At 41.6% G+C, this 230,686-nt stretch carries 215 protein-coding genes, 10 tRNA genes, 1 other RNA gene and 1 riboswitch (1 of these 227 cut by a window edge); of the genes, 133 read left to right on the top strand and 93 right to left on the bottom strand.

The window, feature by feature from the left end; genetic code table 11:
* The 3 genes in view from ACAY00_RS03375 to ACAY00_RS03365 are tightly spaced (at most 9 nt apart) and all read left to right on the top strand, a layout consistent with a single transcriptional unit that may run on beyond the window.
* Nucleotides 1-786 carry the 3' portion of an ABC transporter permease subunit gene (locus ACAY00_RS03375; RefSeq protein ID WP_371377226.1) on the top strand. It extends 105 nt beyond the left edge of the window, so 786 of the gene's 891 nt are visible here — the last part of the coding sequence; its start codon lies off the left edge, out of view; the stop codon is at nt 784-786.
* A 9-nt stretch (nt 787-795) separates the two neighbouring features.
* A complete protein-coding gene (locus ACAY00_RS03370; protein ID WP_371377223.1) occupies nt 796-1,791 on the top strand; it encodes an oligopeptide/dipeptide ABC transporter ATP-binding protein in 996 nt (331 codons plus the stop codon).
* Nucleotides 1,788-2,570, top strand: a complete 783-nt coding sequence (locus ACAY00_RS03365) for an ATP-binding cassette domain-containing protein (protein WP_371377220.1) — start codon at nt 1,788-1,790, stop codon at nt 2,568-2,570. The genes ACAY00_RS03370 and ACAY00_RS03365 overlap by 4 nt, the downstream gene beginning before the upstream one ends.
* Before the next feature lie 60 nt (nt 2,571-2,630).
* Here the strand turns inward: ACAY00_RS03365 and ACAY00_RS03360 are convergent, their stop codons facing one another.
* The 3 genes from ACAY00_RS03360 to ACAY00_RS03350 form a co-directional block, all read right to left on the bottom strand.
* On the bottom strand, nt 2,631-3,212 hold the full coding sequence (locus ACAY00_RS03360; protein WP_371377217.1) for a YSC84-related protein: 582 nt from the start codon (nt 3,210-3,212) through the stop codon (nt 2,631-2,633).
* 155 nt (nt 3,213-3,367) lie between these two features.
* On the bottom strand, nt 3,368-4,090 hold the full coding sequence (locus tag ACAY00_RS03355; protein WP_371377213.1) for a SapC family protein: 723 nt from the start codon (nt 4,088-4,090) through the stop codon (nt 3,368-3,370).
* Between the two features lie 239 nt (nt 4,091-4,329).
* Entirely contained in the window at nt 4,330-4,968 is a 639-nt protein-coding gene (locus ACAY00_RS03350; RefSeq protein WP_371377210.1) for a TetR/AcrR family transcriptional regulator, read from the bottom strand.
* Nucleotides 4,969-5,129: 161 nt separating this feature from the next.
* Between ACAY00_RS03350 and ACAY00_RS03345 the strand changes: the two genes are divergently transcribed.
* The 11 genes from ACAY00_RS03345 to ACAY00_RS03295 all read left to right on the top strand — a co-directional run bounded on the left by ACAY00_RS03345 (nt 5,130) and on the right by ACAY00_RS03295 (nt 11,179).
* Nucleotides 5,130-6,323, top strand: coding sequence for an efflux RND transporter periplasmic adaptor subunit (locus ACAY00_RS03345; protein ID WP_371377208.1), 1,194 nt, complete (start codon nt 5,130-5,132; stop codon nt 6,321-6,323).
* A gap of 12 nt (nt 6,324-6,335) precedes the next feature.
* Nucleotides 6,336-9,419 (top strand): efflux RND transporter permease subunit, encoded by a 3,084-nt coding sequence (locus ACAY00_RS03340; protein WP_371379524.1) that lies wholly within the window; start codon nt 6,336-6,338, stop codon nt 9,417-9,419.
* Nucleotides 9,420-9,769: 350 nt separating this feature from the next.
* A tRNA-Met gene (locus ACAY00_RS03335) sits at nt 9,770-9,846 on the top strand.
* Between the two features lie 4 nt (nt 9,847-9,850).
* Nucleotides 9,851-9,935, top strand: a tRNA-Leu gene (locus tag ACAY00_RS03330).
* A 9-nt stretch (nt 9,936-9,944) separates the two neighbouring features.
* Nucleotides 9,945-10,019: transfer RNA gene (locus tag ACAY00_RS03325), tRNA-Gln, on the top strand.
* 47 nt (nt 10,020-10,066) lie between these two features.
* Nucleotides 10,067-10,141 (top strand) — tRNA-Gln (locus ACAY00_RS03320).
* Between the two features lie 96 nt (nt 10,142-10,237).
* Nucleotides 10,238-10,322 (top strand) — tRNA-Leu (locus tag ACAY00_RS03315).
* Nucleotides 10,323-10,747: 425 nt separating this feature from the next.
* Nucleotides 10,748-10,832: transfer RNA gene (locus ACAY00_RS03310), tRNA-Leu, on the top strand.
* A 5-nt stretch (nt 10,833-10,837) separates the two neighbouring features.
* A tRNA-Gln gene (locus ACAY00_RS03305) sits at nt 10,838-10,912 on the top strand.
* 86 nt (nt 10,913-10,998) lie between these two features.
* Nucleotides 10,999-11,075: transfer RNA gene (locus ACAY00_RS03300), tRNA-Met, on the top strand.
* A gap of 19 nt (nt 11,076-11,094) precedes the next feature.
* Nucleotides 11,095-11,179, top strand: a tRNA-Leu gene (locus ACAY00_RS03295).
* 98 nt (nt 11,180-11,277) lie between these two features.
* Here ACAY00_RS03295 and ACAY00_RS03290 read toward each other — a convergent pair.
* Nucleotides 11,278-12,453, bottom strand: a complete 1,176-nt coding sequence (locus ACAY00_RS03290) for an FAD-dependent oxidoreductase (protein ID WP_371377206.1) — start codon at nt 12,451-12,453, stop codon at nt 11,278-11,280.
* Between the two features lie 383 nt (nt 12,454-12,836).
* On the opposite strand from ACAY00_RS03290, the gene ACAY00_RS03285 reads away from it, so the two are divergent.
* From ACAY00_RS03285 to lnt, 6 genes are all read left to right on the top strand, one after another.
* Nucleotides 12,837-13,130 carry a hypothetical protein gene (locus ACAY00_RS03285; RefSeq protein ID WP_371377202.1) on the top strand — a complete coding sequence of 98 codons (294 nt, stop codon included), beginning with the start codon at nt 12,837-12,839 and terminating at the stop codon, nt 13,128-13,130.
* Between the two features lie 236 nt (nt 13,131-13,366).
* Nucleotides 13,367-14,809 (top strand): tRNA (N6-isopentenyl adenosine(37)-C2)-methylthiotransferase MiaB, encoded by a 1,443-nt coding sequence (miaB, locus tag ACAY00_RS03280; protein ID WP_371377199.1) that lies wholly within the window; start codon nt 13,367-13,369, stop codon nt 14,807-14,809.
* Nucleotides 14,810-14,940: 131 nt separating this feature from the next.
* Nucleotides 14,941-15,933, top strand: a complete 993-nt coding sequence (locus ACAY00_RS03275) for a PhoH family protein (RefSeq protein ID WP_371377196.1) — start codon at nt 14,941-14,943, stop codon at nt 15,931-15,933.
* Nucleotides 15,934-15,942: 9 nt separating this feature from the next.
* The gene (gene ybeY / locus ACAY00_RS03270) at nt 15,943-16,422 is read left to right on the top strand and encodes an rRNA maturation RNase YbeY (RefSeq protein ID WP_371377193.1); all 480 of its coding nucleotides are present in this window, start codon (nt 15,943-15,945) and stop codon (nt 16,420-16,422) included.
* 26 nt (nt 16,423-16,448) lie between these two features.
* A complete protein-coding gene (locus ACAY00_RS03265) occupies nt 16,449-17,330 on the top strand; it encodes an HlyC/CorC family transporter (RefSeq protein WP_371377190.1) in 882 nt (293 codons plus the stop codon).
* Nucleotides 17,331-17,335: 5 nt separating this feature from the next.
* Nucleotides 17,336-18,925, top strand: a complete 1,590-nt coding sequence (gene lnt, locus ACAY00_RS03260; protein ID WP_371377188.1) for an apolipoprotein N-acyltransferase — start codon at nt 17,336-17,338, stop codon at nt 18,923-18,925.
* Nucleotides 18,926-18,985: 60 nt separating this feature from the next.
* Here the strand turns inward: lnt and ACAY00_RS03255 are convergent, their stop codons facing one another.
* Nucleotides 18,986-19,876: a hypothetical protein gene (locus ACAY00_RS03255; protein ID WP_371377185.1), complete on the bottom strand. Its 891-nt coding sequence runs from the start codon at nt 19,874-19,876 to the stop codon at nt 18,986-18,988.
* Nucleotides 19,877-20,049: 173 nt separating this feature from the next.
* On the opposite strand from ACAY00_RS03255, the gene ACAY00_RS03250 reads away from it, so the two are divergent.
* The 6 genes from ACAY00_RS03250 (at nt 20,050) to ACAY00_RS03225 (ending at nt 26,643) form a co-directional block, all read left to right on the top strand.
* Nucleotides 20,050-21,327: an efflux RND transporter periplasmic adaptor subunit gene (locus ACAY00_RS03250; RefSeq protein ID WP_371377182.1), complete on the top strand. Its 1,278-nt coding sequence runs from the start codon at nt 20,050-20,052 to the stop codon at nt 21,325-21,327.
* A 39-nt stretch (nt 21,328-21,366) separates the two neighbouring features.
* Nucleotides 21,367-22,077 carry an ABC transporter ATP-binding protein gene (locus ACAY00_RS03245; RefSeq protein WP_371377179.1) on the top strand — a complete coding sequence of 237 codons (711 nt, stop codon included), beginning with the start codon at nt 21,367-21,369 and terminating at the stop codon, nt 22,075-22,077.
* Between the two features lie 10 nt (nt 22,078-22,087).
* Nucleotides 22,088-23,398: an ABC transporter permease gene (locus ACAY00_RS03240; RefSeq protein ID WP_371377176.1), complete on the top strand. Its 1,311-nt coding sequence runs from the start codon at nt 22,088-22,090 to the stop codon at nt 23,396-23,398.
* A 10-nt stretch (nt 23,399-23,408) separates the two neighbouring features.
* Nucleotides 23,409-24,623, top strand: a complete 1,215-nt coding sequence (locus tag ACAY00_RS03235; protein ID WP_371377173.1) for an ABC transporter permease — start codon at nt 23,409-23,411, stop codon at nt 24,621-24,623.
* A gap of 569 nt (nt 24,624-25,192) precedes the next feature.
* Complete coding sequence (gene tpx, locus ACAY00_RS03230; protein WP_371377171.1) at nt 25,193-25,873, top strand: thiol peroxidase; 681 nt, start codon at nt 25,193-25,195, stop codon at nt 25,871-25,873.
* A gap of 311 nt (nt 25,874-26,184) precedes the next feature.
* Nucleotides 26,185-26,643: an Hsp20 family protein gene (locus ACAY00_RS03225; protein ID WP_371377168.1), complete on the top strand. Its 459-nt coding sequence runs from the start codon at nt 26,185-26,187 to the stop codon at nt 26,641-26,643.
* A gap of 74 nt (nt 26,644-26,717) precedes the next feature.
* Here ACAY00_RS03225 and ACAY00_RS03220 read toward each other — a convergent pair whose 3' ends face one another.
* Nucleotides 26,718-28,376, bottom strand: a complete 1,659-nt coding sequence (locus ACAY00_RS03220) for an FAD-dependent oxidoreductase (protein WP_371377165.1) — start codon at nt 28,374-28,376, stop codon at nt 26,718-26,720.
* A gap of 234 nt (nt 28,377-28,610) precedes the next feature.
* Between ACAY00_RS03220 and ACAY00_RS03215 the strand changes: the two genes are divergently transcribed.
* The 4 genes from ACAY00_RS03215 to ACAY00_RS03200 all read left to right on the top strand — a co-directional run bounded on the left by ACAY00_RS03215 (nt 28,611) and on the right by ACAY00_RS03200 (nt 30,515).
* Nucleotides 28,611-28,910, top strand: a complete 300-nt coding sequence (locus ACAY00_RS03215; protein WP_371377163.1) for a metalloregulator ArsR/SmtB family transcription factor — start codon at nt 28,611-28,613, stop codon at nt 28,908-28,910.
* Nucleotides 28,911-28,933: 23 nt separating this feature from the next.
* Nucleotides 28,934-29,347 (top strand): YeeE/YedE family protein, encoded by a 414-nt coding sequence (locus tag ACAY00_RS03210; RefSeq protein WP_371377160.1) that lies wholly within the window; start codon nt 28,934-28,936, stop codon nt 29,345-29,347.
* Nucleotides 29,348-29,356: 9 nt separating this feature from the next.
* A complete protein-coding gene (locus tag ACAY00_RS03205) occupies nt 29,357-29,776 on the top strand; it encodes a DUF6691 family protein (protein ID WP_371377157.1) in 420 nt (139 codons plus the stop codon).
* A 139-nt stretch (nt 29,777-29,915) separates the two neighbouring features.
* A complete protein-coding gene (locus ACAY00_RS03200) occupies nt 29,916-30,515 on the top strand; it encodes a glutathione S-transferase family protein (protein WP_371377154.1) in 600 nt (199 codons plus the stop codon).
* Between the two features lie 37 nt (nt 30,516-30,552).
* On the opposite strand, the gene ACAY00_RS03195 is transcribed toward ACAY00_RS03200, so the two are convergent.
* On the bottom strand, nt 30,553-30,936 hold the full coding sequence (locus ACAY00_RS03195) for an MGMT family protein (protein WP_371377151.1): 384 nt from the start codon (nt 30,934-30,936) through the stop codon (nt 30,553-30,555).
* Nucleotides 30,929-32,479, bottom strand: a complete 1,551-nt coding sequence (locus ACAY00_RS03190) for an FG-GAP repeat domain-containing protein (RefSeq protein ID WP_371377148.1) — start codon at nt 32,477-32,479, stop codon at nt 30,929-30,931. Before ACAY00_RS03190 ends, ACAY00_RS03195 begins: the two co-directional genes overlap by 8 nt.
* A gap of 319 nt (nt 32,480-32,798) precedes the next feature.
* On the opposite strand from ACAY00_RS03190, the gene ACAY00_RS03185 reads away from it, so the two are divergent.
* From ACAY00_RS03185 to ACAY00_RS03165, 5 genes are all read left to right on the top strand, one after another.
* The gene (locus ACAY00_RS03185; protein ID WP_371377146.1) at nt 32,799-33,473 is read left to right on the top strand and encodes an arylesterase; all 675 of its coding nucleotides are present in this window, start codon (nt 32,799-32,801) and stop codon (nt 33,471-33,473) included.
* A gap of 87 nt (nt 33,474-33,560) precedes the next feature.
* Nucleotides 33,561-34,526: a DNA-3-methyladenine glycosylase gene (locus tag ACAY00_RS03180; RefSeq protein WP_371377143.1), complete on the top strand. Its 966-nt coding sequence runs from the start codon at nt 33,561-33,563 to the stop codon at nt 34,524-34,526.
* Nucleotides 34,527-34,535: 9 nt separating this feature from the next.
* Nucleotides 34,536-35,039 carry a methylated-DNA--[protein]-cysteine S-methyltransferase gene (locus tag ACAY00_RS03175; RefSeq protein ID WP_371377140.1) on the top strand — a complete coding sequence of 168 codons (504 nt, stop codon included), beginning with the start codon at nt 34,536-34,538 and terminating at the stop codon, nt 35,037-35,039.
* A 91-nt stretch (nt 35,040-35,130) separates the two neighbouring features.
* The gene (locus ACAY00_RS03170; RefSeq protein ID WP_371377137.1) at nt 35,131-35,544 is read left to right on the top strand and encodes a hypothetical protein; all 414 of its coding nucleotides are present in this window, start codon (nt 35,131-35,133) and stop codon (nt 35,542-35,544) included.
* A gap of 202 nt (nt 35,545-35,746) precedes the next feature.
* The gene (locus ACAY00_RS03165) at nt 35,747-36,154 is read left to right on the top strand and encodes a hypothetical protein (protein ID WP_371377134.1); all 408 of its coding nucleotides are present in this window, start codon (nt 35,747-35,749) and stop codon (nt 36,152-36,154) included.
* Nucleotides 36,155-36,384: 230 nt separating this feature from the next.
* On the opposite strand, the gene rluB is transcribed toward ACAY00_RS03165, so the two are convergent.
* From rluB to rnm, 5 genes are read right to left on the bottom strand one after another with little or no spacing between them, the layout of a single operon-like run.
* Nucleotides 36,385-37,263 (bottom strand): 23S rRNA pseudouridine(2605) synthase RluB, encoded by an 879-nt coding sequence (gene rluB, locus ACAY00_RS03160; RefSeq protein ID WP_371377132.1) that lies wholly within the window; start codon nt 37,261-37,263, stop codon nt 36,385-36,387.
* A 42-nt stretch (nt 37,264-37,305) separates the two neighbouring features.
* Entirely contained in the window at nt 37,306-37,866 is a 561-nt protein-coding gene (gene scpB / locus ACAY00_RS03155; protein WP_371377129.1) for an SMC-Scp complex subunit ScpB, read from the bottom strand.
* Nucleotides 37,867-37,892: 26 nt separating this feature from the next.
* Nucleotides 37,893-38,741: a segregation and condensation protein A gene (locus ACAY00_RS03150; protein ID WP_371379522.1), complete on the bottom strand. Its 849-nt coding sequence runs from the start codon at nt 38,739-38,741 to the stop codon at nt 37,893-37,895.
* A 20-nt stretch (nt 38,742-38,761) separates the two neighbouring features.
* Nucleotides 38,762-39,382, bottom strand: coding sequence for an L-threonylcarbamoyladenylate synthase (locus tag ACAY00_RS03145; protein WP_371377127.1), 621 nt, complete (start codon nt 39,380-39,382; stop codon nt 38,762-38,764).
* A gap of 16 nt (nt 39,383-39,398) precedes the next feature.
* On the bottom strand, nt 39,399-40,265 hold the full coding sequence (rnm, locus tag ACAY00_RS03140) for an RNase RNM (protein ID WP_371377124.1): 867 nt from the start codon (nt 40,263-40,265) through the stop codon (nt 39,399-39,401).
* A 531-nt stretch (nt 40,266-40,796) separates the two neighbouring features.
* Between rnm and ACAY00_RS03135 the strand changes: the two genes are divergently transcribed.
* The 7 genes from ACAY00_RS03135 (at nt 40,797) to ACAY00_RS03105 (ending at nt 47,745) form a co-directional block, all read left to right on the top strand.
* Nucleotides 40,797-42,428, top strand: a complete 1,632-nt coding sequence (locus ACAY00_RS03135; RefSeq protein WP_371377122.1) for an anthranilate synthase component 1 — start codon at nt 40,797-40,799, stop codon at nt 42,426-42,428.
* A gap of 1 nt (nt 42,429) precedes the next feature.
* Nucleotides 42,430-43,029, top strand: a complete 600-nt coding sequence (locus ACAY00_RS03130; protein ID WP_371377119.1) for an aminodeoxychorismate/anthranilate synthase component II — start codon at nt 42,430-42,432, stop codon at nt 43,027-43,029.
* A 4-nt stretch (nt 43,030-43,033) separates the two neighbouring features.
* Nucleotides 43,034-44,041: an anthranilate phosphoribosyltransferase gene (gene trpD / locus ACAY00_RS03125; protein WP_371377116.1), complete on the top strand. Its 1,008-nt coding sequence runs from the start codon at nt 43,034-43,036 to the stop codon at nt 44,039-44,041.
* The gene (gene trpCF / locus ACAY00_RS03120; protein WP_371377113.1) at nt 44,034-45,437 is read left to right on the top strand and encodes a bifunctional indole-3-glycerol-phosphate synthase TrpC/phosphoribosylanthranilate isomerase TrpF; all 1,404 of its coding nucleotides are present in this window, start codon (nt 44,034-44,036) and stop codon (nt 45,435-45,437) included. Before trpD ends, trpCF begins: the two co-directional genes overlap by 8 nt.
* Nucleotides 45,438-45,451: 14 nt before the next feature.
* A complete protein-coding gene (gene trpB, locus ACAY00_RS03115; protein ID WP_371377110.1) occupies nt 45,452-46,660 on the top strand; it encodes a tryptophan synthase subunit beta in 1,209 nt (402 codons plus the stop codon).
* Entirely contained in the window at nt 46,660-47,499 is an 840-nt protein-coding gene (trpA, locus tag ACAY00_RS03110) for a tryptophan synthase subunit alpha (RefSeq protein WP_371377108.1), read from the top strand. The genes trpB and trpA overlap by 1 nt, the downstream gene beginning before the upstream one ends.
* Nucleotides 47,500-47,577: 78 nt before the next feature.
* On the top strand, nt 47,578-47,745 hold the full coding sequence (locus ACAY00_RS03105) for a DUF2897 family protein (RefSeq protein ID WP_371377105.1): 168 nt from the start codon (nt 47,578-47,580) through the stop codon (nt 47,743-47,745).
* A gap of 9 nt (nt 47,746-47,754) precedes the next feature.
* Here the strand turns inward: ACAY00_RS03105 and ppiC are convergent, their stop codons facing one another.
* Together ppiC and ACAY00_RS03095 are read right to left on the bottom strand one after the other, a co-directional pair.
* Nucleotides 47,755-48,033 carry a peptidylprolyl isomerase PpiC gene (ppiC, locus tag ACAY00_RS03100; RefSeq protein ID WP_371377102.1) on the bottom strand — a complete coding sequence of 93 codons (279 nt, stop codon included), beginning with the start codon at nt 48,031-48,033 and terminating at the stop codon, nt 47,755-47,757.
* Between the two features lie 40 nt (nt 48,034-48,073).
* Nucleotides 48,074-48,301, bottom strand: coding sequence for a hypothetical protein (locus ACAY00_RS03095; protein WP_371377099.1), 228 nt, complete (start codon nt 48,299-48,301; stop codon nt 48,074-48,076).
* A 14-nt stretch (nt 48,302-48,315) separates the two neighbouring features.
* Here ACAY00_RS03095 and can point away from each other — a divergent pair, with 14 nt between their 5' ends.
* The gene (gene can, locus ACAY00_RS03090) at nt 48,316-48,915 is read left to right on the top strand and encodes a carbonate dehydratase (RefSeq protein WP_371377096.1); all 600 of its coding nucleotides are present in this window, start codon (nt 48,316-48,318) and stop codon (nt 48,913-48,915) included.
* Between the two features lie 87 nt (nt 48,916-49,002).
* On the opposite strand, the gene ACAY00_RS03085 is transcribed toward can, so the two are convergent.
* From ACAY00_RS03085 to ACAY00_RS03065, 5 genes are all read right to left on the bottom strand, one after another.
* A complete protein-coding gene (locus ACAY00_RS03085; RefSeq protein ID WP_371377093.1) occupies nt 49,003-50,796 on the bottom strand; it encodes a DEAD/DEAH box helicase in 1,794 nt (597 codons plus the stop codon).
* 841 nt (nt 50,797-51,637) lie between these two features.
* Complete coding sequence (locus ACAY00_RS03080; RefSeq protein WP_371377091.1) at nt 51,638-52,393, bottom strand: DUF4097 family beta strand repeat-containing protein; 756 nt, start codon at nt 52,391-52,393, stop codon at nt 51,638-51,640.
* A 236-nt stretch (nt 52,394-52,629) separates the two neighbouring features.
* Nucleotides 52,630-52,803, bottom strand: a complete 174-nt coding sequence (locus tag ACAY00_RS03075) for a hypothetical protein (protein ID WP_371377088.1) — start codon at nt 52,801-52,803, stop codon at nt 52,630-52,632.
* A gap of 11 nt (nt 52,804-52,814) precedes the next feature.
* Entirely contained in the window at nt 52,815-55,208 is a 2,394-nt protein-coding gene (locus ACAY00_RS03070; protein ID WP_371377085.1) for an AAA family ATPase, read from the bottom strand.
* Nucleotides 55,209-55,378: 170 nt separating this feature from the next.
* A complete protein-coding gene (locus ACAY00_RS03065) occupies nt 55,379-55,891 on the bottom strand; it encodes a zinc ribbon-containing protein (protein WP_371377082.1) in 513 nt (170 codons plus the stop codon).
* 320 nt (nt 55,892-56,211) lie between these two features.
* Between ACAY00_RS03065 and leuS the strand changes: the two genes are divergently transcribed.
* The 14 genes from leuS to lipA all read left to right on the top strand — a co-directional run bounded on the left by leuS (nt 56,212) and on the right by lipA (nt 70,219).
* Nucleotides 56,212-58,788 (top strand): leucine--tRNA ligase, encoded by a 2,577-nt coding sequence (leuS, locus tag ACAY00_RS03060; RefSeq protein WP_371377080.1) that lies wholly within the window; start codon nt 56,212-56,214, stop codon nt 58,786-58,788.
* Nucleotides 58,788-59,291, top strand: a complete 504-nt coding sequence (gene lptE / locus ACAY00_RS03055; RefSeq protein ID WP_371377078.1) for an LPS assembly lipoprotein LptE — start codon at nt 58,788-58,790, stop codon at nt 59,289-59,291. Before leuS ends, lptE begins: the two co-directional genes overlap by 1 nt.
* Complete coding sequence (gene holA, locus ACAY00_RS03050; protein WP_371377075.1) at nt 59,292-60,344, top strand: DNA polymerase III subunit delta; 1,053 nt, start codon at nt 59,292-59,294, stop codon at nt 60,342-60,344.
* 44 nt (nt 60,345-60,388) lie between these two features.
* Nucleotides 60,389-61,039 carry a nicotinate-nucleotide adenylyltransferase gene (gene nadD / locus ACAY00_RS03045; RefSeq protein WP_371377072.1) on the top strand — a complete coding sequence of 217 codons (651 nt, stop codon included), beginning with the start codon at nt 60,389-60,391 and terminating at the stop codon, nt 61,037-61,039.
* A 68-nt stretch (nt 61,040-61,107) separates the two neighbouring features.
* Entirely contained in the window at nt 61,108-61,425 is a 318-nt protein-coding gene (gene rsfS / locus ACAY00_RS03040) for a ribosome silencing factor (RefSeq protein WP_371377070.1), read from the top strand.
* 12 nt (nt 61,426-61,437) lie between these two features.
* Nucleotides 61,438-61,908, top strand: coding sequence for a 23S rRNA (pseudouridine(1915)-N(3))-methyltransferase RlmH (gene rlmH, locus ACAY00_RS03035; protein ID WP_371377067.1), 471 nt, complete (start codon nt 61,438-61,440; stop codon nt 61,906-61,908).
* A 6-nt stretch (nt 61,909-61,914) separates the two neighbouring features.
* Nucleotides 61,915-63,837 carry a penicillin-binding protein 2 gene (gene mrdA, locus ACAY00_RS03030; protein WP_371377065.1) on the top strand — a complete coding sequence of 641 codons (1,923 nt, stop codon included), beginning with the start codon at nt 61,915-61,917 and terminating at the stop codon, nt 63,835-63,837.
* Nucleotides 63,838-63,863: 26 nt separating this feature from the next.
* Entirely contained in the window at nt 63,864-64,979 is a 1,116-nt protein-coding gene (gene rodA / locus ACAY00_RS03025) for a rod shape-determining protein RodA (RefSeq protein ID WP_371377062.1), read from the top strand.
* Nucleotides 64,980-65,042: 63 nt separating this feature from the next.
* The gene (locus ACAY00_RS03020; protein ID WP_371377059.1) at nt 65,043-65,963 is read left to right on the top strand and encodes a septal ring lytic transglycosylase RlpA family protein; all 921 of its coding nucleotides are present in this window, start codon (nt 65,043-65,045) and stop codon (nt 65,961-65,963) included.
* Between the two features lie 188 nt (nt 65,964-66,151).
* Nucleotides 66,152-67,315: a serine hydrolase gene (locus ACAY00_RS03015; protein WP_371377057.1), complete on the top strand. Its 1,164-nt coding sequence runs from the start codon at nt 66,152-66,154 to the stop codon at nt 67,313-67,315.
* A gap of 29 nt (nt 67,316-67,344) precedes the next feature.
* A complete protein-coding gene (locus tag ACAY00_RS03010; protein WP_371377054.1) occupies nt 67,345-68,193 on the top strand; it encodes an aminotransferase class IV in 849 nt (282 codons plus the stop codon).
* A 28-nt stretch (nt 68,194-68,221) separates the two neighbouring features.
* Nucleotides 68,222-68,488: a DUF493 family protein YbeD gene (gene ybeD, locus ACAY00_RS03005; RefSeq protein WP_371379519.1), complete on the top strand. Its 267-nt coding sequence runs from the start codon at nt 68,222-68,224 to the stop codon at nt 68,486-68,488.
* Nucleotides 68,489-68,624: 136 nt separating this feature from the next.
* Nucleotides 68,625-69,233, top strand: a complete 609-nt coding sequence (gene lipB, locus ACAY00_RS03000) for a lipoyl(octanoyl) transferase LipB (protein WP_371379517.1) — start codon at nt 68,625-68,627, stop codon at nt 69,231-69,233.
* A 2-nt stretch (nt 69,234-69,235) separates the two neighbouring features.
* Entirely contained in the window at nt 69,236-70,219 is a 984-nt protein-coding gene (gene lipA / locus ACAY00_RS02995; RefSeq protein ID WP_371377051.1) for a lipoyl synthase, read from the top strand.
* Nucleotides 70,220-70,270: 51 nt separating this feature from the next.
* On the opposite strand, the gene ACAY00_RS02990 is transcribed toward lipA, so the two are convergent.
* The 3 genes from ACAY00_RS02990 to prmB all read right to left on the bottom strand — a co-directional run bounded on the left by ACAY00_RS02990 (nt 70,271) and on the right by prmB (nt 75,529).
* A complete protein-coding gene (locus tag ACAY00_RS02990) occupies nt 70,271-73,324 on the bottom strand; it encodes a DUF748 domain-containing protein (protein WP_371377049.1) in 3,054 nt (1,017 codons plus the stop codon).
* Nucleotides 73,325-73,504: 180 nt separating this feature from the next.
* Entirely contained in the window at nt 73,505-74,590 is a 1,086-nt protein-coding gene (gene aroC, locus ACAY00_RS02985) for a chorismate synthase (protein ID WP_371377047.1), read from the bottom strand.
* Nucleotides 74,591-74,593: 3 nt separating this feature from the next.
* Nucleotides 74,594-75,529 carry a 50S ribosomal protein L3 N(5)-glutamine methyltransferase gene (gene prmB / locus ACAY00_RS02980; protein ID WP_371377044.1) on the bottom strand — a complete coding sequence of 312 codons (936 nt, stop codon included), beginning with the start codon at nt 75,527-75,529 and terminating at the stop codon, nt 74,594-74,596.
* Between the two features lie 253 nt (nt 75,530-75,782).
* Between prmB and smrB the strand changes: the two genes are divergently transcribed.
* A complete protein-coding gene (gene smrB / locus ACAY00_RS02975; RefSeq protein WP_371377041.1) occupies nt 75,783-76,328 on the top strand; it encodes an endonuclease SmrB in 546 nt (181 codons plus the stop codon).
* A 75-nt stretch (nt 76,329-76,403) separates the two neighbouring features.
* Here smrB and sixA read toward each other — a convergent pair whose 3' ends face one another.
* On the bottom strand, nt 76,404-76,925 hold the full coding sequence (gene sixA, locus ACAY00_RS02970) for a phosphohistidine phosphatase SixA (protein ID WP_371377038.1): 522 nt from the start codon (nt 76,923-76,925) through the stop codon (nt 76,404-76,406).
* A 205-nt stretch (nt 76,926-77,130) separates the two neighbouring features.
* Here sixA and ACAY00_RS02965 point away from each other — a divergent pair, with 205 nt between their 5' ends.
* Both ACAY00_RS02965 and ACAY00_RS02960 read left to right on the top strand, forming a co-directional pair.
* The gene (locus ACAY00_RS02965) at nt 77,131-79,896 is read left to right on the top strand and encodes an insulinase family protein (RefSeq protein ID WP_371377035.1); all 2,766 of its coding nucleotides are present in this window, start codon (nt 77,131-77,133) and stop codon (nt 79,894-79,896) included.
* Nucleotides 79,897-80,019: 123 nt separating this feature from the next.
* On the top strand, nt 80,020-82,488 hold the full coding sequence (locus ACAY00_RS02960; RefSeq protein ID WP_371377032.1) for an EAL domain-containing protein: 2,469 nt from the start codon (nt 80,020-80,022) through the stop codon (nt 82,486-82,488).
* 165 nt (nt 82,489-82,653) lie between these two features.
* Here ACAY00_RS02960 and ACAY00_RS02955 read toward each other — a convergent pair whose 3' ends face one another.
* The 3 genes from ACAY00_RS02955 to fadI all read right to left on the bottom strand — a co-directional run bounded on the left by ACAY00_RS02955 (nt 82,654) and on the right by fadI (nt 86,650).
* Nucleotides 82,654-82,848 (bottom strand): hypothetical protein, encoded by a 195-nt coding sequence (locus ACAY00_RS02955; protein ID WP_371377029.1) that lies wholly within the window; start codon nt 82,846-82,848, stop codon nt 82,654-82,656.
* A gap of 355 nt (nt 82,849-83,203) precedes the next feature.
* Nucleotides 83,204-85,336, bottom strand: a complete 2,133-nt coding sequence (gene fadJ / locus ACAY00_RS02950) for a fatty acid oxidation complex subunit alpha FadJ (protein ID WP_371377026.1) — start codon at nt 85,334-85,336, stop codon at nt 83,204-83,206.
* A 3-nt stretch (nt 85,337-85,339) separates the two neighbouring features.
* Nucleotides 85,340-86,650: an acetyl-CoA C-acyltransferase FadI gene (gene fadI / locus ACAY00_RS02945; protein WP_371377023.1), complete on the bottom strand. Its 1,311-nt coding sequence runs from the start codon at nt 86,648-86,650 to the stop codon at nt 85,340-85,342.
* A 216-nt stretch (nt 86,651-86,866) separates the two neighbouring features.
* On the opposite strand from fadI, the gene ACAY00_RS02940 reads away from it, so the two are divergent.
* From ACAY00_RS02940 to ACAY00_RS02895, 10 genes are all read left to right on the top strand, one after another.
* On the top strand, nt 86,867-87,823 hold the full coding sequence (locus ACAY00_RS02940; protein ID WP_371377020.1) for an AAA family ATPase: 957 nt from the start codon (nt 86,867-86,869) through the stop codon (nt 87,821-87,823).
* Between the two features lie 48 nt (nt 87,824-87,871).
* Nucleotides 87,872-88,873, top strand: coding sequence for a DUF58 domain-containing protein (locus ACAY00_RS02935; protein WP_371377017.1), 1,002 nt, complete (start codon nt 87,872-87,874; stop codon nt 88,871-88,873).
* Nucleotides 88,861-89,349, top strand: coding sequence for a DUF4381 domain-containing protein (locus ACAY00_RS02930; protein ID WP_371377014.1), 489 nt, complete (start codon nt 88,861-88,863; stop codon nt 89,347-89,349). Before ACAY00_RS02935 ends, ACAY00_RS02930 begins: the two co-directional genes overlap by 13 nt.
* A complete protein-coding gene (locus ACAY00_RS02925) occupies nt 89,342-90,358 on the top strand; it encodes a VWA domain-containing protein (protein WP_371377011.1) in 1,017 nt (338 codons plus the stop codon). The genes ACAY00_RS02930 and ACAY00_RS02925 overlap by 8 nt, the downstream gene beginning before the upstream one ends.
* Nucleotides 90,358-92,214, top strand: coding sequence for a VWA domain-containing protein (locus tag ACAY00_RS02920; RefSeq protein WP_371377009.1), 1,857 nt, complete (start codon nt 90,358-90,360; stop codon nt 92,212-92,214). The genes ACAY00_RS02925 and ACAY00_RS02920 overlap by 1 nt, the downstream gene beginning before the upstream one ends.
* A complete protein-coding gene (locus ACAY00_RS02915) occupies nt 92,208-93,836 on the top strand; it encodes a BatD family protein (RefSeq protein ID WP_371377006.1) in 1,629 nt (542 codons plus the stop codon). The genes ACAY00_RS02920 and ACAY00_RS02915 overlap by 7 nt, the downstream gene beginning before the upstream one ends.
* A gap of 154 nt (nt 93,837-93,990) precedes the next feature.
* Nucleotides 93,991-94,506, top strand: coding sequence for a sigma-70 family RNA polymerase sigma factor (locus ACAY00_RS02910; protein ID WP_371377003.1), 516 nt, complete (start codon nt 93,991-93,993; stop codon nt 94,504-94,506).
* On the top strand, nt 94,499-95,212 hold the full coding sequence (locus ACAY00_RS02905) for a DUF3379 family protein (protein WP_371377000.1): 714 nt from the start codon (nt 94,499-94,501) through the stop codon (nt 95,210-95,212). The genes ACAY00_RS02910 and ACAY00_RS02905 overlap by 8 nt, the downstream gene beginning before the upstream one ends.
* Before the next feature lie 211 nt (nt 95,213-95,423).
* The gene (putP, locus tag ACAY00_RS02900; protein WP_371376997.1) at nt 95,424-96,929 is read left to right on the top strand and encodes a sodium/proline symporter PutP; all 1,506 of its coding nucleotides are present in this window, start codon (nt 95,424-95,426) and stop codon (nt 96,927-96,929) included.
* Nucleotides 96,930-97,139: 210 nt separating this feature from the next.
* Complete coding sequence (locus tag ACAY00_RS02895; RefSeq protein ID WP_371376994.1) at nt 97,140-97,937, top strand: DUF481 domain-containing protein; 798 nt, start codon at nt 97,140-97,142, stop codon at nt 97,935-97,937.
* 44 nt (nt 97,938-97,981) lie between these two features.
* Here the strand turns inward: ACAY00_RS02895 and rraB are convergent, their stop codons facing one another.
* The 11 genes from rraB to ACAY00_RS02840 form a co-directional block, all read right to left on the bottom strand.
* A complete protein-coding gene (gene rraB, locus ACAY00_RS02890) occupies nt 97,982-98,365 on the bottom strand; it encodes a ribonuclease E inhibitor RraB (protein WP_371376991.1) in 384 nt (127 codons plus the stop codon).
* Nucleotides 98,362-99,126 (bottom strand): 1-acylglycerol-3-phosphate O-acyltransferase, encoded by a 765-nt coding sequence (locus tag ACAY00_RS02885; RefSeq protein ID WP_371376988.1) that lies wholly within the window; start codon nt 99,124-99,126, stop codon nt 98,362-98,364. The genes rraB and ACAY00_RS02885 overlap by 4 nt, the downstream gene beginning before the upstream one ends.
* A gap of 154 nt (nt 99,127-99,280) precedes the next feature.
* Nucleotides 99,281-101,536, bottom strand: a complete 2,256-nt coding sequence (gene parC / locus ACAY00_RS02880) for a DNA topoisomerase IV subunit A (RefSeq protein WP_371376985.1) — start codon at nt 101,534-101,536, stop codon at nt 99,281-99,283.
* 229 nt (nt 101,537-101,765) lie between these two features.
* The gene (locus ACAY00_RS02875; protein ID WP_371376981.1) at nt 101,766-102,173 is read right to left on the bottom strand and encodes a VOC family protein; all 408 of its coding nucleotides are present in this window, start codon (nt 102,171-102,173) and stop codon (nt 101,766-101,768) included.
* A gap of 28 nt (nt 102,174-102,201) precedes the next feature.
* Nucleotides 102,202-103,449 (bottom strand): organoarsenical effux MFS transporter ArsJ, encoded by a 1,248-nt coding sequence (gene arsJ, locus ACAY00_RS02870; protein WP_371376978.1) that lies wholly within the window; start codon nt 103,447-103,449, stop codon nt 102,202-102,204.
* Nucleotides 103,450-103,459: 10 nt separating this feature from the next.
* Nucleotides 103,460-104,467 (bottom strand): ArsJ-associated glyceraldehyde-3-phosphate dehydrogenase, encoded by a 1,008-nt coding sequence (locus ACAY00_RS02865; protein ID WP_371376975.1) that lies wholly within the window; start codon nt 104,465-104,467, stop codon nt 103,460-103,462.
* 308 nt (nt 104,468-104,775) lie between these two features.
* Nucleotides 104,776-106,662 carry a DNA topoisomerase IV subunit B gene (gene parE / locus ACAY00_RS02860; protein ID WP_371376971.1) on the bottom strand — a complete coding sequence of 629 codons (1,887 nt, stop codon included), beginning with the start codon at nt 106,660-106,662 and terminating at the stop codon, nt 104,776-104,778.
* 74 nt (nt 106,663-106,736) lie between these two features.
* Nucleotides 106,737-107,330, bottom strand: a complete 594-nt coding sequence (locus tag ACAY00_RS02855; protein WP_371376968.1) for a YqiA/YcfP family alpha/beta fold hydrolase — start codon at nt 107,328-107,330, stop codon at nt 106,737-106,739.
* Complete coding sequence (locus tag ACAY00_RS02850; protein ID WP_371376965.1) at nt 107,323-108,090, bottom strand: metallophosphoesterase; 768 nt, start codon at nt 108,088-108,090, stop codon at nt 107,323-107,325. Before ACAY00_RS02850 ends, ACAY00_RS02855 begins: the two co-directional genes overlap by 8 nt.
* Nucleotides 108,091-108,104: 14 nt before the next feature.
* Nucleotides 108,105-108,554, bottom strand: a complete 450-nt coding sequence (locus ACAY00_RS02845) for a DUF1249 domain-containing protein (RefSeq protein ID WP_371376962.1) — start codon at nt 108,552-108,554, stop codon at nt 108,105-108,107.
* A 47-nt stretch (nt 108,555-108,601) separates the two neighbouring features.
* Nucleotides 108,602-109,207, bottom strand: coding sequence for an NUDIX domain-containing protein (locus ACAY00_RS02840; protein WP_371376959.1), 606 nt, complete (start codon nt 109,205-109,207; stop codon nt 108,602-108,604).
* Nucleotides 109,208-109,391: 184 nt separating this feature from the next.
* Here ACAY00_RS02840 and tolC point away from each other — a divergent pair, with 184 nt between their 5' ends.
* Nucleotides 109,392-110,720 carry an outer membrane channel protein TolC gene (gene tolC, locus ACAY00_RS02835; RefSeq protein WP_371376956.1) on the top strand — a complete coding sequence of 443 codons (1,329 nt, stop codon included), beginning with the start codon at nt 109,392-109,394 and terminating at the stop codon, nt 110,718-110,720.
* 84 nt (nt 110,721-110,804) lie between these two features.
* Here tolC and hldE read toward each other — a convergent pair whose 3' ends face one another.
* Nucleotides 110,805-112,232: a bifunctional D-glycero-beta-D-manno-heptose-7-phosphate kinase/D-glycero-beta-D-manno-heptose 1-phosphate adenylyltransferase HldE gene (gene hldE / locus ACAY00_RS02830; protein WP_371376953.1), complete on the bottom strand. Its 1,428-nt coding sequence runs from the start codon at nt 112,230-112,232 to the stop codon at nt 110,805-110,807.
* Between the two features lie 113 nt (nt 112,233-112,345).
* Between hldE and lpxL the strand changes: the two genes are divergently transcribed.
* Nucleotides 112,346-113,284, top strand: a complete 939-nt coding sequence (gene lpxL, locus ACAY00_RS02825) for an LpxL/LpxP family Kdo(2)-lipid IV(A) lauroyl/palmitoleoyl acyltransferase (RefSeq protein ID WP_371376950.1) — start codon at nt 112,346-112,348, stop codon at nt 113,282-113,284.
* An 84-nt stretch (nt 113,285-113,368) separates the two neighbouring features.
* Here the strand turns inward: lpxL and glnE are convergent, their stop codons facing one another.
* Complete coding sequence (gene glnE, locus ACAY00_RS02820; protein WP_371376947.1) at nt 113,369-116,239, bottom strand: bifunctional [glutamate--ammonia ligase]-adenylyl-L-tyrosine phosphorylase/[glutamate--ammonia-ligase] adenylyltransferase; 2,871 nt, start codon at nt 116,237-116,239, stop codon at nt 113,369-113,371.
* A gap of 96 nt (nt 116,240-116,335) precedes the next feature.
* Between glnE and ACAY00_RS02815 the strand changes: the two genes are divergently transcribed.
* From ACAY00_RS02815 to ACAY00_RS02775, 9 genes are all read left to right on the top strand, one after another.
* Entirely contained in the window at nt 116,336-117,304 is a 969-nt protein-coding gene (locus ACAY00_RS02815) for a hypothetical protein (RefSeq protein ID WP_371376944.1), read from the top strand.
* A gap of 11 nt (nt 117,305-117,315) precedes the next feature.
* Nucleotides 117,316-118,218, top strand: coding sequence for a DUF350 domain-containing protein (locus ACAY00_RS02810; protein WP_371376941.1), 903 nt, complete (start codon nt 117,316-117,318; stop codon nt 118,216-118,218).
* An 82-nt stretch (nt 118,219-118,300) separates the two neighbouring features.
* Nucleotides 118,301-119,959, top strand: coding sequence for a polyamine aminopropyltransferase (locus tag ACAY00_RS02805; protein ID WP_371379514.1), 1,659 nt, complete (start codon nt 118,301-118,303; stop codon nt 119,957-119,959).
* Between the two features lie 111 nt (nt 119,960-120,070).
* Nucleotides 120,071-120,484: a YjfI family protein gene (locus ACAY00_RS02800; protein ID WP_371376938.1), complete on the top strand. Its 414-nt coding sequence runs from the start codon at nt 120,071-120,073 to the stop codon at nt 120,482-120,484.
* A 19-nt stretch (nt 120,485-120,503) separates the two neighbouring features.
* The gene (locus tag ACAY00_RS02795; protein WP_371376934.1) at nt 120,504-121,193 is read left to right on the top strand and encodes a PspA/IM30 family protein; all 690 of its coding nucleotides are present in this window, start codon (nt 120,504-120,506) and stop codon (nt 121,191-121,193) included.
* 49 nt (nt 121,194-121,242) lie between these two features.
* Complete coding sequence (locus tag ACAY00_RS02790) at nt 121,243-121,893, top strand: hypothetical protein (RefSeq protein ID WP_371376932.1); 651 nt, start codon at nt 121,243-121,245, stop codon at nt 121,891-121,893.
* On the top strand, nt 121,886-122,215 hold the full coding sequence (locus ACAY00_RS02785; protein WP_371376928.1) for a hypothetical protein: 330 nt from the start codon (nt 121,886-121,888) through the stop codon (nt 122,213-122,215). The genes ACAY00_RS02790 and ACAY00_RS02785 overlap by 8 nt, the downstream gene beginning before the upstream one ends.
* Before the next feature lie 301 nt (nt 122,216-122,516).
* The gene (locus ACAY00_RS02780) at nt 122,517-122,873 is read left to right on the top strand and encodes a rhodanese-like domain-containing protein (RefSeq protein WP_371376925.1); all 357 of its coding nucleotides are present in this window, start codon (nt 122,517-122,519) and stop codon (nt 122,871-122,873) included.
* 82 nt (nt 122,874-122,955) lie between these two features.
* Nucleotides 122,956-123,618: a cupin domain-containing protein gene (locus ACAY00_RS02775; RefSeq protein ID WP_371376922.1), complete on the top strand. Its 663-nt coding sequence runs from the start codon at nt 122,956-122,958 to the stop codon at nt 123,616-123,618.
* 113 nt (nt 123,619-123,731) lie between these two features.
* Here ACAY00_RS02775 and ACAY00_RS02770 read toward each other — a convergent pair whose 3' ends face one another.
* Nucleotides 123,732-125,237, bottom strand: a complete 1,506-nt coding sequence (locus ACAY00_RS02770; protein WP_371376918.1) for a CYTH domain-containing protein — start codon at nt 125,235-125,237, stop codon at nt 123,732-123,734.
* A gap of 326 nt (nt 125,238-125,563) precedes the next feature.
* Between ACAY00_RS02770 and ACAY00_RS02765 the strand changes: the two genes are divergently transcribed.
* The 7 genes from ACAY00_RS02765 (at nt 125,564) to leuD (ending at nt 133,162) form a co-directional block, all read left to right on the top strand.
* Entirely contained in the window at nt 125,564-126,223 is a 660-nt protein-coding gene (locus ACAY00_RS02765) for a TIGR04211 family SH3 domain-containing protein (protein ID WP_371376915.1), read from the top strand.
* Between the two features lie 252 nt (nt 126,224-126,475).
* A complete protein-coding gene (locus tag ACAY00_RS02760; RefSeq protein WP_371376913.1) occupies nt 126,476-127,540 on the top strand; it encodes a CDP-glycerol glycerophosphotransferase family protein in 1,065 nt (354 codons plus the stop codon).
* Nucleotides 127,541-127,712: 172 nt separating this feature from the next.
* Nucleotides 127,713-128,126 carry an adenylyltransferase/cytidyltransferase family protein gene (locus tag ACAY00_RS02755; protein ID WP_371376910.1) on the top strand — a complete coding sequence of 138 codons (414 nt, stop codon included), beginning with the start codon at nt 127,713-127,715 and terminating at the stop codon, nt 128,124-128,126.
* A 364-nt stretch (nt 128,127-128,490) separates the two neighbouring features.
* Entirely contained in the window at nt 128,491-130,056 is a 1,566-nt protein-coding gene (gene leuA, locus ACAY00_RS02750) for a 2-isopropylmalate synthase (RefSeq protein ID WP_371376907.1), read from the top strand.
* 3 nt (nt 130,057-130,059) lie between these two features.
* Nucleotides 130,060-131,157: a 3-isopropylmalate dehydrogenase gene (leuB, locus tag ACAY00_RS02745; protein ID WP_371376905.1), complete on the top strand. Its 1,098-nt coding sequence runs from the start codon at nt 130,060-130,062 to the stop codon at nt 131,155-131,157.
* 2 nt (nt 131,158-131,159) lie between these two features.
* The gene (gene leuC / locus ACAY00_RS02740; protein ID WP_371376902.1) at nt 131,160-132,554 is read left to right on the top strand and encodes a 3-isopropylmalate dehydratase large subunit; all 1,395 of its coding nucleotides are present in this window, start codon (nt 131,160-131,162) and stop codon (nt 132,552-132,554) included.
* A gap of 11 nt (nt 132,555-132,565) precedes the next feature.
* Nucleotides 132,566-133,162: a 3-isopropylmalate dehydratase small subunit gene (gene leuD / locus ACAY00_RS02735; RefSeq protein WP_371376899.1), complete on the top strand. Its 597-nt coding sequence runs from the start codon at nt 132,566-132,568 to the stop codon at nt 133,160-133,162.
* Between the two features lie 71 nt (nt 133,163-133,233).
* On the opposite strand, the gene ACAY00_RS02730 is transcribed toward leuD, so the two are convergent.
* Entirely contained in the window at nt 133,234-134,019 is a 786-nt protein-coding gene (locus ACAY00_RS02730; RefSeq protein WP_371376895.1) for a lysostaphin resistance A-like protein, read from the bottom strand.
* Between the two features lie 218 nt (nt 134,020-134,237).
* Here ACAY00_RS02730 and ACAY00_RS02725 point away from each other — a divergent pair, with 218 nt between their 5' ends.
* Complete coding sequence (locus ACAY00_RS02725) at nt 134,238-134,921, top strand: hypothetical protein (protein WP_371376892.1); 684 nt, start codon at nt 134,238-134,240, stop codon at nt 134,919-134,921.
* Nucleotides 134,922-134,935: 14 nt separating this feature from the next.
* Here ACAY00_RS02725 and glp read toward each other — a convergent pair whose 3' ends face one another.
* From glp to ACAY00_RS02675, 10 genes are all read right to left on the bottom strand, one after another.
* Complete coding sequence (glp, locus tag ACAY00_RS02720) at nt 134,936-136,192, bottom strand: gephyrin-like molybdotransferase Glp (RefSeq protein WP_371376889.1); 1,257 nt, start codon at nt 136,190-136,192, stop codon at nt 134,936-134,938.
* Nucleotides 136,182-136,754, bottom strand: a complete 573-nt coding sequence (locus ACAY00_RS02715; RefSeq protein ID WP_371376886.1) for a molybdenum cofactor guanylyltransferase — start codon at nt 136,752-136,754, stop codon at nt 136,182-136,184. Before ACAY00_RS02715 ends, glp begins: the two co-directional genes overlap by 11 nt.
* 2 nt (nt 136,755-136,756) lie before the next feature.
* Nucleotides 136,757-137,725 carry a GTP 3',8-cyclase MoaA gene (moaA, locus tag ACAY00_RS02710; RefSeq protein ID WP_371376883.1) on the bottom strand — a complete coding sequence of 323 codons (969 nt, stop codon included), beginning with the start codon at nt 137,723-137,725 and terminating at the stop codon, nt 136,757-136,759.
* Nucleotides 137,714-137,848: riboswitch (molybdenum cofactor riboswitch) on the bottom strand. (Overlaps the previous gene by 12 nt.)
* Nucleotides 137,849-138,002: 154 nt before the next feature.
* Entirely contained in the window at nt 138,003-139,268 is a 1,266-nt protein-coding gene (gene nrfD, locus ACAY00_RS02705) for an NrfD/PsrC family molybdoenzyme membrane anchor subunit (protein ID WP_371376880.1), read from the bottom strand.
* Nucleotides 139,256-139,918, bottom strand: coding sequence for a 4Fe-4S dicluster domain-containing protein (locus ACAY00_RS02700; protein WP_371376877.1), 663 nt, complete (start codon nt 139,916-139,918; stop codon nt 139,256-139,258). Before ACAY00_RS02700 ends, nrfD begins: the two co-directional genes overlap by 13 nt.
* 3 nt (nt 139,919-139,921) lie before the next feature.
* The gene (locus ACAY00_RS02695; protein WP_371376874.1) at nt 139,922-142,366 is read right to left on the bottom strand and encodes a molybdopterin-dependent oxidoreductase; all 2,445 of its coding nucleotides are present in this window, start codon (nt 142,364-142,366) and stop codon (nt 139,922-139,924) included.
* A 95-nt stretch (nt 142,367-142,461) separates the two neighbouring features.
* Nucleotides 142,462-143,874 carry a DUF3373 family protein gene (locus tag ACAY00_RS02690; RefSeq protein ID WP_371376872.1) on the bottom strand — a complete coding sequence of 471 codons (1,413 nt, stop codon included), beginning with the start codon at nt 143,872-143,874 and terminating at the stop codon, nt 142,462-142,464.
* Nucleotides 143,875-143,894: 20 nt separating this feature from the next.
* Nucleotides 143,895-144,221 carry a hypothetical protein gene (locus tag ACAY00_RS02685; RefSeq protein ID WP_371376869.1) on the bottom strand — a complete coding sequence of 109 codons (327 nt, stop codon included), beginning with the start codon at nt 144,219-144,221 and terminating at the stop codon, nt 143,895-143,897.
* Nucleotides 144,222-145,051: 830 nt separating this feature from the next.
* Nucleotides 145,052-146,002: a general secretion pathway protein GspB gene (locus ACAY00_RS02680; protein WP_371376866.1), complete on the bottom strand. Its 951-nt coding sequence runs from the start codon at nt 146,000-146,002 to the stop codon at nt 145,052-145,054.
* A gap of 2 nt (nt 146,003-146,004) precedes the next feature.
* A complete protein-coding gene (locus ACAY00_RS02675) occupies nt 146,005-147,669 on the bottom strand; it encodes an ExeA family protein (protein ID WP_371376863.1) in 1,665 nt (554 codons plus the stop codon).
* A 148-nt stretch (nt 147,670-147,817) separates the two neighbouring features.
* Here ACAY00_RS02675 and ACAY00_RS02670 point away from each other — a divergent pair, with 148 nt between their 5' ends.
* The 3 genes from ACAY00_RS02670 to ACAY00_RS02660 all read left to right on the top strand — a co-directional run bounded on the left by ACAY00_RS02670 (nt 147,818) and on the right by ACAY00_RS02660 (nt 150,835).
* Nucleotides 147,818-149,101, top strand: coding sequence for a multifunctional CCA addition/repair protein (locus ACAY00_RS02670; RefSeq protein WP_371376860.1), 1,284 nt, complete (start codon nt 147,818-147,820; stop codon nt 149,099-149,101).
* 94 nt (nt 149,102-149,195) lie between these two features.
* Nucleotides 149,196-150,179, top strand: coding sequence for an amidoligase family protein (locus tag ACAY00_RS02665; RefSeq protein ID WP_371376858.1), 984 nt, complete (start codon nt 149,196-149,198; stop codon nt 150,177-150,179).
* Complete coding sequence (locus tag ACAY00_RS02660) at nt 150,152-150,835, top strand: gamma-glutamyl-gamma-aminobutyrate hydrolase family protein (protein ID WP_371376855.1); 684 nt, start codon at nt 150,152-150,154, stop codon at nt 150,833-150,835. The genes ACAY00_RS02665 and ACAY00_RS02660 overlap by 28 nt, the downstream gene beginning before the upstream one ends.
* Nucleotides 150,836-150,932: 97 nt before the next feature.
* Here the strand turns inward: ACAY00_RS02660 and ACAY00_RS02655 are convergent, their stop codons facing one another.
* Genes ACAY00_RS02655 through folB form a run of 3 tightly spaced genes read right to left on the bottom strand, consistent with a single transcriptional unit; the run spans nt 150,933 to nt 152,612 of the window.
* Nucleotides 150,933-151,730 carry an undecaprenyl-diphosphate phosphatase gene (locus ACAY00_RS02655; protein ID WP_371376852.1) on the bottom strand — a complete coding sequence of 266 codons (798 nt, stop codon included), beginning with the start codon at nt 151,728-151,730 and terminating at the stop codon, nt 150,933-150,935.
* A gap of 1 nt (nt 151,731) precedes the next feature.
* Nucleotides 151,732-152,223, bottom strand: coding sequence for a 2-amino-4-hydroxy-6-hydroxymethyldihydropteridine diphosphokinase (folK, locus tag ACAY00_RS02650; RefSeq protein ID WP_371376850.1), 492 nt, complete (start codon nt 152,221-152,223; stop codon nt 151,732-151,734).
* The gene (gene folB, locus ACAY00_RS02645) at nt 152,223-152,612 is read right to left on the bottom strand and encodes a dihydroneopterin aldolase (RefSeq protein WP_371376847.1); all 390 of its coding nucleotides are present in this window, start codon (nt 152,610-152,612) and stop codon (nt 152,223-152,225) included. The genes folK and folB overlap by 1 nt, the downstream gene beginning before the upstream one ends.
* A 121-nt stretch (nt 152,613-152,733) precedes the next feature.
* Here folB and plsY point away from each other — a divergent pair, with 121 nt between their 5' ends.
* Nucleotides 152,734-153,315, top strand: coding sequence for a glycerol-3-phosphate 1-O-acyltransferase PlsY (gene plsY / locus ACAY00_RS02640; RefSeq protein WP_371379511.1), 582 nt, complete (start codon nt 152,734-152,736; stop codon nt 153,313-153,315).
* Nucleotides 153,316-153,409: 94 nt separating this feature from the next.
* On the opposite strand, the gene tsaD is transcribed toward plsY, so the two are convergent.
* Nucleotides 153,410-154,435, bottom strand: coding sequence for a tRNA (adenosine(37)-N6)-threonylcarbamoyltransferase complex transferase subunit TsaD (gene tsaD, locus ACAY00_RS02635; protein WP_371376844.1), 1,026 nt, complete (start codon nt 154,433-154,435; stop codon nt 153,410-153,412).
* Between the two features lie 191 nt (nt 154,436-154,626).
* Here tsaD and rpsU point away from each other — a divergent pair, with 191 nt between their 5' ends.
* The 7 genes from rpsU to ACAY00_RS02600 all read left to right on the top strand — a co-directional run bounded on the left by rpsU (nt 154,627) and on the right by ACAY00_RS02600 (nt 162,615).
* Nucleotides 154,627-154,842, top strand: a complete 216-nt coding sequence (gene rpsU, locus ACAY00_RS02630) for a 30S ribosomal protein S21 (RefSeq protein WP_371376842.1) — start codon at nt 154,627-154,629, stop codon at nt 154,840-154,842.
* Nucleotides 154,843-154,868: 26 nt separating this feature from the next.
* Complete coding sequence (locus ACAY00_RS02625) at nt 154,869-155,315, top strand: GatB/YqeY domain-containing protein (RefSeq protein ID WP_371376839.1); 447 nt, start codon at nt 154,869-154,871, stop codon at nt 155,313-155,315.
* 180 nt (nt 155,316-155,495) lie between these two features.
* Nucleotides 155,496-157,256, top strand: coding sequence for a DNA primase (gene dnaG, locus ACAY00_RS02620; protein WP_371376836.1), 1,761 nt, complete (start codon nt 155,496-155,498; stop codon nt 157,254-157,256).
* Nucleotides 157,257-157,358: 102 nt separating this feature from the next.
* Entirely contained in the window at nt 157,359-159,209 is a 1,851-nt protein-coding gene (gene rpoD, locus ACAY00_RS02615) for an RNA polymerase sigma factor RpoD (RefSeq protein ID WP_371376833.1), read from the top strand.
* A 103-nt stretch (nt 159,210-159,312) separates the two neighbouring features.
* Nucleotides 159,313-159,960 carry a hypothetical protein gene (locus ACAY00_RS02610; RefSeq protein WP_371376830.1) on the top strand — a complete coding sequence of 216 codons (648 nt, stop codon included), beginning with the start codon at nt 159,313-159,315 and terminating at the stop codon, nt 159,958-159,960.
* A 66-nt stretch (nt 159,961-160,026) separates the two neighbouring features.
* Nucleotides 160,027-162,450 (top strand): choice-of-anchor B family protein, encoded by a 2,424-nt coding sequence (locus ACAY00_RS02605; protein ID WP_371376827.1) that lies wholly within the window; start codon nt 160,027-160,029, stop codon nt 162,448-162,450.
* 88 nt (nt 162,451-162,538) lie between these two features.
* Nucleotides 162,539-162,615 (top strand) — tRNA-Ile (locus ACAY00_RS02600).
* A gap of 260 nt (nt 162,616-162,875) precedes the next feature.
* Here the strand turns inward: ACAY00_RS02600 and ACAY00_RS02595 are convergent.
* Entirely contained in the window at nt 162,876-163,928 is a 1,053-nt protein-coding gene (locus ACAY00_RS02595) for a hypothetical protein (protein ID WP_371376825.1), read from the bottom strand.
* A 193-nt stretch (nt 163,929-164,121) separates the two neighbouring features.
* Here ACAY00_RS02595 and ACAY00_RS02590 point away from each other — a divergent pair, with 193 nt between their 5' ends.
* The 8 genes from ACAY00_RS02590 to ACAY00_RS02555 all read left to right on the top strand — a co-directional run bounded on the left by ACAY00_RS02590 (nt 164,122) and on the right by ACAY00_RS02555 (nt 169,985).
* A complete protein-coding gene (locus tag ACAY00_RS02590; protein ID WP_371376822.1) occupies nt 164,122-164,604 on the top strand; it encodes a hypothetical protein in 483 nt (160 codons plus the stop codon).
* Nucleotides 164,605-164,717: 113 nt separating this feature from the next.
* A complete protein-coding gene (locus ACAY00_RS02585; RefSeq protein WP_371376819.1) occupies nt 164,718-165,410 on the top strand; it encodes a recombinase family protein in 693 nt (230 codons plus the stop codon).
* Nucleotides 165,411-165,577: 167 nt separating this feature from the next.
* Nucleotides 165,578-165,793 carry a hypothetical protein gene (locus ACAY00_RS02580; protein ID WP_371376816.1) on the top strand — a complete coding sequence of 72 codons (216 nt, stop codon included), beginning with the start codon at nt 165,578-165,580 and terminating at the stop codon, nt 165,791-165,793.
* 55 nt (nt 165,794-165,848) lie between these two features.
* The gene (locus tag ACAY00_RS02575) at nt 165,849-166,454 is read left to right on the top strand and encodes a hypothetical protein (RefSeq protein WP_371376814.1); all 606 of its coding nucleotides are present in this window, start codon (nt 165,849-165,851) and stop codon (nt 166,452-166,454) included.
* A gap of 151 nt (nt 166,455-166,605) precedes the next feature.
* Nucleotides 166,606-167,904 (top strand): VapE domain-containing protein, encoded by a 1,299-nt coding sequence (locus ACAY00_RS02570; RefSeq protein ID WP_371376811.1) that lies wholly within the window; start codon nt 166,606-166,608, stop codon nt 167,902-167,904.
* Between the two features lie 181 nt (nt 167,905-168,085).
* Complete coding sequence (locus ACAY00_RS02565; RefSeq protein WP_371376808.1) at nt 168,086-168,337, top strand: hypothetical protein; 252 nt, start codon at nt 168,086-168,088, stop codon at nt 168,335-168,337.
* A gap of 71 nt (nt 168,338-168,408) precedes the next feature.
* Nucleotides 168,409-168,711 carry a hypothetical protein gene (locus ACAY00_RS02560; protein WP_371376806.1) on the top strand — a complete coding sequence of 101 codons (303 nt, stop codon included), beginning with the start codon at nt 168,409-168,411 and terminating at the stop codon, nt 168,709-168,711.
* Between the two features lie 62 nt (nt 168,712-168,773).
* The gene (locus tag ACAY00_RS02555) at nt 168,774-169,985 is read left to right on the top strand and encodes a tyrosine-type recombinase/integrase (RefSeq protein WP_371376803.1); all 1,212 of its coding nucleotides are present in this window, start codon (nt 168,774-168,776) and stop codon (nt 169,983-169,985) included.
* Between the two features lie 102 nt (nt 169,986-170,087).
* Here ACAY00_RS02555 and ACAY00_RS02550 read toward each other — a convergent pair whose 3' ends face one another.
* Nucleotides 170,088-170,438, bottom strand: coding sequence for a helix-turn-helix domain-containing protein (locus ACAY00_RS02550; RefSeq protein WP_371376800.1), 351 nt, complete (start codon nt 170,436-170,438; stop codon nt 170,088-170,090).
* 129 nt (nt 170,439-170,567) lie between these two features.
* Here ACAY00_RS02550 and ACAY00_RS02545 point away from each other — a divergent pair, with 129 nt between their 5' ends.
* On the top strand, nt 170,568-170,852 hold the full coding sequence (locus ACAY00_RS02545; protein ID WP_371376797.1) for a hypothetical protein: 285 nt from the start codon (nt 170,568-170,570) through the stop codon (nt 170,850-170,852).
* A gap of 79 nt (nt 170,853-170,931) precedes the next feature.
* On the opposite strand, the gene csrA is transcribed toward ACAY00_RS02545, so the two are convergent.
* The 3 genes from csrA to ACAY00_RS02530 all read right to left on the bottom strand — a co-directional run bounded on the left by csrA (nt 170,932) and on the right by ACAY00_RS02530 (nt 173,992).
* Nucleotides 170,932-171,105: a carbon storage regulator CsrA gene (csrA, locus tag ACAY00_RS02540; protein WP_371376794.1), complete on the bottom strand. Its 174-nt coding sequence runs from the start codon at nt 171,103-171,105 to the stop codon at nt 170,932-170,934.
* Nucleotides 171,106-171,429: 324 nt separating this feature from the next.
* Nucleotides 171,430-172,854, bottom strand: a complete 1,425-nt coding sequence (locus tag ACAY00_RS02535) for a hypothetical protein (protein ID WP_371376791.1) — start codon at nt 172,852-172,854, stop codon at nt 171,430-171,432.
* Between the two features lie 532 nt (nt 172,855-173,386).
* On the bottom strand, nt 173,387-173,992 hold the full coding sequence (locus ACAY00_RS02530; protein ID WP_371376788.1) for a hypothetical protein: 606 nt from the start codon (nt 173,990-173,992) through the stop codon (nt 173,387-173,389).
* A gap of 514 nt (nt 173,993-174,506) precedes the next feature.
* On the opposite strand from ACAY00_RS02530, the gene ACAY00_RS02525 reads away from it, so the two are divergent.
* The 3 genes from ACAY00_RS02525 (at nt 174,507) to ACAY00_RS02515 (ending at nt 176,037) form a co-directional block, all read left to right on the top strand.
* Nucleotides 174,507-174,791, top strand: coding sequence for a DUF2845 domain-containing protein (locus ACAY00_RS02525; protein ID WP_371376785.1), 285 nt, complete (start codon nt 174,507-174,509; stop codon nt 174,789-174,791).
* A gap of 385 nt (nt 174,792-175,176) precedes the next feature.
* Complete coding sequence (locus ACAY00_RS02520) at nt 175,177-175,620, top strand: TM2 domain-containing protein (RefSeq protein ID WP_371376782.1); 444 nt, start codon at nt 175,177-175,179, stop codon at nt 175,618-175,620.
* Nucleotides 175,621-175,701: 81 nt separating this feature from the next.
* Complete coding sequence (locus ACAY00_RS02515) at nt 175,702-176,037, top strand: hypothetical protein (protein WP_371376779.1); 336 nt, start codon at nt 175,702-175,704, stop codon at nt 176,035-176,037.
* Nucleotides 176,038-176,065: 28 nt separating this feature from the next.
* Here ACAY00_RS02515 and ACAY00_RS02510 read toward each other — a convergent pair whose 3' ends face one another.
* The 7 genes from ACAY00_RS02510 to ACAY00_RS02480 all read right to left on the bottom strand — a co-directional run bounded on the left by ACAY00_RS02510 (nt 176,066) and on the right by ACAY00_RS02480 (nt 187,636).
* Nucleotides 176,066-176,998 (bottom strand): NAD-dependent epimerase/dehydratase family protein, encoded by a 933-nt coding sequence (locus ACAY00_RS02510; RefSeq protein WP_371376775.1) that lies wholly within the window; start codon nt 176,996-176,998, stop codon nt 176,066-176,068.
* A 210-nt stretch (nt 176,999-177,208) separates the two neighbouring features.
* A complete protein-coding gene (locus tag ACAY00_RS02505; protein WP_371376772.1) occupies nt 177,209-177,685 on the bottom strand; it encodes a DUF3465 domain-containing protein in 477 nt (158 codons plus the stop codon).
* Nucleotides 177,686-177,995: 310 nt separating this feature from the next.
* A complete protein-coding gene (locus ACAY00_RS02500; protein ID WP_371376769.1) occupies nt 177,996-178,529 on the bottom strand; it encodes an outer membrane beta-barrel protein in 534 nt (177 codons plus the stop codon).
* A gap of 319 nt (nt 178,530-178,848) precedes the next feature.
* Nucleotides 178,849-180,351, bottom strand: a complete 1,503-nt coding sequence (gene putP, locus ACAY00_RS02495) for a sodium/proline symporter PutP (protein ID WP_371376766.1) — start codon at nt 180,349-180,351, stop codon at nt 178,849-178,851.
* Nucleotides 180,352-180,875: 524 nt separating this feature from the next.
* Nucleotides 180,876-183,980 (bottom strand): efflux RND transporter permease subunit, encoded by a 3,105-nt coding sequence (locus ACAY00_RS02490; RefSeq protein ID WP_371376764.1) that lies wholly within the window; start codon nt 183,978-183,980, stop codon nt 180,876-180,878.
* 1 nt (nt 183,981) lies between these two features.
* A complete protein-coding gene (locus tag ACAY00_RS02485) occupies nt 183,982-185,010 on the bottom strand; it encodes an efflux RND transporter periplasmic adaptor subunit (protein WP_371376761.1) in 1,029 nt (342 codons plus the stop codon).
* A 532-nt stretch (nt 185,011-185,542) separates the two neighbouring features.
* Nucleotides 185,543-187,636: a M13 family metallopeptidase gene (locus tag ACAY00_RS02480; protein WP_371376758.1), complete on the bottom strand. Its 2,094-nt coding sequence runs from the start codon at nt 187,634-187,636 to the stop codon at nt 185,543-185,545.
* 262 nt (nt 187,637-187,898) lie between these two features.
* Between ACAY00_RS02480 and ACAY00_RS02475 the strand changes: the two genes are divergently transcribed.
* Nucleotides 187,899-188,273: a hypothetical protein gene (locus ACAY00_RS02475; RefSeq protein ID WP_371376756.1), complete on the top strand. Its 375-nt coding sequence runs from the start codon at nt 187,899-187,901 to the stop codon at nt 188,271-188,273.
* A 186-nt stretch (nt 188,274-188,459) separates the two neighbouring features.
* Here ACAY00_RS02475 and rnpB read toward each other — a convergent pair.
* Nucleotides 188,460-188,829: RNase P RNA component class A (rnpB, locus tag ACAY00_RS02470), an RNA gene on the bottom strand.
* Nucleotides 188,830-188,893: 64 nt separating this feature from the next.
* Nucleotides 188,894-189,742 carry a 16S rRNA (cytidine(1402)-2'-O)-methyltransferase gene (rsmI, locus tag ACAY00_RS02465; RefSeq protein WP_371376753.1) on the bottom strand — a complete coding sequence of 283 codons (849 nt, stop codon included), beginning with the start codon at nt 189,740-189,742 and terminating at the stop codon, nt 188,894-188,896.
* Nucleotides 189,743-189,881: 139 nt separating this feature from the next.
* On the opposite strand from rsmI, the gene ACAY00_RS02460 reads away from it, so the two are divergent.
* From ACAY00_RS02460 to ACAY00_RS02445, 4 genes are read left to right on the top strand one after another with little or no spacing between them, the layout of a single operon-like run.
* Nucleotides 189,882-191,720: a penicillin-binding protein activator gene (locus ACAY00_RS02460; protein ID WP_371376750.1), complete on the top strand. Its 1,839-nt coding sequence runs from the start codon at nt 189,882-189,884 to the stop codon at nt 191,718-191,720.
* Between the two features lie 49 nt (nt 191,721-191,769).
* On the top strand, nt 191,770-192,099 hold the full coding sequence (locus tag ACAY00_RS02455) for a YraN family protein (protein ID WP_371376747.1): 330 nt from the start codon (nt 191,770-191,772) through the stop codon (nt 192,097-192,099).
* A gap of 2 nt (nt 192,100-192,101) precedes the next feature.
* Nucleotides 192,102-192,692 carry a phosphoheptose isomerase gene (locus ACAY00_RS02450; RefSeq protein WP_371376744.1) on the top strand — a complete coding sequence of 197 codons (591 nt, stop codon included), beginning with the start codon at nt 192,102-192,104 and terminating at the stop codon, nt 192,690-192,692.
* 31 nt (nt 192,693-192,723) lie between these two features.
* Nucleotides 192,724-193,287: a BON domain-containing protein gene (locus ACAY00_RS02445; RefSeq protein ID WP_371376742.1), complete on the top strand. Its 564-nt coding sequence runs from the start codon at nt 192,724-192,726 to the stop codon at nt 193,285-193,287.
* A 121-nt stretch (nt 193,288-193,408) separates the two neighbouring features.
* On the opposite strand, the gene ACAY00_RS02440 is transcribed toward ACAY00_RS02445, so the two are convergent.
* The 8 genes from ACAY00_RS02440 to zapE form a co-directional block, all read right to left on the bottom strand.
* Nucleotides 193,409-193,804, bottom strand: coding sequence for a ClpXP protease specificity-enhancing factor (locus tag ACAY00_RS02440; RefSeq protein WP_371379508.1), 396 nt, complete (start codon nt 193,802-193,804; stop codon nt 193,409-193,411).
* Nucleotides 193,805-193,819: 15 nt separating this feature from the next.
* Nucleotides 193,820-194,461, bottom strand: a complete 642-nt coding sequence (sspA, locus tag ACAY00_RS02435) for a stringent starvation protein SspA (protein ID WP_371376739.1) — start codon at nt 194,459-194,461, stop codon at nt 193,820-193,822.
* A gap of 130 nt (nt 194,462-194,591) precedes the next feature.
* Nucleotides 194,592-195,347: a cytochrome c1 gene (locus ACAY00_RS02430; protein WP_371376736.1), complete on the bottom strand. Its 756-nt coding sequence runs from the start codon at nt 195,345-195,347 to the stop codon at nt 194,592-194,594.
* Complete coding sequence (locus ACAY00_RS02425; protein ID WP_371376733.1) at nt 195,347-196,612, bottom strand: cytochrome bc complex cytochrome b subunit; 1,266 nt, start codon at nt 196,610-196,612, stop codon at nt 195,347-195,349. The genes ACAY00_RS02430 and ACAY00_RS02425 overlap by 1 nt, the downstream gene beginning before the upstream one ends.
* Nucleotides 196,612-197,202: a ubiquinol-cytochrome c reductase iron-sulfur subunit gene (petA, locus tag ACAY00_RS02420; RefSeq protein WP_371376730.1), complete on the bottom strand. Its 591-nt coding sequence runs from the start codon at nt 197,200-197,202 to the stop codon at nt 196,612-196,614. The genes ACAY00_RS02425 and petA overlap by 1 nt, the downstream gene beginning before the upstream one ends.
* A 309-nt stretch (nt 197,203-197,511) precedes the next feature.
* Nucleotides 197,512-197,904, bottom strand: coding sequence for a 30S ribosomal protein S9 (gene rpsI, locus ACAY00_RS02415; RefSeq protein WP_371376727.1), 393 nt, complete (start codon nt 197,902-197,904; stop codon nt 197,512-197,514).
* Between the two features lie 3 nt (nt 197,905-197,907).
* Nucleotides 197,908-198,336 carry a 50S ribosomal protein L13 gene (rplM, locus tag ACAY00_RS02410; protein WP_371376724.1) on the bottom strand — a complete coding sequence of 143 codons (429 nt, stop codon included), beginning with the start codon at nt 198,334-198,336 and terminating at the stop codon, nt 197,908-197,910.
* A gap of 295 nt (nt 198,337-198,631) precedes the next feature.
* The gene (gene zapE, locus ACAY00_RS02405) at nt 198,632-199,747 is read right to left on the bottom strand and encodes a cell division protein ZapE (protein WP_371376721.1); all 1,116 of its coding nucleotides are present in this window, start codon (nt 199,745-199,747) and stop codon (nt 198,632-198,634) included.
* 173 nt (nt 199,748-199,920) lie between these two features.
* On the opposite strand from zapE, the gene ACAY00_RS02400 reads away from it, so the two are divergent.
* From ACAY00_RS02400 to ACAY00_RS02390, 3 genes are all read left to right on the top strand, one after another.
* Nucleotides 199,921-200,367 carry a YhcB family protein gene (locus ACAY00_RS02400; RefSeq protein ID WP_371376718.1) on the top strand — a complete coding sequence of 149 codons (447 nt, stop codon included), beginning with the start codon at nt 199,921-199,923 and terminating at the stop codon, nt 200,365-200,367.
* A gap of 569 nt (nt 200,368-200,936) precedes the next feature.
* On the top strand, nt 200,937-202,292 hold the full coding sequence (locus tag ACAY00_RS02395; protein WP_371376716.1) for a Do family serine endopeptidase: 1,356 nt from the start codon (nt 200,937-200,939) through the stop codon (nt 202,290-202,292).
* 192 nt (nt 202,293-202,484) lie between these two features.
* Nucleotides 202,485-203,546: a trypsin-like peptidase domain-containing protein gene (locus ACAY00_RS02390; protein WP_371376713.1), complete on the top strand. Its 1,062-nt coding sequence runs from the start codon at nt 202,485-202,487 to the stop codon at nt 203,544-203,546.
* 103 nt (nt 203,547-203,649) lie between these two features.
* Here the strand turns inward: ACAY00_RS02390 and murA are convergent, their stop codons facing one another.
* From murA to mlaF, 7 genes are all read right to left on the bottom strand, one after another.
* A complete protein-coding gene (murA, locus tag ACAY00_RS02385; protein WP_371376711.1) occupies nt 203,650-204,912 on the bottom strand; it encodes a UDP-N-acetylglucosamine 1-carboxyvinyltransferase in 1,263 nt (420 codons plus the stop codon).
* A gap of 24 nt (nt 204,913-204,936) precedes the next feature.
* Entirely contained in the window at nt 204,937-205,194 is a 258-nt protein-coding gene (locus ACAY00_RS02380; RefSeq protein WP_371376708.1) for a BolA family protein, read from the bottom strand.
* A 47-nt stretch (nt 205,195-205,241) separates the two neighbouring features.
* The gene (locus tag ACAY00_RS02375; RefSeq protein ID WP_371376704.1) at nt 205,242-205,544 is read right to left on the bottom strand and encodes a lipid asymmetry maintenance protein MlaB; all 303 of its coding nucleotides are present in this window, start codon (nt 205,542-205,544) and stop codon (nt 205,242-205,244) included.
* A gap of 2 nt (nt 205,545-205,546) precedes the next feature.
* Nucleotides 205,547-206,239: a phospholipid-binding protein MlaC gene (locus tag ACAY00_RS02370; RefSeq protein WP_371376702.1), complete on the bottom strand. Its 693-nt coding sequence runs from the start codon at nt 206,237-206,239 to the stop codon at nt 205,547-205,549.
* A gap of 17 nt (nt 206,240-206,256) precedes the next feature.
* Complete coding sequence (gene mlaD, locus ACAY00_RS02365) at nt 206,257-206,730, bottom strand: outer membrane lipid asymmetry maintenance protein MlaD (RefSeq protein WP_371379505.1); 474 nt, start codon at nt 206,728-206,730, stop codon at nt 206,257-206,259.
* Between the two features lie 146 nt (nt 206,731-206,876).
* Nucleotides 206,877-207,650, bottom strand: coding sequence for a lipid asymmetry maintenance ABC transporter permease subunit MlaE (gene mlaE, locus ACAY00_RS02360; protein WP_371376699.1), 774 nt, complete (start codon nt 207,648-207,650; stop codon nt 206,877-206,879).
* Nucleotides 207,647-208,453 carry a phospholipid ABC transporter ATP-binding protein MlaF gene (gene mlaF, locus ACAY00_RS02355; RefSeq protein WP_371379502.1) on the bottom strand — a complete coding sequence of 269 codons (807 nt, stop codon included), beginning with the start codon at nt 208,451-208,453 and terminating at the stop codon, nt 207,647-207,649. The genes mlaE and mlaF overlap by 4 nt, the downstream gene beginning before the upstream one ends.
* A 509-nt stretch (nt 208,454-208,962) precedes the next feature.
* Between mlaF and ACAY00_RS02350 the strand changes: the two genes are divergently transcribed.
* The 12 genes from ACAY00_RS02350 to mgtE all read left to right on the top strand — a co-directional run bounded on the left by ACAY00_RS02350 (nt 208,963) and on the right by mgtE (nt 218,438).
* Nucleotides 208,963-209,931, top strand: a complete 969-nt coding sequence (locus tag ACAY00_RS02350) for a calcium/sodium antiporter (protein ID WP_371379499.1) — start codon at nt 208,963-208,965, stop codon at nt 209,929-209,931.
* A 23-nt stretch (nt 209,932-209,954) separates the two neighbouring features.
* On the top strand, nt 209,955-210,929 hold the full coding sequence (locus ACAY00_RS02345; protein ID WP_371376696.1) for a KpsF/GutQ family sugar-phosphate isomerase: 975 nt from the start codon (nt 209,955-209,957) through the stop codon (nt 210,927-210,929).
* A 21-nt stretch (nt 210,930-210,950) separates the two neighbouring features.
* Nucleotides 210,951-211,499, top strand: a complete 549-nt coding sequence (gene kdsC / locus ACAY00_RS02340; RefSeq protein ID WP_371379497.1) for a 3-deoxy-manno-octulosonate-8-phosphatase KdsC — start codon at nt 210,951-210,953, stop codon at nt 211,497-211,499.
* Nucleotides 211,496-212,062, top strand: a complete 567-nt coding sequence (lptC, locus tag ACAY00_RS02335; RefSeq protein WP_371376694.1) for an LPS export ABC transporter periplasmic protein LptC — start codon at nt 211,496-211,498, stop codon at nt 212,060-212,062. The genes kdsC and lptC overlap by 4 nt, the downstream gene beginning before the upstream one ends.
* Nucleotides 212,052-212,564: a lipopolysaccharide transport periplasmic protein LptA gene (gene lptA, locus ACAY00_RS02330; protein ID WP_371376691.1), complete on the top strand. Its 513-nt coding sequence runs from the start codon at nt 212,052-212,054 to the stop codon at nt 212,562-212,564. The genes lptC and lptA overlap by 11 nt, the downstream gene beginning before the upstream one ends.
* A 6-nt stretch (nt 212,565-212,570) precedes the next feature.
* A complete protein-coding gene (gene lptB, locus ACAY00_RS02325) occupies nt 212,571-213,299 on the top strand; it encodes an LPS export ABC transporter ATP-binding protein (RefSeq protein ID WP_371376688.1) in 729 nt (242 codons plus the stop codon).
* Between the two features lie 76 nt (nt 213,300-213,375).
* Nucleotides 213,376-214,869, top strand: coding sequence for an RNA polymerase factor sigma-54 (locus ACAY00_RS02320; RefSeq protein ID WP_371376685.1), 1,494 nt, complete (start codon nt 213,376-213,378; stop codon nt 214,867-214,869).
* A 23-nt stretch (nt 214,870-214,892) separates the two neighbouring features.
* Complete coding sequence (gene hpf / locus ACAY00_RS02315) at nt 214,893-215,180, top strand: ribosome hibernation promoting factor (RefSeq protein ID WP_371376682.1); 288 nt, start codon at nt 214,893-214,895, stop codon at nt 215,178-215,180.
* A gap of 2 nt (nt 215,181-215,182) precedes the next feature.
* Nucleotides 215,183-215,632: a PTS IIA-like nitrogen regulatory protein PtsN gene (gene ptsN, locus ACAY00_RS02310; protein ID WP_371376680.1), complete on the top strand. Its 450-nt coding sequence runs from the start codon at nt 215,183-215,185 to the stop codon at nt 215,630-215,632.
* Nucleotides 215,633-215,641: 9 nt separating this feature from the next.
* Nucleotides 215,642-216,499, top strand: a complete 858-nt coding sequence (rapZ, locus tag ACAY00_RS02305; protein ID WP_371376677.1) for an RNase adapter RapZ — start codon at nt 215,642-215,644, stop codon at nt 216,497-216,499.
* A gap of 58 nt (nt 216,500-216,557) precedes the next feature.
* Nucleotides 216,558-216,833, top strand: coding sequence for an HPr family phosphocarrier protein (locus ACAY00_RS02300; protein ID WP_371376674.1), 276 nt, complete (start codon nt 216,558-216,560; stop codon nt 216,831-216,833).
* A gap of 243 nt (nt 216,834-217,076) precedes the next feature.
* A complete protein-coding gene (mgtE, locus tag ACAY00_RS02295; RefSeq protein WP_371376672.1) occupies nt 217,077-218,438 on the top strand; it encodes a magnesium transporter in 1,362 nt (453 codons plus the stop codon).
* A gap of 178 nt (nt 218,439-218,616) precedes the next feature.
* On the opposite strand, the gene pmbA is transcribed toward mgtE, so the two are convergent.
* Entirely contained in the window at nt 218,617-219,960 is a 1,344-nt protein-coding gene (gene pmbA / locus ACAY00_RS02290; protein ID WP_371376670.1) for a metalloprotease PmbA, read from the bottom strand.
* 196 nt (nt 219,961-220,156) lie between these two features.
* Here pmbA and yjgA point away from each other — a divergent pair, with 196 nt between their 5' ends.
* Nucleotides 220,157-220,681, top strand: a complete 525-nt coding sequence (gene yjgA, locus ACAY00_RS02285) for a ribosome biogenesis factor YjgA (protein WP_371376667.1) — start codon at nt 220,157-220,159, stop codon at nt 220,679-220,681.
* A 102-nt stretch (nt 220,682-220,783) separates the two neighbouring features.
* Here yjgA and tldD read toward each other — a convergent pair whose 3' ends face one another.
* From tldD to mreC, 7 genes are read right to left on the bottom strand one after another with little or no spacing between them, the layout of a single operon-like run.
* Nucleotides 220,784-222,223 carry a metalloprotease TldD gene (tldD, locus tag ACAY00_RS02280; RefSeq protein ID WP_371376665.1) on the bottom strand — a complete coding sequence of 480 codons (1,440 nt, stop codon included), beginning with the start codon at nt 222,221-222,223 and terminating at the stop codon, nt 220,784-220,786.
* A complete protein-coding gene (locus ACAY00_RS02275) occupies nt 222,220-223,116 on the bottom strand; it encodes a carbon-nitrogen hydrolase family protein (protein WP_371376662.1) in 897 nt (298 codons plus the stop codon). Before ACAY00_RS02275 ends, tldD begins: the two co-directional genes overlap by 4 nt.
* Nucleotides 223,117-223,120: 4 nt before the next feature.
* Entirely contained in the window at nt 223,121-227,260 is a 4,140-nt protein-coding gene (locus ACAY00_RS02270; protein ID WP_371376659.1) for a YhdP family protein, read from the bottom strand.
* Nucleotides 227,260-228,723 carry a ribonuclease G gene (gene rng / locus ACAY00_RS02265; RefSeq protein WP_371376656.1) on the bottom strand — a complete coding sequence of 488 codons (1,464 nt, stop codon included), beginning with the start codon at nt 228,721-228,723 and terminating at the stop codon, nt 227,260-227,262. Before rng ends, ACAY00_RS02270 begins: the two co-directional genes overlap by 1 nt.
* Nucleotide 228,724: 1 nt before the next feature.
* Nucleotides 228,725-229,300: a nucleoside triphosphate pyrophosphatase gene (locus ACAY00_RS02260; RefSeq protein WP_371376654.1), complete on the bottom strand. Its 576-nt coding sequence runs from the start codon at nt 229,298-229,300 to the stop codon at nt 228,725-228,727.
* A 1-nt stretch (nt 229,301) separates the two neighbouring features.
* Entirely contained in the window at nt 229,302-229,784 is a 483-nt protein-coding gene (gene mreD, locus ACAY00_RS02255) for a rod shape-determining protein MreD (RefSeq protein WP_371376651.1), read from the bottom strand.
* A gap of 7 nt (nt 229,785-229,791) precedes the next feature.
* Nucleotides 229,792-230,649 (bottom strand): rod shape-determining protein MreC, encoded by an 858-nt coding sequence (mreC, locus tag ACAY00_RS02250; protein ID WP_371376649.1) that lies wholly within the window; start codon nt 230,647-230,649, stop codon nt 229,792-229,794.
* Between the last annotated feature and the right edge of the window lie 37 nt (nt 230,650-230,686).

The raw sequence follows: 230,686 nt of genomic DNA, 5'->3' as shown, positions 1-230,686 counted from the left end.
TATGTTGCGCTGTTGTTACTGGCCGTTTTTGGTCCGTTTATTACGCCTCATCCGTCGCTAGAAATCAGTGAGTTTTTGTTACTTCCTCCAGCTTGGGATGCGACCGGAAATATCAGTTATTTATTGGGTACTGACGATCTTGGTCGAGACATGCTTTCTCGACTAATTCATGGTACTTCGTTTACCTTCGGTTTAAGCTTTGTGGTGGTTATTTTCGCGATGCTTATCGGCGTGGTCATTGGCTCTTTTTCGGCTTTGACTCGAGGGGTGAAGTCGAGCTTTTTAACCCACTTTCTTGATGTGGTGTTATCCATTCCATCGCTATTATTGGCGATCATCGTGGTGGCAATTTTAGGCAAAGGTTTGGAAAACATTCTGTGGGCAATTGCTTTGGTTCTTATTCCCCAATTTGTTCATATTACCCGTAATGCGATCAAAGAAGAGCAAGAAAAAAGTTACGTTTTGATCCCAATATTAGATGGCGCTTCCGAACTTAGAGTATTAATCACCGCCATTTACCCAAACATTATTGACAAAATCATCATTCAAGCGACGCTTGCTCAATCGGCCGCTATCCTTGACATTGCTGCCTTGGGCTTCTTAGGCCTTGGTGCACCAATACCATTGCCTGAATGGGGGGCTATGCTAGCCAGTTCGCTCGACTTATTCTATATTGCGCCCTGGACCACCTACTTACCGGGGTTGGCTATATTGGTTACCGTATTAGTGACCAATGTGCTTGGCGAAGGTTTACGCCACTCGTTAAAATTGCAAAAAGACAACTAAAGAGCTGAAATGAATTTACTCGATATAAAAAATTTAAGTATTCGCTTAAAAACCAGCAAAGAAGACATCTTGATGGTAGACAGAGTATCTTTGACCATCAAAGACGGAGAATTTCGTGGTTTAGTTGGCGAGTCAGGCTCTGGTAAGTCGATTTTAGCGCAAGCCATCATTGGCGTATTAGATGATAAATGGGATTTTGAAGCCGACCGTTTTCATTGGCAAGGGCAAGAATTGATGCGTTTGTCCGCGCAAGAGCGAAAAAAAATCATCACCAAAGATGTGGCGATGATTTTTCAAGAGCCCATGAGCTGTCTTGACCCAACCACCACCATTGGCGAACAAATCGAAGAAGCGCTCGATTCAAGCCAATTTAGCGGTTTTTTCTGGCAACGCAAGCAACAACGACAAGAAGAAGCGATTCGGTTATTACATAAAGTCGGTATCCAGCAACATCAGCTGTGCAGTAAAAGCTATCCCCACCAACTTAATAATGCCCTTTGTCAACGGGTGATGATTGCAATTGCATTGGCCAAACGACCTAAACTATTGATCGCCGACGAACCAACGGCGTCAATGGAAGCGACCAATCAAGATCAAATTTTTAGGTTGCTGGCGAGTTTAAATCAACTAAAAAGCATGTCGGTTTTGTTGATTTCGCATGAATTAGGCAAGATAAGTCATTGGACCGATAGACTTACTGTGATGTACTCAGGTCAGTTTGTTGAAGCGGGTACTACTGAGCAAATTTTTAAAACCCCGTTTCACCCCTATACCAAAGCGTTGATTGCTTCTACTCCACACCCTTCGATGGCCTTAAATAAAAACTCGCGCTTGCACACTTTGCCAGGAACCATTCCGGTATTACAACATTTACCCATTGGCTGTCGTCTTGGACCTAGATGCCCTAACGCACAACGAAAATGTGTAACTGCTCCTAAGATTCGCTCATTTCAAGGGCACTTGGTGAGTTGTCATTTCTCACACCGAGGGGATTATGCCAAATGAGCAGCTTAATTGAAGTGAATAATTTAAGTAAACGTTACAAGGTTAAAGGCTCTTGGTTTAAGCAAGAATCAAAAGAAGTATTAAAACCTTTATCATTTAAATTAGAAGCAAAAGAAACATTAGCGGTTGTTGGTGAGATTGGTTCGGGTAAGTCAACCTTGGCCAAGTTGTTAGTTGGCGCCGCTAGACCGACAACCGGCGAGATATTATTAAACGGTCAGCATCTTCAAACAGGTAATTTTAAGCAACGCTGCCAGCATGTACGAATGATTTTTCAAAATGCCTCCGCAACCTTAAACCCAAGTTTAACAATCTATAAACAACTTGAAGAGCCGTTATTGCTGAACACTCAACTTAATGAAGATGAACGCCAAACATTGATTCGGGCAACATTACAAAAAGTGGGGTTGTTGCCTGATCACATGCATTTTTACCCTCATATGTTCTCTGGGGGGCAAAAGCAACGGGTATCAATTGCTCGAGCGATTATTTTACAACCGCAGCTGGTGATTTTAGATGAAGCTTTGGCGTCCTTAGATCTATCGGTGCGAGCGCAGATGGTAAACTTGTTATTAGATCTGCAACAACAAATGGGGTTGGCCTTTTTAATGATCTCTTATGATATCGACATTGTGCGCCATTTCAGCGATAAGTTAATGGTGCTAAGAGACGGTAATGTGGTTGAATATGGCAACACCAACGATATTATCGCCAATCCTAAAGACAAGTATACCCGCAAGCTTATTTTATCGCAGCGCCAAAAATACGCCACGTTATAACCATCTCTTGCCTTTAGAGTTAAATCATAACGGGTAAAAACCGAGTCAACACGACAACGTTTATTGCCCGTTTAGATCTTCATCCACCCAATATTTAGTCCCTTTTACGGTGGCTTGTAATGCTAATCCGCTTTGCGTTAACTGATAAATGGTAAAGTTATCGGCGGTTATTTCCCCCCCAATAGCAGCGCCCTTTTCAGATGCTTTGGCGGCCGCATCAGCTTGTGCGCCAAAAGCCCAACCGGACTCGATAAATCGCGTCATTACGTCTGCAGTATGAAAGACAAAAACCACCCGAAAATCTTTTGCTCCTAAGCCTAGACCAACCCCTGCCTCGCCCATTTTCATGAAGGTATGTTTACCATTGCGATTGTTTTTGACCACCCCATGACCACCACCAAAACTGGCTAAGATCAGATTGATATTAACATTACTAAACACCGCATAGCCGGGCGCTTTAGCTAATTGAGAGCGGGTATCTGGCTTTAGCTTATACAGCTCATTAAGCACGTTATCTTTCATCGTCAATACCTCTTGACGCTGCTCGGCAATTGATGGTTGATCAGAAGCGATACTGCTGCATGCGGATAAAAACAACAAAGTGAGAGTAAACGTACAATAGTGCAATAATCGATTTTTCATAATAACCCCTCAAAGTGACTATTTATGGGGCTAAGACTAGTTCAAAATTTGGCTTTTGTCGGGCTATTAACAACAAAGAAAAGCATATTACTTGGGTCTAAAAACAAAAATCCCCGCAGGGTGCGGGGATTGTTACCTAAGTGTGAGGTGTTAAATTACTGTACAGCTTGGGTAGCTTGAGCAGCTTTCTTTTGCACCAAACGGTGTACTTGGTGCATAGAGTTTAAGTGCGCGTAAATTGGACCTAAGAAGCCACGCTTACGCAGACTTAGGTACTCTTCGTCACTTAACTCATTTAGTTTTTTCTCATCAACGTGGAAGATACCATTGATTTGAATTTTTTCACCATTGATATCGATTTCAATATTTTGACCAACTAATAACTCTTTATCAGCCAGCTCTTTGGTGAACGCTTTCGTCATTTGAGCGTGTTCAAAGTAAAGACCTAATCCTTCTTTACGACGAGTTAGGTACTCGGTTTCTTCACCATTCTCATCAAACAATGAATTACCTTCTTCTTCGTTTACAACCGAAGTCTCGGTAGCAATAACGACCATAAATTTATTTGAATCTTTGCTTTCAGGAACCAAAGATAATGGGAAATGAGTAACGGCGGCAGGCGCGTAAACACCTTCCCAACGAGCAGTTGCTGTGTATAAGTTTTCACCTGGCTTAACACCAAATAAAGCTACAGGTTGGAAAGTGTCATTTTCACTGTTTTTAACAAAAACAACTGGAAATTCTGCTGCTGCTCGAGCAAATTCTTGAACCACAACTGGCGCTAAATGCTGAGAAGCAACATGAGCGAAGTTGGCTTGAGGTTTGATCTTTAAATTTGCGTGCGCACTTTTGTTTAATGGTTGTACGTTTTGGCTCATTTTAATACTCCTAAAATGCAGGCCTTAATATTATGAGAGTCATAAGACTAAACTGATAGATAAAAACAATACAAGGGAAAATTTGAATTTTTTTTGCTTGTTGAGCAAAAACCCAACAAAAACTTATCTTGAATGTTAAAAAAAGATATATGTCTTGCTAAATGCAATTTCAACCCTAAATCAAAAATTGTTGTATTTAATTTCTCAAAGTGGGCTCTTAGCATGGCCCAGCCCATACTTTAACCTTTATATTGGTACCCTGTTAAAAAGAGTTGCACACAATGTTTTAGATAGTTATCGATAGCATCGACACTTAATTGGGTCGGGGTGTTGTATTCTTTACGCATCATCGCTTCTCCCCTGAGCATCGACAACAACTGAATCGCGGCACAATGACAATCATCGATCACTAACACACCTTGGTTGTGATAATAGCTTAACAAGCGGGTCAACTCTGCGATAATAGGCTCAGGCCCTGCGCTAAAAAACAACTGTGAAATATGCGGATTTGTTTGCGATTCAAAAATACAAATACGGTGGATGGCCATCCCTTCATCTGATAACAATAATTGCATAAAGGCTTTGGAAAAACGGTTAAGAGTTGTTTTGGCATCATCAAGGGTGATGTTCGACATGGCGCTCATTTGAAAGGCCTCGCAACGCGATGTTACCGCCATTTTAAACAGTTCGTCTTTATTGCCAAAATGACTGTAAACCGTCTGCTTGCTCACCCCTGCTTGCTGAGCGACGTTGTCCATACTGGTCGCAGAAAATCCAAGCTGACAAAATAATTGCGATGCGGCCAATAAAATACGCTCTCGCTTAAGCTCGCTTTTACTTTTAGGTGGCTCGTTGCCACAGGTTTTGGTCGCTGACAATGCCTTGCTCCTGCTGAAAAATTGTTATCGGATTATGCCGTATAAACAAACAATGGTTTTAATGTATCAAAGAATCAAAAAAAATCAAACTAGACAGTCTAGTTTGATTTTCCTAAACTAACTCTACACTGTATTTTTTACCTTTAAGCCGATGGAGATTTATGATTGCTTATTTGCCATGGCACAACCTAAACAACCAGTTTGCCTTTTTCAACCAAGGTTTAAGTAAACAAATAAACGCCGTCGTTATTAACCACGGGATGTTTCGACTCTTGCTCGCTGCCTTAACCCTTGTTGCACTAATGGGCTGTAACCCGAACAATAATGCAGCCAACAATGTCGAGTCAGCTTACCATCACAAAGTGGCCGCCCACTCCTTAGAGCCACAACAGGGTTATCAAGTCATACGAAGGTTTAGCGGCGTCATTCAAAGTCAACAACGAGCTAAAGTCAATGTTGAAGTCTCTGGACGAGTGGATCAGATTGCGGTATTTGAAGGTGAAAAAGTCGAACAAGGGCAAGTGTTGGCCATTCTAAATAGCGAGCTTTTAGAGATAGAAGCCAAACAGTTGCAGGCCCAACTACACCAAGTTGAGGCACAAATCAGTTTGGCCAATGCCAACCTAGCCAGAGTCCAATCATTACAGCCAAAAGGTTACAGCTCTGAACAAGTGGTCGATGAAGTCAAAAGCCAATTAAAATCGCTAAGCGCAAGCAAACAGCAACTGCAAGCCAGTATTATGGCCAAACAATATCAGATAGATCGCACCCAAATTCGTGCGCCTTACACTGGCATCATAAATAAACGCTTCATCAATATTGGCGAGGTGGTTAATAGTCAACAAGTCGCTTTTGAAATCCAGCAAAGTGGCGCTTACGAGCTTAAAGTTGGTGTGCCACAACACCTTATTGCTAGCATTAAACAACAGTCGCAATATAGCTTAATCATCAACAGTAGTGCGTTCTTGGTTGACCACGTTGCCATCAACACTCAAATCAATCAAGCCAGTCGTACCGTGCAATTACGCTTTGCGATCCCTGCTCAACTTGAGGTGTTTGATAATCAGAAGGCCTATTTTGAATTTGCCCAATATTACCCTGAACCAGGTTATTGGATCCCAATTTCAGCCCTTACTAACGGAGTGCGAGGAACTTGGAATATTTATACCTTATCTTTGACAACAGATAGCCCTAATGAGGGCAATGAACTTTTTACCTTAGTCACTCAAAGCGTCGACGTTTTGCATACTGAAACGGATAAAGCTTATATCAAAGCGGATTTAGACAGTTCGTTAATGTTTTTAGTCTCTGGTGTACAAAGATTGGTGCCAGGACAAACGGTAAGGATTCAGTAGTCGCGCATGAAGATGATAGATTTATTGGTAAAAAATGGCCGCTTTATCACCTTAATCATTGCTTTATTAATGGTCTCTGGCCTTGCATCGTTGCATCTATTGCCGCGGATGGAAGATCCCTCAATGACCAATCGTTTTGCCAGTATCATTACCCACTTTCCAGGTGCCAGTGCCGAAAGAGTGGAAACTTTAGTGACTGAGAAAATTGAACACAAAATCCAAAAACTGGCCGAGATAGAATACACCGCTTCGAGCTCTAGAGCGCAAATATCGCTTATTCAGGTCAAACTTAAAGGTGAGGTTAACGACTCTGAGCAAGTTTTTTCGAGGATCAGAGACCTACTGAACGATGTCAGCGTTGACCTCCCACCAGGCACCTCAACCCCAACTCTCGATGATGAGCGCTCGTTTGCCTACACCCAACTCATTGCTCTTAATTGGCAAGGAAGCAGCCCCCCCAACATGATCACCTTAGCTCGATACGCCAAGGAGCTACAGGCTCAACTTCGACTGGTGCCAAATACGGATATTGTTGAGATATACGGTCAAAATAACGAAGAAGTGTTAGTTCAGGTCGATCAAGATAAAGCCGCAATGGCCTCCATTTCATTGCAACAAATTAGCCAAGCGATACGCCAAGCCGATGCCAAAGTACCTGCCGGTAAGTTAGTCAATGAGCATAACCAAATGCAAATCGAGATCCGTGGCGCCCTCGACTCACTAGAACGTATACGAGCCATTCCGGTTTACGCATCGCCCTCTAGCACCTTAACCGTTGGTGATCTAGCTACGGTAAGTAAGCAATTACAATCCCCTCTTAGCGAAATGGCCATAGTCAATGGCCAACCGGCGCTAGTTGTCGCCACTCGAATGGTCCAGGAGTATCGAGTCGATATATGGTCAAACAAGGTGGCGCAACAACTTGCTTTATTCCAACAACAATTACCTAATAGCATCGCCGTCGACGTCTTGTTTAATCAAAATCACTACACCGAAAACCGACTGGCGGATCTGGTTAATAATGTCATTATGGGCTTTACCCTAATCGCTTTGGTGTTATTTTTTACCTTAGGTGTGCGCTCTGCATTGATTGTGGTGCTTTCCTTGCCATTAACCGTGATGTTCACCTTAACAGTAATGAATTATTACGGCTTACCCATTCACCAAATGTCGGTAACCGGTTTGGTGGTAGCCCTTGGTATTATGGTCGATAATGCCATTGTGATGGCCGATACCATAAAGCAAAATAAGCAACAAGGAATTCGCGGCATTGACGCTCTTAGTCGGGCAATACGCCACCTCTGGATGCCTTTATTAGGTTCGACATTAACCACCATATTAGCGTTTATGCCCATCGTTTTAATGCCTGGCGATGCTGGTGAGTTTGTTGGCGGTATCGCTTTAAGCGTCATTTTTGCCCTTATTGGTTCGTATGTAATTTCTCATACCGTGGTAGCAGGATTGTCTGGTCGATTTATCAAGGTCAGCCCAGAACACTGCCGTTGGTATCATCATGGTTTGGCCTTTAATCGGTTCGAAAAGGGGTTTAACCAGAGTTTGAACTTTACTTTTGCCAACCCTAAAATCACCATTTTATTGGTGCTCATTTTACCCTGTACGGGTTTTTGGGTCGCGCAACAGCTTGATGAACAATTTTTCCCTTCATCTGATCGTGACATGTTTCAAATTGAAGTCTACATGCCAGCACAAACCAGTCTTTTTGCGACCCGGTCGATGACCGAAAAAATCAGCAAAAAGCTACAACAACACCCCGAAATAAAAAGCAGTCAATGGTTTATCGGTCGCAGTGCACCTTCATTTTATTACAACCTGATCAGTAATAAAGACGGTATGCCAAACTATGCTCAAGCGATGATCACCACCACCGACTTCGACGCAGCCAATCAATTAATTCCGTTATTACAAAAACAATTCGATGACTTATTTCCCCAAGCTCAAATTATGGTGCGTAAATTAGAACAAGGACCACCATTTAACGCACCGATAGAAATTCGACTCTATGGCCCAAACTTAGATCAGTTACAACGCTTAGGTAATGAAGTAAGGCGGATGTTAGTGAGTACAGAAGATGTGACTCATACCCGTGCAACCTTGAGCTCTGGCATGCCCAAAATTTGGCTCTCGGTAGATGAAGATACTATGGCTTCGTTAAATTTAAATTTATCCGATATCGCCAAACAGCTTGAGACAGGGCTTGATGGAAGCAGCCAAGGTTCGATTATTGAAGCCACGGAATCGATTAATGTGCGCGTAAAAGGCGCTAAAGAATTGGCTTTATCACTTGCCCACCTTGATAACTTTCCAGTTATCTCTGCTCAGCAACAAGACTTTATTCCTTTATCGGCAGTAAGTCAGGTTCATATCAGTCCTACCCTTGGTGCCATCCCACATCGCAATGGCAAACGGGTCAATGTGATAGAAGGTTATCTGCGTGCCGATATTTTACCTTCTGTGGTATTAAATAGGCTCAATCAAAAACTGACCCAATCTGGTTTTGCTTTGCCTATGGGCTATAGCCTTGAAATTGGTGGTGAGGCCGATGCACGCGATAAAGCGGTAGGGAAATTACTCAGCAGTGTCGGGGTGATTTTCACCTTACTTATTGCGGTCGTGGTTATGTCGTTTAATTCTTTTCGGATCTCTTTGATTATTTTTACCTCAGCCTTGATGTCAACCGGCCTCGGCTTGCTTAGTGTATTTGTCTTTAATTATCCTTTTGGTTTTACCGTCATTATCGCGCTTTTAGGCCTAATGGGGTTAGCCATAAACTCTGCGATTGTCATTTTGGCCGAGTTAAAAACCAGTGCGCAAGCGGTCAAAGGCAATATAGACGCGATTCGAACAGCCGTATTAAGTTGTACACGCCACATTAGCTCCACCACCATTACCACGGCGTTTGGCTTTTTGCCGTTGATTTTATCCGGTGGGGGTTTTTGGCCACCTTTTGCGATTGCGGTCGCTGGCGGGACAGTTTTAACCACATTGTTATCTTTTTATTTGGTACCAGCAAGTTTCTACTTGTTTGCCAAACATCGCCCCTTTAGCGCCAAAATAGAGCAACACGATGTACTCTGATTTTGTTATCCTAGCAAATTCTCAAGTGCATCGCGTTCACCGCAGATAATCGCATGATGCCCATGTCAACGTTTGCCAATATTCTCATTAGGTAAAAATTAGTCCTAAACTAAGGTGGTATAGCGACTGAAAAAATAGCTTGTTTGCAAAATTGAGCGACATTAAAAACCATCTAATGCGATATCAATGCCGCATCCCCTCTCACCTCTGGTTATATTTAAACCGATTTGTTGAGTCTTTAAGCAAACAGAAAAAAAGTCACTTTTTTTGCAAAAAAATAGTTGACGAGTGCAGGTCAGATTTGCATAATACGCCGCACTTGCTTAGGGCAACTAAGCAAAGCATGGTATGGCTACGTAGCTCAGCTGGTTAGAGCACATCACTCATAATGATGGGGTCCCCTGTTCAAATCAGGGCGTAGCCACCATATCGCGGGAGTGGCGGAATTGGTAGACGCGCTGGATTTAGGTTCCAGTATCCTAGGATGTGAGAGTTCAAGTCTCTCCTCCCGCACCATAACATTGTTGGAGTATAGCCAAGCGGTAAGGCAGCGGGTTTTGATCCCGTCATTCCAAGGTTCAAATCCTTGTACTCCAGCCAATTTCTTTATTATAATGAGATTGGTTGCAATGTTGGAAGTTTAAAGTTGGAGTATAGCCAAGCGGTAAGGCAGCGGGTTTTGATCCCGTCATTCCAAGGTTCAAATCCTTGTACTCCAGCCACTTCTTCCAAATTAAATTCAATTTAGTTTAATGTAATTGAATATTGAAAAGCCTAATGGCTTTTTTTTTGCCTTTATTTAAGGCAGTAAACTACCTGCGGGAGTGGCGGAATTGGTAGACGCGCTGGATTTAGGTTCCAGTATCCTAGGATGTGAGAGTTCAAGTCTCTCCTCCCGCACCATGTTTATCCTATTACCTTCTTCAATCTATATCCTATAATCTTTCACTTTCTCAGTTTTATTTTACTTCATTTTTATTGGTTAAAATGAGCGCTTAGCAGCATTTACCCAGTTGTTTTAATTTCGCTAATTTAAGCCGAGCCGATGATTTAGCACCGAATATTGTGTGCACATTTAAATAACTATCACCTCGAACGAAACCTAATACGTCGATTTTTATCAGGCTTTTGAATATTGGCCGATGTTTTGAAAACGCGCCGCCCCCTAGATTAATCATATTTTTTTATTGGCTTTAATATCCGCCTGTCTTTATTCGCTTTTTCATATAGCCACCTTGGTTTTACATTTTGACGACAATTTTTTTGCGACTAAAGCAAAAAAAATGCTTGCGCTTTATTTTCTCATCACTATAATGCCCACTCGGTTTGCGGGAGTGGCGGAATTGGTAGACGCGCTGGATTTAGGTTCCAGTATCCTAGGATGTGAGAGTTCAAGTCTCTCCTCCCGCACCATTTGCTGGAGTATAGCCAAGCGGTAAGGCAGCGGGTTTTGATCCCGTCATTCCAAGGTTCAAATCCTTGTACTCCAGCCACTTTCAAAATTCATTTTAAATCCTTTTTAAAGTCCATTTTGAAGTAAAAGTCGAAAGGCTTTTTTGTCTTATCCTAATAAGATATTGGCTACGTAGCTCAGCTGGTTAGAGCACATCACTCATAATGATGGGGTCCCCTGTTCAAATCAGGGCGTAGCCACCATGCTTTGCATGAACTACCTGCGGGAGTGGCGGAATTGGTAGACGCGCTGGATTTAGGTTCCAGTATCCTAGGATGTGAGAGTTCAAGTCTCTCCTCCCGCACCATTAGTTTATTCGCAGACTAAACAAAAGAAAAAACTCCGAAACAAATGTCTAACGTTTGGTTCGGAGTTTTTTTCGTTTAAGGCGCTTTTTTTGCCCCGTTAATGGCGATCAACACCACACGCGTAAGCTAGCGCCTTTCTTTTTAACAGTCCACTTCGATGAGCGACAAATAAACCAAGATTTCGCACCAATTTCAGTGGGCCAAAATCGCGACTAAAGCCAGCATAAAGTGCATCCATCGCACTCATCATCAGTAAATTATCTTTTCGTCGGCGACGTTCATAGGTATCAAGTACTTGTGGCGAGTCAAATGCAACACCTTCACTTATCGCCTCATTAATGCAATCAATAAATTCTTTAACATCTTTAAAACCAAGGTTAACCCCTTGGCCGGCCAAGGGGTTAATGGTATGCGCACTATCGCCCAATAAAACAACCCGCCCTTTGGTATATTGATTAGCATGTCGTCGAGTCAACGAAAACGGAGCTTTGTTAAGTACTTCAATGGGTCCAAGTTTTTCTGGAAAACAGGCCATGATCTCATCTGCTAAGCGAGTATTTGATAGGCTCGATAAGTATTTTATGTGCTCGCGTTGATGATACCAAACTAACGAGCCATGATGTCCTGGCATAGGTAAAAATGCGACCGGCCCCGTTGGCCTAAACTGTTGCCAGGTGATATCTTGTTGCGCGGACTCGGTTTTAACATTTATCAGCATCGCGCTTTGTTGATAATCCCAGCCGGTGATACCAATATTGGCTAATTGTCTTACTTTTGAATTAGCACCATCTGCGCCAATCAGCAATTTAGCCGTAATTTTTCGCTCGGCTAGAATCGCTGTAATGCTGTGTGCATCTTGCTCGATGCTTTGCAACATAGCTGGGCACACAAGTTCGACATTGTCTCTATTTTCTAATTGCTGCCAGGCCGATAATTGCAGCAATCGATTTTCAACAATATGGCCTAAGTAAGGCTGATCTATTTCATCACTGCTAAATTGGGCATAAGCGAATTCATCTTCCCACACCCCCAGATGTTTGTATTCACAACTGCGCCACTGTTTTATTTGTGGCCATATTTGGTATTGCTGTAATAAGGCGATAGATCCTAAAGAGATGGCAGAAACTCTTAAGTCAAAAGGTTGTTCTTGGGAAAATGGCTCGGCAGGCTTTGCTTCAACCAAAACCACTTTTAAGCCTAAATCGGCTAATGCGATGGCCGTTGTTGCACCAACCATACCACCACCAATAATTAAACAATCAACTGAACTCACAAATATTCCACATTTTTTATATTTACCACAATAGTAACAATTATTGTCTTAAAAGCAGTAGCGATTATTTCTTTGTCGTAAAAAAACTAGTCCGTCTTGGTTTTTTATCGCGTTATAAAAACCACCAACCTAAGTAAAAAACCCATTATTTTCAGTACCATAAAAGATAAACCCAAGCTCTGAGGCAAATGGTCTGTTTTTCACGACAAACGACAGTTTCAACAATGAATGTAACAAAAGCTAACTAAACCTTACTTTTGTAATACTTGCTTACATCCTCGCTGCAACCATTTTTTAATTAACGCTATCTTATTTAACAAGTCGCTCACAAAGTTAGCCGTATTGTGAAAATCATTCACTATTAGAAAACTCAGGAAGTCACTATGAAAACCTTATTAGCCACCGCAGCCAGTGTATTACTTTTTGCATCAACGAGCGCATTAGCCAGTAACGAGATGATGGATCGCTATACCGTTACTTATGTTGATTCCGTTGATCTTGTTAACAAGCAAACCCATTTAGCGATAGAAAATATAAACTATCAACTTGCCCTTGATATTCGCGAACAAGCCCAACAAGGCATCGATTATATTGGTGCACGACTACACCTGCATCAAACCGTTGCTTTAAAACAAGACGCCATCCCACATGTGATGCAACCAGAAACGGCTCAATAAACGCAAACCCATCTACCCTTTGGGAAATATCGCTAATATTCGTGATATTTCCCTTTTTTATTTCCTTAGAAATTATTTTTTGACATCAGTGATTAACCATTTAATTACAAATTAAAACGCTGGCAACAGTAGCGCCAGTGCTCAAGAAAGAGTAAAATACGCGTCCTTTTTATCTAATTTATTCGTTAATTTAGGTAGAAACTGTTTATAAACGCATTTAATTGGGCGACGTGATAATGAGCAAAAAGCTTTATATTAAAACTTGGGGCTGTCAAATGAACGAGTATGACTCGCAGAAAATGGCAGATTTATTGGATTCTACGCACGGCTTTATTGAGGTTAAAGAACCTGAGGAAGCAGATGTGTTGTTACTCAATACCTGCTCTATTCGTGAAAAAGCTCAAGAGAAAGTATTCCATCAGCTAGGCCGTTGGAAAACGATGAAAAACACCAAACCAGATTTGATCATCGGGGTTGGTGGCTGTGTGGCATCACAAGAAGGTGATGCTATTCGTCAGCGCGCACCATTTGTTGACATCGTATTCGGCCCTCAAACATTGCACCGTTTGCCGGAAATGATTAATCAGGTTAGCAGTGAGCATAATTCAGTGGTTGATGTGAGTTTTCCTGAAATTGAAAAATTTGACCGTTTGCCTGAGCCAAAAGCTGAAGGCCCAACGGCATTCGTTTCGATTATGGAAGGATGCAGTAAATATTGTACCTTCTGTGTTGTGCCTTATACTCGTGGTGAGGAAGTGAGTCGTCCGCTTGATGACGTGCTATACGAAATTGCACAATTAGCAGAACAAGGCGTACGCGAAGTAAACTTATTAGGCCAAAACGTCAATGCCTACCGCGGTGCAACGCACGATGGTGACATTTGTCGTTTCTCTGATTTATTGCGCATGGTAGCGACCATTGATGGTATTGACCGTATTCGTTATACCACATCGCATCCTGTTGAGTTTACGCAAGATATTATTGATGCCTATAATGATGTGCCTGAATTAGTTGACCACTTACACTTACCCGTACAAAGTGGTTCTGATCGCATCTTAACTATGATGAAACGAAACCATACGGCAATTGAGTACAAATCAAAGATTCGTGCATTGAAAAAAGTGCGTCCAAATTTATGTATGTCATCTGACTTTATTGTTGGTTACCCGGGTGAAACCGATCAAGACTTTGAAGATACTATGAACCTGATCAGAGCCATTGATTTTGATATCAGTTTCAGCTTTATCTACAGTGCTCGACCTGGTACCCCAGCTGCCGATGCAATTGATGACGTGTCGGATGAAACCAAGAAACAACGCTTGCAAATCTTACAAGACCGAATCAATACTCAGGCCTTGACCATTGCTCGTCGTATGTTAGGTACCGAACAGCGTATTTTAGTTGAAGGCCCATCAAAGAAAGATCCGATGGAATTACGCGGTCGTACTGAAAACAACCGTATTGTTAACTTCCAAGCACCACATACGGTTATTGGTAAGTTTGTTGACGTAAAGATTACCGATGTATTTAGTAATTCATTACGTGGTGAATTGGTTCGCACAGAAGACGAAATGGGCTTGCGTATTGCGCACTCGCCTGCCGATATTTTGGCAAACCAGCATCATCAAAAAAGTGGTAAGCAAACCGATGACCTTGGGGTTGGCACCTACACGCCATAACCCATGGATGAAAGCGCGTATGATGATTAACCAGGCTTCGGCCTGGTTAATGCGTTTTATCATCCAAAGTGATAAAATGAAGCCACTAATCAGCGTATATGCTGTAAAGATATTTACAAGGACCGAACATTTTGACCCAATCTAAAAACAGCCACCAGGTAACTCTGGAGCCACTTGATAACAACCGCCTGGCCAGTTTATGCGGCCCTTTAGATGACAACTTACGAAAAATAGAAAGTCGCTTAGGTGTCGAGATCAGTTACCGAGGCAATGTTTTTAAAGTTTTGGGCAATGAACCTCATTGTATTGCCGCTTCGCAAGTTTTAACCAACTTGTACGTCGAAACCGCTCCGGTTAAAGGTAAAATTGGTCAAGTAAGTCCAGAGCACATACATCTGGCCATTATCGACGCAAAAGTGCTCGATCAGTCTAGCGATGTCGATAAAGAATATGAGAAAATGGTCACCATTAAGACCAAACGAGGCATTATTAAACCTCGAAACGATAACCAAGCATCGTATGTACAGCAGGTCTTAAGTAACGACATTACCTTTGGCGTCGGTGTTGCGGGTACTGGTAAAACCTATTTAGCGGTTGCTTGTGCTGTAGATGCATTAGAACGACAAGAAGTTCGACGTATTTTATTAACTCGTCCAGCCGTTGAAGCGGGCGAAAAACTGGGCTTTTTACCGGGAGACTTATCACAAAAAGTTGACCCGTACTTACGTCCTCTATACGATGCATTATTTGAAATGCTGGGCTTTGAAAAAGTCGAAAAGCTTATTGAACGTAATGTTATCGAAGTTGCGCCACTTGCTTATATGCGTGGTCGAACTTTAAACGATGCCTTTATTATCTTAGATGAGAGTCAAAACACCACCGTGGAACAAATGAAAATGTTCCTAACTCGAATTGGTTTTAACTCAAAAGCTGTGATCACCGGCGACATCACTCAAGTTGATTTACCAAAAGGACAGCGCTCTGGCTTACGCCATGCGATTGAAGTATTACAAGACATTAAAGGCATAAGCTTTAATTTCTTTCAGGCCAAAGATGTTGTGCGCCATCAGGTGGTTGCTCGCATCGTTGAAGCGTATGAACGCTATGACAACAATCACAGCTAAGAAAATATTATGATAGATAACACATTTAATATTTATGTTGATATTCAACGTGCATCTGAGCACCCAAAGTTACCAAGTGACCAACAAATTCAGACATGGGTAGACTTGGTGTTAGGTAAATATGCACGAGATTTTGAATTAACCGTACGCTTAGTTGATCGTGAAGAATCACAGCAATTAAACCATCAATATCGACATAAAGATAAACCAACGAATGTGTTATCTTTTCCATTTGAAGTGCCAGAAGGCATTGAAATGGAATTGTTAGGCGACCTTGTTATTTGTGCCGAGGTCGTTGAAACAGAAGCAAAAAATCAAAATAAGCCCTTAAATAACCATTGGGCGCATATGATCGTACACGGATGCTTGCATTTGTTAGGTTATGATCATATAAGAGATGATGAAGCGGTAGAAATGGAAGCCATTGAAGTGGCTTTACTTGAACAAATAGGGATCCCAGATCCTTATCAAGACTCTACCAATGATTAACTAACGTAAGGTAACCAAAAAGCTCTATGAGCGATGACAATTCCCAATCTAGCATCGGTTCTTCTAGGTCAATTTTAGACAAAATTGCGCAAGTATTTGCCGGAGAACCGAAAAACAAAGAAGAACTGGTTGAAGTATTAAACGATGCTGAAGACCGTGATTTAATAAAATCCTCAACGAAATTAATGCTTGAAGGTGTGCTGGAAGTATCTGATATGCGTGTACGCGATATCATGATCCCACGCTCACATATGGTCACGATTGATGTGGACCAAACTGTTGAGGAGTTTTTACCAATCGTATTGGAATCTGCCCACTCTCGTTTTCCTGTGATCAATGACAGTATTGATGACATTGAGGGGGTATTATTAGCAAAAGATTTGCTGGCACATGGCTTTAACAAAAGCAGCAAAGATTTCAATTTAAGAGATATTCTTCGCCCTGCGATTATTGTCCCTGAGAGCAAAAAGGTGGAACCTTTATTAAAAGAGTTTCGCCAACAGCGTTACCACATGGCCGTCGTCGTTGATGAATACGGTGGTGTGTCTGGCTTGGTTACCATTGAAGACATTCTAGAATTGATTGTTGGTGAAATCGAAGATGAGCATGACGATATGCTCGAGCGCGAAATTCGCCCATTATGTTCTAACGTATACCAAGTAAAAGCGTTAACCAACATCGAAGACTTTGAACAGTATTTTAACTGTGCGTTTGACGATAACGCTGCTGATACCATCGGCGGTATGCTGGTGCACAAATTTGGTCATGTACCACAACGCGGTGAAAGCATTCGGGTTAATGATTTTGACTTTAAAGTGGTATTATCTGACCGACGTCGAATTCAGCAACTGCAAGTTACCGTCCCTAAAGAACATGAGGTTAATGGTAAATTAGCCACTGAAAGATAAAAATAATGCAAGAAAGCGCAATGCAAACCACTAAGCCTAGCAACAAAGCTCATGCTGTTATAGCCCTTTTATTTCGCTATCTGCCAAGTTTTGTTGCTGGTGGCTTAATGGTTTTCGCGTTTGCACCATTTTCGATTTGGCCACTGACCTTACTGTGTGTATCCTTTTGGCTAACTCAACTTCGCAACCAACCCCCTAAGCACGTTTTTTACCAAGGCTTAGTTTTTGGTTTTGGCTGGTTTAGTGTTGGCATTAGTTGGGTTCACGTTAGTATTGCCCAATTTGGCGGCATGCCATTAATCATCTCGTTATTATTAATGGCGTTGCTTTGTCTTTATTTAGCGCTATATCCCGCATTGGCGGCTTGGTGTAGTGCGAAATTTACAAGGCAACAGCAAATAAACCTCTATTATTTACCCTTTTTCTGGTTGTTAGCAGAGTACTGTCGTGCCCATTTTTTAACGGGATTTCCTTGGCTATCCCTAGGTTACAGCCAAATTGACTCCCCCCTATCAGCTCTTGCCCCTATTGTGGGTGAAACCGGCATTACCTTTTGTTTGATGCTGCTTTGTGTCAGCTCTGTCAACATCCTCTATCGTCGCCATATATTGGCCAATACGCTGGTGATCGCAACCATTGCATTGTCAGTCTTGGTTGCAGGCGCACAAACCTTTACCCATGATAGACAGCAAACAGTAAGTGTCGCTTTGGTGCAAGGTAATATCAAACAAGAACTTCGCTGGGATGAAGAGCAAGAACAACGTATTATCGATTTGTATGTCGAGATGACAACCGACTTGTACACTGATCACCAGTTAATTATTTGGCCGGAGGCGGCGATTCCAAGGCTGGAACCTCTCGCTCAAGATACCTTGATGATGTTGGATCAAAAAGCGGTAGATAACAACAGTAGCTTAATTACTGGGGTGATTAATTTTGATATTCATTCAAAGAGCTTTTTTAATCGGTTATTAGTGCTTGGTAAAAAGCACCCTGACGATATTAGCGGCGATTATTATTATCGCAATGCTAATCATTATGACAAACACCATTTGCTGCCCATTGGTGAGTTTGTACCGTTTGAAGATCTGCTCAGACCCATTGCACCATTATTTAATTTACCGATGTCGTCGTTCAGTCGAGGCGATTTTAGTCAAACCAATATTATGGCCAATGGCTTACATATTGCGCCCCTGATTTGCTTTGAAATAGCGTTCCCAAAACAATTGGCGGCTAACATAAACGAACAAACAGATGTGTTATTAACCGTGAGTAATGACGCATGGTTTGGTGATTCACACGGGCCTCATCAACATTTAGAAATAGCCCGCATGCGCGCCCTTGAGTTTGGCTTGCCAATGTTAAGAGCGACCAACAATGGCTTAACCGCACTTATTGACCACAAAGGTGAGATTAGCGCCGACATCGCTCAGTTTGAACAAGCAATTTTATCGAATAACATATCTTTAGTAACGAGCCATACCCCTTATCGTCACTACGCCAATTACTTGTACAAAGTCATCTTGGCCCTGTTCTTATTCGGCTTGTTCAGCAAATTTATCTACTTTAAGTACCGCGCGAACGCCAATGTATAAAGCCAGCCTAAAGCCGCGTTTAAGCGCCTTAATAAAGCCAAATAGCGCTGAGTCGCAAACTTATAATACGGTAAACTTAATCGGTAACAGCAAGTAACTCTGTTCGTTGATTAATTTTATTCGGTTAAATCTAAACCTTCTATCGGCTTCAATATGCTCATTAGCCAACAAGCCAAAACGATTGGTTTCGTACTGACAGCTTTCGAGGCTTAATATCGTTTCTGGCTCGCTCATTAATTGTTGTAAATGTGACAAATAGGCTTCTGGGCTGGCAACATCTTCAGGGCTTAGAGGACACGCCACCCCTTTCGCACTAGCCAGTATTGGCGCCAACTGTAACTTTAATTGCTCGATAATTTGCTGATGACAATACGCTTTTAACTGTTGCGCTAAAGCATCTTCATTTCGAACCAAACCAACCAAGCTTATACCACTAATGACTAGCTGCTGTTGCTGAACATTATTCACCACATTATCGCCGATAAGTGTCGGTGCTAATACCTGCTTTTGAGTCACTCTCGCTTTTAATAAGCCATAAATATCGCCATGATGGTCTCTGTTTTGCAACTGCCATTGGGTCAACGTTTTATCACTATCAAGAATACGACTAAGCTCATGAAAGCGATAAAACATCGATTGCAATAAATCCGACTTGTTAAACTCAGTTTTTGATAAGCTCAACGGCGCTTCAAATGCTTTTATCATCTCATCAACATATTGAATTTGACTTTGACTACAACGCCGAAGTTTTTCTTTATAACCACTGATCATACGAACCTTCGCATCGGTACCATCAACGACAGACTCTATTGTTTGCTGTAAACGCTGTTTATTTTTTTTCTGCCATTTTTTGTCGTCAGATTTTGTCGCCAGCGCTGAGGTAAAATATTGCCATTGTTCACTAAAAAACTCTCGCAAGCCAATGCTCGCGTGGGTTCGACGATTTGTCATAAACTCTCCATATAGACACCAAAATTAAAGTGTATCTTTCGTCATTAGGCGACAAGACCGATAATTATCCGCGCAAATGTTAAAAATATATTAATTAAATTACAACCTTTTGCAGATTGCATGCGACTAATCATAAATAACAAAACGACTGTGAATCAAGTTCGGGGGAATTTATGAAAATCGCAGATACCAGTGCACAAGACCAGGTTGTTATTAAACCACCAGGTTATCGACGCACATTATATACACTATTGATTATTGCCATAACGGTTATCATCGCAATATGGCAGTTGGCGCCGGCAGCAAGTCGCTGGAGCAAAGCCGATAAATCTATCTCGATGGAACGGGTAAGACTAGGACACATTGATATTGGCGATTTTATTCGCGACGTTTCAGTGCAAGGACGTGTCGTAGCCGCCATCAGCCCAACCATCTACGCTCCTGCAGAAGGCACCATCACCCTTCATATCGACGCCGGCAGTGAAGTATCTTCGGGTGATCTTTTAGCCAGTTTAGACAGCCCTGAGCTGACTTCACGCTATCAACAAGAAAAAGCCAGTTTGGAAAATTTACAAACCAGTTATAAACGCGCCCAAATCCAATCAAAAAAACAACAGCTTATTGCTCAAAAAGCGGTGGATTTAGCGCAGGTCGCTCTCACCACGGCAGATAGAGAAAAGCGCAGAGCAGACAAGGCCTACCATAAAAACGCAATCAGCCAGATTGACTTTGAAAAAGCTCAAGATGATTTAGCCAATGCAAAATTACAATACGAACATGCGGTTGCTGATGCCAATTTAGACAAGGAAAGCCAAGCCTTTGACCTGCATTCGATTGACTTACAAATCCAGCGACAAACGTTATTGGTGAGCGATTTACAACGCCAAGTTGACGCTTTGTACATTGTTTCACCTGTGGATGGCATTGTCGGTAATTTAAATGTCGAAAACAAAACTTACCTCAGCAAAAATCAGCCGATTTTAATGGTCGTCGATTTATCACAATTTGAGATAGAAGTCGCGATCCCAGAAAGCTATGCCGACGACTTGGCCATTGGTATGGACGTAGAAATTAACGTAGAACAGCAACCGTTTAGTGCTCGACTGGTGACAATTTCCCCCGAAATACTGAACAATCAGGTCACTGGTCGAGTGCGTTTCAATCAGCAAGTACCACCAGGACTGAGACAAAACCAACGTTTAAGCAGTCGCATTTTACTCGAGTCTAGAGAAAACGTATTACAAGTAAAACGCGGACAATTTCTTGACAGCAGTAATGGACGCTTTGCCTATGTTGTCAACGACGGTATTGCTTATAAAACCCCTATTGAAGTTGGTGCCAGAAGCTTAAGTCGTGTTGAGATTTTATCCGGACTTAAAAAAGGGCAACAAATTATTATCTCCGGCACCGATATGTTCGACAACGCCGAAACCATTTTACTAAACCAATAAAGACAACCTGGCATCACTTTATAAAGCAAGGAAAACAATATGTTAACAATGAAAAGTATCAGCAAAGTATTCACCACCGATAACATTCAAACGCACGCTCTGCGCGATTTCAATCTACAGGTTAACGAAGGTGATTTTGTCAGTGTGACCGGCCCTTCGGGTTCGGGTAAAACCACCTTTTTAAATATTGCAGGATTACTTGAAACCTTCACTGCGGGTGAATACGACCTTGATGGGTTAGCGATAAGCCAATTAAACGATAAGCAACGGTCTAAATTAAGAAACGAAAAAATCGGTTTTATTTTTCAAAGTTTTAATTTAATTCCCGATTTAAATCTATTTGATAATGTCGATGTGCCCTTGCGCTATCGCGGTTTAAAAAGTGCAGAGCGCAAAGAACGTATTGCGCATCATCTTGATTTAGTAGGGTTAGGTTCAAGGATGAAACACCTGCCAAGCCAATTGTCTGGTGGTCAACAACAACGTGTTGCCATAGCTCGTGCGTTAGCGACTGAGCCGAGGTTTTTATTGGCCGATGAACCTACGGGAAACTTAGATACCCACATGGCACAAAGTGTGATGAGCCTATTAGAAGAGATCAATAGCCAAGGCACAACAATTATCATGGTGACGCATGACAATGAATTGGCCAATCGGGCAAAACGCAAAATTTGGGTAAAAGACGGTATTGTCAGCGAAGTAGATAGCATTGATAGCCGTATCCACACGTCCACTCAAGCGATTGCATAAGGGAGTGAATATGTTTACTTATTATTTACGTCTGGCGTGGATCAGCATTTTTAAACATTGGGGCTTATCATTACTTATGGTCATTGCCATAGGTCTTGGCATCGGCGCGACCATGACCACAGTTACGGTGAACTATTTAATGTCATCGAACCCAATTCCTCACAAAAGTTCGGTTTTGCACAATGTGCAGCTCGACAGTTGGGATCTGAATCAGCCCTTTCGTGACGATGGTAGCCCACCTAATCAAGTAACCTATCGTGATGGTATCGCTTTATTTGAAGCAAAGATGGCAGCAAAACAGAGTATTCAAGCACAAGCGAATGGGGTCATAGAACCAGAAACACAAGGTTCTTTACCTTTTATGGTAACTGCCAGAGCAAACTCAGCTGACTTTTTCAGCATGTTCGATGTGCCGTTTATTTATGGTGATTCTTGGGATCATAACAGTGATATTAATAAAGAACAGGTGGTTGTGCTTAATCGTGAGGTTAATCAGCGAGTATTTGGCGGCGAAAATTCGGTTGGCCGTACGATTAAGATAAACGGTTACTACTACAAAGTGGTTGGGGTAATTGATTATTGGGATCCTAAACCAAGGTTTTATGACATTTCGACGGGGGCATTTAATGATTCCGAAGAAATTTTTGTCCCGTTTTCGATGCTCACCGAGCAAAAGATCGGTCGTAGTGGTAACACCAACTGTTGGAAGCCCGTTGGTGATGGTTTTGACGCTTTCTTACAATCCGAATGTGTGTGGTTGCAGTTTTGGGTTGAACTGCCCAACCTTAGCGCCAAAAACGACTATATGAGCTTTTTAAATGCTTACACCGAACAACAAAAAGATTTGGGCCGATTTCAACGCCCGACCAACAACCGCTTACCCAATGTGACCGAGTGGTTAGAACAACAAGAAGTGGTTGCTGATGATGCGATTATGATGATGACAATGTCATTGATGTTCTTAATTGTTTGCTTGTTAAATACCGTTGGTTTGTTGTTATCAAAATTTCTTGGTAAAGCTTCAGAAATTGGCCTGCGCCAAGCCTTGGGAGCCAGCAAACAAACCTTGTTCTTGCAGTACATTATTGAATCGGCATGTATTGGCCTTGCTGGTGGGGTTATGGGCTTATTGTTTGCTTGGCTGGGCTTAAAAGGCATTGATGCCCTGTATGGCGACATCTTAACCGGACTCACTTCCCTAGACATTCCAATGTTTATATTGGCTCTAATCATTGCCATTGTTTGCACTATTTTAGCTGGCATATACCCCACATGGCGAGCCTGTAACGTACAACCATCACAACAACTTAAAGCGCAGTAGGAGGCAAATAATGTCAGAATTTGGATTAATTTTTCGCGCTTTAATGCGCAACAAGGTGGGTGCGGTGCTTATCGCTTTACAAATAGCCTTGACCTTAACCATCATGGTCAATGCCATTTTTATGATCCAAGAACGCAATCAACAAATGCAACGCCCTAGCGGATTAGATGAAGACAATATTTTTCATTTAACCAACACTATTTTTGCGCAAGATTATAACCAGCAAGTGAATTTAGAAGACGATTTGGCACTAATCCGACAGACTCCTGGGGTCGTTGATGCGATTCAAATTAACGCTATCCCTTTAAGTGGCGGAGGTTGGTCTATGGGCTTGCAAACCGAAGCAGGCGAAGGCAAAGACACGGTTGGGGTTGCGGTATATATGGTAGATGATCATGCCATCAACACCATGGGCATAGAATTAATCTCAGGTCAAAATTTTGCCCCCACCGATATTCAATGGCGAGATCAATCCCAATCGGGTTGGCCGGCAAAAACCATTGTCAGCAAAGCCATGGCTGAAAGCTTATTTCCTGATGATTGGCAAGGAGCGGTGGGTAAAACCGTCTATATCGCAGAACATCAGGCGATTCAAATCATTGGTATTGTTGATACCTTGCAAGCACCTTGGCATAGCTGGGGCAATGTCGAAAGAAGCATGTTAGTACCGTTTAAAATGGAAACATCGGGTGGTCGCTTTATGATACGAACCGAACCAGGGCGCCGTGATGAATTAATGCCACAAATTGAAGCAGCGCTAGCAAACAGCAATCAGGGCAGGATCATTCGTCGAGTGACCAGCATGAACGACGTCAGAGAGCGCAGTTATCGCGGTCACAATGCGGTGAATAAAATTTTAACCGTTGTGGTGATTACTTTAACCTTGATTACAGGCTTTGGTATTGTTGGTTTAGCGATGTTTAGTATCAATCGTCGCACCAAACAAATTGGCACTCGTCGGGCCCTTGGAGCAACCCAAAGTCAAATTTTAAGCTTTTTTATGATTGAAAACTTTATCATATCCAGCTTTGGTGTGGCCTTAGGTGCAGCGGGGGCTATTGCACTCAACATTTGGTTGGTAAACACCCTGTCAATGTCCCCCATTAACCCTTGGCTTATTGGGTTAGGGGTTGTCATTCTCTATATTGTTGGCCAAGTCGCGGTGCTTTACCCGGCCCGTAAAGCGACTTTAATTTCTCCGGCGATTGCAACTAGAACGGTATAAACGAGTCGCCATCAACAACAAGTCTGTTGACCATTAGCTCAGACTTGTTGCCTGTCAGTGTTTTAATTTTCCATGGCCAAAGTGGCTTAAAATAGGGCGCCTTGAGATAATGCTTAAACGCGCTCTCTATGGCATCCTATTGACCCCCTACTTATTTAACGTGTTGAAAGTGAACGAAAGCTTAGCCTTAATCGTTACTTGATTCGTATCGGTTTTGGCTAAGTTCATAGCAAAGCTTTTTAATAACGAATATCCAAGGTTATACTGTATAGCGTTACCAATATTAGATTTTTAGACCATGAATAAACAAGGTAATAGCAATTGGAAGCGTTATCGGTAAGTTAGGTAAACCGAACTAAGGCTGATATATTAGTAGCAGATATACATTCAATTAGTGACCACGATGGCAAACCCTGTAAGCAAGATGTACGAAGTGGGTTTGTTATCGCTAAAAATACATTCACATTATTGTGAGAGCTAAAAATTTTTACCGTCGAGTCAGAACGTTGCTCATACCAAAGCCTGAACGTTTTAACACGGCTCGCAAATGCATAAAATGGGGAATAACCATGCACAAGAAAATTATCACCACCATCGTTTTAGCGCTGTGTTTCCATGCGCAAGCCCATGAAGACTTACATAAAACCTCTGGTTTAGTTACCGCAGGGGGTAAACTCATCACTTTATTGGGTGACCAAGTTGAAGTGGGTCAACAAGCACCGGATTTTAAAGTTGTCGACGAAAGATTTTCTCCGGTTACCCTGTCTGACTTTAAAGGTAAAACAGTGATGATTTCAGTGGTGCCAAGTTTAGACACAGGGGTTTGCTCATTGCAAACCAAGCGGTTTAACGAAGAGGTTGCTAATTTACCAGAAGATGTAGTGATGTTGACCATCAGTAACGACTTACCGTTTGCCCAAAAACGTTTTTGCCAAGCTGAGTCTGTCGACCAACTGAAAGTTTTATCCGATTCAGTATGGCGTGACTTTGGCGCCAAATATGGCTTATTAATTAAAGATATGGGGTTATTAAGCCGGGCAATCATTGTGATTGATAAGCATAATAAAATCACCTATAAAGAATTGGTTAGTAATATTTCAACTCACCCTAAATACGATGAAGCGTTGATGGCAGTGCAAGAAGCGGTTAATGGCACAGAACCATCGCCAAGTGCCGCTGAGGAAGATGAAGAAACCTCATTAACAACAGGCGATAGCGAAGCAGTCGCGGCGCCAACAAGCGCAGACTAACAAGCCAATATCGTTGCTGCCTTGGTGTGTCACCTTTGCTGACACGCCAAGACAGGCAAAGTCTAAACTTAAAAAAGTTCGACACAAACCCTAAAAAAACAATAAGATAAAAAATATTTTTCTTTTTTTTATCTTTTCCCTTGAAAAATATTTGTTCGCTCCCATCTATTAATTGTAGTCGCCATAAAGGGTCTACAATCCGCTTTAATATCGGATTTTTAAACCGCCTGTTCAACGTGAAAGGCACTTTTAACGTTCAGAACCATCGCAACGTTCTGATTCACATATTGCTAAATAGATAGGATATGATTATGCGAACATTTACAACAGATTTTAGCCCACTTTACCGTTCATTTATTGGTGCTGAGCATTTAGCTTCATTAATGGATAAAGCCACACGAGCAGAAAAACAACCTGCTTATCCTCCTTACAACATTGAATCAATAGCCGACGATAAATATCGTATTACCATGGCGGTGGCCGGTTTTGTTGAAAGTGAGCTAGATATTGAATCCAAAGATAACGCTTTAATCGTAACGGGTACCAAAACCAATAACGATAAAGACAACAACCGAACGTTCTTATATCAAGGCATTGCTGAACGCAATTTTGAACGTAAATTCCAACTTGCCGATCATGTCAAAGTGATCAGTGCACAAATGGAAAACGGGTTGTTGCATATTGACCTCGAGCGAGAAATTCCAGAAGCTTTAAAACCACGTAAGATTGCCATTAATGGTAAGAGCTTATTGGAAAGCTCTGCAGAATAAGCCTGAATTGCTCGCTATTTAAATTTTACTTCCCTATTTTTGCAAGCCCGGTTCGCGCCGGGCTTTTTATGTTATTATTTTTGACTAAAAAGATAGGTTCGATAGCCACCCACCAAGTTTTTCACCTTAAAGCCATGATTGGCCAACATACGACAAGCAACATTACCGCGCAAACCAACCTGACAATACACTAAAATTTCTTTGTCTTTGGGGAGCTCATTTAGGCGTTGTCGTAATTCGTCAACTTCAATATTTATCGCTCCCGCTATCTGCCCTACTCGTTCAAGCTCTATCGGTTTACGAACATCTAGCCATAGTTGTTTCGACGTTACATTATCTACTTGATCAAAATGTACGGGCTTAATATCACCTCGCAAAATATTGGTGGCGACAAAAGCGGCTTGGTTAATCACATCCTTAGCACTACCAAAAGGCGGAGCATAACAGAGCTCGACATGTTGCAATTGCGCAACCGTCATTTTAGTTTTCATCGCAACCGACAGCACATCGATACGTTTATCAACACCGTCTTTGCCGACGGCTTGTGCACCTAAAATAATCCCAGTGTCAGGGGCAAATAACAGCTTTAAAGAGACAATTTCTGCACCTGGGTAGTAGCTTGCATGGCTTGCGGTATGGACGTAGACTTTTTCATAGGCGATATTGGCACGTTTTAATTGTTTCTCATTTTTACCTGTTGAGCCTACTGCTAAATCAAAAACTTTGCAGATCGCCGTGCCTTGAGTCCCCTGATATGACTCACTGGCGCCAAGCATATTATCAGCGGCCATCCGACCTTGTCGGTTTGCTGGGCCGGCCAGTGGCACTAAGGTCGGTGTTTTAGTGACAAAATCAATGGTTTCAATAGCATCACCAACGGCGTAGATACTCGGATCACTGGTTTGCATATGTCCATTAACCCAAATTCCGCCAAGCTCACCAAGTTTTAAACCGGCTTGTTTTGCCAACCCAGTTTCTGGCGCGACCCCCGTTGCCATTATTAACATATCCGTTAACACCTGTTGGCCTGAGTCGAGTTGCAGGGTAAGATTGTGGCCTGTATGCGCTTCGTTTGATTGTACCTCTACCAACTTTTGGCTTAACTTTAAGTCAATACCTCGCTCATTAAGTTCTGCATGTACAAAGCCAGCCATTTCTTTATCAATACTCACCATAACTTGATCTGCCAATTCAACCAAAGTGGTATCAATACCACGCTGATGAAACGCTTCGAGCATCTCTAAGCCAATAAAACCGCCGCCCACAACGGTGGCATGTTTTACCGTCTGACTTTCTAACTTGGCAATAATCGCGTCCATGTCGGGAATATTGCGCAAAGAAAAGGTGTAAGGATTGGTTAAACCGGTAATCGGTGGCATTAACGGTTTAGCACCTGGGCTTAATAACAAGACATCATAAGGCTGCTCGTATTGCTCTTGGGTAAGTAAGTTGGTCACTCGGACTCGTTTGTTTTCACGATCAATTGCCATAACTTCGGTGTGTGATTTAACTTTTACATTAAAGCGTTGATCAAAACTTTCATCAGTTTGTAAAATGAGTGCCTCTCGTTGGCGAATATCGCCACCAATATGATAAGGCAAACCACAGTTTGCAAATGAGACATACGGGCCACGCTCAAACATGATAATGTCTGCCGACTCTGACAACCTTCTTGCTCTCGCAGCGGCAGAGGCTCCACCGGCAACGCCACCTACAATGACTATTTTCTTCATATCTACCTCAAATTTTTATACATGATCGTAAAGATCCAAACGAATGATGATGGCACTGTATCACACCAAATTAGATATTACTAATTTAGATAACACTAATTTAGACTGACCTCTATAAGTGTTGACTAATATAAAATTTAGCATACACTGTGCTTGCTATTAGGAGTCTTTTTACAAAATAATACTGACAAAACAGAGCCTAACGGCAGGTATTAATTTAAAAGGAGTCGACATTTGGACTTTGATCTAATGCAAGAAAATGCAAAAGAAGTTTCTAACCTATTGAAAACAATGGCACATCCTGATCGATTGATGGTTTTATGTCAGTTAATCGATGGGGAAATGAGCGTTGCAGAACTACAACAAAATTCAACGTTAAGTCAGTCTGCGTTTTCTCAACACTTAAAAGTTTTAAAATCGCATGGATTAATTTGCGATCGAAAGTCATCGCAACAAGTCTTTTATAGCCTTGCCGATAGCAATATCGCACACCTCATTGGTACATTGCATGAATTGTACTGTCCGAAACCTTAACCATATACATATAAGTGAATACTATGACCATCCCTTATAACGCTTTAATCGGCGGTGTTTTACTGGGTATTTCTGCCCTACTCCTGTTGTTATTTAATGGCAAAATTGCTGGGATCAGCGGAATATTAACCGGATTAATTAGCCCAAAACAAAAAGACATATTATGGCGATTTTTATTCGTTCTTGGCATGTTGCTGGGAGCGTTTATCGCGGTTAACTATTTTGGCGCGACGATAGTACAGAGCTTCTCAACCCCTACTTGGCTAATGATTATTGCTGGCTTTCTAGTTGGCTTTGGTACTCGTATCGGTAACGGCTGTACCAGTGGTCATGGCATTTGTGGTATGGGTCGATTATCTCAACGCTCTATCATTGCAACCTGTATATTTATGGTCGTGGCTGTTGTTACGGTTTATCTTAGAAATCAGTTTATTTAGGAAGCAAAAATGACTCAGATTATTGCATTAATTAGCGGTATTTTATTTGGTTTAGGCCTCGCTATTTCGGGCATGGTAGATCCTGAAAAAGTCATGGGCTTTTTAGATATTACTGGCAACTGGCAAATTGATTTGGCATTTGTGATGGGTGGCGCCTTATTGGTGTTTGTTCCTGGGTATTTTCTTATCGTCAAACACCAGGATAAGCCAATACTTAGCAAAAAGTTTAGTCTACCGAGCAAAACAGATATCGATAAGCCGTTAATTGTAGGCGCTGTTTTATTTGGTATTGGTTGGGGTTTGGCAGGTTTATGTCCAGGCCCTGCGATTGCCAGTTTGTCTTACCCGACGGCCGATTTACTGTATTTTGTCGCCGCCATGTTGGTTGGTTTACTGTGTGCACCAATCGCTAGTAAACGACAATCGTAATATCATTAGGGCTGTAAATTTAAGTTTGCAGCCCTTTTCTTAATGCTTTGCTTATTAGTCTTTAAAATCGTTTGCAAGTTTCTGATTTATTTGTACAGTATAATTATCGTGCAATAAATATACGATAATAGGAATAGTGATGATTTTATATGGTGATAGCAAATCGGGTAATTGCTACAAACTTCAACTCGTCTGCTCTAACCTTGGACAAGCATATACTTGGCGAGAAATGGACATCACCCAAGGTGATACCCGAACCCCTGAATTTCTTGCCCTTAATCCCCAAGGCAAAATCCCTTTGCTACAGCGTGAAGATGGCAGTATTTTAACCGAATCAAACGCCATCATTAATTACCTTGCTAAAGACTCTGAACTCGTGCCCAAAGACCCTTGGTTATTTGCCCAAGTATTACGTTGGCAATTTTTTGAGCAGTATTATCATGAGCCCAATATTGCGGTGGCGCGTTACATAAAGTTGTATTTGGACTCGCCACAAGATAGACAACAAGAGTTAAAGCAAAAACAACAACAAAGTTACCATGCTCTCGATGTTATGGAGCAGCACTTAGCCGACAAAACCTTTTTAGTAAATGAGCAATATACGGTTGCTGACATCAGTTTATATGCTTATACCCATGTTGCCTATGAAGGGGGGGTAGATATTAAAAACTACCCTGCGATTAAAGCATGGCTAAGTCGTGTTGAACAACAACCTAATTACTGCCCTTTGTGTTACTAAAACGGTGTGACGAAAATCACCACAATAAAAATGCATGTTAATAAGGTAGTTGCAGTAATTGAGGCAAGTCAGGCTGCCATTGAAATTCCGACAGTTTAATTTTGCCATTTAACAGCACAATGCCGTCTGTTTGTAATAGCTCATACTGTGCTTTATAGCGCGTAGAATTTGGCAAAAATGATATTTTCCCTTGTGAATTAATCACTCTAAACCAAGGCAGGTTTAATGAACTTGGCGCATTGGCTAAAGCCTTTCCCACGAAACGCGAACGCCCTGGCAAACCCGCTAGATCAGCTATTTGTCCATAAGTGGCGACACGACCTTTAGGAATGAGCTGCACAATGTGCCATATTGGTTGATAATGTGGTGATGACGTTACGACAGCTTGTGCCCGTTTTTCTTGGTTTTCTTTCTTACTCAACCTTAACCACCAATAATCTTGACTGCATATCTTCCCCATCTTCTAAGCTATAGCGCACTAAAAGCTCTGAACGCCCATCTTGATCTAAATCTTCACTGCTTAGCAATGCGCCATTTTTAGGGAGTTTTACCGCAAGCTTTTGGGCTTTTTTATGTAACAGGTTACCTTTAGCTTTTCCTGGATAGACACTGAGCTTTTGCTCTGAAGAAGACAACACCAAATCTTTCACCCCATCGCCATTAAGGTCGGTCATTTTAATCACCGGTGAACCACTTTTACCCGAGGTTAAGTTAAACGTTAATTCCACTTCTTTGCTGATTTTGGTTTGGTATTCATTATCGCTATTAAGGGCATATATGAGTACATCCTGATCAACACTGCCGGTTAATAACGCTGAAATAATTTGCGATACCGAAATATCAAAAGATGAGGTCATGATTTCCTTTTGCGCATCATTATCGATATCAATAAAATCAAGATCGGTTAATGTGCCTTGAGCTTTAACCAAAGAACTGGCTTGAGCAGGATACACTAACTCCCCTTTGACGACGCTGGCGAGATATATTTCATAGTCGTTACTTTTATCCAATACCCCAGAGCTTTGAGTATATTGCACCACCATATCAGGCAGGTTGTCATTATTGATATCGATAAGATGTTCAATGGTTCGGTGCTTTAAATTACTTTGATCTAAATTTTGACCATCTGCCCCGCGGGTATCCCACCAATTCACCCCAGTAATGGATGGGTTTATCGAAATACTTTTACCGTTAAGGTCAAACTTGCCTTGTTTTTGCTGTACATAAACCTGCAACTCGCCATCACCAGAAAGGACAATATCTTGTAAGTTATCCATCGTCATATCGACAAAATAATATGGTTTTTCAGTATAGCTGACGCTGCCATCAAAAATTTCTACGGTTGGTGATATAGGGATCTTTTGTGCGATAAACTGAGTGTTGGATTGCTGTATATAAACATTTAAATGAGCAAAGTCGGCTAAGACCACATCGGCAAGGCCATCTTTATTAATATCAACAACAAAATCAGCTTGCCGTAAGTAGTGCGCGTGTGAATTTATGTAGATAGATTGGACGTCTAAAATGGGCTGATAGAATTCATCTGCTGTGGGTTTAAACTGCATAACTTGGTTGCTGGTTAAAAAGTATAGTGATTGCAAACCGTCTGCATCGACCTCGCCTAAATCGAATGAGAAGAAAGTTTTTGGGAGGTCTACTTGTCGCAGCATTTGGTAAGATTGACTGTCTTCGGTCCAAGCAAATAATGCGAGCTTATGATCCCCGTTTTTCTCACCGATTAATATCAGTTCATTACCATAGTTTGGCAATAAATTAGCACTTAATGGCGCTTGTGAAATATTAAAAGGCGCCACAATGTCATATTGATTAAAGACAAAGTAATCTTGCGCCCACGCTTTATTAAAAAATAAGTAACAGAGTAACGCTGTCGATATAAAACCTCTAAAAAACAGCATTATAGATTTTTCGCTAGCGAGTTCTTGATGCCGATTAATCAACCTCATATCGTTTCATTTCCCAATAAATAATGATCACACAATGGAAGTTAGTATGAATAAAGAACCATCCTAGATCATCTTTTGTTGCTCATATTTGGCCAATTGTTAGGAATTTTTATGTAAATAAATATGTTGTTAAATGCCATTGCCTTAACAAATTTGCTTTTACACTAGGTGATAGCGCATATATCAGGACGCTGAGGGCGGCACAAATAGGTCAAAGAACTAAGTATTTTTTCGATCCGAATATTTCGTGATGTAAAGTAAAAACAATTTCGCGTAGCATAAACAACATAGGTTTAAATTGAATAGGGAAGCAGGTCAAATGAAAGTTACATATTGGCCCAATGGCAGTAATCATCTTAATAATCAAAAGAATAAACAAAGAACAAGCATCTTTTTACGCTATCTAGTATTTCTTGGCTTTGTCCTATCCTTGCTAAGTGCATGCTCACAACCTCAATTAAACCCGCTACCTTACGATGCTAAAATTTTAGCCTTTGGTGACAGTTTAACGGCCGGCAAAGGCGTGGATAAAAGTTTTAGTTACCCCAGTGTGTTAGCCCAACTTATTGAAGTAGATGTTATCAATGCGGGGATCAGTGGTGAAACAACCGCTCAAGGTCTGAGGCGTTTACCACAAGCGTTAAGCACTCATCAGCCGGATTTACTCATATTACTTGAGGGCGGTAATGACATATTACAAAATAAAGACCTTGACCAGACTAAGCGAAACTTAAGCGATATGATCTCTTTAGCAAAACAGCAAGGTATTCAGGTGATGCTGGTTGCGGTACCAGAAAAAAGCTTATTTTCGTCCTCTGCGAGCTTTTACCATGAACTTAGTGATGAGCATCAATTGGTTCTTGAAGATGGGATCATTGCTGAGCTAATGCGAAGTCCCGAAATGAAATCGGATCCGGTTCATTTTAACGAGGCTGGGTATCGAGCTTTAGCACAGCGTATTGCCGAACTGATGCAACAACAAAACATCATTTAACGGGGTTGAACAATCAATCTGATAATTCAACCTGATAAAAATCGGTTTAAAGCTATGAGCTTAAAACCTTAAAGTGAGCGATACAAAGTGAGCAAACACTTCGACCCTAAGGTTGAAATTAACGTAATCAATCAAAATAATCTGGCCGCCAAAAATGGTAAAGGGCAAGTATATGTTTTACCTTTTCAAGGCGATCTTAATTGGCCTTTGATGCTTAACTTTTTTAAACAGAGGATGATCCCTAAAGTTGAATACGTTGAGCATACATACCAACGAACAATTTGCTATAAAGACATTGAAGGTTGGATTGAAGTATCGAAACCTGAGCAAGAGCAACATTTGAGACTCTATATCGAACTGTCAGAATACAAATACATTGATGATATTATTGAAAAAGTTCGTAAAATGTTTGATTTAGACTGCGATCTTAACCGTATTCACCAGCACCTAAGCCAAGATCAACAACTAAAGCCCATTATGGCTAAGTATCCAGGTCTGCGACTTCCTGGTTGTTGGGATCTATTTGAGTTTTCTGTTCGGGCCATTCTTGGCCAACAAATTTCGGTTAAGGCGGCCACCACCATTGCCAAACGCATTGCTCATCGTTATGGTGATAAGGTCCAGAACAGCGCCTTGGTACAATACCCAAATGAGCTTGGTTATTTTTTTCCAACGGACCTGCGCTTAGCAAACGCCAACTTTAACGAGATAGGCTTAACCCAAACTCGGATCACAACATTACAAAATTGGGCTGTTTTTTATCGCCAATTCCCGGACGTTTTTGCGCTCAACAAAAATACCGATTCTGACTATGAAAGATTTACCCAACAATTATGTGCAGTCAAAGGCATTGGACCTTGGACTGCCAACTATATTGCCATGCGTGGACTTAAGATGAATGATGCGCTTCCGGCCAGCGATTTAGGGCTCATAAAGGCGCTCAGCAAACATGGAACTAAAGTGACACCTAAGCAAATCATTGTTGTTGCACAGTCATGGCGACCTTGGCGAGCTTATGCCGCCATCTATTTATGGCAATCGTTAACGCATTAAGGCTTTAAGATGATTTATTTTGATATTCTTACCACCGAGTATGGCGATATAGCCATCATCGCCAACCAACACGGCTTGCAACAAGTGGCTTTTCAACAGGGCAAAGCGCCAGCACAAATAAAACCTGGCTATAAGCCAATTGATAACCAGGCACCTGTGCATTTACACAATGCAAAACAACAGCTTATTGAATATTTTTCAGGACAAAGAACCTCATTTGACTTACCTATTGCCCAGCAAGGAACACCATTTCAACAAAAGGTTTGGCAACAACTGACCACCATACCTTGTGGTAAAACCATAAGTTATTTAGAACTTGCTCAGCAAATCGATAATCCAAAAGCAATAAGGGCGGTGGGAACCGCTAATGGCGCCAATAAAGTAGCCATCATAGTACCGTGTCATCGCGTTATCGGTAAAGACCAAACTCTAACTGGCTATGCTGGTGGCATAGGTCTAAAAGCTAAGTTGTTAATGCTCGAAGGTGCCTATTTTAAACCGTCGATAGGATAATTAACGAGTTCAGTAAGGCAAGTCTTTTTCAACCAGAAACTTGTGTTAGAATGCTTGCTGTTTTTGATTATATTGACCGAGATACCGACCAATGGAATTTTTGATACTGGCTGCCAGCGTGGCTTTGGTTTTTATGGCGTATAAGCTTTATCAGGCCAAACAATATAATCAATTTATTGATTGGTTAGTGACCGACATTCAGCCTCAGTTATTACAAGCCCTAGTTAGTGAGCTTAAACAACAACGTTGCCAACAAACGCCAAATACCGACGCTCATATTAAGGCCACACAATATTACTACGCCCAATACCCCGTAAGAGTGTTTCAAGGCGCATTGCAGCGTAACATCATTAGCAAAGATTGGTTCGCTTCAGCCAAGCACAAACGCTTTGCTGCGCATCTGATGGCAAGCCAAGCGAGCCATAGAATATCACCTAAAAGGGAAAACCAAGGGGCCCAATTAGCAGAAAATAGCCCCCCCAATCCGGTCGCCAAACAAGCGTAAAAATACCTTGTAAAATATGCTTCTTTGCCTTTAAATTTGTTTTCTAGATATTGCTTATTAGCCTTTTTAGGCAAACAAAATTATCTAAATTAGATCTCTATAATATTTGCTTTACCCATCTTAATAACCTAAGTTATTGATTAATAGGGTTGTAATAAATACACCTAAAATCAATAAAAATAAAAATAAAATAGAGAGTCAAATGAGTAAGATGATTTTGTTGAAAGCCTTATCTGGCCTATGTATTCTCGGTATTTTTTCGGCAAACGCAAATTGCCTGATCTCGGAACAAGAAAAACGCTTACGCGATGCAAAATATGCTGATCACATCAGTATAGTGCCAAGCCTTGTTGAAGATACTTACTCCGTACTCATTACGCCATCACAAGAAATTAACGGTCATACATTGCAAAGTATTATGTTGGTTTTAGGTGATACCGACACCCCTGACTTAACTATAGCGTTGGATCTTTTTGTTGAAGATGGCATTGAAAAAGCCGGTTACTTTGTAAAAGCGAAACAAGCCAAGCAACACACGGTGTATATTTCGTATGGCGAAAACTGCGGTATTGAAGTACAAAAGTCGGTTAACTTTAATGCCCAACCTTAGTTCTCTTCCTGTGTTCTACTTTACCAGCATTTTTGTGACCCTGTGCTCATGCCACGAATACTACCCCTTGGATTAAATTATCGCTGGTGAGCAAAAATTTAATCGGATTGGTATAAAACAAAGAAAAATTTACCTGCTATTCGTTTACATAAATAGATTCAACGATACCGTAATTGTTGACAGTGCTCGGATATTTTATAAAAAAAAGCCCAGCTTAGCTGGGCTTTGGTCTATTTTCGACGTCGGCGGGTTTGTTGCCCCTGTGCCTGACGTTGTTGGTGTTTTTTGACGTTCTTACGAATTTTTCGACTTTTATTATTGTCGATTTTCTTCTCGTCAACTTTCACTTTTGATTTGGTTTCTACAGGTAATTGTACCAATTTACGGTAGTAGTTAACGTCTTTTAGGCCCAGCTCTATCCAACCACCTAAAGGCAATCTGCGATCCATTTGCATGTCACCATAACGAACACGAATAAGGCGACTGACTTGCACCCCTTGGCTTTCCCACAGGCGACGAACCTCCCGATTACGACCTTCGGTTAAGACCACATGGAACCAGTGGTTACGTCCCTCACCGCCCTTGTAGATAATTTTATTGAACTTGGCCATACCGTCTTCTAACTTCACCCCATGGCGAAGCGTTTGCAACATGGCTTCATTAATTTCCACATCGGTACAAAATACACGTACCGCATACTCTCGCTCAACTTCATGCGACGGGTGCATTAAGCGATTAGCGAGTTCACCATCGTTAGTGAAAATAAGCATACCTGAAGTGTTTATATCAAGACGACCGACAGCAACCCAACGACTGCCATCAATCGGTGGTAAACGGTCAAAGACAGTCGGTCTTCCCTCGGGATCTTTACGTGTACACATCTCACCTTCAGGCTTGTTGTACACTAACACTCGACAAGGTTGTTCATCACTTTGTGCTATCTTAACAGGGTGACCATCTAATCGTATTTGTTCTGTCCCTTCAACACGATCACCAAGGTAAGCTACTTTACCATCAACACTGACTCGGCCGGCACTTATTACGGCTTCCATTTCTCGACGCGAGCCTTTACCTGCTCGGGCTAATACTTTCTGCAATTTTTCAGACATTTAATAAACTCATTCTGATTCAGTAAATTTACTTACTGAACTCTATTCGCCATCATCGGCGGCAATATTCAGATCACTGACGGGCATTAATTCGGGCAATTCGGACAACGATGTTAATGTAAAATAATCTAAAAACTCTTTCGTTGTGCCGTACAAACCGGGGCGTCCCGGAACGTCTTTATGTCCAACGACCTGAATCCAATTTCTTTCTTGTAGAGTTCTTATTATATAACTACTTACCGCAACACCGCGAATATCTTCAATTTCACCACGGGTAATCGGTTGCTTATAAGCAATTAATGACAATGTTTCCAATAATGCCCGTGAATAACGGGGGGCTTTTTCTTTAAATAACAAGGCGATGTAATCACTATAGCGGTTAATCGCTTGAAATCGATAGCCAGAGGCAACCTGTACTAACTCTATACCGCGCTGATCATAGTCTTTTTCTAGTTGTTGTAAAGCACTAAGCACATGTTTTTGGGTTAATTTAACCTCTTCACTTAGGGTTTGATAAATTTGCTTAACCGAAAGCGGTTTATTGCTAACAAATAACATGGCTTCAATGATTGAAACCAACTCAGACGGCGACACAGTTTTCATAGCGTGTGGTAAATTTCCTTTTATCCCTATTTAAGTTTGACTTGGATTGGGCCATAGGCTTGCGCTTGAATACAGTCAATTAATGACTCTTTGATCAACTCAAGTACAGCTAAGAATGTCACCACAACCCCAGAGCGTCCTTCGTGATGTTCAAACAATTGACTAAATTCTATATAACGTTGCTGTTTTAGGCAGGTCAATATATAAGCCATGCGTTCTCGGGTAGACAACTGTTCGCGTTGAATGTGATGATGCTCAAATGCTTGTGCCCGCTTTAATACACCGCGCAAAGCGAATACCAAGTCTTGTAATGAGACTTCGCTGTGAATAATTTTTGGGGCGAAGGCCTCTGGCAACTCGGCTCCCCCTTCAAAATAGTCTCGTTCCAAGCGAGGCATGGCGTCTATATTCTCGGCTGCTTTTTTAATCACTTCGTATTCTTGCAAGCGTCGAACAAGTTCAGCCCTTGGATCTTCCTCATCCTCTTCTATCGTGGTTTTAGGAAGCAATAATCTTGACTTTATTTCCGCTAAGATGGCCGCCATTACCAAGTATTCAGCCGCTAATTCAAGCTTGACGTACTTCATCACCTGGACATAATCCATATATTGTCGGGTTATCTCAGCAACGGGCAAATCGAGAATATCAAATTTTTGTTTGCGAATAAGGTACAACAATAAATCCAGCGGCCCTTCAAAAGCTTCTAAGATAACTTCAAGCGCATCTGGCGGGATAAATAAATCTTTTGGCTGCTCAATAACCGCTTTACCATGCACTAAAGCCAATGGCAAAACCTGCTGCACCATAACCGATGCGCCCGATTTTTCGTCGCTTTTAGCCAAATTGTGTTGGTTCTTGGTAATGAGCTCGCTCAACACGTTCTTCCCTTACTTGGTTATTCAAAAGGCGTAGGATCGCCTTCACCAACTCGAATGATCGTTGGAAAATCTTCCGATAAGTCAATCACTGTTGTTGGTTTCTCGCCCAAATAACCACCATTTAAAATCAAATCCACCTGCTTTTCTAGCATATCTCTGATTTGCTCTGGATCATGTTCAGCATGTTCTTGATCCGGCAAGATGAGGGTCGTTGACATTAACGGTTCACCTAAGGCTTGCAATAAATCCATCGCAATTTTGTTATTGGGGATACGAATACCTATGGTATTTCGTTTGGGATTTAACAACCGCTTTGGTACTTCTTTGGTCCCTTTAAAGATAAAGGTATATGGACCTGGGGTATTATTTTTTAATAAGCGAAAATTTGTGTTATCAACACGGGCATAGACTGAAAGCTCAGATAAATCTTGGCACAACAAGGTAAAGTTATGATCTTTCTTTATATTTTTTATCCGACAAATCCTTTCTAAGGCTTTTTTGTCACCTATATGACAGCCCAGCGCATAGCCTGAGTCGGTAGGGTAAACCACAACGCCACCGTTATGTATAATGTCCACAGCTTGTTTGATTAATCGTTGCTGCGGATTGTCTGGATGCATGTAAAAAAACTGACTCATCTTTAATCCTTAATATTTATTGGGTCCAATTTTGCCAAACCAATGGCAGCGGTTCGGGTAAGGTTAAATTTCGCCCTAAATCACTCCAAGGCGTGGGAAAGTGAAAATCTGAACCTATTGAACCTTGTAAATCATATTGATGACATAGCTCAATCAATAATTTTCTCTGTTGTTGGTTTAATTGACAAGATGCAACTTCCATAGCATCACCACCAACGTCTTTAAAATCAATAATTAATCGACGTAACCATTTGGTTGATAAATCATACTTTAATGGGTGTGCGATAACACTGTAACCACCGGCTGCTTTGATAACATCAACCGCTTCGTCAACGCGACACCATTGAGGTTTAACGTAAGCACGACGCCCTTTACCGATATATTTATCGAACGCTTTTTGCATCGTATTAACCACCCCTCGATGCTGTAAAACACGAGCAAAATGAGCTCTGGTAATGCTCCCATCTTGAGCCAACTCTTGCGCCTGTAAAAGACAGTCTTCAAAGCCGGCTTTTGCTAGTTTTTCAGCCATTAATTGAGCCCGTAGCTCTCGACTTTGCTGTTGGCGTGAAATTAATGCCTGCACCTTAGGGTGTTTAACATCAAGCCCTAGCCCGACAATATGTATTTCAAAATTTTGCCATAAGGTCGAAATCTCAATGCCAGAAATAAGCGTTAAGGGCAGCTGATTTTCATTAATATACTGGCTAGCTTGTTCAAATCCAGACACTGTATCATGATCAGTAATGGCTAACTGATCCAACTGATAGTTACACGCTCTATCAATCAACTCTTGCGGAGTTAAGTGACCGTCAGAGCAATTGGTATGGCTGTGTAAATCAACTCGTAAAGGTTCCATATTAACCTGATTTTTTTCGCTCATTTAGGTTGACTTCACTGCAATAATGCTGTTTCCTATAATTGTAACTACAGTTTACTGATATCCCGATAAAATGAACAGGTATTTAATCAGTAAACCTTGTTCAAGTTGGTGGTAACAACAGCGCCTATAAATAAGTAAAACGGTAAAAATAAACTTACGGACACGCACAATGGCTCAACTTCAAAACATGATTTCAATTTGGTGGTGGCATAACTCAACATAACGGGTTGTGAGCTTTGTGACAGGCAAAATTTATCGAAACCCGCTTATCACAAGCGGGTTTTTTGTTTTTTGGCTTTATAGTTGGCACCGAAAAACAATCTAAGCACATCGTAAATTCGTTTACAATCAGGAAGTTAGAGGCAAAAACAGTAATAACACATTGCAAGCTTGGTTACTCTGGTAATAACAATGTAATAGCACCAGTTAATCACTTAGACGCTCACAGGATAAAACCATGAACACAGATTTTCGCATACAAAACACGACAACCATGTCCCTAGTGCCAATAAATACTGAGGGAAAATTATAATGTTTATGCCTCAATTGACCCCTGGCTTTGTTAATAGTCACAGCGTTGGTGCGCCTTATCAACCAGATCCTTTGGCTCTTTTTCAACACCTGTCAGCAAAAACCAGCAATACCTTGTTATTAGAATCGGCAGAAATTAGCGATAAACGGGCTTTAAAAAGTCTGATTTTAGTCGACCCTGCCGTTAAAATAGAATGTCATGGTCAAGAGGTCTCCATCGCGGCCAAAAGCAAAAATGGTGAAGCTGTTATTGCATTCTTACAGCAGCGTTTTGCCGCCCCTAAATTCAACAAGGATGTCACTTTTAAAGCCAGTTCAAATGACTTTCTAAAGTTAAGCTTTGCAGAACAAACACAGCCATTGGATGAACTTAGCCGCTTAAAAAGCAACAACCCGATGCAGGTTTTAAGGGAAATCCAATCCCTTGACGCGATAGAAGAGCATCCCTTTGCCATATTTTTAGGCGGTATATTTGCCTTTGATCTGATTTCATTAGCCGAAGAACTGCCGACAGTGAAAGACAGCGACAACGTGTGTCCTGATTATGTGTTTTATTTGGCTGAAACGCTGCTGATTATCGATCATAAACAACAAACAACCGAAATCCTCGCCAATGTCTTTAGTGGCTCCAATCAGCAGCAATGTCAACAAAGCTTGTTGCAACAAATAGAGTATTTACAAAGCCTTTGTGCCACCCCGTACTTGTTTGCAAGGCTAGACTTGTCATTGACCGAAACGCAACCCAAGGCCAAAGAAGATATTTCTGACCTCGAATTTTGCCAACAAGTAGATTCTTTAAAAGAGCACATTCTTGCCGGTGATATTTTTCAAGTTGTGCCTTCTAGAACCTTCTCATTGCCATGCACCGATCCAATCAAAGCGTATCAGGCGTTAAAACAAACCAACCCAAGCCCATATATGTTTTATATTAAGGATGACAACTTTGTGTTGTTTGGCGCCTCACCAGAGTCGGCATTAAAATTTACCCAAAAAACGCGTCAAGTCGAACTCTATCCTATCGCCGGCACCCGAGGCCGAGGGTTTAAAGACAATGGCGAATACAATTTAGATTTAGATGGTCGAATTGAGCTTGAACTTCGAAACGATGAGAAAGAAAAAGCCGAACATTTGATGCTAGTCGATTTAGCACGTAATGACATTGCTCGGGTGTCAAAAGGAGGGACTCGTCACGTTGCTGAACTGCTAAAAGTTGATCGTTACTCGCATGTCATGCATTTAGTCTCACGAGTGTGTGGTAGCCTTTCTGATGACCTTGATGCCTTGCATGCTTATCAAGCTTGCATGAATATGGGCACCCTATCAGGAGCGCCCAAAGTAAAAGCGACCGAGCTAATTCGTAAAATAGAAGGCAAGCGACGCGGCAGTTATGGCGGCGCCGTTGGCTATTTAAATGGCGACGGAGACATGGACACATGTATCGTCATTCGGTCTGCTTTTGTCAAATCCTCCATTGCCCATGTCCAAGCAGGTGCTGGTGTTGTTTTTGACTCAACGCCTCAGGCTGAAGCGGATGAAACCAGACAAAAAGCGCAAGCTGTCATTAAAGCGATTCAAATAGCCAATCAAGCGAAAAATCAGCTTTTAGCAACCTACGATAACGGAGAACAGTAAAATGTCGGTAAAATTGTTTATGCTCGATAACCTGGACTCATTTACCTACAACTTAGTTGACGAATTTAAGGCGCTTGGCTTTGAGCCCATCATTTATCGTAACACCATTGATGCCAATTATATTTTTGAGCAAATCCAGCAACAGCAAGAGCCGGTCATTTTAGTGTTATCTCCAGGCCCTGGCGATCCTCAAAACGCTGGCTGTTTAATGGCGTTGATTAAATTGGCGGTCGGTAAAATTCCCATTTTTGGTATTTGTTTGGGTCACCAAGCGCTAGTCGAACATTACGGCGGAAAAGTCGACCGTGCAGGTGAGATTGTTCATGGCAAAGCGTCACTCATCACCCATCAACAACAGGGACCATTTATTAACCTACCTTCACCGCTGCCGGTCGCCAGGTACCATTCTTTGGTGGCAACCATCATGCCAGAGCAACTTGAATTGCTGGCAGAATACAAGCAGTTGCCTATGGCCGTTGCGAACAAAAAAGATAAAACCTTGGGGTTTCAATTTCACCCAGAGTCACTTTTAACCTCAAAAGGCAGTCAACTCATTAAGCAAAGCTTTGACTTTTTGCTCGATCAGCAATTGCAGGAATAACAAGATGAACAATCTATTACAGCAACTTATAGACCAACACGATTTATCGATGCCGCAAGCCCAAGAGTTTTTTGCTGATGTGGTTAACGGTAACGTTGCGCCAGAACGCTTAGCGGCGGTGCTTACAGCATTAAAAATGAAAGGCGAAAGCCCTGACGAAATAGCCGGAGCCGCAGTTGCTATTAGACAAGCTGCGACCGCTTTTCCGCGCATGCCCTACCCTTTAGTCGACTGCGTAGGAACTGGCGGAGATGGCGCTAACACCATTAATATTTCAACTACGGCGGCTATTGTTGCTGCGTGTTGTGGTCTTAAAGTCGCCAAACATGGTAACCGCAGTGTTTCCAGTAAATCAGGTTCAGCGGATTTGTTGGAAGCGTTTGAGGTTAATCTCAATATGACGCCGGAAGTTGCGGCGAAGTGTATTGACCAAACCAATTTATGTTTTTTATTTGCCCCTAAATACCACACTGGCTTTAAACACGCCGGCCCAGTTCGTCAAGCCATGGGGGTGCGAACCATATTCAATATCTTGGGACCTCTTGTAAATCCGGCCTCACCAAAAGTGATGCTACTTGGTGTCTACAGTGAGGCTTTATTAGAACCGATGGCCAAAGCACTGGTGCTCACTGGCGTAGAGCGAGCCTGGGTCGTACATGGTAGTGGTCTAGACGAATTGGCCATTCATGGTGATTCTACCGTGCTAGAAATACAAGATGGCAAAATTAAACCGCTCAAGATCAATCCCGAAGATTTTGGCTTAAAAAGGCACCCGATAAAAGACATAGAAGGTGGTACACCTGAACAAAATGCCGAATTTACTCGCGCTATCTTAACGGGTAAAGGGCAGCAGGCGCACCGTGATGCGGTGATCTTAAATGCTGCCGCCCTACTTTATTTGGCCGAAAAGGCCACTTCTTACTTAAACGCAAGTGAGCAAGTGAAACAGGTTTTAGCCTCTGGTCTTGCTGCACAAACGATTCAAAAAATGGCGCAGATCAGTCATGGTTAATATTTTACAAAAGATAGTTTCAGACAAGTTAACCGAAATTGAACGGTTAAAACAAGAAATGCCGCTGGCAAGTTTTATTGACCAGATGAAACCGACAACAAAAGACATGTATCAGGCCTTGTCAAAGCCTCAAGCAAGCTTTATTTTGGAGTGTAAAAAAGCGTCGCCCTCAAAAGGTTTAATTCGCCAGCACTTTGATCCGGTCGCGATCAGTAAAATTTATCAAGGCTACGCCAGCGCGATTTCAGTGCTCACTGACGAAAAATATTTTCAAGGTCATCATCAGTACTTAAAACAGGTCGCTGACAGCGTTGACTGCCCAGTACTAAATAAAGATTTTTTCATTGATGAGTATCAAATCCATTTAGGTCGATACTATGGTGCGGATGCCATATTACTGATGCTTAGCGTGTTAGATGATGAGCAATATAAAGCCTTGGCTAAGGTCGCTGAATATTACAATATGGCGATTTTAACCGAAGTATCTAATAAGCCAGAAACTGAGCGTGCTATTGCTTTAAATGCTCGATTAATTGGTATTAATAACCGTAACTTACGTGATCTAACAACCGATATAAGCCGTACCTTTGAACTTGCACCTATGATCCCAGAAGACAGGTTAGTACTGTCAGAATCCGGTCTTTATACCAACAAACAAGTCAGAGAAATTGCACCGGCTGTGGATGGATTTTTAGTTGGTAGCTCAATCATGGCCGAACAGGACATCGATTTTGCCTGTCGCAAACTGATTTATGGTCAGCACAAAGTTTGCGGACTTACCCGAGCTAAAGATGTTATCCAAGTCATTGAACAAGGAGGGGTTTATGCAGGTTTAATATTTGCTCAGCAATCACCACGACAGCTTAATATTGAGCAAGCTATTGAATTACAAAAACACGTGGCAGATAACACTCAGCAGGCCATTCGTTATGTTGGGGTCTTTGTTAACCAACCGATCGAGCTTATTGTTGATGCGGTGACAAAATTAAATTTATATGCTGTGCAATTACACGGTAACGAAGATGGGTTATACATCGAGCAATTAAAAATCGCACTTGCTAACACCCCAGAGCTTAAAATCATTAAAGCCGTCAGTGTCAATAACGCGATAACACTCCCTGATGCCGATGCCAATGCCGATTTTTATTTATTAGACAACAAGCAAGGTGGTAGTGGAAAAACATTTGATTGGCAATTACTTAATCAAACCAATAGCGATTTATCAACCTGCTTTTTAGCCGGTGGGCTTAGTCCAGACAATTTAGCTAATGCGATACGAGCAATGAACGATTTTGACCTTTTTGGTTTGGATTTGAACTCCGGCTTGGAGTCAGCCCCAGGGCAAAAAGATGATGATAAAATTTCTCAGGCTTTCGGCCTGTTAAGACAGTATTAAGAGAGACTGAACTTATGACTCAATCAACTTCAACGTTAAATCCCTATTTTGGCGATTTCGGTGGCATGTTCGTCAGCGAATTACTGGTCCCTGCGCTAGAACAGCTGGAAGCCGCTTTTGTTCAATCTCAAAGCGATGAAGAATTTAAAAACGAATTCGAGCAACTGCTAAACCGCTATGCCGGTCGTCCAACCCCACTCACCCTGTGTCGAAATTTAGTCAACAATCCATTGGCTAAAATTTACTTAAAGCGTGAAGACCTATTGCACGGCGGGGCCCATAAAACCAACCAAGTTTTAGGCCAAGCGCTGTTGGCCAAACGCATGGGCAAAACCGATATTATTGCAGAAACGGGGGCTGGCCAACACGGTGTTGCCACCGCTTTAGCTTGTGCTTTATTAGGGTTAAAGTGTCGCATTTATATGGGCAAAGTCGATTGTGAGCGCCAAGAGCCGAATGTATTTAGAATGCGCTTAATGGGCGCTGAAGTCATTCCTGTGACCGCTGGCTCTGGTACCCTTAAAGATGCGGTAAATGAAGCCTTGCGCGATTGGTCGGCAAACTATGATAGTGCTCATTACTTGTTAGGTACAGCCGCCGGCCCGCACCCTTTTCCAACCATGGTTCGAGAATTTCAAAAAATGATTGGTGAAGAAGCGAAACAGCAAATATTAGCCGATGAAAACAGATTACCCGATTATGTTGTTGCCTGTGTTGGCGGTGGGTCAAATTCAATCGGTATGTTTAATGATTTTATTGCTGATTTGTCGGTCAAATTGATTGGTGTTGAAGCCGGTGGTAAAGGGGTCGATAGCAAGCATCATGGTGCAACCCTTGTTGCTGGCACGAAAGGTATGCTTCATGGTGCATATACCTACATTATGCAAAATCAAGATGGCCAAATAGAAGAGTCTTATTCGGTCTCTGCAGGTCTAGATTACCCAGCGGTAGGGCCACAACATGCGCAATTAAAGGATTCAGGCCGCGCTCAATATGTTGCCATCAACGACGATGAAGCTTTGGCGGCGTTTCAAGCCTTGTCTAAATCAGAAGGCATTATCCCAGCCTTAGAATCATCGCATGCTTTAGCTTATGCGATGAAATTGGCAGAACAAGCAACAGAAAAAACCATTATTTTGGTTAATCTTTCTGGGCGTGGCGATAAAGACCTTGCCCATGTACAAAGTATTTTAAGCGGTGAAAATTACCGGGAGAACAGATAATGGAAAATCAACTAACCACCGCTATACGCTATCAACGTCGTTTTGCCGAGTTAAAAACGAAACAACAAGGCGCCTTTATTCCATTTGTCACCTTAGGAGATCCAGGTAAAGCGCAATCGATTAAGATCATTAAGACTCTTATAGATGCCGGTGCCGATGCTCTAGAGCTTGGGATCCCATTTTCAGATCCGAGCGCCGATGGTTTAACCATTCAAAAAGCCGCAAAGCGAGCGTTAGATGCTCAGGTTAATACCGATGATTGTATTGACATAATTCGCCAAATTCGTCAATACGATGCCAACATCCCTATTGGCTTATTGCTTTATGCTAATTTGGTGTTTGCCCGTGGCATCGATAAATTTTATGCACAAATGCAAGCGGCAGGGGTAGATTCTATCTTAATTGCCGATGTGCCCATGCGTGAAAGCACGCCTTTTACCCATGCGGCGCTAAAACATCATATAGCCCCAATATTTATTGCCCCGCCAAATGCCAGCGCCGACACTTTAGAGCAAGTATCGTCAAAAACCCAAGGCTACACCTATGTGCTTAGCAGAGCTGGGGTAACAGGTACTGAAGTTGTCGCCGACATGCCAAGTAATGCCTTGTTACGTTCGCTCCAAACTTACCAAGCTCCTGAGCCGATTTTAGGTTTTGGGATTTCAACCCCAGAGCACGTTAAAGATGCTCTGAGCAGAGGCGCTAAAGGGGCCATTAGTGGCAGCGCGGTGGTCAAGATCATCGAACAAAACCTTGCAGATGAAGACAAAATGCTTGCTCAATTATCTTCATTCGTTCGTACCATGAAGGCAGCAACCAATAAAGGTGAAAACAGCTAAACAAGGTTGTGTTTAGAAAACCTAACTTGCTACACTAAACAGAGGGCCGAAAAACTTTCGGCCCTAAAGGAGAACAACATGAGTTGGTTTATCGTCGCCTTTATTGCTTTTGCCGTATTGTTTATTGTTGGTGGGCTTTATTACATCTACAAAAGTGCAACCAAATTTAAACTCACCAAAGGGCAACTCGAACGCATCAAAAAAAGAAATGAAGCGTTTGATAAAGAAGAAGAAAACGAACGCTAAACAGGGAATTTAACTACGATAAATGGTTTGAATTAAATGAAAGCCAAATTGGGTTTTTACTGGCCCATGTATTTTTAGTACTTCTTTTTTAAACACCACATCATCAAACGCTTTAACCATTTGACCACGACGAAATTCACCTAAATCGCCACCTTTTTTACCTGAAGGACAAAGAGAGTGTTTTTTAGCTAATTTGCCAAAGTCTTCCCCTTTTTCAAGTTGCTTCTTTAGCTTTTCCGCCAACGCTTTGTCTTTAACCAAAATATGTCGAGCGCATGCATTTGCCATATATGTCTCCAAAATCATTTTATAAAATGTTATTTTACCTCTAGCATAAACAATTTGCACCGTTTTGCCTTATTATCGACATGGTAAATATAGCCATATTCTCTTCGGTGGTACGTCGGGTTATACCAACCCCATTTAGCGGATTTATCATCTGCGCTTTTTGCAATCTAAGATGCCAAGTAAGTAATAACTTGCTGGCGATGCTCTTACCAGTCGGAATAAACTTTACAATGGCGTAAGATTTTCCGACAATAGCAAAACATATCATTTTCTAATACCAATATGACTTCCCTAACACACCTTTTTGAAAATAATAAGAAATGGGCTGAAGAAATTAAGCAACAAACACCTGATTTTTTTGACCAGTTATCTCAACAGCAATCGCCAGAATATCTGTGGATTGGATGTTCTGACTCCAGAGTCCCAGCCAATCAACTGTTAGGCTTACAACCAGGTGAGATCTTTGTTCACCGCAATATCGCTAACGTTGTTGTGCATACCGATTTAAATTGTTTGTCGGTGTTGCAATATGCCGTTGATGTATTAAAGGTAAAACATATTATTGTCTGTGGTCATTATGGTTGCGGGGGCGTTGCGGCCTCGATGGATAATCAACAACACGGCTTGATCGATAATTGGTTACGACACATCAATGATGTCTATCGGTTGAATAAAGCCGAAGTAAAAAGCCTTGAAGGCAAAGCTAAAATCGACAGAATGTGCGAATTGAATGTTATGGAGCAGGTAATGAATGTTGCTAAAACCACCATTTTAATTAACGCTTGGAAAAACCAACAAAAAATCAGTGTGCACGGCTTTATCTACAACATCAAAGATGGTGTTTTAAAAGATCTTAATGTGAGTGTCTCTGGCTTAAGCTAGTTGCTGCGGTTAACACTTGAATAAAAAAAATAGCGCCTAATGGCGCTATTTTTGTTTCACTTTATCTTAGCCTATTTCACTAGGTGATTAGTGACGGTTACGTGCCGGGCGAGAACGGTCATTTCTCGGGCGACTTTGACGCACTTCGATTTGACCATCGAATACCGAAATGTCTAATTGTTTTCTGCGTACACGTACACGGCGTAGTTGCTCATAAGCATCCTTTGGCATTCCTTTTGGAAGTTGCACTAAGGCATGGTTATCGTTTAGGTTAATTTGACCGATGTAAGCGCTATCTAAAGCGATTTCATTGGCAATTGCCCCTACGATGTCACCTGGACGTACACCATCTTCTTTACCCACTTCAATGCGGTAAGTTTGCCAGTCAATATCTGGACGATTTGCTGCTGGCTTGCGACGTTCACTACGACGCTCACTGCGATCGCCACGATCTGCACGATCATTACGATCATTACGATCATTACGATCACGGCCTTTACGCTCACCGCGGTCATTGCGATCACGGGCTTCACGATCTCTGCGCGGTTTTGGATCTTCTTTTGGTTGAAACGGTTGCTTCATTTGCTTTTCAAGTAACAAAGCAGCCGCTAAATCTTCGACACTCACGTCTGATTGCTCAGCCATTTGCGTTAAAATTTCACGCATTTTGTCTAGTTGCTTGCTTTCAACCGACTCAATAAGAGACTTACGACAACGCTCAATACGAATTTGACCAAGTTCTTGTACTGTTGGCAAATCAAAGGTATTAATAGTACCTGATGTTGCACGCTCATAGTGACGTAAGTTATACATTTCACGAGGACGAACAAACGAAATCGCGGTACCTTCACGACCGGCACGACCCGTACGACCGATACGGTGAACATAAGATTCTGTGTCACCAGGTAAATCGTAGTTAATCACTAAGTCAATGCGAGGAATATCTAGACCACGAGCAACAACGTCGGTTGCGATCATAATCGAGATTTTACCATTTTTTAACTGTTCAACGGTACGCTCACGTTGCGCTTGGTTCATATCACCATTTAGCGCCGCACATGGGTAGCCTAATCGTTCAAGTTGTTCTGCGACAGTAATGGTGTCATTACGCGTACGAACGAATACCAATAAAGCATCGTAGTCAAACGTTTCAACAATGCGTTCAATCGCGGTATTTTTATTGATACCACTTACTTTCCATGCCAATTGCGTGATGTTGGCTTTGGCTTTGCGCTCTGTTTCAATTTTCACATGCACAGGGTCAACCAAGAAACGATTAGCAACTTTGCGAATCGCAGGTGGCATGGTTGCTGAAAACAAGGCCATCTGAGTGCTTTCTGGTAAGTGATCTAAGATCCACTCGATGTCTTCTAAGAAGCCCATATTAAGCATTTCATCTGCTTCATCAAGGGCACAGAAAGCCAAAGAATCCAACTTTAACGACTTACGACGTAAGTGATCCATAAGTCGACCAGGAGTACCAACAATAACTTGAGCACCACGCTCTAATTGAGATAATTGAGGTCCGTAAGATTGACCACCGTAAAGCGTTGCTACGCGCAGGCCACGGATGTTTTTAGCAAACGCTTCCAAAGCTTCGGCAACCTGCATCGCTAATTCACGAGTTGGTGCAAGCACCATCATTTGTGGTTTACGGATGCTAGGATCAATTAAGGCAAGTGCCGGTAAACCAAATGCTGCGGTTTTACCTGTACCTGTTTGTGCTTCACCCAAAACATGTTGACCATTTAATAATGGTTTAATGGTTTGTGCCTGAATTGGCGTAGGATGGGTAAAACCCATTTCAGTTACTGCAGATAATAAAAATTCAGGCAAGCCTAAAGCTTCAAAGCCAGGCATGGCGATGTTTGTATCAGTCATAAAATTGTCTTCTAATAAGGCAGAAAAATACCCAACAAGGATCTGTCGATGGTATAAACACTGCGAAAAATATCGAGTCAACCACCGGAAGACTTATGGCGCGATCAAATACTGTTTTTGATCATGAGCTAAGCGAATGTTAGCTAGGCAAGTCAGTTGGCGGATGTAAACCCACGTATATATATTGGTCCGTTCACGAATCACGCTAATCCAAGATTAAGCCACAATATCTGTTCGTGAAATATGCAATATAGCATTAATTTCTGTCGGCATAATCGTAAAGCCGTACAAAAAGTCTGCGCATCATACCCGTTTGTAAAATTAATGCAAGCAACTGTCTGTAAAATTACGTAAACAAGATGTAATTTTAATCACTTTTTAGCCTTAATATCATTAACTTATCTATTTTGGAGTAAATTTACAAAAATTTTTTAAAACCGCTAAAACATCCCGATTTGGTTATTAAAGCAATTAAGGTATATTCGTTACTTTGAGAAAATAAGAATATAAAACAAACGAATATGGGGGCATAGGGGGGGCACAGGGGGCGTTTTGGCATTAAAAAATGCTCTGCTTAAACAGCAGAGCAAGAGGAGTATTATCATAAATAAACAATAACACCCTTATAACGTAAGAAAAATGTTAATGGATCAATGCAATCGAATATATTTTCACCTAAATGAATTTATATCTATGCTTCTTTTCTTGCCTATTATCGGTTATCAAAGCGATAAAAAAGCTCTGCAGGATATTCTGCAGAGCCAATAGGTAAACAATAAAAATGAGTGCAAAAGCGTGCATAAATTAGCCAGAGCGTTGGCCTTTTTATGCATCTTAAGGATTAGCTGTCGATATTAAACTCTCCTTTAACACCTTCAACTTTTAACCTTCCAGAGCCGCTATTGGTAATATTAAGACCACCAACATCAAAGACATCGATGTCTCCTGAACCATCTTCAATGGTTACCTGACCACCAACATGCTTAATCGTTAATTCACCCGAACCGTCATTAACCGTGACAGCACCTAAAACATCCACAATAGAGATAGCACCAGAACCATCAGTAACATCCAAATCGCCACTAACCTGAGAAATGGTAATGGCGCCTGAGCCATCTTCAACAATTAAATCAGCATCAAGGTTGTTAATTTCAATATTGCCAGAGCCATCGTCAATCTCAACAAAGTTAGCCATATTATGGATATAAATAGAACCTGAACCATCATCAATTGCAAGTGATAACTCTTTAGGCAGACGAATGAATAAATCAATACTGGGCGAATCGCCATGCCAAAAACCACTGCTTGAATGATGCTTAGCGACAAGTACGGCTTGCTCTTTCGACTTGCTTAGACTCAATTGGTAATTACGCTCTTTGGTGGTATAAACTTTTGCGGTGACTTGAATTTCATCCACTTCGGCACTTTCAATATGAATATCACCACTGCCTTGTTCTATCTCTAAAGATTGAATTTCGCTTGTTGCTAGAGCTAAGCGTTGCTCTAGCTGAACATCGGCTTTTTGCGCGCTAATGTGCACAACACAGCCAGACAACATAAAACCAGAAAGAGCGCATAAAGTTATTTGTTTAAACATAAATTTCCCTGTAAGTATGTATAAAAACCTATATATACAAAGTTCGCGCCAAAAACACCAAAGCATTGATATTAAAGGAATTAAAAACAAAACCCCGTAATGAAGTAAAATTTACTTAGTACGATACACAACTTTTTGGTCAAAATATAAAAACAGACCGGCGTTGCTCTTCGCTTATTTAATCATTTTGCATTTTGGTTGATTTCAAGAAGGCAAATTAGCTCCCCGCCAGACGGTTACAACATGGCTTTTATTAACGCACTGATCAGCACCACAAAAACCAAGACAATAATCACTTTGCTGTATTTTTGCTGCTCTTTCACGGCAAGTGGTTTTCCGTATTTTTCGCCGACAACAACCATCACCATCACCCCTAAAAATACCAGTATCAATATCCAAAACAAGGTCATATTAACGTCCTCTAATCACCCTCTGAACCATTAATCATTTCAGATAAATACAACAACTTATCTAAAGCTTGACCATGAATAGAGCGTCTTGAATAAGTGCCATCTCGCTTCATTTCACCCGCCGGCTGGTCAAATAAAACTTCCAACGCTTGATCGATGTTTTCTACCGCGTAAATAGTAAAATCTCCCTGCTCAACCGCGTTAATCACCTCAGGAGCGAGCATCAAATTAAGTTTGTTGGTTTTTGGGATAATAACCCCTTGCTCCCCCGTTAAGCCCTTATCTTTACAAAGACGGTAAAAACCCTCAATTTTTTCATTTACCCCACCAATCGATTGCACTTCACCATGTTGGTTTATCGAACCGGTCATTGCAATTGACTGCTTAATCGGTAATCGGGTAATGGAAGAAATTAACGCACATAATTCGGCCATAGACGCACTGTCGCCATCAATATGGCCATATGATTGCTCTATCGCTATGTTGGCAGAAATCGATAAGGGAAAACTTTGACCATATTTATGACCTAGGTAACCAATTAACAACAACACCCCTTTCGAGTGAATTGATTTGCCGAGCTCAGCTTCTCGTTCAATGTCGGTAACTCCTTGAGCCCCAGCATATACGGTGGCCGAGACTCTGGCTGGGGTACCAAAAACACTGTCACCGATTTCTAATACGGTTAAACCATTGACGCGACCAACCTCTTCACCTTGCGTTGAAATTAACACCTGCTTTTCTTTTATTTCTTGTAACCAAGTTTCGCTAAGACGCCCAGTTCGTCTATCTTTGGCCGCCAGCGCCGCTTCAACATGCTGTGCTTCTATATCACCAAGGCTGCCGTCCTTTTGCCAGAGAAAATGCGCTTCATCTAATAAATCATTTATTTGCACAATATTGGCTGATAGTTTTTGCTGATGTTCTGCTTTTCGTAGCGAGTAACGAATTAATAAACTTACGGCTTTGTCATTAACATTGGGGTAACCATGCTTTTGAGCATGTTGGCGAATTAAAATGGCGTAAGCTTTCAGGTTTTCTTGGTTATTTACCACATGACGATCAAAGTCAGCCAGAACACGAAACAGTTCGGTAAATTCTTGATCATACTCTTGCAAGGTATAATAAATATCCGAGGAGCCCAATAAAATCACCTTAACTTTTAACGGGATCTTTTCAGGTTGCAAAGTTAAGCCTCCCGGACTTAACTCAGAATGAGGATGCGATATTTGTAACTCTTGGGTTTTTAATGCCAGCTTTAAATGCTGCCAAATCATCGGTTGCATTAACAGCTTTTCGGCATCTAATAACAAATAACCACCATTTGCGCGATGCAAGGCACCGGCGCGGATCAAGCGATAGCTAGTGTAAGCGGCTCCTTGAATGGTGGAATAGTCGATATTACCAAATAAATTTTGAAAGGTTGGGTTTTGTTCATAAACCACGGGAGCGCCTTCTCCAGGAGTTCGTGCGACCAATAGGTTTGGCATAAACCTTTCAACCAAAATTTTACGGCACGCTTTATCATCTCGAGGGCTATCGGGCTTATCATCAACTAAAACCTCCAACACGATGTCGGTAATAAAGTTTTTAACTTGATGTAAGTATTTTAAAATGCCTATATTACTGGCAAATTCTCGCTCCAACTCTTTTAAAAGTGGGCGAATACTTTGCTCGGCGGTTTCAAATTTAAGCTTACGCAGTGCCACGCTCGATTCGCGCTTCCACAATGGCAATTCTAACAAGCTCTCACTTAATAAGGTTTCAAGCTCGCTAAGCAATTGATAAAATTCGGCTCTTTGGTTTTCATCAAGATTTGAAAACTCGCTGTCGTTTAATGGCTTACCATTAACGACGGGAGAAAAATTAATTTCGCCGTTATCTTCATACACCACCACATCTTTACTTAAGGCATAAGATTCAACGGTAGCAATGGCATCGTCATAACGCTGATTGAAGGCTCTGTCGATCGCCGCTTTGCGTCTTTGATAACCAGGGTTGTCAAAAATCTCAGGAAAAAGATCAAGTAAGTCATCAATTAAAGTATTAATTTTAGACTGCAGTTGCTTGCCTTCACCTGGATTTAAATACAATGTTAACGGGCATTGATGGTCGTCAAAGTTATTAACGTAACACCAATCATCTGCGGTTTGCTGATTGGCCGCAAACTCACTTAACATTTGACTGATTAAAGTCTGACGTCCGGTACCCGGCTCGCCCTTAGCGAATACGTTAAACCCGTTAGATGGCATCGACAAACCAAAATTTAGTGCCTCTTTTGCACGCTCATGACCAATAAACTTTTGCTTAACTTTTACATCCACCACACATTCTGAGAATAAATGCTCAGGTAAGTGGGCGGATAATTCATTGGCGGGAATTTTCAACGTATCGTTGTTAACATTCATATTGATATCGATCCTTCTCATATATCAACTTGGGAAAATCTCAAATCGGTTTTACGCAGTCGATTTGAGTAGTACAAGGTCAGTGTACCCCTGTCCTGTAGGAAATTGCAAAACAGATGCTTTAAACAAGCCACATACTCTCGATAAAATTTGCTTAGTTGCTTTTATAATCAGCTCTGAGGGTCAGTGTCGTCATTTTGCAAATCGAATCCTTTGCGGGTAAAGGTTTTGCCCTGACATTTCGGACAAGGCAGTATGGTAGTCGCATGATGAATGTCAATTTGGTGTTGACATTGTTGACAAATAATTTGACCAAATCCGATGACTTCCCCGGCTTGATAGACCCCGTCATGATTAAAGTCTTCTAACAATTCGCTCCATTCAACTTGCGATTGATCGGTCATATGAGCAAGGTGCTGCCACATCCCCTCTTGCAACGATTTAAGATACAGTGACTGTTCAGCGTCTTGTTTTAAACTCTTGTAAAAACCTAATAAATCTCGCTTAAAATCTTTCACCGACAATTGATATTCATTAACCGAAATATCTTCCGCTGCTTTGATGTATTCATCAGCTTGGTGCACCCAATTCATAATTGATAACTTTTCATCTTTTGAGGCCTCTTTCAACCAGCGAGAAATTTTATCAAAAACATTTTGATACTGTTGATTTGGCTTATTCATTTGTTATATCCACTTATTAACTCATATTTATTTAAAAAGTATAGTAAAGAGACGCAATTTGGTGTTCTTCTTCGGTGGCGTGGTTAAAGTAAATACGTTATTATTTGCGCAATATTTTAAATTCTAGTCTGTCGATACTTTAACAGCAGTTTTTACGCATAATAAGAGTCTTAAGCAAAGGCGAAAAACATTGGTTTTTTTGTCTTGTTTATGGTTCTAGTAGATTGGTTTTATACTCGGTTTTACCGCAACGCCTTTCTATGTATGTTCAATGTATGACTTGCTCACCCAGTACCCGACCAACGTTTGAGAAACCGTTAATGGAACCCATTTATAATCCTCAATCTATTGAGCAAAAAATCCAACAAAAGTGGACCGAAAATAAAACTTTTGAAGCGAAAGAAATCCCAGGTAAAGAAAAGTTCTACTGTCTTTCAATGTTTCCATACCCAAGTGGCAAATTGCACATGGGGCACGTTCGTAACTACACCCTAGGCGATGTGATCAGTCGATACCAACGCCTTCAAGGCAAGAACGTTATGCAACCTATGGGTTGGGATGCCTTTGGTCTACCAGCGGAAAATGCTGCCATTAACAACAAAACGGCGCCGGCTAAGTGGACATACCATAACATTGACTACATGCGTGAGCAGTTGAAGTTACTTGGTTTTGGCTACGACTGGAATCGAGAATTCGCAACCTGTCAAAAAGAATACTATCGCTGGGAACAGTGGTTCTTTACCAAGCTTTTTGAAAAAGGCTTAGTGTATAAGAAAAACGCGACGGTAAACTGGGATCCTGTTGACCAAACAGTATTGGCTAACGAACAAGTTATTGACGGTCGAGGCTGGCGCTCAGGCGCCAAAGTTGAACGTAAAGAAATCCCACAATGGTTTATTAAAATCACTGATTACGCGGAAGAGTTATTAAACGATTTGGATCAACTTGAAGGTTGGCCAGAACAAGTTAAAACCATGCAACGTAACTGGATTGGTCGTTCTGAAGGTGTTGAAATGACCTTCAACATTGCCCACTCAGATCAGAGTTTTGATATTTACACTACACGCCCTGATACCTTAATGGGGGTGACTTATGTGGCATTAGCAGCGCAACATCCATTAGCGCTTGCGGCGGCGAAAAACAACGCCGAATTAGCGACATTTATCGACGAGTGCAAAAACAACAAAGTTGCTGAAGCCGATATGGCGACCATGGAAAAGCTTGGCGTAGATACCGGACTGAAAGCGATTCACCCAATTACTGGTGAGCAAGTGCCAGTGTGGGCGGCCAACTTTGTATTGATGGATTACGGTTCAGGTGCGGTTATGTCTGTGCCGGGTCATGATCAACGCGACTATGAATTTGCCAACAAATACGGGCTTAACATCAAGCAAGTTATTGAAACGGGTGAAGGTGATATTAGTCAAGCTGCAATCACCGAAAAAGGCACCCTGATTAACTCAGGCCCATTTGATGGCTTAAGCTCAGAGCAAGCATTTAAAGCCATTGCTAAGCACTTGGCTGACAACAATCAAGGTAAGATCACCGTCAATTACCGCTTACGTGACTGGGGCGTATCTCGTCAACGTTACTGGGGTACACCAATTCCAATGTTAACCTTGGAAAATGGTGAGTCGGTACCGGTCCCTGCAGATCAACTTCCGGTGGAATTACCTGAAGACGTAGTGATGGACGGCGTAACGTCGCCAATTAAAGCCGACCCAGAGTGGGCAAAAACCACTTACCAAGGGCAGCCAGCATGGCATGAAACCGACACCTTTGACACCTTTATGGAATCAAGTTGGTATTATGCTCGCTATTGTTCTCCAGATCATAAAACAGGCATGTTAGACCCAGAAAAAGCCAACTACTGGTTGCCCGTTGATCAATATGTTGGTGGCATTGAACACGCCATCTTGCACTTATTGTATTCACGCTTTTTCCACAAATTATTACGTGATGTTGGTTTGGTAAACTCTGACGAACCGTTTAAGAGCTTGTTATGCCAAGGTATGGTGTTAGCCGATACCTACTTTAGAGAAGAAAGTAATGGTGCTCAAACATGGATCTCACCAAGCGATGTAGACGTCGAGCGTGACGACAAAGGTGGAGTGATCAAAGCCATCAGTAAATTGGACGGTAAAGAAGTTCAATCAGCGGGTATGAGCAAAATGTCAAAGTCAAAAAACAACGGCATCGACCCGCAACACGTTATTGAGCAATTTGGTGCCGATACCGTGCGTTTATTTATTATGTTCACCTCACCACCAGAGCAAACCTTAGAATGGTCAGATTCCGGTGTTGAAGGTGCACATCGTTTCTTAAAACGAGTTTGGAAACTTGTTTATGACGTAACTCAATCGGGTAATGCGCCAGCCTTAGCAGATGTTGAGCTAAGCTCAGCACATAAGAATCTACGTCGTGAATTGCATAAAACCATCGCTAAAGTGAGCGATGATATTGGTCGTCGTAACACCTTTAATACCGCCATTGCGGCAATTATGGAATTAATGAACAACCTTAACAAGGCCAAACTTGAAAGCGATGCAGATCGCGCCGTGATGAAAGAAGCGGTACAAGCCATTGTCTTAATGTTAGCGCCAATCACTCCGCACATGAGTCATGAATTATGGAACATTGTTGGTGATGGTTCTGAAGTTGAAGATGCAAACTGGCCTCAAGTTGATGAATCTGCCCTGATAGAAGACGAAAAGTTAGTCATCGTTCAAGTAAACGGTAAATTACGTTCAAAAATCACCGTTGCCGCTAATGCATCTCAAGAAGATGTTGAAAAGATTGCATTTCTGGAAGAGAATGTAGTTAAATTTACCGATGGCAAAACCCTACGTAAAGTGATTTACGTACCGGGTAAGTTATTGAACATAGTGGCGAATTAATGAATAAAATGGTTGCTTATCTAAAGTCTTACGGGTTGATACTCATTGCTCTTAGTGTATTAACTGGCTGTGGGTTTAAACTGCGTGGCGATTACTTATTGCCCGAAAGCATGACAACCTTGTACGTCAGTTCAACCGACGTACATGGAGAATTAACCCGTTTAGTTAAGCGCCATCTTAGCATTAATAATGTGCACATTGTTAAACAGAGCGCAGCTGGTATTCCCGAGCTGCGTATTCTAAACGATGGTTTAGACAGACGCACCCTTTCGCTATTTGAAAATGGTCAGGTAGCAGAATATGAACTTACTTATACGGTCAATTACGAAGTCATATTTGAAGGCCAAGAACAACAAAAGTTTGAATTTGAATTGCATCGCAATTATCAAGACAACCCAGACCGAGCCTTGGCGAAATCACGTGAATTGACTTTGCTTCGCACTGAAATGCGCGCTGAAGCTGCCAATCGAATTTTACGAAATCTGGCGACGATTCAACCTTAGATGCGCATTTATCACAGTAAACTTAGCACCCAACTCGCCCAGCCATTGTTACCTGTTTGGCTGGTGTTTGGTGATGAGATTTGGCAGAAAAATGACGCCTTAGACCGAATAAAAAACAGCGCGAAAGCGCAGGGCTTTGATGAACTTATTCGATTTACCAATGATGACAAATTAGATTGGAATCAGGTTTTTTCTGAGTATCAATCTTTGAGTCTTTTTTCCGAACAACGGTTAATTGAAATTGATTTAGTCAATAATAAAGTCGACAATCAAGCAAGCCAGATCATCGCGGATATTATTGCCTTAATTAACTCGCAACCGCAATTTGATGTGATGTTGCTCATACATGGCCCTAAGTTGGACTCAGCCGCAAGTCGAAAGAAATGGTTTAAGGGCCTAGAAAAAATCGGTTGTTATATTCCATTATATGAACTTGAAGGTAAGTCACTGCAAATTTGGTTAAATCAACAGTGTCAGCAATTTAACCTAAAAGTCAGCCCACAAGCACAAACCATGCTGTTGGATTTTTTTAGTGGCAATGCTCCGGCGCTTGCACAAGAGCTACAAAAACTGACCATATTATTCAACAACCAAACGATCAGTGCGCAAACTCTGGAAAAATTACTGATCAGACAAGCCAAGTTCACCCCATTTCAGCTGGTCGACGCGCTTCTTGGTGGTCACTTACATCAAGTTGCCGACATGCTTAGCCAATTAAAAAATGAGGGCAATGCCAGTGCCCAAGTGATTTGGATCTTGCACAAAGAATTAACTCAACTCGGAAAAATGCAACAGCAATTAGCGCAAGGCATGACCTGGGCGGATGTGTACAAAGAACACAAGGTTTGGGATAAGAAAAAACCGTTATACCAACACGCATTACAATCAATCCGGCCAGAGCATATAAAAATTGCCAAACAACGCTTAGCTAAAATTGATTTATTAACCAAAACCAGCAGTGACTTTGACGATTACTTATTATTGCTAGACGTGTGCATGAGCCTATACCATGGTGATGTAACGCAATTATTTCCCCTTGATGAATTAGCTTAAAAAATTTTAAATAAAAATCGTGATAACATCTGGTAAGGAACATCATGTCAGAGCAACCGACAAACGCTGACGTTATTGGAATTTTTGGGGGCACTTTTGACCCCATTCATCAAGGTCATATTCAACCCATTTTAGAAGTCGCTGCACAACTGCGTTTAAACAAGGTTTTTTTATTACCAGCCAACATTCCTCCACATAAAGGCACACCTTCGGCCAATAGTGAACAGCGTAAAGAAATGGTAGAAGAAGTCTGTTTACAATACCCCATCTTCGCTTTAGATGATCGAGAGTTAAGACGCAATAGTCCTTCGTATACCTTGCTCACGTTACAAGAATACAAAGCGCAATACCCCAATAGCACTTTACTGTTTTTTATTGGCACCGACTCGTTATTAACATTAGAGCGCTGGTATCAAGCTGAGAAGTTACTTGAGTTGTGCCATTTTGTCGTCACCACTCGCCCAGGTTATAACAGCGACCAGCTTAGCTCTGCTTTTTATCAAGGCCGACTTACTCGCAATAGAGACGATTTGTTCCACTTGCCAAATGGCAAAATATACCTTGCTCAAACCTCACAAATTGATATCTCTTCGACTGAAATTAGACAAAAGCTATATTCAAGCAACGAGGCCAACTTATTCGTCCCAGAACGGGTTTTTGATTATATAAAACGCAACAAGCTGTATGCTAAATGACTCGACTGTTGTAGAATAACAGGTTGTAAAAGCAATTTTATCCGTTAATTCTGCAGAGGAAAGCACACTTGCAAACTGAACAATTAGTTGAATTTGTACAAACAAAATTAGAAGACATCAAAGCCAGAGACATTGTCACCCTTGACGTGACAGATAAAGCCAGCTTTACCGATTGTATGATCATCTGCTCAGGTAATTCATCTCGTCACGTTCGCTCTATCGCCGAAAACATCAATACCGAAGCCAAAAAAGAAAACATTGAAATCCTTGGTATTGAAGGGGCCGACGTTGGTGAATGGGGTCTAATTGACTTGGGCGATGTGGTTGTTCATGTGATGACCGATGATATTCGCGATTTATATCAATTAGAAAAACTTTGGGCTTAAGAACACCTTATTATGCGTCTTACCCTAATTGCCGTCGGCAACAAAATGCCGAGTTGGATAGCCAAAGGTTTTGAAGAATATAGTCGACGTTTCCCAAGAGATTTAACCTTTGATTTAATTGAAATTACTCCAGGTAAACGGGGTAAGAATGCCGATATCGCTCGGATTCTCGAAAAAGAAGGCGAACAAACTCTGGCGGCTGTGCCTAAAGGCAACCGCATAGTGACCCTCGAGGTAGAGGGGAAACCTTGGACTACGCCACAATTGGCCGTTCAGCTCGAAAAATGGCAGATGGATGGCCGTGATGTGTCCTTATTGGTTGGCGGACCAGAAGGTCTAGCGCCAGCTTGTATTAAAGCATCGGAACAAAAGTGGTCTTTATCGCCTCTAACCTTACCACACCCAATGGTTCGTATTATGGTTGCAGAGAGTTTATACCGTGCTTGGAGTATTAATAATAACCATCCATATCACCGGGAGTAGTTTAAGGTGGTAAAAAAACGAGTCACCATACGTAATCACTCGGCGGAGGCAAATTTATTTGCTCGCAGAACCCTAATAACGTTTATTGGGGTAATTGCGATGATTTTGATTTTATTTAACAATGTTTACTACCTAGAGGTAGAATCATTTGAAAAATATCAGACCCGTTCGAACGAAAACCGAATAAAACTGTTACCCGTCGCCCCCAATCGGGGATTGATTTATGACCGCAATGGTGTCCTACTCGCCGAAAATAAACCGGTATATAGCCTTTCCATTATTCCTGAAGATGTTAAAGACATCGACAAAACGCTCACCGAGCTGAGTAAAATAATAGACATAACCGATGAGCAAATAGCGGATTTTCAAAAAACACGCCGTGAAACTCGCCGTTTTAAACCCATTGAATTGATCACTCGATTAAACGACGAGCAAGTCGCTCGTTTTTCTGTGAACCAACATTTATTTCCAGGGGTTTTTGTTGATGCACGCTTAAAACGATATTACCCGTTTGGTGATTTAACCACCCATTCTCTTGGTTATGTTGCAAAGATCAATCGTGACGATTTAATCAATATTGAAAGACAGGGAAACAGCGAAAACTACAAAGCCACGCGTGATATAGGTAAATTAGGGCTTGAAAAATACTATGAAGATATTTTACACGGCACCATTGGTTCACAAGAAGTTGAAGTAAATAATCAAGGTCGAATATTAAGAACGCTTGATTACACCCCAGCAAAACCAGGCAAAGATATCACCCTAACCCTAGATATTGAATTACAAATGATTGCCAAACGCGCGTTATCAGGTAAACGTGGCGCCGTTGTCGCAATCGACCCTCGTGATGGTGGCGTTTTAGCCTTGTATTCAAACCCAAGTTATGACGGTAATTTATTTGTTCACGGGATCTCTTCTACAAATTATAAAAAGCTGCAAAATAGCGATCGCCCGTTGATTAACCGGGCGACCAAAGGCACGTATCCGCCAGCGTCTACAATTAAGCCATTTTTAGGGCTTTTAGGGTTAGATGAGCACATTATTACCCCCTCAACCAAGCTTTGGGATCCCGGCTTTTTTAAATTAACAAATGGCACTCGTAAGTATCGTGACCATTTAAAATGGGGCCATGGCTGGGTTAACCTCGAAGAAGCAATCATGCGCTCTTGTAATACCTATTTTTATGATCTGGCTTATAAAGTCGGTATCGATAAAATTTCAGATTTAATGGCCTCATTTGGCTTTGGTGAATCAACCGGTATCGACATTTATGAAGAAAGCATTGGCGTTTTGCCAAGTCGAGGTTGGAAACGGGCCCGATATAATCAGCCTTGGTACCATGGTGATACCGTCAATATAGGTATCGGTCAAGGGTATTGGACCGTTACCCCGATGCAGCTTGCCCAAGCCACATCGATTTTAATTAACAAAGGGGAGGTCAAACAACCCCATTTATTGGCTGCCATGCATGAAAAAACGTACACCAGCGCCAGTACGGCGGTCAGTGAAAGCTATATTTTTGATGAAGTCATTACGCCATATCACGTTGTCGAAAAAAAACCGGTGCAACTGCAAAATAATAAGCATTGGAATACCATTTTAAAAGCCATGCATAAAACCGTGCGCAATCCTGCGGGTACTGGGTTTGGTGCGTTTAAGGATACCGATTACGATGCTGCCGGAAAGTCTGGTACAGGAGAGGTGGTTGGTCGAGCTCAAGATGCCGATTATGACGCCAGTAAAATTGCAGAAAGAAAACGTGATAATGCGATGTTTATTGCATTTGCCCCCTATGACAAGCCCGAAATAGTGGTCGCGGTAGCCATCGAAAACGTTGCTGTTGGTGGTGGTGGTTCAAATGCAGGTCCGGTCGCAAGGCAAATCATGGATCAGTATTTTGCTAACAGAAAACTTTTGAGCCAACAGTAAATTAGTATTAAGTGAGTAATTGAGCCATGCAGCACGGATCTTACGATCGAGCCAAACAAAAGACCATTTTTGAAACTCTGCACATCGACTGGCCCTTGTTGTCAGCGTTGTTGGTATTGATGACTTTAGGCCTGTTTGTTATTTACAGTGCTGGAGGTCAAGACATGGCGTTAGTCACGCGCCAAGTGATTCGTCTAGGCATAGGCCTAGTGGTGATGTTTGTTATTGCCCAAATTCCGCCGAGTTATTACCAACGCTGGGCGGTTTTTGGCTTTATTCTAGGCTTACTATTGCTGCTTGCGGTATTGCTATTTGGCCACGTTGGCAAAGGCGCTCAACGCTGGCTTGATTTAGGTTTTATGAAGTTTCAACCGTCTGAAATCATGAAGCTTGTGATGCCAATGACCATAGCCTGGTTTATCAGTCGTTACGACATGCCAACCCGGACCAAATATATCGTCTTTGCTTTTTGTATCGTGATGCTACCAACGTTAATGATCGCCAAACAACCCGATTTAGGTACCTCATTATTGGTGGCAAGTTCTGGTATCTTTGTGTTGTTTTTGGCTGGTGCCAGTTGGAAGTTAATTGGCGTTTCGGCCGCTCTTATCTCGGCCTTTATGCCCATATTATGGATGTTTTTGATGCGAGATTATCAAAAACAACGGGTATTGACCTTTTTAAATCCAGAAGAAGATCCGCTGGGCTCAGGCTATCATATTATTCAATCAAAAATAGCCATCGGCTCGGGTGGCATACATGGCAAAGGATGGTTACAAGGCACCCAATCGCAATTGGAGTTTTTACCAGAACGGCACACCGATTTTATTTTTGCGGTATTTAGCGAAGAGTTTGGTTTAATTGGGGTTATTGCGTTACTGTTGATTTACCTATTTATTGTGGGTCGCGGTCTTTGGATCTCAATTAAAGCGCAAGATGCGTTCACCAAATTGTTGGCTGGTAGCCTAACCTTGACCTTTTTTGTTTACGTTTTCGTAAATATTGGTATGGTATCAGGCATATTACCTGTGGTTGGTGTGCCCTTACCCTTGGTTAGTTATGGCGGCACATCGATGGTAACATTAATGGCCTCATTTGGGGTTATTATGGCCATTAGCACCCACAGACGAATGCTAAGGTAACCGATAGCGTTAAAGCGTTCGATGTTTTCGAGTTGATTATAATAATTTACGGCTAAAAAAATAATGAATAACAATACCCCATTCTCATTACGATCATCTTTAAAAACCTTGTGTGTGCTCTTTGTCTTAAGCCAAATGTTCGGTTGTACGACATCGCGCTATTCACAAACTCACGACAGTATTCCCAAGCGATTCCCCACATCAAGCGAATTGATTGAGCCTTTACCGAAACTCGAACCTAAAAGCCCTGGTGGCAATAAACCTTATCAAGTGTTTGGGGTTAATTATCAGGTTCTAGACTCGGCACAAAACTATCAAGAAACCGGCGTAGCGTCGTGGTATGGCCAAAAATTTCATGGCCACCTTACCTCAAATGGTGAAATCTACGATATGTATGGTTTTAGCGCGGCGCATAAATCTTTACCTCTACCCACCTATGTGCAGGTAACCAATTTAGACAACAACAAAAAAGTAATTGTTCGAGTCAACGATCGCGGTCCTTTTCATCAAGACCGATTAATAGATTTATCCTACAGTGCCGCTTACAAGTTGGGGATGCTAGAGCAAGGAACTGCGAGAGTGAAAGTCGAAGCTATAACCGCCTCCAACATTGCCCAATTTAAACACCTAAATAACAAGGGAACCGAAATAGATGCTCGTACTGTCGCGCTTGCTGCTCGCCAGTTAGAACCTATATCGGGTATTTCTAATATAAAACCATTAACGGCAAAAGAGGCGGTTAATACCAGCGCCAATCCAGCCAAATACATTCATGTGATAGTGACCAAAGATAGGCATTTAGCCCAAAGTACGGCTAAAGCATTACGCTTTTTAATGCCGGTACAAGTTAATTTAACTGAAAAAAATGAACTTTATCGCGTTCAATTAGGACCAATTGACAGCATGGATGAAACCGAAGTTCACTTAAACCACCTAAAAACTCAAGGCTATAGCGAAGCGTATCAGACCAGCGCTTTGAAGTGATTTTGTATCTGTGCAGTATAAAGGCAGAATTAGGTCTTATAATGCCAGAAAATGCTGATATAATGGACGGCAATTTTTTGCTCTAGTTCTAGCTCTTCGGGCTAATTTAGAGCGTATGTTCGATTAAAGTTCGTTCAACAAACCAATTTTTATAACTCTTTTTATAACACTAAGTATACAGGTAGAAGATGTCTCAATTTGCACGAAAAATGATCACTCTTACCGGTAGCCTCCTGATGGTAACTAGCTCTTTTGTTACCTTTGCTGCCACCTTAATTCCTTCTCCACCGCAAATTAATGCCGAAGGATACATATTAATGGATTACACCACTGGCAAGGTAATTGCCGAGGGTAATGCTGATGTGCAACTAGAACCCGCCAGTTTAACCAAAATGATGACCAGTTACATCATAGGCAAAGAAATCCAAGTCGGTAACATCAGTGAAGATGACCCAGTGATGATTTCGGAAAAAGCGTGGGCGAAAAACTTTCCTGACTCATCAAAAATGTTCATTGAAGTTGGCACCGAGGTACCGGTTAAGTTACTAAACCAAGGCATTATTGTTGCCTCAGGTAACGATGCTTGTGTCGCCATGGCAGAGCATATTGCCGGCAGTGAAAGTGCTTTTGCTGATTTAATGAACAACTACGCACAACAATTAGAAATGCACAGCAGTAATTTTCAAAATTCACATGGTTTAAGTGGTACCGAGCATTTTACTACCCCTCGCGATATGGCAACTTTAGCCCAAGCTTTGATCCGTGACGTACCTAATGAGTACAAGATTTATAAGCAAAAATCATTTACTTATAACAACATCAAACAATATAACCGCAACAGCCTATTATGGGACAAGAGCATGAATGTTGATGGCTTAAAAACCGGCCACCATTCAAAAGCAGGCTATAATTTAGTGACTAGTGCGACGAAAGATGGCATGCGTTTGATCAGTGTGGTGATGGGAGCAAAAAGCGAACAAGCTCGTAAGATCGAAAGCAAGAAGCTGTTAAATTATGGTTTTCGCTTTTTTGAAACCATTACCCCATATCAAGCTGGTGAAAGCTTTGCCACCAACCGTGTATGGATGGGTGATATTAAAGAAGTGGATTTAGGTATTTTAACCGATACCACCATCACCATTCCTCGTGGTCAGCGTAAAAACTTAGAAGCCAATTTCAAACTTGACCGTCAGTTAAAAGCCCCTATCAGCAAAGGTGAAGTTGTGGGTAAGGTGATGTTAGAACTTGATGGTGAAACCGTTGGTGAGTACCCGCTTGTCACCCTACAAGAAGTAAATGAAGGCAGCCTATTTAGCCGCTTAGTTGATTACGTAAAACTGCAGTTTTTATAATCGCTAGAGGGTCTTCTAGTCATATTAAAATGAACGACATTGTTTTTTTAAATGGCGAATATATCGCTAAAGATAACGCAAAAATCTCGGTCCTTGACCGAGGTTTTTTGTTTGCAGACGGTGTTTACGAAGTTATTCCTATTTACAACAAATGCCCATTTCGTCTTGAGCAACACCTCGAACGACTCGATTATTCTTTGTCGAGGCTTGAAATCAAGTCGCCCTATACCCATAACCAATGGCTAGAGATTATCACACAAGTGATAGCTAAAAATCAGGGCAGTAACCTGTCGATTTATATCCATGTCACCCGTGGCAAAGGTAGCAGCCGCAATCATGTCTTTGATGATGCAGCAGCCGCCACGGTTTTGGTTATGGCCAATGCGTTAAACGTCGCAGTTAAGTCAATAAAAACCTGTAAAGCCACGCTTTTAGAAGATATTCGTTGGCAGTTTTGTGATATAAAATCGATTGCCCTATTGGGTAATATTTTATTACGCAATCAAGCCGAAAGAGATGGCTTTGATGAAGCCATTTTGCATCGCCAGCAAATGGTCAGCGAAGGCAGCACAACCAATGTATTTATGGTCAAAGATGGCCAAATTTTCACTCCCATAGCAGATAGATTTATTTTAGGTGGGATCACCCGAGAATTAATCATTGAATTGGCTAACGAGCTTGGCCTGAAGGTGCATCAACAAGCGTGTAGTGTTGAGCAATTATTGCATGCGGATGAAGTATGGATTTCAAGTTCAACACGAGAAATTTCACCCGTTATACAAATTGATGATAAAATGATTGCTAAGGGCAAAATCGGTCCCATAGCGCAAGCACTGCACCTAAAGTTTCAGCAATTTAAGCAAACTTTAATCGCCTAAGTGCTTTATACAACCAAATCAAGAGAGCATTATGAAAACCAAATTCAATGAATTACTTGAATTTCCATGTGTATTAAATTTCAAAGTGATGGGCATTGCCTGTGACGAGCTACCCGATAAAGTCGTTGCCGTCCTTCAAGAAGACACTCCGGGTGATTACGCCCCTAGTATCAAACCGAGCAGTAAAGGTAACTACCACTCGGTGTCGGTTGCGGTTCGCGTAACAAGCCAAGAGCATATTGAGAAGCTTTATAAGGTCCTTGCTGAAATCGAAGAAGTACGTTACGTACTATAACGATTTATTTACAGCCAATAAGGCTAAAGTTCACGATAATATTGGATTTTAAATACCTCTAGCCCTTATAATGCGGCAAAAATAATCGCGGAAACAGACTTTGAAGCACCCACTTGTAATACGCCAGCTTGGGCTCATGGACTATGAGCAAGTTTGGCATGCCATGCAACACTTTACGGATACTCGAGACGACACTGTCGAAGACGAATTGTGGTTGGTAGAGCATCCTCCGGTATTTACCCAAGGACAAGCTGGTAAAGAAGAACATTTGTTGATGCCTGGCGACATCCCTGTGGTGAAAGTCGACCGAGGAGGTCAAGTTACCTACCATGGTCCTGGTCAGCAAGTTGTTTACTTTATGATTAACCTAAGGCGCCGAAAAATGGGGGTACGTGAGTTAGTAACCCTTATTGAAAACAGCATCATTGAGATGTTAGCTAAGTTTAACGTTACAGCGGCAGCTAAACCCGATGCTCCTGGGGTTTATGTTGATGGTAAAAAAGTAGCTTCTTTAGGTCTTCGCGTGCGTAAAGGGTGTTCATTTCATGGCTTGGCGCTCAATGTCGACATGGATATGGAACCATTTTTGCGAATTAATCCATGTGGTTACGCTGGACTAGAAATGGTACAAACAAAAACCCTAAATGGCCCAGTCACGGTATCGGAAGCTGGTGAGGCCTTAGTGACGGAATTAACAGAATTATTGAATGCTGAGAAAGTCAGTTATCAACAAGGTTTAAATTAGTAATGACAGACACTACTGTAAAAACAAAATCGACTCGAGTCGCTCCTGGCACCAAAATGCGTGATGCCGATAAAATGCAACACATTCCTATTAAGGTAGTCGCGAGTGAACGTGAAAGCATGTTACGCAAACCGAGTTGGTTAAAAATCAAATTACCTAGTTCAAGTGAAAACATCGACCATATTAAGCAGTCACTGCGCAAGCACAACTTGCACTCTGTATGTGAAGAGGCGTCTTGTCCTAACTTAGCGGAATGTTTTAACCACGGTACCGCTACCTTTATGATCTTAGGTGATATTTGTACTCGTCGTTGTCCGTTTTGTGATGTGGGTCATGGTCGTCCACTACCGGTAGATAAAGACGAACCAAAGAAACTGGCATTAACGCTTAAAGACATGCGCTTAAAGTACGTGGTTATTACCTCGGTTGACCGTGACGATTTACGTGACGGCGGTGCACAGCAATTCGTCGACTGTATTAACGAAATTGCCGAACACGCACCACACACCAAAGTAGAAATTTTAGTACCCGATTTTCGTGGTCGTATGGACCGAGCGTTAGACATTTTAAATTCGGCGCCACCACACGTATTTAACCACAACTTAGAAACCGCACCACGCCTTTACCAAAAAGCGCGTCCGGGTGCCAACTACCAATGGTCATTGGACTTGTTGAAAAAATTTGGTGAAGCCAACCCTGGTGTACCAACCAAGTCAGGCTTAATGGTGGGCTTAGGCGAAACCAACGAAGAAATTTTAGAAGTAATGCGCGACTTACGCGCCCATGGCGTAACCATGTTAACCATTGGTCAATACTTACAACCGTCTAAACACCACTTACCGGTTGAGCGTTATGTTCACCCAGATGAGTTTGAAATGTTTAAGCGTGAAGCGATAAAAATGGGCTTTGAACATGCCGCTTGTGGTCCATTAGTAAGAAGTTCTTACCACGCCGACAAACAAGCCCAAGGTGAAGAAGTTAAGTAAGCTTCCTTTGACGAATAAAGCCAGCCTAGCTGGCTTTTTTATTTTTGCGACTTACATACTAAGCTCTACGCCGGCCAATCCCTTGGCTTTGAATTTAGGCTTACAAATAAATAAGCGTTTACCTTTAATCCCCTTATCCAGCAAATAGCGTTTTACATTGTTCGCACGCTCTTCGGCTAACACATCTAATTTTCTTGCTACTTGCTCTGGTGTAAAGGACGTTTTAGTCTTTTTTTCATCGACCTTGTCTTGATTTTTCTCATCGCTATTTGTTGCTTCGGGCTCTGATATAGCCATTTTGTCTTGTTCATTAGTCATGCCGCACAACTGAATTTGCAATTGTTTTCTTTTTTGCAAAAGCTCTGCAAGCTTATCGGCATACTCTTGATGTTGCTCTGATAAATCTGCAGAATTAGGAGTAAAAGCCATCGGTTCAAAACGTACCGAAGACGCCTGTTCTAATAATATTTCCCCTGCAAATAGCACCGCCCCATAGGGCTGTAAGTAGTATTTTAGGAAGCTTAATGAACTCTTTTGCAGTACCGCAGATAAAGATGTTCTGATAATAGAGGCTAAGCCAACATCGGTTTTATTTAAGTTGCTCTTAATTGGCACATCCAGTTCGATTAAACCTTTGGAGTCTTCTAGCATGCTTATTGCCATGGGTAAAGGCAATGGCGAGCTGTTATTACCTTGCACTTTAACGGGGGTATTATTGAGTTTTACTCGTCTGATTTTGAGTTTGTTCTTCATATCTAAATTATTATTGTTCAGTTTCAGGTCAAACTTATGATCTAACTGGCCACTGGTAAATTCATAACCAATAACAGGCTCAGCAAACGCTGAAAGTTGAGCTAAAGAAACGCCATCTAAGCGCCCTTTCGCCTCTAAATTTAATGGTGATTTAAACAGCTGCGCTTTAGCACTGACTTCGATATTTGAGAACTGATCTAAGCGAGCATTTAACAGCACATTGCTATACGCTTCTGGTTCATTGGAGTAGACTGGCCCTAGATCAAGGTTATCGATTAATAGGTTTTGCTCAATGGGGTAGGGTTTATGCTCTTGTTTTAAGTGGATGAGGCTATTTTGCGCAATCAGCAACTGTTGCAACCGAACCTTAAATTCTGGACTTTGTTGCTGCTCAAGGTTTTTGTTTTGTACTATTTGACTGTCTTGCTGTTTTGCCTTTTCTTGCTCGTCATTTTTTTTCGTTGTCGCTTGTAGCGCAGCAAGTGTTTTTTGGTATCTATCGGTGCCTAACAATTTAGACTCTTGGTCTATGTGCATTTGCACCGCTAAACCGTTAATTTTTACATCACCCACCTCAAGCATATTATCGTTATGAATATACTCGAGCTTATTCACCGTTACCAATGGTGCCGTTAATTGCGATTTTTTAAATTCTTCCAAGTAGCCTAAATCGACATCCTGCATTGTTATTTTACTAAGGCTTAGCGCCAACATTTGGTTAAGCTCAAAATCGGTAATGTTTATATTTTGAGCACCAAAAAGCGGATAATCTTGTTGTTTATCTGATAGAGATAGATTGGTTAATGTTTTTTCTGCCTTGTAGTTAAAGTCCAAGGCTTGTTGATTTTGATTGCCACGAATCTTAAAACGATTGTCTAACTGCCCTAGTAACAGCTGTAAAGGGCCAAATTGAGCATCGACATTGTTTGCTTTTAAATCACCACTGGCTTCAAAGCTTAGCTGATCGTTTTGCTGGTTAGCAGCGACTGAAAAGGTATTATCCAATTGCGTAAGCAAGGTCACTGGGCCTTGAGTAAACTTGCTATCGGTAAGTTTTAAGTCACCCTCGGCTAAAATATCCCATTGCGTATTTTGCCACTTTGCCTTGATCTCAAAATTATTGTCTAATTGTGCTTGCAGCAAGCGAGATTGGCCAAAAGTAACATCAGCGTCATTCAGTTTAAAACCACCTTTTGCTTTAATCTCGAACAGGTCATTATTTTGCTCTACCGTAAGGTTAAAAGTATTGCTTAGCTTAGCTTGCAACCATTGCCACTGTTGATGATTTAATTGGGTGTTACTCAAATCAAAGTCACCATCACTGACCATGCTAAGTCGGCCCTTTTGTTGTTTGAGTTGAAGATTAAAATTATTTGTTAGCGTCGGTTGAACCAAATTCAGTAAATCCGAGTTGACGCTTGTGTCGCTATACTCTCCTCGCCCTTTCGCGAGCAGGCTAAGTTGGCCATTTTTGTAGTTGGCATTAAGTGACACGTTATTAACGGCTTTTGCCAGTTTCAAATCGATTTTTGCTAAACTTAATTGCGAATTAACAAGCGAAATATTACCTTTGACAGCTAAATCTAGTTGTTCAGAACGGATCCCTTTAACATCGATATCAAGGTTGGTGGCAAGCTTCGCCTGAAGACGATTTATTGACGCAGGCAAAAAACCTGAGAACTGACTGATATCAAGTCCGCGTATTTTAATATTGCCTTTAACATGTGGCGTACTCGCCAATGGCTGTGCGCTCAAGTCCATCTCAATATGCCCCTCCCCCAGTTTCGCGTCAAAGGCTAATTGAGCTTGTTTATCGTTCCATGTTGAAACCTGAGACAGTTCGAGCTGCTCTATAAAAAAGTCATTTTCATATTCAGGTAGTCTGATCCCAAGTTGAATGTTGTTTAACTTGAACAGCTCGACATCCAAGTTAGGTAATGAAAATGCCTCTTCTTCGTTTTCGCCTTCTTTAGCATTGGGATCAGATGTTATCGGGATCACAATTTCCAATTCACCCGATTTAGACAGCACAATGTTTAAGCGTAAATCCGATAAAGTGATCAACTCGGCGGTCATACCTTTGCTAAAAAGGCTCTGCCATTGATAGTCAAAATTTAATTGCCCAAGATGTAATTTTTCAACCTCATCTTGTTTCGCAACTAATTGATTTACTTGCAGTGTTCCCTTAAACACATTTAACTTAAGGTTTTCCATGCTAACGTTATTAAAGCCTTGCTTTTGCAAGGTATAAACGATGCCATACTTGAGCCCATAAGGGAGCAAGGCTAAGAGCAACAAAATAAACAGCAAAATTAACAATGTTTTTTTATAGCGCAACAGCAAGGATTTCATCTAAGGCAAATAAGGTTATTTAATTTATTTAAACTATAGACAACTGAGCAATAAAAGCGTCATCGGCTTTTACAATGAGCGGGGTTATCCGACGTTATTGGTCGGTATAAGGCAAGCTTGAGGATTAAAAAATAAAGAAAAAACTGGTCACATATGGCGACCAGTTTTAGCAGGCATTATTTAAATTTTTGGGGTTGGGCATTGCACATCACCATTTTGAGCGATATGGCGCATATAGTGATCCATTAAAGTAATGGCCATCATTGATTCGGCAATAGGCACGGCACGAATACCAACACAAGGGTCATGACGCCCTCGCGTAATAATATCGGCAGGCTCACCATCAAGATTAATGGTTTTACCACTAATGCCAATACTGGATGTAGGTTTTAAGGCGATATTGGCAATAATATCTTGGCCGGAGGAAATCCCACCTAACACACCACCAGCACTATTGGATAAAAAGCCTTCAGGGGTCATTTCATCACGATGCTCTGAACCTTTTTGGTTTACCACCGCAAAGCCATCACCAATCTCAACGCCTTTAACCGCATTAATGCTCATCAAAGAATGGGCTAGGTCAGCATCTAACCGATCAAACACTGGCTCTCCAAGCCCAACAGGAACGCCTTTGGCAACCACTTTAACCGCCGCACCAATTGAGTCTTTTTGCTTTAAAATGGATTTAATTAACGCTTCAAGTTGACCTACTTTGGCTTTATCGGGGAAAAAGAATGGGTTATTTTCAACTTCAGCCCAATCATAGTGCTCAGCAACCACATCACCAATTTGACTTACGCAGGCTTGAATTTCAATGCCAAGCTTTTGTTTTAAATATTTTTTAGCAATAGCGCCAGCGGCTACCCGCATCGCAGTTTCACGCGCAGATGAGCGACCACCACCGCGATAATCACGAATACCGTGTTTTTGCCAGTAGGTATAATCGGCATGACCAGGTCGAAACATTTGAGATATTTCGCCATAATCTTTTGAGCGCTGATCGGTATTCTCAATCATTAAACCAATGGGCGTCCCCGTGGTTTTCCCTTCAAATACCCCAGATAGTATCTTTACTTGATCAGGCTCTCTTCTTGCCGTGGTGAAGCGCGAGGTTCCTGGCCTACGACGGTCCAAATCCGTTTGTAAATCCGCTTCGCTTAACGTAATCCCTGGGGGACAACCATCGACGATCGCGCCTAATGCCACCCCATGGCTTTCACCAAATGTAGTAACCCGAAATAATGTACCTATCGTATTCCCTGCCATAACTTACTGCTTTACCCTCTGGTTAAAAATATCCTGATATTTATCTAATTGTTGTTTGGTGATACGAAAAACGCCGAACCCGCCCCGCTCAAAAGTCAGCCACTGAAAGTCAACTTCAGGGTATAACGCTTGTACATGGATCATCGAATTGCCGACTTCACAAATTAACACGCCATCGTTTGACAAGTGTGCGCTGGCCTCGGCTAAAATTCTGCGCACAATATCGAGACCGTCGTCACCGCAGCCCAACCCCATTTCGGGTTCATGATGAAATTCATCCGGCATATCACCAATATCTTCACTGTCAACATACGGTGGATTGGTGACAATAAGATCGTATTTAGTGCCCATTGCCGCAGAGAAAACATCGGATTGAATCGGCACGACACGATCACTAAGCTCATGATTGTGAATATTTATTTCGGCAACTTCGAGCGCATCTAACGATAAATCAAACGCATCCACATTAGCATCTTCAAAGGCATGAGCACAAGCAATAGCAATACACCCACTGCCGGTACATAAATCTAAGATATGTTGTGGCTTTGCTTGGAGAAGATTGGCAAATCGATTATCGATAAGCTCACCTATGGGCGATCGTGGCACCAATACTCTTTCATCAACATAAAAGGGTAAGCCACAAAAGTATGCTAAATTGGTTAAATAAGCCGATGGAATACGCTCATCGATACGACGTAACAGCAATTCAACTACCGCCTGTCTTTCACTTTTGGTTAATCTGGCATTGAGTAGGTTATCATCAAGATTGTTGGGTAGGTGTAATGCATGTAAGGTTAAGATTAACGCTTCATCCCACGCATTGGTGGTGCCATGCCCATAGAACAAATCTGCTTGATTAAATCGACTAAGGCCCCAACGTAGAAAATCACCAATGGTATGCAAGTCTTCGGTGACTTCGTCAATGTTTAACTCGAGCAAAATATTCTCCTGATTTAAATGCCTTTATGCTATTGCTCGGCATTTATATAACGTATTGATTAGTGGTGCGATGGCGACCACGATGAACTAGCCACTATAACAGTTTAGCTATCATTTGATGAAAAATTTAAGCCGTTTGTCAGTAAACGGCTATCTAAATCAATCGAATTTAAATTATACTTGATAACAATTTTCGGTAAAATACACTTTTATCGCGCATCAATATTTTAACCTCTGGTTTTACATCCATACTATGAAATTCAAAGACTTGTTAAACAGTGAAGAAAAACAGCTATTTAAGCAAGCTGTAGGCAAAGTAAAACCGATTATTCAAGATACTGTGCACCCAGAAACACTGGCAAATAAAAATCAAGTTAAACAGCGTAAAGAAAAACAGGTGTTTGAAAAACAGCAATTTTACTTTTCTGATCAATTTGAACCCAACCTAGAGCAACATGGGCCAATGAAGTATGTTCGAGAAGGCGTTGACAGCTTCGAAGTAAAGCTGTTGCGCCGTGGTGAATATTCACCTGAGCTTATCCTTGATTTACATGGGTTAAATCAACAAAAATCAAAACAAGAAATTGCCGCATTACTGGCTGCCTGCATTAAAGAACACGTTAATTGTGTTTGTATTATTCATGGTATTGGTAATCGAGTGTTAAAAAACAAAGTACCACATTGGTTAGTTCAACACCCAGATGTGATGGCATTTCACCAAGCGCCATTGGAATATGGTGGTGATGGGGCTTTGCTGGTTTTAGTTGATTTGAAAGACGATTTTTTCTGTAAATCGTAAAACCGTGTAGGCTAGTTTAAGCCGTTCTTAAGTTGCATAAGGCGATAAAACAACCTAGCAACTCAGTTTTATTGGCTAGATCTTGTGACTTTGCATACAACTGCTTTCGCCCTGACTGATTACTGGTGAGTCTTCAGGACATAAAAAGTCGACCAAGGAGCCATGCATGAGCTCTGGGTTGTAGTCTATTTGGGCTGTTCCGGCGGTTGGGTAGATAGGCATTTGATGGTCATGAGTAAGCACTGCGGTTAAGTAACTAACCAATGGCATATGAGATACCAATAACACGTTGATGGTCGGTTGTTCACTTAACAAACCATCAATAAAGTCATGAACTTGCGTTGCTTTACCGGCTGGGATCAATATATCTAAGGTGTCTCTTTCAACCGGATACGACAAGGCTTGTTCGAGCTCGTCGGCGCTCTGTTGCGCTCGTACATAGGGACTCACCAAGATTAAATCTATTTTTGCAGGTTGTGATTCGAGCCAATGAGCACAAATTTTGACTTCTTCAATACCGCTTTGGGTCAAGGGTCTGAGACTGTCGTTGGTGGCCACTTCACTAGCATCACCATGTCGCATGATAAATATATTCATTAAAAGTAAGCCGTTACAGGCATCTTGTCACTACAGATTAGGATATAGTAATACATTTTAAATTAATAACCTTTAATATATAAGCAATTGTTCAGAAAATTTACCTCTTTGGGTATATTATTGTTAAATAACGTATTAGTCTTTGGTTCATTGGCTGACCAATGCCGAACATTGATACCACCAAAAACCTTATCTGGAGCCTGATTTGATTCAAAGCCCGAACGACACCAAACAGTATCAGACTCTCACCCTTAATAACGGGTTACGGGTACTTTTGGTTCACAATCAAGAATCCAATCGCTCTGCTGCCGCCCTTACCGTCAACGTTGGTCACTTTGACGATCCACTAGACAGCCAAGGCTTGGCTCACTTTCTTGAACACATGCTGTTTTTAGGCACTGAAAAATACCCCGAAAGTGGCGAATATCAGCAATTTTTAAGTCAGCATAGTGGTACAAATAACGCTTGGACGGCAACCGAACATACCTGTTTTTACTTTGATATTAACCATCAACATTTGGAACCCGCCCTCGATCGCTTTAGCCAATTTTTTATTGCGCCATTATTATCCGAAGAATTTATTGACAAAGAACGCTTAAACGTTGATTCAGAATTTAAACTGAAATTAAAAGACGATATGCGCCGTATTTACGACGTACACAAAGAAACCATTAATCAGGCCCATCCCTTTAGTAAATTCTCGGTCGGGAGCAAGGAAACCTTGCGAGATAGTGACAATATAAGTCTGGCGCAAAAAGTCAGAGACTTTTTTTCCCAACAGTATTTAGCGAATCGAATGACCCTTTGCATCGAGGGACCTCAATCTTTAGCCACCCTTGAGCGCTTAGTGCAGGATAAGTTTGCTGCAATTAAAGCATCGATCACGCCCAAACCGGCGATCAGCCAACCGTTATATTTACCCGAGCATTTAACCAAAGAGCTGGTTATTCGCCCAGAGAAAAACGACCATAAACTCATCATCAGTTTTGCATTGCCAGGCATAGATCATGATTACATGTATAAGCCAATCAGTACCTTAGGCTATTTATTAGGGCACGAAAGCGAAGGCAGTATTTTATCTTATTTAAAAAAGCGTCAATGGGCGATGTCATTAACCGCAGCGGGTGGGATTAATGGCTCCAATTTTAAAGATTTTAATATCAGTATCCGATTAACTGAGGAAGGTGAAAAACATCACCAAGAAATCATCGAAGTCATTTTTGCCTACATCGAGTTAATTAAACTGTCGGGGCTAAAAGCGTGTTACTTTACTGAAAAGAAATCCATTTATGAGTTTTCATTTCATTATCAGGAGTCATTAAAACCAATCGACTCGGTAAATCAATTGTCGGTTAATATGCAGCATTACCCGCCAGAGGATTACATTTATGGTGATTACAAGATGCAGGCATTCAACCCTGATCTTTTGCGTCATTATTTGCACTATTTAAATCCAGACAATATGCGGATTATTTGCATCAACCAATGGCAAGATACCGACAGAACCAGTTATTGGTACAAAGTACCGTATAAAATATCTGACATTGCAACCGACAAATTAACGCGCTGGCGTCAACCTGCGAAATTTAATGAGCTTAAGTTACCGGAAAAAAATCCCTACATCGTCGAAAATCCAACGGTCGTTAGCCCAGAGCACGCAACTGACAAGCCCTATTTAATAAAAGAGGCTAGTGGGCTAAAAGTATGGTTTAAACAAGACAACTCGTTTTTTGTCCCTAAAGGGCAAATTTTTATTGGCATTGATTCACATATCATAGTGCAAAATAAAACCCACATTGCGATGGGAAGACTGTTTGTCGAATTGTTTACCGACTCGGTACAAGAACAAAACTACCACGCAGAGTTAGCAGGTATTCACTATCACCTATACCCGCATCAAGGTGGGATGACATTACAGCTTTCAGGCATTAATGAAAAACAGCCCTTGTTGCTAAAAGAATTACTGCAAAGTTTAAAAGATCACTCTCTGGCACAAGAACGCTTTGCTCTCTTTAAAAAACAATTAATTAAAAACTGGCGTAATGCCGACAAAAGCAAATCTATATCACAACTGTTTGCCAAGCTCAGCGCCCTGATGAAACCCTACAGCCCCAGTAGCACCGAGTTAGCCGATGCTTTAGAAACTGTTAAATTTGCTGAATTTATCCACTTTTGCGATCAATTTTTTCAGCATTTAACCATAGAATGTTTTATTTATGGCAATTGGGTGCAGCCACAAGCACAAGAAATGGCTAACCTTATCGAACAAGAATTGAAAGCGCATATCAATCAATCTACAGCGCTTAGCAGTACCATTATCGACTACCAACAACAAGGCAACGCCCTAGTTCCCATTCACTTGCCTGATCACGATTACGCCAGTGTCTTTTATTACCCGATGGTGGCTAACGATCCTTACACCATGGCCATTACGATGATCACCAGTCACTTAATTTCACCACAATTTTTTCACACCATGCGCACCGAAAAGCAGTTTGGTTATTTAGTTGGGGTTGGTTATGTGCCGATGAACAGATACCCAGGCATTGCTTTTTATATTCAATCTCCCGACACCACGGCCGATGCCTTATTTGCCACTATGGATGAATTTATTGCTAATTTTGACAGCACTACCACAGAAACTGAATGGCAAAACTTAAAATCAGGATTGATTGGTCAATTAACAGAAAAAGATACCAGCCCGCGAATTAAGAGCCAAAGATATTGGGTAAATATTTGCAATAAGGACTACGAGTTTAATCAAAAAGAACAAATTATAAAAACCATTGAGCAATTGTCACTTGTTGAAGTCGCTGATTTTGTTCAACAAGTCCTGCACCCTGAAAATAACCCAGATCGCATTTGTTTGGCTTCGGTTAAGCATCTCGATGAATTTGATTACTTGCCTGAACACGCCAATATTATTCAGTGTATTGAAGACTTTCACGCCAAAACCCCACTTAAACATTAATTAACCTAAAGGTTTTGTTTTCTCCCCTTTAAATTAACCAATAATTCCATTACTATCTTGTTTGATATTAAGAAATATTCGGCACACAAACTGAACTAAATCATCAGTTTAAAGGATGTATTTGTGCACCAAAGCAAATTAAAAAATAACAACAGTTGCTCCAACGCTTTTTTATACCTTTTTATTCCCTTGCTCTTCTCAACTTTGTCGGCTCCCGTCCATGCCAATATTGCGATAGTATCTGCAACAACACAAAATCTAACGCCGGTAAAACAGGTGGATTCTAGATCATCGATTAACACTTTAATCAGCCAGCTAAGCCCGACCCTTATGACATCGAATTTACAGATAACGACCGATACCAATAAGTATTCTGTCGTTACTTCAAATCAGCACATAAATAAGATGCCAACTGCTCACAGTTTCCCTCTGATGTCTTTGCAGCCATGGTGGCAATCAAACCCGGCATGGTTTCTCTATAGTTTTATGGCTTTGGCGTTCAGTTTCTATACGATTAAGCGTTTCAAACAGAGAAAATATTTAAATAAGCAATTAAACCAATCTATTGAACGAATAAAACTGGCGTTATCAGGCGCCAATGATGAAATTTGGGATTGGGATTTAACCACCAATATCATGTATCGCTGCCACAGCTGGGGAACATTAAACTTCAAGCAAGGCGTGCCTCTTATTGATAATCAAGATTGCATTCACCCACATGACTCGCCCAGATTGCTGCAACAATTGCAAAATCACAAACAAGGGCAAAGTGAGTATTACGAAGCCATTTATCGGGTAAAAAGCAAACAAGGTCATTGGCTTTGGGTGCTCGACCGAGGCAAGGTTGTCGAACGTGATAAAAACAACAACGCTCTTCGCATGTCAGGTACGTTAAAGGATATTAGCCAACTTAAACACAACGAACACAGTATGTCGCTGTTTGCGAGTTGCTTCACCCATATTTCTGCCGCGGTGGTGATATACGACACTGAATTTCAGGTCGTTGACTGTAATGCAGCGTTTGTCCAAATTACAGGGCAAAATCGTGCATCAACGGTTGGCAAACCGTGGGGATTTGAGTCTTGTCCAGAAGGCTTTTTTCAAAACCTAAAAAAGACCTTAACGAAAAATGGCTCTTGGCAAGGTGAAGTAACCGCTGAACGAGCCAATGGCTCTAGCTATATCATTGATTTAACAATAGATATCATTCGCAACGAGCAAGGCCAAATTTCACATTTTGTTGGTGTTTTTTCAGATGTTTCTAAACGCAAAGAAACCGAATCGGAACTCAGAAAATTAGCCCATTCAGACACCCTAACCGGCTTGTCAAATCGCTCATACTTTCAAGCCAATCAATCGCAACTCGTGGCGCAAGATATTGAGCATGCATTACTGGTTTTCGATTTAGATAATTTTAAAAAAATTAATGACTCTATAGGCCATCAAATTGGTGATGTACTGCTGTGTAAGGTCACTGAGCGAATCGCGCAATTAAGCAGCGTAAAAGACCGATGTTATCGTCTTGGTGGCGACGAATTTAGTTTAATCATTGAAGGCACCAATGACATTGATGAAATCACCAACATTGCCAAAGAAGTTTTAAATGTTATTGCCCAACCTTATTCCATTCGTGGCCAAGAGATTGCACTCACTTGCAGTATTGGCATTGTGCTTTTCCCTGAAGATGGAACCAACTCACATGAACTGCTAAAAAATGCCGATACCGCTATGTACCACGCCAAAGATATTGGTGGGGCTACCTATCAATTTTTTAATGATTCGATGAACAAACAAGCGGTCAAACGCTTACAAGTTGAGAATTTAATCCGGCATGGCCTTAAAGAAGATTTATTTTCGGTGTTTTACCAACCTAAAATTGATGTGCAAAAAGGCTGTATTTCAGGAATGGAAGCCTTAGTTCGTTTTGAAGCGGGTTACAAAGGCATAATTCGACCAGATATATTTATCCCGATTTCAGAGCAAACAGGCCAAATCATCAAAATTGGAGAAGTTGTTCTGCGCAAAGCTTGTCGCGCAACTAAGGCTTGGATTGACAGTGGCATCTTTGATGGTCGTATCGCGGTCAATCTGTCTGCGGTACAGTTTCGTCAACCCAATTTGGTGACTATGATCAACCAAATATTAGAGGAAACCGGATTACCCGCCAAACACTTAGAGCTTGAAATTACCGAAGGCACTGTTATGGACTCTCCTCAAGAGGCCATTAGAACCATGTTGGAATTACGAGAAATGGGCATCGCTTTGTCTTTAGATGATTTTGGTACAGGCTACTCATCCTTAGCTTACCTAAAACAATTCCCATTAAATACCCTAAAAATTGACAAAGCTTTTGTCGATGATATTGAATCGTCTGAAAGAGGTCGAAATATGGTTGCGATCATCGTCACCATTGCCCATAACCTTGGTATGGATGTGGTTGCAGAAGGGGTGGAAACCGAAGAACAGCTTGATTATTTAAGACGTTTAAATTGCGAACAATTACAAGGCTACTTGTACAGCAAACCGCTTAATGAACAGGATTTTGGCGATTATTTAGAATCTCAGCAAATCTGCAGTTTAGCTAATGTATAATTCAAAAAACAACGAGTAAAAGCTAAAATTGGGGGGCTTCAATATCATCAGAGCTGATGTAATAGCGCAATCTAAAGGGCTTTAGCAGCAGTTACTGTTAACGTTCTCTTTGTACTCGGCGTTTGGTGTTGGCTGAACCAAGGTTAATATTTTTCAGGTTAAAATCTAAGGTTTCCAAATAGCCCAATTTCCGCCAAATCGTTTATATACCTTCATTCGTTTTTCCATATTAAACAATGGCCAAATCAACGGTCCTAAAAACAAGCCAGCAACAGCCCACGCTTTGCGATTCATCCCCGAACAGAGTGCCTGACAATAGAAAAAAACACCAAAAAGCAGAGAAACCAGTAATAACAACATCAAGACACCTGAGCAATAAAGGCCAATTTGAGCAAAGTATATCAAATAGATTTTTTACTCTAAAGTAACATTTTGCTGTTTTTTGTACACTTTCAATATAACACCAGCGCTATTTAACTTTGCCTTCAATCTCATTAGCATGTAATTAGATAAGTGGTTGATTAACTCTCGCTTGGAACGAGGTTCTGACCGACACCAACTCTGTAAATAATCACCGTCATAGCTATAACAGGCATTGCGGCGCTAGTTTCTTAACTTCGGTTAATGGCACCAAACATTCATATAAAAAGGGCTATGAAAAACAAATTCATAGCCCTTTTTTTTCAGCATCAGATAATGCCTATTAATAGCGTTTTTAGTAGCACGTTGTTCCCGCATCCACCATATTAAGCAAGGCATCACATGGGGTAAAATGATCGCCGTATTTAGCTTGGTAAGTTTTTAACTTTTCAACCACTGTTTTGGGCCCTAAGGCGTCTAAATAACGGAATGGCCCGCCTAAAAACGGTGGGAATCCAATACCAAATACTGCGCCAATATCACCGTCTCTGGCATTTCGAATAATACCTTCATCGAGACAGCGGACCGCCTCATTGATCATCAAAAACACACAGCGCTCTGCAATTTCTGTCGATGATAAATGTGACTTCGCTTCAATATTAAGAAGTGTGTAAACAGACTCATCAACGTTTTTCCCATTGCCTTTTTTACCTTTATAAAGATAAAAGCCTTTGCCTGTTTTCTTCCCCTTACGGTTGTCTTCAATTAACGAGTTAAACGCTTCAGGGGCTTTAAAACGCTGCCCCAATTCGGCCTCTAAAATTGGACTTATTTTAGCACCGATATCAATACCAACCTCGTCTAATAGCTTGATTGGACCAACAGGAAAACCAAACTTAACCAGAGTTTTGTCAATTTGTTCAATCGGCTCTCCTTGAAGAAGAATATTTGCCGCTTCATTAACGTAGGGAGCCAAAATTCGGTTTACATAAAAACCCGCTTTATCTTTCACCACAATCGGTGTTTTGCCCTGACGTTTGGCAAAAGCTACCGTCGTAGAAATGGTCTGATCGGAGGTTTTCTCATGAGCGATAATTTCCGCTAATGGCATTTTATCCACTGGCGAGAAGTAGTGTAAACCAATCACATTTTCTGGCTTGTTGGCCTTTTCTGCGATTTGGCTAATTGGCAAAGAAGAAGTGTTACTGGCAAAAATAACCCCTTCCTTACAGTGCGTTTCTACATCATTAACCATTTGCTGTTTTAGACCTAAATCTTCAAACACAGCTTCGATCACCATATCGACGTCTTTAAAGCCACTGTAATCAATGCCTCCGGTGACCATATTCATTTGCTTTTGCATTGCGGATTTTTTAATAAATCGACGTTTTACTTTTTTATTTAGTAAATCAAAGCTGTACTTTAAAGCATTTGAAATCCCATCATGATTAATGTCTTTAATCCGCACTGGTGTTTTGGCATTATTCACCGAAACATAGGCAATACCACCGCCCATTAAACCACCACCTAGAACACCGATTTTGTTCACTTTGCATGGCGCAACACCTTCAACCCCAGATTCTTTTTTCATCGCCGTCGTAGCAAAGAATAAGTTACGCAGCTGTTCTGACTCGGGCGTCATCACTAATGCGCCAAAATGCGCGGCTTCGGTAGCCATACCTCTGGCCCGGCCTTGCTCTAAACCAGTCCGTATACTGTCGATGATTTTCAACGGCGCAGGATAATTCCCCTTCGTTTTAGCCAATACGGTTTTCGTTGCTTGTTGAAATACAAGCTTTCGTCCAAGCGAATTCGACTCCAGCACGCGCTCAACCATAGGACGCTTTTTAAGTGCAGTGTTTTTGCCTGTTTGCGCCATTTTAATCGCAACATCTAACAACACTGAGTTAGGCACCACATCGTTAACCAATCCGGCCTTTAACGCTTGCTTAGGTCTTAATTGCTTACCCGTTAACATCATATCTAATGATTTTTGTAAGCCAACCAATGCTGGTAACCTTTGGGTGCCACCACTACCGGGTAATAATCCAAGTTGCACCTCAGGCAAACCTAAAACGGTTTTCACAGAATCACTGCACACGCGCAGATGACATGCCATAGCTAATTCTAGGCCTCCACCTAAGCATGGGCCATTGATCGCAGCCACCACCGGAATCGGCATCTGTTCAATTTGTTCAAATATAATTTGTCCGCTAGCGGCAATAGCACTGGCTTCTTCAGCGCTATCACAGGCATCTAACATGCTAATGTCTGCCCCTGCGATAAATGAATTGTCTTTACCACTGTAAATCACCAGACCCGTAATGGACGGATCGGCTTGGATTTCTTTAAGTACACTGCTGACTTCATCGACAAACTCAGCTTTTAGTACATTCATCGTCTCATTGGCCACATCAATTTTAAGTGTCGCGATGCCATTATCATTTCGAGTCAGAGCAAAACTGCTTTGTTGGGTTTTATCGTTCATGTTCTACTCCGCCTCCAATACCATTGCTGCACCTAAACCACCTGCGGCACATGCGGTTGTTAGCCCGATGCCTCCGCCTCGACGCTTTAATTCATTTAATGTTTGAGTGATCAAACGAGTGCCGGTAGCCGCAAAAGGGTGTCCATAGGCTAAAGAGCCCCCTAAGACATTAAATTTATCCATATCTATTTCACCAATGGCTTTATCTTGGCCAAGTTTTTCTTTAGCAAATTTATCACTGGCAAACATTTTTACATTCGCTAACGTTTGCGCTGCGAAGGCTTCGTGCATTTCAATTAAGTCCATATCTGCCAACGTCATTCCTGCTCGCGCTAACGCCAGTGGCGTCGCATACGATGGTCCCATTAACATATCTTCCCAGACATCAATGGCGGTGAAAGCATATGAGCGAATATAACCTAAAACCTCATAACCTAATTCTTTCGCACGTCCCTCGCGCATTAATAGCACTGCAGATGCCCCATCCGTTAATGCGGTAGAGTTTGCGGCCGTAACACTGCCATGCTTGCGATCAAACACTGGGCGCAACTTAGCATAATTGGCAAGAACCGAATCGGCGCGATAGCAGTTATCAATCGCAACCGCTTTTTTATAAGGTTCTGGGTGGGCCACCATAACTTCACCAGCCAGCACCCCTGAAGACCATGTCGAAGCAGCTAGAGTATGTGAGCGGTGCGCTAATGCATCTTGCTCTTCTCGTGTGATGCCATGAGTTTTCGCCATTTGTTCGGCAGTTTGGCCCATGCTTAAGCCTGTAGAATATTCAGCTACTGCTGGTGGTACTGGTGCTAAATCGGAGAGTTTTAAAGAGGTAATTAACTTGGCTTTTTGGCCGAACGTTTTGGCCTTTGATAAATCAAGTAAAGTGCGAGCAAATTTTTTGCTTACCCCAATAGGAGGTACCGACATTGAGTCTGCACCGCCAGCGATACCAACATCAATGTTACCTAAAAGTATTGACTCGGCAACATTGACAGTGGATTGAAAACTAGTCGCACATGCTCTAGAAACACTGTATGCATCGGTCGCAACATTCATTTGTGTACCAAGTACGATTTCTCTGGCAATATTAGGTGCTTCAGGCATTTGCACGACTTGGCCAAACACCAATTGTTCTATAAGGGCTGGATCGATATCGTTTTTAGCCAATAATTCATTCACCACCATTTTGCCTAAATCAACGGCAGGTACACCATGAAAGTCGGTGGCTTGTTTAACAAATGGCGTGCGTAAGCCGGCAACAACCGCGATTCGCTCCCCTGCTCTTGTCTTTAAGTTTTGCTGAGATCCCATGTTCTTTCCTTTATACTGCTCTGACCGAGATTATTGTGATTAATTATGTTAAGGTTTTGTTAGTGGTCAGACCTGATTACCAAATTGATTCTAGCGATTAAATCTGCTTTTTAAAAGCATTGATTTTTATTAACATGCTCTTATATATATAAAAAGGCCTCAGAGCCAACGCCTTAAAAGGCTTATGCGCGAATAAAATGGAATAAAAGAAATATTATGGCTAATGAAAAATTTTCTGCACTTAAAGAGTATTTAAGTGAACAAATTGTGGGTCAACATGCGCTTGTTGAAAATCTTTTAATTGCTTTATTGGCTGATGGGCATCTTATCGTAGAAGGCCCTCCTGGGTTGGCTAAGACCCGAGCAGTTAATGCTTTAGCGGATTGCATTGAAGGTGATTTTCACCGCATTCAATTTACCCCTGACCTACTGCCGGCAGATTTAACAGGTACCGACATTTACCGACCTGAAAATGGCTCCTTTGTTTTTCAACAAGGTCCGCTTTTTCAGAACTTAATTTTAGCAGACGAAATTAACCGTGCACCGGCTAAGGTGCAATCGGCGTTACTAGAAGCAATGGCCGAAGGCCAAGTAACGGTAGGCAGAACAACGTACAAATTACCGGATTTGTTTTTGGTTATGGCCACTCAAAATCCGCTCGAACAAGAAGGTACCTATCCGTTACCAGAAGCACAACTTGACCGCTTTTTAATGCATTTGGACATTGACTACCCCAACGCAACATCTGAGCTTGAAATCTTACGTTTAAACCGGGGTGAAGCCTTAGGCCAATCTAATAAGCCAAGTTCAAAAATATCTCAAGACGATATTTTCACTGCCCGCAAGGAAGTGCTTGAAATCTATCTCGCCCCAGTATTAGAGCAATACATTGTTGATTTAATTATGGCCACCCGAGAAGGTGAAAAGTACGATGAACAATTGGGTAAATGGCTTGCCTACGGCGCCAGTCCGCGCGCAACCATAGCTTTAGATCGCTGTGCCCGAGCAAGAGCTTGGATTAATGGTCGCGACTTTGTCAGCCCTGAAGATATCCAAGGCGTATTTCATAACGTTTTACGTCATCGCTTATTGCTTACCTATCAAGCCGAAGCCGAAGGGATCACTGCTAATCAAGTGCTTGATCACATTTTAAGTTTGGTCGCAGTAAGCTAACCCTCATTCGAAACTGAGTAACGATAGCATTTAGATCAGGGATCTTGTATGTGGTGGAAGAAACACCTTAAGACAGACGTAAATCAAGGTATTAAAGAGCTCCTTGGAGAACTAAAAAGCGATGGTATTCATCTAACCATAGATGAGTTAATGCGCTATCAAAGCAAATCGTCCTTATTAAACTTAGCGCCTAAAAAGGCGATTGAGGGGCACTTATCAGGTAACTACCTTGCCCGAACAAAAGGCCGAGGTATGGAATTTGATGAAGTTAGGCATTATCAAACTGGTGATGACATCAGAGCCATTGATTGGCGCGTCACTGCGCGCACCGGTAAAACGCACACCAAACTCTATAAAGAAGAGGTTGAGCGTCCGGTATTGATAGCTACCGACTTTGGTCAAAGCATGTTTTTTGGCTCGCGCTTATTATTTAAATCAGTGCAAGCATCACATATAGCGAGCCTAGTTGCATGGCATGCCAAAAAGCGTGGCGATAGAATCGGCGGCTTGGTTTTTAATGAAAGTAACCACAAAGAATTAAAACCCAGAAGTCGTCAACACGGTGTATTACATTACTTGCATGCTTTAGAGGAACTGCACAACCAAGGCCTGGCTAATTGGCAGCAAGAGCAACCGGGAGAAGATTCCTACTTTGTCGAAAACTGTAATCGACTTAGACAGCTTTCTCGACCGGGCTCTTTGGTTTATCTAATCACCGATGGCAGTCATTTTGATGAAGCCGCATTATTGCCATTGTCTCAAATAAGTCGCCATTGTGAGCTGGTGGTATGTCAAATTATTGACCCGCTTGAATTAGCGCTACCAAAGAGTACGCAAAAAGCATCGGTATCGGTTACCGATGGTGAAAACAAGCAACGCTTGGTGTTAGGTGATGCCAAAACCGCTCAAACCTACCAGCAACAGGCATTAATTTCGACCAAATTAAAACAACGTATGTTTCAAAAAGCTGGAGCACGTTTTATCCAATTTAGTGCAGGTCAAAGCATTGAACAACAATTGAAAGCGGGAGTTGAATCTTGGATCCGTTAGCACAATTGAAAGACATTCATTTGCCTGAGCAAGTTGGCTTTTGGCCTCTTGCGCCAGGCTGGTGGATATTGGTTTTGTTATCTATTAGCGCAGTCGTACTGCTGCTACGTGCATTGTTAAAACAACGCGAGCTCAGTAAAGTAAAGCGCCAAGCGCTTAAACAGTTAAGCACGCAACAGTCATTAACAACGGTACAAATATTATCGTTATTAAAATGGGCAAGCATGCATTATTACAACCGACAAGACGTTGCCAGTAAATACAGCAATGAGTTGCTCGACTTTTTTACCAGTAAACTGGCTAAAGACAAACAACAGGCGTTTGTGCAACAAGCTGAAAAAGCCATTACCCGTTGCTATCGAAAGTCATCGGTCGATTTGCATGCCAGCGAGTTCCAACAGGCGGCTATTTATTGGTTAAACAACGCCGCGTTACTGCCCAAGCAACAAGTCAAATTGGAGGCTGCAAATGATTAGTTTCGCTTGGCCTTGGTGTTTTACCTTATTGTTATTGCCCTTTGTCGTTTACTTTTTATCACCAAAGAAAAATGCGGACTCAGCGGCCCTTAAAGTGCCCGTATTACTGCCCGGTGTGCGTTCAAAAGTGACCGTCTCAGGTAGACAAAATGTCCCTATCTGGTTTGCCGCTTTGATATGGTTCTTGTTGGTCCTTGCCACCACTCGACCACAATGGCTAGGCGATATTGTCGAAGTGCCAACCGAAGGTCGTGAAATGATGATTGCGGTGGACTTGTCAGGCAGTATGAGTATTGAAGATATGCAATTAAACGGGCAACAGGTCGACCGACTGACCATGTTAAAGTCCTTACTTGGCGACTTTATTGAGCGCCGACAAGGCGATCGCATAGGGTTAATTTTATTTGGTGATGACGCGTATATGCAAACCCCAATGACCTATGACAGGCAAACAGTGGCCCAAATGCTGGATGAAGCGGTTATCGGTTTGGTAGGCAAAAAAACCGCCATTGGCGATGCCATGGGGTTAGCGATAAAGCGTTTTATTAATAAAGAAGAATCCAATCGGGTGTTGTTATTGGTTACCGATGGTCAAAATACATCGGGAAAAATCAGCCCTGAGCAAGCCTTAGAGCTTGCCGTAGCAAAAGACGTCACCGTTTATACCATTGGTATTGGTGCCGACGTCATGATGGAGCGTTCATTATTTGGTAACCGCAAAGTAAACCCATCGCGTGATTTGGATGAAAACACCTTAGCTAAAATTGCAGAGCAAACCAACGGCACTTATTTTAGGGCGAAAAACAGTGAGTCGATGGCTCGAATATATCAGATGCTGGATCAACTCGAACCCGTCGAACAAGATGTTGAACAAATGCGCCCGCTCACCGCGTTATTCTATTATCCTTTGGCTCTTGCGCTGACATTAATTTTTATCCAGATGTTATTGATGCAGTACAGTCAGTTCCATTTTATCCCCACCAATAAGCAACAATCGGAGGTGCCTTAATGGACGATTTTCATTTTTTAAGACCACTTTGGTTGTTTGCCTTTATCGGCTTATTCTTGTTATTACGCCAACTCAAAATGTTGCGTATTTCCGCCTCGGCTTGGCACAAGGTGATCCCATCGCACCTAACATCCATGCTCCTTAGTAGCAGTGAGCCACAAAAGCCGATGTCAATATTACCGCCAGCCATTGCCGGCAGTTTGCTTATTCTTGCCCTTGCCGGGCCGACCTGGCAAAAGATCCCTCAACCGGTTTTTGACGTCGAACGAGGTTCAGTTTTAGTGATGGATATGTCGTTTTCAATGTTAGCAACCGATATAAAGCCAAACCGTTTAACCCGCGCTCGTTATAAGGCGATGAGCTTGGTTGAAGCCATCAATGAAGGCGATATGGGGTTGATTGCCTACGCAGGTGATGCGTTTACTATTAGCCCATTAACCCCTGATATCAACAACATTACATTGCTATTACCGTCTTTAGCTCCCGATATTATGCCTGAATTGGGTTCTAACCCATTACCGGCTTTAATGTTAGCCAATGAGATGTTACTTAACGCAGGCCATCTTGAAGGCGATATTTATTGGCTCACCGATGGCATCAGTAGTGATGAGCTAAAAGACTTAAATGATTTTGTCCGTGAACATAACCACCGAGTTAATATCCTTGCCGTAGGCACTGAGCAAGGAGCACCAATTACGTTAGCTAATGGTGAGTTAATGAAAGATAGAGGCGGCAATATCGTTATTCCTAAATTAAGCCCTCGCATGCTTGCTGGTATAGCAAATAACGGCAATGGCAAGTTCAGCGTTATCACACCTGATGACAGCGATATCGAACACTTGAGTGAATTACCCATGGCCAAAGCACAAAAAAAAGCTGAGCAAGAAAACAACCTTGGTGATCAATGGCAAGAATTTGGTCCCTACCTAGTGTTATTGACCCTGCCGTTACTTCTTGGTTACTTTCGTCGTGGCGCGTTATTTACCCCATTGATTTTAACCTCAATCATCGTTGCCAGCGTTAGCCCGAAACCTGCCAGCGCCAATATTTGGGATGACCTGTGGCAAACCAGTGATCAACAAGGTAGCCAAAAATTCGCCAATTCTGAGTTTAAACAAGCCGCAGAGCTATTTAACGACCCATTATGGAAAGCCGGTAGCTTGTACCGCGCAGGTGAATTTGAACAGGCTCTTGTTGAATATCAAAAGCACCCGTCTATAGCATCATCTTACAACCAAGGTAATACCTTAGCGAAGATGGGAAAATTTGACCAAGCCATCGAAAAATATGAACAAGTGCTTGCTCAAGCGCCAAATCATGCTGATGCGTTAGCCAATAAAGAGCTTGTTGAACAGTTAAAAGAACAGCAAGAAAACCAGCAACAAGATCCAAATCAACAGGAACAGGAACAGGAACAGGAACAGGAACAGGAACAGGAACAGCAAGATAACGAACAAAAACCGAACCAACAAAATCAACAACAAGATTCTGAACCGTCCGAGCCATCTGAAGATTCGCAGCAACAAGACTCGTCATCACAGCCTTCAGAGCCAAACCAGCAACAACAGACAAACGAGCAACAACAAAAAAGTGAGCAACAACAGAATGAGCAAGAGCAAGAAGCAAAGGCTCAACCTGAGCACGCTCAGAGCGATGAACAAGAACCATCACTACAGCAACAGGCTGGGATAAGTGAAGAAGATAGCCAACAAAGCGAAGAAGAGAATCAAAAACACCAACAACTTTTACGTAAAGTAACCGATGATCCTAATTTATTGTTACGTAATAAAATGCGTCTGGAATATCAAAAGCGCCGTCATAATCGAAGCAGTATTGGAGTAAAAGAAAAGTGGTAAAAATAATTAACCTTATCCTATTTGTATTCATGGCTACCCTCACCCTACAAGCAAAAGCCACCACCGAAGTGAGTGCTTCGGTTGATAAAAATCCAGCCTTTGCCGATGAATCGATTGTCTTAACCATTGTTGCAAACGGTTCTGTATCTGCGGATGCCTTTGACCCTTCGGCTCTTGAACAAAACTTTTACGTAGGCAATACGTCGGTCAGCAGCCAAACCAGCATGATCAATTTTGAAACCACACGTTCAACTCGCTGGACAACCTTACTAACACCGAAAGCGGCCGGTAGCGTTATCATTCCTGCATTTACCATAGATGGGGTGCAGTCAAACCCCATTAACCTAGATGTGATACAACGTGGCAATAGTGCAGGCAAAGCACAGCGCGATGTATTTATCACAGCACAAGCCAGTGCTTCTGATGTTTACGTACAACAAACATTTACTTTAAAAGTCAAACTGCATTTAGCCGCGGAATTAAAACGCGGTACGTTATCCGAGCCCAAAATGACCGGTGCGCAAATTCAACAGCTTGGTCAAGATACTGAAAGCATGGAGATTATTGATGGCCGCCGCTACCGTACTTTTGAGCGTGTATATTTAATTAAGCCCGAAAGCAGTGGCCAGTTTGTGTTACATAGCTCAATGTTTAACGGCGAAATAATAACGGCTCCTCAACGCTCATTATTTGCTTCAATAGAACGCGGAAAACCCGTTAGCGTGCGTCCTTTACAATTAGACATTAAGGTCAAGCCTATTCCTGAAAACTTCACAGGGGACTGGCTACCAAGTGACTTGATCGTGGTTGAAGATAACTGGCCAACCGATGCCAAGAGCTATGAACTTGGTGAGCCTATTACGCGTCAAATTACGATTACCGCTGCAGGTTTAACAGAAGAGCAACTGCCTGAAATAAACTTTGAAGCACCTGAGCAAATAAAAATATACCCTGATCAGGCCCAAGCAACTTCAGGTGTGCAAACAGACACAGTGATCAGCCGTAAAACTCAAGAGTTTGCCATCGTGCCTACTCAAGCTGGCACCTACACCATACCTGAACTGGTGATCCCATGGTGGAATACCAAATTAAATAAAATCGAAAACGCCATAATCCCAGCCAAAACTATCACCATAAATGGGGTCAGTAACCCAACCTTTGCGGTTAATAATTTGCCCCAAGAGCCGGTACAGGTAAAAACGGTTTATAATACCAGCTTGCAATGGCTGTTTTTAGCTGGCTGGTTATTGACCGCATTCGCTTGGTTATATACGGCAAAACTAAAGGGCAAGATGCGTTTATCAAAACCACTGTTTGCCCCAGAAGAAAAGCAAAACTACTTAAAATTGATCGCAGCGTGTCGACAAGGCGATGGCGAAAAAGTATTACAACTGTTGCCAGTATGGGCATCCGAGCTTTACCAACAAAATTTAAGCAACCTAACAGATGTGCAAAAAACCATCAACGACGTCGAGTTTGATCAACAATTAACGGCACTACAAAAGCAATATTACTCCCACCAATCAGGACAATGGGATGGTACAAGGATGCACAAAGTACTGTCACGATTGCAAACAAAGACCACCCAAAAGCAACACGTTGAAATCGCCTTGAATCCTTAAGACCAAAGATCGTGAGTTAGGGTCTATACTCTTAAAAGCCACATAATGATGTGGCTTTTTTATTTTCAGGCCTAAAACAGCTTGCCATAAGTGACTTAGGCTAAAAATAAAATAATCTGGAAATAAAATACCGCAGTGCAGGGTCTTTAAAGATATGACAACAAAACAAGTAAGATACGAGGCATTGGTCAACGCATTGCATGCGGATTTGTACCGCTACGCCTACTGGTTGGTGCACGACCAGCATATTGCTGAAGACTTAGTTCAAGAAACCTTCTTGCGAGCGTGGCGGGCGTTAGACTCTTTAAAAGATGAACATTCGGCAAAATCATGGCTGATCACTATATTACGCCGCGAAAACGCACGTCGCTTTGAACGCAAACAATTTAAGATGAGCGAATACCAAGAAGATGAAATCGTTGATCACATCAGTTCATCAACAGAACAAAGACAAGAAACACAATGGCTAAGAGACAAGATAACCAAATTAGAGCCTGAATACAAAGAACCCTTAGTGTTACAGGTTTTAGGCGGTTTTAGTGGTGATGAAATTGCGACCATGTTGGGATTAAATAAAAACACCGTGATGACGCGATTGTTCCGCGCCCGCAATAAACTGCGCGCAGCAATTAACACGAATAAAACGTCAAAGAGGCAAGGCAATGGATGATTTAGAATTTCGTAGGCGTTTATTTGCCGCCCCCAATAGCAAAGATGCGGAGATAGAGGCGGCTAAAAAAGATGACCGTCAACGACAAGCATTGGCGCAAGAGCTTAAGCACATCGATCAACGCATTGCGTCTGCGTTACAGGTAGAAGTGCCTGACACTTTAGCTCAAAGGCTGATTCTAAAACAAAGTATGGCCGCTCACCAACAATCAAAACGTCGTTCTAAAGTGCACTTAGCCATGGCAGCATCGGTAGTGTTAGCGGTAGCCATTGGGGTAAATTTTATCAACTCAAGCCCAGTCTATTCGAGCATAGCAGATTACTCTCTTGCCCATTACAATCATGAAAAAGATAATTTTAGTCAGATTGCGACAATAAACTATTCACTGGCAACAATAAACCGTGAACTTGCCGATTTAAAGCTTCAATTTTCTGATTTAGTTGGAAATTTAATATCTATTGACGATTGTTATTTTGATGGACTCGACTCGATTCACTTAGTGTTTGAAGGAAAGTATGACAACATCACTGTATTTATTTTGCCTAAATCTAAACACTTACGTTTTAGCAACCATTTTACCACTGAAGCGGTCCACGGCCTTGCATCTGAACATGCCTTTGGCCACGTCATCATTATGGGGGATAAACGAGAACCACTACAACAATGGCAAAGCAGCATCGAACAAAACCTGCAAAGGTCAATATAAGACGAATCACCTAAGAGCTCGTTTTACACCTCCCCTAACATGGTTAAGTTACACTAATGTCTTTTTAGCTTTATGCTAAAGGGATAAACGTTGATGCGAAGCAATAAAGGTATATTCTTTTGCCTGAGTTAGATACTTGCTTTACAGTTCTAGCTTAGACGTTGCAGGCTTGTTAATATAAGGTCAATCAAATCTAAACAACAATAACAATATGCAATTAGAACTTCCCTTAATCACCACCTTCATAGGTTATTTACTGACCACTTTATTCATCGGCTACATCGCGTACAGAGCCACCACAACGTTGAGCGATTATATTCTCGGTGGTCGCCAATTAGGACCGGCGGTCACCGCATTAAGTGTGGGAGCCTCTGATATGAGCGGTTGGTTACTGTTAGGATTGCCTGGCGCTATTTATTTATCTGGAAGCAGTGAAGTATGGATTGGCGTGGGCTTAGTTATTGGCGCTTTTTTTAACTGGCTACTGGTGGCACCAAGGTTACGCGCGTTTACTCAAAAAGCTGGCGATGCGCTTACTATTCCCGAATTTCTTGAAAATAGATTTAATGATAAATCGCATTTTCTCCGTTATTTATCGGCCATCACCATACTCATATTTTTCACTTTTTATGTCTCTTCTGGTCTTGTCGGTGGGGCAATTTTATTTGAAAAAGTTTTTGGCCTTGAGTACCTAAGTGCGTTAATTATTGGTGCTTTGGTCATTGTTTCATATACCTTTTTAGGTGGCTTTTTGGCCGTCAGTTGGACCGACTTTTTTCAAGGTTGCCTGATGTTAATCGCATTGGTGTTATTGCCTATTGTTGCGATCAACGAATTGGGTGGAATCGATACCACGTTGCACACTATAAAAGCGATCAACCCTGATTACTTTAACGTATTTCAAGGCTTTAGTTGGATTGGTTTTCTTTCCTTAATAGCTTGGGGACTGGGCTACTTTGGCCAACCTCATATATTGTCACGATTTATGGCTATTCGCAGCGTTGATGACATTCCTAAATCACGTAACATTGCCATGCTCTGGATGCTGTGTTCACTGATTGGCGCATTAGCCGTTGGACTTGTTGGCATCGCATATTACGCTGAGCAACCACTAGAGAACCCAGAAACCATTTTTATTTTTATGTCGAAGGCGTTATTAAATCCTTGGGTTGCTGGTGTCATTATTGCCGCCATTCTTTCTGCGATTATGAGCACCATAGACTCTCAACTTTTAGTTTGTTCAAGTATCATTATTGAAGACTTTTACAAGAACATCAGTAAGCGTCAAGCCAGTGAACAGCGATTAGTCTGGCTATCGAGACTTTCACTATTATGCATTGCCATCATAGCGACAATTATCGCTCTTGATCCACAAAGCTCCGTTTTAGGTCTAGTCAGCTATGCTTGGGCCGGATTTGGCAGTGCCTTTGGACCAACCATTTTATTGTCATTGTTTTGGGCTAGGTTTACTCGCCATGGTGCTTTAGCCTCAATCGCATCCGGTGCATTGGTGGTCTTTATTTGGCCGATGCTAGCCCAGTATGGTGGTTTCTTTAATCTTTATGAAATCATTCCGGGTTTTACTATTGCCATGTTATCAGGTTATGTCGTGAGTTTATTAAGTCAAGATTTAGATAAGCACAGTGAGCAAGTCTTTTCTGATTTAAACCGGCAGTTTAGCTTGGCGACAACCAAGGCGGTAAATTCGCCTTCGTAAGCACTTTAATCGAACAGTGAATCACATAACTCATTTTATAAGGTCAATAATCACGGTGATTATTGACCTTTTTTATTTCCGCTAATCTCACGTTGTCTCTCTTGCTTTATCCCTACACATAGCCCATGAAGTAATACTTATCAATAACTTATGTACTTTATTAAATTTCGCCTATCCTAAAAGTAGCAAGAATAAAAAATAGGAATCATTATGCAAAACACAATTTATGCCAAACCAAAGTTAATGGCCTTGGCTTTCTTACTTTTGTTTTCAATCAATCCTTTGCTTTTCGCTCAAGAGTCCAGCGCCTCAAAATGGCAAAGTGATATTTCAGCGGGTTTAAATTATAAAGATGGCAACTCCGAACGCACTGATTACACCATGTCTGCAAGTACCGAACGAAAAACCGAAAACGATCGTTTTAGTGCTAAGTATCTTGGGATTTTTGCCAAAGTAACCGATACTGCCACCGATGAGAGTGAAGTCACTGAACGCAATCACCGACTCAATGCTGCCTATGATTTGGACTATTCTGAGAGAGTTTTTTTTAGATTGCCCAGCTTTGAGTACTTTACCGATACCTTTAAGAACATCAGTCATCAAGCCACTTTAGGTGTGGCTGTTGGTTATAAAATTTATGATCAACCAGACTTTCGCTGGGATGTGCTTGCAGGTCCAAGTATGCAGTACACCAAATACGATGAGGTAGAAGCTGGTGAAGATGACACCGTGTCAACACCGGTTCTGCTAATTGGTACTCAATTGGAATACCTAATTTCTGAAGATATTAAGTACTTTTTACTTTATGAGGGTAAGTTTGTAAAAGAGGATGCCGGTAAGCGCATCGATCATCTAGAAACCGGCTTTAATATTAGTCTTATCGGTAATTTAAGTTTGGATGCTAAATTAGTCGTTGACCGAGTTGATTACCCAATTCCAGATGAAGACGGCGTCTTACCCGAAAAAACAGATAAGTTATTTATATTAGCCGCTAAATACTCTTTTTAGCGCCACCATAAAGACAAAAAAGGCTGCGTTAATGCAGCCTTTGTTTATTCTTCAAAGTAGGTGCCCCAGCCATCGTACTCAACTTTGCACTGTTTAGCCAATAGATACATTTGCTGAGTTTCTTCTAACAAATCATCTAGGTCTAATGGTGATTCGGTAATGATGTCAAAGGCGAAAACCCGCGCCCCATTTTCTAACACAGCTTCTTCTGGATCATCAACTTCTAGGCCTAATTTAAAGGCCGAAATCGCTGCCGCTTCTAACACTTCAAAGTTTGAACTGGCAAAATGATGTTCTATGGTGTGCATCTTTTCTTGGTTTGAGCCATCATCAATGAGCTCATTAACCAAAGATTCGGTATGGGCAAACCATTCTTGTAATTCTTGCTCTTGCGCTTCGGATAAACCCAGCTCTTGTTCATTGCTCATGATTGTTCTGCCTTAGTCACATTGTCATCAAAATTTAAGGTTAATGGGTTGCCTGCTTCAATGCTTAATTCCTTGATTTTCGCTAGCATTAACTCATGCGTATTATTCGCTACATGGCGAATCGATTGATTGTCACCATCTTCTAAACGAAATGGAGGCATAAATTCAATGATCATTTTTCCATTGTTCCAACGGTTTAGATCAACCATGTTATGGGTATTGCTTACACATACTGGCACGATGGGGGCATTGGCTTGTTTAGCGGTATGAAAAGCGCCGGTTTTAAACGGTAATAACCCCCGACCATAACTTCTGGTACCTTCTGGAAATAACCAAACAGAAATGTTCTTTTCGCGCATTTTGCGCGCTGCGGTCGCTATGGTGCCATGGGCTTTTGAGCGATTACCACGGTCAATCAAAATGTTTCCGGTAAACCAATACATTTGACCAAAAAATGGGATCCAACGCAGACTTTTCTTACCAATACTTACTGTACCTTTTGGCATGCCTGCACTAACGGTAAAAATATCATAGGAGTTTTGATGATTAGCCACGTAAACGGTTGGTCCTAACTCCTCAAGATTTTCTGGGCGACGAATTTCAACGTCTATTCCAAAAATTTTGGCCATTTTACCCACAATGACGGCAGTATAATGAGCATTGTTACGATGCCCAGGTCGAAAAATACAATATACAATTGAACACAGGCTAATGGTTAAAAGCGCAATGGTAATAAGGATCAGGCGAACAACAGCTAACACAATAGATTCCAAATGATTTAAGTTGGCGCAAATTATACACTATTACCAATTATGAAAGATATCTGATAATTGGGTAAATTTGTTTTTCAGCATAAAAAAAGCGCAGAGACTAACTGCGCTTTTTGACTCTTAAAAATAGTGAAAAGACGACGACTTATTCGCCATCGATACTGACTCGCTCAACCCGTTGTAAGCCTCGCGGTAACTTATTACCTCGTCGACCACGCTCGCCACGATAATGTTCTAAATCACTCGGCTTTAGGGTAAGTTTGCGCTTACCTGCATATAATGTAACGGCTTGACCTTGCTCTACCACGGTCAAAATGGTAACAAATTCTTCGCGACTTTTTGCTCTAGCGGCTGGAATATTAATGATCTTATTCCCTTTACCTTTACTCAGTTGAGGCAAGTCTTTTAATGGGAATAACAGCATTCGGCCTTCGGTGGTAATCGATAAACACAGGCTATTATCAATGTCATTAACAGCTTGAGGTGACATCACTTTTGCACCTTCTGGCAATGTTAATAACGCCTTACCGTTTTTATTACGACTGACCATATCAGCAAAGTTACCAATAAAACCATAGCCCGAATCGCTCGATAATAAGAATTTCTGCTCATCATTGCCCATAATACAGTGAGTAAAGGTGTTACCAGGAGCCGGGGTAAAACGCCCAGTTAACGGTTCCCCTTGACTGCGCGCACTTGGCAGACTGTGGGCTTCGGTCGCAAATGCGCGCCCCGATGAATCTAAAAACACCACGGGCCGATTACTGCGCCCTTTCACTGAGGTAAGATAGGTATCGCCTGATTTATAACTTAAGGCTTTCGGGTCAATATCATGGCCTTTTGCGGCCCTTGCCCAACCTTTTTCAGAGATCACCACAGTAACCGGTTCTGACGGCATCAGGTCTTTTTCATCTAAGGCCTTGGCTTCGCCTCGCTCAACCATTTTAGAGCGACGATCATCACCATGCTCTTTCGCGACCGCCAAGATTTCCTTTTTCATTAAAGTATTCATCCGGGTTTTTGACGCGAGTATTTTTTCAATCTGATCACGCTCTTTCGCAAGTTCTTCCTGCTCAGCTCTGATCTTAATTTCTTCGAGTTTGGCTAACTGACGAAGTTTAATTTCAAGAATGGCTTCTGCTTGGGTTTTACTTAAACCAAAGCGGGTCATTAACTCTTCTTTGGGGTTGTCGTATTCACGAATAATCGCAATGACTTCATCGATATTGAGATAAGCAATCAGCAAACCATCTAATATATGCAACCTTGCCAGCACTTTATCTAAGCGGTACTGCAATCGTCGACGAATGGTTTCACGGCGATACTCTAGCCATTCAACTAAAATCTCTCTAAGATTCTTAACCGCTGGGCGATTGTCTAACCCTAATATATTAAGGTTAATGCGATAATTTTTTTCCAAGTCGGTGGTGGCAAATAAATGTTGCATCACTTGCTCGACATCAACTCGGTTAGAACGCGGTACGATAACTAAACGGGTCGGGTTTTCATGATCGGACTCATCACGCAAATCCACCACCATAGGAAGTTTCTTAGCCTGCATTTGCGCTGCGATTTGCTCTAAGATTTTGGCTCCCGATGCTTGATGTGGTAATGCCGTGATCACAATATCACCTTGCTCCACTTCATAAACCGCTCGCATTTTTATCGAACCCCGACCGGTTTGATAAATCTTTTGAATATCCGCCCGTGGGGTAATGATTTCAGCATCTGTCGGATAGTCTGGACCTTTTACTATATCGCAAATTTCGGCCAGTTCCGCTTTTGGATTTTCGATCAAATGCACACAAGCATCGGCCACTTCTCGCACATTGTGCGGCGGAATATCTGTTGCCATACCGACTGCAATACCGGTAATACCATTTAATAAAATGTGAGGGAGTCGAGCCGGTAAAGTTTTAGGCTCTTTCATCGTACCATCAAAGTTTGGTGACCAATCAACTGTACCTTGACCGAGTTCGGATAATAAGACTTCGCTAAATTTTGACAGCTTCGACTCGGTATAACGCATGGCAGCAAACGATTTTGGATCATCGGGCGCCCCCCAGTTCCCTTGACCATCAACCAATGGGTAACGGTACGAGAAGGGTTGTGCCATTAATACCATGGCTTCATAACAAGCGGAGTCGCCATGAGGGTGAAATTTACCCAGTACGTCACCTACAGTACGAGCCGATTTCTTATATTTAGCGCTTGCATTCAAGCCAAGCTCAGACATTGCATAAACAATGCGTCGTTGTACCGGTTTTAACCCATCCCCAATGTGTGGCAAGGCACGATCCATAATCACATACATTGAATAATTGAGGTAGGCATCCTCGGTAAAACGCCTTAGCGGCATCTGTTCGATACCATCAAGGCTTAAATCGATTGCGTCAGACATAATGAATGAAAGTTCCTAAAATTAAAGCGATGTTTATATTTTTATTATTGGCTAAGACCTACTCGATTACATTTTTACTGCGTGGGCAAAGATTTAATCGAATTGGTCTACTACTTTAGCCGAAATTAACTCAATGCAAAACCGCTATTTAATAATCACGTGCAAGAATTATTTGAGTTGGGGCAAAATTGACAATCAATGTGAAAAGATACTTCATCGTTAACCATAACTAAGACGGCTGATAATTTACATCCCAAAAGCTGGCTTCAATGCGATGACCATCTAGGTCGATAACGAAACAGCCGTAATATGGCTCACCATACTCGGGCCTAGGACCCGGTTTACCATTGCACTTTGCGCCAAGCTTGAGCGCTGTATGATAAAACGCATCCACTTGCGCTCGACTTGTCGCCATAAACCCGATATGACTGCCATTACCAACCGTAGCAGGCTGTTGATCATAAGGAATTTGCACCCAAAAAGTCGGATAACCTTTGCCATAAGCGACCGACTGCTCATGGGCGGTCACTCGTTCAATGCCTAATAATGGCAATAACTTATCATAAAATTCAGTGGCTTGTTTTAATCTGTTAGTACCAATGGAAATATGGCATAACGTCTTGTCTTGTTGTTGCATTAAGGATCCTTGTCGATATTTTATAAACCTAATGTTTAATCGGTTTATGCTGTGGTGCGATATTGGGTTGTGGTACAAAATGCACGGTAATGGTGGCTATAAGTAACATCAAGGTAGAGCCCATCAAGCACACCCAAAGCCCATAGACTTGATACAAGTAACCCGACAACATGGTCCCGACTAATCGCCCCATGGCATTCGCCATATAATAAAACCCTACATCTAAGGACACCCCGTCGGATTTTGCCAGAGCAACAATGAGGTAACTATGTAACGACGAATTAACCGCAAAACAAAAACCGAAACTTATCAAACCTAACACCAGAATAATTTCAACGCTGGCTAAGTTGTACTCAAAAAAATGAAACAAGGCTGCAACAATGGCGGTATTTAGGGTTAATAAAGCCCCCCACCGCACGGCGGGTGAAAGTGTTGACGGTCGTGTTTTTTGCCGTTGAGTGAGCTTGGGTGCCAACGTTTGCACGAAACCATAAGCGATGATCCACGTCGCCATAAAAGCACCGACAAACGATGGTTGCCAACCTAAAGCGGTTGACAAATAAACCGGCAAGGCCACCACAAACCAGATATCACGTGCCCCAAACAAAAACATCCGAGCCAGTGATAATCTATTAATTGCCTCACTTTTTGAGAATATATCTTTAAATTTGGGTTTGGTTGATGCTTTGCCCATATCAGCTTGCAATACAAAAGCACTGAGCAAAGCCGTGACCGCTAAAGCCGATGCCATAATCCACATGGATAAGCTAAAACCATACCATTGCAATAAAATAGCCCCTAAAAAGAATCCCGCCCCTTTTAAGGTGTTTTTTGATCCGGTTAAAATCGCCACCCATTGATACAAACGACCTTGGCTATCATTGGGCACAAGATGTTTAATCGAGCTTTTCGCAGACATTTTATTTAAGTCTTTGGCAATCCCCGAAAGAGCCTGCGCCGACATCACCCAGACAATACTGAGCATCGACTCTGGTACGGTTAACATTAACAGTGCGCCCACTTGTAAGACTAACCCCACTTGCATGGTACGATTAAGCCCTACTCGCGCCCCAAGCCAACCGCCAATTAAATTGGTAACGACACCAAAAAATTCATAAAACAAAAAAAGTAGCGCAATATTTAGGGCCGAATAGCCGAGCTGATGAAAATACAACACCACCAGCATTCTTAGCGCACCATCGGTTAAGGTAAAGGCCCAATAATTACCTGTCACCACCAAGTATTGTTTTATTTTTGCATCCAGAGCCGACAACATAAACCACCTTTTAGGCGATCGAATGCGCGACTTTACGCATTAATTCCGCCGTGCGGTTGGCATAGCCCCATTCATTGTCATACCACAAATACATTTTTACTTGGGTATCGTTCACCACCATAGTAGAGAGCGCATCGACAACACATGAGCGTGGATCGGTTTTGTAATCAATCGACACTAATGGTTTGGTTTCATAACCTAAAATACCTTTAAGCTCACCGGCGGCAGCCTCTTTCATCAAGGCATTGATTTCGTCAATATTGGTGGCGCGATTCATTTCAAACACACAATCGGTTAACGACGCATTGGCTAAGGGAACACGAACGGCGTGACCGTTTAAACGCCCTTTTAATTCAGGAAATATATGGGTAATGGCGGTTGCTGAGCCCGTTGTTGTTGGGATCAAACTCATGCCACAAGCGCGCGCTCTGCGTAAATCCTTGTGCGGGGCATCAATAATGGTTTGGGTATTGGTAATGTCGTGAATGGTGGTCATGCTGCCATGTTTAATACCAATTTTTTCTTGCAGTACTTTTACCGCAGGGGCTAAGCAGTTGGTGGTGCAAGATGCGGCGGTTACAATGTCATACACGGTGGCATCGTAAAGATGGTCATTAACACCCATAACAACATCTAATACACCGTCTTGTTTTACCGGCGCTGTAACCACCACCTTTTTAACACCTTGCTCAAGGTAGGCTTGTAGCAATGCTTTGTCTTTAAATACGCCTGAGGCGTCAATGACAATGTCACATCCTGACCAATCGGTGCTGTCGATATCGGCATTTTCGCTGGTGCTTATTTTATGACCATTGATCACCATCGCGTTGGCTTCTGCTTCTGCCGTTTCTGACCAAATACCATGAACAGAGTCATAATTAATTAAATGGGCAAGGGTTTTGGCATCGCCAGCAGGGTCGTTAATATGAACAAATTCGATTTCAGGCCAGCGCCAAGCAGCGCGAAAAACCAGTCGTCCCATACGACCAAACCCATTAATACCAACACGAACTTTCATAAATACCTCTGTATCTTTTCTCTAGTTTACTTTTTTAGTCATCATAAAATGACCTAAGAATCGACTGAAATAACGAATATGTCGAGCCGATTAAACAATTTTCGAACTATATATGAAATTCAATATATAGGAAAGGCGTTGATTTAACCGACATAATGGTCCGTTATACCCATTAGTCTTAAAGCAACATGATGATGGCAAAGCCGTGATCTTAAAAATATTACAATAAAAAACCTGTGGTTGAACTGATATGCTCTGACCACAGGCTTGATGATGACTAACAGTCGCTGTTTACAATTAGGTATTGGCTAAATGTCGGCTAAATTACCTTTTTGTTGTAACCAATCTTTGCGATCGCCCGAGCGTTTTTTCGACAGCAGCATATCCATCATTTCCATGGTCACGTCAAAATCGTCAACGGTTAACTGCACCAAACGTCGAGTATTAGGATCCATGGTGGTTTCACGAAGTTGCAATGGGTTCATTTCACCCAAACCTTTAAAGCGTTGTACATTAACTTTACTGCGCTTTTTCTCGGCTTCAATTCGATCTAAAATGCCGTCTTTTTCTTGTTCATCAAGGGCATAAAACACTTCTTTACCAACATCAATACGGTATAACGGTGGCATTGCGACATACACATGCCCAGCTTGTACCAGAGGTAAAAAGTGTTGGGTGAACAAGGCACATAATAAAGTGGCAATGTGCAATCCGTCGGAGTCAGCATCGGCAAGGATACATATTTTGCCGTAACGTAAAGACGATAAATCATCACTGTCAGGATCGATACCCAAGGCAACCGATATATCGTGAATTTCTTGCGAGGCCAAAATTTGACCTGAATCGACTTCCCATGAGTTTAAAATTTTACCTCTCAGGGGCATAATGGCCTGAAAGTCACGATCGCGGGCTTGTTTAGCACTACCACCGGCCGAGTCACCCTCGACCAAAAATAGCTCTGTTCGTTCCGGCTCTTGCGAACCACAATCGGTCAATTTACCCGGCAGTGCGGGACCTTGGGTAACCTTTTTACGAACAACTTTTTTACTCGCTCGCATCCGACGCTGAGCATTAGAAATACAAAATTCTGCTAACGCTTCGGCAATATCGGTGTGCTCATTAAGCCATAAACTGAAAGCATCTTTAACCACCCCCGAGACAAAGGCAGCGCATTGTCTTGATGACAACCGCTCTTTAGTTTGGCCAGCAAACTGAGGGTCTTGAATTTTAACCGATAGAATATATGAACACTTATCCCAGATATCATCTGGAGTAAGCTTAACCCCACGAGGCAACATATTACGAAACTCACAGAATTCTCGCATCGAATCTAATAAGCCTTGGCGCAAGCCATTAACATGCGTACCACCTTGAATAGTTGGGATCAGGTTAACATAACTTTCGCCAATATTTTCGCCACCTTCAGGCAACCAAGTTAACGCCCAACTAACGCCTTCATTCGTCGCCATAAACTCACCAACAAACGGCTCTTCGGGTAAGTTTTCAAATTTATTAACCGCCTCTTTTAAGTAATCTCTTAAACCATTCTCGTAACACCAATGTAATTTGGTATTGGTGGTTTTATTATGAAACTTAATGCTAAGGCCTGGACATAATACCGCTTTCGCCTTAAGGATATGAGTCATTTTAGAGACTGAAAATTTGGCACTGTCAAAATAACTGGCATCGGGCCAAAATCGAACACGTGACCCGGTATTACGTTTACCCACTGTACCGGTTTCGGTTAAGTCGGTGACTTTATCACCATGTTCAAACGCCATCTCATAGACTTTTTGATTGCGCTTTACGGTCACTTCAACGCGCGTAGATAAGGCGTTTACAACCGAAATACCAACGCCGTGTAGACCACCTGAGAACTGGTAGTTTTTATTGGAAAACTTACCGCCCGCATGCAGTCGCGTAAAAATAAGCTCCACCCCTGGCACACCTTCTTCAGGGTGAATATCGGTAGGCATACCACGGCCATCATCGATCACTTCTAGTGAGTGGTCCTCATGCAGAATAACTTGAATATTCTGGGCATGACCAGCAAGCGCCTCATCTACGGAGTTATCAATAACTTCCTGACCGAGATGGTTCGGTCGATTGGTGTCGGTATACATACCCGGTCGACGCTTTACCGGATCTAAACCACTTAATACTTCAATGGATTCGGAGTTGTATTGTTCTGTCATGAGTTTTCAGGCTTTTAATTTAAGAGGCTAATGCCAAGTTAAACATATTGTTATTATTGTCGACACAAGAGCCATTATAGAGAACACTCGTGTGCTAGAAAGAATGTCATTATGGTACTTAACATGGCGTCAAAACCAATAAAACTATGGTCTCCACCCTGTTGCACAATAAATTCACATTGCTGATATTTTTCAACTGCTTGTCGATAATCTAACACTTCATCACCAGTTTGTACCATGACAAAAAAGTTTTTTGGTTCAAAAACTGGCCTTTCTATCTGCTGTAAATACTGCATATGCTCAGATGTTACCTCAAAGGTTTCCCCTGTATATGGGTTAGTCTGTTGACCAAGAACATCTTGCAATAACTCGTAAGGTTTAACCGCGGGGTTAATCAACACCGCTTTACAATGATACTTTGCCACCAGGTAAGTGGCATAAAACCCACCAAGTGATGAGCCGGTTAAAAACCATTGGCAGTCTAAATCATTGTCTATTATTTGGCACAGCTGTGCAATTGCTTCTTTTGGGTTTGTTTTTAATTGAGGGCTGATCACTTCAATATCAGGAAAGTGTATTTGCACATATTTTTTAATTGCCAAAGCCTTAAATGATAAAGGCGAGCTATTAAACCCATGGATCACCAATAGTTTGTATTTTTTATTCATAATGTTGCCAAGGTAAATAAACCAGTTCGCTGTTAATTTGACCGTCGGTGGTTAACGTCATAAGCCTCAAGCCAGGGCCTTGTTCTAGGGCCGCAACACCATCAATTTTTGGATCAAATTGAATCGATGTTGCCGGACACGTAAAGACACTCACCCTGGGGTTTATTTCGCTTGTCATGCTTTGACCGCGATGCACATGTCCGCAACCAATGGCTTTTAAATTGGCAACACTACGGGTATGTTGCCAAAATTGCTGCTGATTCAACAGGCCATGTCTGTCGATAAAATAGCCCATATTTATCGGGTGATGATGCATAAACCACAGTTGATGCTGACTTAAGTTGATTGGCAATATACTTAGCTTTGCAATATCAACCTCACCGGCGGGGGTTGAAGTCGTGGAATCGAGCAACTGTATATCCCAAGAGCCTAAAGTTAAAGATTTATCTGGGTATATATTAGGGTGTGTTAGCTCTGTTTGCATGAGGTTGGCATCATCATGATTACCACTAAGCCAATACAACGGGCAAGCCAAGGCATATTGCTGACACACGTTGGCAAACGCTTGTTGAAATAATCGATACGATGCGACGGAATGGTCTTGGCTTAAATCACCGGTAAAAATTATCGCACTTAAATCTTCTACCTTACTTAGGTAGATAAAAACATTAACCAAGTTTTGATAAACATTTTGGCCATGGTGAATAGCCCCTTTATTACCGTAAAGGTGGCAGTCACTTATTTGGGCAATTTTTTGCATTACAGCCACCAGATTTAGTCACCTTGTTGATTGAGTTCGCCCAAAGATTTACCTTGTTGCAAACACACCTGCAGCCACTGGGTTAAAAATTGATGTATTTGCTTTTTTTCATCCGGCAGATGCATGCCTTTATTAGGATAATCGTATCTGGGTTTTACATTTTTATTATTTTGATATTCTATAACTTCAGCAAGTCTTGCGTCATGATATAAACGAATCGCCATACTGATATAAGGCAGTTTTTCTGACCATCTTGAGTCTTGATGTTGAATTTGCTCAAACCTTACCACATGGGTGTATTTAGACTTTTGCTCTACTTGTAATTGAAAAGCTAAGCCTTGGGTTAAATAAAACTGTTTTGTATCGCCAACGGCATCCATCCCTCCCAACAATCGCGTTAGTAGCATGTAATTAACTTCAAATAAGTTAATCAGACCTTTTAAGCTTGGGTGATACTTTGACATCCGTTAAATCAATAACCTCTACTAGACGGCTTCGGTATTTAATCAGCCTACAACTGACCTTTGTTAAGTGCTAACCATTGTAACCCAATAATGGTTGATGCATTATTTATTTTTCCCTCGGCTAAATACCCTAAGGCTTGCTCTAAACTCACAACATGGGTGCGAATATCTTCATTTTCACAATCAAGACCGGCAATTTGGCCATGCTTAAAATGACTGGAGTCAACATCGACATAAAACAGATGGATTTTTTCACTGGTCCCACCTGGACTGGTATAAAAGCTCATGATCGATTGAAGATCGCCCTCATTAATGACCAAATTCGCCTCTTCCTGGGCTTCTTTAACCGCCACTTGCGAGGCTGTTTCGCCCTCACCTATCATTCCGGCAATAAACTCAAGCAGCCAAGGTGATGTCGCTGAATTTGCCGCCCCAATGCGAAATTGCTCGATTAATAATAGCTGGTCCGTCACCGGATCGTAGGGGATTAACATTACCGCTTCACCACGTTCTAAGACCTCACGATAAAATGCCTGGCTCCAGCCACCAGCAAACAACTTGTGTCTAACTTGATATAAATCTACCTTAAAAAAACGTTCAAAAATGGTCTTTTTAGCGACAATATCGTAATCGTTAGTTTTAAACTGTTTCATTTTGGCTGACGCTCTCTCGTTGTTAGTCTTTTTAGCAAATACAAGGCTTTATAAAAAATTATGTTACACTTTTATCGATCAATTAACGTAAATATTGATTTCTCAATGCCTTAAATACCGTTACACTTTAACAATATTGAATAAATTAACAAATGTTATCTGTTTAGACTGGAAAAAATCACTTATGGGAATTAAAAGAATTTCACTTATCTTGGGGTTAACGTTTGCTGCGGCAAGTCAGAGCGTTGTGGCACAAGATCTAAAGCAAACATATGAACTTGCTTTAATGAACGATCCTGTCATTTTACAAGCTGAAGCGCTAGTACGTGCATCCGAGGAAGGTGTTGAACAGGCACGTTCGGTATTATTACCACAACTCAATGCTTCGGCATCTTACAGTATGAATGAGCGTGACGAAGGACGCTTAACCACCGACACAGATACGCTTAACTATGGTATCGATTTAAACATGCAGTTATACCATCACAACAGTTGGTTAAGTTTAAATACCAGTAAAAAATCAGCACACTTGAGCGATGTAAACTACCAATACCTTAAGCAGCAATTGATCACACGCGTAAGTTCGGCCTATTTTGATGTGCTTGCCGCTCTTGATACGCTTGAATTTGCAGAAGCCGAAACCAAAGCCATTGAGCGCCAATTAGAGCAAACCAAACAACGTTTCTCAGTGGGCTTAACCGCAATTACCGATGTTCATGAAGCGCAAGCCCAATACGATAACTCGGTGGCAGAGCAAATTGCAGCTCAAAACCGTGTGTACACCGCAGAAGAAGCTTTACGTGAAATTACAGGTGTTTACCCTGCAGATTTAAACACCTTAAATACTGAACGTTTTTCACCGTCGTTACCGACGCCAAACAGCCCTGATGAATGGCAAAAAACCGCGGAAGCGAACAACCTGCAATTGATTGGACAAAAAATAAATGTCGATATTGCCAAAGACAATATTGATATCGCAAGCTCAGGTCACCTGCCAAAGGTTAGCTTGTTTGGTAGCTTAAATGCGTCTGATTCTGATATCGACTACAGCAATGGCACCCCATCGGTTAATGGTTACCAAGTTGATAGTAATAGCATTGGCTTACAACTGAATGTGCCTATTTACTCAGGTGGTAACACTAGCTCTATCGTCAGACAAGCACAACATAACTACGCCGCAACGAATCAACAAATGCAACAAACGTTTCGAAGCGTAGTACGTGATTCGCGTAACTCTTACAATACCGTGGTCGCGACCATTTCGGGCATAAAGGCACTTGAGCAATCTGTACTTTCAGCGGAAAGTGCCCTAAAAGCTACTGAAGCGGGTTTTGAAGTGGGGACACGTACCATTGTTGACGTACTTAATAGCACACGTAACCTATATAACGCCAAACGTAACCTATCGACCACACGTTACCAATACATCATCAACATGCTGAGCTTAAAATTAGCGGCTGGCACCATTGATGAGTCAGACGTTGAAGCGATTAATAACGGTTTAGCAAAATAACCCTTCTAGGAGGGTAAATAAAAAATGCCAGACTCAGTCTGGCATTTTTTTACAGGCTTTACACTAAAGCTAAATTAAAACGCGTTAGTCTTCTAAGCGAATGGTATTGATGATTTCGGTTGTTGAAATGCCTTCTTCAAAATTAAGCACTTGTACTTCCCCACCAGCGGCAATGACCTCTTTACCTCCAGCAATATCTTCCACGTTATAATCACCGCCTTTCACTAAAATATCCGGTAATAAATTGGCAATTAAGCGCTGTGGTGTGTCTTCACTAAATGGGACGACCCAATCCACTGCGCCTAAACCAGCCAAAACAGCCATCCGTCTATCGACTGGATTTACTGGGCGACCACTGCCTTTTAAACGCTTAACAGAGGCATCGTCATTAACCGCAACAATTAGGCGATCGCCAAGTTTATGGGCATGGGATAAATACGATACATGACCTGCATGTAAAATATCAAAACAGCCATTGGTCATCACCACACGCTCACCACGTTTTTTGGCTTGGTCAATAATAATCTTTAATTGTGACTCACTAACCACACCGGAGCCGCTTTCTTGTCCTTTGTTGATCTCTTGCGCGATCTCTACTTCGCTCACGGTCGAAGTGCCAAGTTTACCAACCACAATACCAGCGGCAATATTGGCTAAGGCACTGGACTCAGCAAACGTCGCTCCGGCGGCAACAGCAAGCGCTAAGGTTGCAATAACGGTATCGCCAGCCCCAGTAACATCATAAACTTCTCGAGCTTGAGTAGGTAAATGCAATTCGTCTTCATTGGCCCGAATTAAAGTCATACCGTTTTCAGAACGGGTTACTAACAAAGCCTCTAGCTCTAATTCAGCCAATAACGCTTTGCCTTTATTAACCAATTCGTCTTCAGTTTGGCAAGGACCTACCACGGCCTCAAACTCAGATAAATTTGGGGTAATTAAAGTCGCACCTTTATATTTGCTAAAGTCATGCCCTTTAGGATCGACTAACACCGGAATATTATGCGCTTGTGCCATCGCAATAAGCTCTGGTACATGCGACAAAGTCCCTTTGTTATAGTCTGATAACAACAATAAATGATGTTGCTGTAGGTTTTGTTCTACTTTAGCCAACAGTTCGGTTTTATCGATATCGGCTAACGACTCTTCAAAATCCAAGCGCAATAATTGTTGATTTCGACTTAACACCCTTAATTTGGTTATGGTTGGAATGTCGATACTTCGGGAAAACTGACAAATAACATCCATCGCCGAAAGCGCTGTATCTAAGGCATCCGCTGCTTCATCATCACCGGTTAAGCCAACCAGAGAAACGGTTCCACCGAGGCTGGCAATATTTAGCGCCACGTTAGCCGCACCACCAGGTCGGTCTTCATTGTTGTTGATTTTTACCACAGGAACGGGGGCTTCCGGTGAAATTCGGCCGGTTGGGCCATACCAATAGCGGTCTAGCATCACGTCGCCAACCACTAAAACGCGTGCATCATTAAAATTCGGAATATCTACTTTCATACCTGTTCCTATAAAGGATATAATCTTTTTTACTTGTAAATAACTGTAACTAGGCCTAAGCATAGCTTGGGCAGTGCGCTATAGTATAATCTTTTCAAAGAGTTGATGTAACCTTGAGTAAAAACAAAGTTCTGCAAACCAAATTTAAGGCTAATTTTCTATTACCTAAGTACTGGCCAACCTGGATCGCCGTCTGTCTATTATGGCTTATCTCTTGGCTTCCTTATAAGTTTCAACTGGCATTAGGTCGGGTAGTTGGTCGATTATTAATGAAAATTGGCGGCACCCGTTTAAAAGTCGCGAAAAAAAATATCGATACCTGTTTTCCAGAGTTAAGCGAACAAGAAAGGTTCGATATGTTAAAGAAAAACTTTGAAAATACGGGTATCGCTCTTTTTGAAACAGGCATGGGTTGGTGGTGGCCTGACTGGCGAATGAAAAGAAAAATTCATGTGCAAGGCTTAGAACATGTCGAAAAAGCCAAAGCCGATGGCTCTGGGTTATTGATTTTAGCTTATCACAATATGTGTTTAGAAGTATGTGCCCGCGCCATTGGCCACTTTCATCAAACCGTGGTGTTTTATCGCCCAAACCACAATGAGCTGATGGAATATTTTCAACATAAAGGCCGTGCCCGCTCGAATAAATTCATGTTAGACAAATCCGACGTAAAAGGAATGATTTCAGCCTTAAGGCAAGGTGAGTCTTGTGTCTATTTACCCGATCAAGATTATGGCCGTAAACGCTCTATTTTCGTTCCGTTCTTTAATCAACCAGAAGTCGCCAGCACCATTGGCACTATGATATTTGCCAAACGAAAAAATGTAAAAACCCTGATGATCGTGCCCCGTCGCCTAGCCGATGATAGTGGTTACATGATTGAGTTTTCAGAGGTGTTTGAGAACTTCCCATCGGGTGATGATGAACAAGACATTATCCGAGTAAACCAAGAATTGGAACAGCGGATCCGTCAGCACCCTGAGCAATTTATGTGGTTGCATCGTCGATTTAAAACCCGTCCAAATCCTGACGACCCTAAATTTTACAGCTAATCCAATAGAACGAATGTATCAAAACGCATTAATCGAGTACGCTTTTATTATGTAAAAGCGTACTCTCTCCTTTTGCTTCTTCACCTAGGCAGGGGTAAGGAAGCGTTGCCATATTGTTTTGATTCGCGCTCGTTCATCTTGCAACAGGGCGGTTGACAATAGCATGTTTTGATTTTGCAACGATCTGGCATGGCCCCAATCACGAAGCTGACAATACACTTTGGTTAATAACTCAGCGTCATCAGTAGTTAACAATTGATGTTTGTTAAGTTGCTCAAAGATTCGAATATTGTCAGAGTATTGGCATAAATCTGTACTTTTATGAGCATTTGCTAGCACCAAAAACTGGGCCAAAAACTCAATATCGGCTAATCCCCCTTGCCCTTGTTTTAAATCGAACAAGTCATCTTTACTTTGATCGAGATGTTGACGCATTTTGTCGCGCATATCCGCAACAGCTTTAGCTAACTCACCGAGTTCTCTTGGGGTTTGCAATATCTGTAGACGAATATGTTCAAAGCGTTGGGCTAATTCCTCATCAGCAACAACCATGCGAGCACGAACCAAAGCTTGATGTTCCCAGGTCCATGCCTCATTTGATTGATAATTTTCAAAGCTGTCAATATGCACGACCATGGCGCCAGAGTTACCCGAAGGTCGCAACCGCATATCCGCTTCGTATAGGTAGCCATTACTGGTTCTGGTATGAAATAAATGCACGATGCGTTGACTTAATTTTAAATAAAACTGCACGGATGAAACGCTTTTTTCGCCATTGGTGACATCATCGAGCCTAGCGTTATGAACAAAGACTAAGTCCAAGTCTGAGCTGTAACCAAGCTCAATACCGCCAAGTTTGCCATAACCAATAACGCCAAATTGTTTGTTATCGGTTCCTAAGGTTTGATTGGGTTGCCCAAAGCGATGAACCATTTGATGCCATGCCATATTCACCACTTCATCAATAAGTGCTTCGGCGACGGCGGTTAAATGATCACTGACTTTCATGATCGGCAAAATACCACTGATATCTGCGGCCGCAATTTTCAGCTGCTGGGTTTGTTTAAATTGCCTCAAGCCTTCCATTTGGGCTTCTAAGTCGTCTTCTGGAATTCGAATTAACGCTTCAGATAATAACGTTCGATAATCGGTGACCGCGGGAATTGCATAGAGTAATTTGGGGTCAATAAGCTCATCAAGTAATAACGGGTATTGGGCCAAATGTTGGGCTATCCATTCACTGGCGCTGCACAATTTAAGCAGTTGTTTAAACGCCATCGCGTTTTCATATAACAGCTCCAAATAGGCTGTTCGCGTGGTGATTTTTGCCAATACCAATAAGGTTCTTTCTAGCGTTAATAATGGATCGTGTTGTTCCGCCAGTAATTCAATCAGCACCGGAATGAGCTTATCTATGGTATGACGTCCTCGTGGGCCGATACTGCGTTTTTTTAATTCCGATTTAAACAACGTTAACTGACGATGAAGCTCAACCGCAGGCCACTCTGGTTGTTGTTTTCTTATCCATGATAAACAATCTTCATCATCCCAATTAGCCAACCAGTAGGTTACCCAATGTTCACTGGCATCATGGGATTGTTCACTTTCTTCACCAATTAAGGCTGCAAACTCGGCATTAACCTTTTGCATATGCCATTGGCATTTTTCTTCGTATTCGGCCCAATCACGACACCCCATTCGAAGCGCTAATCGGGCTTGGTTTTTATCATCACTGGGCAGCTCTTGGGTTTGCTCATCGGCAAACGCTTGAATCGCATTCTCGCTTTCTCGTAAAAAACAATAGGCGCTTTCTAATACTTGTTTTGATTCATTACTAATACAATCATGTTGCGCTAAAAGGGCAAGTGCGGTTAATAAATTTCGTTCTTGTAATTGTACTTGTCGACCACCACGGATCAGTTGAAACACTTGAGCAATAAATTCAATTTCACGAATACCACCGGCACCAAGTTTAATATTATTATGTCGTTTCTTACGGCGCGCCTCTTGGGCGATCATCATTTTCATTCGACGAAAACTTTCTATCACGCTAAAGTCAATATAACGACGATAGACAAAAGGTCGTAACATGTTGCTTAACACCCCATGAAAACGGCTATCACCAATCAGCCTTGCCTTGAGCATTGCATAGCGCTCCCAGTCTCGGCCCTGATCCTGATAATAGTTTTCCATTGCATTGAAATTCATCACCAACGGCCCGCTTTCACCAAATGGGCGCAGTCGCATATCCACGCGATAAACAAAACCATCAACCGTGACTTGGTTTAATGCGGTTAATAGTTTTTGGCCAAGACGGGTAAAAAACTGTTGGTTATCGAGTACCCGACGGGCGCCAACGGTTTGGCCACTTTCGGGGTAAGAAAAAATCAAATCAATATCAGATGAAAAATTCAGCTCCTTACCACCTAACTTCCCCATCGCATAAACCAAGAGCTCTTGCTTTTCACCTGCTTTATTTTGAGGTTGCCCCCAAAGATTGACGCACTCTTTGGTTAACCAATCTTTCGCCGCAACTATTAAACAATCAGCCAGTTCGGATAATTGAGTTAAGCACCACCTTAAACTTGCGAGCTGACATAAATCCGCGATCGCAATCATAGTTAAATATTTGCGCCGAAATAACCGCAAAAAGCGATGCAAACTGGCCTCGGAGTCACAACTTTCTAATTTGGCAGAGATAGCTTGAGTAAAGTCGATATCAAGGTTTAAATTTAGCGCTAGAAAATCTAAAAACCATTGCGGATTTAGCATTAATTGTTCATAGACAAAGTCACTTAAACATAAAGCATCTTGGCATAAAGATAATTCAACTGGCGATAACTGTTGACAGATTTCAGGATGCTTTTCATAGAAGTGTTGCCAATTTTTTTGTTTTAAAGCATCCAGATTGCTCGGTAGGGGCAAGGGTTGATAAGATTGCATTTGAGAATTCACCCTGATCACTTAGTTAGGTCAGAACATAGACATATTATGTCTATGGTGTTATTAATAGTACAATTACTTTAGCATTTTTGAGGGAAGAGAGCAGAAATGCAAGCTATAAAACCATTGATTTTAATGCTTTGCCTTTGTTTAGTCGCTTGTACAGACCCCGTCGTAGAGCAAATCGCCAAACAAACGCCAGTGACTGAGCAGCGTATCGAACAGCTTGGACAAGCTTTGGACTCGGGAAAGATCCGTAATGCCAAACTGATCAACGACTATGCTGATAGAGTCTTAGCTGTAAAACCCGAATTGGCCACTTTAGTGGCTGAGTTTCGCAAAGACGCAAGCCGACAAGGCCCGATGTATCAAAGCTTATTAGACCGATACAATACCGCCGTCAATCAACCGCAGATGTTTGCCAATCATCAAGCTCTTTATGACGAACTGATTAATATTTATCAAGCGGCAGATCCCGTTTTATACTCGGATGCGCTTAGCGATCCGCTCAATGTTTTGGCCGACATGTCAGATGGCGCGTTACCCAGAGTAAACTCTTTATCTAAAGAGCAGACCTTGATGGCAAATAATGCGCAAGACTTTGGCACGGGTGACCAACTCATAGGAAACCCCAATTACGGTCAATGGCAAAATGACAGTTCGGGGAGCTCTTTTTGGGTTTGGTATGGACAATACGCTCTCTTAAGAGACTTACTTGGTGGCAATCGCGTTTATTATGACCGTTGGGGTTCAAACCGAGGCTACAGTTATTATCACGATTACGGCCGCAGTCGCTATTCGTCGCCAAGTCAGCTGCGAAAGCAAACACAAATTGAAACACGCACGCGAAAATCCTTTGAAAGTCGAGGCCAAAAGTTTACCAGTGCTTACAGTAAAAACCGCACTGGCTCTTCAGGCTTGTCAAGACAAAGCGCCAGCGCACAAACAAGCAGCAATAAATTTCGCGCTAATAATAAAAAAACATCAAGTTTTGCCAGCAAATCTAAGTACGCCAGCAAAGCCAGCTTTCGTGATAGCCAAAAAACAACCTCACGAAGCTTTCGTCGAGGGAAATAATAGGAAAGGTTATGAATCAATTACTTAATATTACTGCCATCAATCAAGAAGTGCTGATTATCTTGGCGATTGATATCGTTATTGCAATCGCCTTATTAAGTGCAATGCGTTTTGTTACCGGCCTATCCGCTAAGGTAAATACCACCAAAGAGCTAGCCAGTGAAGACAATTTTGCCTTTGGCATTAGTGTCGCAGGTAGTGTGGCTGCTTTAGGCATTGTCATGAGCGGTGCCATTTATGGTGAAAGCGCTAACAGTTACTACCTCGAAGCGTTAGGCATGTTTAGCTATGGCTTATTCGGCTTGGTGTTAATTAAATTCGGTCGTTTATTACATGATAAATTGGCCTTAAACAAACTGGATAAAATGGCGCAAATACGCAATCGCAACATCACTGTTGGCATTGTTGATGCCGCTGGGGTAATCGCCACCGCCATTATTATTCGCGCTGTGCTTATCTGGGTGAATGGCCTTGACGGTTATACCTTTATTGCCATTTTAAGTGGCTTTTTTGTTTCGCAATTAATTTTGGTCCTTGTTACTCGCATCCGGGAGTATCAATACGCCAGAAAAAATCAACATGACTCGTTACAAGAAGCTTTTGAACAAGGTCAAGTTGCACTGGCACTGCGCTATGCTGGCCAAATCATTTCAACGTCTTTGGCGGTTACGGCCGCCAGTTACTTTTTAATTTATACCCCTGAAACCATTGTTGAGAACCTTCTAGGCTGGTTAATCTTTGGTGTGGTAATGACCATATTGGTGGGTATATTGACCAGCTTTGCCAAGCGGATCATTTTATGGGGCATCAATATGACCGAAGAAGTTGATCAACAACATAATGTCGGTGTTGCGGCTATTGAAATGGCGATAAGCATTAGTATTGCTTTGATTTTAACCGGTCTAATGGCTTAGTCGAAGCCCGAACAAACGCATTGTGAAATTAACTTTTTTTAAATCTCGGTTATTCTGGGATGATACGTTATTGATCTTAACCATGGCCGTTTTAGCCGGCTGTGGTTTAATCTACGAATACTTGCTATCGCATTACGCTGGTCGAATCCTTGGTGTTATGGAAAGCACCATTTATTCAATGATAGGGCTGATGATTGTCGCCATGGGGTTAGGCTCTTTTGCGGCTCGCGCCATTAAAAATAGCTTCCAAGGTTTTGCCTGCCTTGAGTTATTAATAGGCTTAATTGGTAGCAGCTGTATTTTATTTATTGCAACCTTCATCGCTTTTACCCAAATATTACCAGCAGAGCTTGGTGAGCTTTTATCCCTTCCTCCAGATGCCATACCCAAAGGTGGGTTATTTAAGACCTTAACGTTTTTAGCGTTTAACAGCCCTTATGTTATCGGTTTTATGCTCGGTTTTTTTATTGGAATGGAAATTCCGCTTATTGCTCGTATTCGAGAGCTTTGTCATCGCCAGCATCTAGCCAATAACTTTGGCACCATGTATGGCGCCGATTATATTGGCGCGGGGGTTGGCGCCGCGATTTGGGTTGTGTTTTTACTGGCTATTGATATCAGTGAAGCGGCCGCCTTTACCGCCAGTTTAAACCTGTTAGCAGGCATTGTGTTTATGGTTCGATTTTGGCACAAATTACGCTGGCGAAAAACCTTAGTCAGTTGTCATCTCCTATTAGCGCTGATCATTGTTGGGGTTTATTTAGTCGGTAATCAATGGTTGAACCAAATGAGCAACTTGCTGTTTCTTGATAAAGTGGTGCATACAGAACAAACCCGTTATCAACAGCTGACCTTTACCGAACGCCAAATGGGTGGACACACAGATAAAATCATTAACTTTTATCTCAACTCAAGATTACAATTTTCGTCCGCTGATGAATTTATTTACCATGGTTATTTAGTTGCCCCTACCTTAGCCGGTTCAGCCCGCACCGATAACGTTTTAATCATTGGTGGTGGCGATGGCTTAGCGCTAAGAGATGTGTTGATGTGGGATCCCAAAAGCGTCACGTTAATCGATCTTGATGAACAATTGGTCGAGATTTTTAAATACCCTGAACAACATTTACCCAAGACGCTGGCGAGGCAAATAAAGCAACTGACAAAAGGTAGCCTGCTCGATGAACGCGTTACGATATATAACGAAGACGCTTTTTTAACCGTTGACACCCTATTAAAACAAGGCCAAAGCTATGACGCCATTATTGTTGATCTACCCGATCCTAGTCATCCAGATTTAAATAAGCTTTATTCCGTAAACTTTTATGCAAGGTTGCGTTTATTACTTGCAGGGGATGGCTTAATCAATGTGCAATCAACCAGTCCTTACCATGCCAAAGAAGCGTTTATATCGGTTGGTAAAACGTTAAAAGCAGCAGGGTTTAACACCGTAGAGCAAATGCATGACAATGTACCAAGCTTTGGTGAGTGGGGCTGGAGTATCGCCAGTAAATTAGGTGCGTCACCATTACAACGCTTACAACAGCAACCAAGTTTAGCTGTTGAACACCCTTGGCTTAACCTGACTTTAATTAAAAATGCCTTTGATTTTCCAAGTAATTTTTACCAAGATAAAGACTCGGTGAAAATAAATTATTTAGGCTCCCACACCTTGTACCAATATCATCAACGAGCTTGGCAAAATCAACAGGGTTTGGAAAACGCAAATTTGCAAAATTAGTGTTTGACATATTATGTCGGTATGCTAAATTAAGATTTATGACATATTATGTCTAAATAAAATCACCTTTAGGATAAACGATTTTATTTTATTAACAATAAGAGGATAACCATGAATATTCATAAAATTGCTGATCACCTTAACGGATTAGCCGACAACTCTGATACCGGTTTGGTTTTTGATTGCCAACCCATTTCAGGTGAAGTGGATGTTTTACAAATAACCGTTGAAGGTCGAGAAGAGTTGCCGGTTTTTTTGTCGGTAACAGATGATCAGATTCTTTGCATTACCTACTTATGGGGCGAAGAAGAAGTACAGCAAGAAAAGCGTGCCGCCATGCTTGAAGCCATGCTTGAAATGAATATCCCGATGCCGTTATCGTCTTTTTCAAAAATCGGTGATAAGTACGTCATTTTTGGGGCATTATCAATTAATTCATCGTTCAGTGACATCGAGCATGAACTGGCCGTTTTAAACAACAACGCGGTCGAAGTTATCGACGATATGAGCGAGTTTTTACTTTAGTAAAAGGTATGGAGTTATTATGAGTATTTTTAAAAAAATTATGACCGCTATTCGTGGTGGTGCAACTGAAATTGGTGAAGGAATTGTTGATGCCAATGCAACTCGTATCTTCGAACAAGAAATTCGTGATGCAGAGAACCACTTAACAAAGGCAAAACGCGACTTAACGTCAGTGATGGCTCAACAAATGGCGGCCAGTCGTGAGGTTGATCGTCTTAAACGTGAAATTTCAGAACACGAAGGCTACGCAGGACAAGCTCTTGAGCAGGGCAACGAAGCTTTGGCGTTGCAAGTTGCTGAAAAAATTGCGGCTCTAGAGTCAGAGTTAGGGACTCAGCAACAAACATTAGAAAGCTTTGCCACCAATGCTGAACGATTAAAAGAATTGGTGAAAAAGAGCGAACGTCAAGTTGGTGAATATAAGCGTCAGTTGTCTATGGTGAAAACGACGGCAAGTGTGCAAAAAGCGACGTCGGCAATTACCGATAACTTTGCTTCAAGCAACTCAAAGTTATTAAATGCCAAAGACTCTTTAGAGCGCATTAAAGCCAAACAACAAAAGTTTGATGATCAACTCAAAGCCGCGGAAGTACTAGAGTCAGAAGACACTGACAATTCACTGCAAGCACAATTAAAAGCTGCAGGTATTGGTCAACAAGATCAAAGTGCTAATTCAGTACTAGAGCGTATCAAAGCTAAGCAAAAATAGCCCGTAATAGCCTTAAAGCCCTGCTTTAAGGCTATTTTTTGGAGTATTAATGAGTTTTCTAAAAAATCTTTTTAACAAAGACACGCCCAAACAGCGCACACTCAATCATCCAAAGCAATTGCGGATTAACGACATTGTTGTATTTAACGACAGCTTTGCTTTACCCGAAATATTACGTGGACAACAGTTTCAAGTCACGGCAGTAAACAGCTACGAATTTGAACACCAAGTTGTTAGCGAATGGGTGTTAAATGGACACGATGACACGCAACTGTATTTATCCTTAGATGAAGATGACACCACCCACCTTAAAATATCTTTATTGGTCGATGAAGATCACGTCGGTCAATTATTTTGCCTTGACCAATTTAGCGAAGTATTTGATGAGCCGGGTCAGGCTATCCTTGACAGGCAAACCATTACATCACCATTAGCACAATGGACTTGTGAGGCATATCGGCAAAATAAATTTGCTCAAGTGGGGTATTTTCATCGCAAAGATCACCGCTGTACAACGTTATCAGAGTTTGAAGGTAAAGACGCTGGCGAACCTTTTGAACTCTATGCTCTGGAAGGAAATCATGCTCAATTTAGTATCGATGTTGAGGTTTGGCAAGACGGTGATACCGATGTTTTTGTCAATTTATTTCGTCCATTAACCGATATCGTTGACTATTTCCCAGGGAGTTTAGATGAATAATCGTAAAGTTCCTGATAAGTGGCAGTCAAATGTAAAGGCCGTGAAAGCGGTGCAGGTTGCATTTGATATGGATGAAAAAGTACAAAAAATGCTACGTAAAGCTGCCGTAGAAGCCAATTTAAGCCCGTCAGATCAAATCCGTAATATTCTTGGCTTACCGGTAAATAAAAAACCTAAACGCCCTCGCCTTACAGTGTCATTGAGTCTTGATGACTATCAATTACTGGGCGAAAAATACAACATATCGCCTGATAAGCAATTGGAAATAAAGCGTAAGTTAATGGAAGAGTTAATCGAATACGCCAAGCATTTACCAAATTAACGACACAAGCTTGTTCATAGGGTCACCTCAAGCTCACAAGGGATCATCATGATCCCTTTTTAGTTTGCGGCTTTAGCTTCTAATACCAATCCCACTCAGTTTTTGCTCACTCAGTTTTTTGCTCACTCAGTGTTGGGCAAAAACTTAATTAGATTGGTATAAGCATAGATTTATTTCAATAAAGCCACTGTGCTAAGCTAGTCATCAGAAAATCTCAATAATAAGCATAAGTAGAGGCGATAACGCTACTATTCGCTTGCTTTTGGTAATACAAATAGAAATTAAAATAAGAGGAAATATTATGCTAATAAAAATCCCTGCGTTAATTGCACAAGTACAACAACATGTAAATTGCATCAGTGCTGTTGACGCAGCAACAATGCGTCCACAAGTTGACGGTATATTAATTGATGTTAGAGAGCCGGGCGAGTATGCTGCCAAGGCATCACCAGGGGCTATCAATATTCCTCGCGGGGTGTTGGAGATGAAAGTCCTTGAACAATACCCAGAGCCGGATAAAGCGATTTTTATTTACTGTGCTGGTGGTGCAAGAGCGGTGCTAGCCGCAGAACAGCTAATCAGATTGGGGTACAAACAAGTTTGGGCCATTACCTGTAAAGTAGAGCAGGTTATTCAAGCTCATCAAAACGTCGCTTAAGCCTAGGTTTTACGGTACCAGAACTTAAACGCCCCCTCTGCTCCCCAAAACTTACACTAGAGATATAAAAGCGAAGACATACATGGTTTCACAATTAAATATCGATTTTAGCAAGCGCGTTGTCATTGACACTAAGCAGCAACCTTGGCTACCAAGCCCTAAACAAGGTGTATGGCGCAAGCCATTAGCGCGAGAAGATGCCGAACAAGGTCATGCGACAAGTATTGTTAAATATGATCCTGGCTCATCATTTCCTGAGCATAATCACCCGCTTGGAGAAGAAATTCTGGTGCTCGAAGGGGTGTTTTCAGATCATACTGGCGACTACCCTGCTGGTAGTTACATTAGAAACCCTAAAGGTTTTATCCACGCCCCATTTTCCCAGCAAGGGTGCATCTTATTCGTTAAATTGCATCAATTTCAAGACTCTGATCAAGCCCAAGTGCGCATAAATTGTAATGAAACGCCGTGGCTACAAGGTCAAGGTGGGTTAGAAGTAATGCCATTGCATGAACACCTTGGTGAGCATGTTGCTTTGGTAAAATGGCCGGCAAATGAGCGATTTAAACCGCATCGTCATTTTGGTGGTGAAGAAATACTGGTGTTATCAGGTGAGTTTAAAGATGAACATGGCAGTTACCCCGAAGGCTCGTGGCTTAGAAGCCCGCATATGAGTGTACACCACCCTTATGTGGTAGAGCCAACCATCATTTGGGTAAAAACAGGGCATTTATTTATCGATTAATGGGCCACTCTAGCGTTAACTATTCCCGCTAAAAAAGTGCTCTGTTAATTGCTTAAATTAAACAACAAACAGAGCGCTTTCATCGACATTAACCTTAATGTCACTTTAATAGGTTATTTTAACCAGTAAGGGGTTAAGCTCAAGGCGGCGTCTTTACAGTGCTCTAATGCGCACAGCAAGTTATCCACTTTATGATCAAGCCAGTTAATCAATTTCACGGGCGTTTGCTCAGAGGAACGTTGCAAATGTTCTTTTAGCAACTGCAAGGTTTCAAGCTCGTCAATACCTAGATGTAAATCCATCCAAGGCCCGCGAAAATCAATGCGTTGTTCTTCTTCAAATAAAGAGCCAAACCAACTGCCGGTTAATAAACACCTTGTTACTAACCGGTGGTTTTCAAGGTAATCATTGGCGGTTAATGTGTCACTCACCTGCAATGCTTGGGTTACATTTTTTAAGCTTAGCGATAACCAACTTGGAGCAAAGTCGGACAAGTGAGGAATATCGCCATCAAACGGTGATTTTTTTAAGATCATTTTTAGCATCGACAGTTGCATCTGATTAAAGCGCTCACTGTGAAACAAATCCCTCGCTTTTTGATAATCCACGATTGCGTGCTTTTCATCTTTAAGCTCAGCAAGCAAACTTTGGCTATATTCGATCTTTTTTCGATAATGGCCATTTTTGGTGGTCAGCTCGCGAATTTGTTTTGCTGTTTCAACCCAACTAAGCTCTTGCAAAATACCATTAATTTGCTGCCTTAAAATCTGACCATTTGCATCAGTTAAATAATCGGCATATAACCATAATCCATGGCGGGCTAGGGCGAGCATATCAGAAACGTCTGTTAAGGTTTCTAAGTTTGGACTTTGAATATACTTGTCTACCAAGACTTGCAAACGGGTTAAACTTTGCGCAAAACCACTATTAAAGGACTCCAGCAATTCCATGCTTGGATCCATTTTTAATAACGCTTTGCTCTCTACACCAGCATGTAAAGACTTACCTTGGGCTAATGCATACCCTCGAGCCGCTTTACTGTAACTGCCAGGCCTTATTGCAAAGTTTGCCATTAATATTTCAGCAAAATCAAACAACACCTCGACTTGCCCTTGTTTCAGCTCAAGTTCAATTTCGGCAATCTGCTCGTTTTGCTCATTGGCAACGATAGCGCCGGTATCATATACCAGTTCAAACTGACTATTATCGGCGTTATTAATGAGCCAACTATGACGAGTAAAGTTGGTTTCAAATAGACAACTTAATTGTGAATTAACTTGCTCTAAGACAAAATCTTGAGGCCAGATCTGGCGATCGAATAAGGTTAAATCGGGATGATCTCGACAAATATCGACATTATATTCTGGTCGGGTATGCATACCCGCAAGCACAGTACCAGAAGTCTTTACTGTTTGCTCCCATAAGCCAGAGCTCCCTTTACGCACGCGAAGGCCTATATCATGTTGGCGTAATGTGGAATCACAGGTATCGAAATATCGATTACTTAGCGTGTCCGTATGATATTCAAAGCGGACGGCATTATCCGTTAACAGTTTGGTGATTTGAGTGGGTATGTTGTCACCTAAAACTAAATACTTCAGTTCTATCTCAGTGTCCATTTATGTGTATTTTTTGCCTTCTTAAGGTACTCGATTCGTTAGCTTACAAAAGCTTTATTAGGCTTTCAATCAAAAAATAGTCATCAAATTGATCTTTTTGTACGAAAACGTCGGCATTTGCTTCAAGGTTGCAGGTAAATGTGGTGAATATCATGGCTATAGCCGTTAAAAATGTTAGCCCTAAAGCGCGGTTATAGGCTGTATAAAATAACCGTAACAAAGTTTATCCCAAGCTTTTTATTTATATTAAATTTAACCTCGATGCCTTGCGCTTGCTCTGACAAACCCCTAATATCCTAAATTAATTATTAATTTTAATAAAACTGATGATGATGAACTTAACAAAAACATTGGCTACTGCCATGCTGTGTTGCTCTTTTGTTGCCAACGCATTTATCCAAGAAAACAATAACGAGGTAGTAGAACAGGCCTCACAACAAATCTCACCAGAAAATTCTCATACTGATGATATTAAATTAGGTTTTATCAGTGACGACTTATTTATATATTTTCATTCAGGGCCAGGTACTCAGTTTCGCATTTTAGGTAGCATGAATGCAGGTGAGGAAGTCAAAGTATTATCTGAGGTTGAAAATGATTTCATCAAAGTTGAAGACGAGAAACAACGCCAAGGTTGGATTGATGCTCGCTTTTTAAGTGACCAACCAGGTCTGCGAATGGTTCTTGCCGAGCTAAATGAAGAGCTTGCCAATAAAACCGTGAAACTCAACAGCCTTAACGATCGTTTGCAATCTAGTGACAGTGAATTAGCCCACTTAGAGGCTCAAATGACCAGCTTGCGTCAAGAAAACCAAAGATTAAATCAACAGAACAATGAATTGAATGCCAAATTAGATACCGAAGATTGGGATATAAAACTCAAGTGGTTTAGTTATGGGGCTTCGGTTTTAGTGATTGGTCTATTGTTAGGGTTAATTTTACCTAGGCTAATGCCTAAACGTCGAGGCTATTCATCTTGGAGCTAGGCTCATCCTTTAAGCTCTCTACTGTCAGGTAATCAATGTATGGGCAGGTTAAATACCTGCCTTTTTTTATCGTTATACCAATCCCATTGAGTTTTTGCTGGACCACAATATTGTTTACCATGACTAAAGTTTTAAGCAATAACTCAAGCAAGTATAATGAATTATTGTTCTCAATCCCTTATACTTGCGGTCAATTAATTTAGCCAAAAACCTGATATAAACCTCAGGTTTACACCCACAGCGAACGCCATTATGAAAGTCATTTTTGATGTATTGCATTTATATTATTTACCGCAATATCTTCCTGTACATCATCAATTAAAACAACGCGGCATTGACACCAGCTTTGTTTTTTATCCCAGTAAAGACGATGCGGTTATAAAACAGATCATTGCTAATGAGCAGCTTGCTAGCCACTGGGTTAAAGATGATAAAGAAGCCAGTGCTTACTACCTAGAACAAGCTGCTGATTGGATTTTCTTTGCCAACAGTTTTGACTACCTTGACGCTATACATCAAGTCAGTAAAACCGCGCAATTGGGTCATGGCATTGGTCCTAAGGCCAGTTATTACACCAAATCAGATAAAGCGATGACCGTACGATTTGTTGAAGGTCAATACCGCTGTGATCGATTAACAGCCATGTACCCAAATGACACGTTTGTTGATGTTGGTTTTTGTAAGCTTGATAACATCATTAAAGGCCGTGAGAAAGGCTTTGAATTGGTTAAATTAGGACTCGACCCAAATAAACCAACCATAACCTATGCCCCGACCTTCTATCCAAGCTCCATTGAGTGTTTTGCCAAAAATTGGCCTGAGCAATTTGCTGATTTTAATATCCTGATAAAGCCACATTACTTTTCAATTAGTAAAGATAAATACGCCAAACAAAAGGCGTTATTAACCCATTGGTCCGGCTTTAATAATGTGTATTTAGCCACTGACTTTGACTATTCTCTCGTCCCTTTTATGGCAAGCTCTGATGTGTTAATCAGTGATGCCTCCTCTGCTCTGTTTGAGTTTGCGGCGTTAAACAAACCGGTTATTTGGTGCGACTTTCTAAAATTACGTTGGAGTTATCGTGGACCATTTGCCCACCGTTTTAAAAAACGAATGGACCAAGACTATGGCGAATACGCGCAAATTGCCGTACATGCCAAAAACTATAATCAACTTGTTGAGTTGGTCAATCAGCAATACCAACACCCCAAGATGCTCGAAGATGTGCGTTTAGCTTTTAGTGAAAAGTTGGCCGGCAAGCTCGATGGCAAGGCAAGTGAGCGCATTGTCGATTATCTTATCGCTAACGTTTGATCATTTATTTTGTAGAATCATAAGGCAATATTAGGGTTGAACACATTTAGATTAACGGTCGAATTTATACCCGCAATAAAACTGTAAAGCATGACATTGCTGGTGTAGAATAAGCCACTATTTTAGGGCAGAGAAATAGACTGCGCCTCAGAGTATTGAAAAAAGGTCTTATATGAAAAAGATTGGGTATACCACAGGGGTCTTTGACCTATTCCATATTGGTCATTTGAACGTATTAAAACGCGCCAAACTTGAGTGTGATTATTTGATTGTTGGCGTTACCAGTGATGAACTTTCAATGGCTGCGAAAAATAAAAAGCCAATAATCCCATTTAACGAACGAATGGAAATTGTTGAAAATATTAAGTTTGTAGATGAAGTAGTTCCCCAAATGAACTACGACAAAATGGAAGCGTGGAATAATCTTAAATTTGATCTGATGTTTGTAGGTGACGACTGGAAAGGCACCGAAAAATGGAACAAGATTGAACAAGACTTTGCTAAAGTAGGGGTCGAGATCATGTACTTCCCATATACATCACATACATCGAGCAGCATTTTACGCGATGTTTTAAGCAAGATTTAATGCTCAACGCGTGTTTAAAGCGCTGCTCTTAAGTAGCGCTTTGTTAGCTCTGTAGCCGCCTTCGGCAAAATAAATCTTACACCTCTCATTTTTTCGCCCTCGCCACCTCGCAACATTTATCTAACAAGCCTTTTATTTACCATTGACAGCGTGTTATAAACTGATTAATGTTAAAGCTTAGTTAAATCATAAACAGACAAACACGATGATTCATTATTTTAAACACATTCTTCTGCTAAACCTCCTGCACACCTCCTGCGGGCGTTTTTCTGTTGTTTAAAATAAACGAAAGATAAACATAAACCCGCATCAAAATGCGGGTTTTTTTATTCCCGTAAATCGGTGAATTGCAATGGGAAAAGCTATGGATACGGTAAAGATATTTGATACAACCCTTCGAGATGGTGAACAAGCTTTAATGTCAAGCCTGTCGGTGCGAGAAAAACTGCAAATAGCCTTGGCTATTGAGCGCTTGGGGGTCGATATTATGGAAGTCGGTTTTCCGGTATCATCACCAGGAGATTTTGAGTCGGTTAATACCATAGCCAAAACCGTAAAAAACTCGGTTGTTTGTGGTTTATCAAGAGCGGTTGAAGCCGACATTCAAGCTTGTGCCGATGCCTTAAAACCGGCAGAAAGATTTCGTATACACACCTTTATTTCCACGTCTGATGTGCATGTACAGCATAAATTGAAACGGCCATTTTCTGAAGTGCAAGCGATGGCGGTTAAAGCCGTACAGTTTGCCAGACGATTTACTGATGACGTTGAGTTTTCTTGTGAAGATGCTGGTCGCACCCCAATAGACAACCTATGTCGGATGGTTGAAGCAGCAATTAATGCCGGTGCGACTACGGTTAATATTCCAGATACTGTGGGCTATACCCTACCCGATGAATTTGGTGGCATCATCAGCAATATTTTTAATCGCGTACCAAACATCGACAAAGCCATTATTTCAGTACATTGTCATAACGACCTCGGCTTGAGTGTGGCCAACTCAATAGCAGCAGTACAGGCCGGTGCGCGTCAAATTGAGGCCACGGTAAATGGTATCGGTGAGCGTGCGGGTAATTGTTCATTAGAAGAAGTGGCGATGATAATGAAAACTCGCGCCGATATATTAGGCTTAACCACCAATATTAAACACAAAGAAATTGCTCGTACCTCTCGCCTTGTTAGTCAAATTTGTAATATGCCTGTGCAAGCCAACAAAGCGATTGTTGGCGCCAACGCCTTTAGCCATTCTTCAGGTATTCACCAAGATGGCATGTTAAAGGCGGCCAATACCTACGAAATTATGACACCAGAGAGTGTCGGTATCAGCAAAACCAAATTAAACCTTACCTCTCGCAGTGGTCGCCATGTAATTAAACATAGAATGCAAGAATTGGGCTATCAACAAAGTGAGTATGATTTAGAAGAGTTATATCAAGACTTCTTAAAACTGGCCGATAAAAAAGGTCAGGTATTTGATGACGATTTAGAAGCTTTATTGTTTAAACACAATCAAGAAGATGACGGCGATAACTACCGAATTGACTATATGAATGTTATTTCTGGTAGCGGCGAATTTGCCACCGCAAGCGTCAAAATATGCTGTGGCGACAACGAAACCATTCATTCGGCAACGGGTAACGGCCCTGTTGATGCGTTATATCGCGCAATAAAAGAAACCGTCGACATTGATTTTGAAGTCGCTGATTACAAAATCTCGAATAAAGGTGCGGGCGAAGACGGTCTTGGACAAGCCAATATTATTGTTCGTTGGCAAGAGCGAAACTTCCATGGTTATGGTTTAGAAACCGATATTATCGAGGCGTCAGCTCAAGCCCTTATTCAAGCCATTAACAGCATTGTTAGAGCACAAAACTTGGCGCGGATACGCCAACAAAAATACCAACAAAAACATAAAATCCAAGGAATTTAAGCGATGGCAAAAATAGCGGTATTAGCCGGTGACGGTATTGGTCCAGAAGTGATGGTAGAAGCCAAAAAAGTCTTAACTACCTGTGCGAAAATATTTCACTTTGACCTTGAGATGCAAGACTATGATGTCGGTGGCGTGGCGATTGATCGCCATGGTAATGCCCTACCACCGACAACGTTAACAGGATGTGAGCAAGCCGACGCCATTTTATTTGGCTCTGTTGGTGGCCCTAAATGGGCTAACTTAGCGCCAACACAGCAACCAGAGCGGGCTGCACTGCTTGGTCTTAGAAGCCATTTTGGCCTGTTTTGCAATATGCGCCCAGCATCATTAATGCCATCACTGTCGCATTTATCCACCTTACGTAAAGACATTAGCGAACAAGGCTTTGATGTCTTGGTGATGCGCGAGTTAACCGGTGATATTTATTTTGGTGAGCCCAAAGGCCGACGCGGTGAAGGTGAAGACGAAACCGGATTTGATTCGATGTTTTATTCAAGGGCAGAAGTTAAGCGTATTAGTCACCTTGCTTTTCAAGCCGCACAAAAGCGTAAGCATAAAGTAACCTCGGTGGATAAGGCCAATGTCTTAGCCACCAGTCAACTTTGGCGTCAGGTCGTAGAAGAAATCGCTAGCGAGTACCCTGATGTTGAACTGGAACACCTTTATGTCGATAACGCAGCGATGCAGTTAGTTAAAGATCCTGGCCAATTTGACGTGATCCTGTGCCCTAACCTTTTTGGTGATATTTTATCGGATATTTGTGCGATGGTAACAGGCTCTATGGGCCTATTGCCTTCAGCGAGTTTAAATCAAGATGGCTTTGGTATGTATGAACCAGCTGGGGGCTCTGCTCCCGATATTGCCGGTCAAGGCATTGCCAACCCCATTGCGCAAATCTTGTCAGCGGCCTTAATGTTGCGCTTTAGCTTGAATCAAGGCAAAGCCGCAAGCGCCATTGAACAAGCCGTTTCGAAGACCTTAGACGAAGGCATGCTAACCGGCGATTTATTGCCTCAGGAGCGTCAATCACAGGCCAAAACCACGGCTGAAATGGGCGATTATATTTGCCAAATGATCACAAAAATGAACAAGGACTAATTATGGCGACCACATTATACGAAAAATTATGGCAACGACATTTAGTACAAGACAAGCCGGGTGAAACGCCGTTAATTTTTGTTGACCGACATTTGATCCACGAAGTGACATCGCCACAAGCGTTTGCCAATTTAAAGTTTCATCACCGCCCCGTGCATAGCCCCAAGCGAACCATTGCCACCATGGATCATAATATCTCAACCAAGAGCTGTGACATTGATGCGGCGGGGGAGAACGCAGCCAATCAGTTAAAAACGCTTGAGCAAAATTGTCAAGAGTTTGGCATTGAGTTATACGGTATGGGCCATAAAAATCAAGGGATTGTCCACGTTATGGGGCCAGAGCTGGGCTTGACCTTACCGGGTCAGGTGATAGTTTGCGGTGATTCTCATACCGCAACCCATGGTGCTTTTGGAGCCTTGGCTTTTGGAATTGGCACCTCTGAAGTGGAGCACGTTTTAGCCACCCAAACCTTACGTCAAAATAAAGCTAAAACCATGAACATTCACTTAAGTGGCGATGTCGCTCACGGCATTACCGCTAAAGATATCATTTTAGCCATTATTGGTGCGGTTGGTCATGCTGGCGCTACTGGTTTCGTGGTGGAATACACAGGTAACGCCATAACCAATCTAAGCATGGAAGAGCGCATGACGGTGTGTAATATGAGCATTGAATTTGGTGCAAAAGCAGGTCTTATTGCGCCCGATCAGACCACCTTCGATTACCTATGCCACAAAGAATTTGCCCCTAAAGCAGGCTTATGGCTGGAAGCCGTCAATGACTGGCAAACCCTTAAAACCGACCCCGATGCCAAATTTGATGTCACCGTGAGCATTGATGCAAGTAAAATTAAGCCACAAGTAACGTGGGGCACTAACCCTGGGCAAGTAGCCGCCATTGATGAATGTGTACCTGGGCCTGAGCAGTTTAACGATCCGGTTGAGCGAGAGTCGTGTGTCAATGCCCTAAAATATATGGATTTACAACCAGGCACCAAAATTAGCGACATTTCCGTTAATAATGTCTTTATTGGTTCATGCACCAATTCTCGTATTGAAGACTTACGCATAGCCGCCAAAGTGGTCGATGGCAAACAAGTGGCATCAGGTGTGACCGCCATTGTGGTACCTGGTTCCTATCGAGTCAAACAACAAGCAGAAAGCGAAGGCCTAGCCGACATTTTTAAAGCGGCAGGCTTTGAATGGCGCCTCCCCGGATGTTCTATGTGTTTAGGCATGAACGATGACAAACTTGGCGAGGGCGATCGCTGTGCATCCACCAGTAACCGTAATTTTGAAGGTCGCCAGGGGCGTGGAGCCCGCACGCATTTGGTCAGTCCGGCAATGGCCGCGGCGGCGGCTATTGCTGGTCACTTTACGTCGGTAGAGATATAAGGAAAATCAACATGGAAAAATTCAGCACTCACACCGGTACCGTTGCACCATTAGACAGAGCCAATATTGATACCGACCAAATAATTCCAAAGCAGTTTTTGCAAAAAACCACTCGCACAGGTTTTGCCGAGCATTTATTTCATGATTGGCGTTATTTAGATTATGAAGGCACCAAAGAAAACCCAGAGTTCATTTTAAATAAGAGCGAATATAAAGGGGTGAGTATTTTGCTCGCGCGGGAAAACTTTGGTTGTGGCTCATCAAGAGAACATGCCCCATGGGCTATTCAAGAGTTTGGTTTTAAAGTAGTTATTGCACCAAGTTTTGCCGATATCTTCTTTGGCAATTGCATTAACATTGGTGTTGTTCCTGTTGTTCTGCCCGAGCACGCCATCGATGCGCTGTTTAATCAGTGCCAACAAGGTTCGCTTGAACTCACAATCGACCTAACCAACTTGCAGGTTATCAATGGTCGCGAACGCATTGATTTTTCTTTGACCGAATTTCAACAGTACTGTCTTGAAAATGGCATCGATGCGGTAGGCTGGACCTTAAAACTAAAAGATGAAATTAAACAATTTGAGCAAAACTTACCACCTTGGCAGTAAGCTTAAAATCAAACGACACAAAAAACGCATCAAGCGATAGTGACTTGATGCGTTTTATTTTATTTAATACCTCAGCGTGTTTTCGCATGATAACGCACGAAAGCGAGACCAATACAACACACTAACAACGTAAGAATGCTAAAGGGTAACACCGAGCCTGAAAACTCCGGGTTGATCAAGAAAATATTTAATGAAAAATTCACCGAACTGTGAAAAATAACCGCCAATAACACACTCTGTGTTTTCTCATACAAATACCCCATAATTAACGAAGCGCCAACCACCCAAATAAAGAACAGATAAAATGGCAAGCCTTCAACGACTCCGGTATTAAAGTAATACCCTGTTATATGCCATAAAGCCCAAAGGCAACCAACGAATGTAGATGCAACAGCCAGGCTATATTTTTGCCGAAATAAGGGTTGTAAATACCCTCGCCAACCAAGCTCTTCACCAATACTAATTAACGGGATAAATATTAGCTGCCCCATACTTACGCTTCGAAACCAGTTCTCATAATAGGCCAAGCCGGTAAAATCAGTAAAAAGCATGGTGATATAAATAAGCGTTGGCATTAACAGTAAGGCGATGGCGTAATAGCCAAGAGACACTCGATAAACAATATATTGCTTTAAAAGTTGTCGAGCTTGATGCCAACCTCCTCCAATATAACTAAACAGTACTGCCATTATCGCGGGGCCAAATAAGCCAATAAGCACCGCCGGTTTGCCAAGCTGTCCAGACTCAATAAAATACAAAGCCATCAGCATAAGCAACATAGTACTGGCTAAAAACAGCAACGGGGTTATAAAGTGCCAAGGCGTATTAACGTTTGATTGACTAAGATTATTTTCCATAGGCGCCTCCTAAAGCAAACAACTTTTTAAGGAGCAATCTTTGTTCCAAAATAATTTAAAGCAATATATTCAAAGACTTAAAAATAACAAACAAGCATCCTGAACAAAATCTTGGTCTATTTCGCGAGAAGTTAGTCATTATTAAAATTTAAAAGTTTGACTCTAAGTCATTGTTAACGTTAGTGTTAAAAAAACAATAAACAATAAGCTGGTTACAAATGGCGTTTAAATATTTGCTCTCCCTCTTTTTCATTTTTATCGTATTGGGCTGTTCTAGCTCGCCAACCATTCATTTAAATAAACGCTATTTAGACAACAAAGCGGCGAAAGCAATCAAAAGTGAACTTAAACAACTGGGATTTAATGTTGAAGAAAACCAATTGCCCTACCCAGAAGAAATCACCTCAACAAGCATCATCTATTCGCCCTTTGTACGCGATAGCGAAATAATTGAAAAAGTTGAGCATACTCTCAATACGTTTGGCTATCCTTTACAGTCAATTAACGCCCTAGTCTCTTCTAACCACTGGTACACAAAAAACTCTATTGGCCTATTTGTCGTCCCTGAACATACTCAACCCCATCAAGGCTACCATGTACGCGATCTAGCCAAACGTTATATATCGACAAACTGTGCGATTGAGATTGCACTTGAGCTCAAAAGCAATGGTATCTTTCATTACATAGAGCATGGACAGACAAAACTAAAAGGGGTTTGGCGGACAACCGGTTACCCCTATATTTTGTTAGAAAAGCAAACGCCGTATTTAAGTTATTACTACGAGGTAGGTCATGCTCAATCGAATGACTTAATAGGAAAGGTTAACATCACCTCATTAGAGCCAATAAGTAACGATAACCGCATTCAAAAGTGTCCTGTATCATTTGGCGTTCGAGACTAATAATTAATTTAGCGTTAACGATTAGCAAGCTCTTCACTTAACCATTGAAAGTGCACCTCTGTGCCTTCTTGCTGTGCGCCTTGTTCTCGTTCTAGCACGATAAAGCAATTGGCATTTGAGATGGATGACAATATGCCAGAGCCTTGCTGATTAAAAGGCGTTACCCGCCATTGCCCTTGCCCGTCAGGCTCGGCCCAAGCGCGCTGCAGTTCTTTGCGCCCAGGGCGTTTTTTAAGTGCAACGCTTAGTTTGCCGGTTAACAAAATAGGCGATTGTAATGATTTACTTTGCAAGGCTTTTAAAAAAGGCATGCCCAATTGATCTAGGGTAATGGTCGCTGACACGGGGTTACCAGGTAGCCCCAAAAAAAAGCGCTGGTTAAACTGGCCAAAGGCAAAGGGTTTACCAGGCTTTAACGCTATTTTCCAAAAGCCAATATTTCCTTTCTGCTCAATGACGTCTTTTACGTAATCGGCATCACCGACCGAAACACCGCCGGATGAGATTATCACATCGGCTTGCTCGGAGGCGCTAAGCAAGTTTTTTTCAAGCAAATTCACATCATCAGGGACAATGCCCATATCAATGACGTTGATCCCTAATCGTTTGAGCATGCCAATGCAAGTAAAGCGATTAGACTCATAAATTTTCCCAGGCGTTAGCGCCTCGCCAGATGAGATCAATTCATCGCCGGTGGCAATCACGGCTACGTTTAGACGTCGTTGCACCCAAACATCAGCGATTCCTACCGAAGCAAGTAACCCCATATCCGCTGGTGATAATTGTCTGCCCGCCTCAAATAACAATGCGCCTTGTTGGATATCTTCGCCGGCTAGGCGGATATTATCTCCAGCTTTACAGGCTTTTTTTAAAGTGATTTTATCGCCATTTCGACACACATTTTCCTGCATAACCACGCTATGTACATGTTTGGGGATTTTGGCACCTGTCATGATCCGAACGCACTGATGTGGCGCCAGCTCGCCGTTAAAGTCATCGCCAGCTAAGACATTAGCGACAACCTCAAACTCGCTGTTTTCATCGCAATATGCTGTGGCTAAGCCGTACCCATCCATCGCCGAGTTACTGTGCACAGGGACGTTAATGCCTGAGTGTATTGGCTTTGTCAAAATTCTATCTAACGCATCGATTAACGGTATTTGCTCAGCACTAAGCTCAATATTGGCATTGCGGGCAGTATTGAGCAAAAAAGACAATGCCTGTTCAAATGGCATCAAGGTATCGTTCACGCTATGACAATCACATCCCATAATGGCTCCTTGAATGATGTTTTAACTGATGAGTAACATTCTGCCACTCCTCAGGCGTATTGGTGTTGATTAATCTTGTTTGGCTTTGCACTGTCAATTCGTGTGCGCCAAGCCAATGCAACATAGACTTTACCGAGCGCTTATGAGTTTGCGTAAGGCGATCTTTTAGCTGTTGTTTTAACTCGATAGAGTAAGGCACAACACAAGGCAGAGGATGATCTGCATAGTAACTGGCCTTGCTATGTGCTGTTGAATAATTCAATAATGTCGCCAGTGTTTGCGCGTCAATACAAGGTAAGTCGACCGGCAAGATCACAAGCCAAGCATCCGCTTCAAGGTGATTAAGTACGGAGTAGATCCCACCAAGTGGGCCTACATTTTCGATGCTATCTTGAATAAAGCCCTTCTCATTGCGACTAATAAGTACCTCGTCACAACCACAGTCACGTAAGACTTTTTCGCTAAAGGCTAACATGTTGACATTTTTATGTGCGAGCAAGGCTTTATCTTGCCCCATTCTAGAAGAGCGTCCGCCGGCTAATACAACACCTATCATTTTCATAACTAACCGCCAATCATCGCCAAATGAGACGTTAAGCCGGTGCTACCTTGTTGTAATTGATGAGCTTCAACTTTTTGACTTAATAACTGCTCAATGTGCGCACACAACTGCTGATGCGTGACTTGCTTTAAAAGCGGACGTAATTCATGGCCTTGCTCAGAAAACAAGCAAAGGTGAAGTTTGCCAACCGACGATATGCGTAAGCGATTGCAAGTGTTACAAAAATCTTTTGCATAGGGCGAGATAAAACCTAAACGGCCTTTAAACTCTGGGTGCCAATATTCTTGTGCGGGACCTGCGGTGACGGCTAATCTTTTCGGCTGCCAACCACCTTCTTTTAGCTTCTGTTGTAATTTGCTTGAGCTAACATGGTTTTGACTAAAAAAAACTTGGTTATCGGCGGTTTGCATCAATTCAATAAATCGAATGGCAATACTTTCTGTTTTCACCCATTGTACAAAGCGCTCAAATTGAGACAGGTTGAATTGCTTTAGGATAACAACATTAACTTTCACCGAGTCAATTAAGCCATGCGCAAGACGAATAGCTTTCAATATTTGATCTAATTTTTGTCGCCCGGTGATGGCTTCGAACATTCGAGGGTCTAAACTATCACAGCTAACATTAATGGCATCCAGCCCACGCTCAGCCCAATCAGCAATGTGATTCTCAAGCTTATGACCATTGGTAGTTAAGGCCACGGTTTTAATACCAGGGATGCTTTTTATGCTACTGATGATCTCACCAAGGTCGCGTCTTAGTGCAGGTTCACCGCCCGTAATACGGACCTTTTCAACCCCCATATCAGCAAAAGCCGATACCAATTTTTTGATTTCACCAACCGACAAATGAGATACTTTTTCACTGCAGCCATAACCGTCTGGCAAACAGTAATTGCACTTGTAATTACAAACATCAGTAACTGATAGGCGCAGGTATTTAAATGTGCGCCCATATGAATCTTGTAACATTCAACACCTTTCCAAATTGCGGGAGGCCATGCAATTTCTTTTATGACCCGGTGGCTAAACCACGGCCAACTAACCATGCAATTTAATGTTTAGGACAGTAGGCTTCGGAGTTGCTTTAATAATTTTGAGTGTACCTGAAATTGCCTAACAAACTAAGCTTATTACCGGCTTATGTTGCGCAAGATCAAGCCATTTTAAAACGATAATTTTTACCAATCCCATTAAGGATATATTGAAAATAAAACGGGCTTATTTGGTGAAATAAGCCCGTTTAATATTATGCATGCTCTTTTAATTTGCCTACTGAAAAAAGCCCATCGAGTAATTTGTAGGTAATCAGCGACACCCCAATAGATCCTAAAACGATAAAGATCTCGCCAAGGTGCGGAGTGGCATAAATGAAGGTTTTGGTCACTTCATATATTTCATTTTTCTCAAAACCGGTACCAAAGCGGTTACTCATAGGTACGGCATTACCACCATAGACAAAGATAAGTCGTCCGACATAGCCGCCAATAATGGCAAAAACTGATGCCATAACAGTAAAGCTTGGTTTCCCTGATTTAATCACTAAAAGCAGTGCAAGGACAAAGATACAAAGCACGTAGCCGATGAAATAAAGTGAACTTAAAGGGCCAAACAAAATGATATTGGTCCATGCTTTATCAACGCTCAACAAGCCAATGATCTCAAACACGCCCAATAGCAAAATAGCAAATAACAAAGTGCGCCCAATAAGGTTAAGTAGCTGCTCGTATTCCGCTTTATCTCTGTGCACCAAAAAGGTATATAAGCCCATAATACCAAGCGACGCGACAAACGATGAAATGATAAAGTAGATGGTTAGCGCTGGAAACTCGGTCCATAAATGCCTTGCCGTGTTCATCGAAAAGAGCTTAGCCTGAATATAATATTCAATAAGATCAATACCAATACTCATGATCACAATCACAAAGGCTAACTTTCTTGCTAACGTTTTGTTGTTGGTCAATAACAGGTATATCTCAAACAAAACAAAGGGAATATAGACCATATACAATGGAAACATCATCCAAATGGCGGCCTCGGTATTGGGTGAAAATATCATCCAAGGAATATTTAACACATGCAGGTCCGTCATAATGGTAAACAAGCCTGCAAAGACCATTGAAAGCCCTAGCACCATAAAGCCCACAGCGGCCTTTTCAACGACTTTCAGTTTTAACAGTTCTGCTAAGGCAACTAGAAAGATAATCCCGCTACCGGTATAAAGCATGAACATGTAGTTTGAAATTAGCACACTCCAAGGAAGGTTTCGGTTTACTTCACCCACAGTACCAAATATCGCTTGATACATAGCCTCTTTTAATGCCGGATTGGTCGGGTCAAGCCCAGCATCATGGGCATTTACCGTGGCACTAAAGTAGCGCAGATCAAACACCTGATAAAGACCCAATACTCCAATAAGTAAAAGAAGATAAGCCAATAGCATCGCTTTATTGAAAAACAATTTTTTAAACGACACTTTATTAATGTCTAAGCCTGCAAAGGTTATTGTGTCCATTCTTCACTCCTTCTTTTGGCTGCGCGCTCATACAACGGTTTTATCTCTTCCCAAGTGTGTATTTTGGTATTAGGGCCGATGCTTTGTTTAGCGTATGCCTCATCTTCAGGAACCAAATAGAAAAGTTTTGGTAAAGTACCAAGCTCTTCTTTTTGAAAGAAAAAGCGTCTTTTCTCAAGCAGTTTCACAAGATCGCTATTCGGGTCGTCCAAGTCACCAAAGGTGCGAACCTTAGTCGGACAGGTTGCCTGACAGGCGGTAGTGCCCGTTTCGGCGATTTGATGGGCGCAAAACGTACACTTATCGACTGCGGTTTTGGTGTCATCGATAAATCTTGCGTCATATGGACACGACTCCATGCAACTTTTACATAAAATACATTTATCCGCTTCAACCTTAATGATACCGCCTGCAATGTAACGGCTAGCCTTAGTCGGGCAAACCGATACGCAGGGGGCGTCGATACAATGATTACATTGTGAAGGGTATAGATTAACAAAAGGTTTGCCATTAGCTTGACCTTCTACCATACCCACCCAGATACGCTGTTTGTCTGCACCGAGTTGAACGCCGTTTTCTTCTTTACATGCGACCTCACAAGCTCGGCAATTGATGCAGTTTTGATAATCTAGAGCCATTGCGTAGTTCATATATTAGACCTTCTTAACCGTAACGAGAGTTTGATGCATAATGGCCGAGCCATAGACAGGTTCAATGACCCCTTCTATGATTTCGTTGTCACTCGCACCGTTTCTGTGTGCAAACGTTTGACCATCTGATTTTGCACCAAAACCATGAACGTAAAAAATAGACTCCGGTACAATTTTTGGCGTCGGATACGCTTTGATACGAACCGTGCCAACACTACTACTGATCTCAATCATATCGCCATGCTCAATGCCAAGTTTCTTAGCTTCAGCATCGTTAATCCATGCATAGTTTTCGCGCATCAAATCAAGCAACATCACATTATTTTGAGTAGCGTTTTGAGTCTGTATCGCATGACGTCCAGTAATAAACTTGAACTTTCCAACTGGGACTTTGACATACTCATCTTGTTTCCAAGTTGGCATAGGGTCGACCCCTTTCCTTGCCATATTGGTTAAATAACACTCAATCTTTTTGCTTGGTGTTTTAAAGGTACGCTTCCAAGGTGCAATATCAGCTGGATTGTCGCAAGGATCACAGTGCTTATAAAAATCATTGGTGAGCATATTGAAATCCGTTTTTTCTTCAATTGGCAACACCGAGTAGACTTTTTTATCGTCAGGGTAATATTGATAACTGTTGTTATTAATCTTTTTAAATGACGCTTCCATTTCTGGGTAATAAACCCCTTTTTCGCGTAGCATTTTCCAAGCACCTTCACCGTGTTTAGCAACAAAGGCATGATGATTAAGCTCTTCTTGCGAGTGCAGATAAGGCTCGGTGAGATCAAACCCATTTTCTTGGTAATAGGTTGATTCATCTTCATCTAAAAGCTCATCTTGCACATCTTCATCATATTTTTTGGTGATTTCCCACAGCGGTTTGGAGAGCTTTTTACTTAAGCCTCGCATAATTTCGATGACAGGCTTGCTATCATACATCGGCTCGATGACTTTTTTACGCAAGCCAATCGCAGGTTCAATGCCCGCAAACGTTCGAATTGGATCTTCACGCTCAAGGTAAGAACACTCAGGCAAAATAACATCGGCCATTAATGCGGTATCACTTGGCATGGTATCGATAACAACAATCAAGTCCATTTTCTCAAGCATACGCTTTGTTCTACCACTATCAGGCACCGAGAGCATTGGGTTTTGTTTATAAACAAACATGCCCCTAATAGGGTATGGGCTTTGCCCTGCTTCGACCATATTGCGCCATGCTACCCACGAACCACTGGCACCAATAATGGCCGCCGCATCGCTTTCAATACGAGACTCAGCATTGGCGTATAAAGGCGCATTTATTTCATGCTTGGCAAGTGGTAGTTTGTCACCAAAGACAATGCCACCTTTTACATCAACACCACCACCTAACGCACTAAACAGCGCCATTGCGCGTCTTAGTTGAAAATCATTTTTACCCCACGTTGAGCGTCGACCTTGGTAGTAAATCGCTTGTGGTGCTGCCGCCATAAAGTCTCGCGCGATGGTGCGAATGGTATCTGCTGATACTCCAGAGATTTTTTCAGCCCACTCTGGGGTGTATTGATTATCTAGGATATGTTGTTGATATTTAGAGAAATCATTAAAGTTATTTTTTACGTATTCTTTGTTATACAGTTGCTCTGTTAACACCACATAAGTCAGAGCCAGCACGAATGCCAAGTCAGTCCCAGGCTTAATTGCCACATGAAGGTCTGCATGCATGGCCGTATTGGTAAAACGCGGGTCGACTGTAACTAATTTTGCGCCTCGTCCACGCGTGCGCTTAAACAAGTCTAGGGTATCTGGTGTGACAATCGCTTCCGCTCGGTTAGCACCGGCCATAATAATGTATTTGGCATTTTCAAGGTCTGCTTGACCATAAGCACCAAGGGTTAGACCATAACCCGCGGTTGTGGTTTGCAAACAAAGGCTGCCGTGATTAAGGTAATTGGCACTACCAAATTTGTCTGCCATAAAGGTTTTGAAGGTGTGCTCTGCTAAGCCTTCACCAGCGCAGTAACCAATACAAGAACGGTTATCTTTTTCTTCATCAAGAATTTTAACCATTTTGTTTTTAATATATTCAAACGCTTCATCCCAAGTCGCTTTCATATATTTACCATCACCGCGTTCACCTACTCGGATCAACGGTGTTTTTAAGCGATCAGGATCATAAAGCGCATGAATCCCTGCCACGCCTCGAGCACAAAGCATATTTCGTGATTTAGGGAACATTGGGTTGGGATTTAATTTTTTAACGATGCCATCTTCAACATCGGCGATGACACCACACTTGTTGACGCACATCTCACACAGTGTTGGCACACTATAGCTTGCCGGTTTATCTTTATTGACACTCTTACCTAGTGCAAGCACTTCAGGGCCTGATAAGGTAACACCGCCAAACACTGAAAGCACGACGCTATTTTGCAAAAAACGTCGACGAGAGAGTTGGATTTCCATACATACTCCTAATACTTGATATGCATAGCCTGTAAATTGAATAATTTTGAATAAAAAAGGTTGAAGCTAGGCTTCAACCTTTTTGTTATTGGCGCTTAAAACTGATATCTGAAGGTCGCTCGGATATCTTCTGCGCTTTCAACAGGCGCCGGCATACCAAACATTTGTGACATACCATAAGCTTCTTCAATGGTCATAGGCGCACCAGTTGCGGTACCAAAGAAACCATTTGAACCTGTGTAGTCATAATCGATTTTGGTGTAGCGTAACTGGAAGGTTAACGCATTATCGATAATTGGTAGGTTGTAGTAAGCCTCAAACGCATCACCACGAGCGGCAAGTTTAGAACCAATCATAGTATCTTCACCGTAGGTAAATGAACGCCAGTATTTGTCACCATGGTTATACTCAAGGCCGAATGAATCACCGTCCATAAAGCCTGGGAAGTTAATACCAACCCAATATGACTTACCGGTTTCTTTGTCAGCTGAACCTAACATATACTCGGTCTGCCCCATCATGTTCATCACACCATCTTTCGGGTCAGTTTTTGATACCGAGTAAGACGCAAATACACGAGTTTCATCTAAAAAGTCATTGATGAATTCACCAATACCATTCACTTCTAACGACACCGTCATGTTACTTAAAGCGCCATAGTCTTTAAGCATCATATTGCCGCCCATCACATCCATCATACTCATACCAAGCATGTTATCTGCGGTATAAATTTGCGCTTGCAAATTGTACTGACCATTGTTGTATGGGGTGATAATAAAACCAACCATATCAATGTCATCGGTGAAGTTTTCATCTTCAGCATAATCGGCATTCATCATATCAAAACGCGAACGAGCATTGCTTAAACCTCGACCTGCACATAGCTTGATGGCACTGCCTGGTAAGCCTGTGATGTTCTCCCAACGGGTGTTGACACTTAAGCCATCAAATTCAACGTTAATTGAATGTGCTAATGGAGATTGTGCTTCTTCAAAGCCTTCACGATTATTGCCTAAGAAACCATTGGTAGATGGGCGGCGACCTAGACTGAATGTCCAGCCTATATCTTCATTACCAAAGAAGGCATCACCTAAGTACAAGAAATACGCTTGTTTTACTTTGACGGTATTGTCGGTCAGGTTTTCGTTTACAATCCAGTCAAAGCCTGAAAAGCCCATTTGATCTGGCACAACGACTTCACCATAGGCTTTGTTGTAAGAAAGCTGACCACGAAAAACCAATTTTTCATTGTACTGGTAGCCCATGTTAAGCAGTAAACGGTTGGCAAGTAGTGAACTGTTTTTATTGGTTGAATCGTCGGCTCTTTTGTATTCGATGCTGTCGTGGGTTACACGATAATCGACACCAAATTTTAAGTTATGACCGGCAGTGTTAATTTGTAGCTCTCTAACTTGTTGTTTTAATTCTTCAATATCTTTACTTTGATCTGCAACAGCAGGAAAAGCTAAGCCAAGGGCTACGGCAAGAGATAATGTTGAGTGCTTCATAATATTTTCCTTTTAATCCATTAATTACAATTAGGCAGTTCACCACTATCCGCTGCATATTTCACTGCGAAGTCTTTGATATGTGGTGCAATTTTTTGGAACTTCTTACTCGCCAAGAACTCAGCGGCTTCTGGGTGTTTTTTACTAAATTCTTTGATGAATTGTTCGCCACCGTCTTTAAAGTAGGTTCCCCACTCCATTTGTAAGTGCTGAGTCGCAAATACTTGACCGTTGTAGTTAAACAAAGGTCGCAAATATTTAAGGTAATATTTTTGACCTTTAACGGGATCAGCTGCTGCGCTTAAAGACAGACCAGCAAGCAGTACGCCTAACATTAGTTTTTTCATAATGAACCTCGATGTAAGTTGTTAATAAATTTAAAGTCATTCTTTGCAGGTAAATATAAATCGTGTGCGAATTGCTCCAGGGTATGATGCTTTGCTGTTGATTTATTAGAGAGTGATTGACTGACAGGGGTTGTTGCTGACGGTTCAAATGAGACTGAAAGAGAGAAGAGATAACCGAAAAAGACAACGGAAATTAGGCTATAGATTTTCATAAGCTAAGCACTCTGAATAATTTATTTTCTAACTTTCCACACATCACTAAGAGCACCTTAATCATCGTAAATCGCACGTTTAAAATAATTTCTATATAGGTAGCGACATAGTTTTATCGCCTATTAAAGGTTCAACGTTTGAAGCTTTGTTATACGCTCAATATCAGCCTAACCTAATTTAGTGGTTACTAAATTAGGTTTTTTTAATGTATTAACAGTTATCGGACAGTTATCTGATTTATATCAAAATATTCCCCCCTTTTAGCTTTGTCTGAAACTCAAAGCGCAAGATCAAACAGCAAAAATGCGGATAAATTTAGGCAAAAAACAAAGATTTTGAATTAAGAACGGCTTAGTAAACCTGCAAATATTTTATTGAGAAAAGTTTATAGGTACTTTCAAGTGAAGTGGTTTGTGAAAATATTGTTTATGAAAAGAAGGCTACCTTATAAGAGGAAATTAACTAATTCAGTAGCTGAGGCGACTGAAAAAAATCGATATAACACATTAATATTGCTGATTAATATGAAAGCGCAACCCGATCGTACAAAGTCACTTTGAAACTTTTAAGATCCCTCATCACAAGAAGGATCTCGCTGTTATCTTTTATTCGATTTTTTACCAACTCGATAAAGCTTTTAAACTAAAACGCTGACCTTGGTATTGTAAAATCACTTCTTGCGGTAAGATCTTTTCAATCACCAAGCCTTCATCGGTCATCGCGCCAGCATAATAATCTTTACGATTTAGGCGTAGCCAACTTTGTTCGGCAATTGACGAATACATATGCATGGAAAAGTGTAAAGGAGGGACGGCATCCTGTAACCACTGCGGCATTTGGGCAAGAGGTTTTATTTCTTCTTGCGCCATTTTAACAGGTCTTTCAGGCTCTAGCGGGGTATTATTTAACGATGACGCGGTGCTACTTTGAGCTTGTTCTTCGCTAAGGGCTTGCTCAAATGCTTGTAATAACTCAGGCGAAACGCCTTCAAGATCATCGGCGTTAAAGTGTATATCACGATTTGCAGCTTGTGTTTGATTGGGATATTGTGCAGTTGTTTGCTCTAGCACTTGCTCTGTAACCTGAGTCGCTGCCACTAAAGCGCCTTGCTGTTCAATAACCCGTTTTACTTGCTCGGCAACGGCTTGTTGCTGTGCTTGTTTTTCTGCTTTTTGAAGTTGTTCTTGGCGTTCAATTTCGCCCAGCCAATAGGCTTGTTGGCGACTTGTATTGAGCTGATTGAATCGCTCTGGTTGATCAAAATACACATTCTCTTGGTATTCTTTGCTAAAGCTTGGCCATTTTAAGGGCTCATCTTGGGTCTGTATTTCCAGAACAGGTAACTCATATTCGCTCATCGGCTTTTGAGCATAATGAATCACCTGCTTACCCCCTGATAATAAAAAGCCCGCACTAAAACAAGCGACTATAACGGCAACTGTCGCAACAGATTTTTTAATCACGTTCAAGGTTTCAGAGTCTTCAACTCTATCTAGGTTATCGCTAATAAAATCGATTGAGGTTAATGGCTGCTGGCTCTTTTTAAGGGCGTCTAAAATATAGGACATAATTACTTCTCCCCCGCTAAGGCAGGTAGATTGCCTCTGGCTTGCTCAGAATGTGGCAATTTTTGCCATTGGTTTTTAGCTAACAGCGAAATCACGGTATTGGAATCGGCATATTCTTTTACCAGCAAACCTTGTTGATGTTGGTACTGTTGTAATTGATTAATGAGCAAAGGATCAAAGCGATTTAATGCCCTCGCCTCACGTTGTTGCACAACGGCGAGGTGACGTTCGAGCCATTGCCATAAACTTGGTTCACTGTTTTGGTCTATCTTGTCGACAAAATAATCTGGTGCACGCCATAAAATCGCCGCACTACCGTGCCAATTTGTTAAAAACCATTGCTTACTGACTTCTTTTTGCTGTTGTGAAAACGACAAAATCAAACGGTCTTCAGTGGGTTTATACTTTAAAAACGTAGCAAAAAAGTCATTGCCATTATCATCTTTGAACTTTAATACGGCGGGGGTTTGTAAACTTAAAAAGCCCTGCGCGCTACCACTGTACCAGTAGCATTGTAATTGAAACTCTGTCGCCGCCTGACATGGGCCTTTATTTGAGCTGGTTAATTGAATTTGCCATTGCTGATATAAGGTAGAAAATGCCTCACCTAAATCACGGCTCTGATTAATTAACCGATTCTCGACCCTGTTACGTTGCTTAAATTCATATTCGACTTGCGCTTTTTGCTCTGCTCGTTGTATGCGTTTTTGTGCTTGTAACTCTTGCGCCTGATAATGCTCTAACTGACTACTCGCAACATAGCTACCAAAATACAACGTCAAGGTAGCCGTTAGCACATAGGCGACTTTGTTTAAGTGAAACTTTTGCCAAACAGAAATGGCCAAAGTTTCAGCGCCTAGAGTTTCCGTGGCGGCTTGCAATACTATGTTTTTATCAACAACTTTGCGCTCTTTACTGTAAGCACCTAATAATGAGCGATCGCACAATAAGTTAATTATCCTAGGAACGCCTTTTGACAATTTATGAATGGCGCTTATCGCAGCGCGGCTAAATAAGGCTTGTGATGTGCCAGCGACAGCCAAGCGGTGCGTAATGTAATCGCTGATTTCTTGTTTGGTTAACGGTAATAAATGATAACGAGCGGTAATGCGTTGAGCCAATTGGCGTAAATCACGGCGTTTTAACAGCTCTTGCAACTCAGGTTGACCAATTAAAATCACTTGCAATAGCTTTTTTGTATGGGTTTCTAAATTGGTCAGCAAACGCAGTTGCTCTAACACGTGCGCATCAAGGTGCTGCGCTTCATCAATAATCAACAAGGTGTTTTTATTGTGATGATGATTGTCCAACAAGCGTCGATGAATACTATCGGTATAGGTTTTTAAGGTTGCGGTATTGCTGTCATAGTCAATACCAAGTTCATCACATATGGTGGCTAACAATTCTTTGGCCGAGAGCGTTGGGTTTAAGATAAACGCAGCTTGTGTATTCTCAGGTAATTGCTCTAATAAACACTTCGATACCGTTGTTTTGCCTGTGCCAACTTCACCAGTAAGCAACACAAAACCACCGGTTTCACCCAAACCATATGTAAGGTGAGCCAAGGCTTCTTTGTGGCGACCACTCATAAATAAGTAATGTGGGTTTGGTGCTATCGAAAAAGGAGATTCTAGAAGGCCAAAATAGCCGGTGTAGCCTGTTGTCATATGATTATTATTAAAATGATAAAAACTAGATTGAAAGTACCCAATCTAAGGTCATAAGTCAAAACATGCGGTTCAGTTTTCTATCTTTAGGCCAATACGATACACTAACATCAGACAATTTTATAAAAAAGACGAGAGTAACAACTTAGTGGCAAAACAATCGACTTTATTATCATCATTAAATATTTTTCTTGTTGGCGGCGCAGTCAGAGATAGCTTATTAAATCGGCCAATTTTAGAGCGCGATTATCTGGTGGTTGGGGCTAGCGCGGAACAAATGCTGGCACGGGGCTTTAAACAAGTTGGTAAAGATTTTCCTGTTTTTTTGCACCCCAAAACCAAAGAAGAGTATGCACTGGCCAGAACCGAGCGCAAACAAGGCAATGGTTATACTGGTTTTGTTTGTTATGCCGAACCCGACGTCACTATTGAGCAAGATTTAATGCGTCGTGATTTAACCATTAATGCAATGGCGATGAGTCCAGCGGGTGACATCATAGACCCTTACAACGGCCAAACCGATCTCAACAACAGAGTATTACGCCATGTATCGGATGCATTTAAAGAAGATCCTCTAAGGGTATTACGCGTCGCGCGTTTTGCCGCACGTTATCATTACCTCGGCTTTGAAGTGGCCGAAGAAACCATGCAACTGATGTCACATATGGTCGAGCAAGGTGAGCTGCAAGCTTTAACCCCAGATCGGGTGTGGAAAGAATTTTCTCGTGCCTTAATGGAAGACAACCCCGAAATTTTTATTGAGGTATTACGCCATTGCTCTGCTTTAAAAGTATTATGGCCAAGCTTAGATGCTCTTTGGGGTATACCTAATCCTAAAGAGCACCACCCTGAGGTCGACTCAGGTGTTCATACCCTATTGGTATTACAACAAGCGGTTACCTTAAAAGCCGGTTTGGATGTTCGTTTTGCCAGCCTGTGCCACGACTTAGGTAAAGGCTTAACCGATAAAAGCCAGTGGCCAAAACATTTCGGTCATGAAAAATCGGGCTTGGTTTTAGTAAACGAAATTTGTCAGCAGCTTAGGGTACCCAATCAAATCACTCGAGTAGCACAATTAACCTGTGAATTTCATTTGCATTGCCATCGTGCGTTTGAGCTTAGGGCTGAAACTATTTTAACGTTATTTAACAAAGTCGATGTGTGGCGCAAAGAAAGTGATTTTGACTCGTTTTTATTGGCCTGTCAGGCCGATGCCTGCGGACGGTTAGGTATGGAGAACAATCCGTACCCGCAAGCTCAATACCTACGCGAGTGCCTACAAGCGTGTAAACACCTAAAACCTGCAGACTTTGTGGCAAAAGGCCTAAAAGGAAAAGCCATAAAAGAAGCCATTAATCACACTAAAGTAGACGCCATAGCCAAAGTTAAATCGCGTTGGCAAGAAGATAATGCGAAAAGTGCTGAGTGCTAATGCTTAACCCCATAGTAGCAACAAACAGTTACCACATGCTGATCAAAAAATTCGGCTAACTTACTCAAAATTCAGCCGAGAAAAGGAGCGTAAAATGACATCGCAAGGCAATACATTTTATATGCCCAAACAAGGTAAGAACGCACAAGGTAAAGAACGAACGGTTGGCTTTGAGCTTGAGTTTTCGGGGCTTTCTTTAACACAAACTGTCGAGATCACGTGTAATACACTTAATGGCAAGATAACAGAACAAGGCCCAGCTGAAACATCAATAGAGACTGAGTATGGTGCGTTTACGGTGGAAGTAGACTGGGACTTTTTAAAGCAAACCGCTAAACATGTTGAACAAGACAGTACGCCAGAAGCCTGGCTCAATACAATATCGCAAGCGGCGCAAATATTAGTACCGATTGAAGTTGTTTGCCCGCCAATAAAAATATCTCAACTCGGGTGTTTAAATCCATTAATAGATGAGCTTCGCAAGCATGGTGCAGTGGGCACAGAAGAGTCATTGATTGCCGCCTATGGTGTGCATATAAATCCTGAAATTCCACGAATAGATGCCTCGACTATTCATCGTTACCTAAAGGCGTTTGGGTTATTGCAATACTGGCTAACTGACGTGCAAAATATCGATATTGCCCGTCGTATTAGCCCTTATATTGCCCCATTCTCAGAACAGTACTTAGTGCATTTACTGACATCACCTGAGCCGGATATGGATCAACTCATTGATGACTACTTACATTTTAATGCCACCCGTAATCGAGCCCTTGATATGCTGCCTTTGTTTAGCCATATCAATAAAGAAAAAGTATTTAAGATCGTTGATGATGCCAAAATCAAGTCGCGACCAACCTTTCATTATCGATTGCCCAATTGTCATATTGATGATCTTAACTGGCAACTTGCCGAGTCTTGGAATATTTGGTGTTTTGTTGAAAAACTTGCCAATGATCCAAGTGCGATGAACAGTTTAAGCCATTCGTTAATAGACCATAAACATGGCAAAGCTGTCGAAAAAAAACAATGGATACAAAGGATTGATCAATGGATAAAAGACCACGAATTGCCGTAACAGGTAACAATCGTCGTTGGGCTCCTGCATGGTGGTGCACTGCGCTTGCCTTGCGCTTATGTGGTGCAAAACCTATTCGAGTGTCGGTTGATCATCACTGGCATGGTGATATGCCTGATGCCATTGTTGTCGGTGGCGGCAATGACATAAATCCTGAACACTATGGCGGTGAAATTGATGCAAAGGTAAAACTGGATGTAAAGCGTGATGCGCTAGAGATCAAATGCATTAAACAAGCGTTAGAACATAATATTCCCCTGCTCGGCATTTGCCGAGGTTCGCAACTAATTAATGTGGTTTTAGGAGGCAGTTTACACCATGATATTCGCCAACTGCGTAAATTAACCTATAACAGACCCGGCTTATTACCCACCAAGCAAGTATGGCTAGAACAAGACAGTACCATAGCTAAAATCACCGGCTATCAAAAACTTCGGGTTAATAGCTTACATCATCAAGCTGTAGATAAATCGGGCAACAGCTTAAGGCGTAGCGGTTGGGATCTGGATAAGATCACTCAGGTGATTGAGTCTTCCAATGATGCCCCTGTCCTAGGGGTTCAGTGGCATCCAGAGTATCTTGCCTACTTGCCCGCCCAATTAAGCATTTTTAAATGGCTCGTTCAGCAAAGCCTAAAACGCCATGGCCAAAGCTAATATGGTAATTTAACGACAACGGTTAATTTAAACACAAAAAAGGAGCTTGTTAGCTCCTTTTCATTAACCGTAAATCATGGCGTTTCAAAACGTCGTTTTAAATAATAAAGCCAATTAGGAAAACCCCCAATATTAAGCGATAAATTACGAACGGCATCATGCCTATTTTTTCTAATAAAATTAAGAAGTAATGAATACAGGCATAGGCACTAATAAAGGCTATTGTAACGCCCATAAAAATAGCCTGCCAGTCAACGGGCTCTGCACCGGTGATAAGTTTCATCGTTAAGTAACTGCCTGCCATCCCAATAGCTGGGATCGATAATAAAAACGAAAAACGGGCGGCTGCATCACGGGTTAAACCTAACATCATCCCCATCGTCATGGTCACACCAGAGCGAGAAGTTCCCGGAATTAAGGCTATCGCTTGCGCGAGGCCAATGAACATCGCGCCTTTAAAACCCAGTTGTTCAATTTTTTTGTTCTTTTTACTTTTAATATCAACAAAACCAAGCAATAAACCAAAACCAATGGTTGTAGCCGCGATCACTGCAGCAGAGCGTAAATGCGCTTCAATAAAATCTTTACCAAATAAGCCAAATAAACCTGCTGGGATGGTGGCAAAGATGATCCACCACGCCAGCATTGAATCGGCTGTTCGTTCGTTTTTGATAATCGAATTGGTCCAGGCAAATAACATCGAGCTGACTTCACCACGAAAATAAATCATTACCGCCAGTAAAGTGCCCACATGTACCGCAACATCAAAAGCAAGGCCTTGATCAGCCCACCCTAAAATTTGTGATGGCAGAATAAGATGTGCAGAGCTCGAAATGGGCAAAAATTCAGTTAAGCCCTGAATAAGAGCCAAGAAAAAGATTTCAATCGTTGACATATTAGTTGTTCGGCCAGATAAACGGCACTTTCCTTAGTTGTTGTTCTTTGTTGTAGTCCTGCCAAAGTTGTTGGTAACTTTGGCCTAACGTAGGGTGAACCAAATCTGGCGCTAATTCTGCCAGTGGTTGTAAAACATAGGCGTTTTCTGGTATTTCATCTCGAGGGATTTGTACCGGTTCGTCCATGACTAAGTCATCGTAAAGTAAGATGTCCAAATCCATTTTACGCGGACTAAATTTTTTTGAAAAATCAACGCGGCCGTGGTCATACTCTAATTGCTTTAAAATTTGACCTACTTCGCCAGGTGATTTCGTTGTTTCGGTGCGAGCAACTAAATTAAAAAAATTATCGCCAACAAAGCCAACTGGCTCGCATTCATAAACCGACGACAATTCGATATTACCAAAAGCCTGTTTTAGCGCCTTGACTCCAGCAATAATCTGCTTTTCTCGGTCAATATTACTACCAATAGAAATGTAAACTTGTGCCATTAATTTCGCTTACCACGTTCAATAATTACCCCAACAGCATCGGCTTGTGCAACCGCGGTGGGTTTGGAAATTTTTAGCCTGATCCAACTTAATGAATACGTTGTGATTATGTGTTCAGCCAAGCGCTCAGCCAAAGTTTCGAGTAAATCTACCACATTTGCATTGGCAAATTCATCCACTAATTCTGATATCTCAGCGTAATTAATGGTTTTTGCTAATTCATCATTTTGAGCTGCAGCGCGAATGTCGGTGCCCATTTGGATATCGAAAACTAACAACTGTTTGATTTTCTTTTCCCAGTCGTAATACCCAATCGTGGTATTAACCTTTAAACCTTCGATAAACACTATATCCATGACCAAACCTGAAATAATTGCAAATAAGTGCAAATTTTACCCTATAGTACGGTAGTAATTCCACCAGATAGCTTGTTAGAATGGAAAAAGAAATTTAATCGCTGTTTTTTTATTCAGCCCGCTTATTTAAACGCCATCAGGAGAGGCAATGTACGTGCTAACAATAGTCTTAATTATTGCTTCGTATATTATTGGCTCTATCTCCAGTGCAATTTTGATTTGTCGATTGCGCGGTTTACCTGATCCGCGCTCACTGGGTTCAAAAAATCCCGGCGCAACCAATGTCTTAAGACTTAGCAACAAACCGACCGCAGCCGCCGTTCTTCTTTTTGATGTGCTAAAAGGGACAATCCCTGTTTATGGGGCTTTTTTATTGGGTGTTGAACCTTTGCACTTAGGTTTTATCGCCATCGCCGCATGCCTTGGCCATATGTACCCTTGTTTCTTTGGTTTTAAAGGTGGCAAAGCCGTGGCGACAGCTTTAGGAGCTCTTGCGCCAATTAGTTGGGGGTTTGCTGCAGCGTTAATTTCAACCTGGGTGATTGTCGCTAAACTGACTCGCTACTCATCTTTAGCCGCGATTGTTACCGTCTCGCTCGCCCCTTTATACAGTTACTTAATCAAGCCAATGTACACCCAGTCGGTGACCATGTTGTCTATTTTGATTATCATTCGCCATCGCAGTAATATTTGGCGCTTACTTAGTGGTAAAGAAGCGAAGATTGGCGAAGAGTAGTCTGCTTGGTTTTAGGGCTGTATAGCGTGAAGGCTAAGAGTTACATACGCAAAAACATCTTTGCGTATGTAACTTATCGTTTTAGCATAAGAGGTTAGCTTTCTTGACTCACTGGCGTTAGTGAATCTAAGGGCCAACGAGGTTTGGCTTTAAAAGTTAAATCGGCTAAATTACCGCTTTTCAACCGTTGCATCCCTGCAAACGCGATCATCGCACCATTATCGGTACAGTATTCAGGGCGCGGATAGTAAACCTTACCATTAAGTTTTGCCATTGTTTCAGCTAGCTTTTCTCTTAGCATAATATTGGCACTCACTCCGCCGGCAATCACCAAACGATTTAATTCGCATTGCTTTAAGGCACGACGACATTTTATTGCTAAGGTATCAATCACCGCCTCTTGAAACGCATAAGCAATATCGGCTTTGGTTTGCTCACTACTGTCTTCTTTTTTTATCGTCGTCGCGGCCGCCGTCTTTAAACCTGAAAAGCTAAAATCCAGACCTGGGCGGTCAGTCATCGGACGTGGAAACTTAAAGCGACCAGGTGTTCCTTGCTGTGCCATTTTTGCCAAAACAGGTCCTCCTGGGTAGTCTAACCCTAAGAGTTTGGCCGTTTTATCAAAGGCTTCACCAGCGGCGTCATCCACCGACTCGCCTAGTAATTCATATTCACCAATGCCGTCAACTCGCACCATCATGGTATGGCCACCTGAAACCAACAGCGCCACAAATGGAAACTCAGGTACATCATCTTCTAGCATTGGGGCTAATAAATGGCCTTCCATGTGATGTACTGGGATGGCGGGTAAATTCCAACCATAGGCTAGTGAACGCCCGATTGAGCAGCCGACCAATAATGCCCCCACAAGCCCAGGGCCTGCAGTATAAGCCACACCATCAAGATCACTTGGCGTTATGCCAGCTTCTTTTAACGCTTCATTAATTAAAGGAATGGTTTTGCGGACATGATCACGAGATGCCAATTCAGGCACGACACCACCATAGTCTGCATGAACCGCAATTTGAGAGTACAAACGGTGCGCTAATATGCCTTTTTCTTCGTCATAAATCGCAATACCGGTCTCGTCACAAGAAGTTTCTATACCTAAAATTCGCATAATAAAAGGAATCCATTGAAAATTTTCTGGGATCATAGCGCCCAAAGTGAAAATTAACCACTAGTTTTAAAGAAAAAGCCATTTAAAACTTTACATAAGCTTAGCGATCAGATTAGAATACTGCACCAATTTTAATCGACTTGGTTAAATTTTACCGAGTATCACAGAATTCACTAGAGGTGAGAGGCACAATGCCAGTAATTAAAGTAAGAGATAACGAACCATTTGACGTTGCATTACGTCGTTTCAAACGTTCATGTGAAAAAGCAGGTATCCTTTCAGAAGTTCGTCGTCGCGAATCTTTCGAAAAGCCAACTTGGGAACGTAAGCGTAAGAAAGCTGCTGCTGTTAAGCGTCACGCGAAGAAAGTTTCTCGCGAAAACGCTCGTCGTGTTCGTTTATACTAAGACTTTAGGCAAACAAGCTTTAAGTTATGGGATTGCTTAGTCAATTCAACGACGAAATGAAACTCGCCATGCGAGCCAAAGACAAAACCCGTCTTGGCGTTGTTCGCATGGCGTTGTCGTCTATAAAACAGGCAAAAATCGATAACCAAGCCGAAATGTCAGAAGCCGACATTCTAGCCTTAATCACGAAAATGATTAAGCAACGTAAAGAATCTGCGGCGATGTACAAAGACGGTGGACGTGACGATATGGCAGAAAAAGAACTATCTGAAATTTCTGTTTTAGAAGAGTTCTTGCCACAAGCTTTAACGGCTGACGAAATCGCTCAGCTTATTACCGATGCCATTGCGCAAACCGGTGCAGCCTCTATGGCTGACATGGGTAAAGTAATGGGGGTATTAAAACCTCAAATGCAAGGTCGCGCTGACTTGGGTAAAGTTAGTGGTCAGGTTAGAGCTGCCCTAAACGCTTAAGCGTTTAAAATATTTAAGAAAAACCGCACTCTTTAGTGCGGTTTTTTTATATTTGCACAATCCAATTAATATCTATAAACAACCCTTTAGCGTAATACAAACGCTAGTAATAATTCATCAGTTTGATATAGTTTAGTGTCAGATTACCGTCTAATTTTTCGAGATTATTAATTCACCACTATGCCAGGTTTGATCCCCAGAACTTTCATTGACGATTTGCTCGCGCGAACCGATATAGTTGATTTGATTGACTCTAAGGTCAAACTCAAAAAAGCAGGTAAAAATTACCAAGCTTGTTGCCCATTTCATACCGAAAAAAGTCCATCCTTTTCGGTCAGTCGTGATAAACAGTTTTACCACTGTTTTGGTTGCGGCGCCCATGGCAATGCTATCAGCTTTGTTATGGAGTACGAACGTTTAGATTTTGTTGATGCCATAGAAGAACTTGCCAGTTATAACGGGGTAGAAGTTGAGCGAGAACAGCAAAACCTAACGCCTGCGCAACAACGCAAAAAGCAACAAGTTCAACAGCAAAAGCAAAACGACTATGAGCTTATGGCAGATATCAGTCGTTTTTATCAACACACGCTAAAACATCATGAAGACTCTAGCCAAGTCATCGACTATTTAAAGTCTCGTGGTTTAACCGGTGACGTGGTGAAAAAATTTGGTATTGGTTACAGTCCCGATAGCTGGGATGCGATGATGAATGCTTTTGCTAAAAACCATGAAATCAGCAAGCAATTGGTCGATTTGGGGATGGCCATTCAAGGGGATAAAAACCGACCTTATGATAGGTTTCGTGGTCGAGTTATGTTCCCAATCAAAGACAAGCGTGGTCGCGTCATTGGCTTTGGTGGTCGAGTGCTAGCAGACGGTACACCAAAGTACCTGAACTCCCCCGAAACCCGTATTTACCATAAAGGTCAGGAACTTTATGGTCTGTATGAAGCCAAACATTATTGTAAAGATTTAACCCGCTTAGTGGTTGTTGAAGGGTACATGGATGTGGTCGCTTTGGCTCAGCATGATATCTCATATGCTGTTGCCTCATTAGGTACTTCAACCACAGAAGAACAATTACAAACCATGTTTAGAACCGTTAAAGAAGTGGTTTGTTGTTATGATGGTGACCGAGCCGGTCGTGATGCCGCTTGGCGTGCGATGGAAAACGCCCTGCCTCTGATTACCGATGGTGTGACATTAAAATTTGTCTTCTTGCCCGACGGGGAAGACCCAGACACATTAGTGCGTAAACAAGGGAAACTGGCATTTGAAACGCTCATAGAACAAGCCATGCCGTTGTCGAACTTTTTGTTTGAACATTTATTAACCCAAGTAAATGAAGCGACCGCCGAAGGGCGCGCGGCCTTAATGGAATCATTTTTACCGTATTTACAAAAGATGCCTGAGAGTACGTTAAAAGATTCAATGATCAGCAATTTGGCTAACAAATTTGGTCTAGGCTCCGAGCAACAATGGAATAAGCTAAAAAGAAAGTCGACAACAACGACTCAACAGGCGGTAAAAAGTAAAACAAAAGTCACCCCAATACGATTAGCTATTGCATTATTGCTTGAGCATCCCCATCTAGTAGATGTATTAGATGATTTATCTGTGCTGGACCCGATAAATGTGCCAGGCAGTGATTTATTAAAATCAATCATGCGTCAGTGCAAACAGACGCCTAATTTAACCAGCGCTCAAATTATTGAAAGTTGGCGTGATACCGAGCAAGGCAAGGTATTGGCTAAACTGGTTATTTGGGAGCACAATATAGACGCAGATGCGGCTCAGAATGTTTTTATTGATACGTTAGATAAACTTATTAAGACATTTGTTGATGACCGCACCGAAGCTCTGTTACAAAAAGCTCGTTTAGGCGAACTCACTAGCGATGAAAAAAGAGAACTGCAGACCTTACTTAGCGCAAAGTCTTAACATAAGATATGCGTTTGATGTCTGGCTTTTATTGATTCAGCTTGCTATAATTTCGTCCTTTACTGTTCATATTTTGATAGCCATATAGGTGGACATTCGTCAATGGATCAAGCCCCACAATCTAGACTTAAAGAACTTATCACTAAAGGTAAGGAGCAAGGGTATTTAACTTTTGCTGAGGTGAACGATCACCTACCACAAGACATCATTGATTCCGATCAAGTCGAAGATATTATTAGCATGATTAATGACATGGGTATTCAGGTATTTGAAAATGCACCTGATGCTGATGAATTAATGATGAGCGAAGCCAACACCGATGAAGATGCAGCTGAAGCGGCAGCTCAAGCTCTTGCCACGGTAGAAAGTGAAATTGGCAGAACCACTGACCCAGTGCGTATGTACATGCGTGAAATGGGTACGGTTGAACTTCTAACCCGTAAAGGTGAGATTGTAATCGCCAAGCGTATTGAAGAAGGTATTCGTGAAGTACAACGCAGTGTTTCTGAATACCCGCCTGCAATTAATTACCTATTAGAACAATGGGATAATTTTGAAGCAGAAGAAGCACGCTTAAGTGACATTATTTTAGGTTTCCTTGATCCGGAAGCCGAAGAAGAGTTAGCACCTACCGCAACTCACGTTGGTTCTGAATTGTCAGATGATGACTTAGCAGATGAAGACGATGAAGATGTAGATGACGACGACGATGATTCAGATGACGAGGAAGAGGATACTGGTGTTGACCCAGAACTTGCTCGTGAACGCTTTAATGAGCTTCGTGCAAAATACGAAGCTGCGAACGAAGTCATCAAGGCCAAAGGTCGTGATCACAAAGATGCAGTAAAAGCCATTGATGAAGTTTCTGAAGTTTTCAAAGAGTTTCGCTTAATTCCAAAACTATTTGATAAATTAGTTAAGAACATGCGTGACGTAATGGATCGCGTTCGTGTTCAAGAACGTCTTATCATGAAGCACTGTGTTATTGGCGCTGGTATGCCAAAAACCACCTTCATTAAGATTTTCCCAGGACACGAAACCGAAACCGAATGGTTAGAACAGCAAATTGCAGATGGTCACCCATACTCTGAAAAGCTGAAGTTAGTATCGTTCGATATTGAGCGTTGTATTCACAAACTAACCAATCTAGAAGAAGAGACTTACTTAAGCGTACAAAGCATTAAAGACATCAACCGTCGTATGTCGATTGGCGAAGCTAAAGCTCGTCGAGCGAAAAAAGAAATGGTTGAAGCGAACTTACGTTTGGTTATTTCAATTGCGAAAAAATACACCAACCGTGGTTTGCAATTCTTAGACCTTATTCAAGAAGGTAATATTGGTCTAATGAAAGCGGTAGACAAATTTGAATACCGTCGTGGTTACAAGTTTTCGACTTACGCAACATGGTGGATCAGACAGGCTATTACGCGTTCAATTGCTGACCAAGCACGAACAATCCGTATTCCTGTGCACATGATTGAAACCATCAACAAGCTAAACCGTATTTCTCGTCAAATGTTACAAGAAATGGGTCGCGAACCTTCGCCAGAAGAATTAGCAGAACGCATGATGATGCCGGAAGATAAAATCCGTAAGGTATTAAAAATTGCGAAAGAGCCAATTTCAATGGAAACGCCAATTGGTGACGATGAAGATTCGCACTTAGGTGACTTTATTGAAGATGGTAGTGGTGAATTACCTGTTGATGCTGCGACCACAGAGAACCTTAAGCACGCTACTCATGAAGTGTTAGCCGGTCTAACCGCTCGTGAAGCAAAAGTTCTAAGAATGCGTTTTGGTATTGATATGAATACTGACCACACCTTAGAAGAAGTTGGTAAGCAATTTGACGTTACTCGTGAGCGTATTCGTCAAATCGAAGCGAAAGCATTACGTAAATTGCGTCACCCTTCTCGTTCAGAGCAGCTTAAGAGCTTCTTAGACGGCGAGTAAGTCACGACAAATACTTAGTAAAAAGCCTGCATTATGCAGGCTTTTTTATTTTCTCAGTTCCCACCGTACTCCCCCTATGCCATAAATTGTCTATACTGCATTTATGCATATTTCTCGCACTCAACGTTTTCTCGGCTCTGTAACCATACTGGTAGCGCTATTGCTTTTCTCTCATCAAAGTCTCGCTCAACAACCTCAACAGCAATCGCCTCAAGTGCGTTCTCTAAGTTTTTTTGTCGGCGAGCGTAGCAGTGATGTCTTTCGCGATGACCATAGCGACTTTGCCAATGTCGACTTTTATAACGACACCAATTTTGGCCTTATCTTTAGCTGGCCATATGACCATTATCGCGACTCAAGTTTACTCTACAGTGTGTCTAACACTAAGTTTAAACCAGCGTTTGATGGCATTAATAATCACATTGGCATTCACTATTTACATTTGGGCGGTCAAGTTAGCTTATATCATGGTCTGCTCCCCATCAAGGTAACTGGCGGGTTAGGCGTTACGCATTTTAGTCCAAATGAAACCCGCCTAGATTCAGAAACAAAACCCTCGGCCCATTTAGGTATAGGAACTGAGCTATTGTTGACTAACCGTTTATCTTTTCGAGTCGATGCCAGAATTTATGCTACGCTTTTTAATACTGATGGCGCTATCTTTTGCTCCGCCAACCAATGCCTTATTCAAACGTCTAGTCGTGTTTGGTATCAAGGTGAGTTCAGCGCCGGAATAACGTTACGTTTTTAACCATTTATCCAATTTAACCAACTTTCACTTAACCTGCTATGACCTAAAATAGATTAAGAAGACAATATGAAATTTATTAACTACAAGAGCTTGCTCGCTCTCCTTGTAGTGGTAAATCATCAATTAGCTTTTGCTCATGCCGAACATGATAAAGCACGCTATGTAGCGTTTGACGGTATTGATCAAGGGCGTTGTGATAATCCTAAAAAGCCCTGCAAAAACATACGCTATGCCGCGCAAAATGCGAATAAAGGTGATCAAATTCGACTTGCTCAAGGCAGTTACCTTGTTGAAGACGCTGAAACCTTGTTCTATTTAATGTCTGACATGGTACCAATTAAAGCCAACTACAGTCAGCGTGATCATTTTGATACCCAAAATGCAAAATATAAAACCACCTTAATAGGTGTCCCTAAAGACTATCGACAAACCCTAACGGACAGAGGGTTTCATGTTATTGTCGACGGTAAAACAAGACGCACAAATGCCGATATAGAAGCACAAATGTCGAGTTATCAACGCTTGCAACAAGCCAAGAGCAACATCGATTGTATTGGCAAAATGGCTGGTGACCATGAGTGTAGCCAACTTGACTTAGTGGGGCACCTACCATTGAATGCCTTTAGCACTAACCCAAGAGAGGCTAATGATATTTGGGGTTACATTGACCTAAATAGTTTTAGAGAATACGCGATTATTGGCTTAAATAATGGCATTGGCATAGTCGACGTCACCAGCCCTAGCGCGCCAGTGGTGATTGATACCATAGCCAGTAACGATACAATTTGGCGTGATATAAAGGTATATCAACGCTATAACTTTACCTTACATCAATGGCAGAGTTACGCCTACATTACCGCCGATGATTCGGATGTGGGTTTATTAATATTAGATTTAACCAACTTACCAAACCGTGTTGTCGTAGCAGCCCAAGATAAAACCGACTTAAGCGCACACAATGTGTATTTAAGCAATGTTGACTATTCCACAGGCGTTGCTCTTACCAATAAAAAGCCGTATTTACATATTGCTGGTTCAAGCACTAATGGCGGTGGTTTTAATAGTTATCGCTTAGATCAACCGACAAACCCAGTCAGCGTTTACCAACCCCCTATTAACCAAAAAAATTATACTCATGATGCCAGCTCTATGGTGATAACAGATGAGCGCAAAGACAGTCAATGCGTTAACGGAACCGATCATTGCGAAGTGATGTTTGACTTTAATGAAAGCGATTTTCACCTATGGGATAAAACCTTAAACGAGCAACCAGAAAAACTCAGTACCACCACTTACCCTAATTCGTCTTATGTACATTCAGGTTGGTACACTGAAGACAAAATGCTGATGTTAGTGCACGACGAACTAGACGAACAAGAATACGGATTAAACACGACCTTACGATTATTCGATATAACGGATTTAACCTCACCAATGCTGTTATCAACTTGGACCGGTGATACCCGCGCCATTGATCATAACGGCTACGTGCGAGGAAACAGATACTACATGTCAAACTATGAGCGAGGTATTACTGTCATCGACCTTAGTGTACCGACGGCCCCGAGGGAGGTTGGCTTTTTTGACACCTACCCTATTTCAAATAACCCTTCATTTAATGGTGCTTGGGGGGTATACCCCTTTTTGCCCAGTGGGTATATTTTGGCAAGTGACGTTAATAGCGGTTTATACATTCTAAAAGACAATACCTTGCTTGTTGAACAAGGTAGTTTTCGCTTCAATAAAGCGAAATACAGCACAGATGAAGGCGAAAACTTAACGATTTATGTAGAGCGTATACACCAAGCGTCTGACAGCGTTTCAGTACATTGGGAACTGGTGACAGGTTCAGCAAACAGTGACGATTTCAACTTAAGCTCAGGCACTTTACATTGGCAAGATAACGAGCATGGGAGCAAAGCCATAAACATTAAGGTGCTTGACGATCTGCTGGCCGAAAACCAGGAAGTCTTTTTTGTTCGCTTATTTGACCCTAAAAATGGGGCAACCTTAAGTGCCCCCAACCTTGCAACTATTGCCATTAATGCTTCAACCGGTAACACCCCTCCGGAGATAAACCTTGGTCAAAACTTTACTATAGAAGCCAACCAAACAGCGACCTTAAGCGCCAATGTCGTTGGGGTAACTAACGCCCCCTTAACCTATTCTTGGCGACAAATATCGGGCGAGCAAGTAACTTTGACCAACGCCAATCAACTCATTGCAACGTTCACGGCACCGGCAAATGCGCAAAAGTTAATATTTGAATTTACCACCACAGATAATACAGGCTTGAGCAATAAAGACAGCATAGTTGTTGATGTAACCATTCCCTCTCCTAAGGCGGTTCCCATTATGACAGCTAAGAGCGACGCCCGTGGCGGTAGTGTGGCTTATTTATTGGCTCTACTTATTTTAATATTTACGTTTACCAACAAAGTTTTGTTTATAAAACAAGCAAACGAACATAAGAAGCTAAAAAAACAATGAAATTTAAAACCAAAGTGGTGACATTAAAAAAAAAACTGCTTATACTTGCCACCGCTTTTGGTTATTATAACCATAAGCTTTTCTAAGCGGCCCCATAGCTCAGTTGGTTAGAGCATCCGACTCATAATCGGCAGGTCCCCTGTTCAAGTCAGGGTGGGGCCACCACTTAGAAAACAAGAAAGACGCCCTAAAGCGTCTTTTTTTGTGCCTGAAATTTTGTAGTGACTCCAATAAACGAGCATAAAAAAAGAGCAGCCGCAAGCACTTAAACCAAAAATTAAAGCTAGCCTAGAGCGGCCTTTTACGTGTCAATACTCTGTTCGCATAAAAATCTTTTTTGCTAGCTAAAAATACAATCACATTCTATTTACCTACTGCCTCTCACTTTTAGCATTACTGAATAAGCAACTAAGACTTAATATTTATCAGACATTGACTCTACAAGATATAATTTTTTTATTTTCCTTGTTTAATAAGCAAAAACTGTACAACTCCACCACTAAAACTCGAGTTTGACGTTTAACCTTTAGTGGTATGCTTAAGGTTGGAGTATGAGAAAAATAACTTTTACCTACAGAGAGGTTTTTTGTTCCATAGGTGTACTTAAATCCTAACCGAACCACCAATTTTTCAGTACTCAAATTTAATTGTTTTGCCTTCTCCAATGGGAGGTATAGACGGAGTGCATCTCTATATGATGGTCCGCTCCTATCTACAATCAATTTTTCACCAATTGGTTCTAACTCATTGAAACTATCGACATCTACAACTAACCCCCACTCTTTAATTCGAAAATCAGTAACTTTTGAATCCACCCCTAGAGCAGAAGTTCCTATAAATTCACTTTCTTCGATACTGTTATTGACGGTAATCCACATGAAGTTATTTCTGCGATTGCTGTAATCATAAATAAGCAATTCAGGAGAAATATCACTATCCCTACTTTTACTAAATGAATAAGGGGGATCAATTAAATCAAAGCTTTGATTAATTTTTTTTATTTCGGTTAAAAATGAAAAGGTTTTAAGAACATAGTTTTTATTACTGAATTGAGGTTGGTTGCTGAGTAATTGATGACTTTGGCTTTCCATATCATAAGGCCTTAGTCCAGCGTCTATTTCAAAAAAGAACGTTTTACTTTTATCAACTTCTCCATGATTTAATAGACGGTTGTGGAATTCATTTTTTGTTTCAAATTCTCTTTGAGTTTCCATTTTGAAGTACTCATCGAGTTTAAAATCATTTAAAGCTATAGGATCTGCATTCATCAATTCATTGATGAGTTGCTTTTTTTGGGCCTCAAGCCTTTGTTTTTTCTTTTCTATCCTTAACTGAGCTTCGTAATCTGAATTTTTTGGTAGTTGCGTTTCAGAGGGATTTTTAGATGCCTGAAGTGACTCTTTATTTTCGGTATTTTGATTTGAACAACCGAATAAAGTTAAGGCTGATAGAGTTATAATAATTTTCTTATTAATCATAAATATCCCTATTAAATAATAATCATGGTAGAAGTTAAAATAAACAATAGTAAAGATTTAAAAATAATCAATTCAATAAATTAGAAGTTAATTTTGTGAAATTTAATATGGTCAATTTACGCATAGACTTAAACTGCGCCTCTCTAGGTATCTTATATGAGGAATACCCCTCATCACCTAGAGAGGAACAACCATGAAAATCAACATCATCAAACAAGCCGACTGCGGCAAAGTATCCCAACCAGACACCCCTACCCTCACCTACAACATTGGCTATGTGCCGGACGATGAGTCATTTCACATTCGAGTCATCACCAACACTGGCGGTGGTTTCTTTTCGGTGGAATGGATATCACTGGATGACATATTAAGCTGTGTCGAAAATAGAGAAACATTCAACGCCAATATCTTTGCATCACTGTTTAAATCAAAAAGCGCAAACAACTCTGGATTTCTAGCGGCAGCACTCAAAGCTGAAAAGCTGCTGTTGCCGTATAAAGAAACCAAACGCTTGCATACCTTTGGCGATGTTGCAGCTTTTAAGCAGAGCATGCAAAAACATCTCAAGAAAGACCTACCAGATGTGGTTGCCGAACGCGAAGCGGCTAAAGAGGCCAAACAAAAAGCCCTTGCCGAAGAGCTTCTAAAACGCCAAGCATCAAAGAACACTAAGTAGTCCCCACTCAGTTTACATTACACAAAAGGTCCCTTTAGCGATATGGAACATTTGAATGCGTTAAGTCGTAGGCATCGTCACGTCTGCTATTTGGGACTTCTGGAGATTTTATTATGGAAAATTCAAATAAACGCTATGTTGCCTATTTTAGGGTCAGCACTCAAAAACAGGGGTCCTCTGGGTTAGGGTTAGATGCCCAAAGACAAGCCGTAGCATCATATCTGGAGCAGTTCGGTGGCGTCCTAGTTGCTGAGTTTTTGGAGGTGGAAAGCGGTAAACGCTGCGATAGGCCAGAGTTTACAAGGGCCACTGAATACGCAGAGCTTGCGAACGCCACTTTGTTGGTTGCCAAGTTAGATAGATTGTCTCGTGACCTTCACTTTGTCACCAGTCTGCAAAAACAAGGTATTAAATTCAAACTATGTGACTTACCAGAAATAGACCAACTTACTGTCCATATATTGGCTGCAATGGCTGAACATGAAGCACGGATGATTTCAGTGCGCACTAAGCAAGCGATGCATGAAGCGAAGCGCCGAGGGGTAACTTTGGGTAATCCATTGCTTGATGTGCACAGAAACCAAAATGTTATAAACGCAAACCAACGTAGAACACAGCAACAAGCACAATGGAAAGACAAAGTCCTCAAGGTCATCTTATTTCTAGAGCAAACTGAAAAGTTGACCACCTATCAAGACTTGGCTAACGAGCTAAACAAGCGTGGCCTAAAAACCATAAGAGGCAAGCAGTTCACAGTTGCCGCAATCAGCAAACTCAAACTGAGCATCAAGGAGGTGATGCAATGACCAGTGTGTTGATTGTTGGTGGCATATTGCTTTTGATTGGCCCCAAAAGAGCACAACAGATAGTCATATTAGGTTTGTTAGCGTACTGCTTTCCAATCCATGCCTTTGTGGCTTTAGCCCTACTAGCCCCTTTCTATTACTTCAAAAGATAATCGCAGGAGAAATATATGAAACACCGAGCACTATCGGAGGTTGGCGTTCGTCTTGAAAAAGCCTTTCAAGAGCATGTTACGCCAGATATGACACCTACAGATAAGTATGAACTGTATGAACTGATTGCCATTCAAATACTGGACAGCGAGTTCGATAATTTTGGTGAAGGTCAACTGGAAGAGTATCTCTCAAACTTTTTAGATAGAAAACAAAGAACTCTATTGATTTAAGTTATAAAAAGGACAAGGATGTCCTTTAATTATTATGCTTACAATGGGAGCAACCATGTCGAATTTACGCTTCGAATTCCAAGACTCTATTTCAATTAATGCACTAACTTTACTAAGCTTTGGCTTTGATCAATTTGATCATCACAAACCAGGATTTTCACTTGCAAGTGTAATTTCTCGTTTTACTACCAAAAAAAGATCCTTTAAGGGCTATGAGATAGCAGAAACAACACCCAATTCAGTTACAGGCAATGTAATACTACCGATTGATGAAGACAAGGATGCAATTACAATACTAAGTCAGAGACGAGATGAAATTAAAAAAGCAATAAATGAGAACCAAATAAAAGTTGATGAATTGGATACGAAAGATTGTAACGAAATCAGGTTAAATTATACATCAGCAACTAATTGGTTAAGCTCGATTGATAAAAAGATTCCAAGTCCACAACACAGTAAAAATTGGCGAAAAGACAAGAAAAAGAACACCTTATTCTTTATCGCCATTCTACAAAGACTCTTGAAAAATGAAAACAACGCCAATCTGGCTAACCTGATAATAGAAAACTCAGAAGGGGCCCTCTTAAATAAAGATTCACAAACATTCGAAAAATTATTAGCTGAAGCTAAGAAATTCTTTGAAGATGAAACAGTCAAGTAATTTAATTGCATAATTTTTTAAATTAAGGAGCCTTTTAGCAGTAAAACTTTTAACTTATCTTACATGCAGGGCCACATAAATTTCTTCAAAATGAGAACTGTTTTATAGCACTACGCTATACCTTGCTCATTAACAATTAGGAGAAAGATATATGGCCCCAAAAGTCATAGATAATCAGTCGTACACGGGTGATTCTGAAAATGACAATGTCCATTACTTATCAAAAGTTGAACCTTTCGATATCAACAACCCAGCCCCAATACCAGCACACCAATTTCCAGACAAAGTCTCGAACAGCATAAAACCTGCGAAAACTCAAAGAAACGCGGAGTACATGTTTCAGGCTTACGATATTAAGGTGCAATACGACGTCATTCGTAAAGACATCAAAATATCAATTGTCGGATTTAAAAGTTGCTCAGATGTCGCAGATAACAGTGCATTAATCTACCTCGCAAGCTTGGCAAACTTGAATGGTATTTACTCTGGTCTATTTGATAAATACATATACGCCATTGCAGCCAAAAACCCGTTCAATTCCGTTTTAGAGTGGATCAAAGATAAACCATGGGACGGTCAAGACAGGTTAAAAGCTATGTGCAACACCATATCTACACAGGAGGATTTTAATGAACACTGCAAACAACATCTAATGCAAAAATGGTTCTTAAGCGCTATCGCTGCAATAACGCTAGAAAGAGGATTCAGTTGCAGAGGTGTTCTTACACTTCAAGGCGCTCAAAGCATTGGCAAGACAAGATGGATTAGAAAGCTTATTTCAGAGCCAGCTCTTGCTGATGACGTTATCAAAATAGACCACCATTTAGATGCATCGAATAAAGATTCCATCATTTCAGCCACTCGCCACTGGATTGTTGAAATTGGTGAATTGGATAGCTCTTTGAAGAAGGATGTCGCCAGACTCAAGGGCTTTATCACAAGCGATAAGGACAAAGTTCGACTTCCTTATGATAGAAGAGATTCTGAATACCCTAGACGAACTGTTTTTGCCGCAACGGTGAACACACCCAACTTTCTTGTCGATGAAACAGGCAATACCCGATGGTGGGTCATACCGTGCGTATCTATTGATCATTCACACAATATCGATATGCAGCAGTTCTGGGCACAAATGTATCATATGTACACAACAGAGGAGAAACATAAGCAATACTGGCTAGATGACGGTGTGCAAGATATTTTGGAGTCCCAAAACAAAAATTACAGAACCACAACTGCCATTGCTGACCTGCTATCGACAGAACTTGACATAGAAGTAGATAAATTTCAATGGCAGAAAAAGACTGCCACTGAAGTTTTAAAAATGGTCGGCATTGAAAGAGCAACTAACTCGCAAGCAAGAGAGTGTGGTGCTTACTTGCGAGAGCATTTTGGCGAACCTAAAAAGTCCAGTGGTTCCATGAAGTGGCTCGTTCCGCCAACCCGCTAGCCGCTAATAAATAAGTTTTGCTTTCGCCTCCCCCCATAGCTTCAACTTGGGGGGGGTGGGGCAGCAGTAACTCAAAAATTTGGGAGAAGGCAGTGAATGAAGCAACAAAATTTCATTTTTTGCTACCACCTCCCCCCACTTCCACAACCTTTAATTTTAAATTCTATCTGGAGATCAAATCATGACACAGCAAGAACTGCTCAATTTTGCATTTGCGGAAGCTCTACAACATATTCCCACATTACCCAAAGGTATTTTAATTACCGCTAAAGAATGCGTACCAGAAGAAGTCTGGAATATTTTAACACTGGCCCAGCTTACTAATGAATTTGGAAAGGCTGTTACTCGTAAACAAAGCATTCTCGGTCTTAAAAGAGGACTAGGAACAGACGCCCTGTCCTCGCAAAGACACAACCAATATCGCAGAAAATAAATGGAGGAAGTGATCCCTTCCCCCCCCCCTTTTTGTCACCTTATTTATTAACTTAACCAAGAGGAATTCTTATGAATTTACCATTTGAAAAACGAACTTTCGATGAACATATCGACGTTATTATATATATGGCGTTATCTATTTCAGAGAGAGAATATCCAGATATGACTTGCGGCACTTTAGAAGAGTTCTTTGGTGATGATTTCTGGAGTCGTTTAACCCCAATTATGGCTAAACATGTTTATTTTAGATTCATTAATACATGTCATAAATATGGCTATCAACTTTATCAGGACGTAGATGCATTCAGCTCAATCTTTGTAAAAGAGCCAAAGAAATACACGACCACTTATTTTGAGGCTGATGAACTTTAGAAAACTTTGCGCATGGTGTCTACCGTGCGCCTTCACTTAACACCTCCACCTAGGGGAATTCTATGCGAATAAATGCAATTACTCCTGAGTTCATCAGGACAGGCTTAGTCTGCCCGAAAGATAAGACAAGGATAGAGTTTGTCTGTGGTAAAACTCCTGGCTTCTTTGTGGAAGTTAGAAATAAATCACAAGGCAAAGGCACTTATTATCTAAGGTATAAAGACAACTCTGGTAAGACATGTACGGTCAAAATAGGTACGACTGCTGGTACAAAACTTTCAGTGGCAAAGGCTAAAGTTCTTGAACTAAAGGCTGAAATCAACTCAGGCAAAAGCCCTAAAGAAGAGCGAGATAAACGTCGCAATGTTATGACCTACAGTGAGTTCATGCTTGAAAGATATTTGCCTTATGCCAAGCAACACAAACGCACATGGAAGAACGATGAGCAGATGTTCAATACACACCTGAAGGCGCTTTTTGGCGATTGTCGGTTAAACCAAGTCACTCGCTCTGCGGTTGAGAAGTTTCACCTGTTCATGCGTCAAAGCAGAAGTGCGGCTACCTGTGACCATTATATTAAGCTACTAAGGAGAACACTAAACCTAGCCGTTGATTGGGAACTCATAGAAAGCAATCCTATAAGTAGGGTGAAGCTGTTCCGTGAGAGTAACGACATAGAACGTTATATGAATGATGCTGAGTTGGCGCGTTTGGTTCATGTTTTGAAAACAGACGCCAATCGGGCTGTTTCAAACATTGCCATGTTCCTGTTATCAACTGGCGCCCGTAAAAGTGAAGCATTGTTGGCTAAATGGGAGCATATCGATTTGGATAACCGTGTATGGCGTGTTCCTGCAACGGTGGCAAAAGCCAAGAAGATGCGAGCCATTCCCCTAAATGATGTGGCACTGGGAATACTCAAATCTGTTGACACCAAAGACACGCATGAATTTGTCTTTATCAATGCTGTGACAGGGTTGCCGTATAAGTGCATCAAGAAGGGTTGGACACGTATACGAGCTAAGGCTGGTTTACCCAATCTGCGCCTGCATGACCTGCGTCATCAGTATGCTTCTTTGTTAGTGAACAGTGGGCGTTCTTTGTATGAGGTACAGCATATATTGGGTCACTCAGAACCGAAAGTGACTCAACGTTATGCTCATCTATCAACAGAGACCTTGCATGATGCAGTCGATGCGGCGTCAGCCCGACTCACTGCCGCCAGTGCAACGCCCTCGCCCCGACCGGCTCTCAAACTGGTCCACTCTGAGTAGTTTGGGCCTCGTGCTTGGCTCCCCTACTGCGGCACTGCAACGGTGCCACTCTGTCACACTCTGGAAAACCCCCCGCCTCAGCTTCGGCTGGGGTGGACGGGTTTATTTTTTTAAAAATAATGTCAACAAAGAACCTATAGCCGCACCTGTTAAAATAGGACCAAAATCACTTGCGGATTTAGTTGTTGTTATATCAACTTTATTCTCTTTTTCGATCGCTTTCACGCCTGAGTTAACTTTCCTAATAATGTGTTCAGGGTTCACCTCTAACGCTTTGCAAATAACAAACAACTGATCGATCGTTATCAAAGCTTTCCCTTTTTCTAGCCTAGACAAGACTGGCTGAGAAATACCTGCTAAATCTGCAATTTGCGACTGCTCAAGACCTTTTTCTTTACGTTGTTTTTCGAGCTCAAAACCCAACAGGGCATTATACGTGGTTAATTGTTTCATAAAAGTTGACAAACCCAAAAACGCATATTATGCTGATTACGAATATATTCGCTTTTAGAATATATTTTACATTACGCATATTATAGATGATATGTATAATTTTTCAATTATTAATAAAGGAGACCTAATATGGGTTTAGCAAACGTAATAAAACCTTTATCGGGATCAGGAGTAATTAATTTATTAACAACTACTGGAAATGGGAGCATGAAACAGGGGTTATTAAAATTAACCGGAAATTCTTATCATGCTGGAATAGCTGCTAATGGGCCTGCTGTAAAAGCAGCTACTGAAGCGATGAAACATGCGGTAAGAACAAGGAACATTGCAATCGGCGTAGCTACGTTTGCTGTAACAGCATTTGCTGGTTACTACCTATACAACAGAATGAAAGGAGATGATGATAAGAAATAGAGTCTTAGGCTACACGCCTAAAGCAGAAAACCTCATCCCCCAGTTTCTGCTGGGGGTGACGAACTTATTTTTTGTGCTTCTATTCTTGAGGCTCTTTATAAATTGCATCAAAGATTTCTTCACGATGGATTTCGACTTCTTTAGGTGCGTCAACACCTATTCTGATCTGGTTGCCTTTCAACCCCAAAACAGTACATGTGATATCTTGACCAATTTTGATGGTTTCGCAGACTTTGCGAGTTAAGATAAGCATAATAAGTTCCTTTTAAATTAGTTAGCTGGAGCGGTCTGGATGTGACTCAATAAACATCCGTGTAATGTTTTTTTAGTTGGTTAAAGAAAAAATACTTACTAAGTCTCAATAACTAGTTTTATAAATTAGCGAAGTTTTGTTATTTGACAAAAGAGTTGAAATCTAAGCGGACAGTTCCACTGAAAAGAGGGTAACTATCGATTCAAGTATAAACTAGTAAAATTGAAGAGTTAGCTCAAACCAGAACTGACAGCCACAGATTCAAAACGGGCAACTGTCAGACCAAGTCTTAGCTAGTGCAGATAAATGAAAGTTTTAAACATTTTAAATAGTATTATTGAATACATCAAAAACCCACAATCCTAAAACAGTCGAGTCATAGGTTATATTATGATTTGATATAATTTGTTTGTCAGTGCCCGGCTGAGTCTTGATCAACCAACTATACTTTTCATCCTTTAATCGACTAGCTCTAAAGTACAAGAATGAACTATTTGAAGGAATAATAGCGGTACCATCTGCTCCAGTGTACACAGAAAATATTTCACTACTACTAAATACCATATAGATAAGTTCTAGGTATTTTGCTTCCAGAATTGTCATTTTGTCGACCATATGCAGCTCTAAGTTAGCTCTAAAAGTCTCTTCATAAAGTTCCGTTAATTCATTTCTAAGTTTGATTTCCCAATCAATTTCCTCCATTTTTTCCGCTTTAAGTTTATCTATATAACCGAGGTCAGTGAGTTCTTTTAATTCATTTTGCACTAAATTAAGTAGCTGATTGATTACTTTTAAACAAACCTTTAACCTTTCATCAAAGGACTCTATATTTCGGCTGCCTTCATACTTAGAATACTGTAAAAGTTTTTCATCGCCAGAATATTTACTTTCTATCGCGACTTCAGACTCATACATCTTTAGCTCCAAATCATGAATTTCATCATCAAGAAAAGTATTCATTTCATGCTTCTTGATAATATCAAAAACAATGGGATCAATTTTATTGGATAATTTTTTTCCTACCCTTAACGATACATTGTCTAAATGGTAATACTCTTGGCTTATATTAGTTGTGTTTGGGTTTTTGACCTTATACATTCCTGTAAAGTACTTCGAAGCCGGAGTAACGTTTATGATTTCAGAAGGTTCCCTATCCGTTAGGCCATTATCTAAAATATATGCTTTTATAATTAGCGAAAGTCTTTTGCCTTTCTCGTTTATAAAAGCTTTATTTTCTCTTATCTGTTCTTTTTTTAAGATTATTTGATTGAACAGTTTATCCTTTTTAAAGTTTAATTCTTTTTGTATTACTTCAATATGAATCAGATCTGCTTTCAGAAAGTTTTTCTTTTCTAGTAGAGGGGCTTTACGCTCTTTTACTACATTTTTGAAATCGTCAGCCGTACTTGCTGCAACCTCTTTCTTCTTTAAATTAAAGGATCTTATTTGTTCCAAGTTTTCATTAACATAAGCCTGATGCTTATCAAAAGACTTTCGTAAAGAGGGATCATTTTCAAAAGTTTCTTCAATTAAAAGTTTTACTTCTTTGTCATAGTCAATCTTTAGGCTAGCTATCTTTGCTTGAAAGGAATCGTCAAGTCCCACAATCTCCCGACCAGCTAATGGAATACCATTTCCTGCTCCTACAACAATAAATGCCTCTATTTGTTTTTCCTTAAACGAATCAGGTTTACAAGCCATTAGCCAGGTAATAGCTACTATTCCTGTTAGTATTATTTTCACTTTCATACATATTCCTTTGACTTTTTTATTTTACTTACAATGCCACCCAATCGGTTAATTTTCAACCAACCATTTCGGTGAGATATCGGAGTTCGGAACGAGAAACCACATATTTTTCTTGATGTTAGTCTATCACTGCAACCAACAAGTTCAGGAAGGTTCGGTATAGGGTCAGTTTCGGAGTTTTATTGAGGTGCTTACTCGAAAACCCCTTAGTTTTCATGGGCTATGAAGCAGAGATTTGGCCTGTCTTTTGATCTCATAATCGGCAGGTCCCCTGTTCAAGTCAGGGTGGGGCCACCACTTAGAAAACAAGAAAGTCTACTTCGGTAGGCTTTTTTTGTGCCTGAAATTTAGTACTACTCCAATAAGCGACCATAAAGAAAAAGACCCAACTCAGCTCATATCATCCCGAGCCAATCCCTGTTCAAGTCAGGGTGGGGCCACCACTTAGAAAACAAGAAAGACGCCCTAAAGCGTCTTTTTTTGTGCCTGTGTTTTGAAATGCTTTGAAAGAAAAGTAGCTATAATAGAAAACTTAATTAATTCTCAAAAATGCTGGCACATCCAATCCCTCAGGTTTGTTCTGAACGATATCATTTAATGCCAGATGGAGCGAAATATGGTTTGCCAAAGCTTCATCGTCATAGAAATTAGTGTTAACTATCAAATCAAAACCAAACTCTTTGACGATACTACTATAAAAGCTAACTTCATCTAATGGCATCGTTTTACCTGTAATCGTCATAATGACCGAAGATACTCTTAAGTTAGCAACCTGTTTCTGGGTTACTGCCTCAGAAAGTGTCTTCCATAGTTGGTAAGCTAGCTCGCGATGCTCAGCAAATACAGTTAGTACTTCAAACTGACTGCCAGAATCAAGCCAGTGCTGCATATCAGCTTCATCGAGATCGAAGTAAGATAAACCACAACGAATATGCAAATAAGCATCAATAACTGCTTTCGTACTCGACTCTGTTTTTTGCTCAGGTATTTCGATAAACCAACCACTTTGCGACTTTAATTGTTCAGGTGAAGCCCTACTTGCAAAACCATATTGCCAATCAGAAATTGCTTCTTCAATGAATTTAAAAGTAGTCATATCCTTAGAAAAAAGTAATTTGAGGTGTTGACCTTTATGCATCAAAAAAAACCTTATACAATGGGAGTGGAAAGCAGATAAGGCACAGATTTGTTAGCTTTCACTGCGTTTATACACTCAATTAGAATATTGACTAACTAACAAGCATACTGATCTCAATTAGTCATTCTTTTAATAATCCCATAATATAATAAAGACATTAAAAAAGACCTATCAAAAATTTGTCCACTAATCAAATTAGTAGTAACCCTACAAAAACAAAGCTCAAGTAATCTAAATGAGCTGAGGTAGATACCTCCCATTATTATTGTATACCTAGCAATTAGCTATATATCTGATGGCTTATATGCATTACTAGCAACAATATTAAGTTGCTCTAAGAAAGTTTAGCTATTTCGTCATAAAGAAAAGTTGTAACACATCTAATTAGGTGGCCAAATCTTTTATATCACTACAGGAGAAACGTCATCCCCTCTAGTTAAAAATCAAACAATGAGGTAAGGTTAGGTTTGGGGAAACAAAAATAAAAACTTAATCGTTTAAAAGGGATAAATAAATGAAGTATGTTTTAATCATTGCTCTAGCAACACTATTTAACTTTGCACATGCTGCTGAAATGCGTTCTATAAGATGTCCTGGAGGTTTCGTAAAACTTAAAATGGATAAATATAAAGTCATGGATCTATGTGGTACTCCAAAAGATAAAGAAGTTATTTCTGGAGATAATCAAACTAAAGAAGAAAGATTAATTTATAAATTCAAAAAATCAAAATCTGCACCTTATACTTTTTTCACATTTAGAAGCGGAAAGTTAACTTTAATAGAAAAGTCAAAAAATTGATTGTTGATTCCCCTGGGAAAACTCGGGGGATATTCTTCCATAGGCTCCTATGCTACTTACAAAGTAACCTGGCGACCATACACATTTTCTTTCCAATTTACTGAGAGCAACCACTGATAACTATTACTCCAGTAAGACACACCCATTTTAACACTCTACGCATCAATACAAACAAAAACTTAAACACTATAAAACAGACACTTAAAACAAAAAATCAAGTCACTAAGCGCACTCAGAAAACAACAAAGTTTACGTCGGCATGTAATCCCCCCCCTATTTAAGTATAGATTGAGTAGTGTTCACACATCTATTTATAAAACTCTGTAAGTGTGTTATGAATTGAGTTTAATATTTATAGTTCAGAATAAATAAAAAGGAGATTTCTATGGAAGGTATAATATTAGGCTTAGATTCAAATAATTCTCAGGGAGCAATAAAAGGAACTGACGGAAATCGTTATTATTTTAACATTGAAGAATGGAAAGGGCAGTTTGAAATTAGACAAAATATGAGAGTTGACTTTGAAGTCAACGATGGTAGAGCAATTGGAATATTCCCTTTAGGACAGCTAGCTAATCTAACTTCATGTACAAATGCACCAAAATCCAAATTTACAGCTGCTATTTTGGCGTTCTGTCTAGGTGGGATTGGTATTCATAAATTCTATTTAGGTTCCTGGGGGTGGGGGCTAATACATTTGTTTTTCTTTTGGACTTGGATACCTGCAATTGTATCGTTTATTGAATTTATTAGGTATTTGACTCTTACCGATGATGAATTTTCTGAGAAGTCGGCACAATTAGACGGTCCATTTAGTTTTCTTTGGTAATTTTTCATTTTACCATTAAGTAAACGCCTCTCTGGGTATCTTATATGAGGAATACCCCTCATAACCTAGAGAGGAACAACCATGAAAATCAACATCATCAAACAAGCCGTGTGCGGCAAAGTATCTCAACCTGACACCCCCACCCTCACCTACAACATTGGCTATGCGCCGAACGATAAGTCATTTCACATTCGGGTCATTACCAACACTGGCGGTGGTTTCTTTTCGGTGGAATGGATATCACTGGATGACATCTTGAGCTGTGTCGAAAACAGAGAAACATTCAACGCCAATATCTTTGCATCACTGTTCAAGTCAAAAAGTGCAAATAACTCTGGCTTTTTAGCGGCGGCACTTAAGGCTGAAAAACTCCTGTTTTCATGGGCTAACGAGTATCGGTTTTTGCCTGCTTTTTGAACTCATAATCCTTTAGATACCTTTGGTTCTAGCTTGATTTTTTAGCCCGCAATATACTTTCCAATCCTTGGCGATAAGTTGTGACTTTAAAATCAGGAAAACGCTGTTTGAATTTGTCGGATACAAAACGGTTATCCACCTCATAACGAGGTAACAACTCCAAAATTTCTCGCAGCGGTTTACGAAAAATACTTAATAGTTTTAATTGCCATGCTTTTACTACTTTGTACTCACAAGGCCTTTGTAAAATTTCACTGGCAAGATCGATTAATTGTTTATAAGTAAGGCGGTTATCGTCACAGGGTAAGTGCCATGTTTGATTATAAGCATCAGTAGTATTACCTAATAATGCCATGGCTTTGCTAGCATCAGGGGTATAAATAAGGGTCCGCAAAGTTGAATCACTTACAAAGACTTTGGCCGGTTTGTCTTTGAGTAATTTATACAAAATGGTGGCATTGGTAATACTTTGGGTTTTGTTTGGACCATAAAATTCAGGGGCTCGACAAATCATCGCTTGCACTTTTTTAGCTTTTATTGCATCAAGCAATAAGGTTGCTGTTTGTGCTTTCGCTTTACCTTTTTGACCATAAGGCTCAAATCGACATTCTTCCGTCATTAACTCACTGGTTTGCGGGTACATATAGGTGTTGTCAAAGTACACTAACTTGGCATTATGGTGGGCACAGGCATTGATAACGTTTTGCATCATAACAGGCCACTGATTTACCCACTTTTCAGTGTTAAGAGGCAATCCTGCACAAAAGTAAACAATGTTTGAGCCTGCAACTGCGTTTTGCGTTTCGGCTGCATCTAGAAGGTTAGCGCGAACCAATTCGTCTGTGTCGTTAACCTTTTTAGGCTTACGGCTTACAAGACGTATTTGACTCGTATAATTTTTATTTAACTCAATGGCAAGCTCTGTACCGATTTGCCCTGTAGCACCTAATATAGTCTGCATTTATGTAATTCCTAAGCAAAACGACTAACGATAAATCAATATGTTAACATAAGAGAAAGCTCATTAATGAGACAAGAATTGGCTGATATTGACCAAAAATTCTGCTTCAAAGTGTATTTTTAGCTGTTGATGAAAAGTTACTAACATTAAAAATACATTAATCAGGAGCAATGACGTGTGCTAAATGGTGTTTGCTTTTTACGGTTAAAACTATTGATACAACCGATCATTGTGCTTTAACCAGCCATCAATGTGATAGCTTTTGGGGTCGTGATGAGTCCAATGAATAACCCCACCTTTTTCATTCCATTCATATTCACCGTAAAATTCGACATAATCACCGCGAGCTAAAGAATCAACCTTTGGCGCTAAGTCAATATTGTGCGCAACCAGTACCGTTTGCCCAGAGTCAAGTTTGATAATAAATCGTTGATGTCTTGAGCCTTGGTTGTCATCAGGCAGTAGTTTGACGACTCGCCCCCTACCTCGCACTTGTATGTCGCTTTGGCGATTTTCAAATGCTTTTCTAAGTAGTTGATCACCAGTGCTTGTATGGTCAATTAACTCTTGTGCGCTAGGATCTAATGTTGGAGTTAAACTCGAATCGGGCTCTATTTGTTGCCATTGATAAACCCCAAATAGTAACAAAACAAATATCAACAATGTCTTAATATTCATAGCTTTCATTGCTTATACCTTACAAATTTCATCTTTTACACTGCATCTAAAAAGATTTTCACTCACACTTGCCTTTATCAATAACTAGGTAAGCTTTTTGGGAGAGCATCAGATATTCATTAATAGCTTTAAATTTTTGATGAACCTCTGATGTCACCGTGTGTTGTGTAAAAACTTAATGGGATTAGTATAAAAGACACGTGATAGAAAAGAATGAATAAATAAAAAGACGCCCAAAGGCGTCTTCTACATGTGTTAAATAAGCTAATTAAAGAGCAGAAAATAATTTATTAACTCTCTATCACGCCCAATTAGCAGATTAAAAAGCGTATTGAAGATTTATTGACCAGAAATCCACATCATTACGATCATACGAATATTCGTTATATCTTATGCCAACACCAAATCCGTTATCAAAGTTATAGGTGCTACCTAAGCCCCAAAAGATGTCATCTCCGTCATCATCACCTACTTTGACCCCACCATCATACATATCTAGTTCACCGAAGTGATAGCCTAGTTTAGCAAATAAATCCCAATTTTGAGTAAGAGGAAGTTTTCCTAATACACCAACCGTATAGGTTTCCGCTTCAATAGCCCTAGTTGGGGTGTACCAATCACTTTTTGATTTATCAAAATCTATATATGACACTTCAAAAGCAAAGTACTCGCTTGTATTCATACCTACAATAAACTCAAAGCCTTCTGGGTCATCATAACTTCTTTCATTGATATCAACTTCGCCCCAACCTAAACCAAGATAAATATTGTCAAAGTAATGCGCATGCACTGGACCGCTGACTAAGACAATGGAAAAAATTGACACACTAGCTTTCTTTAATATATTCATCATATCCTACCTTACTTTGTTCAATTTATTTACCTATGTTTTTCTTGTTCACACAGCGAAAATATAGCAGTGAAGCGCCAATTGCACAAAAAATCAGCATCTATTTTTAGCCTCAAGGCCTTATTTTATTTGGTCTTAATAGGTATTTTTGAGCTTTTAGTATGTGATTAATTTTGTGCTTATCTTTTAGGCTTAACCTAAGCAATTAAAATATAAGAAAAAAGACGCCTAAGCGTCTTTAAAAAAACAAATATACTACCTGCAACAATAAATAAAACCATGACCGATAAATATATAATTTATCGGTCATGAAATATTTAAATTAGCTTACGCACGCTGCTTCTTGGTACTTATTCTGTACTCGATGGTATAAGTTCATAACGTTCTCATCTGGTCGTTCAGTTAAGTGACTCACAATCCATATCAACAATGAACTGATCATAAAACCAGGAACAATTTCATAAATGACGGTTGATAAACTGCTGCCATCAGCAAGAACCGGCACGTAGACCCAAAATAGCACCGTAACAGCACCACCAATGATCCCAGCTAACGCTCCTTGATAAGTAATACGAGCCCAAAATAGGCTAAATAAAATGAGTGGACCAAACGCGGCACCAAAACCAGCCCAAGCATTACTCACTATCGACAAAATACTGCTATTGGGATTTAGCGCGATAAGCGAGGCAACAAAAGCAACCACTACAACACAAACTCGACCTATTTTGACGAGGCTAGACTGGGACAAGGTCTTTTTCGAATACCCCTTTAAAATATCATCGGTTAACGAGCTTGAAGACACCAATAACTGACTTGAAATGGTACTCATTACCGCAGCCAATATTGCGGCTAATAAGAATCCACTAACCAGAGGGTGAAATAAGACTTGTGAAAAGAACACAAAAATAACTTCTGGGTCGCTTAACGTGACATTAAACTTTTTCACATACGCTACCCCAGTTAACCCTGTTGCTAAGGCACCAATAATGGTAACCGTCATCCAACTTATGCCAATTCGACGTGCGGTAGAAATATCAGCAACCGATCTAATCGCCATAAATCGTACGACAATATGTGGTTGACCAAAATAACCTAAACCCCAGGCCATACTCGAAACTAAGGTTAATAACGTTAAGGATTCAAAACTTTGACTAAAAGAAGGAATCACACTACCTGAATAGTCCATCATGCTCGAGGCGCTATCAAAATAGCTAAAAGCGACATAGGGTACGAGTACTAAGGCGACAAACATAATACTGCCCTGCACAAAGTCGGTTAAACTCACAGCCAGAAACCCACCAAGTAGTGTATAAGCAACAACAACACAAACAGTAACTGCAATACCAAGTTCATAAGGTAAGTCAAAGGCCGAAACGAATAACTTACCACCAGCAACTAAGCCCGCAGAAGTATATAAAGTGAAGAAAACCACGATGACCACGGCCGAAACGAGTTTTATTGCGCCATTAGGTTTGTCAAAACGTTTACTGAAAAAGTCAGGAAGAGTTAATGCGTCATTGGCTTTTTCAGTATAAATTCTTAACTTGGGTGCAACCAGTTTATAGTTTGCCCATGCTCCGATGAGCAATCCAAGAGCTATCCACATGGTATTAAAACCAGTAACAAACATGGCCCCTGGTAATCCCATTAACATCCAACCACTCATATCAGATGCCCCAGCTGAAAGCGCTGTGACCTGCGGGCTGACTTGTCGACCTCCCAGCATGTAATCGGACAGGTTACTTGTTGACTTCTTGGCAGCGTAAACGCCAATCGCCAACATCAAAATAAAATAAATCGATAGAGCTAAATACGTATAGGTCATTATTTACCAACCATTTCCTTTGTACTCAATATATAAGTTTTATAAAGTGGAATAAACATCAGTAGTTAAAATCAACCTGTAGCGCACACCTGCGCCTTTTATTTGAGCTAATCACGCTCACGTTGAGTACTATGATGAAAAAATGTTTATTTGAACGGTTTTATTTTATTACGCCTCAAATAATTAGTACACTAATTATTTTCAGGTTTTATGGCGAGAAGATCAACTATTAAATGAAAATAAGCCCTATATTTCAGTTTAATGATAGATTTGGTTGTTTTATTACTTGGATTCAAATGCAATTTTCGCTTTGGTTAACAAAGCCAAATACTTGTTGCTGATTATAAAAATGGTAAGAGGTTTCGTTCTAAATACCCCTTAAAAGTATCTGACCTGTGCAATTTTTTTACCGTATATAAGTCACTTAGTAACGAGTTACGGTAAAAACTTGCACAGGCTGTCGATAATAAGGCTCTCTCGTTTTTATATCGTTTAGAATCGTGAAGGTCACTCTAATGTAACGTCTAATGTAACGATTGAGCTTCTTTTAATTCTGCGGCTAATTTTCTTTCTTGATCAGCCCTTGGCTTAGCAAAACGCGCCAACCAGTAATAAAGTACAGGCGTTAAAAATAGGGTAAATACCACCGCAATGCCTAAACCACCAAAGACAACCCAACCGATCGCATTTCTGGCCTCAGCCCCTGCGCCGGTTGACAAAATAAGAGGTAAACCACCTAAAACAGTTGACAGTAAGGTCATCATAATTGGGCGCAATCGAGCTTGTCCCGCCTGAATAATAGCCTCGGTGATGGTGGCGCCTCGATCTCTAAGCTGATCAGCAAATTCAACCAACAAAATGGAATTTTTAGCGAGTAAACCAATGAGCATGACCAAACCAATTTGTGAATAAATATTAATGGTGGTACCAGTCATCGACACCGCATAAATAGCCGCAGCGATACCAAAAGGCACGGTTAATATCACCACAAACGCGCTACTGACACTTTCAAATTGCGCAGCTAAAACCAACAGCACAATTAAAAACGCAGCCAAGTATGTGAGGTTAACCTGTTGGTCGGTTTCTTGGAATGTTTTAGCTTCACCTAAAAAGACTAAACCATAACCGTCAGGTAAATGCTCATTGGCAAGTGTGCGTAAAATATTTACCGACTCTGCCATTGATATATTTTTAGGCTGAGCTAAATCGATTTCAATAGCCCGTCTTTGAGCATGTCGCTCAAGCTCTGCCGCAACCCCTTCTTCGGTGATATAAGCGATGGAAGATAAAGACACTAACTCGCCAGAATTTGAAGACACATATAAGTTAGTCAAATCAGATGGATTGGCTTTGTTGGTATATGAAGATTGCAAAATAATTGGAATGGCCTGATCGCCAATGTTCAAATCGGTCACATCATCACCGCCAATAACCGCGCGTAACGTTTGGTTAATATCACTAAAGGGTACCCCAAGTTCTTCAGCTCGATTTCGATCAATTTGCACTCGCATCTGAGGTTGGGTTGGCTGATAGGATATTCTCGGGCTACCAAAATCGGGGTGTTGGCTTTCAATTATCTCAGCGAAGTTTTTGCTTACTTGATATATTTGCCCATAGTCATTACCCGTGATGGCAATTTCAATGCCCCCACTTTGGCCTCGAAGATTAAGGCTATTAGCGCCAAAGGCTCTTGCTGGAGCGCCTGGGATACTCGCCAGCTGAGGCCTAATGTCATTGATAATTTTTTGTTGAGTGTTATCGCGTTCAGCCCAGTCTTTTAAATTTACGGTCATAAAAACAATGTTCGGATCCCACTGCCCTACTACTGTTCGAATGGTGTCAATATCACCAAGTTCAGAATATGGCAGTAAAATATCTTCCATCATCATGGCTTGACGATCCATAAAAGCAATGCCAACACCGTCTGGTCCGCGTGCAAATATACGAATATTGCCTCTGTCTTCACTGGGCAGTAACTCTTTATCGACTTGCTGGTACAAATAGCTTGCCCCTGCTCCTAATATCAAACTGATTAGCAAAATCAACCAACCTTTTTTCAAGCAAAAGGCGATAGCAACGCCATAGTAAGCAACCATGTTACGGCCTAAAGCTTTGACTTTAGATTGCCCTTTGGTTTCGTCTTTTTCTGGTTCACTAAGGCGAGCTTTTAAAGCCGGTACTAAGGTTAGTGCAACAAACGATGAGATGATCACAGCGCCAGCTAAGACCCCGCCAAACTCTTTGAACAATTTGCCCGCTGTCGAAGGCAAAAAGGCGATAGGCACAAATACCGCAACAAGCACGGCGGTTGTCGCGACCACCGCAAAAAAGACTTCTCGAGATCCCACAACAGCAGCCGCCGAAGCTTTTAGCCCCAAACTTTTGCGCCGCTCAATGTTTTCAGAAACCACAATGGCGTCATCAACAATTAAGCCAGTGGCTAAGACCAAAGCCAATAAAGTTAAGATGTTAATAGAAAAGCCAAATAGCCACATTAATGCCAGCACCCCAATAAGCGACACCGGAATAGACAATGCAGGAATTAAGGTGGCTTTAAACTTACCTAAAAACAACCACAGGGTGAAAACCACCAATAAAATGGTGTAAGCCAGTGATTTAATAACCTCCTCAACAGAGCTGCGAATAAATTGTGCATCATCTGAGGTGACATAAATATTTAGCTGTGGAAATCGACTAGTCAGTTGCTCCACCAGTGCCAAAGCGTTGTCAGAAATTTCAATGGTATTGGCGCTAGCTTGCCTGATAACCCCCAAGCCAATAACGGGTTTACCATTTAGACGAACAAAAGAGTTTGCATCGGCAGGACCAAAAAAGACAGTGGCAACATCACCAATGCGGGTTTTACCGTCAATGATGATGTTTTCGACTTCACTGGTGGTCATCGATGTTGCATCGGCTCTGACAATCACTTGATGGTCTGTTGAGCGTAAGCTGCCAGCGGGTACATCGAAAGGAGCAGAACGCAAAGCGGCGGCAACATCGGTAAAAGATAAGCTGTAACTGGCAAGTCGAGTTGGGTCGACAATCACTCGTAACACTCGTTGACGGTCACCATCTAATCTGACATCGGCAACCCCTTCAATCGCCAAAAAGAGTGGTGCAATGTCCCTTTCGATAATTTCAGCAACGGTTTCCATGTCGTAATAGTCGCTGGCGATGGCCAAACTGATGACCGATTGCGCATCGTTATCGGCTTTTACTATGGAAAGCTTTTCTACGTCTTCAGGTAGCTCTCGTTGAATTCGACTGACCGACTCACGCATTTCATTCGCCGCATCTTCAAGATTAATGTTGGGACGAAATTCGACAACAATGCGAGAGAAGCCTTCTTCACTTTGCGCTCGAATCGACTTTACTCCACTGACTCTTGCTGCTGCGCCCTCAATGCGTCGGGTGACTTCATTATCGACGGTTTCAGGGGCAGCACCGGGGAAGTTAGCACGAATCGAAACCACAGGCCGGTCAACATCGGGAAGTTCCCGAACTTCAAGGCCAAACATGGCGGCCAGGCCAGCTAAAATAATGAGTAAGTTGATGACAATAACCAATAACGGACGGCGCACAGAAATCGAAGGTAAATCGGTTTTATGTTGAAATAAATTTAACATCTTAACGCCCTTCTGCGACCATGCTAGAAGGTTCTATTGGCGCCCCTTCTCTTAAACCTTGAATGCCCTCAACAATAAGGTTATCTCCACGCTCTAACTCGCCTTCAACTAAGATAAAGCCTCGTAACCTTTGTTTTATTTCAACCGCTATTTTTTGTGCTTTGCCCTCATTGGCCATCCAAACATAGGCCCCAGTTGCGCCCCATGCTAACGATGCTTCTGGCACGATAGGAAACTCTGGCCCTTGAGCGCTCATTTTGACTTTAAAACTTAACCCTGGTCGAAAACTGTCTGCTCGATTGTCTAGCACCGCCCTCACTTTTAATGTTCTATCGTCGGAATCAATGCGCGAGTCTAATTGCGAGAGTTTTGCTTGGAATACCTTGTCCCTGTCGTTCCATGGTTGCACACTGACTTGGGTTTTGTCATCGACTAAACCCAATGCCGACTCAGGTAAGGCAAAGTTTATATACAGTTTTTTACGATCATCAATCGTTGTTATTAAGGTATTGGTGTTGATTCTATCGCCAGCTTCTATTGCCGTTAGACCAACGTAACCACTAAATGGTGCCACCACTTTCCGATCATCTAAATCGGCTTGAGCTTCAGATAGAGTGACACTAGCAAGTTCCACTAATGAGTTAGCATCATCAAGCTCTGACTGGCTAAATGCGCCTTTTTTACCACTTTTAATTAGGCGAGCTAGGTCCCTTTTACGATCGGCTAACTCAATTTTGGCCCGTTGCACAGCGGCAACCTGTCTTCTGGCGTCAAGCTCAATCAAGGTTTCGCCTTTGATGACAAAATCGCCAGGACGAAAATTCACTTTCGTTACCTTATCTGAGGCTGCCGGGTATAAGCTGACAGACCGAAACGCTTCTGCCGTACCAACAGCTTCAATAGAGATATTGATTGGAGCAAAATCGACTTGTTCTAAAATGACATTTGCTGGAGGACGACTTCGTTCTTGCGCCACGCTGACAACAGGTAACAACAACATAAGCAGGAGACTTGGCAAAAATGCGTTCATAAATTCCTCGGTGATAAATCCATTATGGTTCGACTGCAATTACTACAGGCTTTTTTTATAATATTCATCAAGCCATTACCTAATAAACCGCACAATTAAATGGTCAATGAAAACATTGAATTATCTTACTATTGGCTTTTTAGAAAAACCAAGCTGTTAAGTCATAAGGCTAGAGTAAAGCCAAAATATATAGCGATCACATGCATTCATGCTTAACGGCCTTTCTGTTTTATTTTAATCTTAGGCATTAGTAAACAATACACTTTGGCATTGTTACTACTCGGTCTATGGCTAAAAAGATCATAAAAGCGTGTTATCGTCTTGGCTAAAAAAATCACATCATCATGAATGTTGATGTTAACGACACACTTTTTGCTCTATTTTTCGACCGAGCACGGTTAAAGTTAAACCTAGGACAATGAAAACAGAAAACGATCCATGATGGATCGTTTTCTCCGGTGTGTTAGTGTTGGCGACATCTTCGGATAATCACTATAAGCGAAGCCAAGAGTCATGCCACCTTACACAAACATTACCAAATGCGAACTCGCTCTTCTTCTGGTAAGTAAAGCTTGTCACCTTCTTTCACATCAAACGCTTTATACCAAGCATCGTGATTTCGTGGCGCTAAAGCACGGAATTGACCAGGAGCATGCGTGCCCGCGCGCAATTGGTTAAGCATGCTTTGCTCTGTACGTTTTTCTTTCCAGACCTGAGCCCAAGCCAAGAAGAAACGCTGATCACCGGTTAACCCATCAATGACAGGGGCTTCTTTGCCGTTTAAGCTTAACTGATAAGCATGATAAGCCATTGCTAAACCACCGACATCACCGATATTTTCACCTAAACTATTACGACCATTTACAAAGTTGTCAGGGATCGGTTCGTATTGACTGTATTGTTCCGCTAACTTGTCTGCTTTGGCTTCAAATGCTGCTCGGTCTTGATCCGTCCACCAGTTACGTTGGATACCATTAGCATCAGATTTCGAGCCTTGATCGTCAAAGCCATGGCCCATTTCATGACCAATAACCGCGCCTATCGCACCGTAGTTGACGGCATCATCAGCGTTAGGATCGAAAAATGGTGGTTGTAATATCGCCGCAGGAAATACAATTTCATTGAACGAACTATTGTAGTAAGCGTTTACACGCTGTGGAGTCATTCCCCAACGATTGCGATCTGTTTTTTCAAGTTCTTTCGCAACACTGTCTTCGCGAAAGAATGTGCGCAAGTTATGAACGTTTGTCATTACATCATTGCTAGTAATGGTTAAACCATCTAATTCTTGCCATACATCTGGGTAACCAATTTTAGGGTTGAATGCAGCCAATTTAGCTTTCGCATTGACTTTGGTTTCTTCACCCATCCAGTCTAAATTATCGATACGCTCGCCAAGTGCTTTACGTAAATTTTCGACAAGATTGGCCATTTGCTCTTTCGACGTTTCAGGGAAGTAGCGCTGTACATATACTTTACCAATGGCAAAACCAAGAGACTGAGTACCAGACATTTGCGAAATAGCGCGTTTCCAGCGTGGACGTGGCTCTTGTTGTCCGCTTAATTCCTTGCCATAAAACTCAAAGTCAGCATTAAAAATATCTTCAGACAATAAGTCGGCATTACCGCTAATGGCATGGAAAGTTAGGTAATCTTTCCATATTGCAATATCTTCGTTGTTAACAAGTTCAATCATCGCTTTTACCGGCTCTGGTTGAGAAATGTTTAACTGAGGTACTTGGTAACCCGTTTGTTCAAAGAAAAGATCCCAATTAAAACCTGGGTACTGTTTAGCAAGTTCATCACGTTTAATTTGATTTAAGGTTAAATCACGGTCACGACGTTTTTCACGTGGCCAGTGGCCTTCAGCAATTTTAGTTTCAAGCGCTAAAATCGCTTTTGCACTTTGCTCTGCGTTTTCAACACCGGCAAAAGTTAACATTTTGGCAATATGAGCCACATACGCCTCACGTGTCTTAGCAAAACGCTCGCTTTCAACCAAATAGTATGAGCGATCGGGTAAACCTAGACCACCAGCGCCTAACGACAATTCATATTTATTTGGATCTAAGCGGTTAAACCACATGCCACCACCAAGTGGTGAAGACACACCTGTTAACCATGATTGACCAAAAATTGCGGTTAAATCATCCGTCGATTTAGCGGCTTTGATCTGTTCTAAAAGCGGCTTAATAGGACTAATGCCTTTTTTGTTAATGGTTTCAACATCCATATATGCATTGTAGAAGTCTGCAATCATTTGCTCTTCAGCATTAAGTTGTTCACGACTAACAATGTCATCAATAATTTCTTTTACTTGCGTTTCGCTGCGCTCAGCCAACGCGGTGAAGGCACCATAACGGGTTTTATCTGCCGGCATTTCAAAGTTGTCATACCAAGTGCCACTGGCGTACATGAAAAAGTCATCACCTGGTTTTACGTCTAAGTTGCGAGCACTTAAGTCGACACCAAAACTGCCTAACTCAGCTTTAGCTTTGTTCATTTCTTTTGCTTCTTCTACCGCAGCTTGTTTAACTTCTGCGACTTTGGTGGCGGTCGATTGTTGTTCACCGCAACCACTTAGTAAGGCAGCACTTAACGCGACTGCAATCAGTGATTTTTTCATTGTAATGTTTCCCTTAATTAATCTGTAACAACCAAAATATTTTTCGGCCAATGGCATTGTTTTAACGAACAAACCATATAAACGCAATAAGTTGATGAATAAATTAACATTAATTTGTAACGAAACGTAACAAAAAAGACAAAAAAGAAGATAAAAATGATTATCACAGCAGAAACCAACAATTCACTGAGATGCTTTGTCCGTTATGTCGAACTAAAAACTCTTTCACTTGTTTTAAGACTTGGCACAACCATGAGTCTGAATGGTTGATGGTTGGCAGACAGATAAAGAAAAACCCAGCTTGATTGCTCAAACTGGGCTTTATAAATTTGTTGAGTTGGCCGATAAGCCACGTTCTGCCCGTCGGAATGGCACAACCATAAGTCTGAATGGTTGGCTGACAGATAAAGAAAAACCCAGCTTGATTGCTCAAACTGGGCTTTATAAATTTGTTGAGTTGGCCGATAAGCCACGTTCTGCCCGCCGGAATGGCACAACTATGAGTCTGAATGGTTGGCAGACAGATAAAGAAAAACCCAGCTTGATTGCTCAAACTGGGCTTTATAAATTTGTTGAGTTGGCCGATAAGCCACGTTCTGCCCGTCGGAATGGCACAACCATGAGTCTAAATGGTTGATGGTTGACAGACAGATAAAGAAAAACCTGATTATAAAAAATATAATCAGGTTTTAAAATTTGTTAAGTTGGCCGATAAGCCACGTTCTGCCCGTCGGAATGGTACAACCATGAGTCTGAATGGTTGATGGTTGACAGACAGATAAAGAAAAACCTGATTATAAAAAATATAATCAGGTTTTAAAATTTGTTGAGTTGGCCGATAAGCCGGGTTCTGTCGTGGACAACCATTCGTCTAGGCTATAAATCGCTCTATAGCTCAAGCAACCTACCCGGTTCCAACGCGAGCCACGCCGTAAGGAACCCTATTTGGTCTTGCTCCGGGTGGAGTTTACCCTGCTGCCAACTGTTACCAGCGGCCCGGTGCGCTCTTACCGCACCCTTTCACCCTTACCGGTACTTGCGTACTTAGGCGGTCTTCTCTCTGCTGCACTTGTCGTAGGCTTTCGCCCCCCAGGCGTTACCTGGCACCCTGCTCTATGGAGCCCGGACTTTCCTCCCCTCAATCTGTCTATCTTACGATACAACGATTAAGCAGCGGTTGTCTGGCCAACTCGGATGCGATTCTACCTTATTTAGGCTGTTGGGGTAAAACGATATCTGTTTTAATTTTTATTTCAATTACTTTAAATCTAATGCCACTTGATAAAGTGCGTTTTTCTTTACCCCATGAATTTGTGCCGCGATGGCACAGGCTTTTTTCGGTTTCATTTCCGTTAATAACAATTTTAGGGTAGCTATAGCATCTTCAGGGATCGCATTAGGGTCCGGTTTTGCCCCTTCAATAATCAGTACCATTTCGCCTTTTAACTGATTAGGGTCTTGATTTAACCATTGATAAATATTACCGGCAGTATCGGCATGAATGGTTTCAAAGGTTTTGGTTAACTCACGAGCAATAACTATTTCGCGCTGTTCTCCGAGCACATCTTTAATGTCTGCAACCGTATCGATAGCACGTCTTGGCGCATCGTAAAAGACCATGGTGCGTTCTTCATTGGCAAGTTGTGCTAACTTTGCTTGACGGGCACCGGATTTTGACGGCAAAAAGCCTTCAAATGTAAATCTATCTGTCGGAACACCTGCAACAGATAAGGCGGCAATGGCAGCACAAGCTCCGGGTACCGGTACAACCGGCAAGCCTTGAGCACGTAAATAGCGCACAACATGAAAGCCAGGATCCGATATCAGGGGCGTTCCCGCATCCGAAACCAAGGCAACGGTTTTGCCTTGTTGCAGCAATTCCGCCACTTGCTCCTGCCTTGCGCGTTCATTATGATCGTGCAATGACAGGGTTTTATTTTTGATATTAAAGGCACTCAATAAGCGATTGGTATGACGGGTATCCTCACACGCGATAATGTCTGCTTGTGATAAAATATCTTGAGCGCGTTGGGTCATATCACCAAGGTTACCAATTGGGGTGGCGACCACATATAAGGTGCCTTGTGCAATGCTTGTCTGAGTCATGAGGTTTCCATATTAAGAAAATTACCGAGCAAAAGTACCATTAAATTGGTCTCAAGTTTGCAGGTTTACGCGAAAGCGGTTTATTATACTATCAATTATCTTTACGAACCAATTGCCGGTATCGGTTATCACTACAACAATGTCTAAATATTTTACGCTTTTTGTTTTTTTTCTTATTGTTTTACTGACCGGGTGTAGTTCTCAGCCTGACAAAGCTGGTGTGCCTAACGATTCGGTTCTAGTTGAGCCGGTTGATGTACCATTAGAGCCAGGCGTTAATGCTGAATATTTTTTGCAAAAAGCAAAAAATACTGAGGATTTAAATCAATCTTACCTATACCTTTTACAAGCGGCTCAAGTCTACATCGAGCAAGGTGACTTTTCTCAAGCTTTATTCATTACAAATCAATTAACTCGTGTCGCCCTGCCAGCACAGCTGAAGTATCTAAACCTAAAAAACCAAGCGGCAGCGCTGTTTGGGCAAGGCGAAGTCGAGCTGGCCGCAACAACGTTTAATAAAATTCCAACCCCACCGACCAATGCCAAAGGTTGGTTACTCAAAGCCCAAATTGCCGATGCTCGTGGATTGGAAATAGAAGCCATCATCAGTTATTTAAACTATCACCAATATGTGCCCTTTAAAGATGTTGCTGAAATTAGCCTGTTGCAAGAAAAGTTTAGCCATTTAAAACCATGGCAGCTTGCTTCTTTACGCAAAAAACAAGCTCCTAACTTAGAAGGTTGGCTCGCGTTTAATCAAGCTTTCAATCTGCAGTATTTACAAAGAAATCAACTAAAACAACAGCTTTTAATTTGGCGAACAAAATACCCTGTGCATCCAGCGAATGTATTGATTAACGAGTTTACTCAAAAAAATACCGCCCAAATGCGCCAAACCATGTCAAAAATATCGGTACTTTTACCTTTATCAGGGCGAGAGGCCGCGCTTGGTAAAAGTATTCAGGCCGGCATTTTAAGTGCCTACCAATTAAATGCCATAGGAACGATAAATTTTATCGACACTAACGGTATAAAAATGCCCGATATTATTGCAGAGTTAACGCAAACTCGTCCTGATTTTGTTATTGGGCCGCTATTAAAACAACATGTTAAAAGCTATAGCGACGTCATCAATGGCGATAACGCATCCTTCGTAAACTGGAAGACCTTGCTGCTAAACTTGCCTGAGCAATCACAATTGCCAGAAAACCAATTTGCCTTATCTATGTTGCCTGAAGACGAAGCGACTCAAGCGGCATTCACGCTGAGTCAAAGAGGCTTTAAAAAGGCGCTAATATTGTCCCAAGATAGTGCGATCGGCAAACGCATGGCCAACGCCTTTGCCGCAGAGTGGTTACGTCAAACCAATCTTGAACCTGCAATAATTCACTACCCTAATGGCAAAGCGATGCAAAACGCGGTGAAAGAAGGGTTAAATGTTCATTTATCAGAAGAGCGAATTACCGGCATTAAAAGTCGGTTTAAAGACGACATACAAACGGAAACTCGAAACCGCCAAGACATTGACGTGATCTATATGTTTGCCACGTCGGATCAAGCAAAATTATTAAAGCCCTACGTGGATGTCAATATCAGCCCTTTTGCCGAAGCAATTCCAATGTTTGCCAGCTCTCGCAGCAATTCCGACAATCAGAGCGAAAACACCCGTCGAGATTTAACCGGCCTGACCTTTACTGAAATTCCTTGGTTACTTGATGGCAAACAAGTTAACCGAGCATTATCCCGCCAAGCTGCAGAACTTTGGCCAAGTCGAAGTGCACCTTTAGAGCGCCTTTATGCGATGGGCATTGACAGTTTACAACTTATTGACAGCATTCAATACATGCAAAAGTTCTCAGCATTAAAGCACCGAGGAGAAACGGGAATTTGGCAAATGAACGATAAAAACATCATTAGCCGTAGCTTTGCTTGGGGTAGATACCATTCAGCCAGAGTTCAAACCATTGAAATGGACTGACACCAAACCTTTACAACAGCCGCACGAACAGGGACAATTAGCAGAAAAATTGGCCTTAGATTATTTATACCGCCAACAATTAAAGTTAAAACAAATGAACTTTAGTTGTCGCCAAGGTGAAATAGATATTATTGCCCTTGATGGTGATGTTTTAGTATTTATAGAAGTAAAGTATCGAAAGAATACTGCTTATGGTGCGCCAGAGGCTATGGTTTCACCGAAAAAACAGCAAAAAATCATCAAAACAGCCAAATTTTACCTGCAAAAGCAGGGATTGAATGAATATAATACGGAATGTCGATTTGATGTGGTCAGTATTCTCGGCCCATCAACTGCACCCACAATTACTTGGCTGAAAGATGCCTTTTATGGAGTTTGAAAATGTTAGAGCGTGTTAAACACAATTTTCGTGAGAGTATTGAAACCAAAATTGCAGCAAGTGAAGAGCTTCCGGTTGCTATCGAAAAAGGTGGCATGGTGATGGTTGAATGCTTATTGGGTGGTCACAAAATCCTAAGCTGTGGTAATGGTGGTTCTGCTGGTGATGCCCAACATTTCTCTTCAGAGTTACTTAACCGCTTTGAAACCGAACGTCCGAGTTTACCTGCCATAGCACTTACCACCGATAGCTCAACCTTAACCTCTATTGCAAACGACTACAGCTACGAAGAAGTATTCTCTAAGCAAGTACGAGCTTTGGGTAACTCAGGTGATGTATTACTGGCAATCTCAACGAGTGGTAATTCAAAAAACGTAATCAAAGCGATTGAAGCAGCCGTAGCTCGCGATATGAAAATCGTTGCATTAACGGGTAATGACGGTGGCGAAATCGCCGGTTTATTGGGCGAAAACGACGTTGAAATCCGCGTACCTTCTAGCCGCACTGCCCGCATTCAAGAAGTCCACTTATTAGCTATTCATTGCTTATGTGAAATCATTGATACAACCTTATTCCCTCAGTCTACCAATTAATACACTAAGCAAGGTCAAAGAGGCTTTAGTCATGAAAAAAATAGCAATAACTTTACTGGCCCTGACTGCTTTACAAGGTTGTGCTGTAGCCCTTGTCGGTGGTGTAGCGGTTGGGGCTGCGACAGCTAATGATAGACGAACTATTGGCGCCCAAATAGACGATCAGAGCATTGAGGTGAAAGCCTATGCGATGATGGCCGAAGATCAAGAGCTTGATAAAAGCACCCAAGTACAAGTTGTGAGTTTAAATGGCACTGTGCTTATTGTTGGTCAAGCGTTATCAAGTAAAGACAAACAAAAGATCTACTCTATGGTGAATCAAATTCAAGGTGTTAAGAAGATTCACAATCAAATAAGAGTAGCCAGACTTACTTCCCTTGGCACCAAAACCCACGATACTTGGTTAACCACCAAAGTAAAATCAGAACTCCTTGCCGATGATCGTGTCGACGGTACGGCGATAAAAGTGGTAAGTGAAGACTCTGAAGTGTTTTTAATGGGCTTAGTCGGTCCAAAAGAAGCGGATGTCGCGGTAGACATTACGCGCCATGTTGGCGGTGTATCGCGTGTTTATAAAGCTTTTGAATTAAAATAAAACGAAAGCAAGTACTAAAAATCAGACATAAAAAAAAGAGGAGATACTCCTCTTTTTTTTTATGCTTACATTTGCTCTAAGGCACCGAAGTGAACAAACAATCATACTTTGGTTAAATAGTTTACTTAACCACGGATAGGGTCGGTTTGCCCTTCTTTTTAGGTGCTGATGCAGGCTTTTGTTCAGGAGCCACAGTTGGCTCTTCAGGGTACTCAACAGTAAATGATGAGCCAACGCCATTTTCTCTGGCATAAATAGCAATAAGAGCCTCATACGGTATGTATAGGTGCTCTAATTTACCGCCAAAACGGGCATTAAATTCAATAACTTCACCGGCCATTGAAATTCCACCGACCGATGCGGGGGAAATATTTAATACAATTTGTCCGTCGTTTATATACTGCTCAGGAACCATAACATTTGGATAATTGGCGTCGACCGCGATATATGGGGTCAATTCATTATCCAAAATCCAATCATAAAAAGCCCTAACCAAGTAGGGCTTATTAGAGGTCATTTCCATCGACATAACTTACGCCGGACGACCAAAACGCAATTCGCGCTCAGCATCAGTCAATGATGCTTGGAAAGATTCACGGTCAAACAAACGAATCATGTACGCTTTTAATTCTTGGCTACCTTGACCTGATAGTTCAATACCAAACGCCGGTAAACGCCATAACAGCGGTGCTAAGTAACAGTCAACTAAGCTAAACTCTTCGCTCATAAAGTATGGCGCTTCATTTAAAATTGGCGCAATGCTTAATAAGCTTTCACGTAATTCATTACGTGCTTTATCGGCTTCAGCAGCGCTACCTGAAATGATTTTTTGGGCCAATGTGTACCAATCACTTTCAATGCGATGCATCATCAAGCGACTGCGACCACGAGCAACCGGATAAACCGGCATCAACGGTGGATGCGGAAAGCGCTCATCAAGGTATTCCATGATGATTTTTGCTTCGTACAAAGCTAATTCACGGTCGATCAACGTAGGTACTGTACCGTAAGGATTTAAGTCTATTAAATCTTCAGGCAAGTTATCCATTTCTACCAAATGAATGTCAACACCGACACCTTTTTCTGCAAGTACTATACGCGTTTGATGCGAGTACATATCGTCGGCGTGAGAAAATAAGGTCATTACAGAACGTTTGTTGGCGGCTAGAGCCATAGATATTCTCCATAGATTTGTTTTTTATTACAGTACTTTACCATGATAACAAGTACGACAAAGGGACAGATACCAAATTACAATTTTGTAATTTGGTATTGCCCCAAAATAGATTAATTAGTGTAGAAAATTAGTGCACGTCGCGCCAATATTCTTTCTTCAATAAGTAACTTAAAATGAAGAAGATTACTAAAAATCCTAATACCCAGTAACCGATACGTTGGCGTTCAAGTTTGCTTGGCTCACCTGTGTATTCTAAAAAGTTAACCAAATCACGAACCATGTTGTCGTAATCAGCCGGGCTTAAAGTTCCAGGTTGTGTTAATACCAAATCATCGCGAGTTAAAGGGCGTTGTTGGTCTGATGGCAATTGTAGCATAGCTTTTGCTTCTGCTGTTAATTCTTGTACACCTTGTAGTTGTTGGAATACGTGAGGCATACCAACATCTTTAAACGCCACGTTATTAACCCCAAATGGGCGTTCAGAATCGGCATAAAACGAACGTAAATAGGTGTATAACCAATCACTGCCACCGCTCTTATAACGAGTCACCAATGTTAAATCTGGTGGCGCAGCACCAAACCAAGCAGCCGCTTCTTTGGCAGGCATGGTGTTGGTAATATGATCACCAACTTTTTCACCCGTATACATTAGGGTTTCAATGCCTTCTTTCTCGTCAATACCTAAGTCTTCAAATGTGCGATTGTAACGCTGATATTGAAGCTGGTGACAACCTAAACAGTAATTCATAAAGGTTTGAGCACCATTACGTAATGACTGTTTATCGCTTAAATCGTTATTCGCACTATCAAGTACGATAGAGCTACCCGCAGCAAATGCAAGCGTAGGGAGCAGGGTTAATAATGCAATTATTGTTCTTTTCATTATTTAGTCACTCTCTCTGGTACTGGTTTTGTCTGCTCGTTTTTCGAGTAGAACCACAAGGCAATGAAGAAACCAAAGTAGCCAAATGATGCAATACGGCCAACTAAGTTAGCTAAATCAGATGCTGGTAAGGTACCTAAAATACCTAGAATAATAAAGCTGATTGAGAACTGAACAATATTCAACAAGTGCCATTTGCTACGGAAACGGAATGACTTCACGGTACCACGGTCAAACCAAGGTAGTGCAAACAACATCGCAATCGCGGCAAACATCACAACCATACCAGCAAGCTTGTGTGGGATAACACGCAAGATGGTGTAAAACGGACCAAAGTACCATACTGGCACGATGTGCTCAGGCGTTTTAAGACCATTGGCTGGTTCAAAGTTTGGCGCCTCAAGGAAGTAACCACCACCCTCTGGAGCAAAGAACATAACCCAACAGAAAATAATTAAGAAACCAGCAACGCCCATAATATCTTTAACTGAGTAGTATGGGTGAAATGGAACCGCATCTACGATGTCGTACTTGCCGCTGTAGTGCTTGTGGAACTCAAATTTACTCTTGTCTGCGTCAGCAACTGTACCTTTTTTCTTTTTAATATCTGTTCCTTCAGGGTTATTTGAACCCACTTCGTGTAAAGCTAAGATATGTAAGAAAACTAATACAACTAAAACCAATGGCAAGGCAATAACGTGCAGTGCAAAGAAACGATTTAAGGTAGCACCTGAAATAACATAGTCACCACGGATCCATGTTGTTAGGTCATCACCAATAACAGGAATAGCACCAAATAAGGAAATGATTACCTGTGCCCCCCAGTAACTCATGTTACCCCATGGTAGTAAGTACCCCATGAAAGCTTCAGCCATAAGTACTAAGAAGATTAACATACCAAAGATCCACAGTAGTTCGCGTGGCTTTTGGTATGAACCGTAGATAAGGCCACGGAACATGTGTAGGTAAACGACGATAAAGAAGGCAGAAGCCCCCGTTGAGTGCATGTAACGTAGTAACCAACCGTAATCGACATCACGCATGATGTATTCAACCGAAGCAAACGCACCATCACCAGATGGTTCGTAGTTCATGGTCAGCCAAATACCGGTAACGATTTGGTTTACCAGTACCAGCATGGCTAAAGAGCCGAAGAAATACCAAAAGTTAAAGTTTTTTGGTGCCGGGTATTGAGCTAGGTGCTTATTCCAAGCTTCAGTTACCGGTAAACGCTTGTCTATCCAAGCCATAAAATCTGCAAACATTACGCTTCTCCTTTGCCGACACCAATAAGAAGGGTGCCTTCAGATGGGAAAGAGTGCTCAGGAACAACCAAGTTAAGTGGTGCTGGAACGCCCGCAAAAACTCGACCTGCCATATCAAATTTAGAACCGTGACATGGACAGAAAAATCCGTAGTCTACGCCTTCAACCTGCTCTGCAAAGTCACCTTTCTTGTAAGTTGGTGCACAACCTAAGTGGGTACAGACCCCTTCAGCAACTAATATCTCAGGGTTAATTGAGCGATATTGGTTCTGAGCATATTGAGGTTGCTGTGCTTCTTCCGATTTCGGATCAAGAAGCAAAGCTTCGTGGCCACCTAGGTTATCAATTATGTCTTTACTACGACGAACAATATAAATTGGTTTACCGCGATATTCAGCACGAATTAATTGGCCTTCAGCGATTTTACTAACATTTACTTCAACTGGAGCACCAGCGGCTTTCGCTTTGGCACTAGGATTCCAGGAAGCAATGAATGGCACAGCAGCACCTACAACGCCTGCACCGCCAACTACCGAAGTAGCTACAGTCAAAAAGCGTCGACGGCCGTTATTCACCGGCGCATTGCTCATTTCATTTCTCCAATACTTATAAAAACAAGTTTTCTGTTTAAAAAGGTGGTTTAACCGAAAATAGCGCCTTTCACTGACAAAAATCAAAGTAAAGGCTAATTTCATGTTAAAAATTTTGTCTATGATAAATAAGGTCACACCTTATTACAAGGTAAAACCATTATACATGTGTGCTTATTTTTAAGATCTGATGTTTTTTAAGCAACTGCAAAGTTATGTCGTTACTATTTCAATTTTTTGGCTAAAAAAATGCAAAAAAAAACCGACCCAAAGGCCGGTTTTGCAATAAACAATACGTAAATATAAATATTAACGTTTTGAGAATTGTGGACGTTTACGTGCTTTATGTAAACCAACTTTCTTACGTTCAACACGACGTGCATCACGAGTAACGAAGCCAGCTTTACGTAAATCAGAACGTAGAGTTTCGTCAAATTGCATTAGAGCACGAGTGATACCGTGACGGATTGCACCCGCTTGACCAGAAATACCACCACCAGTTACAGTGATGTTTAGGTCAAACTTTTCTAACATTTCAACTAACTCAAGCGGTTGACGAACAACCATACGAGCTGTTTCACGACCGAAGTAAACAGAGATGTCACGTTTGTTGATAGTGATTGCACCGTTACCAGCTTTCATAAACACACGAGCTGTAGAGCTCTTGCGACGACCAGTACCGTAATATTGATTATCAGCCATTGTCTATAGCTCCAAAACTTTAGGTTGTTGTGCCGCATGCTTGTGCTCAGCACCAGCATACACTTTTAATTTACGGTACATGTCACGACCTAGAGGGCCTTTAGGTAACATGCCTTTAACTGCAAACTCAATTGCACGCTCTGGCGCTTTTTCGATTAGCTTTTCAAAGCTAATTTGCTTAAGACCACCAGGGAATTCAGTATGCGAGTAGTAAATTTTACCTTTCGCTTTGTTACCAGTTACTTTAACTTTCTCAGCGTTGATAACAACGATGTAATCACCGGTGTCAACGTGAGGTGTGTATTCTGGCTTGTGCTTGCCACGTAAACGTAGAGCAATCTCAGTAGCGATACGACCAAGAGTTTTATCTTCGGCGTCCACTAAAAACCATTCGCGTTGTACGCTTTCTGGTTTAGCTGTAAAAGTTTTCATTAAAAAACCCATTTTAAATTAAGTTACATAAAAAAATAACCAAGTATGGTTATTGGTTTAAATAGACTACGCATTTACCCCTTCGAGTATCGAGTCCGATGCTTTTTCAAGCGTTGTAACGTTGGGAGCCGCGAATTATATAGATATTTTTGAAAAAAATCACGCATATTTTTTAAACTATTTAATTTTTTTCAATAAAATAAGAAAAATTACTTCACTAATCGGCCGCTATCAGTCTAAACATATGGTTTTCCGGCTTTTTCCTAGCTCACCTCTGATCATAATCCCATGGCTCCTAGGGGATATGCTGACAACATAAATAATCATGCGATTGCATTTCTTGCAGTCTTGATAGGCACCGTTTGAATTCAAATTCTAAGCTACCGTTTTGATACAGATCTTCCATAGGAACTTCTGCCGAAATGATCAATTTAACTTTACGTTCATAAAATTCATCCACCATCGCAATAAAACGACGAGCGCTGTCATCGCTATCACCGTTCATTTGAGTCACATTAGCCAACAACACGGTATGATAAAGTCGACTCAACTCCATATAGTCTAGCTGACTGCGGGCGCTTTCACACAGTTGCGAAAATTCAAAATGAACCACCCCATCGGCCTCTTCAACAGTTTGTAGCAAGCGATGATTGATTTCTATGGCTTTAGCTTTTTCGCCATGCTCAGACGCCAATTGTTTAAAGTAGCGCTCTAAATTGTCATCGGCCGCTTGATCTAACGGAAAATGGTAGATCTCGGCTTGTTCTAATGTCCGTAATCGATAGTCAATACCACTATCGACATTCACCACGTCGCAGTGTTGATTAATTAACTCGATTGCGGGTAAAAACCTTGCTCGTTGTAAGCCATTGCGATAAAGCTCATCGGGTATAATATTTGATGTTGCGACCAGAATAACGTGATGCGCAAACAACTCCTCAAATAAAGTGCCCAGTAACATAGCATCGGTAATATCGGACACAAAAAATTCATCAAAACAAATGATTTGGGTTTCTTCGGCCAGTTTTTTGGCTATTATTTTTAGCGGATCGGATTGACCATGAAGCTGCTTTAACTCTTCATGTACACGGTGCATAAAGCGATGAAAATGCACCCTCATTTTTTGTTCAAACGGTAAACTGTCAAAAAACGTATCGACTAAATAGGTTTTGCCGCGACCAACACCACCCCAAAAGTACAGTCCTTTAATCCTCTTTTGCTCGGTTTGACCTAACTTTTTAAACCACTTTTTCAACCAACTCTCAGAGCGAGATGTTGCTACTGGAAGAGCTTGTAAGTCATCAAATAAACGTTGTAAATGTTTAACCGCATTTTCCTGAGCACTGTCATATTCAAAGTTAGGTTGTTGTAAATCTTGCTGATATTTTTGAAGAGGCGTAAGTTTTATCATTGTTGTACTGCTGTTACTGACTAGTCGGACCATTGCACCGCAAGAAATTGATGTGTAATGTGTTATTAAACGCTATTATAAAAGAAAAGTCGTGGCTGATAACAGTGACGCTTGATGAAAACATGTCATTTGATGACGATTTCCCACAATTTTGGTTTTAAAAGGATACATCTATGGAATTTCTTTATTTTTTTATTGGTATCGCAGTAGGCGCCTTAAGTGGCTTTTTTGTCAGTAAAAAATTATCAGCTTCGGAGCAGGACTTTAAATTACTCGAGCAAGAGTCGCAAAAAACCAAAATGACTTTCGAACAATATCAGCAAGAAGTTGCCGAGCATTTGGAGCAATCGGCGCACATGTTGGCTCAAATGAACAGCGCTTGTCACTCTGCTATGGAACAGATGGAAAAAAGTACCCAATTATTGAAAAAAGCCAATACTGAACAGCCGGTGATGCCATTTTTCTCAGAAGAAGCCGAACAACACATTCGTTCTAACAGTGCCCGAACCAAACGCCATAAAAGCATAGAAGCGCCAGCCCCGACAGAACAACCAAGAGACTACTCTTCCGATCCGAGTGGGATCTTTTCTGATCAAAAACAAATTGTTACAAACAACTAAAATAGTCTCCCTGCCCTGGTGGAACTTTTCTTAACCACCAAAGTCAATTAAATCATTAGAGAACCTGTTGAAATTCTTCAGGTTCAACACTATCTAATACCAATACCATTAAGTTTTTGCACAACACAGAGTGACATCAGAAGTTCATTAACACGTTAAATTTTTTAGCATAGTCATTCTATGGTATAAAAATTTAAAGCCATTAATAACTATCTGATCCACTCCCAAAGAGCGAATTTTAAAGGTTTTTATTCTGCCTTATTGATTTTGACAAGGGAATGACCATTGCCTGCAATCAATAACTGGTCGCAAAACCTTGATATTTTCTTGAGTGAGCAAAAACTTAGTGGGATTGGTATAATATTTACCCACTCAATTTGCTACACTTTATTCAACTTGGGTGAGTTTTAATTTTTACCGTAAACCTCAACAGCAGGTTTGATTGCACAACACTATTGAATAACACGATTTAGTCTGGCTGATTTACCCTTGTCAGACCTCAGCCAATTGAGCGTGTTCGCAAAGTAGTTCGTATAAAAATTAGAATGATCATTTGGAGCTCTAACGCTATGACAAAAATATCAACCATCACTCGCATTGCATTGATTGCCGGTACGTTAAGCTTATTACCCGTAACAGCAACAGCAGCCTTACCTTTTTCTATTGGTGGTCAAAAACTACCAAGTTTGGCGCCCATGCTTGAACAAGCCACACCGGCTGTTGTCAGTATATCTGTGGCGGGTACGCAAGAAGTTAATCAGCAAATCCCAGATGCCTTTCGATTTTTCTTTGGTCAACGACGGGGACAACAACAACCTCAAGAGCGCCCATTTCGAAGCTTAGGCTCTGGGGTGATTATCGATGCTGATAAAGGCTATATTGTCACCAATCACCATGTTATCGATCAAGCCGATGAAATCATCATAACATTAAAAGATGGTCGTCAAGTTGAAGCGAAAAAAATCGGTTCAGACTCTCAATCTGATATTGCTCTATTACAAATAGAATCGGATGATTTAACAGAAATTGGCATAGCCGATTCTGATGAGCTTCGAGTTGGTGATTTTGCCGTTGCTATTGGTAGCCCTTTTGGTTTAGGTCAAACCGTGACTTCAGGGATTGTTAGTGCGCTAGGGCGAAGTGGTCTTAACATTGAAAATTTTGAAGACTTTATTCAAACAGATGCAGCGATTAACAGTGGTAACTCTGGTGGCGCATTAGTCAATTTACGGGGCGAGTTGATTGGCATCAACACCGCTATTTTAGGCCCTAATGGCGGTAATGTCGGGATTGGTTTTGCCATCCCCAGTAACATGATGAAAAACCTAATTAATCAAATCATTGAGTACGGTGAAGTAAGACGCGGTGTCCTTGGCATTACCGGCAGTTCCATAAACTCCGAGTTAGCCAAGGCGATGGATCTTGAAACAAATCAAGGTGGGTTTGTAAGCCAAGTAACACCAAACTCTGCGGCCGAAGAAGCAGGGTTGAAAGCCGGGGACATTATTACCAAAGTTAATGGTAAAAAAATCAAAAACTTCAATGAACTACGTGGAAAAATCGGCTCTATTGGGGCTGGTAATACCGTTGACATCACCTTTTTACGCGATGGCGATGAGAGGGAAGTTAAAGTCACCTTAAAATCAATACCTGACGCGAACATCGCAGCGTCTAGTCTTCACCCGATGTTAGACGGCGCCGAATTGAGCAGTAACACCAACGGGCTTGGAGTGATAGTCAACGACGTCGAACCGCAATCACGAGCCGCCGCCGTTGGCTTAAAAAAAGGCGACATTATTGCAGGTGTTAACCGTTCAAGAGTTGAAAACCTTGGCGAATTACGAAGCGCGCTTGATGGCATCAATGGGGTGGTAGCACTCAATATAATTCGTGGTAAAACCGAACTTTACTTAATGATTAATTAAGTTTGCATAACGGTAAAAAGGTGCGAGTAAGCTTCAATTTCTCGCGCCTTACTTACATTTTAATAAGCTAGTCTGGAATTTTTCATTTCGCTCTATCTAATATGGCCTTTATGTTGCTCGCACAATGACGTATAAATATTAATTAATAAGTGCTACCATTTAACAAAATGTGAATAATAAACCCTTGATCCTTTGAAAATAATTTCTCTTTTATCTTATATCCTCAGAGCCTGTAGCTACGGTGTGTTAACCGCTGTGGTGTTGCTTATTCTTATCCCTGATTTACGTAATGGCAACGATGTCTCTTTTGATATTTTTTCACCTTCAACGAAAAAAACACCACCAATATCTTACGCCAGTGCCATCGCCAAAGCAGCACCAGCGGTTGTAAATATCTATTCTGAAACGATTGAATCTAGCCCGCGCTATCGCAATACCCAAATTCAACGCGTAAAACTTGGCTCAGGCGTTATTATGGACTCTAGGGGCTATATCTTAACCAACTACCATGTGGTCCTAAACGCCGAGCAAATCACGGTGGTACTGCAAGACAGCACACTGCTAAGCGCCGAGCTCATAGGTAAGGACTTACTGACCGATTTGGCAGTATTAAAAGTTCAAGCACAAAACCTGCCAACCATTCCTGTTGAAGAGGGGTTGACTCCTCTCGTTGGCGACGTCGTCCTAGCTATAGGTAATCCATTAAACCTGGGGCAAACGGTTACACAAGGAATAATATCTGCGACCGGTCGAAACAGTTTAAGCTCGTCGAGCTATCGTGAGTTTTTACAAATGGATGCGGCAATCAATGATGGCAATTCTGGAGGTGCGTTAGTCAATTCCAACGGTGATTTGGTGGGTATAACCACAGCGCAATTTAAACGTTCAAATCCACAGTTAAACATTCAAGGAATTTTCTTTGCCATTCCTTATAAGTTAGCGGCCAGCGTTATGGAGCAATTAATTCGCAACGGTCGGGTTATTCGCGGTTGGTTAGGGATCGTATCACAGCGTTATAACGTTCAACTCAAAGGTTTGGTTATCGATTCATTAACAGAGCAAAGTCCGGCAGAAAAAGCCGGTTTATTGGCTGGTGACGTGATTTATCAAATCGATAACATCAATATTGAAAGCATTAACCATGCCCTCGATATTATTGCCGAAACTGCCCCTGGTAGCACTTTGGATTTTGGCGTTATAAGACAAAATCAACGCATTATGATCCCGGTAAAAATTGAAGAATTGCCAAACTAAATTCAAACATTGTCTAATAACTAAATAAAATGTACAAAAAAAGCCGGTGATACCGGCTTTTTTTTGTTTAGTGTGGTCGTATTGTACACACTTGGCAATGATATTAGCTGTTCTTAACTCGAACAATATTGGCGCCAAGCTTTTGTAGCTTATCTTCAATATGTTGATAACCACGATCAATATGATAGATTCTATCGACAATGGTTTCACCACGAGCGACAAGCCCAGCAATCACTAGGCTTGCAGATGCTCTTAAATCGGTTGCCATCACTTGGGCAGCGTTTAACTGCTCAACCCCTACCGAGATTGCTGTATTGCCCTCAAGCTTGATGTCAGCGCCCATACGTTGCAATTCTGGTACGTGCATAAAGCGATTTTCAAAAATCGTTTCTGTGGTGGTAGCTGTCCCTTGTGCAATCGCATTTAGGGTGACAAATTGCGCTTGCATATCGGTTGGAAAGGCCGGATGTGGCGCGGTACGAATATCCACAGCTTTCGGACGCGAAGTCATGGTTAACTCAATCCAGTTTGTGCCAACCTCAATTTTTGCCCCGGCTTCTTTTAGCTTACTTAAGACAGCATCTAACGCGCTAGGATCTGTATTTAAACAACGGATCTTACCTCCGGTAACCGCGGCTGCGACCAAAAAGGTACCGGTTTCAATGCGATCAGGCATGACATCGTAATCACAACCCGTTAGGCGCTCTACCCCTTCAATGGTTAACATGTCGGTGCCTTCACCACTGATTTTAGCCCCCATCGCATTTAGGAAGTTAGCTAAATCAACAATTTCGGGTTCGCGCGCTGCGTTTTCAATAACGGTTGTGCCTTCGGCTAGAGCTGCAGCCATCATCAAGTTTTCAGTTCCGGTAACACTCACGGCATCCATAAAGATGGTTGCACCTTGAAGACGGCCTTCCTTTTTAGCAATAATGTAGCCATTTTCAACCGTAATATCAGCGCCCATTTGTTTTAGGCCTTGAATATGTAAATCAACCGGTCTTGCGCCTATTGCACAACCGCCGGGTAATGACACCTCTGCGTGGCCAAAACGGGCAAGCAATGGTCCTAGAACGAGAATAGAAGCTCGCATGGTTTTAACCAAATCGTATGGAGCTAAGCAATTATTGATATTGCTGGCGTCAATTTCGACACTATTTTGCGCACTCCAAGCAACCTTTGCTCCAAGTTCGGATAATAATTTTAAAGTCGTGTTGATATCATTTAATTTTGGCACATTACCGATGTGAGTCGGTGATTCTGCCAAGATAGTTGCCATTAAGATAGGAAGGGCGGCATTTTTGGCACCACTAATAATTACATCACCGTGTAATTCGTTACCGCTGTTTATGCTAAATGAGTCCAATGAAAATTCTTCTATATGTAAAGTTTACGATGGGAGATTAAACATTTTTTCACGGCGCCATTGCTCGTTTGTAAATGTTTTAATGGTTACAGCGTGGATCACACCTTGGTTTATCGCCTCTGATAATGGCGCATACACTGTTTGTTGCTTTTTCACTCGGCTCATATCAGCAAACATGTCTGATACAGCCATAATTGTACATTGCGACCCATCAAAGGTTACGTGTAAATCAGATAGGTCTAATGCTTCGTTAAGCATCGACTTTATTTCGTTGACGTCCACTTCAATTATCTCCAATTAATAGAACCAGGTAAGCTTACCCAGTTATGTTATTGCCAAGGTAGAAAGTCGTATACCTGGCTTAATTTTGCAAGTTTAACCAATTCTTGTGGTGGTTGGGAATAGGTTAGCGAAATTTGGTTGTTTAAAGCGTATTCATTTAAGCAGATCAACCACGCTAACCCGGCCGTATCTATTTTATTAATTGATGATAAATCAATAACTGGATTTGGATTATCGATGACTTCTTGAAAATACTTATTTTGCTTGCCGATAATACTGTGTTGGCTTAATTCACCGACAATGGCCAGCTGACCATCGTCGATAACAGATACACTAAATTGATTTGCCAAAACTAACTCCCGGCTTGTTCCTGTATTTTAGTATTAAGATTTTCACCGTCTTTGAATTCAATCTTACGTTTGCTCTTTTCAAGTAGCATTTCGGTCACTCTAGGAACACCATTTTGAGCAAGAATACTGCGTAACTCTTTTGTTTTGCTGTCCAACATGCTGATGCCTTCAGCCACTAGGTCATACGCCTGCCACTCATTAGTCTTGTTATTGAGTCGCACTTTAAAAACGAGATTTATAATATTACCTTCGCCCATAAGAATATCGACAGGAACCATCACGATGCTTTCTTTGTCGATTTCCTTAATTGGATTAAACACCACTTCTTGGTTGTCGTATAAGGTAAAAACCTGAGCGTAGGAAGTAATTAAATACTCTCTAAAAGCGACAAGAAAGTCCTTAAGTTCTTCTTTTGATGCCGACTTACGGTAGTTACCAAGTACTTTTAAGCCCGCATATTGATAAAAAACATAAGGCATCAACTCTTCACGAACGATGTCTTTAAGTAATTCTGGGTTTTTCTTAATTTCAGCCTCTTCATTAGCAAAGCGCTTAAAGGTGATATCACCCACTTGCTGAATTAATTGATAGGGGTTTTTGGCATTAATTTGCTCAGCAGTCGCATGGTGACTAAAACCAAGAATTAAACAGGTAAACACCCAAAATTGCCATAATGGCTTAGTAATACGTCTCATATAGCTTTCCTGTTAAATTAATCTTCAGCCTGACTAAATAAAAACTGTCCGATAAGCTCTTCCAACACAATGGCTGATTTTGTGTCTTCGATGTAGGACTCAGGTTCTAAAATACCAATCCCTAAGTCTTCATCAATAAAGCCTGGATCCAATCCAATGTACTGCTCTCCTAGCAGACCTGCCGTTAAAATTGATAACGATGCAGCTTCTGAAAATTGATTATATTGCGAGTAAATGTTTAGCGTAACAATAGGAATATAATCTTCTGCGTCCAAGGTTATATTTGAAATTCGACCAACAACAACGCCCCCAACCTTGACCGGTGAACGTACTTTTAAGCCACCGATATTGTCGAATTTTGCATACAACTTGTAGGTTTCGCCATTCCCTTTTATACCAGAATTCGCCACATTAAGCGCCAAAGAAATAAAGGCTGCAAGACCAAGTGCAACAAACAAACCAACAAAAATTTCTATTTTTTTCGACATAATGTCAAACCACCAATTTAAATAACCATTATGCTCTGGGTTTAATTAAGCATAATATTGAATTGCGTTATAATCCAAAAGGCTTGAAGGGTGCTTTCTACTCCCTGCTAAGCCTCAACTCATACGTGATAAATTTGTTTTGCGCTCAGTTAGGTAAACATTAACGCGGTTAAAACAAAATCAAGCCCTAATACCACCAGCGAGGATTGCACCACACACGAAGTGGTTGCGCGACTGATACCTTCCGATGTTGGTACACAGTCGTAACCTTTGTGCACCGCAATCCAGGTTACTGCAAATGCAAATACCATCGCTTTTATGGTGCCATTGTAGATGTCAGCCATATCCACTTGATCTTGCATAACCGACCAAAACGTTCCTTGGTCAACCCCAAGCCAAACCACGCCAACAAGGTGTGACCCCAATATCCCCACCATGGAAAAAATCGCCGCTAATAACGGCATACAAAAGAACCCCGCCCAAAATCTTGGCGCGATAACCCGATGCAGAGGATCAACAGCCATCATTTCTAAACTGGATAATTGCTCTGTTGCTTTCATCAAGCCAATTTCTGCAGTTAAAGCAGATCCTGCCCTTCCAGCAAAAAGTAACGCCGTCACCACCGGACCTAACTCTCTGAGTAATGACAAAGCGACCATCGGCCCTAAGCTTGCTTCTGCACCATAGTCAATAAGTACTCCATGCCCTTGCAAAGCCAAAACCATGCCGATGAACAAGCCAGAGACCACGATGATGATTAAGGATAAGACCCCTACCGAATACACCTGTTGTAAGAATAACGGCCAACCTTTCTTAGGGTTTGGCAAATGCGCAATCGCAGATAGCAGCGTAATGACAGCCCGGCCTAATCCCGCTAGGAGCTCTAACGTTCGACGCCCCAACAATTGAATACTTGCTATCATTTACCTTTCTCTTTGAACAAATTCTGTTTGTAATCTTTGGCTGGAAAATGAAATGGTACCGGACCATCATCTTCGCCATTTATAAATTGTTGTACCAATTCAGATTGTTGGGCCAATATTTCATCAGCGGTACCTTCACCAATAACCTTTTGTTCAGCAACAATATAGATGTAATCCGCAATGCTCATCACTTCTTTAACATCGTGCGATACCACCACCGAGGTGAGCCCGAGTGCATCGTTAAGATCTTTGATCAAGCGAACAATAACCCCCATAGATATTGGGTCTTGGCCAGCAAAAGGCTCATCGTAAAGAATCAAATCTGGATCTAAGGCTATGGCGCGAGCTAACGCAGCACGACGCGCCATACCGCCTGAAAGTTCACTCGGTTTCAAATCTTTAGCGCCGCGCAAACCAACCACTTCCAATTTCATTAATACCATTTTATCAATGATATCTTCTGGTAGTTTTGTATGTTCTCGGATAGGAAAAGCGACATTTTCATAGACACTCATGTCAGTAAATAGTGCCCCTGATTGAAACAACATGCTCATTTTTTTGCGCGTTTGATACAACTGGTTACGGCTTAAACTAGGAATGTTTTGCCCAGCAAATAAAATCTCACCAGAGTGTGGTTTAAGTTGACCACCAATTAACCGCAACAACGTTGTTTTACCAATACCACTTGGTCCCATAATGGCAGTCACTTTGCCTTTGGGAATCTTTAAGCTGATATTGTCATAGATACAGCGCTGTTCCCGAAAAAAGCTCAGATTTTTAATTTCGACTAGGGTATTTGACATATGATGATGCGAGCTATACTCATTGTTTTTCATTTAGTAACACCAAATTCTACCTGAGGACAGAGCCACTTGCATCACAAAAACGTAAATATTTATGAATAACGAGGGTCGGTATTTTTTTGTATTCAATTCTTTATCCTTGTTAGGAGCACGAAATGGTTTTGCTTAAAGGTTTGGGCAGTTTAATAAATTTCAACGCCCTAACGAGATATTTTGTGAAATAATAACCCGCTCCAACGAGGCGACGTTAGTAAATTCAAATCCTGTTTGTCGTAAAATGAATGCCGTTAACAAAACCATTTAATGACAACACTGTCATCAGTAAACAACGCCCAAGAGGATTTTTAATCCCGATAAAACAACATAATATTGACCTTTACGGGTGATTTCTGTGTAAGGTTTATTTATAAAGCGAAGTAATTTAAATTTTTATCTACAAATAGAGCATTAGGTCTTTCCATTTGTCTCGTTTAAAGCGACAATTTATGGCTATAACAATGGAGCAACGAATGTTCATCGAAGTAATCATTTTAGTTTTATCATTAATTGCGCTGGTTTGGAGTGCAGATAAATTTGTTTTTGGCGCTGCTGCAGTTGCTAAAAACTTTGGTATTTCACCATTAATTATTGGCTTGACCATTGTCGCTATGGGTTCATCAGCTCCCGAGATGATGGTCGCTGCAACAGCGGCCCTTGAAGGCAGTTCCGATACCGCAATTGGTAACGTCCTAGGTTCTAATATAACCAACATTGCTTTAGTACTAGGTGCGACTGCCCTTGTTAAACCCCTGATGGTGAGCTCTAGCACACTTAAGCGCGAATTACCTTTACTGTTGTTGGTTACCTGTATTTCAGGTTATATGCTGTATGACTTAAATTTTACGTTTATTGAAGGCTTGTTATTAATGCTAGGGTTTATCATGTTTATCAGCACCCTACTTGTCTATTCGATAAAACAAAGTAAAGAGCAAAAAAATACCGATAAAATGTTGATAGAGGCGGAATTAGAGTTACCTGACTCTGTCAGCAATGCGACCGCATTTTTCTGGTTAATCATTGGGATGGTGCTACTTCCGCTCAGTGCTGACTACCTTGTTAATTCAGCCAGTGCCATTGCTAAGGTATTGGGCATGAGTGATTTGGTTATCGGCTTGACGATTATCGCCATTGGCACGAGCTTGCCTGAATTAGCCGCGAGTATCGTCAGTTTACTTAAAAAAGAAGACGATTTAGCTTTGGGTAATATCATTGGTTCAAATTTATTCAACATTTTGGCGGTATTAGCACTCCCCGGTTTAATCGCCCCTGGGGCCGTCGACCCAGAAGCGGCAAGTCGTGATATTCCGTTTATGATTGCCATCACCCTACTGCTGTTTTTCTTATGTTTCAGTCGCCGACGTGGTTTTAGAGTAACTCGCGTCAAAGGCGCTGTATTATTTATCTGTTTTATTATTTATCAATACCTTATTTTCAGCTAAGCCTAAGGTAGTGAGGGAAAACTATGCCACACGCAGAAGAATTTAAACGACTTGGCTCGCAAGTAATAGAAATAGAACAACAAGCGATAGCAAACTTACAAAATTTTATTGATGATCAGTTTGCCCTTGCCTGCAAAAAAATGTACGAGTGTACCGGCCGTGTTGTCGTTATTGGCATGGGAAAGTCGGGACACATCGGTGGTAAAATTGCGGCGACTCTGGCCAGTACCGGTACCCCTGCTTTTTTTGTCCACCCTGGTGAAGCAAGCCATGGCGATCTAGGCATGATCACCACCGATGATGTGGTATTAGCCATTTCAAACTCTGGCGAGACCAATGAAATATTGGCCATATTGCCCGTCATTAAACGCATTGGCTGCACTCTTATCGCAATGTCTGGCAACCCTCAGTCAACCTTGGCCAACCTTGCCGATTGCCATATTTGCATTAAAGTGCCAAAAGAGGCTTGCCCTTTAGGCTTAGCACCAACGTCAAGTACAACAGCCACCCTGGCGATGGGCGATGCCTTGGCTGTGGCGCTGTTAAATGTGAAAGGTTTTACCGCTGATGATTTTGCGTTATCACATCCTGGCGGTAGTCTAGGCAAACGTTTATTACTTCGCCTTAGCGATATTATGCACACCGATGAGCGAATTCCAAAAATCAACGAAACAGCATTAATCAAAGACGCTTTAGTGGAAATGTCTACCCAAGGTTTGGGAATGACGGCCGTGGTTAACGCGCAAGATAAATTAGTGGGTTTATTTACCGATGGCGATTTAAGACGTATCCTTGATGAAGAAATCAATATTCATACTGCACAAATACGTGCTGTAATGACTCGGAACCCCATTGTTGCTCATGCCGATATGCTCGCCGCACAAGCATTAAAATTAATGGAAGACAAAAGTATCAATGGTTTGATCATCGTCAACCAACATCAGGTTCCAATTGGCGCCATGAATATGCATGATATATTAAAAGCTGGAGTTCTCTAAGTGACCGCAGATTCAATGAACATGACAGACACATTATACGGTCAAGTAGCCGATAAAATTATTGCCAAAGCTAATCAAATTAAGCTTTTAGTGTGTGACATCGACGGTGTCTTTTCCGATGGTCGAATTTATCTGGGTAACGACGGTGAAGAATTAAAGGCGTTCAATACCAAAGACGGTTTTGGCATAAAAGCCTTGGCTCAATTTGGTATTGAAGTGGCGGTTATAACGGGCCGCAACTCAAATATTGTCACCAATCGAATGCAAGCATTAAACGTTAAGCACATTATTCAAGGGCAAGAAGATAAACTTCCCGCGCTTGAGTTCATTCGCCAAAACTTGGAACTAAGCCCTGATCAAATTGCCTATATAGGTGACGATGTGCCAGATTTAGCCTGTATCGAATACGTTGGTTTAGGGGTTGCGGTAAATGATGCCCACCCGCTGGTAGTCCAAGCGGCTGATTACGTGACCCTATTAAACGGTGGTTTTGGCGCGGTTAGAGAGCTTTGTGACTTAATTCTCCAAAGCCAAGGTAAATTAGCCTTGGCAAAAGGCAGCAGTGTATGAGTCGGTTGCATACCATTTCAACCATCATTTTTGCCATTGCCATCATGATTTATGGCTACATTCAATGGCAAAAGTCGATGATGGATGAAACCGAGCCTGTCGCTGATAAAAATATTCCTGACTTTATTGCCCAGAGTTTGAGTTCCAATCAATATGATATTGATGGTAAATTAAGTCATACTATTTACGCAGATGAAATGACCCACTTTGCCGATGAACAGCAGACGCTCTTTAAGAAGCCTCGTTTTACCATTTACCTTGGTGAAGGCAAGCCTAATTGGACTATTTCAGCATTATCAGGCTCATTAACGGCAACCAATCAATTAACCTTGTCAAACCAGGTGAGATTGATTTCCAGTGATGAAAATGGCTTTATAAAAGAAATACAGGGTGAAGAACTGTCGATGGATTTGGTGGTAAAAGAGATCACCTCAGACCAAGAGATAATCATGAAAGGGCGAGACTTTACCCTCTATGGGGCCGGACTTTTCGTTGATATTAATTCTACTCAAATGACCATAAGTGAACATGTTAAAACTATTTACAAAAAACATGCCTATTAAGGCGCTCATCGGCTTAACCGTTATATTAGCAAGCCCAATTACAGTCGCTTGGGATAAAGACCTGGACCAAGAAATTGTGATTGTCGCTAAACGCCAATCCAGTGATTTAAAAAATAAAGTGGCCAATTACATTGAAGATGTGAAAATCACCCAAGGAAGTTTGACCATTGAAGCAGACTTAGTACAAGTTGCGCAAAATGGTGATGGTGACAACAAATCTTACTTAGCCAAAGGCAAGCCGGCAAGGTTTAGTCAGTTATTAGAAGATGGTCAGCTAATCGAGCTTAAAGCGAATGAGATTTCTTATTCCCCTAGCACCAACACGATAACCATTAAGGGTAATGCATCGGTAAGTCAAGAAGGCAGTATGGTGCGCGGAGATATTATTACCTATAACACCGAAACCGAGCAGTTAACCGCAGAAAGCAGTGAAAGTGTCACCACCATTTTAAAGCCTGACAGCAAAGTTCCTGCAAAAGATGAAAAACCAACAGAGCAATAACACATAATGACTTCGGTATTAAAAGCAGAAAATTTAGCTAAATCATACAAAGGTAGAAAAGTTGTTAAAGATGTCAGTCTGACCGTAAACGCGGGTCAGGTTGTTGGCTTACTCGGCCCTAATGGGGCGGGTAAAACCACCTCTTTTTATATGATTGTGGGTTTGGTTCCTAGCGACCAAGGTAGAGTTAGCCTAAATGGTGATGATTTAACCTTATTACCCATGCATGAGCGAGCTCGCAAGGGCTTAGGTTATTTGCCGCAAGAAGCATCGATATTTCGTAAACTCACCGTTGCCGATAACATTATGGCTATTTTGCAAACACGCAAAGATTTAAACGCAGATCAACGACAAGAAAAGCTGGAAGCTTTGGTCGAAGAATTTAATATTGCCCACATCATAGATAATACCGGTCAAAGTTTATCTGGTGGTGAACGGCGCCGGGTCGAAATCGCTAGAGCATTGGCGGCCGATCCACAATTTATCTTACTTGATGAACCTTTTGCAGGTGTTGATCCGATTTCGGTTGGCGATATTAAAAAAATAATTTTACATCTTAAAAATCGTGGTATCGGGGTATTAATTACCGATCATAATGTGCGTGAAACTCTTGACGTATGTGAGCATGCTTACATCGTTAGCCATGGCGAACTTATCGCTGAAGGGGATGCACAGCAAGTGTTAAATAACCAGCAAGTACGTGATGTATACCTTGGTGAGAAATTCACGCTATAGTTATATAACAAACCGATAAAAAATGTATCAGAAACGTCAGGTTTAGCCTGAGTAAAATGGAAGTATTTCAAACATAATGAGACCTAGTCTTCAGCTCCGAATGGGGCAGCATTTAACGATGACACCTCAACTGCAACAAGCGATAAAGTTGTTGCAGCTCTCCACGTTGGATTTACAACAAGAAATCCAAGAAGCCCTTGATAGCAATCCTTTACTTGAAGTCGATGAAACACAACCAATGGACAGCAACGGTGGTGATGAGTTTGACAAAAAAGTCAGCGAAGAAACAGCGCACGCTAACAGCGACAGTCACGATGATGCCAATATCAACTCCGACGAAGTCAGTACATCAGAACAACTCAGTTCAGATGAAATCCCCCAAGATCTTAACGTCGATACAACGTGGGAAGAAAGTTTCAGCGCTGGGGTATCAAACACCGGACTAAAGTCGTCTTCAGATGATGAATACACCTATCAAGGCGAAACAACCGAGTCAATTAGAGATCACTTACTTTGGCAGATGGAGTTAACACCATTTTCAGACACTGACCGCACCATCGCGGTGGCGATTATTGATGCCATTGATGACAGTGGTTATTTGACCATCACAACCGAAGATGTGTTGGCAAGCCTTGGCGATGACGAGGTTGAACTTGACGAAGTTGAAGCGGTATTAAAACGCATTAACATGTTCGACCCGATTGGCGTGGGCGCTCAATCAATCAGTGATTGCTTAATTATTCAGTTAAATCAGTTTGACTCCAATACCCCATATTTAAAAGAAGCCAAACAAATCATTAAAGATCATATTGAGCTTTTGGGTAATCGTGATTATCGCCAATTAATGCGCAAGACTCGCCTTAAAGAACCACAACTGAAAGAGGTTATGCTGTTAATTCATAGCCTTAACCCTCGACCAGGTGATGTTATTGTCGCCAATGATGAGCAATACATTGTACCCGATGTAAGTGTGTTTAAGAAAAATGGCCGCTGGGTTGTTGAACTTAACCCAGATACCGCACCAAGGCTTGGGATAAATCAGCAATATGCTTCTTTGACTAAATCGAGAAACACCGATGAAAGCCAATTTGTGCGTTCCCATTTGCAAGAAGCTAAGTGGTTTATTAAATCCCTTGAAAGTCGAAATGATACCTTATTAAAAGTGTCAAATTGCATTGTTCAACGCCAACAAGCGTTCTTTGAACATGGCCCTGAAGCAATGCGTCCGATGGTTTTAAATGATATTGCTGAAGCAGTAGAAATGCACGAATCAACAATATCTCGAGTCACCACTCATAAGTACATGCACACCCCAAGAGGTATTTTTGAATTAAAATATTTCTTTTCAAGTCATGTCAGTACAGAAAACGGTGGTGAATGCTCTTCAACCGCGATACGAGCCTTGATTAAAAAGCTCGTCGACGCTGAGATCCCAAGCAAGCCATTAAGCGACAGTAAAATGGCGCAGTTACTTGCCGATCAAGGCATTAATGTTGCACGCAGAACGATAGCTAAATATCGAGAATCTTTGGCTATTCCACCTTCTAACCAACGTAAAAGCTTATTGTAGCTTTGAATAAAAGGAAAACGCTTATGCAAATTAATCTATCTGGGCATCATGTAGACGTCACCGACTCTATGCGCAACTATGTTGAGTCTAAGTTTGAAAAATTAGAGCGGCATTTTGATCATATTAATAATGTTCAAGTGTTTTTAAAGGTTGAGAAGTTAGAGCAAATTGCCGAAGCAACTTTACATGTTAACGGTGGCGAAATATTTGGCTCATCATCCGATCAAGATATGTATGCTGCTATTGATGCACTTATTGATAAATTGGACAGACAGGTTTTAAAATACAAAGCCAAACTTACCAAACATTAATTATGAATTTAACAGAATTACTCACTCCAGACTGCACCGTGTGTGCAGTCCCTGGCACCAGCAAAAAGACCGTCCTAGAACACATCAGCAAACTGGCCAGCCAAAAAATAAGAACAAGCAGTGAAAAAGAGTTACTCAATACGTTATTAAATCGTGAAAAGCTTAGTAGTACAGGCATTGGTAACGGCATTGCCATTCCTCACGGGCGTTTAGATAACGCCGACAAAGTCGTGGCCATTTTATTAACAACGGCAAAACCGGTAGAGTTTGATGCTATTGATGATAAACCGGTCGACATTTTTGTTGCGCTATTTGTTCCAAGCCAGCAATGTGAGCGTCACCTTGAAACGCTTGCCAGCATTGCCAAACGTTTTAGTGAAAAAGAATTTTGTCGCAAGATACGTCGTTGCCAAACGTCGGATCAACTCTATCAAACCCTTATCGCTTGTTAGCAGAGCATTATGAAACTTATCATTGTCAGTGGCCGTTCAGGGTCAGGTAAATCCGTTGCATTACGCGTATTAGAAGATTTAGGCTATTACTGTGTTGACAACATTCCAGTTAATTTATTACCCGCTTTAACCCACACCGTCATCAACGATTATGAAAACGTTGCCGTATCTTTGGATGTTCGTAACTTACCAAGTAATCCTGAAGACGCCAAAGAAATCATAGACTACTTACCTAAGACGGTTGAGTTAAGCATTTTATATCTTGATGCCGATGATCAAGAGCTGATCAGACGCTTTAGTGAAACCCGTCGTTTGCACCCGCTTATTCGCAAGAATATGGCGCTTGATCAAGCCATTGAAACCGAAAAGAAGCTATTAGAGCCCGTCTCAAGCCGAGCCAGCTTATATATCAATACCAGTAAGCTAACGCCCCATCAACTCGCCGATCTCGTCAGAGAGCGTATTTTAGGCAGTAAAACGGGGTCTATGGTCATCGTATTGGAATCATTTGGTTTTAAATATGGGGTACCGACGGATGCCGACTATGTTTTTGATGCCCGCTTCTTACCAAACCCATTTTGGGAGCAGGGCTTAAAAAACCACACCGGATTAGAGCAACCGGTGCAAGAATTTTTAGCGAGCCAACCGGTGGTGACGAAATTTATGTGGCAAATAAACAGTTTTATGATGACTTGGTTGCCTCATTTAGAACGTAATAACCGAACTTATTTAACCGTTGCGATTGGCTGTACTGGTGGCAAGCACCGCAGTGTGTATTTAGTAGAACAATTAGCCAAACAATTTCGTAAAGAAAATAAAGACGTACAAATACGCCACCGTGAATTAAGTGCCAATCACCCCAGTTAATCTCAACCAGCGCTCCCCTATGTTTTACTTTATTCATAGGGGTAATAAAAGGACTATAATGACTTCGTTTTCCCGCACCGTTCTCATTGAAAATAAACTTGGATTGCATGCTCGAGCTGCCACTAAGCTGGCCAAATTAAGCATGTCATTTGATGCGAAAGTCACCCTTGATCTTGAAGGTAAATCAGCTGAGGCTGAATCCATCATGGCATTAATGCTACTTACGGGCAGCAAAGGTAAGCATGTCACCATTCACAGCGAAGGGGTTGATGCCAAGCAAGCGCTAGATGCCATTTGTGAATTGTTTTCAAATAAATTTGATGAAGGCGAATAAGCACGACCTTATTTATAGGTCCACTGTTAGGCTTAATATTTGTCGTTTTCATCACACTCCCTCGGCTAAAAGCCTTACCGTTTCTGGTCCTGAAGTAGCTATCTCACCTTCTTATGGTTCAGGCTTTTAAAAGAAAAAGCTGATAAAAGTTCATATATACGATAAACTTACGTCAATAAAATCAAGAAACCAAACCTGTTCATTTACTAAGTAGAATCGGTTTTTATCGGCACAGGGTGATTAATGCCGGAAATATCAGAGCAAGAAATAAGCCAAAAACGATTACTCGAGATTAACACTGCTCTTGAAAGCGGTATGTTTGTCTACGTCCGTAAAATGTTTCAACACATGCCGGCTTACGATATTGCTCTGTTACTTGAGTCTTCGCCAGCGAAAAGCCGACAAGTCTTATGGCAACTTACCGACCCTGATTTTCAGGGTGAAATTCTCGAAGAATTATCCGAAGAGGTGCGTAAAGGCATCTTAAAGAACATGCAGCCAGAAAAACTGGCGGCGGCAGCCGAAGGCATGGACATTGATGATCTAGCCGAAGTTCTTCGAACGTTACCAGACTCGGTTTATCAAGAAGTACTCAATTCGCTTGATAGCCAAGATCAAATGCGAGTAGAGCAAGCGCTTTCATACGAAGAAGATACCGCTGGTGGTATCATGAATACCGATACCATCACACTTCGTCCCGATGTGACCATAGATGTGATTATGCGCTACTTACGTCTTCGCGGTGAGTTACCAGATGCCACCGACTCATTTTATGTGGTCAATCGCGATGACAAGTTTATCGGCTCGGTGTCGTTGGCAAACCTTATTACGGCAAGACCTGAGCAACCGATTTCTGATATCACCAATTATGATACCGTCACCATTCCTGCGGCAATGGATGAGAATGAAGTGGCTACCTTGTTTGAACGCTATGACTGGGTTTCGGCGCCGGTTATTGATGATCAAGGTCACCTGTTAGGCCGAATAACTATTGATGATGTGGTTGATATCATTCGTGAGGGTGCTGAGCACTCAATGATGAGTATGGCCGGTCTTGATGATGAAGCCGATACCTTCGCTCCGGTATTAAAAAGTACCCAACAACGCTCTGTTTGGCTTGGCGTAAACCTGATCACCGCATTGATGGCCGTTGCTGTTTCCAGTTTATTTGAAGGTATTCTATCGCAAATGGCGATTTTAGCCGTGCTCAACTCTTTGGTGCCAAGCATGGGCGGGGTTGCTGGTGGGCAAACTTTAACCCTCGTTATTAGGGGCATGGCGCTTGGTCATATCGGTGAGAATAATGCCCGTAACATATTAAATAAAGAATTGGCTATCGGATTTTTAAACGGGGTGATTTGGGCCCTATTGATCGCTTCAATCGTGTCGATATGGAAGCAGGACTTGTTACTTGGAGGGATCATTGCCTTTGCTATGTTAATGAACCTGACTGCCGCCGGTATTGCCGGGGTTTCAATTCCACTGATGTTAAAGAAAATGGACATTGACCCAGCCCTTGCTGGTAGCGTGATTTTAACAACCGTTACCGATGTGGTCGGTATTTTCGCCTTTTTAGGTACCGCTACCCTGTTGCTAGGTAATTAGGTAATTAGGTTTTTAAGCAAATTAAGCGGGTAAAAACACCTTTAAAATTCGACTTTGTAACACAACCTCGCCCTTTGTTATCACATTATTTTGGCGCTGCGAGTGCTTAGCAACAGCGACAAATCGAAACAGTATTTGTCGCTATTGGTGTTAATCACAGTGGCCAAATGTGCTGGCGTTATTGTCCTGACACCTGCATTTGCTCTATCAATACAGAACCGGTTTGAATACTACCGCGTAAGTCGTAATCCGACCCTGTGGCCACAATATTGGTAAAAATATCTTTTAAATTACCAGCGATGGTGATTTCAGCAACAGGGTATTTAATTTCCCCATTTTCGACCCAAAATCCAGCCGCTCCGCGTGAGTAATCACCATTGACCACATTGACCCCCTGCCCCATTAATTCGGTCACAAGAAGACCGGTACCAAGCTTTTTCAACATTGACTCAAAGTCACCGCCATTAGCCGATATTTGCCAATTATGGATGCCACCAGCGTTACCTGTGGTTTGCATTTTGAGTTTACGCGCCGAATAGCTGGTCAATAGGTAACCTTGTAAAATCCCATCGCTGATGATTTCGCGATCATGGGTTTCAACCCCTTCAGCATCAAAGCTACTGCTGGCAAGTCCTTTTAAGATGTGTGGACGCTCACTAATATTAATATGCTTAGCAAATACCGGTTGACCAAGCGCATCGACTAGAAAAGATGAATTACGATACAAGTTACCGCCACTGATCGCCGCAATAAAATGGCCAAAGATACTGTTAGCGACGTCTGCTCGAAACATCACTGGCACTTTCTGGGTGGTAAGCTTTTGGCTATTTAAACGTGCCACGGCAGCGTGAGCCGCTTGCAATCCTACGCTCTGCGCCGAGGCCAACTGATTAAATTCGCGAGACACTGTATAGCTGTAATCTCGTTGCATATCGTCCCCTTCGGCTGCGATCATCATGCAATTTAAACTGTGGCGAGTAGAGGGGTAGCCAGCAATCATGCCATGGCTGTTACCATAAACTTTAAAGCCTTCATAACTGGCAAAGTTTGCCCCATCGGAATTGCAAATTTTAGGATCAGCGGCAAGTGCCGTTTGTTCCGTTTCCGTGGCTATCGCAATCGCTTGCTCTGTGCTGATAGCTTCTGGATGGTATAAATCAAGGGATTTAGGTGCAAAGGCTAACAGCTCTTTTTCGGCTAAGCCGGAGCAAGGGTCAACCGAGGTATATTTGGCAATATTAATCGCTGCTTGAACCGATTGTTTTAACGCTTGCTCAGACAAATCTGCGGTCGAGGCACTGCCCTTACGTCCGTCTTTGTAAACCGTTAACCCCAGAGCACCATCATTGGTGAACTCGACCGTGTCAACTTCACCAAGTCGAGTCGATACACTCAGCCCTTGTTGTTTACTCATCGCCACTTCGGCGCTGTCAGCCCCCAAACGCTTGGCTAGCTCTAGTACTTGCGCGACGCGCTCTTTAACACTGTTAATATTTTGTTCGATTGATTCTGATTTTTGCATTGTGTCTTGATCATATATTGCGACCTATAAGCAATATCTCACATTCCCCTATGCCTAGGTAGATTGAGATAAACACTTTCACGGTCAGAATTTTCACAGCATACCATAGTTTATTACATACGGCTTGATTCTATTAGGGTAATTGCCCTTGGTTTTATTGTATAATGAAATGATATTCTCTTAGTTGAAGACAATTATGGCCAAAAAGAAAAAACCTATTATCGATGAAGAAATCATCATCATCAGTAAATCTGAGCAAAAGCGTGATGCCAAAGAAATTCAGGAAATGGCTCAAACCATTGCGCGTTATAACAATAATCAACGTAATTTATTACCTTTAAACGAAGAAATCCATCAAGCGTTAAAGCTGGCCGATAAAATTCGTGGTAAACATGACGCCTACGCGAGAAATATTCGTTTTATCAGTAAACAACTGGCTGAACTCGACCTTGAAGAATTAAAGTTCGCGATCCATAAAATTGAAAATAGGCACGCATTTGAGCTGATCAAAAGTGAAAAACTGGAAGCGTTAAGAGCGAAATTAATCGCCGGAGATCAAGATAAATTGGAACAATTACTGGCCGAAAACCCGAAACTTGAACGTCAGAGGTTACGTCAGTTAACGCGACAAGCGGCCAAAGAAATGGCGCAAGAAAAGCCAGGTAAGAGCGTTAAAGAATTGTTTAAGTATTTAAAAGAAAGCGTCGAAATAGAAGATTAATGAGTTGGGCTTGTGCCAAAATGCTGACGCCACAATGTCGTAAGCAAAAAATGTTGTAAATAAAAAGCGAGCACCCAAAAGTTTGAGTGCTCACGATACACCCTATTGGGTTCCACCTATGGTCATAGCGTCAACTTTCAACGTTGGTTGGCCTACGCCAACAGGAATACTCTGCCCATCTTTACCACACACGCCAACACCAGAGTCTAGCGCTAAATCGTTACCGACCATGCTCACTTGTTGCATGGCTTCTGGACCACTACCAATCAAGGTTGCCCCTTTTACTGGTGCGGTTATTTCGCCATTTTCAATTAAATAAGCTTCGGCAGTGGTAAAAACAAATTTACCCGAGGTAATATCGACCTGTCCACCGGCAAAGTTTGGTGCATAAATGCCTTTTTTTACCGACTTTATAATATCGCTAGGATCATGTTGACCGGCTAGCATGTAGGTATTGGTCATTCTTGGCATCGGTAAATGAGCATAAGATTCACGACGGCCATTACCAGTGGGTTTGGTTCCCATCAGGTGCGCATTGTGTTTATCTTGCATGTAACCTTTTAAAATACCGTTTTCAATTAACACATTGTATTGTCCAGGGGTACCTTCATCATCAATGGCAACGGAGCCTCGACGGTTCGCTAAAGTGCCATCATCAACAATGGTGCAAAGCTCAGAAGCTACCTGTTGGCCGATTCGTCCCGAAAATGCAGACGACCCCTTACGGTTAAAGTCACCTTCTAAGCCATGTCCTACCGCTTCATGTAGCAACACCCCTGGCCACCCCGCACCAAGCACAACAGGTAACATGCCGGCAGGTGCATCAATGGCCTGCATATTAACAAGAGCTTGTCTAACCGCTTCTTCGGCGTAGTGCTGATAGCGCGGTTTGTCGCCTTGCGCTTCAAAGAAATAACTGTAACCCGTTCGGGCACCACCGCCAGAGTTTCCGCGCTCCCGGCGACTGCCTTGTTCAACAAGTACCGAACAATTTAACCGCACAAGTGGGCGAATATCGGTTGCGTAAGTGCCATCAGTCGCCGTGACTAAAACCTTTTCATACACCCCAGTTAAACTAACAATCACTTGTTTAACCCGTTTGTCTTGGGCTCGGGCGTGTGCTTCCACCTCATGCATTAGCGCTATTTTTTTATCTTGAGACAAGCTTAACAACGGGTCATCAGCACTATACAAGGGGTGTGTTTGAGAGCGACTAAAAGCTTTTACCGTTTGGCTCTTGTTGTCTAAACTGATCCCGCGAGCAGCATCGGCGGCTTTGGTTAAAGCTTCAAGATGAATGTCATCAGAGTAGGCAAAACCTGTTTTTTCACCACTGATCGCACGCACACCAACCCCGCGCTCAATATTATAAGAGCCTTCTTTTACGATACCATCTTCAAGCATCCATGATTCATGGCTAGAGGCTTGAAAATATAAGTCGGCAAAATCAATATTGCGCTGACAAATACGGCCTAAAGTTTGTTGTAAATCGTCTTGCCCAAGTTGGCAAGCGTCTAAAAGTTCTTGTTCAACAAGATTCATTTGCTATTCCGTTGGTTATTCAGCATCACTGAAAATTGATTATGATTGGCTACAGGTATATCAGCCCGAACTTTGAAAAGCAAAGAACTTTCCAGTACCGCACTGACGTAACCTATACCTTGTTTTAATTGGCTCAAAACCTCTCCCCATGGCGAAATAATCATCGAGTGTCCCCAAGTTTCTCGCCCATTGGCATGCTCGCCTTGTTGGCCCGCAGCCACAATATAGACTTGGTTTTCAATCGCCCTGGCTTGCAATAACGCTTGCCAATGAGCTTCACCAGTGACTTTGGTAAACGCTGCTGGGACACAAATAACATCGGCGCCCAACCCCCTGAGTGTTCGATATAATTCAGGGAATCGAAGATCGTAACATACTGTTAAGCCAATCTGAATGTCGCCTATATTAACACAGGTCGTTCTGTTACCGGGTTTGGTAAATGTTGATTCGCGATAACGCTGTTGTGTGTCTTGTACATCGACATCAAATAAGTGAATTTTATCATAGTCGCCAATACATCTACCTGCTGGCGAAAAAAGCATTGATGAAGCAAAAAACTTTTCTTCTTCCCGGACCTTTTTCGGTACGGTTCCAGCCAGCAAGTAAACCCGATATTGCTTGGCTAAATGTGCTAATTTTTTGCTGATGTCACCGCTGATATTGGCCTTTGCGAGGGCTAATTGATCTTTATCTTTGCCACCAAAATACAAACAGCACTCAGGTAAAACGACTAAGTGCTCAGCACTATTTGGGTATTGTTGGGTTAACTGCTTAAGCTGATTCTCAATTTGAGCTAAATTATGCGCAACATTGGGCTCTGATAACATCTGAATTGCCGATAAGCGCAGTTTATCACTATTTTGCTCCTGACTCGAAGAATCGCCTGTGATCACTTTATTATTGCCCCGACGTCGAGCTGATAGGTTCTAGAATTTGTGCTCTGGGCTTGGCCGCCTGAAGCTTAGGCTGAGTATTTTGCGTAGTTTGCAAACTTTTAGTTTTGGGCTCTAGATCGGTCGGCGAATTAGAAACCAATTCAGTATCAACGCTTGCGCCTGACCAAGCCTTTTGTTGACGATTAACGCCAGCCGCATTTGTTTTTTTATTCGGCTCACCCTTAACATCGGTATTTAACTTTTGATCGGGTTTTGACTTACCGACATTAATATCTCGGCTTTTACGATCGACTTCTTTAAAGTTAGGCTTATCAATAGTCCCTGTTAATTCAAAGTTAATCACTGAGATCACCTCCGCTTTTTGGATCGCTTCATCGGCGGCTAGAATAGCCACTCCCATCAGTGGATTTACCAACCAACCGATGATAACAGGTAAACTCGATGTCACTTTCGGGGCAAAAGACATTTTATAGTCAAGCTCAGAGGTGACCAAATTGGTGTTGCCTTTGACCTTTAAATTGCCGGCGATGGCATTCATTTTCATATTATCGGTATAGACAATACCATCCGTAACATTAAAATTTGCTTTTATGTCACTGTAAAACATTCCCTTAGAAAAGACGTCGCGAAAATCCAAGGTCAGCTTTCGCACTAGAGATTGGAGACTAAATAAAGAAAAAATCCGCGCGCCTTGATCGCTCACATCGGCCAAGTAGCCGTCATTCAAACTGGCTGAAACTTCACCGTTTAAACTGGCGATATTAAATTGATGTAAGCCACCTTGCCAAGTCAACTTTCCGTCGGCTTTTAAGCCACTGTCTTTAATCCCAGATTGGAAACCAAGGGCTTCAACTTCCCTTTCTAAGTCACTACTATTTAGGTTTGCTTCAATTGTTGAGATATGACGTTCACCATTTTTAGTCCAGGTTGCTGTTGCTTCAATCGTTGCATCTTTGCGCTGCGCTTTGATATTTTCAACCGTTAAGGTTTGACTGTCGTTGGATTTTTTTAGTGCAAAACTTAATGCGCCAAAATCTAAGCGTTGATAGGTACAGCTATCACAGGAAAATTTGATTAAAGGTATATCGGCAGGATCAATATCGCCGTTAAATACTTGCTCTTGCTCTACAACCGTTGTCTTTTGCTTCTCGGTTTCATTTTTTTGCTCTTTGGGCTGCGCCGTTTTTTGCGCTAAATGAATAAAATCGGCATCAACCTCTAAGCCTTTACTGGCAAACTCATGATAAAATTTAGCCCGAGTACGAATTTGCTCCGAATTAAGTTGCAAAGCCCACCATTGAGGCTGGTTTAACAGACTAAATTGCAGGTCGGTAAAAGTTTCACCCGCAAAGTTGACTTTAGCAACAGTCCCTCGAATACGTTTTGGTGATGACAACAGTGGCTCACTAACCTGGTCATTGCTGGTGTCTTTTGACTCAGGAATACTGCCAACAATGTCATTGACCAAGTCCCACCAAGGCATAAATTCAACCGTTTTTAACGCCGTATTGATATAAAAGCCTTCTCGAGGCAAAAACATTTCTTCGTTGCCCAAGATCAAATTAGCTCGGCTAAAAGACTGGCTCTGATGATTTAAATCACCATAAAAGTGCAAGTTGTCTTGCACTTTCGCTTCAATGCTAGATTGTTTTGAATTCCCCCAAGCTTTCGCCCTCAGCTGCCAACTCTGCTGTGCATTTTTCTGATAAGGAGCGGGTAAGTTTAAACTCAAATCGGTTAAATCCGATTGTATTGAAACCTCATAATTAAGCTCGCCCTGGGTCGGTATTTTTAACGCTAAATCGCCTTGCCAACGCGCAATGCCATCAACATAAGGTTGCAATTTATTCGGGATTTCTTTGATAAAGTGACGCTTTTCCCAAGCTGCTGTCATGGCGACATCAACTTGGTAATTATCCCCTTTTCTGTTGCCACTAACTTGCATGCCGATAGGCAAACCACGCCAATTTAACGACAACTTATTGGTCTTAATTTTGGCGTTTTCAAAACGGATACTGCCAGCAACTTGGCTAAAGTGCATATCCGGCGCTTGTAAATTCAGTTTTAAGTTATCAAAAAAGAACTCACCCTTAGCTAATGCATTGCTGGTATCGGAAAGAGGTAAATCTAAAGAGAAAGTTCCGTTGACAGCACCCGTCGAATCTAGGAAAGCCATGGTTTCACCAACGCTAGAGGCTAAAGGGCTAGCCAACATTAAGGCTTCGGCTTTTTTTATCTCAGTTTGTATTGGTGTTCGTACCGTCAATACCGAGCCTTTACCTAACTTGGCAATGCCAACGGCGACATCGCTAAGAGGTATATCCATAAGCGTGCCACCGGTAGCACTAATGAGCATAGAATTTTTGGTAAAATTAAGATTAGCTTGCATTTGTTCAATGGCAGGCCAATCTTCGGCAAACTGAAATGTTGCCTGTTCTAAGTCGGCATCAACAACAAACATACCAGCATTATCGGTGTAAGGAAAAGATTGCACCGGCCCATCAACAATAATGCCTGCTTGGGTTAGAGTGCCAGACTTTAGGGCGTTGTTTAAGTAGTTAACCAACCCCTGATCCATCAGGGTTAAGGGTAAATAATATTGAACTTTACTGGCGTCGGCATCGTTAAGCACAGCCGATATCGACAAATAGTCAGACTGGCCATCAATATATTGATATTGCCCATGCCCACTTAAGCGCAGGTCATTATTTATAAAGTCCAATTCTTTAACTTGCAACAGCCAATTCGGTTGTTGGCTATCGAGCAACAATTGAGTCTTGAGCGAACTTATTGGAATAGGACGAGAAAAATGGTTACCAAGGTTTAATTCTGAGTCGCGGGCATTTATTGCAAGCAGGGCTCGTTCATCTTGCCATAGCAACTGAGCGCTGACATTATCAATGCCAGGCAGCGATGCCACTCGGTTTATGCCGACTTGTTCAAGTGCCAACAGAGCCTGTGTAATCCCATCGTGTTTTCGCAATCGTAAATCAGCAACATTACCTTTAAGGTCTAAGCCCTGATAACTTTTAATCTGTGGAAACACTTGCTGGACTAATGGAAATAGCTGCCATAAATGGGTTAATGACAGGTTTTGCATCCGTGCTTCAACCGTATCTTCTGCAAACATTACTTGCAACTGGGTTTTAGGCCATTCTTGCTCGTTAAAGTTTAACGTAATGGGGGTTGATTGAATAAAAAACCCTTGTCCAGACTCTTGCCGATACATTGTCAGCTGTGTTGTTGGTAACACTAATTGATCTTGACGAGTGAAGCTGTTCCAGCTTAATTGGCTTTGCTCAAAAACCACTTCTACCTTGTCGGTACGACCATCGGTTATCTGTAACCAAGACTTAAAGTTAACTTCAGAGTCGAGTCTGTCCCCTTTTTCACCGAGTAGCTTATCTATCCATGAGGCTAAGTCGACACCATTACCTTCTAGATAAATTTGACCGTTAATATCGGTTAAGTCGGTTCCCGTTAGGTCAATCACCAACTTCGCCGAGTTATCAGGATTATCCAAAGTCTCAATCAGACCGATACCACGATGCCTAACGCCTTCGTTTAACCAAGCCAATTTTTTGATCACAAAATCGTGCTGCTTAAACACAGTTTTAAACTGTAAAGTGCTGTTTCTTAATGAAAACCTTTGCAACTGCTGCAGCACCAAATTGGCAACCGAATTTATATCGGTGTGGGCGTCAGGATTTTGCTTGGTTGAGCTTGAAGGGTCTTTTGCATCATTGTGCTGCCACAGTAAAGTCTGATCTAGGATGATATGTGCACCATTTAAGGTGACATTACTGGTTTTAAGTTGCCTAGCTTGGATACTACCCCAAAAGTCGATGCCCAAGTCGACTTCATCCACCGTCACCGAAATCGCGTCACTGTTGGTTAAAATCAAATCATTAACCACCAATGTTGGGCCAAAATTTTGCCAACCAGCGGTTAGCTCGCCAATTTCAATGTCACCTTGGTATGATTGATTAAGGTAGTCTTCAACATCTTGTTTGTAAGTGTGGGCATAGGGTAGAAAAATTCTTACCGAACTTAAGAGCACAGCAACCAATACCAATAACACCGCCAGCGTTTTGTATAAACGACTTAACCAGGTATTTAAATATGCAACAAAGGTTTTCACTACATCATCACCACATCAAATTGCTCTTGGGTATATAACGAGTCAGTCTGAATTTTTATTTGTTTGCCTATAAACACTTCCAGTTCCGCTAGGTGATGGTATTGATCATTTAACATTCCTTCGCTTACCGAAGTTGAACAATAAACAATAAACTTATCTGCATCATAGGCCCGGTTAACGCGAACAATCTCACGTAATATTTCAAAACATACGGTTTCTACAGTCTTCAACTGCCCTCGGCCTTCACAGACCGGGCACTGCGCACACAAAATATGTTCTAGTGATTCGCGTGTGCGTTTGCGGGTCATTTCGACTAACCCCAGTGAGGTGAAGTTGCTGATACTGTACTTGACCTTATCTTTTGACATCGCCAAGTCCAAAGAGTGCAATACTCGCTTTTTATGATCAGAGCTGTTCATATCAATAAAATCAATAATGATAATGCCACCAAGGTTTCTTAGCCTAAGTTGTCGGGCGATAGCTTGTGTCGCTTCGATATTGGTATTGAAAATCGTTTCTTCGAGATTTCGATGGCCAACAAACGCACCGGTATTAATGTCGATGGTGGTCATCGCTTCGGTTTGATCTATGATCAAATAACCACCAGACTTTAATTCAACTTTACGCTGCAAAGCTCGCTGTATTTCATGTTCTACACTGAACAAATCAAAAATCGGGCGCTCGCCTGGGTAGTACTCAACAATTCGATTAAGCTCAGGTACAAACTCTTCGGTAAAGTCCTTAAGTTGTTGGTAGGATGTTTTTGAATCAACTCGAACTCGCTCAAGACCTTCACCAACAAAGTCACGGATGATCCGAGACCCCAGATTCAAGTCCTGGTACAAAGGCATTTTGGTTTGTTTGCGCTGCTTGCGCTCTTGCACTTTACTCCACACTCGGCGTAAAAATGCAGCATCATGCGCAACTTCTTCACAGCCTGCCCCTTCGGCGGCCGTTCGCACAATAAAACCCGCATTATCATCACAAAACGGCTGAACAATTTTCTTTAACCGATTGCGCTCTTTTTCATCGTCAATGCGCTGTGATATCCCCACATGGGATGCGCCTGGCATCATCACTAAATATCGAGAAGCTATGGTTAGATCGGTGGTTAAACGCGCCCCTTTTGTCCCAATTGGGTCTTTTACCACCTGCACCATAAGGTATTGACCTTCATGGACTAAAGTGCGGATATCCGGCACTTCATGTTCGCTATCATCGCCTGAGGTAATAAGTTTGGTACGAATATCAGAGGCATGTAAAAAAGCGGCTTTTTCTAGGTTGATATCAACAAATACCGCTTGCATACCAGGCAATACGCGTATTACTTTTCCCAGATAAATATTACTAACAATGCCACGTTTGGCTTCTCGCTCAACGTGTACTTCTTGTAACGTGCCATTTTCAATTAAAGCAACTCTCGTTTCACTTGGAGTTACATTGATCAATAGTTCACCACTCATCCTACACTCCATCCATGCCTAGGTTGGCTTTAATTAATAATTGTTCTGTTTCATATAAGGGTAAACCAACAACTGAACTATAACTGCCGTTGATTTTTTTAACAAACTTCCCCGCAATTCCCTGAATGCCGTAACCGCCCGCTTTATCTTCGGGTTCACCAGTTTGCCAATAAGCTAACATTTCAGCTCTACTGAGGCGACGAAAGGTAACATCGGTGACCACTGTTTGGGTAAAACAGTGCTCGTTTGAGATCAAAGCTATGGCTGTCATCACTTGGTGAGTTGCGCCTTGCAGGCTCGACATCATGGCAATAAAATGATCTTGGTTTTCAGGCTTGCCCAAAATATTACCATGACTTACTACGATGGTATCAGAGCCTAATACCCAAGCCCCTTGCTCGTTCACTTGCTGCAAGCAGGCTTCGGCTTTTTCGATGGCCATTCTGTTAACGTAGTCTCGTGCTTGCTCATTAGGGCGTACATCTTCATTGATATGAGATGGTAAGATACGAAAAATTGGCGTCAATTGCGCCAGTAACTCTTGCCGTCTAGGCGATTGTGAAGCCAAATACAACATGCTAGGTTACCCGAAACTGCCTTCTTAATTTTCGTAATAGTAAAAACACTATCCACCAAATAATGGTGGTGGCTATTACAGGCTTTAAATAAGCGAGCGAAAAGCCAATATCGAGCACAAATCGTTGAATCCAGAACACGATCAAATGATAAAACGCCGTTAATAAGCCAATTATAAGTGACTGTTGCCAAAGAGAATAATTTCTTATTTTTTGAAAATTATTAACCAGTACATAAACCACGATAGCGGTTGCTATGGCATTAACGCCTAAAATGGAGCCAAGTAATACGTCAACAATAAAACCAACGCCCCAAGCCGATAACACATTCACCCGATTCGGTAATGCTATCGCCCAATAAGCCAGCACCAATAAAGCCCAATTAGGCCTGTAAGCATCAATATGAATGGGTAAAGGCATAATGGTAAACATCAGCGCAAAAATCACGCTTAACCAAATAATGTAATTATTTCGCTTTTGTTTCATCGTATTATCATGCCCCCGCTACCGATTTTGTTTGCGACGAAGGCTGATTAGCAGGCCAAATTAATAACAGATATTTGATTCGATCAAATTGTACCAAAGGTTCAACATCTATCTTGGCAAATTTTCGATTTGGGTTATTTGACACTAGGGTTACTTTGGCAACCGGATAGCCCGTGGGAAATTTACCGCCTAAGCCCGAAGTAACAAGCAAATCACCCACCTTGATGTCGGTAGAATGGGGCATATTGTTCACTTCCATACGAGTATCACTACCGGTACCATTGGCGATTATACGCACCCCATTACGCTGTACTCGAAGCGGAATTGAATGAGTAATATCGGTCAACAGTAACACCCTTGAACTATTGGCACCAACATGCAGAACTTGCCCGACAACCCCTTGTTCATTAATCACCGCTTGTCCTTCAAAAATACCTTCTTCAGTGCCTCGATTTATCACCACTTGATGACTGTAAGGATCACTGTCTACTGCTAAAATTTCAGCTAGCATTTTTTTATGTTCGGTTTTAACCGGGGCTGTCAGCAGGCTTCGCAGACGATCATTTTCTTGTTTGAGGATATTTAATTGCAGTAATTTTTCTTGTTGTAACACTTGTTGAACTTGATAGCGCTGATTTTCTAACATCAATTGCTTGCGTGATACTAAGTTTTCAGAGGCAAAATCAAGAAATAAATTAGGGGTATTGGCGAGATATTGCAAAGGACTTACTAGGGATTGCAAATAGCCACGAGCGGTTTCAAAGCTGGCTAATTTATGGTCGCAATAAATGAAGGCACTTGAAAGTACAAGTGCCAGCATGATGCGTTTATGACTGGAATAACCATTCAAAAAAATGGGATTCATATCTACCACAAAGGCAGCTAATGCTGCCTATCTAAAA

The organism is Thalassotalea sp. 273M-4 (assembly GCF_041410465.1).
Lineage (GTDB): Bacteria > Pseudomonadota > Gammaproteobacteria > Enterobacterales > Alteromonadaceae > Thalassotalea_A > Thalassotalea_A aquiviva.
The sequence above is the reverse complement of the archived record's forward strand: the minus strand, read 5'-3'. Positions and strand labels throughout refer to the sequence as shown.

Coding starts and splice junctions, on each gene's coding strand:
- leuD (WP_371376899.1), top strand. CDS start 132,566: ATGGAAAAATTCAGCACTCACACCGGTACCGTTGCACCATTAGACAGA.
- ACAY00_RS03360 (WP_371377217.1), bottom strand. CDS start 3,212: ATGAAAAATCGATTATTGCACTATTGTACGTTTACTCTCACTTTGTTG.
- ACAY00_RS03235 (WP_371377173.1), top strand. CDS start 23,409: ATGTCAGAATTTGGATTAATTTTTCGCGCTTTAATGCGCAACAAGGTG.
- ACAY00_RS02590 (WP_371376822.1), top strand. CDS start 164,122: ATGAAAATCAACATCATCAAACAAGCCGACTGCGGCAAAGTATCCCAA.
- can (WP_371377096.1), top strand. CDS start 48,316: ATGACTTCCCTAACACACCTTTTTGAAAATAATAAGAAATGGGCTGAA.
- mlaF (WP_371379502.1), bottom strand. CDS start 208,453: ATGTCAAATACCCTAGTCGAAATTAAAAATCTGAGCTTTTTTCGGGAA.
- kdsC (WP_371379497.1), top strand. CDS start 210,951: ATGACAGACACATTATACGGTCAAGTAGCCGATAAAATTATTGCCAAA.
- ACAY00_RS03190 (WP_371377148.1), bottom strand. CDS start 32,479: ATGAGGTTGATTAATCGGCATCAAGAACTCGCTAGCGAAAAATCTATA.
- ACAY00_RS02475 (WP_371376756.1), top strand. CDS start 187,899: ATGGTTGATGGTTGGCAGACAGATAAAGAAAAACCCAGCTTGATTGCT.
- ACAY00_RS02895 (WP_371376994.1), top strand. CDS start 97,140: ATGCAAAACACAATTTATGCCAAACCAAAGTTAATGGCCTTGGCTTTC.
- ACAY00_RS03175 (WP_371377140.1), top strand. CDS start 34,536: ATGATTTATTTTGATATTCTTACCACCGAGTATGGCGATATAGCCATC.
- ACAY00_RS02580 (WP_371376816.1), top strand. CDS start 165,578: ATGAAACACCGAGCACTATCGGAGGTTGGCGTTCGTCTTGAAAAAGCC.
- fadJ (WP_371377026.1), bottom strand. CDS start 85,336: ATGAACGATAAAACCCAACAAAGCAGTTTTGCTCTGACTCGAAATGAT.
- ACAY00_RS03085 (WP_371377093.1), bottom strand. CDS start 50,796: ATGACTGATACAAACATCGCCATGCCTGGCTTTGAAGCTTTAGGCTTG.
- ACAY00_RS02940 (WP_371377020.1), top strand. CDS start 86,867: ATGGCTAATGAAAAATTTTCTGCACTTAAAGAGTATTTAAGTGAACAA.
- rlmH (WP_371377067.1), top strand. CDS start 61,438: ATGCGTCTTACCCTAATTGCCGTCGGCAACAAAATGCCGAGTTGGATA.
- rpsU (WP_371376842.1), top strand. CDS start 154,627: ATGCCAGTAATTAAAGTAAGAGATAACGAACCATTTGACGTTGCATTA.
- yjgA (WP_371376667.1), top strand. CDS start 220,157: ATGGCCAAAAAGAAAAAACCTATTATCGATGAAGAAATCATCATCATC.
- ACAY00_RS03015 (WP_371377057.1), top strand. CDS start 66,152: ATGTCTCAATTTGCACGAAAAATGATCACTCTTACCGGTAGCCTCCTG.
- ACAY00_RS02530 (WP_371376788.1), bottom strand. CDS start 173,992: ATGCATAAAGGTCAACACCTCAAATTACTTTTTTCTAAGGATATGACT.
- ACAY00_RS02875 (WP_371376981.1), bottom strand. CDS start 102,173: ATGCAACAACAAGACAAGACGTTATGCCATATTTCCATTGGTACTAAC.
- ACAY00_RS02660 (WP_371376855.1), top strand. CDS start 150,152: ATGGATAAAAGACCACGAATTGCCGTAACAGGTAACAATCGTCGTTGG.
- ACAY00_RS02840 (WP_371376959.1), bottom strand. CDS start 109,207: ATGAAACAGTTTAAAACTAACGATTACGATATTGTCGCTAAAAAGACC.
- ACAY00_RS03340 (WP_371379524.1), top strand. CDS start 6,336: ATGATAGATTTATTGGTAAAAAATGGCCGCTTTATCACCTTAATCATT.
- lptB (WP_371376688.1), top strand. CDS start 212,571: ATGACTTCGGTATTAAAAGCAGAAAATTTAGCTAAATCATACAAAGGT.
- parE (WP_371376971.1), bottom strand. CDS start 106,662: ATGACAGAACAATACAACTCCGAATCCATTGAAGTATTAAGTGGTTTA.
- trpCF (WP_371377113.1), top strand. CDS start 44,034: ATGGTTAATATTTTACAAAAGATAGTTTCAGACAAGTTAACCGAAATT.
- ACAY00_RS02555 (WP_371376803.1), top strand. CDS start 168,774: ATGCGAATAAATGCAATTACTCCTGAGTTCATCAGGACAGGCTTAGTC.
- lnt (WP_371377188.1), top strand. CDS start 17,336: ATGCAAGAAAGCGCAATGCAAACCACTAAGCCTAGCAACAAAGCTCAT.
- ACAY00_RS02805 (WP_371379514.1), top strand. CDS start 118,301: ATGGCCGTTTTAGCCGGCTGTGGTTTAATCTACGAATACTTGCTATCG.
- ACAY00_RS02400 (WP_371376718.1), top strand. CDS start 199,921: ATGGAATTTCTTTATTTTTTTATTGGTATCGCAGTAGGCGCCTTAAGT.
- ACAY00_RS03245 (WP_371377179.1), top strand. CDS start 21,367: ATGTTAACAATGAAAAGTATCAGCAAAGTATTCACCACCGATAACATT.
- ACAY00_RS03010 (WP_371377054.1), top strand. CDS start 67,345: ATGAACGACATTGTTTTTTTAAATGGCGAATATATCGCTAAAGATAAC.
- lptA (WP_371376691.1), top strand. CDS start 212,052: ATGCCTATTAAGGCGCTCATCGGCTTAACCGTTATATTAGCAAGCCCA.
- ACAY00_RS03165 (WP_371377134.1), top strand. CDS start 35,747: ATGAGTAAGATGATTTTGTTGAAAGCCTTATCTGGCCTATGTATTCTC.
- ACAY00_RS03220 (WP_371377165.1), bottom strand. CDS start 28,376: ATGAAGAAAATAGTCATTGTAGGTGGCGTTGCCGGTGGAGCCTCTGCC.
- aroC (WP_371377047.1), bottom strand. CDS start 74,590: ATGGCAGGGAATACGATAGGTACATTATTTCGGGTTACTACATTTGGT.
- ACAY00_RS02810 (WP_371376941.1), top strand. CDS start 117,316: ATGAATCAATTACTTAATATTACTGCCATCAATCAAGAAGTGCTGATT.
- ACAY00_RS02695 (WP_371376874.1), bottom strand. CDS start 142,366: ATGGAAATCCAACTCTCTCGTCGACGTTTTTTGCAAAATAGCGTCGTG.
- putP (WP_371376997.1), top strand. CDS start 95,424: ATGCAATTAGAACTTCCCTTAATCACCACCTTCATAGGTTATTTACTG.
- rraB (WP_371376991.1), bottom strand. CDS start 98,365: ATGAGCAATGAACAAGAGCTGGGTTTATCCGAAGCGCAAGAGCAAGAA.
- ACAY00_RS02520 (WP_371376782.1), top strand. CDS start 175,177: ATGGAAGGTATAATATTAGGCTTAGATTCAAATAATTCTCAGGGAGCA.
- ptsN (WP_371376680.1), top strand. CDS start 215,183: ATGAATTTAACAGAATTACTCACTCCAGACTGCACCGTGTGTGCAGTC.
- csrA (WP_371376794.1), bottom strand. CDS start 171,105: ATGCTTATCTTAACTCGCAAAGTCTGCGAAACCATCAAAATTGGTCAA.
- dnaG (WP_371376836.1), top strand. CDS start 155,496: ATGCCAGGTTTGATCCCCAGAACTTTCATTGACGATTTGCTCGCGCGA.
- hldE (WP_371376953.1), bottom strand. CDS start 112,232: ATGAAAGTAGATATTCCGAATTTTAATGATGCACGCGTTTTAGTGGTT.
- ACAY00_RS02905 (WP_371377000.1), top strand. CDS start 94,499: ATGGATGATTTAGAATTTCGTAGGCGTTTATTTGCCGCCCCCAATAGC.
- ACAY00_RS02790 (WP_371376932.1), top strand. CDS start 121,243: ATGAGTTTTCTAAAAAATCTTTTTAACAAAGACACGCCCAAACAGCGC.
- ACAY00_RS03205 (WP_371377157.1), top strand. CDS start 29,357: ATGACTCAGATTATTGCATTAATTAGCGGTATTTTATTTGGTTTAGGC.
- ACAY00_RS02955 (WP_371377029.1), bottom strand. CDS start 82,848: ATGTTGTTATTACTGGTTTCTCTGCTTTTTGGTGTTTTTTTCTATTGT.
- ACAY00_RS02510 (WP_371376775.1), bottom strand. CDS start 176,998: ATGCAGACTATATTAGGTGCTACAGGGCAAATCGGTACAGAGCTTGCC.
- ACAY00_RS03020 (WP_371377059.1), top strand. CDS start 65,043: ATGAATAACAATACCCCATTCTCATTACGATCATCTTTAAAAACCTTG.
- ACAY00_RS02685 (WP_371376869.1), bottom strand. CDS start 144,221: ATGAAAAAACTAATGTTAGGCGTACTGCTTGCTGGTCTGTCTTTAAGC.
- ACAY00_RS02770 (WP_371376918.1), bottom strand. CDS start 125,237: ATGGACACTGAGATAGAACTGAAGTATTTAGTTTTAGGTGACAACATA.
- ACAY00_RS02910 (WP_371377003.1), top strand. CDS start 93,991: ATGACAACAAAACAAGTAAGATACGAGGCATTGGTCAACGCATTGCAT.
- glp (WP_371376889.1), bottom strand. CDS start 136,192: ATGGGATGTGATTGTCATAGCGTGAACGATACCTTGATGCCATTTGAA.
- miaB (WP_371377199.1), top strand. CDS start 13,367: ATGAGCAAAAAGCTTTATATTAAAACTTGGGGCTGTCAAATGAACGAG.
- rsmI (WP_371376753.1), bottom strand. CDS start 189,742: ATGACTCAGACAAGCATTGCACAAGGCACCTTATATGTGGTCGCCACC.
- ACAY00_RS03075 (WP_371377088.1), bottom strand. CDS start 52,803: ATGACCTTGTTTTGGATATTGATACTGGTATTTTTAGGGGTGATGGTG.
- ACAY00_RS03370 (WP_371377223.1), top strand. CDS start 796: ATGAATTTACTCGATATAAAAAATTTAAGTATTCGCTTAAAAACCAGC.
- ACAY00_RS03080 (WP_371377091.1), bottom strand. CDS start 52,393: ATGTTTAAACAAATAACTTTATGCGCTCTTTCTGGTTTTATGTTGTCT.
- ACAY00_RS02715 (WP_371376886.1), bottom strand. CDS start 136,754: ATGAAAATGATAGGTGTTGTATTAGCCGGCGGACGCTCTTCTAGAATG.
- ACAY00_RS02505 (WP_371376772.1), bottom strand. CDS start 177,685: ATGAAAGCTATGAATATTAAGACATTGTTGATATTTGTTTTGTTACTA.
- rnm (WP_371377124.1), bottom strand. CDS start 40,265: ATGAGCGAAAAAAATCAGGTTAATATGGAACCTTTACGAGTTGATTTA.
- ACAY00_RS02445 (WP_371376742.1), top strand. CDS start 192,724: ATGAAAAAAATAGCAATAACTTTACTGGCCCTGACTGCTTTACAAGGT.
- scpB (WP_371377129.1), bottom strand. CDS start 37,866: ATGAAAACTGTGTCGCCGTCTGAGTTGGTTTCAATCATTGAAGCCATG.
- ACAY00_RS03210 (WP_371377160.1), top strand. CDS start 28,934: ATGACCATCCCTTATAACGCTTTAATCGGCGGTGTTTTACTGGGTATT.
- rpoD (WP_371376833.1), top strand. CDS start 157,359: ATGGATCAAGCCCCACAATCTAGACTTAAAGAACTTATCACTAAAGGT.
- ACAY00_RS02765 (WP_371376915.1), top strand. CDS start 125,564: ATGATGATGAACTTAACAAAAACATTGGCTACTGCCATGCTGTGTTGC.
- ACAY00_RS02935 (WP_371377017.1), top strand. CDS start 87,872: ATGTGGTGGAAGAAACACCTTAAGACAGACGTAAATCAAGGTATTAAA.
- ACAY00_RS03265 (WP_371377190.1), top strand. CDS start 16,449: ATGAGCGATGACAATTCCCAATCTAGCATCGGTTCTTCTAGGTCAATT.
- ACAY00_RS02675 (WP_371376863.1), bottom strand. CDS start 147,669: ATGACAACAGGCTACACCGGCTATTTTGGCCTTCTAGAATCTCCTTTT.
- ACAY00_RS02450 (WP_371376744.1), top strand. CDS start 192,102: ATGTTAGAGCGTGTTAAACACAATTTTCGTGAGAGTATTGAAACCAAA.
- ACAY00_RS02730 (WP_371376895.1), bottom strand. CDS start 134,019: ATGGAAAATAATCTTAGTCAATCAAACGTTAATACGCCTTGGCACTTT.
- ACAY00_RS02320 (WP_371376685.1), top strand. CDS start 213,376: ATGAGACCTAGTCTTCAGCTCCGAATGGGGCAGCATTTAACGATGACA.
- ACAY00_RS02425 (WP_371376733.1), bottom strand. CDS start 196,612: ATGTTTGCAGATTTTATGGCTTGGATAGACAAGCGTTTACCGGTAACT.
- ACAY00_RS02920 (WP_371377009.1), top strand. CDS start 90,358: ATGGACGATTTTCATTTTTTAAGACCACTTTGGTTGTTTGCCTTTATC.
- ACAY00_RS03185 (WP_371377146.1), top strand. CDS start 32,799: ATGAAAGTTACATATTGGCCCAATGGCAGTAATCATCTTAATAATCAA.
- ybeY (WP_371377193.1), top strand. CDS start 15,943: ATGATAGATAACACATTTAATATTTATGTTGATATTCAACGTGCATCT.
- ACAY00_RS02665 (WP_371376858.1), top strand. CDS start 149,196: ATGACATCGCAAGGCAATACATTTTATATGCCCAAACAAGGTAAGAAC.
- ACAY00_RS03250 (WP_371377182.1), top strand. CDS start 20,050: ATGAAAATCGCAGATACCAGTGCACAAGACCAGGTTGTTATTAAACCA.
- ACAY00_RS02565 (WP_371376808.1), top strand. CDS start 168,086: ATGACACAGCAAGAACTGCTCAATTTTGCATTTGCGGAAGCTCTACAA.
- mreC (WP_371376649.1), bottom strand. CDS start 230,649: ATGAATCCCATTTTTTTGAATGGTTATTCCAGTCATAAACGCATCATG.
- ACAY00_RS02490 (WP_371376764.1), bottom strand. CDS start 183,980: ATGTTAAATTTATTTCAACATAAAACCGATTTACCTTCGATTTCTGTG.
- rluB (WP_371377132.1), bottom strand. CDS start 37,263: ATGTCTGAAAAATTGCAGAAAGTATTAGCCCGAGCAGGTAAAGGCTCG.
- holA (WP_371377075.1), top strand. CDS start 59,292: ATGCGCATTTATCACAGTAAACTTAGCACCCAACTCGCCCAGCCATTG.
- pmbA (WP_371376670.1), bottom strand. CDS start 219,960: ATGCAAAAATCAGAATCAATCGAACAAAATATTAACAGTGTTAAAGAG.
- ACAY00_RS03135 (WP_371377122.1), top strand. CDS start 40,797: ATGTTTATGCCTCAATTGACCCCTGGCTTTGTTAATAGTCACAGCGTT.
- ACAY00_RS02775 (WP_371376922.1), top strand. CDS start 122,956: ATGGTTTCACAATTAAATATCGATTTTAGCAAGCGCGTTGTCATTGAC.
- ACAY00_RS02990 (WP_371377049.1), bottom strand. CDS start 73,324: ATGAAATCCTTGCTGTTGCGCTATAAAAAAACATTGTTAATTTTGCTG.
- trpA (WP_371377108.1), top strand. CDS start 46,660: ATGGAAAATCAACTAACCACCGCTATACGCTATCAACGTCGTTTTGCC.
- tsaD (WP_371376844.1), bottom strand. CDS start 154,435: ATGCGAATTTTAGGTATAGAAACTTCTTGTGACGAGACCGGTATTGCG.
- ACAY00_RS02850 (WP_371376965.1), bottom strand. CDS start 108,090: ATGCAAAAAATTGCCCAAATAAGTGACTGCCACCTTTACGGTAATAAA.
- tpx (WP_371377171.1), top strand. CDS start 25,193: ATGCACAAGAAAATTATCACCACCATCGTTTTAGCGCTGTGTTTCCAT.
- folK (WP_371376850.1), bottom strand. CDS start 152,223: ATGGCACAAGTTTACATTTCTATTGGTAGTAATATTGACCGAGAAAAG.
- ACAY00_RS02800 (WP_371376938.1), top strand. CDS start 120,071: ATGAATATTCATAAAATTGCTGATCACCTTAACGGATTAGCCGACAAC.
- ACAY00_RS02535 (WP_371376791.1), bottom strand. CDS start 172,854: ATGAAAGTGAAAATAATACTAACAGGAATAGTAGCTATTACCTGGCTA.
- leuA (WP_371376907.1), top strand. CDS start 128,491: ATGGATACGGTAAAGATATTTGATACAACCCTTCGAGATGGTGAACAA.
- ACAY00_RS02610 (WP_371376830.1), top strand. CDS start 159,313: ATGCATATTTCTCGCACTCAACGTTTTCTCGGCTCTGTAACCATACTG.
- trpB (WP_371377110.1), top strand. CDS start 45,452: ATGACTCAATCAACTTCAACGTTAAATCCCTATTTTGGCGATTTCGGT.
- ACAY00_RS03095 (WP_371377099.1), bottom strand. CDS start 48,301: ATGATATGTTTTGCTATTGTCGGAAAATCTTACGCCATTGTAAAGTTT.
- ACAY00_RS03285 (WP_371377202.1), top strand. CDS start 12,837: ATGAAAACCTTATTAGCCACCGCAGCCAGTGTATTACTTTTTGCATCA.
- tldD (WP_371376665.1), bottom strand. CDS start 222,223: ATGAATCTTGTTGAACAAGAACTTTTAGACGCTTGCCAACTTGGGCAA.
- ACAY00_RS02370 (WP_371376702.1), bottom strand. CDS start 206,239: ATGAGACGTATTACTAAGCCATTATGGCAATTTTGGGTGTTTACCTGT.
- ACAY00_RS02485 (WP_371376761.1), bottom strand. CDS start 185,010: ATGAACGCATTTTTGCCAAGTCTCCTGCTTATGTTGTTGTTACCTGTT.
- lipA (WP_371377051.1), top strand. CDS start 69,236: ATGACAGACACTACTGTAAAAACAAAATCGACTCGAGTCGCTCCTGGC.
- ACAY00_RS02865 (WP_371376975.1), bottom strand. CDS start 104,467: ATGAAAGTTCGTGTTGGTATTAATGGGTTTGGTCGTATGGGACGACTG.
- ACAY00_RS03355 (WP_371377213.1), bottom strand. CDS start 4,090: ATGAGCCAAAACGTACAACCATTAAACAAAAGTGCGCACGCAAATTTA.
- ACAY00_RS02585 (WP_371376819.1), top strand. CDS start 164,718: ATGGAAAATTCAAATAAACGCTATGTTGCCTATTTTAGGGTCAGCACT.
- ACAY00_RS02755 (WP_371376910.1), top strand. CDS start 127,713: ATGAAAAAGATTGGGTATACCACAGGGGTCTTTGACCTATTCCATATT.
- sspA (WP_371376739.1), bottom strand. CDS start 194,461: ATGGCTCTAGCCGCCAACAAACGTTCTGTAATGACCTTATTTTCTCAC.
- ACAY00_RS02550 (WP_371376800.1), bottom strand. CDS start 170,438: ATGAAACAATTAACCACGTATAATGCCCTGTTGGGTTTTGAGCTCGAA.
- leuS (WP_371377080.1), top strand. CDS start 56,212: ATGGAACCCATTTATAATCCTCAATCTATTGAGCAAAAAATCCAACAA.
- ACAY00_RS03240 (WP_371377176.1), top strand. CDS start 22,088: ATGTTTACTTATTATTTACGTCTGGCGTGGATCAGCATTTTTAAACAT.
- lptE (WP_371377078.1), top strand. CDS start 58,788: ATGAATAAAATGGTTGCTTATCTAAAGTCTTACGGGTTGATACTCATT.
- ACAY00_RS02780 (WP_371376925.1), top strand. CDS start 122,517: ATGCTAATAAAAATCCCTGCGTTAATTGCACAAGTACAACAACATGTA.
- putP (WP_371376766.1), bottom strand. CDS start 180,351: ATGACCTATACGTATTTAGCTCTATCGATTTATTTTATTTTGATGTTG.
- leuB (WP_371376905.1), top strand. CDS start 130,060: ATGGCAAAAATAGCGGTATTAGCCGGTGACGGTATTGGTCCAGAAGTG.
- ACAY00_RS02460 (WP_371376750.1), top strand. CDS start 189,882: ATGTCTAAATATTTTACGCTTTTTGTTTTTTTTCTTATTGTTTTACTG.
- zapE (WP_371376721.1), bottom strand. CDS start 199,747: ATGATAAAACTTACGCCTCTTCAAAAATATCAGCAAGATTTACAACAA.
- lipB (WP_371379517.1), top strand. CDS start 68,625: ATGGACTATGAGCAAGTTTGGCATGCCATGCAACACTTTACGGATACT.
- rapZ (WP_371376677.1), top strand. CDS start 215,642: ATGAAACTTATCATTGTCAGTGGCCGTTCAGGGTCAGGTAAATCCGTT.
- ACAY00_RS02350 (WP_371379499.1), top strand. CDS start 208,963: ATGTTCATCGAAGTAATCATTTTAGTTTTATCATTAATTGCGCTGGTT.
- arsJ (WP_371376978.1), bottom strand. CDS start 103,449: ATGTTGTCGGCTCTGGATGCAAAAATAAAACAATACTTGGTGGTGACA.
- sixA (WP_371377038.1), bottom strand. CDS start 76,925: ATGAATATATTTATCATGCGACATGGTGATGCTAGTGAAGTGGCCACC.
- rng (WP_371376656.1), bottom strand. CDS start 228,723: ATGAGTGGTGAACTATTGATCAATGTAACTCCAAGTGAAACGAGAGTT.
- ACAY00_RS02700 (WP_371376877.1), bottom strand. CDS start 139,918: ATGAACTACGCAATGGCTCTAGATTATCAAAACTGCATCAATTGCCGA.
- ACAY00_RS02545 (WP_371376797.1), top strand. CDS start 170,568: ATGGGTTTAGCAAACGTAATAAAACCTTTATCGGGATCAGGAGTAATT.
- ACAY00_RS03070 (WP_371377085.1), bottom strand. CDS start 55,208: ATGAATGTTAACAACGATACGTTGAAAATTCCCGCCAATGAATTATCC.
- ACAY00_RS02760 (WP_371376913.1), top strand. CDS start 126,476: ATGAAAGTCATTTTTGATGTATTGCATTTATATTATTTACCGCAATAT.
- ACAY00_RS02300 (WP_371376674.1), top strand. CDS start 216,558: ATGACTTCGTTTTCCCGCACCGTTCTCATTGAAAATAAACTTGGATTG.
- ACAY00_RS02395 (WP_371376716.1), top strand. CDS start 200,937: ATGACAAAAATATCAACCATCACTCGCATTGCATTGATTGCCGGTACG.
- ACAY00_RS02430 (WP_371376736.1), bottom strand. CDS start 195,347: ATGAAAAGAACAATAATTGCATTATTAACCCTGCTCCCTACGCTTGCA.
- ACAY00_RS02560 (WP_371376806.1), top strand. CDS start 168,409: ATGAATTTACCATTTGAAAAACGAACTTTCGATGAACATATCGACGTT.
- ACAY00_RS02570 (WP_371376811.1), top strand. CDS start 166,606: ATGGCCCCAAAAGTCATAGATAATCAGTCGTACACGGGTGATTCTGAA.
- rplM (WP_371376724.1), bottom strand. CDS start 198,336: ATGAAAACTTTTACAGCTAAACCAGAAAGCGTACAACGCGAATGGTTT.
- ACAY00_RS03170 (WP_371377137.1), top strand. CDS start 35,131: ATGGAATTTTTGATACTGGCTGCCAGCGTGGCTTTGGTTTTTATGGCG.
- ACAY00_RS02725 (WP_371376892.1), top strand. CDS start 134,238: ATGGCGTTTAAATATTTGCTCTCCCTCTTTTTCATTTTTATCGTATTG.
- mgtE (WP_371376672.1), top strand. CDS start 217,077: ATGCCGGAAATATCAGAGCAAGAAATAAGCCAAAAACGATTACTCGAG.
- ACAY00_RS02625 (WP_371376839.1), top strand. CDS start 154,869: ATGGGATTGCTTAGTCAATTCAACGACGAAATGAAACTCGCCATGCGA.
- tolC (WP_371376956.1), top strand. CDS start 109,392: ATGGGAATTAAAAGAATTTCACTTATCTTGGGGTTAACGTTTGCTGCG.
- ACAY00_RS02815 (WP_371376944.1), top strand. CDS start 116,336: ATGCAAGCTATAAAACCATTGATTTTAATGCTTTGCCTTTGTTTAGTC.
- rodA (WP_371377062.1), top strand. CDS start 63,864: ATGCAGCACGGATCTTACGATCGAGCCAAACAAAAGACCATTTTTGAA.
- ACAY00_RS02855 (WP_371376968.1), bottom strand. CDS start 107,330: ATGAATAAAAAATACAAACTATTGGTGATCCATGGGTTTAATAGCTCG.
- ACAY00_RS03225 (WP_371377168.1), top strand. CDS start 26,185: ATGCGAACATTTACAACAGATTTTAGCCCACTTTACCGTTCATTTATT.
- ACAY00_RS03145 (WP_371377127.1), bottom strand. CDS start 39,382: ATGAGTCAGTTTTTTTACATGCATCCAGACAATCCGCAGCAACGATTA.
- lptC (WP_371376694.1), top strand. CDS start 211,496: ATGAGTCGGTTGCATACCATTTCAACCATCATTTTTGCCATTGCCATC.
- ACAY00_RS03065 (WP_371377082.1), bottom strand. CDS start 55,891: ATGAATAAGCCAAATCAACAGTATCAAAATGTTTTTGATAAAATTTCT.
- ACAY00_RS02525 (WP_371376785.1), top strand. CDS start 174,507: ATGAAGTATGTTTTAATCATTGCTCTAGCAACACTATTTAACTTTGCA.
- ACAY00_RS03200 (WP_371377154.1), top strand. CDS start 29,916: ATGATTTTATATGGTGATAGCAAATCGGGTAATTGCTACAAACTTCAA.
- ppiC (WP_371377102.1), bottom strand. CDS start 48,033: ATGGCAAATGCATGCGCTCGACATATTTTGGTTAAAGACAAAGCGTTG.
- ACAY00_RS03345 (WP_371377208.1), top strand. CDS start 5,130: ATGATTGCTTATTTGCCATGGCACAACCTAAACAACCAGTTTGCCTTT.
- smrB (WP_371377041.1), top strand. CDS start 75,783: ATGAAATTCAAAGACTTGTTAAACAGTGAAGAAAAACAGCTATTTAAG.
- mlaE (WP_371376699.1), bottom strand. CDS start 207,650: ATGATAGCAAGTATTCAATTGTTGGGGCGTCGAACGTTAGAGCTCCTA.
- ACAY00_RS02690 (WP_371376872.1), bottom strand. CDS start 143,874: ATGAAGCACTCAACATTATCTCTTGCCGTAGCCCTTGGCTTAGCTTTT.
- ACAY00_RS02345 (WP_371376696.1), top strand. CDS start 209,955: ATGCCACACGCAGAAGAATTTAAACGACTTGGCTCGCAAGTAATAGAA.
- ACAY00_RS02925 (WP_371377011.1), top strand. CDS start 89,342: ATGATTAGTTTCGCTTGGCCTTGGTGTTTTACCTTATTGTTATTGCCC.
- ACAY00_RS02605 (WP_371376827.1), top strand. CDS start 160,027: ATGAAATTTATTAACTACAAGAGCTTGCTCGCTCTCCTTGTAGTGGTA.
- ACAY00_RS02680 (WP_371376866.1), bottom strand. CDS start 146,002: ATGTCCTATATTTTAGACGCCCTTAAAAAGAGCCAGCAGCCATTAACC.
- ACAY00_RS02500 (WP_371376769.1), bottom strand. CDS start 178,529: ATGATGAATATATTAAAGAAAGCTAGTGTGTCAATTTTTTCCATTGTC.
- ACAY00_RS03365 (WP_371377220.1), top strand. CDS start 1,788: ATGAGCAGCTTAATTGAAGTGAATAATTTAAGTAAACGTTACAAGGTT.
- parC (WP_371376985.1), bottom strand. CDS start 101,536: ATGTCTGACGCAATCGATTTAAGCCTTGATGGTATCGAACAGATGCCG.
- ACAY00_RS02595 (WP_371376825.1), bottom strand. CDS start 163,928: ATGATTAATAAGAAAATTATTATAACTCTATCAGCCTTAACTTTATTC.
- rpsI (WP_371376727.1), bottom strand. CDS start 197,904: ATGGCTGATAATCAATATTACGGTACTGGTCGTCGCAAGAGCTCTACA.
- ACAY00_RS02260 (WP_371376654.1), bottom strand. CDS start 229,300: ATGTTGTATTTGGCTTCACAATCGCCTAGACGGCAAGAGTTACTGGCG.
- ACAY00_RS02655 (WP_371376852.1), bottom strand. CDS start 151,730: ATGTCAACGATTGAAATCTTTTTCTTGGCTCTTATTCAGGGCTTAACT.
- ACAY00_RS02845 (WP_371376962.1), bottom strand. CDS start 108,554: ATGTCAAAGTATCACCCAAGCTTAAAAGGTCTGATTAACTTATTTGAA.
- trpD (WP_371377116.1), top strand. CDS start 43,034: ATGAACAATCTATTACAGCAACTTATAGACCAACACGATTTATCGATG.
- mreD (WP_371376651.1), bottom strand. CDS start 229,784: ATGAAACAAAAGCGAAATAATTACATTATTTGGTTAAGCGTGATTTTT.
- fadI (WP_371377023.1), bottom strand. CDS start 86,650: ATGGGATCTCAGCAAAACTTAAAGACAAGAGCAGGGGAGCGAATCGCG.
- ACAY00_RS02440 (WP_371379508.1), bottom strand. CDS start 193,804: ATGACCTCTAATAAGCCCTACTTGGTTAGGGCTTTTTATGATTGGATT.
- ACAY00_RS03255 (WP_371377185.1), bottom strand. CDS start 19,876: ATGACAAATCGTCGAACCCACGCGAGCATTGGCTTGCGAGAGTTTTTT.
- nadD (WP_371377072.1), top strand. CDS start 60,389: ATGTCAGAGCAACCGACAAACGCTGACGTTATTGGAATTTTTGGGGGC.
- petA (WP_371376730.1), bottom strand. CDS start 197,202: ATGAGCAATGCGCCGGTGAATAACGGCCGTCGACGCTTTTTGACTGTA.
- ACAY00_RS02480 (WP_371376758.1), bottom strand. CDS start 187,636: ATGAAAAAATCACTGATTGCAGTCGCGTTAAGTGCTGCCTTACTAAGT.
- ACAY00_RS02795 (WP_371376934.1), top strand. CDS start 120,504: ATGAGTATTTTTAAAAAAATTATGACCGCTATTCGTGGTGGTGCAACT.
- leuC (WP_371376902.1), top strand. CDS start 131,160: ATGGCGACCACATTATACGAAAAATTATGGCAACGACATTTAGTACAA.
- ACAY00_RS02515 (WP_371376779.1), top strand. CDS start 175,702: ATGAAAATCAACATCATCAAACAAGCCGTGTGCGGCAAAGTATCTCAA.
- ACAY00_RS02785 (WP_371376928.1), top strand. CDS start 121,886: ATGAATAATCGTAAAGTTCCTGATAAGTGGCAGTCAAATGTAAAGGCC.
- ACAY00_RS02575 (WP_371376814.1), top strand. CDS start 165,849: ATGTCGAATTTACGCTTCGAATTCCAAGACTCTATTTCAATTAATGCA.
- nrfD (WP_371376880.1), bottom strand. CDS start 139,268: ATGGACACAATAACCTTTGCAGGCTTAGACATTAATAAAGTGTCGTTT.
- moaA (WP_371376883.1), bottom strand. CDS start 137,725: ATGTTACAAGATTCATATGGGCGCACATTTAAATACCTGCGCCTATCA.
- ACAY00_RS03105 (WP_371377105.1), top strand. CDS start 47,578: ATGAGTTGGTTTATCGTCGCCTTTATTGCTTTTGCCGTATTGTTTATT.
- hpf (WP_371376682.1), top strand. CDS start 214,893: ATGCAAATTAATCTATCTGGGCATCATGTAGACGTCACCGACTCTATG.
- ACAY00_RS03130 (WP_371377119.1), top strand. CDS start 42,430: ATGTCGGTAAAATTGTTTATGCTCGATAACCTGGACTCATTTACCTAC.